The 216,643-nt window shown below is 71.4% G+C and carries 198 protein-coding genes, 4 tRNA genes, 1 pseudogene and 1 riboswitch (1 of these 204 only partly in view); of the genes and pseudogenes, 66 read left to right on the forward strand and 137 right to left on the reverse strand.

Annotated features, from left to right (window positions below; translation table 11 throughout):
- From Q5694_RS11775 to Q5694_RS11795, 5 genes are all read right to left on the reverse strand, one after another.
- Positions 1–527: the start of an aldehyde dehydrogenase family protein gene (locus Q5694_RS11775; RefSeq protein ID WP_333932604.1), read on the reverse strand. The gene continues 994 nt to the left of window position 1, outside the view; 527 of the gene's 1,521 nt are visible here — the first part of the coding sequence; its start codon is at positions 525–527; its stop codon lies beyond the left edge, outside the window.
- 311 nt (positions 528–838) lie between these two features.
- Positions 839–1,828 (reverse strand): malate dehydrogenase, encoded by a 990-nt coding sequence (locus Q5694_RS11780; protein ID WP_333932606.1) that lies wholly within the window; start codon positions 1,826–1,828, stop codon positions 839–841.
- A gap of 338 nt (positions 1,829–2,166) precedes the next feature.
- The gene (locus Q5694_RS11785; RefSeq protein ID WP_333932607.1) at positions 2,167–3,450 is read right to left on the reverse strand and encodes an XRE family transcriptional regulator; all 1,284 of its coding nucleotides are present in this window, start codon (positions 3,448–3,450) and stop codon (positions 2,167–2,169) included.
- A gap of 385 nt (positions 3,451–3,835) precedes the next feature.
- Positions 3,836–4,327, reverse strand: a complete 492-nt coding sequence (locus Q5694_RS11790; protein ID WP_333932608.1) for a DUF3017 domain-containing protein — start codon at positions 4,325–4,327, stop codon at positions 3,836–3,838.
- On the reverse strand, positions 4,317–5,171 hold the full coding sequence (locus Q5694_RS11795) for a bifunctional methylenetetrahydrofolate dehydrogenase/methenyltetrahydrofolate cyclohydrolase (RefSeq protein WP_333932610.1): 855 nt from the start codon (positions 5,169–5,171) through the stop codon (positions 4,317–4,319). Before Q5694_RS11795 ends, Q5694_RS11790 begins: the two co-directional genes overlap by 11 nt.
- A gap of 276 nt (positions 5,172–5,447) precedes the next feature.
- Between Q5694_RS11795 and Q5694_RS11800 the strand changes: the two genes are divergently transcribed.
- Positions 5,448–6,026 carry a hypothetical protein gene (locus Q5694_RS11800; protein ID WP_333932611.1) on the forward strand — a complete coding sequence of 193 codons (579 nt, stop codon included), beginning with the start codon at positions 5,448–5,450 and terminating at the stop codon, positions 6,024–6,026.
- 307 nt (positions 6,027–6,333) lie between these two features.
- Positions 6,334–7,911: a serine/threonine protein kinase gene (locus Q5694_RS11805; RefSeq protein WP_333932612.1), complete on the forward strand. Its 1,578-nt coding sequence runs from the start codon at positions 6,334–6,336 to the stop codon at positions 7,909–7,911.
- Between the two features lie 76 nt (positions 7,912–7,987).
- Here the strand turns inward: Q5694_RS11805 and purH are convergent, their stop codons facing one another.
- Together purH and purN are read right to left on the reverse strand one after the other, a co-directional pair.
- A complete protein-coding gene (gene purH, locus Q5694_RS11810) occupies positions 7,988–9,550 on the reverse strand; it encodes a bifunctional phosphoribosylaminoimidazolecarboxamide formyltransferase/IMP cyclohydrolase (protein ID WP_333932613.1) in 1,563 nt (520 codons plus the stop codon).
- Positions 9,547–10,185 (reverse strand): phosphoribosylglycinamide formyltransferase, encoded by a 639-nt coding sequence (gene purN, locus Q5694_RS11815; protein WP_333932614.1) that lies wholly within the window; start codon positions 10,183–10,185, stop codon positions 9,547–9,549. Before purN ends, purH begins: the two co-directional genes overlap by 4 nt.
- Before the next feature lie 317 nt (positions 10,186–10,502).
- Between purN and Q5694_RS11820 the strand changes: the two genes are divergently transcribed.
- Complete coding sequence (locus tag Q5694_RS11820; protein WP_333932615.1) at positions 10,503–11,288, forward strand: hypothetical protein; 786 nt, start codon at positions 10,503–10,505, stop codon at positions 11,286–11,288.
- Positions 11,289–11,322: 34 nt separating this feature from the next.
- Here the strand turns inward: Q5694_RS11820 and Q5694_RS11825 are convergent, their stop codons facing one another.
- A complete protein-coding gene (locus tag Q5694_RS11825; protein WP_333932616.1) occupies positions 11,323–13,239 on the reverse strand; it encodes a cell division protein PerM in 1,917 nt (638 codons plus the stop codon).
- A gap of 96 nt (positions 13,240–13,335) precedes the next feature.
- On the opposite strand from Q5694_RS11825, the pseudogene Q5694_RS11830 reads away from it, so the two are divergent.
- Positions 13,336–13,534 (forward strand): annotated as a pseudogene (locus tag Q5694_RS11830) (helix-turn-helix domain-containing protein); the annotation flags it as partial.
- 2,362 nt (positions 13,535–15,896) lie between these two features.
- Here the strand turns inward: Q5694_RS11830 and sucD are convergent.
- From sucD to Q5694_RS11865, 6 genes are all read right to left on the reverse strand, one after another.
- Positions 15,897–16,781 carry a succinate--CoA ligase subunit alpha gene (gene sucD / locus Q5694_RS11840; protein ID WP_094054536.1) on the reverse strand — a complete coding sequence of 295 codons (885 nt, stop codon included), beginning with the start codon at positions 16,779–16,781 and terminating at the stop codon, positions 15,897–15,899.
- Between the two features lie 21 nt (positions 16,782–16,802).
- Complete coding sequence (sucC, locus tag Q5694_RS11845) at positions 16,803–17,984, reverse strand: ADP-forming succinate--CoA ligase subunit beta (RefSeq protein ID WP_333932617.1); 1,182 nt, start codon at positions 17,982–17,984, stop codon at positions 16,803–16,805.
- Between the two features lie 603 nt (positions 17,985–18,587).
- Positions 18,588–19,010: a hypothetical protein gene (locus tag Q5694_RS11850; RefSeq protein ID WP_333932619.1), complete on the reverse strand. Its 423-nt coding sequence runs from the start codon at positions 19,008–19,010 to the stop codon at positions 18,588–18,590.
- 340 nt (positions 19,011–19,350) lie between these two features.
- The gene (locus Q5694_RS11855; protein WP_333932620.1) at positions 19,351–20,505 is read right to left on the reverse strand and encodes a VWA domain-containing protein; all 1,155 of its coding nucleotides are present in this window, start codon (positions 20,503–20,505) and stop codon (positions 19,351–19,353) included.
- A 130-nt stretch (positions 20,506–20,635) separates the two neighbouring features.
- On the reverse strand, positions 20,636–23,050 hold the full coding sequence (locus Q5694_RS11860; protein ID WP_333932621.1) for a DUF5682 family protein: 2,415 nt from the start codon (positions 23,048–23,050) through the stop codon (positions 20,636–20,638).
- A 49-nt stretch (positions 23,051–23,099) separates the two neighbouring features.
- The gene (locus tag Q5694_RS11865; protein WP_333932622.1) at positions 23,100–24,230 is read right to left on the reverse strand and encodes an ATP-binding protein; all 1,131 of its coding nucleotides are present in this window, start codon (positions 24,228–24,230) and stop codon (positions 23,100–23,102) included.
- 157 nt (positions 24,231–24,387) lie between these two features.
- Between Q5694_RS11865 and Q5694_RS11870 the strand changes: the two genes are divergently transcribed.
- Both Q5694_RS11870 and Q5694_RS11875 read left to right on the forward strand, forming a co-directional pair.
- Positions 24,388–25,743 carry an SWIM zinc finger family protein gene (locus tag Q5694_RS11870; protein WP_333932623.1) on the forward strand — a complete coding sequence of 452 codons (1,356 nt, stop codon included), beginning with the start codon at positions 24,388–24,390 and terminating at the stop codon, positions 25,741–25,743.
- 100 nt (positions 25,744–25,843) lie between these two features.
- Positions 25,844–27,538 carry a DUF5691 domain-containing protein gene (locus Q5694_RS11875; RefSeq protein WP_333932624.1) on the forward strand — a complete coding sequence of 565 codons (1,695 nt, stop codon included), beginning with the start codon at positions 25,844–25,846 and terminating at the stop codon, positions 27,536–27,538.
- A gap of 281 nt (positions 27,539–27,819) precedes the next feature.
- Here the strand turns inward: Q5694_RS11875 and Q5694_RS11880 are convergent, their stop codons facing one another.
- On the reverse strand, positions 27,820–28,236 hold the full coding sequence (locus Q5694_RS11880; RefSeq protein ID WP_333932625.1) for a cobalamin B12-binding domain-containing protein: 417 nt from the start codon (positions 28,234–28,236) through the stop codon (positions 27,820–27,822).
- Between the two features lie 605 nt (positions 28,237–28,841).
- Between Q5694_RS11880 and Q5694_RS11885 the strand changes: the two genes are divergently transcribed.
- Positions 28,842–29,765, forward strand: a complete 924-nt coding sequence (locus Q5694_RS11885; RefSeq protein ID WP_443040862.1) for an esterase/lipase family protein — start codon at positions 28,842–28,844, stop codon at positions 29,763–29,765.
- A 105-nt stretch (positions 29,766–29,870) separates the two neighbouring features.
- Positions 29,871–31,574, forward strand: coding sequence for a M23 family metallopeptidase (locus Q5694_RS11890; protein WP_443040852.1), 1,704 nt, complete (start codon positions 29,871–29,873; stop codon positions 31,572–31,574).
- 144 nt (positions 31,575–31,718) lie between these two features.
- Here the strand turns inward: Q5694_RS11890 and pcrA are convergent, their stop codons facing one another.
- On the reverse strand, positions 31,719–34,202 hold the full coding sequence (gene pcrA, locus Q5694_RS11895; protein WP_333932627.1) for a DNA helicase PcrA: 2,484 nt from the start codon (positions 34,200–34,202) through the stop codon (positions 31,719–31,721).
- 314 nt (positions 34,203–34,516) lie between these two features.
- Positions 34,517–34,689: riboswitch (cyclic di-AMP (ydaO/yuaA leader) on the forward strand.
- 8 nt (positions 34,690–34,697) lie between these two features.
- On the opposite strand from pcrA, the gene Q5694_RS11900 reads away from it, so the two are divergent.
- Both Q5694_RS11900 and Q5694_RS11905 read left to right on the forward strand, forming a co-directional pair.
- Positions 34,698–35,867 carry a C40 family peptidase gene (locus Q5694_RS11900; protein WP_333932628.1) on the forward strand — a complete coding sequence of 390 codons (1,170 nt, stop codon included), beginning with the start codon at positions 34,698–34,700 and terminating at the stop codon, positions 35,865–35,867.
- A gap of 77 nt (positions 35,868–35,944) precedes the next feature.
- Positions 35,945–36,886 (forward strand): hypothetical protein, encoded by a 942-nt coding sequence (locus Q5694_RS11905; RefSeq protein ID WP_333932629.1) that lies wholly within the window; start codon positions 35,945–35,947, stop codon positions 36,884–36,886.
- Here the strand turns inward: Q5694_RS11905 and Q5694_RS11910 are convergent.
- The gene (locus tag Q5694_RS11910) at positions 36,864–37,217 is read right to left on the reverse strand and encodes a hypothetical protein (RefSeq protein ID WP_333932630.1); all 354 of its coding nucleotides are present in this window, start codon (positions 37,215–37,217) and stop codon (positions 36,864–36,866) included. The two genes, Q5694_RS11905 and Q5694_RS11910, sit on opposite strands and share 23 nt — an antisense overlap.
- Positions 37,218–37,638: 421 nt before the next feature.
- Here Q5694_RS11910 and Q5694_RS11915 point away from each other — a divergent pair, with 421 nt between their 5' ends.
- Positions 37,639–38,697 carry a C40 family peptidase gene (locus tag Q5694_RS11915; RefSeq protein WP_333932631.1) on the forward strand — a complete coding sequence of 353 codons (1,059 nt, stop codon included), beginning with the start codon at positions 37,639–37,641 and terminating at the stop codon, positions 38,695–38,697.
- A gap of 10 nt (positions 38,698–38,707) precedes the next feature.
- On the opposite strand, the gene Q5694_RS11920 is transcribed toward Q5694_RS11915, so the two are convergent.
- Both Q5694_RS11920 and Q5694_RS11925 read right to left on the reverse strand, forming a co-directional pair.
- Positions 38,708–39,442 carry a response regulator transcription factor gene (locus tag Q5694_RS11920; RefSeq protein ID WP_333932632.1) on the reverse strand — a complete coding sequence of 245 codons (735 nt, stop codon included), beginning with the start codon at positions 39,440–39,442 and terminating at the stop codon, positions 38,708–38,710.
- Positions 39,439–40,731, reverse strand: a complete 1,293-nt coding sequence (locus Q5694_RS11925; protein WP_333932633.1) for an ATP-binding protein — start codon at positions 40,729–40,731, stop codon at positions 39,439–39,441. Before Q5694_RS11925 ends, Q5694_RS11920 begins: the two co-directional genes overlap by 4 nt.
- A gap of 174 nt (positions 40,732–40,905) precedes the next feature.
- Here Q5694_RS11925 and Q5694_RS11930 point away from each other — a divergent pair, with 174 nt between their 5' ends.
- Together Q5694_RS11930 and Q5694_RS11935 are read left to right on the forward strand one after the other, a co-directional pair.
- Positions 40,906–42,321 carry a PspC domain-containing protein gene (locus Q5694_RS11930; protein ID WP_333932634.1) on the forward strand — a complete coding sequence of 472 codons (1,416 nt, stop codon included), beginning with the start codon at positions 40,906–40,908 and terminating at the stop codon, positions 42,319–42,321.
- Positions 42,308–42,529 (forward strand): hypothetical protein, encoded by a 222-nt coding sequence (locus Q5694_RS11935; protein WP_333932635.1) that lies wholly within the window; start codon positions 42,308–42,310, stop codon positions 42,527–42,529. The genes Q5694_RS11930 and Q5694_RS11935 overlap by 14 nt, the downstream gene beginning before the upstream one ends.
- A gap of 9 nt (positions 42,530–42,538) precedes the next feature.
- Here the strand turns inward: Q5694_RS11935 and Q5694_RS11940 are convergent, their stop codons facing one another.
- The 3 genes from Q5694_RS11940 to Q5694_RS11950 form a co-directional block, all read right to left on the reverse strand.
- Positions 42,539–43,072: a DoxX family protein gene (locus tag Q5694_RS11940; RefSeq protein ID WP_333932636.1), complete on the reverse strand. Its 534-nt coding sequence runs from the start codon at positions 43,070–43,072 to the stop codon at positions 42,539–42,541.
- A 162-nt stretch (positions 43,073–43,234) separates the two neighbouring features.
- Entirely contained in the window at positions 43,235–44,578 is a 1,344-nt protein-coding gene (locus Q5694_RS11945) for a hypothetical protein (RefSeq protein ID WP_443040853.1), read from the reverse strand.
- Positions 44,579–44,782: 204 nt separating this feature from the next.
- Entirely contained in the window at positions 44,783–45,586 is an 804-nt protein-coding gene (locus Q5694_RS11950) for a class II aldolase/adducin family protein (RefSeq protein ID WP_333932639.1), read from the reverse strand.
- 361 nt (positions 45,587–45,947) lie between these two features.
- Here Q5694_RS11950 and Q5694_RS11955 point away from each other — a divergent pair, with 361 nt between their 5' ends.
- Positions 45,948–46,451 (forward strand): pyridoxamine 5'-phosphate oxidase family protein, encoded by a 504-nt coding sequence (locus Q5694_RS11955; protein ID WP_333932640.1) that lies wholly within the window; start codon positions 45,948–45,950, stop codon positions 46,449–46,451.
- Positions 46,452–46,475: 24 nt separating this feature from the next.
- Here the strand turns inward: Q5694_RS11955 and guaA are convergent, their stop codons facing one another.
- Positions 46,476–48,056: a glutamine-hydrolyzing GMP synthase gene (gene guaA / locus Q5694_RS11960; protein WP_333932641.1), complete on the reverse strand. Its 1,581-nt coding sequence runs from the start codon at positions 48,054–48,056 to the stop codon at positions 46,476–46,478.
- A 343-nt stretch (positions 48,057–48,399) separates the two neighbouring features.
- Here guaA and Q5694_RS11965 point away from each other — a divergent pair, with 343 nt between their 5' ends.
- Positions 48,400–48,681: a chorismate mutase gene (locus Q5694_RS11965; protein WP_333932643.1), complete on the forward strand. Its 282-nt coding sequence runs from the start codon at positions 48,400–48,402 to the stop codon at positions 48,679–48,681.
- An 823-nt stretch (positions 48,682–49,504) separates the two neighbouring features.
- On the forward strand, positions 49,505–50,488 hold the full coding sequence (locus Q5694_RS11970) for an LAETG motif-containing sortase-dependent surface protein (RefSeq protein WP_333932645.1): 984 nt from the start codon (positions 49,505–49,507) through the stop codon (positions 50,486–50,488).
- Between the two features lie 161 nt (positions 50,489–50,649).
- On the opposite strand, the gene Q5694_RS11975 is transcribed toward Q5694_RS11970, so the two are convergent.
- The 8 genes from Q5694_RS11975 to Q5694_RS12010 all read right to left on the reverse strand — a co-directional run bounded on the left by Q5694_RS11975 (position 50,650) and on the right by Q5694_RS12010 (position 66,000).
- Complete coding sequence (locus Q5694_RS11975) at positions 50,650–52,437, reverse strand: GMC family oxidoreductase (protein ID WP_333932646.1); 1,788 nt, start codon at positions 52,435–52,437, stop codon at positions 50,650–50,652.
- A 71-nt stretch (positions 52,438–52,508) separates the two neighbouring features.
- A complete protein-coding gene (locus Q5694_RS11980; RefSeq protein ID WP_333932647.1) occupies positions 52,509–54,146 on the reverse strand; it encodes a succinic semialdehyde dehydrogenase in 1,638 nt (545 codons plus the stop codon).
- 136 nt (positions 54,147–54,282) lie between these two features.
- Positions 54,283–56,211, reverse strand: a complete 1,929-nt coding sequence (locus Q5694_RS11985) for a serine/threonine-protein kinase (RefSeq protein WP_333932648.1) — start codon at positions 56,209–56,211, stop codon at positions 54,283–54,285.
- A gap of 73 nt (positions 56,212–56,284) precedes the next feature.
- The gene (locus tag Q5694_RS11990) at positions 56,285–57,943 is read right to left on the reverse strand and encodes a serine/threonine-protein kinase (RefSeq protein WP_333932649.1); all 1,659 of its coding nucleotides are present in this window, start codon (positions 57,941–57,943) and stop codon (positions 56,285–56,287) included.
- Between the two features lie 128 nt (positions 57,944–58,071).
- A complete protein-coding gene (locus tag Q5694_RS11995; protein WP_333932650.1) occupies positions 58,072–59,247 on the reverse strand; it encodes a serine/threonine-protein kinase in 1,176 nt (391 codons plus the stop codon).
- A gap of 90 nt (positions 59,248–59,337) precedes the next feature.
- On the reverse strand, positions 59,338–61,116 hold the full coding sequence (locus Q5694_RS12000; RefSeq protein WP_333932941.1) for a serine/threonine-protein kinase: 1,779 nt from the start codon (positions 61,114–61,116) through the stop codon (positions 59,338–59,340).
- A gap of 177 nt (positions 61,117–61,293) precedes the next feature.
- Positions 61,294–63,816 (reverse strand): protein kinase, encoded by a 2,523-nt coding sequence (locus Q5694_RS12005; RefSeq protein WP_333932651.1) that lies wholly within the window; start codon positions 63,814–63,816, stop codon positions 61,294–61,296.
- Between the two features lie 153 nt (positions 63,817–63,969).
- Complete coding sequence (locus tag Q5694_RS12010; protein WP_333932652.1) at positions 63,970–66,000, reverse strand: serine/threonine-protein kinase; 2,031 nt, start codon at positions 65,998–66,000, stop codon at positions 63,970–63,972.
- 172 nt (positions 66,001–66,172) lie between these two features.
- Between Q5694_RS12010 and Q5694_RS12015 the strand changes: the two genes are divergently transcribed.
- Positions 66,173–67,267, forward strand: coding sequence for a serine hydrolase domain-containing protein (locus Q5694_RS12015; protein ID WP_333932654.1), 1,095 nt, complete (start codon positions 66,173–66,175; stop codon positions 67,265–67,267).
- 171 nt (positions 67,268–67,438) lie between these two features.
- Here the strand turns inward: Q5694_RS12015 and Q5694_RS12020 are convergent, their stop codons facing one another.
- Positions 67,439–69,145, reverse strand: a complete 1,707-nt coding sequence (locus tag Q5694_RS12020) for a glycerol-3-phosphate dehydrogenase/oxidase (RefSeq protein WP_333932656.1) — start codon at positions 69,143–69,145, stop codon at positions 67,439–67,441.
- Between the two features lie 274 nt (positions 69,146–69,419).
- Between Q5694_RS12020 and Q5694_RS12025 the strand changes: the two genes are divergently transcribed.
- Positions 69,420–70,628, forward strand: a complete 1,209-nt coding sequence (locus Q5694_RS12025) for a nucleotide sugar dehydrogenase (RefSeq protein WP_333932657.1) — start codon at positions 69,420–69,422, stop codon at positions 70,626–70,628.
- Positions 70,629–71,027: 399 nt separating this feature from the next.
- Here the strand turns inward: Q5694_RS12025 and Q5694_RS12030 are convergent, their stop codons facing one another.
- From Q5694_RS12030 to Q5694_RS12045, 4 genes are all read right to left on the reverse strand, one after another.
- The gene (locus Q5694_RS12030) at positions 71,028–72,152 is read right to left on the reverse strand and encodes a GuaB3 family IMP dehydrogenase-related protein (RefSeq protein WP_333932659.1); all 1,125 of its coding nucleotides are present in this window, start codon (positions 72,150–72,152) and stop codon (positions 71,028–71,030) included.
- Positions 72,153–72,259: 107 nt separating this feature from the next.
- The gene (guaB, locus tag Q5694_RS12035; protein WP_333932660.1) at positions 72,260–73,762 is read right to left on the reverse strand and encodes an IMP dehydrogenase; all 1,503 of its coding nucleotides are present in this window, start codon (positions 73,760–73,762) and stop codon (positions 72,260–72,262) included.
- Positions 73,763–73,914: 152 nt separating this feature from the next.
- On the reverse strand, positions 73,915–74,502 hold the full coding sequence (locus Q5694_RS12040) for a sigma-70 family RNA polymerase sigma factor (protein ID WP_333932661.1): 588 nt from the start codon (positions 74,500–74,502) through the stop codon (positions 73,915–73,917).
- Positions 74,503–75,010: 508 nt separating this feature from the next.
- The gene (locus Q5694_RS12045) at positions 75,011–75,622 is read right to left on the reverse strand and encodes a response regulator transcription factor (protein WP_003948568.1); all 612 of its coding nucleotides are present in this window, start codon (positions 75,620–75,622) and stop codon (positions 75,011–75,013) included.
- A 380-nt stretch (positions 75,623–76,002) separates the two neighbouring features.
- Here Q5694_RS12045 and Q5694_RS12050 point away from each other — a divergent pair, with 380 nt between their 5' ends.
- Positions 76,003–76,332 carry a WhiB family transcriptional regulator gene (locus Q5694_RS12050; RefSeq protein ID WP_333932799.1) on the forward strand — a complete coding sequence of 110 codons (330 nt, stop codon included), beginning with the start codon at positions 76,003–76,005 and terminating at the stop codon, positions 76,330–76,332.
- A gap of 113 nt (positions 76,333–76,445) precedes the next feature.
- On the opposite strand, the gene Q5694_RS12055 is transcribed toward Q5694_RS12050, so the two are convergent.
- Positions 76,446–77,342: a LysR family transcriptional regulator gene (locus Q5694_RS12055; RefSeq protein ID WP_333932800.1), complete on the reverse strand. Its 897-nt coding sequence runs from the start codon at positions 77,340–77,342 to the stop codon at positions 76,446–76,448.
- Positions 77,343–77,422: 80 nt separating this feature from the next.
- Here Q5694_RS12055 and Q5694_RS12060 point away from each other — a divergent pair, with 80 nt between their 5' ends.
- From Q5694_RS12060 to Q5694_RS12070, 3 genes are all read left to right on the forward strand, one after another.
- The gene (locus Q5694_RS12060; protein ID WP_333932801.1) at positions 77,423–78,091 is read left to right on the forward strand and encodes an MOSC domain-containing protein; all 669 of its coding nucleotides are present in this window, start codon (positions 77,423–77,425) and stop codon (positions 78,089–78,091) included.
- 94 nt (positions 78,092–78,185) lie between these two features.
- On the forward strand, positions 78,186–78,959 hold the full coding sequence (locus Q5694_RS12065; RefSeq protein ID WP_333932802.1) for an SDR family NAD(P)-dependent oxidoreductase: 774 nt from the start codon (positions 78,186–78,188) through the stop codon (positions 78,957–78,959).
- Positions 78,960–79,093: 134 nt separating this feature from the next.
- Positions 79,094–79,801, forward strand: coding sequence for an ester cyclase (locus Q5694_RS12070; RefSeq protein WP_333932803.1), 708 nt, complete (start codon positions 79,094–79,096; stop codon positions 79,799–79,801).
- Positions 79,802–80,003: 202 nt separating this feature from the next.
- Here the strand turns inward: Q5694_RS12070 and groL are convergent, their stop codons facing one another.
- From groL to Q5694_RS12090, 4 genes are all read right to left on the reverse strand, one after another.
- A complete protein-coding gene (gene groL / locus Q5694_RS12075) occupies positions 80,004–81,629 on the reverse strand; it encodes a chaperonin GroEL (RefSeq protein ID WP_333932804.1) in 1,626 nt (541 codons plus the stop codon).
- Between the two features lie 116 nt (positions 81,630–81,745).
- Positions 81,746–82,054 (reverse strand): co-chaperone GroES, encoded by a 309-nt coding sequence (groES, locus tag Q5694_RS12080; protein ID WP_053135717.1) that lies wholly within the window; start codon positions 82,052–82,054, stop codon positions 81,746–81,748.
- A 169-nt stretch (positions 82,055–82,223) separates the two neighbouring features.
- Positions 82,224–83,024 carry a polysaccharide deacetylase family protein gene (locus tag Q5694_RS12085; RefSeq protein ID WP_333932805.1) on the reverse strand — a complete coding sequence of 267 codons (801 nt, stop codon included), beginning with the start codon at positions 83,022–83,024 and terminating at the stop codon, positions 82,224–82,226.
- On the reverse strand, positions 83,021–83,947 hold the full coding sequence (locus tag Q5694_RS12090; protein WP_333932806.1) for a polysaccharide deacetylase family protein: 927 nt from the start codon (positions 83,945–83,947) through the stop codon (positions 83,021–83,023). Before Q5694_RS12090 ends, Q5694_RS12085 begins: the two co-directional genes overlap by 4 nt.
- A 254-nt stretch (positions 83,948–84,201) precedes the next feature.
- Between Q5694_RS12090 and Q5694_RS12095 the strand changes: the two genes are divergently transcribed.
- Positions 84,202–85,362 (forward strand): THUMP-like domain-containing protein, encoded by a 1,161-nt coding sequence (locus Q5694_RS12095; RefSeq protein WP_443040854.1) that lies wholly within the window; start codon positions 84,202–84,204, stop codon positions 85,360–85,362.
- 3 nt (positions 85,363–85,365) lie between these two features.
- Here Q5694_RS12095 and Q5694_RS12100 read toward each other — a convergent pair whose 3' ends face one another.
- The 4 genes from Q5694_RS12100 to Q5694_RS12115 form a co-directional block, all read right to left on the reverse strand.
- Positions 85,366–86,655, reverse strand: coding sequence for an RNA polymerase sigma factor (locus Q5694_RS12100; protein WP_443040855.1), 1,290 nt, complete (start codon positions 86,653–86,655; stop codon positions 85,366–85,368).
- A gap of 47 nt (positions 86,656–86,702) precedes the next feature.
- Positions 86,703–87,059, reverse strand: a complete 357-nt coding sequence (locus tag Q5694_RS12105; RefSeq protein ID WP_333932808.1) for a YciI family protein — start codon at positions 87,057–87,059, stop codon at positions 86,703–86,705.
- Positions 87,060–87,186: 127 nt separating this feature from the next.
- On the reverse strand, positions 87,187–88,233 hold the full coding sequence (locus tag Q5694_RS12110; RefSeq protein ID WP_333932809.1) for an LCP family protein: 1,047 nt from the start codon (positions 88,231–88,233) through the stop codon (positions 87,187–87,189).
- A 125-nt stretch (positions 88,234–88,358) separates the two neighbouring features.
- On the reverse strand, positions 88,359–89,441 hold the full coding sequence (locus Q5694_RS12115; RefSeq protein ID WP_333932810.1) for a LacI family DNA-binding transcriptional regulator: 1,083 nt from the start codon (positions 89,439–89,441) through the stop codon (positions 88,359–88,361).
- Positions 89,442–89,626: 185 nt separating this feature from the next.
- Here Q5694_RS12115 and Q5694_RS12120 point away from each other — a divergent pair, with 185 nt between their 5' ends.
- Positions 89,627–91,933 carry a glycoside hydrolase family 3 N-terminal domain-containing protein gene (locus Q5694_RS12120; protein WP_333932811.1) on the forward strand — a complete coding sequence of 769 codons (2,307 nt, stop codon included), beginning with the start codon at positions 89,627–89,629 and terminating at the stop codon, positions 91,931–91,933.
- A gap of 28 nt (positions 91,934–91,961) precedes the next feature.
- Here Q5694_RS12120 and Q5694_RS12125 read toward each other — a convergent pair whose 3' ends face one another.
- Genes Q5694_RS12125 through tsaB form a run of 4 tightly spaced genes read right to left on the reverse strand, consistent with a single transcriptional unit; the run spans position 91,962 to position 94,456 of the window.
- Positions 91,962–92,219 carry a hypothetical protein gene (locus Q5694_RS12125; protein ID WP_333932812.1) on the reverse strand — a complete coding sequence of 86 codons (258 nt, stop codon included), beginning with the start codon at positions 92,217–92,219 and terminating at the stop codon, positions 91,962–91,964.
- A complete protein-coding gene (gene tsaD, locus Q5694_RS12130) occupies positions 92,216–93,307 on the reverse strand; it encodes a tRNA (adenosine(37)-N6)-threonylcarbamoyltransferase complex transferase subunit TsaD (protein ID WP_333932813.1) in 1,092 nt (363 codons plus the stop codon). The genes Q5694_RS12125 and tsaD overlap by 4 nt, the downstream gene beginning before the upstream one ends.
- Positions 93,300–93,806: a ribosomal protein S18-alanine N-acetyltransferase gene (gene rimI, locus Q5694_RS12135; RefSeq protein ID WP_443040856.1), complete on the reverse strand. Its 507-nt coding sequence runs from the start codon at positions 93,804–93,806 to the stop codon at positions 93,300–93,302. Before rimI ends, tsaD begins: the two co-directional genes overlap by 8 nt.
- Entirely contained in the window at positions 93,803–94,456 is a 654-nt protein-coding gene (tsaB, locus tag Q5694_RS12140) for a tRNA (adenosine(37)-N6)-threonylcarbamoyltransferase complex dimerization subunit type 1 TsaB (protein WP_333932814.1), read from the reverse strand. The genes rimI and tsaB overlap by 4 nt, the downstream gene beginning before the upstream one ends.
- Before the next feature lie 113 nt (positions 94,457–94,569).
- Between tsaB and Q5694_RS12145 the strand changes: the two genes are divergently transcribed.
- Complete coding sequence (locus Q5694_RS12145; RefSeq protein ID WP_333932815.1) at positions 94,570–95,133, forward strand: hypothetical protein; 564 nt, start codon at positions 94,570–94,572, stop codon at positions 95,131–95,133.
- Between the two features lie 43 nt (positions 95,134–95,176).
- Here the strand turns inward: Q5694_RS12145 and Q5694_RS12150 are convergent, their stop codons facing one another.
- The 5 genes from Q5694_RS12150 to Q5694_RS12170 all read right to left on the reverse strand — a co-directional run bounded on the left by Q5694_RS12150 (position 95,177) and on the right by Q5694_RS12170 (position 100,614).
- Positions 95,177–95,380 carry a hypothetical protein gene (locus Q5694_RS12150; RefSeq protein ID WP_333932816.1) on the reverse strand — a complete coding sequence of 68 codons (204 nt, stop codon included), beginning with the start codon at positions 95,378–95,380 and terminating at the stop codon, positions 95,177–95,179.
- A gap of 167 nt (positions 95,381–95,547) precedes the next feature.
- Positions 95,548–96,066, reverse strand: coding sequence for a tRNA (adenosine(37)-N6)-threonylcarbamoyltransferase complex ATPase subunit type 1 TsaE (tsaE, locus tag Q5694_RS12155; protein ID WP_333932817.1), 519 nt, complete (start codon positions 96,064–96,066; stop codon positions 95,548–95,550).
- The gene (locus Q5694_RS12160; protein WP_333932818.1) at positions 96,035–97,291 is read right to left on the reverse strand and encodes an alpha/beta fold hydrolase; all 1,257 of its coding nucleotides are present in this window, start codon (positions 97,289–97,291) and stop codon (positions 96,035–96,037) included. The genes tsaE and Q5694_RS12160 overlap by 32 nt, the downstream gene beginning before the upstream one ends.
- Positions 97,292–97,447: 156 nt before the next feature.
- On the reverse strand, positions 97,448–98,617 hold the full coding sequence (alr, locus tag Q5694_RS12165) for an alanine racemase (protein WP_333932819.1): 1,170 nt from the start codon (positions 98,615–98,617) through the stop codon (positions 97,448–97,450).
- A gap of 551 nt (positions 98,618–99,168) precedes the next feature.
- A complete protein-coding gene (locus Q5694_RS12170) occupies positions 99,169–100,614 on the reverse strand; it encodes an NAD(P)H-hydrate dehydratase (RefSeq protein WP_333932820.1) in 1,446 nt (481 codons plus the stop codon).
- A gap of 143 nt (positions 100,615–100,757) precedes the next feature.
- Between Q5694_RS12170 and Q5694_RS12175 the strand changes: the two genes are divergently transcribed.
- Positions 100,758–101,030 carry a hypothetical protein gene (locus Q5694_RS12175; RefSeq protein WP_333932821.1) on the forward strand — a complete coding sequence of 91 codons (273 nt, stop codon included), beginning with the start codon at positions 100,758–100,760 and terminating at the stop codon, positions 101,028–101,030.
- A gap of 15 nt (positions 101,031–101,045) precedes the next feature.
- On the opposite strand, the gene Q5694_RS12180 is transcribed toward Q5694_RS12175, so the two are convergent.
- The gene (locus tag Q5694_RS12180) at positions 101,046–101,417 is read right to left on the reverse strand and encodes a holo-ACP synthase (protein WP_333932822.1); all 372 of its coding nucleotides are present in this window, start codon (positions 101,415–101,417) and stop codon (positions 101,046–101,048) included.
- Positions 101,418–101,581: 164 nt separating this feature from the next.
- Positions 101,582–103,429: a glutamine--fructose-6-phosphate transaminase (isomerizing) gene (glmS, locus tag Q5694_RS12185; protein WP_333932823.1), complete on the reverse strand. Its 1,848-nt coding sequence runs from the start codon at positions 103,427–103,429 to the stop codon at positions 101,582–101,584.
- A gap of 522 nt (positions 103,430–103,951) precedes the next feature.
- On the opposite strand from glmS, the gene Q5694_RS12190 reads away from it, so the two are divergent.
- The 4 genes from Q5694_RS12190 to Q5694_RS12205 all read left to right on the forward strand — a co-directional run bounded on the left by Q5694_RS12190 (position 103,952) and on the right by Q5694_RS12205 (position 111,532).
- A complete protein-coding gene (locus Q5694_RS12190) occupies positions 103,952–108,967 on the forward strand; it encodes an RICIN domain-containing protein (RefSeq protein WP_443040857.1) in 5,016 nt (1,671 codons plus the stop codon).
- Between the two features lie 103 nt (positions 108,968–109,070).
- A complete protein-coding gene (locus Q5694_RS12195) occupies positions 109,071–109,409 on the forward strand; it encodes a hypothetical protein (RefSeq protein WP_333932825.1) in 339 nt (112 codons plus the stop codon).
- A 190-nt stretch (positions 109,410–109,599) separates the two neighbouring features.
- The gene (gene coaA, locus Q5694_RS12200) at positions 109,600–110,568 is read left to right on the forward strand and encodes a type I pantothenate kinase (RefSeq protein WP_333932945.1); all 969 of its coding nucleotides are present in this window, start codon (positions 109,600–109,602) and stop codon (positions 110,566–110,568) included.
- Positions 110,569–110,599: 31 nt separating this feature from the next.
- Positions 110,600–111,532, forward strand: coding sequence for a DUF389 domain-containing protein (locus Q5694_RS12205; RefSeq protein WP_333932946.1), 933 nt, complete (start codon positions 110,600–110,602; stop codon positions 111,530–111,532).
- A 115-nt stretch (positions 111,533–111,647) separates the two neighbouring features.
- Here Q5694_RS12205 and glmM read toward each other — a convergent pair whose 3' ends face one another.
- From glmM to rplM, 3 genes are all read right to left on the reverse strand, one after another.
- Positions 111,648–113,006, reverse strand: a complete 1,359-nt coding sequence (gene glmM, locus Q5694_RS12210; RefSeq protein ID WP_333932826.1) for a phosphoglucosamine mutase — start codon at positions 113,004–113,006, stop codon at positions 111,648–111,650.
- Between the two features lie 165 nt (positions 113,007–113,171).
- Complete coding sequence (rpsI, locus tag Q5694_RS12215) at positions 113,172–113,684, reverse strand: 30S ribosomal protein S9 (protein WP_181801315.1); 513 nt, start codon at positions 113,682–113,684, stop codon at positions 113,172–113,174.
- A gap of 42 nt (positions 113,685–113,726) precedes the next feature.
- The gene (gene rplM, locus Q5694_RS12220) at positions 113,727–114,170 is read right to left on the reverse strand and encodes a 50S ribosomal protein L13 (protein ID WP_010036634.1); all 444 of its coding nucleotides are present in this window, start codon (positions 114,168–114,170) and stop codon (positions 113,727–113,729) included.
- A 613-nt stretch (positions 114,171–114,783) separates the two neighbouring features.
- Here rplM and Q5694_RS12225 point away from each other — a divergent pair.
- Positions 114,784–115,653 (forward strand): hypothetical protein, encoded by an 870-nt coding sequence (locus Q5694_RS12225; RefSeq protein ID WP_333932827.1) that lies wholly within the window; start codon positions 114,784–114,786, stop codon positions 115,651–115,653.
- Between the two features lie 7 nt (positions 115,654–115,660).
- On the opposite strand, the gene truA is transcribed toward Q5694_RS12225, so the two are convergent.
- The 33 genes from truA to Q5694_RS12390 all read right to left on the reverse strand — a co-directional run bounded on the left by truA (position 115,661) and on the right by Q5694_RS12390 (position 134,691).
- Positions 115,661–116,515 carry a tRNA pseudouridine(38-40) synthase TruA gene (gene truA / locus Q5694_RS12230; protein WP_333932828.1) on the reverse strand — a complete coding sequence of 285 codons (855 nt, stop codon included), beginning with the start codon at positions 116,513–116,515 and terminating at the stop codon, positions 115,661–115,663.
- Positions 116,516–116,682: 167 nt separating this feature from the next.
- Positions 116,683–117,195, reverse strand: a complete 513-nt coding sequence (gene rplQ / locus Q5694_RS12235) for a 50S ribosomal protein L17 (protein WP_333932829.1) — start codon at positions 117,193–117,195, stop codon at positions 116,683–116,685.
- 192 nt (positions 117,196–117,387) lie between these two features.
- Positions 117,388–118,410, reverse strand: a complete 1,023-nt coding sequence (locus Q5694_RS12240; protein WP_003966937.1) for a DNA-directed RNA polymerase subunit alpha — start codon at positions 118,408–118,410, stop codon at positions 117,388–117,390.
- A 152-nt stretch (positions 118,411–118,562) separates the two neighbouring features.
- A complete protein-coding gene (gene rpsK, locus Q5694_RS12245; RefSeq protein ID WP_003956432.1) occupies positions 118,563–118,967 on the reverse strand; it encodes a 30S ribosomal protein S11 in 405 nt (134 codons plus the stop codon).
- A 64-nt stretch (positions 118,968–119,031) separates the two neighbouring features.
- Positions 119,032–119,412: a 30S ribosomal protein S13 gene (gene rpsM, locus Q5694_RS12250; RefSeq protein ID WP_010036675.1), complete on the reverse strand. Its 381-nt coding sequence runs from the start codon at positions 119,410–119,412 to the stop codon at positions 119,032–119,034.
- A gap of 193 nt (positions 119,413–119,605) precedes the next feature.
- A complete protein-coding gene (rpmJ, locus tag Q5694_RS12255; protein WP_003974245.1) occupies positions 119,606–119,719 on the reverse strand; it encodes a 50S ribosomal protein L36 in 114 nt (37 codons plus the stop codon).
- Between the two features lie 68 nt (positions 119,720–119,787).
- Positions 119,788–120,009 (reverse strand): translation initiation factor IF-1, encoded by a 222-nt coding sequence (gene infA, locus Q5694_RS12260; protein WP_003948620.1) that lies wholly within the window; start codon positions 120,007–120,009, stop codon positions 119,788–119,790.
- A gap of 213 nt (positions 120,010–120,222) precedes the next feature.
- Positions 120,223–121,059 carry a type I methionyl aminopeptidase gene (gene map, locus Q5694_RS12265; protein ID WP_333932830.1) on the reverse strand — a complete coding sequence of 279 codons (837 nt, stop codon included), beginning with the start codon at positions 121,057–121,059 and terminating at the stop codon, positions 120,223–120,225.
- A gap of 131 nt (positions 121,060–121,190) precedes the next feature.
- Positions 121,191–121,853: an adenylate kinase gene (locus Q5694_RS12270; protein WP_333932831.1), complete on the reverse strand. Its 663-nt coding sequence runs from the start codon at positions 121,851–121,853 to the stop codon at positions 121,191–121,193.
- Positions 121,853–123,166 carry a preprotein translocase subunit SecY gene (gene secY, locus Q5694_RS12275; RefSeq protein WP_333932832.1) on the reverse strand — a complete coding sequence of 438 codons (1,314 nt, stop codon included), beginning with the start codon at positions 123,164–123,166 and terminating at the stop codon, positions 121,853–121,855. Before secY ends, Q5694_RS12270 begins: the two co-directional genes overlap by 1 nt.
- Positions 123,167–123,401: 235 nt before the next feature.
- Positions 123,402–123,857 (reverse strand): 50S ribosomal protein L15, encoded by a 456-nt coding sequence (gene rplO, locus Q5694_RS12280; RefSeq protein WP_014674382.1) that lies wholly within the window; start codon positions 123,855–123,857, stop codon positions 123,402–123,404.
- Positions 123,858–123,859: 2 nt separating this feature from the next.
- Complete coding sequence (gene rpmD, locus Q5694_RS12285) at positions 123,860–124,042, reverse strand: 50S ribosomal protein L30 (protein ID WP_003974250.1); 183 nt, start codon at positions 124,040–124,042, stop codon at positions 123,860–123,862.
- A 2-nt stretch (positions 124,043–124,044) separates the two neighbouring features.
- Positions 124,045–124,650 (reverse strand): 30S ribosomal protein S5, encoded by a 606-nt coding sequence (gene rpsE / locus Q5694_RS12290; RefSeq protein ID WP_030860989.1) that lies wholly within the window; start codon positions 124,648–124,650, stop codon positions 124,045–124,047.
- Between the two features lie 43 nt (positions 124,651–124,693).
- Complete coding sequence (rplR, locus tag Q5694_RS12295) at positions 124,694–125,077, reverse strand: 50S ribosomal protein L18 (RefSeq protein WP_010036704.1); 384 nt, start codon at positions 125,075–125,077, stop codon at positions 124,694–124,696.
- Between the two features lie 3 nt (positions 125,078–125,080).
- On the reverse strand, positions 125,081–125,620 hold the full coding sequence (gene rplF / locus Q5694_RS12300; protein WP_333932833.1) for a 50S ribosomal protein L6: 540 nt from the start codon (positions 125,618–125,620) through the stop codon (positions 125,081–125,083).
- A 24-nt stretch (positions 125,621–125,644) separates the two neighbouring features.
- Positions 125,645–126,043: a 30S ribosomal protein S8 gene (gene rpsH / locus Q5694_RS12305; protein ID WP_015658459.1), complete on the reverse strand. Its 399-nt coding sequence runs from the start codon at positions 126,041–126,043 to the stop codon at positions 125,645–125,647.
- Between the two features lie 213 nt (positions 126,044–126,256).
- A complete protein-coding gene (locus Q5694_RS12310; protein WP_003956452.1) occupies positions 126,257–126,442 on the reverse strand; it encodes a type Z 30S ribosomal protein S14 in 186 nt (61 codons plus the stop codon).
- 5 nt (positions 126,443–126,447) lie between these two features.
- Positions 126,448–127,005, reverse strand: coding sequence for a 50S ribosomal protein L5 (rplE, locus tag Q5694_RS12315; protein WP_333932834.1), 558 nt, complete (start codon positions 127,003–127,005; stop codon positions 126,448–126,450).
- A complete protein-coding gene (rplX, locus tag Q5694_RS12320; RefSeq protein ID WP_003992365.1) occupies positions 127,005–127,328 on the reverse strand; it encodes a 50S ribosomal protein L24 in 324 nt (107 codons plus the stop codon). Before rplX ends, rplE begins: the two co-directional genes overlap by 1 nt.
- A 2-nt stretch (positions 127,329–127,330) precedes the next feature.
- Positions 127,331–127,699, reverse strand: a complete 369-nt coding sequence (gene rplN / locus Q5694_RS12325) for a 50S ribosomal protein L14 (protein ID WP_003998823.1) — start codon at positions 127,697–127,699, stop codon at positions 127,331–127,333.
- Between the two features lie 105 nt (positions 127,700–127,804).
- Entirely contained in the window at positions 127,805–128,092 is a 288-nt protein-coding gene (gene rpsQ, locus Q5694_RS12330; RefSeq protein WP_010036717.1) for a 30S ribosomal protein S17, read from the reverse strand.
- Positions 128,089–128,313: a 50S ribosomal protein L29 gene (gene rpmC / locus Q5694_RS12335; protein WP_010036720.1), complete on the reverse strand. Its 225-nt coding sequence runs from the start codon at positions 128,311–128,313 to the stop codon at positions 128,089–128,091. Before rpmC ends, rpsQ begins: the two co-directional genes overlap by 4 nt.
- Complete coding sequence (rplP, locus tag Q5694_RS12340; RefSeq protein ID WP_333932835.1) at positions 128,313–128,732, reverse strand: 50S ribosomal protein L16; 420 nt, start codon at positions 128,730–128,732, stop codon at positions 128,313–128,315. Before rplP ends, rpmC begins: the two co-directional genes overlap by 1 nt.
- A 5-nt stretch (positions 128,733–128,737) precedes the next feature.
- The gene (rpsC, locus tag Q5694_RS12345) at positions 128,738–129,565 is read right to left on the reverse strand and encodes a 30S ribosomal protein S3 (RefSeq protein WP_311680329.1); all 828 of its coding nucleotides are present in this window, start codon (positions 129,563–129,565) and stop codon (positions 128,738–128,740) included.
- Positions 129,565–129,912: a 50S ribosomal protein L22 gene (gene rplV / locus Q5694_RS12350; RefSeq protein ID WP_010036727.1), complete on the reverse strand. Its 348-nt coding sequence runs from the start codon at positions 129,910–129,912 to the stop codon at positions 129,565–129,567. The genes rpsC and rplV overlap by 1 nt, the downstream gene beginning before the upstream one ends.
- A 44-nt stretch (positions 129,913–129,956) precedes the next feature.
- Positions 129,957–130,238 carry a 30S ribosomal protein S19 gene (gene rpsS, locus Q5694_RS12355; protein ID WP_053759516.1) on the reverse strand — a complete coding sequence of 94 codons (282 nt, stop codon included), beginning with the start codon at positions 130,236–130,238 and terminating at the stop codon, positions 129,957–129,959.
- Between the two features lie 12 nt (positions 130,239–130,250).
- Positions 130,251–131,087 carry a 50S ribosomal protein L2 gene (gene rplB, locus Q5694_RS12360; RefSeq protein ID WP_333932836.1) on the reverse strand — a complete coding sequence of 279 codons (837 nt, stop codon included), beginning with the start codon at positions 131,085–131,087 and terminating at the stop codon, positions 130,251–130,253.
- Between the two features lie 38 nt (positions 131,088–131,125).
- Positions 131,126–131,545, reverse strand: coding sequence for a 50S ribosomal protein L23 (gene rplW, locus Q5694_RS12365; protein WP_333932837.1), 420 nt, complete (start codon positions 131,543–131,545; stop codon positions 131,126–131,128).
- Positions 131,545–132,201, reverse strand: coding sequence for a 50S ribosomal protein L4 (gene rplD, locus Q5694_RS12370; protein WP_190195939.1), 657 nt, complete (start codon positions 132,199–132,201; stop codon positions 131,545–131,547). The genes rplW and rplD overlap by 1 nt, the downstream gene beginning before the upstream one ends.
- A gap of 4 nt (positions 132,202–132,205) precedes the next feature.
- Positions 132,206–132,850: a 50S ribosomal protein L3 gene (gene rplC, locus Q5694_RS12375; RefSeq protein ID WP_010036739.1), complete on the reverse strand. Its 645-nt coding sequence runs from the start codon at positions 132,848–132,850 to the stop codon at positions 132,206–132,208.
- A 17-nt stretch (positions 132,851–132,867) separates the two neighbouring features.
- Positions 132,868–133,176 carry a 30S ribosomal protein S10 gene (gene rpsJ / locus Q5694_RS12380; protein ID WP_003948644.1) on the reverse strand — a complete coding sequence of 103 codons (309 nt, stop codon included), beginning with the start codon at positions 133,174–133,176 and terminating at the stop codon, positions 132,868–132,870.
- Between the two features lie 436 nt (positions 133,177–133,612).
- Positions 133,613–133,819, reverse strand: a complete 207-nt coding sequence (locus Q5694_RS12385) for a DUF397 domain-containing protein (RefSeq protein WP_333932838.1) — start codon at positions 133,817–133,819, stop codon at positions 133,613–133,615.
- Positions 133,816–134,691: a helix-turn-helix domain-containing protein gene (locus Q5694_RS12390; protein WP_333932839.1), complete on the reverse strand. Its 876-nt coding sequence runs from the start codon at positions 134,689–134,691 to the stop codon at positions 133,816–133,818. The genes Q5694_RS12385 and Q5694_RS12390 overlap by 4 nt, the downstream gene beginning before the upstream one ends.
- A 153-nt stretch (positions 134,692–134,844) precedes the next feature.
- On the opposite strand from Q5694_RS12390, the gene Q5694_RS12395 reads away from it, so the two are divergent.
- Positions 134,845–135,261 (forward strand): ATP-binding protein, encoded by a 417-nt coding sequence (locus Q5694_RS12395; RefSeq protein ID WP_333932840.1) that lies wholly within the window; start codon positions 134,845–134,847, stop codon positions 135,259–135,261.
- Positions 135,262–135,465: 204 nt separating this feature from the next.
- The gene (locus Q5694_RS12400) at positions 135,466–136,740 is read left to right on the forward strand and encodes a family 16 glycosylhydrolase (protein ID WP_333932841.1); all 1,275 of its coding nucleotides are present in this window, start codon (positions 135,466–135,468) and stop codon (positions 136,738–136,740) included.
- 115 nt (positions 136,741–136,855) lie between these two features.
- Here Q5694_RS12400 and tuf read toward each other — a convergent pair whose 3' ends face one another.
- The 5 genes from tuf to Q5694_RS12425 all read right to left on the reverse strand — a co-directional run bounded on the left by tuf (position 136,856) and on the right by Q5694_RS12425 (position 142,061).
- Complete coding sequence (tuf, locus tag Q5694_RS12405; protein ID WP_333932842.1) at positions 136,856–138,049, reverse strand: elongation factor Tu; 1,194 nt, start codon at positions 138,047–138,049, stop codon at positions 136,856–136,858.
- Between the two features lie 156 nt (positions 138,050–138,205).
- Entirely contained in the window at positions 138,206–140,332 is a 2,127-nt protein-coding gene (gene fusA, locus Q5694_RS12410; protein ID WP_031118794.1) for an elongation factor G, read from the reverse strand.
- 39 nt (positions 140,333–140,371) lie between these two features.
- Entirely contained in the window at positions 140,372–140,842 is a 471-nt protein-coding gene (gene rpsG, locus Q5694_RS12415) for a 30S ribosomal protein S7 (protein ID WP_003998848.1), read from the reverse strand.
- Between the two features lie 2 nt (positions 140,843–140,844).
- Positions 140,845–141,216 carry a 30S ribosomal protein S12 gene (gene rpsL / locus Q5694_RS12420; RefSeq protein WP_003948652.1) on the reverse strand — a complete coding sequence of 124 codons (372 nt, stop codon included), beginning with the start codon at positions 141,214–141,216 and terminating at the stop codon, positions 140,845–140,847.
- A gap of 323 nt (positions 141,217–141,539) precedes the next feature.
- Entirely contained in the window at positions 141,540–142,061 is a 522-nt protein-coding gene (locus Q5694_RS12425; RefSeq protein ID WP_333932843.1) for a DUF1707 and DUF4190 domain-containing protein, read from the reverse strand.
- A gap of 190 nt (positions 142,062–142,251) precedes the next feature.
- On the opposite strand from Q5694_RS12425, the gene Q5694_RS12430 reads away from it, so the two are divergent.
- The 6 genes from Q5694_RS12430 (at position 142,252) to Q5694_RS12455 (ending at position 148,454) form a co-directional block, all read left to right on the forward strand.
- Positions 142,252–142,956 (forward strand): Crp/Fnr family transcriptional regulator, encoded by a 705-nt coding sequence (locus Q5694_RS12430; RefSeq protein ID WP_333932845.1) that lies wholly within the window; start codon positions 142,252–142,254, stop codon positions 142,954–142,956.
- 132 nt (positions 142,957–143,088) lie between these two features.
- Positions 143,089–143,820: a hypothetical protein gene (locus Q5694_RS12435; protein ID WP_333932846.1), complete on the forward strand. Its 732-nt coding sequence runs from the start codon at positions 143,089–143,091 to the stop codon at positions 143,818–143,820.
- A complete protein-coding gene (locus Q5694_RS12440) occupies positions 143,817–145,913 on the forward strand; it encodes a hypothetical protein (RefSeq protein WP_333932847.1) in 2,097 nt (698 codons plus the stop codon). The genes Q5694_RS12435 and Q5694_RS12440 overlap by 4 nt, the downstream gene beginning before the upstream one ends.
- A 21-nt stretch (positions 145,914–145,934) precedes the next feature.
- Positions 145,935–146,915: a hypothetical protein gene (locus Q5694_RS12445; protein WP_333932848.1), complete on the forward strand. Its 981-nt coding sequence runs from the start codon at positions 145,935–145,937 to the stop codon at positions 146,913–146,915.
- On the forward strand, positions 146,912–147,418 hold the full coding sequence (locus Q5694_RS12450) for a Pycsar system effector family protein (RefSeq protein WP_333932849.1): 507 nt from the start codon (positions 146,912–146,914) through the stop codon (positions 147,416–147,418). The genes Q5694_RS12445 and Q5694_RS12450 overlap by 4 nt, the downstream gene beginning before the upstream one ends.
- Before the next feature lie 34 nt (positions 147,419–147,452).
- Positions 147,453–148,454 (forward strand): M48 family metalloprotease, encoded by a 1,002-nt coding sequence (locus Q5694_RS12455; protein WP_443040858.1) that lies wholly within the window; start codon positions 147,453–147,455, stop codon positions 148,452–148,454.
- Positions 148,455–148,510: 56 nt separating this feature from the next.
- Here Q5694_RS12455 and Q5694_RS12460 read toward each other — a convergent pair whose 3' ends face one another.
- The 10 genes from Q5694_RS12460 to Q5694_RS12505 all read right to left on the reverse strand — a co-directional run bounded on the left by Q5694_RS12460 (position 148,511) and on the right by Q5694_RS12505 (position 161,959).
- Complete coding sequence (locus tag Q5694_RS12460) at positions 148,511–152,410, reverse strand: DNA-directed RNA polymerase subunit beta' (RefSeq protein ID WP_094054442.1); 3,900 nt, start codon at positions 152,408–152,410, stop codon at positions 148,511–148,513.
- A gap of 93 nt (positions 152,411–152,503) precedes the next feature.
- Entirely contained in the window at positions 152,504–155,989 is a 3,486-nt protein-coding gene (rpoB, locus tag Q5694_RS12465) for a DNA-directed RNA polymerase subunit beta (RefSeq protein ID WP_311680347.1), read from the reverse strand.
- Positions 155,990–156,563: 574 nt separating this feature from the next.
- The gene (gene rplL, locus Q5694_RS12470) at positions 156,564–156,953 is read right to left on the reverse strand and encodes a 50S ribosomal protein L7/L12 (protein ID WP_333932851.1); all 390 of its coding nucleotides are present in this window, start codon (positions 156,951–156,953) and stop codon (positions 156,564–156,566) included.
- A gap of 114 nt (positions 156,954–157,067) precedes the next feature.
- Entirely contained in the window at positions 157,068–157,598 is a 531-nt protein-coding gene (gene rplJ, locus Q5694_RS12475; protein WP_094054440.1) for a 50S ribosomal protein L10, read from the reverse strand.
- A 575-nt stretch (positions 157,599–158,173) separates the two neighbouring features.
- On the reverse strand, positions 158,174–159,034 hold the full coding sequence (locus tag Q5694_RS12480) for a hypothetical protein (protein WP_333932853.1): 861 nt from the start codon (positions 159,032–159,034) through the stop codon (positions 158,174–158,176).
- A gap of 128 nt (positions 159,035–159,162) precedes the next feature.
- Positions 159,163–159,888 carry a 50S ribosomal protein L1 gene (gene rplA, locus Q5694_RS12485; RefSeq protein WP_234849665.1) on the reverse strand — a complete coding sequence of 242 codons (726 nt, stop codon included), beginning with the start codon at positions 159,886–159,888 and terminating at the stop codon, positions 159,163–159,165.
- An 80-nt stretch (positions 159,889–159,968) separates the two neighbouring features.
- Positions 159,969–160,403: a 50S ribosomal protein L11 gene (gene rplK, locus Q5694_RS12490; RefSeq protein ID WP_093613725.1), complete on the reverse strand. Its 435-nt coding sequence runs from the start codon at positions 160,401–160,403 to the stop codon at positions 159,969–159,971.
- 170 nt (positions 160,404–160,573) lie between these two features.
- Positions 160,574–161,413, reverse strand: a complete 840-nt coding sequence (gene nusG, locus Q5694_RS12495) for a transcription termination/antitermination protein NusG (protein ID WP_333932854.1) — start codon at positions 161,411–161,413, stop codon at positions 160,574–160,576.
- An 80-nt stretch (positions 161,414–161,493) separates the two neighbouring features.
- A complete protein-coding gene (gene secE, locus Q5694_RS12500; RefSeq protein ID WP_094054434.1) occupies positions 161,494–161,778 on the reverse strand; it encodes a preprotein translocase subunit SecE in 285 nt (94 codons plus the stop codon).
- Positions 161,779–161,886: 108 nt separating this feature from the next.
- Positions 161,887–161,959 (reverse strand) — tRNA-Trp (locus tag Q5694_RS12505).
- Positions 161,960–162,264: 305 nt separating this feature from the next.
- On the opposite strand from Q5694_RS12505, the gene Q5694_RS12510 reads away from it, so the two are divergent.
- Both Q5694_RS12510 and Q5694_RS12515 read left to right on the forward strand, forming a co-directional pair.
- Positions 162,265–163,491, forward strand: a complete 1,227-nt coding sequence (locus Q5694_RS12510) for a pyridoxal phosphate-dependent aminotransferase (RefSeq protein ID WP_333932855.1) — start codon at positions 162,265–162,267, stop codon at positions 163,489–163,491.
- A 131-nt stretch (positions 163,492–163,622) separates the two neighbouring features.
- Complete coding sequence (locus Q5694_RS12515; RefSeq protein WP_333932856.1) at positions 163,623–164,654, forward strand: adenosine deaminase; 1,032 nt, start codon at positions 163,623–163,625, stop codon at positions 164,652–164,654.
- Positions 164,655–164,710: 56 nt separating this feature from the next.
- On the opposite strand, the gene Q5694_RS12520 is transcribed toward Q5694_RS12515, so the two are convergent.
- The 9 genes from Q5694_RS12520 to Q5694_RS12560 all read right to left on the reverse strand — a co-directional run bounded on the left by Q5694_RS12520 (position 164,711) and on the right by Q5694_RS12560 (position 169,909).
- Positions 164,711–165,766 carry a UDP-N-acetylmuramate dehydrogenase gene (locus Q5694_RS12520; protein WP_333932857.1) on the reverse strand — a complete coding sequence of 352 codons (1,056 nt, stop codon included), beginning with the start codon at positions 165,764–165,766 and terminating at the stop codon, positions 164,711–164,713.
- 95 nt (positions 165,767–165,861) lie between these two features.
- The gene (locus tag Q5694_RS12525) at positions 165,862–166,242 is read right to left on the reverse strand and encodes a DUF3291 domain-containing protein (RefSeq protein ID WP_333932858.1); all 381 of its coding nucleotides are present in this window, start codon (positions 166,240–166,242) and stop codon (positions 165,862–165,864) included.
- Between the two features lie 31 nt (positions 166,243–166,273).
- Positions 166,274–167,710, reverse strand: coding sequence for a DHA2 family efflux MFS transporter permease subunit (locus Q5694_RS12530; RefSeq protein WP_333932859.1), 1,437 nt, complete (start codon positions 167,708–167,710; stop codon positions 166,274–166,276).
- Between the two features lie 96 nt (positions 167,711–167,806).
- Positions 167,807–168,361, reverse strand: a complete 555-nt coding sequence (locus tag Q5694_RS12535) for a TetR/AcrR family transcriptional regulator (protein WP_333932861.1) — start codon at positions 168,359–168,361, stop codon at positions 167,807–167,809.
- A 112-nt stretch (positions 168,362–168,473) separates the two neighbouring features.
- Entirely contained in the window at positions 168,474–168,902 is a 429-nt protein-coding gene (locus tag Q5694_RS12540; RefSeq protein WP_333932951.1) for a MaoC family dehydratase, read from the reverse strand.
- An 8-nt stretch (positions 168,903–168,910) separates the two neighbouring features.
- A complete protein-coding gene (locus tag Q5694_RS12545) occupies positions 168,911–169,363 on the reverse strand; it encodes a MaoC family dehydratase N-terminal domain-containing protein (RefSeq protein ID WP_333932862.1) in 453 nt (150 codons plus the stop codon).
- A 100-nt stretch (positions 169,364–169,463) separates the two neighbouring features.
- On the reverse strand, positions 169,464–169,628 hold the full coding sequence (gene rpmG, locus Q5694_RS12550) for a 50S ribosomal protein L33 (protein WP_003948671.1): 165 nt from the start codon (positions 169,626–169,628) through the stop codon (positions 169,464–169,466).
- Between the two features lie 89 nt (positions 169,629–169,717).
- Positions 169,718–169,790 (reverse strand) — tRNA-Met (locus Q5694_RS12555).
- Positions 169,791–169,836: 46 nt separating this feature from the next.
- A tRNA-Thr gene (locus tag Q5694_RS12560) sits at positions 169,837–169,909 on the reverse strand.
- A gap of 403 nt (positions 169,910–170,312) precedes the next feature.
- Between Q5694_RS12560 and Q5694_RS12565 the strand changes: the two genes are divergently transcribed.
- Positions 170,313–171,575 carry an amidohydrolase family protein gene (locus Q5694_RS12565; protein WP_333932868.1) on the forward strand — a complete coding sequence of 421 codons (1,263 nt, stop codon included), beginning with the start codon at positions 170,313–170,315 and terminating at the stop codon, positions 171,573–171,575.
- Between the two features lie 115 nt (positions 171,576–171,690).
- Positions 171,691–172,347, forward strand: a complete 657-nt coding sequence (locus tag Q5694_RS12570) for an SDR family oxidoreductase (protein ID WP_333932869.1) — start codon at positions 171,691–171,693, stop codon at positions 172,345–172,347.
- Between the two features lie 297 nt (positions 172,348–172,644).
- On the opposite strand, the gene Q5694_RS12575 is transcribed toward Q5694_RS12570, so the two are convergent.
- On the reverse strand, positions 172,645–172,857 hold the full coding sequence (locus tag Q5694_RS12575) for a hypothetical protein (RefSeq protein ID WP_333932871.1): 213 nt from the start codon (positions 172,855–172,857) through the stop codon (positions 172,645–172,647).
- 501 nt (positions 172,858–173,358) lie between these two features.
- Positions 173,359–173,577: an aromatic-ring hydroxylase C-terminal domain-containing protein gene (locus Q5694_RS12585; RefSeq protein WP_333932873.1), complete on the reverse strand. Its 219-nt coding sequence runs from the start codon at positions 173,575–173,577 to the stop codon at positions 173,359–173,361.
- A 932-nt stretch (positions 173,578–174,509) separates the two neighbouring features.
- Here Q5694_RS12585 and Q5694_RS12590 point away from each other — a divergent pair.
- From Q5694_RS12590 to Q5694_RS12600, 3 genes are all read left to right on the forward strand, one after another.
- Entirely contained in the window at positions 174,510–176,501 is a 1,992-nt protein-coding gene (locus Q5694_RS12590; protein WP_333932874.1) for a hypothetical protein, read from the forward strand.
- A 17-nt stretch (positions 176,502–176,518) separates the two neighbouring features.
- A complete protein-coding gene (locus tag Q5694_RS12595) occupies positions 176,519–176,866 on the forward strand; it encodes a hypothetical protein (protein WP_333932876.1) in 348 nt (115 codons plus the stop codon).
- 394 nt (positions 176,867–177,260) lie between these two features.
- On the forward strand, positions 177,261–178,502 hold the full coding sequence (locus Q5694_RS12600; protein ID WP_333932878.1) for a hypothetical protein: 1,242 nt from the start codon (positions 177,261–177,263) through the stop codon (positions 178,500–178,502).
- A gap of 181 nt (positions 178,503–178,683) precedes the next feature.
- Here the strand turns inward: Q5694_RS12600 and Q5694_RS12605 are convergent, their stop codons facing one another.
- The 3 genes from Q5694_RS12605 to Q5694_RS12615 form a co-directional block, all read right to left on the reverse strand.
- On the reverse strand, positions 178,684–179,751 hold the full coding sequence (locus tag Q5694_RS12605) for a hypothetical protein (protein WP_333932879.1): 1,068 nt from the start codon (positions 179,749–179,751) through the stop codon (positions 178,684–178,686).
- 190 nt (positions 179,752–179,941) lie between these two features.
- Positions 179,942–180,619, reverse strand: a complete 678-nt coding sequence (locus Q5694_RS12610; protein WP_333932880.1) for an AAA family ATPase — start codon at positions 180,617–180,619, stop codon at positions 179,942–179,944.
- Entirely contained in the window at positions 180,616–181,374 is a 759-nt protein-coding gene (locus Q5694_RS12615) for a GntR family transcriptional regulator (RefSeq protein ID WP_333932881.1), read from the reverse strand. The genes Q5694_RS12610 and Q5694_RS12615 overlap by 4 nt, the downstream gene beginning before the upstream one ends.
- Positions 181,375–181,831: 457 nt before the next feature.
- Between Q5694_RS12615 and Q5694_RS12620 the strand changes: the two genes are divergently transcribed.
- The 8 genes from Q5694_RS12620 to Q5694_RS12655 all read left to right on the forward strand — a co-directional run bounded on the left by Q5694_RS12620 (position 181,832) and on the right by Q5694_RS12655 (position 188,027).
- The gene (locus Q5694_RS12620) at positions 181,832–182,089 is read left to right on the forward strand and encodes a DUF6284 family protein (protein ID WP_333932882.1); all 258 of its coding nucleotides are present in this window, start codon (positions 181,832–181,834) and stop codon (positions 182,087–182,089) included.
- On the forward strand, positions 182,086–182,358 hold the full coding sequence (locus Q5694_RS12625) for a hypothetical protein (protein WP_333932883.1): 273 nt from the start codon (positions 182,086–182,088) through the stop codon (positions 182,356–182,358). Before Q5694_RS12620 ends, Q5694_RS12625 begins: the two co-directional genes overlap by 4 nt.
- Positions 182,339–183,934, forward strand: coding sequence for a hypothetical protein (locus Q5694_RS12630; RefSeq protein ID WP_333932884.1), 1,596 nt, complete (start codon positions 182,339–182,341; stop codon positions 183,932–183,934). Before Q5694_RS12625 ends, Q5694_RS12630 begins: the two co-directional genes overlap by 20 nt.
- The gene (locus Q5694_RS12635) at positions 183,931–184,260 is read left to right on the forward strand and encodes a hypothetical protein (protein WP_333932885.1); all 330 of its coding nucleotides are present in this window, start codon (positions 183,931–183,933) and stop codon (positions 184,258–184,260) included. The genes Q5694_RS12630 and Q5694_RS12635 overlap by 4 nt, the downstream gene beginning before the upstream one ends.
- A gap of 44 nt (positions 184,261–184,304) precedes the next feature.
- Entirely contained in the window at positions 184,305–184,805 is a 501-nt protein-coding gene (locus tag Q5694_RS12640; RefSeq protein WP_333932886.1) for a hypothetical protein, read from the forward strand.
- A 16-nt stretch (positions 184,806–184,821) separates the two neighbouring features.
- Positions 184,822–185,382, forward strand: a complete 561-nt coding sequence (gene traA / locus Q5694_RS12645) for a plasmid transfer protein TraA (RefSeq protein ID WP_333932887.1) — start codon at positions 184,822–184,824, stop codon at positions 185,380–185,382.
- A 17-nt stretch (positions 185,383–185,399) separates the two neighbouring features.
- Entirely contained in the window at positions 185,400–187,421 is a 2,022-nt protein-coding gene (traB, locus tag Q5694_RS12650; protein ID WP_333932889.1) for a plasmid transfer protein TraB, read from the forward strand.
- Between the two features lie 156 nt (positions 187,422–187,577).
- Positions 187,578–188,027 (forward strand): hypothetical protein, encoded by a 450-nt coding sequence (locus tag Q5694_RS12655; RefSeq protein WP_333932890.1) that lies wholly within the window; start codon positions 187,578–187,580, stop codon positions 188,025–188,027.
- An 84-nt stretch (positions 188,028–188,111) separates the two neighbouring features.
- On the opposite strand, the gene Q5694_RS12660 is transcribed toward Q5694_RS12655, so the two are convergent.
- Complete coding sequence (locus tag Q5694_RS12660) at positions 188,112–188,708, reverse strand: HNH endonuclease (RefSeq protein ID WP_333932891.1); 597 nt, start codon at positions 188,706–188,708, stop codon at positions 188,112–188,114.
- 37 nt (positions 188,709–188,745) lie between these two features.
- Positions 188,746–189,726 carry an HNH endonuclease gene (locus Q5694_RS12665; protein WP_333932893.1) on the reverse strand — a complete coding sequence of 327 codons (981 nt, stop codon included), beginning with the start codon at positions 189,724–189,726 and terminating at the stop codon, positions 188,746–188,748.
- Between the two features lie 109 nt (positions 189,727–189,835).
- On the opposite strand from Q5694_RS12665, the gene Q5694_RS12670 reads away from it, so the two are divergent.
- From Q5694_RS12670 to Q5694_RS12695, 6 genes are all read left to right on the forward strand, one after another.
- Positions 189,836–190,522, forward strand: coding sequence for an SAM-dependent methyltransferase (locus Q5694_RS12670; protein WP_333932894.1), 687 nt, complete (start codon positions 189,836–189,838; stop codon positions 190,520–190,522).
- Entirely contained in the window at positions 190,519–191,208 is a 690-nt protein-coding gene (locus Q5694_RS12675) for an SAM-dependent methyltransferase (protein ID WP_333932895.1), read from the forward strand. The genes Q5694_RS12670 and Q5694_RS12675 overlap by 4 nt, the downstream gene beginning before the upstream one ends.
- Entirely contained in the window at positions 191,205–192,053 is an 849-nt protein-coding gene (locus tag Q5694_RS12680) for a bifunctional DNA primase/polymerase (RefSeq protein ID WP_333932896.1), read from the forward strand. Before Q5694_RS12675 ends, Q5694_RS12680 begins: the two co-directional genes overlap by 4 nt.
- 2 nt (positions 192,054–192,055) lie before the next feature.
- Positions 192,056–193,534 (forward strand): ATP-binding protein, encoded by a 1,479-nt coding sequence (locus tag Q5694_RS12685; RefSeq protein WP_333932898.1) that lies wholly within the window; start codon positions 192,056–192,058, stop codon positions 193,532–193,534.
- Positions 193,535–193,995: 461 nt separating this feature from the next.
- Positions 193,996–194,184 (forward strand): helix-turn-helix transcriptional regulator, encoded by a 189-nt coding sequence (locus Q5694_RS12690; RefSeq protein WP_333932900.1) that lies wholly within the window; start codon positions 193,996–193,998, stop codon positions 194,182–194,184.
- A 59-nt stretch (positions 194,185–194,243) separates the two neighbouring features.
- Complete coding sequence (locus Q5694_RS12695; protein ID WP_333932901.1) at positions 194,244–195,656, forward strand: tyrosine-type recombinase/integrase; 1,413 nt, start codon at positions 194,244–194,246, stop codon at positions 195,654–195,656.
- 134 nt (positions 195,657–195,790) lie between these two features.
- On the opposite strand, the gene Q5694_RS12700 is transcribed toward Q5694_RS12695, so the two are convergent.
- Positions 195,791–195,872: transfer RNA gene (locus tag Q5694_RS12700), tRNA-Tyr, on the reverse strand.
- Positions 195,873–196,093: 221 nt separating this feature from the next.
- Between Q5694_RS12700 and Q5694_RS12705 the strand changes: the two genes are divergently transcribed.
- Complete coding sequence (locus tag Q5694_RS12705; RefSeq protein WP_333932902.1) at positions 196,094–196,582, forward strand: YajQ family cyclic di-GMP-binding protein; 489 nt, start codon at positions 196,094–196,096, stop codon at positions 196,580–196,582.
- Positions 196,583–196,721: 139 nt separating this feature from the next.
- Here the strand turns inward: Q5694_RS12705 and Q5694_RS12710 are convergent, their stop codons facing one another.
- A complete protein-coding gene (locus Q5694_RS12710; protein ID WP_333932903.1) occupies positions 196,722–196,988 on the reverse strand; it encodes a GlsB/YeaQ/YmgE family stress response membrane protein in 267 nt (88 codons plus the stop codon).
- Positions 196,989–197,181: 193 nt separating this feature from the next.
- Here Q5694_RS12710 and Q5694_RS12715 point away from each other — a divergent pair, with 193 nt between their 5' ends.
- Positions 197,182–198,450: an APC family permease gene (locus tag Q5694_RS12715; RefSeq protein WP_333932905.1), complete on the forward strand. Its 1,269-nt coding sequence runs from the start codon at positions 197,182–197,184 to the stop codon at positions 198,448–198,450.
- A gap of 420 nt (positions 198,451–198,870) precedes the next feature.
- Here Q5694_RS12715 and Q5694_RS12720 read toward each other — a convergent pair whose 3' ends face one another.
- The 12 genes from Q5694_RS12720 to Q5694_RS12775 form a co-directional block, all read right to left on the reverse strand.
- The gene (locus tag Q5694_RS12720) at positions 198,871–199,263 is read right to left on the reverse strand and encodes a YccF domain-containing protein (RefSeq protein WP_333932906.1); all 393 of its coding nucleotides are present in this window, start codon (positions 199,261–199,263) and stop codon (positions 198,871–198,873) included.
- Complete coding sequence (gene htpX, locus Q5694_RS12725; RefSeq protein ID WP_333932907.1) at positions 199,260–200,123, reverse strand: zinc metalloprotease HtpX; 864 nt, start codon at positions 200,121–200,123, stop codon at positions 199,260–199,262. The genes Q5694_RS12720 and htpX overlap by 4 nt, the downstream gene beginning before the upstream one ends.
- Before the next feature lie 249 nt (positions 200,124–200,372).
- Entirely contained in the window at positions 200,373–201,896 is a 1,524-nt protein-coding gene (locus Q5694_RS12730) for an NADH-quinone oxidoreductase subunit N (protein ID WP_333932908.1), read from the reverse strand.
- On the reverse strand, positions 201,893–203,467 hold the full coding sequence (locus tag Q5694_RS12735) for an NADH-quinone oxidoreductase subunit M (protein WP_333932909.1): 1,575 nt from the start codon (positions 203,465–203,467) through the stop codon (positions 201,893–201,895). The genes Q5694_RS12730 and Q5694_RS12735 overlap by 4 nt, the downstream gene beginning before the upstream one ends.
- A gap of 6 nt (positions 203,468–203,473) precedes the next feature.
- On the reverse strand, positions 203,474–205,468 hold the full coding sequence (locus tag Q5694_RS12740) for an NADH-quinone oxidoreductase subunit 5 family protein (protein ID WP_333932910.1): 1,995 nt from the start codon (positions 205,466–205,468) through the stop codon (positions 203,474–203,476).
- Positions 205,465–205,872, reverse strand: a complete 408-nt coding sequence (gene nuoK, locus Q5694_RS12745; protein ID WP_333932911.1) for an NADH-quinone oxidoreductase subunit NuoK — start codon at positions 205,870–205,872, stop codon at positions 205,465–205,467. The genes Q5694_RS12740 and nuoK overlap by 4 nt, the downstream gene beginning before the upstream one ends.
- A complete protein-coding gene (locus tag Q5694_RS12750; RefSeq protein WP_333932952.1) occupies positions 205,872–206,660 on the reverse strand; it encodes an NADH-quinone oxidoreductase subunit J family protein in 789 nt (262 codons plus the stop codon). The genes nuoK and Q5694_RS12750 overlap by 1 nt, the downstream gene beginning before the upstream one ends.
- Positions 206,661–206,686: 26 nt before the next feature.
- Complete coding sequence (locus Q5694_RS12755) at positions 206,687–207,379, reverse strand: NuoI/complex I 23 kDa subunit family protein (RefSeq protein WP_333932912.1); 693 nt, start codon at positions 207,377–207,379, stop codon at positions 206,687–206,689.
- Between the two features lie 2 nt (positions 207,380–207,381).
- Positions 207,382–208,350 carry a complex I subunit 1/NuoH family protein gene (locus Q5694_RS12760; protein WP_333932914.1) on the reverse strand — a complete coding sequence of 323 codons (969 nt, stop codon included), beginning with the start codon at positions 208,348–208,350 and terminating at the stop codon, positions 207,382–207,384.
- Positions 208,347–209,861, reverse strand: coding sequence for an NADH-quinone oxidoreductase subunit C (locus tag Q5694_RS12765; protein ID WP_333932915.1), 1,515 nt, complete (start codon positions 209,859–209,861; stop codon positions 208,347–208,349). The genes Q5694_RS12760 and Q5694_RS12765 overlap by 4 nt, the downstream gene beginning before the upstream one ends.
- Positions 209,858–210,643 (reverse strand): NADH-quinone oxidoreductase subunit B, encoded by a 786-nt coding sequence (locus Q5694_RS12770; RefSeq protein ID WP_333932916.1) that lies wholly within the window; start codon positions 210,641–210,643, stop codon positions 209,858–209,860. Before Q5694_RS12770 ends, Q5694_RS12765 begins: the two co-directional genes overlap by 4 nt.
- Entirely contained in the window at positions 210,634–211,041 is a 408-nt protein-coding gene (locus Q5694_RS12775; RefSeq protein WP_010041427.1) for an NADH-quinone oxidoreductase subunit A, read from the reverse strand. The genes Q5694_RS12770 and Q5694_RS12775 overlap by 10 nt, the downstream gene beginning before the upstream one ends.
- 253 nt (positions 211,042–211,294) lie before the next feature.
- On the opposite strand from Q5694_RS12775, the gene Q5694_RS12780 reads away from it, so the two are divergent.
- From Q5694_RS12780 to Q5694_RS12795, 4 genes are all read left to right on the forward strand, one after another.
- Complete coding sequence (locus Q5694_RS12780) at positions 211,295–212,521, forward strand: sensor histidine kinase (protein ID WP_333932917.1); 1,227 nt, start codon at positions 211,295–211,297, stop codon at positions 212,519–212,521.
- A gap of 284 nt (positions 212,522–212,805) precedes the next feature.
- Entirely contained in the window at positions 212,806–214,167 is a 1,362-nt protein-coding gene (locus tag Q5694_RS12785) for a sensor histidine kinase (RefSeq protein ID WP_333932918.1), read from the forward strand.
- 372 nt (positions 214,168–214,539) lie between these two features.
- On the forward strand, positions 214,540–215,211 hold the full coding sequence (locus Q5694_RS12790) for a response regulator transcription factor (RefSeq protein WP_333932920.1): 672 nt from the start codon (positions 214,540–214,542) through the stop codon (positions 215,209–215,211).
- A 215-nt stretch (positions 215,212–215,426) separates the two neighbouring features.
- Positions 215,427–216,643, forward strand: a 1,217-nt coding sequence (locus Q5694_RS12795) for a 2-oxoacid:acceptor oxidoreductase family protein (RefSeq protein WP_333932921.1), incomplete at its 3' end; no start/stop codon positions are given.

A 216,643-nucleotide genomic window follows, 5' to 3' on the forward strand; every position in this document is an offset into this window, starting at 1 on the left:
GCGGCGAGCGCGGGGGCGATCTTCCAGCTGGCCTGCAGCAGCGGGTAGTTCCAGGGCGTGATCATCGCGCAGACGCCGACCGGCTCGTGGACGACGACGCTGTGGACGTCCGGCGAGCCGGCGTCTACGACCCGGCCCGGGGACTCACCCGCCACCAGGTCGGCGAAGTACCGGAAGGCGTCGGCGACGCAGTCGATGTCGACGCGTCCCTCCTCGACGGTCTTGCCCGCGTCCTGCGCCTCCAGCCGTCCGAGCTTCTCGCGGTCCCGCACGAGGAGGTCGGCGACGCGGCGCAGCAGCGCGGCGCGCTCGGAGACGGGGGTGCGCGGCCACTCGCCCTCGTCGAACGCCCGCCGCGCCGCGGCGACGGCCAGGTCGGTGTCCTTCTCGTCCCCCTCCGCGACCAGGGCGAAGGGCACGGCGTCCGCGGGGTCGATGATCTCGCGCGTGGCTCCGGAGAGGGCCGCTCGCCACTCTCCTCCCGCATGGATGGTTTCGCGCGCCTGAAGTCCGGTACTTTCCGCCATGATCGCTCTTCGCCTTCCGTTCCTGATCAGCGCCCCTGCGTCACCTGCGTGCCACTGAGGGACCGGGTTCGCCTGCCCGACTCCCCCGATTGCATGCGCCCGCGTGACCGAAAGTGCGCTGTGTCACGGGAGATGCGGACAAACACGGACAGAACGCCCAACGTCCGGCGGGTTTCCGGATGTTCGCGCCCTGCGCCGCTCGCCCTTCCGGACGTCCGGGAAGGGGCGCGGGAAACGTGCAGGCCCCGCACCGGGAGAACCGGTGCGGGGCCTGCGCGCGGAAGCGTACGGCTCCGGGCGGGAGCCGGGGGTCAGATGAGACCGAGACCGCGGACCGCCTCGCGCTCCTCCTCGAGCTCCTTGACGGAGGCGTCGATGCGGGCGCGCGAGAACTCGTTGATGTCCAGACCCTGGACGATCTCGTACTTGCCGTCCTTGCAGGTGACGGGGAAGGAGGAGATCAGGCCCTCCGGGACGCCGTAGGAGCCGTCCGACGGGATGCCCATGGAGACCCAGTCGCCCTCCGCGGTGCCGTTGACCCACGAGTGGACGTGGTCGACGGCGGCGTTGGCGGCGGAGGCGGCCGAGGAGGCGCCGCGGGCCTCGATGATGGCGGCACCGCGCTTGGCGACGGTCGGGATGAAGTCCTCGGCCAGCCACTTCTCGTCGTTGACGACCTCGGCGGCGTTCTTGCCGGCGACCGTGGCGTGGAAGATGTCCGGGTACTGCGTGGCGGAGTGGTTGCCCCAGATCGTCAGCTTCCTGATCTCGGAGACCGGGGTGCCCGTCTTCTTCGACAGCTGCGTCAGGGCGCGGTTGTGGTCCAGGCGGGTCATGGCCGTGAACCGCTCGGCCGGGACGTCCGGCGCGGCGGCCTGGGCGATGAGGGCGTTGGTGTTGGCCGGGTTGCCGACCACGAGGACCTTGATGTCGTCCGCGGCGTGGGCGTTGATGGCCTGACCCTGCGGCTTGAAGATGCCGCCGTTGGCCTCCAGCAGGTCACCGCGCTCCATGCCCTTGGTCCGGGGGCGGGCGCCGACGAGCAGACCGACGTTGGCGCCGTCGAAGGCGACGTTCGGGTCGTCGGTGATCTCGATGCCCTGCAGGAGCGGGAACGCGCAGTCGTCCAGCTCCATGGCCGTGCCCTCGGCCGCCTTCAGCGCCGGCGTGATCTCGAGGAGGCGCAGCTTCACCGGCACGTCCGCGCCGAGCAGCTGACCGGAGGCGATGCGGAAGAGCAGGGCGTAACCGATCTGGCCGGCCGCGCCGGTGACGGTGACGTTCACGGGAGTGCGGGTCATGGCGTTCTCCGTATGACAGCTGGCGGTAGGGGCGGGGTCCCTGCCCCGGACATGTGATCGATCTCTTGGCGTCAAGAGATCGACCAGCGGTCAGGCTATCGCGCATCCGGGATCCCGGACCGCCGGGTCGGTGTGGCCCGGCCCACAACCCCTCCCCCGGCCCGCACGGGAAGCGGCCGCCCGTCCGGGAGAGAGGGACGAGGGCGGCCGCCGGAGGGGGGTACCGGCCGTGCCGGAATCCCGTGGGGGTACGGTCCGCCTGCCCGGTTCCGCCCGGACCATGCCTCCCGAGGGGGCGTTTCCGGTCACATCCCCGGCCGGCTCGGAGGCTCGTGCGCCTACTTCGTGCAGCCCTGGCCGCCCGCCGCCAGGGTCGTGCACGCCTTGGCCTCGGCGGCGCTCTTCACGGGCACCATCGGGGTGTAGGCGACGGTGTCGCCGGTCTCGGTGATGCTGCCTGACTGCTTCGCCCCGCCCGCGCTGATCCGCACCTCGTCGCCCTGTGCGGCTCCCGTGATCCGGCCCCAGGCCGCCTTGCAGGTCTCGCTGTAGCGGACTTCCACGACGGTCGTGCCGACGGTCGCGGTGGTGGCCGTGGTGACCAGGTCGCCGCTGCAGCCCATGTTCTCGGCGTCCTTGCCGGCGCAGCCGTCGCCGCTGCACTTCACGCCGGGCGGCAGCTCGGTCCGGCCCGTGACGGTGGGGGACGGCGACGCGCCGCCCTTCTTCGCCTCGTCGTCGCCTCCGCCCCCGGTGAGGGAGAAGGCGCCGGCGATCACCACGAGCACACCGACGGCGGCCGCGACGAAGGTCGCGGTCCGGCGCTTGGCGGCGGCCGGGGCGGTCCCGCCGGCGGCCGGGCGGGCCCCGGCGGGCACGGCGTCCCGCGGAGGCTCGCCGTACGCGCCGGCGCCGGAGGGACGGGAGCGGTCACCGGACGGCCCGGCAGGGCCGGAACGGTCACCGGACGGCCCGGAGGGACGTGCGGAGCCCGGGCCCGGCCGGCTGCCGGCGCCGGAGCCCGGCGGGCGGCCCGTCGGCGACGGCCCCTTGTACCCGGCCAGCCCCCACGAGTTGACGTCGCCCGTCCCGCTGCGGGCGCCGCCCTCGCGCAGACCGCTGCCGGTGGAGTCCTGGACCTCGGGCGCGGTGGGCTGCACCGGCACGCTCGGCGCGACCCCGGCGGGACCGGCGATGCCCGGCGTGACCGTGGTGCTGCCGCCGCGGGCGGGCCGGCTGCCCGGGGAGGCCGTCCGGCCGCCGCCGGACGCGCGCGCGGCGTCGCCGAAGTCCTGTCCGCCGAACTCCCCGAGCGCGGCGCGCGCCTGGGAGATCCGTATGGCCTCCATGGTCATGTCGTGCCGCATCTCCGAGCGGCTCCAGGCGCGCTCGGCCAGCTCCCACATGGTGGTCAGGTGCAGCGGATTGGTTCCGGTGACCTCGGCCAGCGCCACGATCGCGCCCTTCGGCGCGAGCAGCCGGCCGTTCAGGTAACGATCCCAGGACGTCTTGCTGTAACCCGTGCGGTCCGCCACCGACGCGATGCTCAGACCGCTGCGGTCCACGAGCCTGCGCAGCTGGCTGGTGAACTCCCTGATCTGCGGATCGAGCTCATCGGGCAAGGCCTTCCAACGAGGCATTGCGTCCCCCTCTTCCCCCCGGTCGTGCTGATGTTTCCCGCGCTCCGCGCCCCCGCGCGCGGCGGCCCTGGCCGAGTCCCGGTGTGGCTACCCACTGGGATGCGCCCCCGCAGGATCTCAGTTCCCGGGCCGAGGGCGCACAGAAGCACGGAGACCGCGTGCGGAAACACGCCGAGCCGTCCTGATTGTCCACGCCGGAGCCGGTGTCGCACCACTTCGTGCGGTATCGGAAGCCGGACGTACCGGAACCGTCACTTCCGTGCCACAGCGCTCTGACAGCCGTTGAACAGGCCGTTCGCCGTGCAGGAGATTGTTCGTGACGGCGGCCCGTCCTTCCTCGGGGGAGAGGACGGGCCGCCGCTCGGCGTCACTCGCTGGTGACGGTGAAGTGCAGGGTGTCCTTCAGGAACGGGATCTGCAGCAGCGGTTCGGGCTGGGCCATCAGCGCCAGCAGGACGATCACCACGCCCAGCACGCCGTAGGTGGCGATGTCCGTGAAGCGGGAGCGGACCGCGAGCATGCCGACGTCGGGCAGCAGCCAGCGCAGCACCCCGCCGCCCAGCAGCGCGACACCGATCAGCAGGGTCCCGATCCGGAACTGGTCGAACGCGGTCACGAGCAGTCCGGCCCCGGCCAGGCACAGGACGGCCAGCAGCGGCCACTGCCGGGCCGGCGCGGGCGCGTCCCCGGACGCCGCACGGCCACCGCCCTCCGGCCGCGCGGTGTCCTTGGTGAACAGCGGGAACCGCCGGGTGACCCGTCGCGGCCGGCCCTCGGCGTCGGGCGCGCTGACGGGGTCGCGGACGGTGATCTCCTCCGCCGCGTCCGGCTCGCCGGCGGCCCGGGGCTCAGCCGACACCGCGCTCCGCCGCCTCGACCACGTTGACGAGCAGCTGGGCGCGGGTCATCGGGCCGACCCCGCCGGGGTTCGGGGAGATGAAGCCGGCGACCTCGGCCACGTCGGGGTGGACGTCGCCCACGATCTTGCCCTCGGCGCTGCGCGAGACGCCGACGTCGAGGACGGCCGCGCCCGGCTTGACGTCCTCGGCGCGGATCAGGTGGGCGGAACCGGCGGCGGCGACGATGATGTCCGCGCGCCGGAGGTGGGCCGACAGGTCGCGCGTGCCGGTGTGGCACTGGGTCACGGTGGCGTTCTCGCTGCGGCGGGTCAGCAGCAGCGGCATCGGGCGGCCGATGGTGACGCCGCGTCCGACGACCACGACCTCGGCGCCCTTGATCTCCACCCCGTACCGGCGCAGCAGGGTCAGCACGCCGTTCGGCGTGCAGGGCAGCGGCGCCGGCTCGTTGAGGACCAGACGCCCGAGGTTCATCGGGTGCAGCCCGTCCGCGTCCTTGTCCGGGTCCATGAGTTCGAGGATGCGGTTCTCGTCGATGCCCCGGGGCAGCGGCAGTTGCACGATGTACCCGGTGCAGGCCGGGTCCTCGTTCAGCTCGCGCACGACCGCCTCGATCTCCTCCTGCGTGGCGGTGGCGGGCAGCTCGCGCTGGATGGAGGCGATGCCGACCTGCGCGCAGTCGCGGTGCTTGCCGGCGACGTACTTCTGGCTGCCGGGGTCGTCCCCGACCAGGATCGTGCCGAGGCCGGGCGTGACGCCCTTCTCCTTCAGCGCCGCCACGCGGGCGGTCAGGTCGGACTTGATCGCGGCTGCGGTGGCCTTGCCATCGAGAATCTGGGCGGTCATGCCCCCATCCTCGCGGATGACCCGCCCGCGGTTCCAATCCGCCCGCGATCCGGGCACCGGGGGGCCCGTCCCGCCGTATCCGCCCATGATCGGTGATGTTGCACTTGCACAACACATCGGGAACGCGGCTGGACAAGCCCGTGCGCGGTGCAGAACGATGAGCCGACAAGTGCTGCGGGCAGCTCAACGGGGGGACGGTCGCATCTGCAGAACTTTCCTCCGTGCGGGATGTCGCGCGCCAGCCCGCACTCGAAGACCAACGGAGGAAAGTCCGCCATGAGCTACGGCGACCCGAACAACCCCTACGGCGCTCCCCAGGGGCAGCAGCCGCAGCAGCCCGGTTACGGCTACCCGCAGCAGCAGGGACAGGCCCCCGGCTACGGCTACCCGCAGGCCCCTCCGGTTTCCCCCTACGGCGGCCCGGCCGCCCCCACCACGATGCCGGGTTCGGTCGGCGCGGCCCGCGTGATGCTGTGGGTCATCGTCGGCCTGCAGGTCGTCGGTGTGGCCCTCTTCGCCTTCTCCGCCGTCGCGCTCAACGCCGCGAAGAACGACGAGTCCCTGAAGGACAACACCGCCTTCCAGGACCTGGTCGGCGACTCGACCGGCCTCATCTGGGGCTACGTGGTCTTCGGTCTGGCCTGGCTGGTGTTCGCGGCCGTACTGGCCACGAAGTTCAAGAACGGCGGCAACGGCGTCCGCGTCACCATCCTGGTCTTCGCCATCATCACGGCGGTCCTGGGCATCTACCCGTTCGTCGTCGTCGGCCTGGTGCACACCATCCTGGCCGTCCTCATCGCGGTGTTCGTCGGCAACGCGGCGGGCAAGGCCTGGTTCAACCGCCCCCGTTACTGAGCGGACCCGGCCGGCCGGACCACTTCACGCCAATCACACCCAAGGGCCGTGTCTCACCCGTACGAGGGGGGCACGGCCCTGGCGCGTCGCCCTAGTCTGACGGTGTAGCCGTTCAGGCACGGGGAGACACCTTGTTCAGCATCGTCGTGGTACCTCCGCCGACCACGGAGGACGAGCGAAACCGCACCCGTACCGCCCGCGCGCCCCGCACGGGAACCTCCTCCCGCCGCCGCGCGCCCGACCACGTCGCCCGCTCCTTCCGTCCGGCCCTCCGGCACCGTCGGACCCGCCCGGTCCGGGTGACCCGGTGACCGAGCCCTACGCCGTGCCCGTCCCGCGGGGGTACCGGGTCGGCGTCTGGGAGGTGCGCGAGCCGCTGGCGACCGGCGCCTTCGGCAGCGTCTACGCCGCCCGCCGCGTCGGCGGCGGCGGTGAACTGCCGTCCACGGCCGCCCTGAAGTTCCTGCCCACCGGGACGGCCACGCCCCGCCGGCTGTCGCACCTGCGGGAGCTGGCCGAGCGGGAGGTCGCCCTGTACCGGCGGCTGAGACGGCCGCGTCTGGTGCGGATGTACCAGACGCTGACCGTCGACGACCCGGACCGCCCGCACCTGGACGGCGCCACCGTCCTCGTCCTGGAGCGGGCCGAGGGGTCCCTGTCCGCCCTGCTCGCCGCCGCACCGCGGCCCGCCGCCGGGCCCGTCCTGCTCGCGCAGATCTGCGAGGGCCTGGTCCAGCTGCATGCCGCGGGGTGGGTGCACGGCGACCTGAAACCGGCCAACGTGCTGCTGATGGCGGACGGTTCGGTCCGGCTGGCCGACTTCAACATGGCCGCCGAACTGGAGGGCACGCACGCCTACACGCCCGCCTTCTCCACCCCCGACTACACCCCGCCGGAACTGCTGTGGACGGAGATCGGCGAACGCGGCCGCCGCATCCGCCCCTCGGCCGACGTGTGGGCCTTCGGCGTCCTGGCGCACCTGGTGCTCACCGGCTCCTTTCCGCTGCCCGGTGCCACCCCGGCCACCCGCCGCGACGCCGCGGCCGCCTACGCCCGCGGCACCGAGGCACTGCGCCTGTCGCCGGAACTGCCCGAGGCCTGGCGGCGGATCATCACCGCCTGCCTGACCCGCACCCACCGCGACCGCCTCGACGCCCCGGCGCTGCTGCGGTCGGTCCGCGCGGCCTGCGGCACCCCGTACCGCCCGCCGCACCCGTTCCGCCCGGTCCGCCCGCTCCTGCCGCGCCCGGTCCGGCGCGCCACGCGCGCGTGGGTCACGGCGGCCGCGGCCGCCGCCGTGTGCGCCCTCGCGGCCCTGGCCTACGGCATCGGCGTCTGGGCGGACGGCGCGCCGGGCGGCACCAGCGGTCCCAGCGCGGGCGCCAACGTGGCCGCCGCCACGTACGGGGCCTCGGAACTGCGCACCGACCGGGGCATCCCGCCCGCCTACCGGCTGCTGATCGTGGAGACGGCACACGACTGCGACCAGGAGGAGGTCAGCCCGGTCCTGCTCGCCGCCATGCTGAAGGTGGAGAGCGACTTCGACCCGGACCTCGCCGACCCGGCCAACGACGAGTACGGCATCGCCCGCTGGACCCCGCGCGTGCTGCGCTGGTGGATGAACGAGGACGGCACCCCCAACGAGACCGTGCCCCGGCCGCCGTTCCCGCCGGCCGAGTCCATCCCGGCGATGGGCCGCTACCTGTGCTGGATCGCCCCGCGCCTGCACGACGACCTGCCCGGCGACCGCCGGGTGCTGATCGCCGCGGCCTACCGGACGTCGTACGGCACGCTGAACAAGGCGGGCGGCGTCCCCCCGGACCAGCGCGCGTACGCGGCACGCGTGGCCCGTTACCTGCAGGAGTACGCGCCCCGGGGCCGGTAGCGGGTGCCGGCCGGTCCCGGCGGGCCGTACGGGACGGCGCCGGGCGTCGTCGCCCGGCGCCACCCCCTCACCGGTCTCAGTGGAAGAAGTGCCGGGTCCCGGTGAAGTACATCGTCACGCCCGCCTTCTGCGCGGCCTCGACGACCAGTTCGTCGCGGACCGAACCGCCGGGCTGCACCACGGCCTTCACGCCGGCCCCGGTGAGGATCTCCAGACCGTCCGGGAAGGGGAAGAAGGCGTCGGAGGCGGCGTAGGCACCCGCCACGCGCTCGGCGCCCGCCCGCTCGACGGCCAGCTTCGCGGAGTCGACGCGGTTGACCTGCCCCATGCCGACGCCGACCGAGGCGCCGTCCTTGGCGAGCAGGATCGCGTTGGACTTCACCGCGCGGCAGGCCCTCCAGGCGAAGGCCAGCTCGGCCAGCTCGGCCTCGCCCAGCGCCTCGCCGGTCGCCAGCGTCCAGTGGGCCGGGTCGTCGCCCTCGGCCTGGAGCCGGTCGGTGACCTGGAGCAGCGCGCCACCGTCGATGGGCTTGACCTCGACCGGGGCGGCCGGGCCCTCGGGGCAGCGCAGCACGCGGATGTTCTTCTTCTTGGTGAGGGCCTCCAGGGCGCCGTCCTCGTAGTCCGGCGCGACGATGACCTCGGTGAAGATCTCCGCGACCTGCTCGGCCATCTCCCTGCTGACCGGGCGGTTGACCGCGATCACGCCGCCGAACGCCGACAGCGGGTCGCAGGCGTGGGCCTTGCGGTGCGCCTCGGCGACGTCCGCGCCGATCGCGATGCCGCAGGGATTGGCGTGCTTGATGATCGCCACGCACGGCTCGGCGTGGTCGTACGCGGCACGGCGGGCGGCGTCCGTGTCCGTGTAGTTGTTGTACGACATCTCCTTGCCGTGCAGCTGCTCGGCCTGGGCGAGACCGCCGGTGCCGGAGACGTACAGCGCGGCCGGCTGGTGCGGGTTCTCGCCGTAGCGCAGGGTGTGCTCGCGCTCCCAGGTGGCGCCGAGGAAGTCGGGGAACCGCGACTCGTCGACCGGCGCGTAGGAGGAGGCGAACCAGGAGGCGACGGCCACGTCGTAGGCGGCCGTGTGCTGGAAGGCCTCGGCGGCGAGCCGCTTGCGCGTGGCGAGGTCGAAGCCGCCGTTCTGCACGGCGGACAGGACGTCGGCGTAGCGGGCCGGGCTGGTGACCACCGCGACCGAGGGGTGGTTCTTGGCGGCGGCGCGGACCATCGAGGGGCCGCCGATGTCGATCTGCTCGACGCACTCGTCGGGGGAGGCGCCGGAGGCGACCGTCTCGCGGAACGGGTAGAGGTTGACCACGACGAGGTCGAACGGCTCGACGCCCAGCTCGGCGAGCTGCTCGCGGTGGCTGTCCAGGCGCAGGTCGGCGAGGATGCCGGCGTGCACGCGCGGGTGCAGCGTCTTCACGCGGCCGTCCAGGCACTCGGGGAAGCCGGTCAGTTCCTCGACCTTGGTGACGGGGACGCCGGCAGCGGCGATCTTCGCGGCGGTGGAGCCCGTGGAGACCAGCTCGACCCCGGCCTCGTGGAGCCCGCGCGCGAGGTCCTCAAGACCGGTCTTGTCGTAGACGCTGACGAGCGCCCGGCGAAGGGGCCGCTTGTTGCTCTCGGCGGTCACTGGATAACTACCTTTCGTCCCTCAATGCGATAGCCGTTGCGGGCGAGCCGCCCCACGACCTCGACGAGCAGCCTTCGCTCGACTTCCTTGATGCGCTCGTGCAGAGCGCTCTCGTCGTCCTCGTCCCGGACCTCGACCACGCCCTGGGCGATGATCGGGCCGGTGTCGACGCCGTCGTCGACGAAGTGGACGGTGCAGCCGGTGACCTTCGCGCCGTACGCGAGCGCGTCCCGTACGCCGTGGGCCCCGGGGAAACTGGGCAGCAGGGCGGGATGGGTGTTGACGAACCGCCCGCCGAACCGGGCGAGGAACTCCTTGCCGACGATCTTCATGAACCCGGCGGAGACGACGAGGTCGGGCTCGAAGGCGGCGACGGCCTCGGCGAGCGCGGCGTCCCACTCCTTACGGCTGCCGTGGTCCGTCACCCGGCACACGAAGGTCGGCAGCCCGGCGCGCTCGGCGCGGGCCAGTCCCTCGATGCCCGTGCGGTCGGCGCCGACGGCGACGATCTCGGCCCCGTACTCCTGCGCGCCGGTGGCGGTGATCTCGTCGAGCAGCGCCTGGAGGTTGGTGCCTGATCCGGAGACCAGCACGACGAGGCGCTTGGCGCGCGGGGCCACGGGCTTGGCGGCCACGGTGGTGGGCCTTTCTCGGGGGAGCGTCTGTCCGGGCGGCCGTTCCGGCGTCCGTGCGCTGCGTTTGTGCATTCCTACGAATGCATCGCACCCCCGGATACGGGGAAGCCTACGAACCGGTCGGCCGTCAGCAACGATACCGGCACTCCGGACGGCCCCCACGGGACGGGGGCCCGGCCGGGAGGTAGCGTCTGGGCGGAACCGGTCCGGGAACGCCTTTCGGACGCGGTGCGTTCGGGAGGTGACGGGCCCGGTTCCGTCACCACCCCAGTTCTGTCCACCGATGCCCCCTCACCAACGGGAAGACGCTCACCTTGATGCCGGACCGCAGCCTGCGACTCCCCACGTTCCCCCAGCTGTCACCACAGGGAGGGGAGCGCGGCGCCGTGCTGCTGCGGGAGCGCCCCGGCTCACCGCCCGACGCCCCCTCCGGCGGCGGCTCCCGGGACGACCGGGGCCGCGGCAAGGAGGAGGACAACCCCTTCGCCCCACCGCCCGAGGGCACCCCGGACCGCCCCTGGCAACCCCGGCACCCGTCCGGGGACGACTCCCGGGACGGCGGGGAGCGGGACCGTTCGCCGTGGGGCAGCCGGTGGAGCGACCGCCAGCCCGGCCGCTCCCCCGACGGATTCGGCGAGCGCCCGCGCGGCCCCGAGGGCCAGGGCGGCGGTCCCCAGAGCGGCGGCCCGGCCATGCGCTGGGACCCGACGGACCCCGCCCAGCGCCGGGCCCGGTACTCCCTGCTGTCGGGCATGTGGGCCTTCTTCTTCGCGCTGTTCAGCTGGCAGTACGTGGCGCTGCTGCTGGGCGCGCTCGCCCTGTACTGGGCCATCAGCTCGCTGCGCGCCAAGCCCCGCCCGGCCGACCCGGACGCCCCTGCGGTCCCGGAGAAGCAGCAGAGCCGTCCGCAGACGACGGCGGCGGTGAGCGGCCTGGTCACGGCGTCCCTGGCGATCGCCCTGGTCGCCGCGTCGTTCGCCGCCCAGCTGGTCTACCGCGACTACTACACGTGCACGAACGACGCCCTGACCAACGAGGCGAAGCAGTCCTGCTCGCAGCTCCTGCCGGAGGAGTTGCGGGGCCTGTTCGGCACCGACGGCTGACGCCCCGGCCGCCGCCACCCCTCCGGCCGCCGCGTCAGCCGTGGTCCGGCCAGGAGGCGCGGCTTGGTGGGGGTGCCGCCGCCTCGGCGGCCTCCGCTGCATCCATGGCGTCCATGGCGCCTGTGGCGTCCGTATGAGGGGCACCGGCGGTGCCAGGGGCCCTTGTGATGCCACCGCCGGCCTGGCCGAAGGACCCGGGTGCCCGGTCGGCCGGCAGGGGGCCGAAGCCGAAGTCCGGGTCCCGCGGGAGGAAGTCGTACGGTTCGTACTCCGGGTCGTCGTCGTCCCGGTCGGCGAGGCCGTACAGGGCGTCGTGGCCGAAGGAGGCGCGGGTCGCGCCGGCCGCGGAGTCCGCCGACCGTGACGGCGACGCCGGGGCGGTCCCCGCTTCCGCCGGGTCGGCACCCGCGGCGACACCGGCCGGACCCGCGACACCGGTGCGCGTGAAGCGGCGGCCGAGCCGCGACTTCTTCGCCGGGCGTTCCGACCCGGCCTCCTCCCGCTGTCTGCCGATGCCCGGCTGCACCGCCGAGGGCGTCCGGCTCCGCCAGGAGCGCAGCACCATCGCCGTCAGCACGGCAGGCAGCACCAGCCACGCCAGGGCCGCCGCGCCCACCTGCCACCAGACCGGCCCGAACCGCGCCAGGACGGCCGCGCCGAGCGGCCCGCCCGCCAGCGCGGCCAGCCCGGCCAGCAGCGCCGCGCAGAGCATCGCTCCCAGGGCGGCGGCACGGACGGTACGCCCGGCGGGCCGGACACCGGCGGCGCCCTCACCGACCGGTCGCCCGCCGCCCCGTTCGGGAACGGTCGCGCCCTTCTCGCTCTGCGGCTGCGAGGAGGTCGCGCCCCCGGCGGCCGTCCGGCCGATCATCACACCGGCGACGGCCGGCACCGCCCCGGCCGCCCAGTGCAGCAGCGTGCCCTGCCCCGTGTCCGGTACCGCGGCCAGCAGCGGGAAGGGGGGCAGGAGCGGAGCCGGCGCGGAGACGAGAGGGCTGACGGCGTGCCCTGCGCCGAGTGCGAAGCCGGGGCCGAGCGCGTAGGCCGCCGCCCACACCGCCGCGTTGGGCAGCAGGGCCACGCACAGCAGCAGCACCGCGAACCGGCCCGACCAGCCCTCGGTCAGCCGGAGCAGCGATCCGTGCGCGCTCGCCCCGTGCCAGGCCAGTGACGCCAGCAGCAGCAGGGCGCCGCCGCCGAGCAGGACCACCAGGCCGGCGCCCGCGGCCCGCGCGGCGACGCCCGGGCGGCCGTCCGGGCCGAACAGCAGCGGCCGTACGGCCCCCGGCAGCACGCTCAGCAGCCGCCGCAGCGGCCCGCCGGGACGGCCGTACGCCGACCAGACGCCCGCTCCGGACCCGGCGACGGCGACCAGCGGGACGCAGACCGCGGCCCACGCCCAGGACGGACGCAGGGAACCCCCGGCGGCGTAGAGGGCGGCGGGTGCGGCGACCGCGAGGTAGCCGAGGACGGCACCCGTCCACGCCGTGCGGGCGGGCACCAGTGGCGGTCCCTCGTCCTCGTCCTCGTCGGCGTACGGGGCGTGAGCGGTGCGGCCGGCGCTGCCGTCGTTCCCGTCGCCCGCTCCGCCGAACGCGGCGTCCCGTCCCGCGCGGTGCAGCAGCCACAGCGGCAGCGCGAGCAGCAGCAGCGGGGTGACGCCCATGGGGACGGCGATGCCGGAGAGGGTGTCCGTGCGGACCAGCTCGGCGCCGTGGGCCAGCAGCCACAGGGCCGCCGCGACGTGCAGCGCCCCGCCCGGGCCGCTGTCGGGGTACGGCGAGGTGATCCACAGCAGCGTCACCAGTACGGCGAAGGACGCCAGGCCCAGCCCCGCCGCGACGGCACCGTCGACGATGCCGCCGCCCAGTCCGGGTGAGCGGTCCCGGAGCCGGGTGAGCAGGGGCGACGGGGGACGTCGGCGGGTGGTCATCTCGATCACGACGGCCATGCTCCCAACGACACGCGCTTTCCCGTCGTAACAGGCGAACCACCGCTGTGTCGCTCAATATACGGTTATGTACTTTTCCGGCCGGAGGGGCGCCCTGTGACCCAGAGCCCTGACATCCCGCTTCCACCGCCCAAGGAGCGTCGACGCCTGCGGGAGAGCGCCTCGCTGACGCGCGCTCAGCTGGCCTCGCGGGTGGGCGTCACCAGCGACACGGTGCGCGGATGGGAGACCGGCCGCTCCACGCCGCGCGGCCGCAAGGGGCAGAAGTACGCGAGGCTGCTGAACGCCCTGGGCGGGGAACCGCCGGTGACGCTTGCTCAGGACGACGCCGGTGTGCGGGCAGGCGCGGCGCCCGGTACGCCGTCCGAAGCGGCGGGCGGCGGCGGGACGGGCGGTGAGACGCCCGGCGGCGCGAGGGACGAAGGAGAAGGTGAAGCGACCGACACCGGGAGCGGCGAAGCCGCCGAGGCGGTGAACGCGGAAGCGGTGAACGCGGAAGCGGCCGGCACGGTGAACGCAGAGGCCGCCGACGCGGTGAACTCGGAAGCGGCCGACGCCGTGAACGCGGAAGCCACCAACACGGTGAACGCAGAAGCGGCCGAGGCGGTGAACGCGGAAGTCGCCAGCACGGTGAACGGTGAGGCCGCCGACGCGGTGAACTCGGAAGCGGCCGACGCCGTGAACGCGGAAGCCGCCAGCACGGTGAACGCAGAAGCGGCCGAGGCGGTGAACGCAGAAGCGGCCAATACCGGGAGCGGTGAAGCCGCCGACGCCGTAAACGCGGAAGCCGCCGGCACGGTGGACGGAGAAGCGGCCGAGGCGGTGAACGCGGAAGCCGCCAGCACGGTGAACGGTGAGCCCGCCGACGCGGTGAACGCGGAAGCGGCCGGGGCCGTGACGCCGGAAGCGGCCGACGCGGCGAGCGGTGAGGTGGCCGAGGCGGCGAGCGGTGAAGGGGCCGACGCGGCGAGCGGTGAGGTGGCCGACGCGGCGAGCGGTGAGGTGGCCGAGGCGGCGAGCGGTGAAGGGGCCGGACGGGTGAAGGCTCGGTCGCGGCGCGCACGGCGCAGGGCCGCCGCGCTGGCCGAACGGAGCCGGGCCTCCACGCGGGCCGAACGCGGTCGGGCCTCCACGGCCGAGGCGTCGGGCGTGGCCACGGTCGACGCGCCGCCAGGCGCGGCCACCCCTGACGCCCCGGCTACGAGTGCGGCTACCCGCTCCGGCACGCCCGGCGCGTCCGCTGCGAGTACGACGACGTCCGATTCGTCCCGTACGGCCACCGCGGAGCGGAAGCGGGCCGCCTCGGGCGATCGGGGCCGGCTCCCCTTCACGCGACGGCGACGGGGCTCGGCCGCCCCCGACAGGTCCCGCGGCCCGGTCCCCGAAGACCTGCACACATCCGACGCGGATCACGACCACGACCACGCCCCCGCCCACGACCACGGGCACGTCCATGCGCCCACCCGCGACCACGCGCCCGCGCGTGACCGTGAACGCCGCCCGGGTCGGGACGGTGAACACTCTGTCGTCCGGGGCCGTGGACACGGGCCGGGTCAGCACCGGCGGCACGCTCCCGTCACCGACCCGGACCGGCCCGCGGCTCCGGACGTTCACCCGTCCACGGTTCCCGACCGGGACCGGCCGCCCCTGCTCGAACGGGGGCCCGCCCACGCCCGTACCGCCGGGCCCGGCCGGCCGGACGGCGCGGCCGGCGCGCTGACCCCGGCCGAGTCCTTCGACGCGTTGTACGCCTTCTGCGCACCCGCGCTCGTCCGGCAGACGTACCTGCTGACCGGCCGCCGGGACCTCGCCCGCGAGTCGGTCGAGCGGGCCTTCCAACTGGCCTGGCAACGCTGGCCCGAGGTGGCCCGGGACCCCGCCCCGGCGGGCTGGGTGCGCGCGGCGGCGTACGAGTGGGCGCTCTCCCCCTGGCACCGGCTGCGGCCCCGCCACCGTCACCCCGAGCCGCCGCCCTCCGACTCCCTCGACCGGGCACTGATGCACACCCTGCTGCAACTGCCGCCGCCCTACCGCCGCGCCCTGGTGCTGTACGACGGGGTCGGCCTGGGTCTGCCCGAGACGGCGGCGGAGACGGAGGCGAGCACCCGCGCGACGGTGAACCGGCTGGCGCACGCGCGCGAGGCGGTCGCGGAGCGGCTGCCGGAGCTGGCGGACCCGGAGGTGCTGCACTGGCGGCTGGTCGAGCTGGCTTCCGCCGAACGACTGCGGGCCGCCAATCCGCCCGTCGTCCGGCGCGGCGGAGAACGCCGGGCCCGTTTCTGGACCCGGGCCGCCATCGCGTTCACGGTCGCCCTCGTCGGCACCACGGCCCTGACCCTCCACACCGCCCCGACGCGGTACGAGCCGCCCGTGCCGCCCGGGGAGACGGTTCAGGGCGTGCCGCCCCCGGTCGCGCCCGGGCCGCTGTCGGAGTCGGAGCGTGAGCTGCGCGCCAAGCTGCGCGAGGAACAGCAGAAGGGCCCGGAACGGCTGCTGCCGCAACCACGGTGACGCGTCGCGCGCCTCCGCGAACGACGGTGGGCCCGCCCCTGTGAGGGGGCGGGCCCACCGTCGGCTGCGAGGGACGGGACGGCCTTCGGCCGGTCGTCACGACCCGGCCCGGCCGTCCGCGCTCACGCGGACGCCGTGCGCTTCGTTCAGCCGGCGAGGATCTCGCGCGCCAGCTTGGCCGTCTCGGTCGGCGTCTTGCCGACCTTGACGCCGGCGGCCTCGAGGGCCTCCTTCTTCGCGGCGGCCGTGCCGGAGGAACCGGAGACGATGGCGCCGGCGTGGCCCATGGTCTTGCCCTCGGGCGCGGTGAAGCCCGCGACGTAGCCGACGACCGGCTTCTTCACGTTCTCCTTGATGAAGGCCGCGGCCCGCTCCTCGGCGTCGCCGCCGATCTCACCGATCATGACGATCAGGTCGGTGTCGGGGTCGGCCTCGAACGCGGCCAGGGCGTCGATGTGCGTGGTGCCGATGACCGGGTCGCCACCGATGCCGACGGCGGAGGAGAAGCCGATGTCCCGCAGCTCGTACATCATCTGGTACGTCAGCGTGCCGGACTTCGAGACCAGGCCGATGCGGCCCGGCTTGGTGATGTCGCCCGGGATGATGCCGGCGTTGGACTGGCCCGGGGTGATGAGACCGGGGCAGTTCGGGCCGATGATCCGGGTCTTGTTGCCCTTGGACACGGCGTAGGCGTAGAACGCGGCCGAGTCGTGGACGGCGATGCCCTCGGTGATGACGACCGCGAGCGGGATCTCGGCGTCGATGGCCTCGACGACGGCCGCCTTGGCGAAGGCCGGCGGGACGAAGAGGACGGACACGTTCGCGCCCGTCTTCTCGATCGCCTCGGCGACGGTGCCGAAGACCGGGATCTCGGTGCCGTCGACGTCGACGGTCGTGCCGGCCTTGCGCGGGTTCACGCCACCGACGATGTTCGTGCCGTCGGCCAGCATGAGCTTGGTGTGCTTCATGCCCGTGGCACCGGTCATGCCCTGGACGATGACCTTGCTGTCCTTGTTGAGGAAGATAGCCATGGCTGTGTAGTCCCTCGTCCCTTACTTCGCAGCAGCCGCGAGCTCGGCGGCCTTGTCGGCCGCGCCGTCCATGGTGTCCACGCGCTGGACCAGCGGGTGGTTGGCGTCGGAGAGGATCTTGCGACCCAGCTCGGCGTTGTTGCCGTCCAGACGGACGACGAGCGGCTTGGTGACGTCCTCGCCCTTGTCCTTGAGCAGCTGCAGCGCCTGGACGATGCCGTTGGCGACCTCGTCGCAGGCGGTGATGCCGCCGAAGACGTTGACGAAGACGGACTTGACGTCCGGGTCGCCGAGGATGATCTCCAGGCCGTTGGCCATGACGGCGGCGGAGGCGCCACCACCGATGTCGAGGAAGTTGGCGGGCTTGACGCCACCGTGCTTCTCACCGGCGTACGCGACGACGTCCAGGGTGCTCATGACGAGACCCGCGCCGTTGCCGATGATGCCGACCTCGCCGTCGAGCTTGACGTAGTTGAGGTTCTTGGCCTTGGCGGCGGCCTCGAGCGGGTTGGCCGCGTCCTTGTCCTGGAGGGCCTCGTGCTCCGGCTGGCGGAACTCGGCGTTCTCGTCCAGGGAGACCTTGCCGTCCAGGGCGATGACGTCACCGGAGGCGACCTTGGCCAGCGGGTTGACCTCGACCAGGAGGGCGTCCTCCTTGATGAAGGTGTCCCACAGCTTGACCAGGACGTTGACGACCTTGTCGGCGACCTCGGCCGGGAACTTGGCGGCCGCGACGATCTCGCGGGCCTTCTCCTCGGTCACGCCCTCGTTGGCGTCGATCGGCGTCTTGGCGACGGCCTCGGGGCGGGTGGCCGCCACCTCCTCGATCTCCATGCCGCCCTCGACGGACGCGATGGAGAGGAAGGTGCGGTTGGCACGGTCCAGGAGGAAGGAGACGTAGTACTCCTCGACGATCTCCGGAGCCGTCTCGGCGATCATCACCTTGTGGACCGTGTGGCCCTTGATGTCCATGCCGAGGATGTTGGTCGCGTGCTCGACCGCCTCGTCGGGGGTGGCGGCGAGCTTGACGCCGCCGGCCTTGCCACGGCCGCCGACCTTCACCTGGGCCTTGACGACGGACTTGCCACCGAGGCGCTCGGTGGCTGCGCGGGCCGCCTCAGGCGTGTCGATGACTTCACCGGCCAGCACCGGTACATCGTGCTTGGCGAAGAGGTCCCTCGCCTGGTACTCGAACAGGTCCACGCGCTTCCGTCCCTATCAGTGATCTCGCGGTTCGTTGTCTGCGTGGGCGTGCCGCGAGGGCAACGTGACGTCCGCCGTCTGTCACAAGGGAGGCGCACACGGTGTCCGAGCGCGCGGCATGTCCGTCTCGCAGGTTATCGCTGCTTCCGGGGGGCCTCTAAATCGAGGGTCACACCTGAGCGGTGATACCTGTCACATGATGCCGCCCTCTCTGGCACGGCGTGCCGGGGGTGAGGGGCCTCACCGGGCTGGGGCCGGCCCGGTGAGGCCCACGGAACGCTCCTGCCGCCTCTTTCGGCGGCAGTGCGCCGGGGGGCCGTTCCCCACCCCGATGGGGACGACCACCCCGCCCGCGAGGGTCCGGCCACCGACCGGCCGACGGATTTCGGCAGTGGCGGGCGTAAGCCACGCGGGAGTACGGGCGAGTACGGGGTGAGCTGCGCTCGCTGTGTGCGGCGCTGTGCGCTGTGCGCTGTGCGCTGTGCGCTGTGCGCTGTGCGGCTGTGGGCTCGGGCGCGGCGGTCGGACGGTTCGCGTCCCCGCGGCTCAGCCGTCACGGGCGTCGCGCCTGCCGGTGAGCCCGGTCAGCCCGGAGGCCGGGGACTAGCCGGGGAAGAGGGGGACGTCCCGCTGGGCGTCCCGGACACCGGCCGCGTCGGTACGGCGGGCCTGGGAGCCGGGCACGCCCCGCAGCGGGACGTGAAGGCCCGGGGCGAGGGCGTGCGGGGCGCCGTGCCGCGCTGTGCCCTGGTCGGCGGTGGACCGGTTGCCGAGCACACCGTCGGAACGCCCACCCGGAGCCCGGTCGGCCTGGACCGGCCCGAAGCGCGTGCCGGATGCAGCGCCGTCGTCCTCGGAGACGGCGTGTTCCACTCGTCCGGGTCGGTGCGCGGGGGCCGCGACCGTGCAGGCGACGAGGTGGCGGTCGATGCCGTGGGGAGCGTTGTCCGCCTCACTCTTTCGCTGACGGCGGTCGGGTACGCCGACGGAGGACGGCTGCGTCGGGCCCGGGTCGGGGTCGATCACCGCCGGGCGTACCGGGACCGCCGGGAGCGGTCCGGGGGGCGTCTGCGCGCTCGTGAACGCCGGTGCGCTCGGGAACGCCGGCAGTGCGGGAATGCCGGGGAGCGGCACGACGGTGCCGTCGGAAGAGGGCGGGGCCGGGAGGGGCGGCAGACCGGGGCCACCGGGCTGGGTGGGCAGCGGAAGGTCAGGAGCCGATGGCAGACCGGGAAGCGACGGCAGGCCCGCGCTGTCCGGCAGGGCGGGCGGCGGGAGGTCCGGCGCGGCTGCGGGGCCGGGAGGCCGGACGGCCCGCTCTGGCCGGACGGCATCCCTCGACGGGGCACCGTCCGGCCCGCTCACCTCACGCCGTGTCGGGTATCGGCAGCGGCCGCTTCTCGAGCGCCGCCGCCATGACCTCCGGGAACAGGTCCGGCGTACAGGCGAACGCCGGTGCCCCCAGGGCCGCGAGGGCCGCCGCGTGCTCCCGGTCGTAGGCAGGGGCTCCCTCGTCCGACAGCGCCAGCAGTGTCACGAACTGCACCCCCGACGCCTTCATCGCCGCGACCCGCTTGAGCATCTCGTTGCGGATACCGCCCTCGTACAGGTCACTGATCAGCACGACCACCGTCTCCGCGGGCCGGGTGATCTGCGACTGGCAGTAGGCGAGCGCCCGGTTGATGTCCGTGCCGCCGCCCAGCTGCGTGCCGAACAGAACATCCACCGGGTCGTCGAGCTGGTCGGTCAGGTCGACGACCGCCGTGTCGAAGACGACGAGTCGCGTGGAGATCGTCCGCATCGAGGCGAGCACCGCCCCGAACACCGATGCGTACACGACCGATGCCGCCATGGATCCCGACTGGTCGATACAGAGGATGACCTCCTTCTTGGTGGACCGGGTCGCCCGCCCGTAGCCGATGAGCCGGTCCGGCACGATCGTCCGGTGCTCGGGCAGGTAGTGCTTGAGGTTGGCCGCGATGGTGCGGCTCCAGTCGATGTCGTGGTGGCGGGGCCGGCTGACGCGGGCGCTGCGGTCGAGTGCACCCGTGAGGGTGGCCCGGGTGCGGGTGGCCAGGCGCTTCTCCAGGTCCTCGACGACCTTGCGCACGACGGCCCGAGCCGTCTCCTTCGTCGTCTCCGGCATGGCCTTGTTGAGCGACAGCAGCGTGCCGACCAGGTGTACGTCGGCCTCGACCGCCTCCAGCATCTCCGGCTCCAGCAGCAGGGTCGCGAGGCCGAGCCGGTCGATGGCGTCGCGCTGCATCACCTGCACGACGGAGGACGGGAAGTAGGTGCGGATGTCGCCGAGCCAGCGGGCCACCGAGGGTGCCGACGCACCGAGCCCCGCGGAACGGTCCCGGCCGGCCTGCTTCCCGCCGTCCTTCTTGCCGTAGAGCGCGGTGAGCGCGCCGTCCATCGCCGCGTCCTGCCCGGACAGCACGCACCCCGTGCCGTCGGCGGCCTCGCCCCCGAGCACCAGCCGCCACCGCCGCAGCCGCTCCTGTGCGGCGTCCGTCATCCCGGCCGTCACCGTCGGCCTCCCGGCCGAGGCCGTTCCCACAGCGGCATCACCGGCACGGTCGTCCGCGGCCGGCCGTCCGGCCCCTGTGTGCCGCCGGCCGTCCCGGACGCGTCCGTCGCGTCGGTCGTCATCCCGTCACCCCCGTCAGTTCGTCGGTCGGCTCGTTCGTCGCTTCGTCGTCCGCGTGCGTGTCGTCGAGTCCGAGCAGCAGCCGTACGACCGGCAGCACGGCGTCCGCACGCGCCGGGTCGAGTTCGGCCGCGAAGCCCGGCGGGCCGGAACCCGCGGCGGTCGCACCGCCCGTGGCTCCCGGGCCGCGCCGGACCAGTTCGCCCAGGGTGCGGCGCACCCCGGGCTCGTACGCCGAGAAGGTGCGCCGCAGCAGGGGCAGCACGTCCGTGAACGCCTCGGCCGGCACGCCGGTCAGCCAGGCGTCGACCAGCCCGAGCAGCCGTTCGTCGTGCACCAGGAGCATCCCGCCCCCGGAACCCCCTCCGACGAAGCCCTCGATCCAGGCCGCCGCGTCCGCGGGCGGTGTGCCCGGTGACAGGACGAGCCCCATGAGACGCGCCGCCTCCTCCTGTTGAAGCTCCCCGTCGTCGAGCAGCAGCCGCACGGCCCGGCCCCGGATCACCCCGGGCACGGTGTCCCGTACGGACAGCACCCGAAGGACCGACTGCCAGCGGTCCCGCAGGCGGCCGTGTCCCGCCGCGGGCGTGTCCCCGAGGAGGCCCACGGCCGAGTGCACCGCGTCCACGTGGGACCGCATCTCCTCGGCCGCGTCCGCGTCGAGGGCGGCACAGGCCGGGGGCAGGCCGACGAAGACCCGCTCGGCCAGACCGGCGGCGACCTCACCCAGGGCGCCGGTGTCCGTGCCGCGGACGTCTCCGTAGCGCAGCGAGCGGACCAGGGCCGGCAGTGCCTGGGCGAGATGGCCGACGTCCGCGTCGAGGGCGGCGCGGTCGGCCAGGATCCGCATCACCGTGGGCAGGGCGTCGGGGAGTTCGGCCAGCAGGCAGCGCTCGGCGAGCGCCGTGACGTCGGCGAGCCCCTGGGCGGCGACGGCGTCGGCCTCGGCCTTCGCGGTCGCGGCGGACAGGACGGTCGTGCCCCACACGCCGGCCTCGGCGATCCGCACCGACAGCTCGGGCTCCCAGCGCAGCCGCCACGTCTCCCGGAAGGTGCCCGTGCTGCTCCGGGAGGCGGCCGGCTCGCCCCAGGCGATGCCGAGCAGCCGCAGCCGGTGCAGGAGTCTGCTGCGGGCGGCGTCGGTGTCCTTGCGCAGGTCGAGCTCCAGCTCGCGTCCCAGCGCCTCCGGCTTCAGCCGCAGCCGGCGCTGGAGCCGGTCCAGATCCCGCTGGAGCGGCACGGCCGGTGCCGTCTGCGGGACCTCCCCCAGCACGTCCCCCACGACCAGCCGGTCCCGCACCAGCGCCAGCGGCACGTCCGAGCCCTCGCACATGACCGCCCGCACGGCGTCGGTCGTCTCGCTCAGGCCGGGCAGCGGACGGCCGCGCATCACGGCGAGCGTCTCCGCCAGCCGCACCGCCTCGATGACGTGGGCGGAGGAGACGATGCGGTCCTCCTCGCGCAGCAGCCCGGCCACCTTGGTCATCCACCGCTCCACCGGCCGGTCCGGGGCGCCGAACAGGTGCCCGTACCAACCCGGCGAGTCGATGCCCGCGCCGTACCCGCTGAACCGGGACAGTCTGCGGTGGGTCCACGGCACCCACGTCATGTCCGTCCTGACCTTGGGCAGGCCCTTCAGCAGTGCCCGGTCGGCGGTGACGGTGGTCCTTCGCCGCAGCGCGGGCACGTGCCAGGCCCCGCAGACGACGGCCACGCCGTCCTCGAACTCCTTCCGGGCCGCCCGCACCTGGAGGCGCATGTACGCCTCGCGCACCAGGTCCCGGTCGTGTCCTCCGCTGCCGTACGTCTCCCGCAGGGCCGTCATGGCCTCCTCGAGCACGGTGAACGGTGCGAGCGCGTCGCCCTCCCCCGCGCCCCGGTGCTCGACGACGTCCTCCCACCAGCGTTCCGGGTCGTCGTAGCCGGCGGTCTCGGCGAGTACGCCGAGCGGGTCGATCCGCACCTCGGCGGGGCCCGGGGCGGACCGCTCCTCGTCACCGCCGACGGTGGGTTCGGCGTGCGCCGGCCGTTCCCCTCCGGCGTCCTCCCGCCTGTCCCACGCCAGCGTGTGTGCGGCCGGCAGGTCGATGAAGCGGGCCGGGACGCCGTGCTCCAGCGCCCAGCGCAGGGCGACCCACTCGGGGGAGAACTCGGCCAGCGGCCAGAACGCCGAGCGGCCGGGCTCGTCCACCGCGTGGGCGAGCAGCGCGACGGGCGGCCGCATCTCCTCGTCGGCGGCGAGCGGGATCAGCGCGTCGGCCTCGGGCGGTCCCTCGACCAGCACGGCACCCGGCCGGGCCTCGTCCAGCGCGGCCCGCACCGCCCGCGCCGATCCCGGGCCGTGGTGGCGCACACCCAGCAGCAGCGGCTGCGCCCCGGGCCGCCGGACCGCGGCCCCTTCCACACCGGTCACCTTCTCCCCTCCCGTCCCTTGTCCGAAGCCGGCCCCCGCCCCCGGTGGTTCACACGCTCACCTCGCGGCAGGCCCGGTAGAAGTCCTTCCAGCCGTCGCGCTCGCGCACGACCGTCTCCAGGTACTCCTGCCAGATGACGCGGTCCGCCGCCGGGTCGCGGACCACCGCGCCGAGGATGCCCGCGGCGACGTCCCCCGGCCGCAGCACTCCGTCGCCGAAGTGGGCCGCCAGCGCGAGGCCGTTGGTGACGACGGAGATCGCCTCGGCCGTGGACAGGGTGCCGCTGGGCGACTTGAGCTTCGTCCGGCCGTCGGTCGTGACGCCGTCGCGCAGCTCGCGGAAGACGGTGACGACCCGGCGGATCTCGTCGAGGCCGTCGGGCGCGGCCGGCAGGTCCAGCGAGCGGCCGATCTGGTCGACACGGCGCGAGACGATGTCGACCTCGGCCTCGGGACTCTCCGGCAGGGGCAGCACCACCGTGTTGAACCGGCGGCGCAGGGCGCTGGACAGGTCGTTGACCCCGCGGTCGCGGTCGTTGGCCGTGGCGATCAGGTTGAAACCGCGGACGGCCTGCACCTCCTGGCCCAGCTCCGGTATGGGCAGGGTCTTCTCGGACAGGATCGTGATGAGCGAGTCCTGCACGTCCGCCGGGATACGGGTCAGCTCCTCGACCCGGGCCGTCATGCCCTCCGCCATCGCCCGCATGACGGGGCTCGGCACGAGGGCGTCGCGGCTCGGTCCGCGGGCGAGCAGCTGCGCGTAGTTCCACCCGTAGCGGATGGCCTCCTCCGGGGTGCCCGCGGTGCCCTGGACCAGCAGGGTGGAGTCGCCGCTGACGGCCGCGGCCAGGTGCTCGGACACCCAGGTCTTCGCCGTGCCCGGCACACCGAGCAGGAGCAGGGCGCGGTCGGTGGCGAGCGTGGTGACGGCGACCTCGACGATGCGGCGCGGCCCCACGTACTTCGGCGTGATCACCGTGCCGTCGGGCAGGGTGCCGCCGAGCAGATACGTGGCCACGGCCCACGGCGACAGCTTCCAGCGGGCCGGACGCGGACGGTCGTCCTGAGCGGCCAGCGCGGCCAGTTCGTGCGCGAAGGCGTCCTCGGCATGCGGTCGCAACGCCTCGGCCGGGCGCGTCCCGTCCGCTTCGACGGACGTCGGCTCCACGGACACGGTCATGGCAAAGTCCCCCTCCAGCTCGGCCGGTTCGGATCTGGGGTCCACGTAACACCACGCCACTGACAATGCACTCTGACCTGCGCGAACGCAGGTGCGGACGCCCGGCCGCCCCCGCTCGCCGAGCCGATTGTCAGTGGCGGGATCTACCTTCGGTCCCATGACTCAGCAGGGGGTGCGCTGGACCGCGGACCAGGTGCTGGCACTTGCGCCTGACGCGGCATCACGCAAAGCGGGAAGCAAACTGGGCACGGCGGGGCCGTGGTCGGAGGCGGGGAGTACCGACGAGGGGACGGTGTGGGGGCTGTGCAAGGGCAGTGGGAGCAGGCCCTATCAGACGGTCGTCGACCTCGCGGACGCCTCCGGGCCCGCGTACAAGTGCAGTTGCCCGAGCCGCAAGTTCCCGTGCAAGCACGCGCTGGGACTGCTGCTGCTCTGGGCGGGCGGGGACGGAGCCGTGCCGAGCGGGCAGCCGCCGGAGTGGGCCGGGCAGTGGACGGCCGGCCGGCGCCGTCGCGCCGATGCGAGGAAGGACGGGGAGGGCGCCGGTGCACCGTCCGCTTCGGCCGACCCCGAGGCCGCCCGCCGCCGGGCCGAGCGCCGTGCCGAGCGGGTCACGGCCGGCGCGACCGAGCTGGAGCAGCGCCTGACGGATCTGCTCCGCGGGGGCCTGGCCTCGGCGGAGCAGGCGGGTTACGGGCTGTGGGAAGAGACGGCGGCCCGCATGGTCGACGCCCAGGCCCAGGGCCTCGCCGCACGGGTCCGGGAGCTGGGCGCCGTCCCGTCGACCGGCCCGGGCTGGCCGGTGCGGCTGCTGGAGGAGTGTGCGCTGCTGCACCTTCTCTGCCAGGGCTGGCTGCGCCGTGAGCGCCTCCCGGACGGGCTCGCGGCCACGGTCCGCTCCCGCATCGGCCTGCCGGCCTCCGCCGACGGCCCGCCGCAGAAGGACAGCTGGCTGGTCCTGGCCCGGTACGACACGACGGACCCGCGCCTGACGACGCGCCGGACGTGGCTGCACGGCGCGGAGACGCAGCGCACGGTTCTGCTCCTGTCCTACGGCGCCGCGGGCCGGGCCCCGGAGCTGTCCCTGCCGGTGGGCCTGGCGCTGGAGGCCGAGGTGTCGGCGTATCCCGGTGCCGGGCAGCTGCGGGTCGCCCTGGGCGAGCAGTTCGCCCCGCCCGCGCCCACGGTGATGCGCCCCCCGGGCCTGACGACGACCCTCGCGGCCGCCCGTTACGGCGACGCCCTGCGCGAGGACCCGTGGCTGGAGTCCGTTCCCGTGACGCTGGACCGGGTCGTTCCCGTCCCCGACGGCGACTCCTGGCAGTTGGCGGACGCCGACGAGGACGCCGCCCTGCCGCTCACCCCCGCCGCGCGGTCCCGTCCGGGCCTGTGGCGGCTCGTCGCCCTGTCGGGCGGCGCACCGGTCAAGGTCTTCGGCGAGTGCGGCCACCAGGGCTTCACCCCGCTGACGGCCTGGCCCGAGGGCGCGGGGGACCCGGTCAGCCTGTGCTGACCACCGGGGTCGCGCATGCTCACGCATCTTTCAGGCATCACCGGACCACCGGTAAGGGCGACCCTTCGACCGCCCCCGGTGTCCCGCAGAAGGGAAGTTGATGACCAGGACCTCCACACCCGTGGACGCGACCGCCGAGGGCGGCTGGGAAGGGCTCGTCACGACCGCCCTGCTCGGCACCGACCGGCGCACCCCGCCGGGCACCGCGCCGGGGCGGGACGCCCCGGTGGCGCTGCTGGACGCGGCGGCCGTGGAGACCGTGCGCCGCAGGGCCGGTCTGCGTCCGGCCCGGGCGGCGGAGCGCCCGAAGCCGGCCCCGCAGGACCCGCGTCCGCCCCTGCCCGCGGCGGCCGCCCGCAGGCTCGCCCTGCTGCTGGCGGACCGCCCGGGTCCGTCCGGCGGTGGTCGTCGCGGCGCGGCCCCCGATCTGACGGAGCTGCTGCCGCAGTGGCTCGCGACGGCCAACGCCCGCGGCTTCGCGCCGCCTCCACACGCCCTGCCGGCTTTGCTGGACGCGGCCCGGGGCCGTACGGATCTGCGCCCGGCGGCACTGGAGTTCGCCGGGCCGCGGGCCCTGTGGCTGGCGCGGCTGAACCCGGACTGGCGGTTCGCCCTCAGGTCGACGCCGGGCGGCGGAGCGTCCCTGCCGCACCTCGACGACAGCGAGGGGATCGAGCGGCTGTGGCAGGAGGGCCTGTTCGCCGAACGGGTCGCGCTGCTGTCCGCGCTGCGCTCCCGCGACCCCGCCGCCGCCCGCGATCTGCTCGCCACGACCTGGACGACCGAACGGGCCGAGGACCGGCTGATGTTCCTCGACTCCCTGCGCGCGGGCCTGGGCCCGGACGACGAGCCCTTCCTGGAGCAGGCCCTGGCCGACCGCAGCCGCAACGTCCGGGCGACCGCGGCGGAACTGCTGTCGTCACTGCCCGGTTCGGCGCTGGCCGCGCGGATGGCGGTCCGGGCGGGGGCGTGCGTGGCCATCGACCACGCGCAGACGGCGGGGGCCGCGCAGGACCCCGGCAGCCCTCGACCTCCGGCCGGTGGTCAGGCTCACCAAGGGCGGGTGACGGGGCCGTCGATCGTCGTCGAAGCGCCGCACGAGTGCGACTCCGGTATGGAGCGAGACGGTGTGGTGGCCAAGGCACCCTCAGGCCGGGGTGAACGGTCGTGGTGGTTCGGCCAGTTGGTGGAGGCGGCGCCACTGGGGATCTGGTCGGGGAGGCTCGGCGGCCGGACACCCGCGGAGATCGTGGCGCTGCCCGTGGCGGACGGCTGGCAGGGCGAACTGCACGCGGCGTGGTGCCGTGCCGCGGTACGTCAGGCGGACGCCGCGTGGTCACGGGCGCTGCTCGGGGAGCCCACGGCTCCGGAGGCCGGCGGCCCCGGTGCGGTGTCGCTGGCCGAGCGCGCCAAGCTGCTCGGCACGCTGGGCGCCGCCGAACGGGCCGAGTGGGTGGCCGGCTTCATCGCCACGCACGGCTTGTCCGAGGCGTTCCAGCTGCTCGGCGTGTGCGCGGTGCCGTGGGCTCCTCCGCTCGGCCGGGCGGTGGTGGACGCGCTCAACATCGCTCGGGACGCGGGGAGTTATCCATGGAGTTTCAGTGGAGTGATGGGGCTGGCCGAGCGCTGCCTGGACCCGTCCGAGGCGGTCCGCCTCGACGCCCTGCTGGCGGTGCCGGACGAAGCGGAGAACGCCTCGCCGGGAGCCGGCGGCTACTGGGCGGAGGCCTTCCAGCGCCTGGTCACGACCCTGCGCCTGCGCGCGGCCATGACGGAGGAACTGCTGGCGCCGTAACACCCGGGATTCCGGCCGCGAGCACCACGGCCGACCTGGGCCGCGGCCTCGGCCGCCTGACCACGTGCTTCGACACAGGCACAGGCACAGGCACAGGTACAGGCACAGGCACAGGTACAGGCACAGCCACAGGTACAGGCACAGCCACAGGTACAGGCACAGGCACAGACGTCCACACCGGCACCGTCACCCGCACCGGCGCACGCCGGACCGGTCCACGGCGGACCGGTCCACGCCCGACCGGCGCTCGCCGCATGAGCCGCGCCCGAACCGCCGAAGGCCTACGCCCCGGCCGGCTGGCGGACGTTCGTGCGGACCCAGTCGACGATCGACTGCGTGGTCGCGCCGGGCGTGAAGATCTCCGCGACGCCCTTCTCCTTCAACGGGGCAATGTCCGCCTCAGGGATGATCCCGCCGCCGAAGACCAGGATGTCCTCGGCGTCCCGCTCCTTGAGCAGGTCGATCACCGCCGCGAAGAGCGTGTTGTGCGCGCCGGAGAGGATGGAGAGCCCGATCGCGTCGGCGTCCTCCTGGATCGCCGTGTCGACGATCTGCTCGGGGGTCTGGTGGAGGCCCGTGTAGATGACCTCCATACCGGCGTCGCGCAGGGCACGCGCGATCACCTTGGCCCCGCGATCGTGGCCGTCGAGCCCCGGCTTGGCCACCACCACGCGGATCGGACCGGCTGCCACACCCATCACTGCCTCCATGAAGCGACTACATCCATCCGTACCGACAAGTACCGCACAGATCCCCCGTGCAGTACACGCCGAACACACCGCTCGGGCCGCCCACCGCACCTGCTGCGGCGCCACGGCACGGACGCCCCGCCCCGAACCGTCCGGGCAAGTGAACGAACGTTATCCCCAGGATCCCGCAACCGGCAGTTTCGCGGTGCGGACCGAGGGGGAAATCACATGGTGGGACAAGCGCAAGGGGAGCCGCCAGGAGGTCGCCCGATCGCCGCGCCACCCACCACACCCGGCGGCGGTACGGCACTTCGGCGAAGGCACGCAGGGCCGGCACGACACGCAGGGCACGCACGGCGTATCAGCGAGAAACCTCGTCACCCCACCGATCGGGGACCTCGTCGCACCTCCGGCGTCACAGGCGCCACACGCCGCGCACCGTTCCCGCAGCCCACTGAGCACACACCGCTCGGGCGGTCGTCGCCGGCCGTCTTCACGGCTGCTTCCCATGAGGGCACACGGGGGGCGGAGCCGTCTCCGGGCGTGCCGACAGGAGGTCGGCCGTGAAGGTCACCGGCATCACCGGAATCCCCGGAGTCAGCGCGATCAGTGGAATCACAGCCGTCACCCGGATCGGCCGGATCACCCTGCCGCTCGTTCCGGCCCGCCTACGCCTGCTGCCGAGTGAGCCGTCTCGACTGCCGGGGGTGCCGGGAGTGCCAAGGCTCCCGGCCCTGTCCGCGGCACTGCTGAAGGCGACCGCCCTGGAGCTGGCGATCCTGGCCGGACACCTCCTCCTGTACCCCTCCGGCGTCACGCAGGAACGGCGTCCCCAGGTTTCGGCGCAGGCCGCCGACGGGGCCGCCCGGCTCCCCGCGGAGGCCAAGCCGCCCGTGGTCCTGCTGCACGGATTCGTCGACAACCGCTCGGTCTTCGTCCTGCTGCGCCGCAGCCTCGCCCGGCATGGCAGACAGCGGATCGAGTCCCTCAACTACTCGCCGCTGACGAGCGACGTGCGGCTCGCGGCGGAGCGGCTCGGCCGGCACGTCGAGGAGGTCTGCGAGCGGACCGGGGCCGAGCGGGTCGACGTCGTCGGGCACAGCCTCGGAGGTCTGATCGCGCGGTACTACGTGCAGCGGCTCGGCGGCGACACGCGGGTGCGGACGCTCGTCACGCTCGGCACGCCGCATGCGGGCACCCGTGCGGCGCGCTGGGCCGACGCGCACCCCATCGTGCGCCAGATGCGCCCCGGCTCACCGGTGCTCGAGGAGCTCACCCGGCCCGCCCCCGACTGCGGTACGCACTTCGTCGGCTTCTGGAGCGACCTCGATCATGTGATGGTCCCGCCGGAGACGGCCCGCATCGACCACCCCGACCTGTCGGTGCGCAACGTGCGGGTCACCGGCATCGGCCATCTCGCCCTGCCCGTGCACCCCGCAGTCGCCGACGCGATTCGGGAGGTTCTCGACACGGCGCTCCCGGGTGAACCGTCGGCGGACGGGACCGAAGGCCGGGCCGGCGGTCTGACGGTGGCCTGAAACTCGTCATACAGCCGCCACGGGTTCGCCCAACCCCGATCAGCTTCGAACAAACATCGAACACAAGGCCAAAGCCGCGTCCGCAGTCCGCCAAAACACGGCCGAATGCCCGTTTCCTGCGCGCGTGAAACCTGCCGAAGATTGTCGTGCCCGCGTACCGCCGGGTACAGTCGCCGCACTGCTCTGGCAGCCCCTGTTGTCGAGGCGAAAGAGAAGTTGGTGAACGACCGTCACCCGTCGGGGACCATGGCCCCGGCTCCGGCTTCCGACGCCGCCTCGGCGCACTACGCGTCGTACGGCACCCAGGAAGCCCCGTACGGCGACTTCACCACGTACGGCGACCACGACGCCACCGGTTTTCACCCCGGCGCCGGCGGAGGGCCCGACGCCTCGGGTCACGCCACTTCGAGCTTCGCCACGGACCCCCTCTTCGGCGACATGCCGGGCAACGGCCACGACACGGGTGCGTACGACTCCGGCCAGTGGTCCACGGGTACCCCCGAGCACGCGAACAATGACGCCTACGCGGCCCAGCACCACGCCGCCTACGACACCGGCGTCTACGACACGACCTCCTGGACGACCGGGCAGCAGCCGATGTCGGCCATCCCGTCGCCGACCCCGGCCCCGGACGCCACCGGCCAGTGGGACAGCGGCGCCTGGCTCCAGCCGGACCAGTCGGGCGAGGCGGCCGACCACACCCAGCAGTGGGCCTGGGGCACGCAAGCCTTCGACACCGGCGCCTACGACGCCACGCAGTGGAACTCCGACGGCTCCGCGGCACCGTCCGGCGAGGGCTACGAGCAGCCTGCCGAAACCTTCGAGCAGCACGAGCCGGCGCAGTTCGACGCGCACCAGCCGGCGCAGTTCGACCAGTCCGAGCCGGTGCCCTTCGACCAGCTCGAGACCGCGACGTTCGAGCACGTCGGCTATGACGAGCCCGTCGGCCACGGTTCCGCCGCCGACGGCGACGAGACGGCCTCGACCGGTGAACTGCCCGCCGTCCGCCTCCTGGACGGTCAGGAGGAGGTCGTGCCCACCGGTTCCCGGGCTGCCTCGCGGGCCGGGTCCCGCTCCCGTCGCCGTACGCCGCCGAAGCGTTCGGCGCTGCTGACCGTCGCGGTGCCCTCGGCGTGCGTGATGGGTGTCGCGGGGATCGCGGCCGCGTCGGTGGGCACCTTCACCGAGGACAGCGCGGCCGAGGCGCACACCACGGCCGCGGACGTGCAGCCGGTGAAGCCGGCCGCTGCCAACAACAAGCTCGACACGCAGCTGCAGAGCCTCGCCGCGGGCGCCGACGACTTCGCCGACCGGGCCAGCCGTACGCAGGAGCGCATCGACCTCAAGGCCCAGCAGGCCGCCGAGAAGAGGCGGGCGGCGGAGGAGGCGGCCCGCAAGGAGCGGCTGCGCCCCAAGTTCGCCCTGCCGGTCTCGCAGCACGGACTGAGCGCGTACTACGGCCAGTCGGGCATCAACTGGATGTCCCTGCACACCGGCATCGACTTCCCCGTCGCGTACGGCACGACCGTGATGGCCGCCACCGACGGCACCGTGCGCACGCAGTGGAACAGCGCCTACGGCAACATGATGATCGTGACCGCGAAGGACGGCACGGAGACGTGGTACTGCCACCTCTCCACCTACACCGTCCCCTCGGGTACGACCGTGAAGGCCGGCGACCCCATCGCGCGCTCGGGCAACTCGGGCAACTCCACCGGTCCGCACCTGCACTTCGAGGTGCGCCCGGGCGGCGGCTCGGCGATCGACCCCCTGCCGTGGCTGCGCAGCCACGGCGTCAACCCGGCCTGATCGCCCAACAGTTACCGACACTCCTGAGGCGGTGCACCGACTCCGCCCGGTTTCCGCCCCCCTGGTGCGCGCGAACGGGGAGCCTCCACTCGCTGGAGCCTCCCCTCGGGGAAGCCCTCAGCCCTCGGGGAAGCCCTCAGCGGGTCAGAGCTTCTCCACCGGCGCGTAGCGCAGCAGCAGCCGCTTGGGCTTGGTGTCGCCGAAGTCGATCGTCGCCTCGGCGTTCGCCCCCGTGCCCTTGACCGCGACGACCGTGCCGAGCCCGAACTGGTCGTGGGTGACGCGGTCCCCCACGGCCAGCGCGACCACCGGCTTCTCGGCGGTGCGGCGCGTGGCGAAGCCGGAGGCGCCGGAGGCCGAGGAGCGTGAGCGGGACGAGGACAGGGAGGCCGCGACCGCGGAGACCGGCCCGGAGGACGCGGGCGCGGTCGCACCCGTGCGCTTCCACTCCACGTGGGCCGGCGGGATCTCCTCGAGGAACCGGGAGGGCGGGTTGTACGACGGCTGGCCCCAGGCGCTGCGCAGCGTGGACCGCGTCAGGTACAGCCGCTCCCGGGCGCGCGTGATGCCGACGTAGGCCAGGCGGCGCTCCTCCTCCAGCTCCTTGGTCTCCCCCAGGGCACGCATGTGCGGGAAGACGCCGTCCTCCATGCCGGTGAGGAAGACGACCGGGAACTCCAGGCCCTTGGCGGTGTGCAGGGTCATCAGCGTGATGACCCCGTCGCCGTCCTCCTCGTCGGGGATCTGGTCGGAGTCGGCGACCAGCGCGACCTGTTCGAGGAAGTCGGACAGCGTGCCGCCGGTCTCCGCGTCCTCGCCGCGCTCCTGCTCGAACTCCATGGCGACGGCGGCCAGTTCCTGGAGGTTCTCGATCCGGGTCTCGTCCTGCGGGTCGGTGGAGGCCTGCAGTTCGGCGAGGTACCCGGTGCGCTCCAGCACGGCCTCCAGGACGGTGGCCGGCCCGGCGCCGGACTCGACGATCGTGCGCAGGTCCTCCATCAGCGTGTTGAACCGCTTGACGGCGTTGGTGGAGCGCGCGGCCATGCCGTACGCCTCGTCGACGCGCTTGAGCGCCTGCGGGAAGCTGATCTTCTCGCGCTGGGCGAGGGCGTCGATCATCGCCTCGGCGCGGTCGCCGATGCCCCGCTTGGGGACGTTGAGGATCCGGCGCAGCGGCACCGAGTCCTCGGGGTTGGACAGCACGCGCAGGTAGGCCAGGACGTCCCGGACCTCCTTGCGCTCGTAGAAGCGGACGCCGCCGACGACCTTGTAGGGCAGGCCGACGCGGATGAAGACCTCTTCGAAGACACGGGACTGGGCGTTGGTGCGGTAGAACACCGCGACGTCGCCCGCCTTGGCCTCGCCGGCGTCGGTGAGGCGGTCTATCTCGTCGGCGACGAACTGGGCCTCGTCGTGCTCGGTGTCGGCGACGTAGCCGGTGATGCGCGCGCCGGTGCCCGCGTTGGTCCACAGGTTCTTGGGACGGCGGGACTCGTTGCGCTCGATGACGGCGTTGGCCGCCGACAGGATCGTCTGCGTGGAGCGGTAGTTCTGCTCGAGCAGGATCGTCGTGGCGTCCGGGTAGTCCTCCTCGAACTGGAGGATGTTGCGGATGGTCGCGCCGCGGAAGGCGTAGATCGACTGGTCGGCGTCGCCCACCACGCACAGCTCGGCCGGCGGGACCTCGGCCTCGGGCGGTACGTCGACGGGGTGCTCGGAGGTGCCCACCAGCTCGCGGACCAGGGCGTACTGCGCGTGGTTGGTGTCCTGGTACTCGTCGACCAGGACGTGCCGGAAGCGGCGTCGGTAGTGCTCGGCGACGTCCGGGAAGGCGCGCAGCAGGTTGACCGTCGTCATGATCAGGTCGTCGAAGTCCAGGGCGTTCGCCTCGCGCAGCCGCGACTGGTACAGGGCGTAGGCCTGGGCGAGGGTCTTCTCGAAGCCGTCGGTGGCCTGGGCGGCGAAGTCCTCCTCGTCGATCAGCTCGTTCTTCAGGTTGCTGATCTTGGCGCTGAAGGACTTCGGCGGGAAGCGCTTGGGGTCGAGGTCGAGGTCGCGGCAGACCAGGGCCATCAGGCGCTTGGAGTCGGCGGCGTCGTAGATCGAGAAGGAGGAGGTGAAGCCGAGCTTCTTGCTCTCGCGCCGGAGGATGCGCACGCACGCGCTGTGGAAGGTCATGACCCACATGGCGTTGGCGCGCGGGCCGACGAGCTGCTCGACGCGCTCCTTCATCTCGCCCGCGGCCTTGTTGGTGAACGTGATCGCGAGGATCTGGCCCGGGTGCACGTTCCGCTCGGCGAGCAGGTGGGCGATGCGGTGGGTGAGCACGCGGGTCTTGCCGGATCCGGCACCGGCGACGATGAGCAGCGGGGAGCCGGAGTGGACGACGGCGGCGCGCTGGTTGTCGTTGAGCCCTTCCAGCAGCGCGGCGGAGTCGATCACCGGGCGGGGGGCGCCGTCCCGGTAGTGGGTGTCCCGGTCCGGCGGCACGTCGAACTTCCCGCCGAACAGATCGTCCGGAAGCGGCTCCGGAGCGTGGTCGTCCTCGGGCGGCGGCGGGGGCTCGTCCGCGGGGCCCCGCTGGGCCTGGAGGTCCGCCAGGAAGCTGTCGTCAAAGAGGCTGCTCATCGCTCTCCGAGTCTAGGGCGCCCCACTGACAGCCCGCCGCCACCACCGGGAACATCACACCGGGCACCGGCAGGAGGGCCGGGCGGCTGGCGCATTGTCACCGTGGAGCACGACATGATCACGGTCCGCTATGTCCGCAACAATCCAGGACAACTCACGACCAAACCGCCGTGATCGTTCACGCAGGGCAACGCTTCCCGGAAAGGTCACGAAAATGTATCGGGCATATCACCCATCAACCTTCACAGGGACCACACGAGTTGGCTACCGTGCGATCAGGCCGCACGACCCTCACCGGCGAACGACGCCGGGCCGCGCGGCCTCCGCCGAGTCCGGTGTGCCGCAGCGGCGGCCGGAGCCGGGGACCCAACCGAGAACCCCGGGGTGAATCGGCCCGCCTCCGCATCCGGAGAGGCCGTAGGGCAACCCTTCCGAACCACCCGCCCGAACCCGACAGCTAACCCGGTAGGCGGACGATGGAAGGAGTCGCCTCCCTTGGCGTCGCACCGCAAGTCGCGTCCTACGGGTTCGCGCGTGGCAGGCATACGGACCCCCGCCCTGGCAACGGCGGCCCTCACCTCCGTGGCCCTGCTGTCCCAGTCGGCCGAAGCCGCCCCCGAGGCCGACGACAGGCCCAGCCTCGAAGAAGTCGAGAAGAAGGTCGACGACCTGTACCGCCAGGCCGAGTCGGCGACCGACAAGTACAACGCGGCCAAGGAAAGGACCGCGAAGCAGCGCAAGCGCGTCGACACCCTCCTCGACGACGCCGCGCAGCGCGCCCAGAAGCTCAACGAGGCGCGCGACAAGCTCGGTTCCTACGCCTCCGCGCAGTACCGCACGGGGGCCGCCGCCCCGGAGACGGCGACGTTCCTGCTCGCGGACACCCCGCAGGACTACTTCGACCAGACCCAGCTGATGGACCGGATGACCGGCCGCCAGAAGGAAGCGGTCGACGACTTCGTCACGCGGCAGTCCGAGACGGTGACGAAGCGCCGGGAGGCGACCGAGAGCCTCGAGAGGCTCACCGACGCCCAGGGCGACCTGAAGGCGGCCAAGGCGACCGTCCAGCGCAAGCTGGCCGACGCCCGCGCGCTGATGTCGAGGCTGACCGCCGAGGAGAAGGCGCGGCTCGCGGCGATCGAGAAGGAGAAGCGGGAGGAGGCCGCCCGCCGCGCCGCCGAGCTGGCCCGGCAGCAGGCCGCGCAGCAGCAGGCACCGCGCGAGGAGGCCCCGCGGCAGGAGAGCGGCTCGCCGGCGGCGGGTTCCGGCTCGTCCTCCTCGACGCCCTCCGCGGACTCCTCGTACGCCACCAAGGGGGACAAGGCCCTGGCTTTCGCGCGCGCCCAGGTCGGCAAGCCGTACGTCTGGGGCGCCGTCGGCCCCGGCTCCTACGACTGCTCCGGCCTCACCCAGGCCGCCTGGAAGGCCGCCGGCGTCACCCTGCCGCGCACCACCTACGACCAGGTCGGCGCCGGCACCACCGTCCCGGTGTCGCAGGCGCAGCCGGGCGATCTTGTCTTCTTCTACGACGACGTCACGCACGTCGGGCTGTACGTCGGCAACGGCATGATGATCCACGCGCCGAAGCCGGGCGCGTACGTGCGCGAGGAGTCGGTCTACTACGACGGCGAGTCGGCCGTCCACAGCGTGGTGCGGCCCGCCTGAGCGGACGGGGGGGCGTTTTCGGGGGCACGCGCGCGTGCCCCTCACCGCCCGCGCGCGCCGCTCTCTAGCATCGGCGTATGTCCGGTCCCTCCCCGTTTGCCACCTGGTGGGCGACGTACGCGCTGGCGACCGGCACCGTGTCGGTCGGTCTCGACTCCGCGGGTCACGCGGTCCTCTCCCGTGCCGTCCTCGCCCTGGCCTGCGGAGCCTGGCTGCTGTCGGTGGTGAGCCTGCTGCAGCGGGCGCGCGGCGCCTGGCGGGCGGAGGTGCCCGCCGTGTTCACCACCGCGGCGGCGGCCGCCGTCCTCGGCACCGGCTTCTCGGCCGCGGGCCTGCACCCCGTGGCCTGGGCGCTGCTGGCTCTGTCCGCGCTGCTCTGGGCGGTGCTGCTGGCCGTGGAGGTCGGGGGGCGGCGCGGGACGGTGTTCCTGCGGTGTGTGGCCACCCAGTGCCTCGCCGTGCTGGCCGCCGCCCTGGCCGCGGCCGAGTCGCTGGCCTGGCCGGCCCACGCGGCCCTGGTGCTGCTGTGGCTGGGGCTCGCGCTGTACGGCTTCGCCCTGTTCCGCTTCCAGCCCCGGCAGGTGGAGGAGGGGCGCGGGGACCACTGGTTCGCCGAGGGCGCGCTCGCGGTCTCGGCGCTGGCCGGGGCGCAGCTGCTGTCCGCCGACAGCTCCCGCCTCTATCTGTGGAACGAGGACGACGGCGACGCCCTGCGCAACACCGCCGTCACCCTGCTCGTGCTGGCCGCCGTCTGCTGTGTCGCGCTGCTGGTCGCCGAGCTGTTCTGGCCGCGGCACCACTACGACGCGCGGCGCTGGGCCACCGTGTTCTGCGGGGCCGTGACGGCGGCGGCCACGCTGGAGGTCGCCGCGGCGCTCGACGTGGACTGGCTGGCCGGTGCGGGTCGGGCGCTGCTGTGGGCGGCGGTGGCCGCCTGGCTCGCCTGCACCGCCTGGGCCGCCGCCGCGGCCCGGGCCTCGGCCCGGTCCTCCCGGGTCAGGTCCAGAGCACGGCGATGAAGACGTTGGCCGTGGTGAGCAGTCCGACCAGGCCGAACAGGCCCTTGTCCACCCTGTCCTCGTCGCGCTTGACGTAGACCAGGCCGAGGATCACGATCAGCAGCGCCAGCTTCACGCCGATCTTGACGTTGTTCACGGACTGGTCGTCGGCCTGGTTGAGGCCGACCAGGACGATGCCGGTGACCAGCATGGTCAGGGCGCCGTGCAGCATCGCGGGCGTGAAGCGGGCCGTACCCTCGCCCATCGCCTTCATCTGGGTGAGGAAGCCGCCCAGGAGCGAGGCGATGCCGACGATGTGCAGGCCGACGAAGAGGTGGATGAGTACGTCCATGAGGCCGGAGCCTAACCAGGCCCCCGACGGCCGTCCGACACCGGCCCGGTGATGCATATATGCGCCCCATAGCACTCGATCACCGCCGTCGGCCCGTGATCCGGCCCTTCGGTCATCACGCTGAGTGAAGCGAAGGGTGCCGAGGCGGGATCCTGGTCGCATACGGTCACCACCGGTCCTCCGGGGACAGTTCCGCACACCCGCCACGGGGGCCGCACGCGCACCTCTACCGTCCTTCAGCAGGTGACCGGCTCCCCACCGCCGCCCGGGCCAGGGGCGGCAGTCGGACACCACCGCCGAGAAAGTCCCGCGGCGGCCCGTCTCCCCTGTGCGGGCCGCCGCGGGACGCGTAGGCCGCCCGTCCGCTCCCCCCGGCGGCCGCAGACCCCGCCGGCGGTCGAGGAAAGGACGTGGCCCCCAGGTGGCAGCGCACCGCAAGCCCCGACAACGCCCCATGGCCGGCGGCACGGCCCGCACGGCCGCCACGATCGCCCTCGCCTCCGCGGCGACGGCGACGGGCCTCGACGGGACCGGGCACGCCGAACCGCAGCTCACCCCCGGCCAGGTCCGGGCCGAAGTGGCCGAGCTCTACCGGCAGGCGGAGGCCGCCACCGAGAAGTACAACGGCGCCAAGGAGGAGGCCGACGAGGCGCGGCAGCGGCTGAAGGGCCTGCAGGACCGGGCGGCACGTTCGCAGGGACGGCTCGACGAGGCCCGGCAGGCGCTCGGTTCGGCCGCCGCCGCGCAGTACCGCTCCGGCGGCCTTGACCCGGCGATGCAGCTCGCCCTGTCCGACGACCCCGACCGCTACCTGCAGAACGCCGAGTTCGTCGAGCGGGCCGGCGACCGGCAGGGCGCCGCCGTCCGGCGGGTGCGCAGCCGGCTGCGCGAGATCGAGCAGCTTCGCGGGGCCGCGCGCGTCGAGCTGAACTCCCTCAGGACACGGCAGGCGGAGCTGCAGCGGCACAAGAGGACCGTCACCGGCAAGCTGGGCTCCGCCCGGCGGCTGCTGTCCCGGCTGACGCCGCAGGAACGTTCCCGAGTGGGCGGATCATCCGACCGCGCCACCCGCTCGGCCGGCGCCCGCGACACCCTTGCGGCTCCCGCCCCGGCGACGGCCCAGGCGCCCGGCCCCCGCGCGGCCGCAGCCGTCTCCTACGCCTACCGCAAGCTCGGCAGCCCCTACGTCTGGGGCGCGACCGGCCCGAACGCCTTCGACTGCTCCGGCCTCGTCCAGGCCGCCTACCGCTCGGCGGGCGTCTCCCTGCCGCGCACCACGTACTCCCAGATCGCCGCCGGTCGCCGGGTCTCCCGCTCCGAGCTCCTCCCCGGCGACCTGGTGTTCTTCTACGCCGGGATCAGCCACGTCGGCATCTACGTCGGCAACGGGCGGATGATCCACGCCCCGAACCCGTCCGCCCCGGTCCGCGTCGCCCCGCTCGACGAGATGCCCTTCGCGGGGGCGACACGGGTGGTCTGAGCGGGAGCACTCACACCAGCCGCCGGGCCGTCGCCCAGCGGGTCAGCTCGTGCCGGTTGGACAGCTGGAGCTTGCGCAGCACCGCCGAGACGTGGGACTCGACCGTCTTCACCGAGATGTACAGCTGCTTGGCGATCTCCTTGTACGCGTATCCCCGGGCGATGAGCCGCAGCACCTCGCGCTCGCGCTGGGTGAGGCGGTCCAGGTCCTCGTCCACGGGCGGCGCGTCGGTGGAGGCGAAGGCGTCCAGGACGAACCCGGCCAGCCGAGGGGAGAAGACCGCGTCGCCCTCCTGGACGCGGAAGATCGAGTCCACCAGGTCCGTGCCGGTGATGGTCTTGGTGACGTATCCCCGGGCGCCGCCGCGGATCACGCCGATCACGTCCTCCGCCGCGTCCGACACGGACAGCGCCAGGAAACGCACGGGCTGCTCGGTGGCCGCCATCAACGGGGCGCAGCGGCGCAGCACTTCCACCCCGCCGCCGCCCGGGAGGTGCACGTCCAGGAGCACGACCTCGGGCCGGGTGGCGGTGATGACCGTGACCGCCTGGTCGACGTCCGCGGCCTCGCCGACGACCTCGACACCGGTGAGCGCGGTCTGCCCGATCTCCGCCTGGACTCCGGTGCGGAACATGCGGTGGTCGTCGACGAGGACCACGCGCACGTGACGCCCCGGGCCACCGCCCGGCTCCGCGGCCGCCTGGTCCGGTCGCGCAGTGCCGTTCGCCTCGGTCGGGTCGCTCATGACGTCTTCTCCGCCCTCTCCATCTCCAGCTCGACCTCCGTGCCGCCGTCCGGCACCGCGCGCAGCCGCGCCGTCCCGCCGTTGCGCTCCATGCGGCCGATGATCGATTCTCTGACACCCATCCGGTCGGCGGGTATCGAGTCGAGGTCGAAGCCCGGACCGCGGTCCCGGACGGACACGAAGACCGTCTTCCCCTCGACCTCGGCGTAGACCTGGACGGCCCCGCCGTCGCCACCGTACTTGGCGGCGTTCACCATCGCTTCGCGCGCGGCCTGCATCTGTGCGGCGATCCTCTCGTCGAGCGGGCAGTCGCCGACCACCACGACCTCCAGGGGCACGCCGTGCTTGTCCTCCACCTCGGCCGCGTTGCGCCGCACGGCGTCCGCCAGGGTGGTGGGCTCGTCGGCCTCGTCCTTGCCGGTGCCCTCGGGTTTGTACAGCCAGGTCCGCAGGTCCCGCTCCTGGGCCCGGGCGAGGCGCCGCACCTCGCCCGGGTTCTCGGCGTTGCGCTGGATCAGGGTGAGGGTGTGCAGCACCGAGTCGTGCACATGGGCGGCGACCTCCGCGCGCTCCTGGGCGCGGATGCGCATCAGCCGCTCCTCGGACAGGTCCTGCGTCATCCGCACCAGGTAGGGCCCGGCCAGCAACGTGATCCCGACCAGGACGGCGAGGGCGGCCTGCAGGACGGAGCCGAGGTGGGCGGCGGAGCCCTGCAGCACGACGATGCCGGAGACACCGGCCGTCACCAGCAGCACGCCGCCCACCGAGCGCAGCAGCGCGACGGTGCGCCTGCGGCGGCCGACCTCCGCCCAGCGGGCCCGGCGCGCGTTGTCCGCCTGCCGCCACACCAGGGCGACACCGGCGCCGACGAGCACCGTCGGCCACAGGTAGACCCGGGCGCCGCCGCCGAGGTTCACGTTGCCCACGAAGACCAGGGCCACGACGACCATGAGCAGCAGCGCCACGATCTGGCCCTTGTCGGGCCGGCGGGCGACGAGTCTGCGCCGGCCGTCGGGCGAGGTCTCCGCGGCGACGAACGACGGCGGTCTCTGCGCCTCGACGCCGCCGACGCCGAGCGGGACGAAGAACCAGAACGCGGCGTACAGCAGCGCGCCGAGGCCGTCGGCCATGAACAGCCCGACGAAGACGAGCCGGACCCAGACCACGGGCAGCCCGAGGTGCCCGGCGAGCCCCCGCGCGACACCACCGAGCCAGCGTCCGTCGCTGCTGCGGTAGAGCTTGCGCGGCGGCCGCGGTTCGGCGAGAGGGGCTGCTGCGGCTTCCGACATGCCACCGATGGTCACACGCGCGGGTGACCGGAGCATCAGGGTCGGCCCCGGAGACTCCCCTGATCTCAGCGGCGTCCGCCTCGCACACCTCCCGCCCGTCTCAGGGCCGATATCAGGGTCGGACCAGGGTCGATCCGGCTGCCGCCGCGGCGCCGCGCCCGTCACCATGGACCCATGACCGATCACGAGCACGCCGCGACGGGTCCGGGACCCGGCCCCGGCCCGCGCCCCGCCCCGGGCGACGGGCCGCGGGGTGCCGCGCCCGCCGCGGACTCCGGTCCGCCCGGTCCCGCCGGGCAGGCGGCGCCGGGCGGACCGGCCGACCGGTTCCGGCGCGACCGCCGGCACAAGACCCTGGCCGGTGTCTGCGCCGGGCTCGGACGGCACTACGACATGGACCCGGTGATCTTCCGCATCACCCTCGCGGTGCTCTCGGCCACCGGCGGCCTCGGCCTGATCTTCTACGGCTTCGCGTGGCTCTTCGTCGCCTACGACGACGAGGACGAGAACGAGGTGCGCAAGCTGCTCACCGGCCGGGTCGACGGACAGGCCCTGGCGGCGGTGCTGTTCGCCCTGGTCGGCTGCGGGGTGTTCCTGACCATGCTGAAGAACGGCGGGGTGCTCACCTTCGCCGTCGTCCTCGCGCTGCTGCTGGCGGGCGCCGGCTACTGGTCGCGCCAGCGCGGTGCGCCCGACCCCGACCCGCTGGCCGCGCAGGCCGTCGCGGACGCCCCTCCGGAGCCCCAGGCACCGCCGGTGTTCGCCTCCTCGCCCTCGTGGTGGCGCGACCCGATCGTCAAGGACGGCACCCACATCGGTGGCACGGGCTACCTGTGGGGCCCGCGCGACACCCGTGACCTGGACATCGCGGCCGCCGTGAACATCGGTACGGGCGCCCCCGGGGCCGGGGCGGGACAGGACGCCCCCGCCCCGCTCCCCCGGCAGCCCCTGCCCCGCGGCCCGCGCTCGATCGGCGGCTGGGTGTTCCTGCTGGCCCTGCTCGCCGGCTCCCTGGGCACGAGCCTGACGTGGGACGGGCACCCGCTCGGCACCAGCCTGCAGACGGGCCTGTCGTGCGCGCTGGCGGTGCTGGGCCTGGGCATCGCCGTCAGCGCCTTCCTCGGCCGGACCGGGGCGGGCTCGATCCTGCTGGCGGTCGTCACGGCCGGCCTGCTCGCCGCGTCGGCGGCCCTGCCGAAGGACATCGGCACGCACTGGTCGCGCACCACCTGGCAGCCCGCCACGGCGGCGGACGTGCGGCCGTCCTACGAACTGGGCACGGGGGTCGGCACCCTGGACCTGACGCGGCTGGACCTGACCGGGAAGCAGACCGTGACCGTGCGGGCGGAGGTCGGGGTGGGCCGGGTGAAGGTGATCGTGCCGCGGGACGTGACCGTGCGGCTGAACGCGGAGGTGGGGGTCGGGGACCTGCAACTGCCCGGCGACGACCCGAAGGACGTGGACGTCCAGCCGGGGCGGCACCAGGAGACCACCCTCTCCCCCGCCGCGGGAGTGAGGCGGTCCGGCACCGTCGACCTGGACCTCCAGGTCGGCATGGGACAGGCGGAGGTGGCCCGTGCTGCGGCATGAGATCAGGCCGGGCAGGTTGTGTGCGGGCATCGTCCTCACGGTGACGGGCGTGCTGTACGCCGGTGACGCGGGCGGCGCGTGGGAGATCCCCTGGTTCGTCGCCCTGCCCCTCGTCACGGGCGGGCTGTTCCTCGCGGGCGCGGTGGCGTTCGTGGCGGGCCGGGCGCGGCGGCGCCGGCAGGCGGGCGGTGCGGGCGTGGAGGCCTGACCGGCCGGGCTACCGGTACCCTCCGCCGCGCTGCCGGCGCCTCGCCCGCAGGGCGGCGTCCACGGACAGCAGGGGTGCGCCCGCCAGCACCAGGGGGATCCAGGCCATGAGGTAGACCAGGTCGTTGCCGTAGTAGTACGGGTCGGAGGCCCAGCTGACGGTGAGCCACAGGCTGAGGGAGATCAGCGCGCCGCCGAGCGCGGCCACGCGGGCGAGCAGGCCCAGCAGGGTGCCGATGCCGACGGCCAGCTCACCGAGGGCGACGGCGTAGCCGAAGCCGACCGGGCTCTTGAGGGAGAGGTCGACCAGGGCGGGGATGGCGGAGGAGTCGCGGACGGCGCGCATCATGTCGCCGATCGACCCGGCGCCGGAGTCCCGCATGAAGGCGTTGTCGGTGAGTTTGTCCAGGCCGGCGTAGATGAAGGTGACGCCGAGGAAGAGGCGCAGCGGCAGCAGGGCGTAGCGGGCGGCCGTGTCCCGCCGGCCGCCTCCGTCGCCGAAGTGCGGGCCGTGGTGGGTGTCCGTTCGCATACCGTGCGTCATCGCTGCTGGCCGCCTCTCGCCCGCCGGTGCCGAACCCCCTCGACAGACCATACGTACGACGATCGCTCCGCGCTCAACCCCGGGTGACCGACTTTTTTCCGCGGCGAGGGAGCGGCGGGGCCGGAACACCACCGCCCCGCGGCCCCGCGCCCCGCCGCCCCGTCAGTCCGTCACGTCGATGGCGTACCGGTTCGTCTCCACGCCCGCCGCCGTGACGACCTGCACCTCCACCCGGCCCGGTTCGACGTCCGCCGGTACCGGCACGGTCAGGAGCGTGTCGGTCGGATTGCGGAAACCGCCGGGCACCGGCACCAGGGGGACGTGGACGTGCACGGAGCCCACCCGTACCACCATCCGCGCCAGCCGGTCGGCGCCCTGCGCCCCGGGCGGCACGAATCCGGCGCCCCGGATCTCGATGTCGTCCCCCGTGCGGATCGGGCCGTCCAGGTCGCCCGCCTCCCGGGCCCGGACGACGGAGAGGACGACCGGCCTGCCGCCCTCCGCGTACTTCCCGGCCAGGTACGTCGCCGCCGACACCAGGACCAGCACCGCCAGGCCCCACGGCAGGTCGGGCAGCTGGTCGGGCCGCCGGGCCAGCCGTACCGCCGCGAAGACCAGGGCGACCGCGCTGATCACCACGTACTGCAGGTCGGTGAAGGCACCCCGGCCCGCGTCGTCGGTCAGCAGGTCGGCGGCGCGCGGCCGGTCGGCCGGAACCTTCTGCAGCCGCTGCCCCAGCACCCGCAGTCCGACCACGCGCCGCACGAGCACGGCGACGCCGCAGACCACGGCGAGGACGGTCACGACCCCGGCGCCCCGGGCCAGGTCCAGCCCCGCGATCAGCGCGTCCCGCTCCGCGTGCCGGGAGGCCGCGGCGAGCCGCCCGGCGAGCACGAGGACCGCGTAGGCCGTGAGGAGCACCCACGCGGCGGCGACGGTGCGGGACGTGGAGAGCCGGTTGTCCTCGCCGATGACGGGGGCGAGGACACCGCCCCTGGCGCGGTGGAACCAGGACGCAGCCGTCAGCGCCGCGGCCACCACCAGCGCGGCGGCGAGCCCGGCCGTGCGGGCCGGCGTCCAGCCCGTGCCGACCGCGGTGAGGGCCTGCGCGAGCAGCAGCGCCACGACGGCCGCCCCGACCACGGCGGTCGTGCGGCGCCACAGCCCCGCCAGCCACGCCTGTCCCTCGGCCCGTCCGCGCTCGGCCACCAGCTCAGCGGACTGGGCGAGTTCCTCGGACACCCATTGCCGTGAGGCCGACGCCGAGTGGGCGACCGCGGCCGGCAGCCCGCGCCCGGCGGCGAACTCGTCCCGCGTGGCCAGGAACGCGGCGACGGCCCGCCGGTGCCCCTCGCGCGCCCCGTGCGGGCAGTCCCCGCAGGCGCACCCGCCTCCGTGCACGGTCCCGGTCCCGCCGCCCGGGCCGCCGGCCCCGTGAGTACCGAGGTACGCGCCCGCGTACCCGCCCGTGTCCGGGCCACCCTGCCTCGCCCCTTGCACCGCCACGCCCGACGCCCGCCTTCCCGCGATCCCGCCACCGCCGGCCTTCCGGACCCCGGAAACACCGCTGTGCAACTCCCCTGCGACGAGAGCGAATTGTGCCCTACACCACCCGGTCCGCGCCGGTTCCGTCCGGTCGCACGGGTGAAGTTCGGCGTGCGGTGTTGACTTCGGCGCGAAACGGCCCGTGCGCGACTGTCACGCGGCGCCTCAGTCCAGCAGGTCCGGTTCGCTGCGGCTGATCTCGCGCCACATCGGCTGGTAGCTGATCCACGCCACCAGGTCCCCGCCGAGCTGTTCGCGGGTGGCCACCGCCATCCGGTGGTCGATGCGCACCGGGCGCCCGGCCGCCCGCGCGGTCAGCTGCACCTGGCAGGAGCGCTCCATCGACACGAACCACCAGGCCGCGGCGTCCACCGAGTCGCCGACGGTCAGCAGCCCGTGGTTGCGCAGCACCAGCGCCTTGCGCGAGCCGAGCGCGGCCGCGATCCGGCGCCCCTCCTCGGCGTCGACGGCGACACCCGTGTAGGAGTCGTACAGGGTGTGGTCCTCGTAGAACGCGCAGCTCTCCTGCGTGATGGGCTCCAGGAGTTCGCCCAGGGCCGCGAGCGCGCGGCCGTGCACCGAGTGGCAGTGGGCGACGGCGACCACGTCGGGGCGGGCCGCGTGCACCTGGGCGTGCACGGTGAACGCCGCCTGGTTGACGTGGTACCGGCCCTCGACGACCTGGCCGTCCTCGTTGGCCAGCACGAGGTCGCCCACGGTGACGTGCCGGAAGGGCAGGCCGAACGGGTTGACCCAGAAGCAGTCGCTGTACTCCGGGTCGCGTGCGGTGATGTGGCCGGAGACACCGTCCTCGAAGCCCAGCCGCCCGAACAGCCGCAGGGCGCCCGCGAGCCGTTCCTTGCGGTGCCGGCGTTCGTCCTCGACCGATTCGTGCATCGGCGGCATCGAGAACTGGAGCCGGCCCGTGGGCACCGGCCGGGGCGGGGTGGACCCGGGTGTCCCGTGCATGTGTCCTCCAGCACTGCGTTGGTTCACGGGGCGCGAAGTTACCGTCGGCCGGTCCGGGGCGACAGCTCGGTTCCGTAAAGACCCGGAGGGCCGCCCTCGTGGCGCCCGACGGCGCCCGGTGCGCGGAATCAGCGGGGCAGCGGTGCAGCGGTGCATCCGTGCGGCGAGTGGCGGACGTCCGGCGCGCTCACGCCCACCTCGGAGCACCACGGCTTCCGGTACGCCGCGCGGCCGAGGAGCTGGTGGCCGGCGGATGCGCGCCCGTACGGGACGAGGCGGGGCGGGAGTGGTTCGTGCGGCCGGTGCACCACGCGGCGCAACCGGACAGAAGATGTCGGGTTTCGGCGGCACACTCGGGTCCATGAGCCGTACCGAACAGCCGATCCGCACCCAGGGAACGAACTGGGCCGCTTTCGCCGCCGCCGAGCCCGGCCTCGCCCGCACGGTCGAGGAACGCTTCGCCGCCCACACCCACCACGTCCTGGCCACTTTGCGCAAGGACGGCTCGCCGCGCACCAGCGGCCTGGAGGTCCGCTTCCTGCGCGGTGAGCTGTGGCTGGGGATGATGGCCGGCTCGCTGAAGGCCCTCGACCTGCGCCGCGACCCGCGCTTCGCGCTCCAGGCCAACCCCGGCGAGGGCACGGGCATGGGCGGCGGCGACGTGCGGATCAGCGGGCGCGCGGTCGAGGTCGGCGACGGGGAGACGAAGGCCGGATACGTCGAAGAGGTGGAACCGCCGGAGCCGTTCCACCTCTTCCGCACCGAGCTGACGGAGGTCGTGCGCACCTCCGTCGAGGACGACACCTACCTGGTCGTCCAGACCTGGAAGCCCGGCGAGCCCCTGCGTCTGATCAAGCGCACCTAGGCGCGGTCGGACGCTCCTGGGGGCCTACTCCCACTCGATGGTGCCCGGCGGCTTCGACGTGACGTCGAGCACGACGCGGTTGACGTCCCTGACCTCGTTGGTGATCCGCGTGGAGATCCGGGCGAGGACCTCGTACGGCAGGCGGGACCAGTCGGCCGTCATGGCGTCCTCGGAGGAGACGGGGCGCAGCACGATCGGGTGACCGTAGGTGCGGCCGTCGCCCTGGACGCCGACGCTGCGGACGTCCGCGAGCAGGACCACCGGGCACTGCCAGATGTCCCGGTCGAGGCCGGCCGCCGTCAGCTCCTCGCGGGCGATGGCGTCGGCCTCGCGCAGCAGGTCCAGGCGCTCCTTGGTGACCTCGCCGACGATGCGGATGCCGAGGCCGGGGCCGGGGAAGGGCTGGCGCTGGACGATCTCCTCCGGCAGGCCGAGCTCCTGGCCGACCATGCGGACCTCGTCCTTGAACAGCTTGCGCAGCGGCTCGATCAGCCGGAACTCGAGGTCCTCGGGCAGGCCGCCCACGTTGTGGTGGGACTTGATGTTCGCGGTGCCCGTGCCGCCGCCGGACTCGACGACGTCCGGGTACAGGGTGCCCTGGACCAGGAACTCCACGGCCGGGCCCTCGTCGGCGATGATCTCGGCCTGGGCCTGCTCGAAGACCCGGATGAACTCGCGGCCGATGATCTTCCGCTTCTCCTCGGGGTCGGACACCCCGGCGAGCGCCTTGAGGAACCGCTCCTCGGCGTCGACGACCTTCAGCTGCACGCCGGTCGCGGCGACGAAGTCCTTCTCGACCTGCTCGGTCTCGCCCTTGCGCATCAGACCGTGGTCGACGTACACGCAGGTCAGCTGGGAGCCGATGGCCTTCTGCACGAGGGCCGCGGCGACCGCGGAGTCCACGCCGCCGGACAGGCCGCAGATGGCGCGCTTGTCGCCGACCTGCTCGCGGATCGCGGCGACCTGCTCCTCGATCACGTTGCCCGTGGTCCAGGACGGGCGCAGGCCCGCGCCCCGGTAGAGGAAGTGCTCCAGCACCTGCTGCCCGTGCGTGGAGTGCATCACCTCGGGGTGGTACTGGACGCCGTAGAGCTTCTTCTCGTCGTTCTCGAAGGCGGCGACCGGGACGACGTCCGTGGAGGCCGTGACGGAGAAGCCCTCGGGGGCGGCGGAGCATGCGTCGCCGTGGGACATCCACACCGCCTGCTCGGCGGGGGTGCCCTCGAAGAGGGTGGAGGACGCCTTGGCCACGTGCAGGTCGGTGCGGCCGTACTCGCGGGCGCCGGTGTTGTCGACGGTGCCGCCGAGGGTCTGTGCCATCAGCTGGAAGCCGTAGCACATGCCGAAGACGGGGACGCCGGCCTCGAAGAGCGCGCCGTCGAGTTGCGGGGCGCCCTCCTCGTAGACCGACGAGGGGCCGCCGGAGAGGATGATCGCCGCGGGGTTCTTGGCGAGGATCTCCTCGACCGGCATGGTGCTCGGCACGATCTCGCTGTAGACCCGCGCCTCGCGGACGCGACGGGCGATGAGCTGGGCGTACTGCGCGCCGAAGTCGACGACCAGAACGGTGTCGGCGGCGCTGGCAGCGGGGGACGCTGATGACACGAGGTGCCTTCCGGCGGTGGGGCGGGGGTCTTGTGCCACCCGATTCTACCGAGGTGCTCGCGGGCGGTGTCGCGCCCGCGTGCCGTGCCGGGCCCCGGCCCGGCATCTCACCATGCGAACCCGTTTGGCCACGGCCGGGTCCGCGGGCATACTGGCGGCATGCTCACGCACCCGACCTTCCGCTTTACCTATGGCATCCGGCCCGCCGGCTGCCATGGTCGTGCTGCTTGAGCAACTGACAAGCGACTTCCCAGGCGCCCCGGGCCGACAAGGCCCGGGGCGTCTGTCGTTCGTCCGGGCCCTGTCGCCCCGGGGCGGCCCTTCGACGACGAGGAGCCCTTCCATGACCGCCACCGACGTGACCGGCGCCCGCACCCCCGAGGCCGCCGACGTGATCACCGGCGCCCGTGAGCGCATCGACGCGCTCGACGACCGGATCATCGGCCTGATCCAGGAACGGGTGGCCGTCTCCGCGGTGATCCAGGAGGCCCGGATCTCCTCCGGCGGCCGGCGGGTGAACCTCTCCCGCGAGATGGAGATCCTCGGCCACTACCGGCAGGCGCTGGGCAGGCCGGGCACGGCCCTGGCGATGACGCTGCTGGAGCTGTGCCGCGGCAAGATCTGAATCGGCGTTCTGCGGACAGACGTACGCATCGCTCTCACCCGTCCGGCGCGTGACCGGGTTCCGCCCGGCGTCGTTGGTCCCGGTGTCCGCGCCAGCCAGCCGCGGGCCCGAAAGAACCACGCGTGGCTCACTGGGGCGATGAGACGCACGGATCGTGCCGTGCGTCGTGGGACCTCGCTCCAGGGAAGTGACCGGACGGCAGGGGACAGCAGCCCGGTCACCCAAGAGAACGGCCGGCTCCGGGGACGCCCGGGGCCGGCCGACGGACCTTGCACAAGTGCACAAGCCTGGGCCGAACCGTTGCGGGCGCCGCGTTCCTCCAGCACGATGCGCACACCGTCCACGTCCCGGCGCGGACACCCGCGTTGCCCCGCTGCCACAGGCCGAGACCAGCGGCGCTGTCCCCCGGCGCCGCTTCCGGGCACCGGCGCTGCCCTGACGTCGGTGCTGACGAGAGGAAGGGCCCCGCGGCTCCACCCCGCGGGGCCCTTCGGCCTGTCCGGCATTCGCCGCGTCCGGCATTCGCCCTCCCCGCCATTCGCCGCGTCCGGCATACGCCCTGCCGGGGTCGAGAGGCCGGCTCCGGTCGCCGGACGGCTTCTCGGACACGAGCCCGAGATCTCATCGCGTGGTGAGCGGCGCCACCGGACGACCCGGCCTGTGACACAGCCCACATAAGAATTCCGTGAGTGCCCGCACAACCATTCACAGGTTCCACGGATCAAACCTGGCGAACCAAGGGCCACTCCCGCGCCCCACACGCGGAGGCCTCCCCCAACGTTCGTACCGCAGCCCGCGGTACGCCGGACTCTCCGAGGTCTTCATGAAGCTTCGCCGCGCCATGGCAGCAGCGGCCGCAACCGCGGTCATAGCCCCGGTGGCACTGCTCGCGGCACCGGCCGCGTACGCGTCCGACGAAACGACGCCCACGCCGAGCGCGTCGGTGAGCGAGTCCGCTCCCGAGACGTCCGCCTCGCCGTCGGCCAGCGAGTCCGAGCCCGCCGCGACGACCCCGGCTCCGAGCACGTCCACGAGCGCCTCCGCTCCGCAGACGTCCAGCTCGCCGAGCGCGTCCGCGAGCGCTTCCTCCCCGGCGCCGAGCACCTCCGAGCCGGAGGAGTCGGAGTCCCCCGACCCCGAGCCCTCCGTGTGCGAGGACACCAAGGTCGACGTCGGCATCTCCGGCCTGCCCGGCAAGATCTCCGCGGGCAGCGGCTGGCACAAGTTCTCGCTGAACGTGCTGAACAACTCCGACTCCACGCTGAACGACCTCGACTTCTTCGCCGGGGCCTCCCCCGACAAGAACGGCGAGGAGCTGTTCACCAGCAAGCAGGTCCGGCTCCAGGCCTGGGACCCGGACAGCAAGGTCTGGACCGACCTCAACGAAGGCGGCTTCGCGGTCGGCTACGTCGGCTACACCGACGAGCTGAAGCCCGACTACGAGGTGGACATCCCGCTGCGCCTCAACGTCAGCAAGTCCGCCCCGGTCGGCGCCGGCTTCTCGCTCGGCGCGACGATCTACGGTGACGACGACGCCGAGTGCACCGGCTTCGGCGACGTGTCCTACAGGTTCCAGATCGTCTCCGCCGGTACGGACACCGACGGCACCAAGCCGCAGGAAGGCGGCAAGGCGCCCGTCACCGACGAGAAGCCGAGCGGCACCACGCCGGAGGTCACCGGCAGCCTCGCGGAGACCGGCTCCAGCTCCGCCCTGCCGATGATCAGCCTCGTCGGCGGTGCCGCGGTCGTCGCCGGTGCCGGTGCGATCTTCGTGGTCCGTCGCCGCAAGGCCGGCGCGGAGGCGTAAAGCCACAGCGGCCGCCTGGCCGCGGCGAACAGAAGAGGGACCTGCGCTCGGAGGGGGGTGCAGGTCCCTCTTCCGTTGCCGTCGCCCCGCCCGGGCGGCCGGCCGGGGCTGCTTCCCGGCGCCCGGCTGTCACCCGGCCGCGGTTGCTTCCCGGCTCCCCGCTACTTCTCGGGCGGCACCGCCGGCATCCCCAGGAACGGCAGCCGCAGCGCGCCGAACGCCTCCGCCGGGACCGCCGGGGACTTGGGCTCGACCGGTTGCAGCCGCGTGTACGCCGTGCCCTGCTCGGGGCGCGGGTCGGGCTCGCCCTTGTTGGGCCAGAACGACATCGCCCGTTCCGCCTGCGCGGTGATGGTCAGGGACGGGTTGACGCCCAGGTTGGCGGAGACCGCGGCGCCGTCGACGACGGAGATGCCGGGGTGCCCGTACAGGCGGTGGTAGGGGTCGATCACGCCGGTCTCGCGCGAGTCGCCGATGGGGCAGCCGCCCAGGAAGTGGGCGGTGAGCGGGGTGCCCATCAGTTCGCCGACGTTGGAGCCGGCGAAACCGTTGATCTCGGCGGCCAGGGCCGAGGCGCCCTCGGTGGCGGCCGCGATCTGCTTGGGGTTGGGAGATCCGTGACCCTGGCGGGCGGTGAGCAGCCCGCGTCCGACGCCCGACGGCTTCAGGTACGTCGTCAGGGAGTTGTCCAGCGACTGCATCACCAGGCCGATGATGGTCCGCTCCGACCAGCGGCGGTTGGACAGCGAACGCAGGGTCAGCAGCGGGTGCCGGGCCGCGTGGGCGACGAAGCCGAGCACCCGTGAGGTGCCCGAGTTCCGCCCGGCGTAGGGCACTTGGAGGATGGACAGGCTGCCCATCGAGTTGGAGCCCCTGCCGTAACGGACCGGCTCGATGTGGGTGTTGGCGTCCGGGTGGATCGAGGACGTGATGGCGACCCCGCGGGTGAAGTCGACCCGGGGCGCGCCGTGGGCCTTGCGGTAGCGCCGGTCGTCGGTCTGGGCGCCGACCAGGGCCTCGGAGTTGGTGCGGGTGAGTTCGCCCAGCCGGGCCGACAGGCGGGGCAGCTGACCACCGGCCTTCATGCGGTGCAGCAGGGTCTGGGTGCCGTAGGTGCCGGCGGCGAGGACGACCTTGCGGGCCGTGTAGGTGCGGCCCTTCGCCTTGCGGCCGCCGTCGGTGGGCAGGGTGGCGACGGCGTAGCCGCCCCGCGAGTCGTCGGTGAGGGACACGACCGTCGTCAGGGGGTGGACGACCGCGCCGGCCTTCTCGGCGAGGTGCAGGTAGTTCTCGTTGAGGGTGTTCTTCGCGCCGTGCCGGCAACCGGTCATGCACTCGCCGCACTCCGCGCACGCCCTGCGGGCCGGGCCCGCCCCGCCGAAGTACGGGTCGGGCACCTCCTCGCCCGGCTTCGCCTTCACCGTGCCGTCGGCGTCCTCGCCGTCGCCGAAGAAGACGCCGACCGGGGCGAGGTGGAAGGTGTCGCCGCAGCCCATCTTCTCGGCCGCCGCCTTCAGGTGGACGTCGGACGGGGTCATGGTCGGGTTGAGGCGGACGCCCAGCATGCGGCGGGCCTGGTCGTAGTAGGGCGCGAGTTCGTCCTGCCAGTCGGTGATGTCACGCCACTGGGGGTCCTCGAAGAACGGCGCCGGCGGGACGTAGAGCGTGTTGGCGTAGTTGAGGGAGCCGCCGCCGACGCCCGCTCCCGCCAGGACCATGACGTTGCCCAGCAGGTGGATGCGCTGGATGCCGTACATGCCGAGTCTGGGGGCCCAGAGGTAGTTCTTCAGGTCCCAGGAGTTCCTGGGCAGGGTCTCGCGGGTGAAGCGGCGGCCTGCCTCCAGGACGCCCACGCGGTAGCCCTTCTCGGTGAGGCGCAGGGCGGTCACGGAACCGCCGAAGCCGGAACCGACCACGATGACGTCGTAGTCGTATGCGTCCTGAGGCACGTGTTCTCCTCGTCGAGTGTCGCGTGCGGGCCGTCGGTGTCGGGGCGCGCGGCTGTCCGCGCGTGGGGGCGTCAGCGGAAGCGCAGCGCCTTCATCAGGCGCAGGCTCCGGCTCATGAACCGGGCGTACGCCTCGTCGTCCATGCCCAGCGAGGGGGCCATGGGCAGCACCCGCTGGTGGGCGACCGTCTGGGCCTCGGTGTACTTGAGGATGCCCTCGGAGCCGTGGCGGCGGCCGAGTCCGGAGTCCTTCATGCCGCCCATGGGCGACTGGACGCTGCCGTAGGCGGGCGCGTACCCCTCGTTGATGTTGACCGTGCCGGTGCGCAGACGGGCGGCGACCTCCCGGCCGCGGCGCGCGTTCCTCGTCCAGACCGAGGAGTTCAGCCCGTACGCCGTGGCGTTGGCCCGCTCGATCGCCTCGGTCTCGTCCGTGAAGCGGTAGACCGAGACGACCGGCCCGAAGGTCTCCTCGGCGCAGACGGACATGTCGGTGGCGACGCCGTCGAGGATCGTGGGCTCGAAGAAGTAGGGGCCGATGTCCGGGCGCGCCACGCCGCCCGCGAGGACCTCGGCGCCCTTGGCGACGGCCTCCTCGACGTGCCGGGTGACGGTCTGGAGCTGGCGTTCGCCGACCAGGGAGCCCATGTCGGCCCCGTACGCCAGCGACGTGCCCAGGCGCATGGCCCTGGTGCGGGCGGCGAACCGCTCCAGGAAGGCGTCGGCGATCGACTCGTGCACGTAGAGGCGCTCGATGGAGATGCAGAGCTGGCCGGCCGAGGAGAAGCAGGCGCGCACGGCTCCGGCCGCGGCCTTCTCGATGTCGGCGTCCTCCAGGACCAGCATGGCGTTCTTGCCGCCGAGTTCGAGGGAGACGCCGACCAGCCGGGCAGCGGCGCCCCGGGCGACCTCGCGGCCGGTACGGGTGGAGCCCGTGAAGGAGACGTAGTCGGCGTGGCGGACGACCTCGGGGCCGACGACCGGGCCGTCGCCGAGGACGACCTGGAAGACGTCGGCGGGCAGTCCTGCCTCGATCAGCAGGTCACGGGCCCACAGGGCGGTCAGGCAGGTCTCGGTGTCCGGCTTCATGACCACCGCGTTGCCCGCGGCGAACGCCGGGAGCGCGTCACCGACCGACAGTTCCAGCGGGTAGTTCCAGGGGGCGATCTGGCCGACGACCCCGCGCGGGTGGCGCAGTTCGGTGACCTTGGTCAGGGCCGGCACGGCACCGGCGTGCCGCTTGGGCCCGAGGTAGGCGGGGGCCTTGCGGCCGTAGTGCCGGGCGGCGACCGCGACGGCCTGGACCTCCTCGTGCGCGTGCAGCCGGGCCTTGCCCGTCTCCAGCTGGATCAGGTCGAGCACCTCGGCCTGACGCTCCAGCACCAGGTCGTGGAAGCGGAGCAGGACGGCGGCGCGCTGCCGTACCGGGACCCGCGCCCACACGGCCTGGGCGGTGCGGGCCGCCGCGAAGGCCTGCGCCACGTCCTCCGGCGTGGACTCGGGCAGGTCGGCCAGCTTCTCGCCGGTGAAGGGCGTGTGGTTGGCCGTCCGGCCCGAGCCGGCCACGCCCTTGGTGAGCTGGGCGACCAGCTCGGGGGTGACCACGTCGGCGGCGGTGCGGGCGCCCTCCGGAGCGGGGGCGAGGGGGTTCGTACCGGCCTGAGCCGTGCCGGTCTCTGCCGTCTTCTCTGCGGCCTGCGCGTCCGTCATGAGGCGCAGGGTATGCCGCGGCGGGACCTTTGGGTACCCGTCGGTAATACGGCTTCACCGACTGCACACACGATGCCAGTGACCGCTGGCAACAAACGCCCTGATCAGGGCGTCGGCGACGACCGGCGGCGATCTCTCAGTCTTTTGCGAACCCGAGACGGTCCCGGACCCCCTCGAACAGGTCGGTGCCCTCCGGCTCCTGCGGTGTGCCCCGGGCCATGTCGACGCGCAGCTCGTACAGGCGGTCGCCGCCGGTGCGCAGCAGGAGCCGCAGGACGCGCCGGGGCGTTCCGTCCCTGGTGGTGTAGGCGGTGTCGGCGAGCACGGCGTCGTGGCCCCGGACGCGGGTCGGGGTGTACTCGGTGTGCGCCTGCTCGCCTCTGGCGGCCTCGCCCTTGCGGGCCTCCTCCAGCGGGGAGCCGGGTGCCCGGTCCCAGCGCAGGAGGCGGATCTGGACACCGCCGCCGCGCTCGTCGCCGTAGAGGACCGTGCGGGGCTGGTCGGTGGCGCTGCCGGTGCGGGCCAGTGCGCGGTAGTGGCCGGGGAGGTGGAGTTCCGCCGCGAGGTCCGGTTCGCGGTGCGGTGTCCAGTCGGCGGCGGGAGCGGTGCGGGCGACCCGTCCGGCGGCCTGGGCACTGCTCGCGCCGGCGTCGGCGCTCGCACTGCCGGCGCCCGCACTGCCGGTGCCGGTGAGTTGCGTGGCCGTTCCGACACCGCCGGCGAGCAGGGCGCCGAGGAGGGCGAGGGGGGCGGGGCGGAGCAGGCCGGACCGCTTCGGCGACTCGGGCGGGTGCGTCGTCCCGACAGCAGCGGGTGCTTCGGCGGTCGCGGCGTCCGCGGGTGTTCCCGCCGGTGTCGCGGCCGCCGGTGTGGCGACCACCGGTGTCGCGGCCGCCGGTCTGGCTGTCGTCGGTGTGGCGGTCGTCGGTGTGGCGGTCGTCGGTGTTCCTGCCGGTGTGGGGCCCGTCGGCGCCTGAGCCGCTGCTGCGCCCACCGGCGCTCGGGTCGCTGCGGGGACCGTCGGCGCTTCCGTCACCGCGGCGCCCGGCGGCGGCTCTGTGACCGCGACGTCCGTCGGCGCTTCGGCCGCGGCGGCGCCCGCCGTCTCCCGTGCGCGCTCGGTGGACCTGCCGTTCGCGGGTGCCGGCTGCGCGGTGGTCACCGGCCCGGCGAGGACGGCCAGTTCCTTCGCGGTCTCTTCCGCGTCCGGTCGCTCCCCGGGCTCCGCACGCAGCAGCCGGGACACGAGCGGTCCGAGCGGCCCGGCCCGCTCGGGTGCGGGCGGCCGGGATTCCAGGACCGCGGCGCGGGTCGCCTCGGCCGTGCCGCGGCGGAACGGGGAGGAGCCCTCGACGGCGGTGTAGAGCAGAGCGCCCAGGGACCACAGGTCGGAGGCGGGTCCGGCGCCGCGTCCGGACATCCGCTCCGGGGCGACGAACTCCGGCGGGGCGCCGGATTCCCCGCCCCCGGCGGTGCGCTCCCCGGCGTGCGGATGGGCGATGCCGAAGTCGGTGAGGACGACCCGGTCGTCGGGGCCGAGCAGGACGTTGGCCGGTTTCACGTCCCGGTGCACGATGCCGACGGAGTGCGCGGCGTGCAGCGCGCCGAGGACGGCGAGGCCGACCCGGGCCGCCTCCCCCGGCTCGAGCGGGCCGCGGCGCAGTCGCTCGTGCAGGGACTCGCCCCGCACCGACTCCATGACGATCCAGGGCAGCCCGTCGAGCATCTCGGTGGCGTCGAGCTCGTCGGGGCCCCTGGGGCCCGGGGGTTGGTCGCGCTGCTCGGGTTCGACGACGACCTCGTGGATGGTGACGGCGGCGGGGTGGTCCACCCGGGCGGCGGCCCGGGCCTCGCGGTGGAGCCGGTGGGCGGCACGCCGGTGGTGCTCGTCCTCGGGGCCCCCGGGCAACCGCGGCTGCCGCACGGCGACTTCACGCCCAGCCAGCTCGTCGTGGGCCCGCCAGACGGTGCCGGTCGCGCCGGAGCCGATGCGCTCGATCAGCCGGTACCTGCCGCCGACGAGTCGGCCCCGGGCGTCGTCCGTACCGCCCCCGTCGTTGCTCATGCCCCATCAGTACCGTGCGGGCCCTCGCCTTGTCGACGCGGGGTGGTCGGTAACAGGGCCAACGGGCCCCGGATCACGTCCCGTTGATGTCGAGGTTCTCGATCGCCTCGCCCGCCACCTCTCTGCCGCGGTCGGTGAAGTCGCCCTTGCCGGGGTAGCCGACGGTGAGCTTGTACATGTCGCCGCCGGTGGTGCGGTAGTAGAAGATCCGCAGCTCACGGGGGCGGGGGTCCTGGGTGTCGTCGGTGACGTAGACGACGGTGTTCTCGGCCGCCTTCCTGCCCCGGTAGGTGGTGGTGACCGGGTTCGTCCGCTCGGGGCTCTCCGGCATGTCCAGCTCGTAGCTGCCGCTCTTCTTGAACCTGCTGTCGTCGTCGTACATCTCGGCGGCCGCGGAACCCGCGATGGTGCCGCCGGTGTCCTCCGCCTTCCTGTCGAGGCTGAGGCCGATCCAGATGCTGCCGCTCCAGTCGGTGTACGTGACCCAGTGCTTCTCGTCGGACTCCCGGTCGGGCACGGTCCGCTGGTAGTCCTGCGGGACCGCCATCACCACACCGAGGGCCTTCTCCCGGCGGAGCTCCCAGCCGTCGGGCAGGGGCCCGGCGAACGGGTCGGCGATCAGCAGGTACGCCGTGACCGCGGCCGCGACGACCACCGCACCGAGGCCGGTCCAGCCCTTGCGGCCGATGCGCACGCCCCGGCGTGCGCCGGCCGGGACGGTGGCCTGGAGGTCCCGGGTGGGCTGCGGGGCGGGCGGCTCGGCGGCTGCCTCCAGCAGGGTCCGCACCCGTGCCGCGTCCGGGCGGCGGGCCGGGTCCTTCTGCAGCAGGCCGCCGATGGCCTCGGCGAGCGGGCCGGTGGCCGAGGCGGGCGGCGCGGGCGTGGCGTGGAGGACGGACTGGAGGGTGGCGGGGGTGTTGCTGCGGCGGAACGGCGAGACGCCCTCGGTGGCCGCGTAGAGCACCACGCCGAGCGACCACAGGTCGCTGGCCGGTCCCGGGCGCTGGCCGAGCACCCGCTCCGGGGCGATGTACTCGGGCGAGCCCACGAAGCCGCCGGTGTCGGTCAGGTTGGTCTCGCCCTCGATCTGGGCGATGCCGAAATCGGTGAGCACGACCCGGTCGTGACGGCCGAGCAGGACGTTGTCCGGCTTCACGTCACGGTGCAGGATGCCCGCGGCGTGCGCGGCCTCCAGCGCGCCGAGCACCTCCAGGCCGATCCGGGCGGCATCGCGCGCGGACAGGGTGCCCTCCTGCAGCGCGTCGCCCAGCGAGCGGCCCCGCACCAGCTCCATGACGATCCAGGGCCGGCCGTCCACCACCGCCACGTCGTGCACGTCGACGACGGCCGGGTGATCGAGCCGGGCCGCGGCGCGGGCCTCACGGCGCATCCGCTCGAAGGCGTTGGCGCGTTCACGCTCGGGAAGGTGCTCCGGGACCCGCGGTTCCTTGACGGCGACCTCCCGCTCCACCGTCTCGTCCCGGGCCCGCCACACCGTGCCCATGCCGCCGTGCCCCAGCTTTCCGAGCAGCCGGTAACGCCCGGCGACGAGCCGTCCCGTGCCGGGTTCCTCCGCCGGGTCGCCGGGCTGCCGCGGCGGTCCGGGCCGGGCGGGCGGAGCGGCCGGCGCCGCGTACGGATTGCCCGGTACCGGCGCCTGCGGGTTCGGCGGTTGCAGAACGAAACTCGTCGGCTCGTCGGCCCCGGAGCGGGCTCCCCCGTCGTTGCTCATGCGTCCATCCATATCGCGCCGGGCACTTCCGTATCCACCATGGGCGGCAGCCGGTCACAGACCCGTGACGTCGGGGCGCCGCTCACGATGCGCGTCCCGGGGAGGCGCGGAACCCGGCAGACGGACCCTCAGGGGGTGGCGGTGGGCACGTGGCTGCTCGGGGAGGCGGTTCCGGTCGCGGGCGTGCGCGGCGCCGAACTCGTCGGCACGGGGCTGCCGTCCCCGTCGTTGTCGCTGCGCAGCAGGGCCGCGGCCGAGACCCCGGCGCCGGCCATCGCGGCGACCAGCACCGCGGCGACCAGCACCCGCCTGGCGGGCCGCCGCAGGAACGGCTCCCCGCCCGGCTCGGCCCCCGGCTCCCCCGCCGCTCCCACCGCGAGCGGGGACGGCGGTGCGGCCGCGTCCGGCGGCCGGCCGCCGGGGACGACCCGCAGCACCGGCGCGTACCCGGGCGGGGGTGCGGGCGGCGTGCGTCCCGTCGTCAGGAAGGCACGCAGCATCCGCTCCGCCCGGTCCGCGTCCAGCCGCCGGTCCGGATCGCGTTCCAGCAGGCCGTGCACGACGGGCAGCAGCGGTCCGGCCTCGGCCGGCGGGCGGATGTCACCGACGACCACGGCGTGCAGGACGCCTCCCAGCGAGTCCCGGTGGAACGGCGACTCCCCGCTCAGCGCCGCGCACAGCAGCGCGCCAAGCGACCACAGGTCCGACTCCGGCCCGGTCCTGACGCCCGACATCCGCTCGGGCGCGGTGTACTCGGGCGAGCCGACGAAGGAGCCGTTCTCGGTGAGCGTCGGGGCTCCCTGGACCTGCGCGATGCCGAAGTCGGTGAGGACCACCCGGTCGGTACCGGCCTCCAGCAGTACGTTGTCCGGTTTGAGATCCCGGTGCAGCACTCCCGAGGCGTGCGCCGCGCGCAGTGCGCCGAGCAGGTCGACGCCGATGCGCGCGGCCTCGGCGGCGGCCACCGGGCCCTCGCCGGCGAGCCGGTCGGCCAGCGTGCCGCCCTCGACCAACTCCATCACGATGTAGAGCCGTTCGTCGTCCTCGACGACATCGTGGACGACGATGATGTGCGGGTGGCTCAACTGGGCGACGGCCCGGGCCTCGCGCAGCGTGCGGTCCCGCTGGCGGCGGGCCTCCGCCGCGGACAGGGTGTCGTCGTAGGGGAGTTCCTTGACGGCCACGCTCCGGCCGAGCAACCGGTCGGTCGCCCGCCAGACCACGCCCATGCCCCCACGCCCGAGCTTCTCCTCGAGCCGGTAACGGCCCGCGATGACACGCCTGTTGTGCCCCTCGGTCCCCATACGGCCATCATGCCCCAACGGACGGGACCGCTCCGGGGCGCTGCGACGGGGGTGGCCGAAACCGGCGGCCCCGGCCGGGGCCGCCGGCCGTCAGCCGGTCTTCTCCTGCCAGCCCTGCAGGATCGAGGTGAACTGCTTGCGCGCGGTGGCCCAGTCCGCCGCGGGCGCCGACATGTAGAGGGCGTACTCCGTGCCGTCCCGGGCCACGTACGTCTCCTCGACGGCACGGCGGGGGCCGGGGAACTTGATGTCCTTGGCCAGCGCGGTCCAGGTGTACTCCCAGAGGGCGCCTTCCCGGTCACGGTAGACGTTGCGCTCCAGCCGGACCCGCTTGTAGTCGACCAGCCGCTGCAACTGCTGCTCCAAATCGAGCTGGTGGGCGTAGGGATCGGCGAAGTCCGGGGACGGGTCGACGGCGATCCTGACGAAGTGCCGTCCGTCGTCGGGCGTGTAGTCGATCTGCTTGATCTCGCCCTGCGGCCCGAACGGCCTGCGCTCCCAGCCCTCGGGCAGGTACAGGCTGAAACCGGCGGGGTCGTCACGCCGGGTCCAGCCCTCCGGGACCGATCCCCCGGGCTTCGGCGTGCCGCCGGTGTCCGGCGAGCCGGAGGCGCCGGTCGTCCCGCGGCCCTGGTCCCACTGCCGGAGCACGACGGCGGTGCCACCGCCGATGATGGCCGCGAGCGCGACGACCAGGGCGAGCGTGCGCAGCCGGCGCCGTCGCCCGCCGCCGGGCCCCGGCCGGTCGGATGCCTGGGTTCCGGACGGCTGCGGGCCCGTCGCGGCCGCCCCCGTCGTGGTGGGTCCCGTCGCGGCCGGGCCCATCGCGGTCGGTCCGACGGCCGTCGGACCGGTGCCGGAAACGGCCGTGGTGCGGCCACCCGCCGTGTGCCCACCGGCCGTGTGCCCGCCCCCCATGTGCCCACCGGCCGTGTGCCCACCCGCCATGTGCCCGCCCACCATGTACGCACCGGCCGTCGGCGCTCCCCCGGTGGCGGTGCGGGCCTGCGGTGGCAGCGGTGCCCGGGGGTGCGGGAACGGCGCCCCGCTCGGCCGGCGCCCCTCCGCCGCCTCGGCGAGCTTCCGTTCGGCCTCGGGCAGGCCTGGCCGGGCGGCCGGGTCCTTGCGCAGCAGGGCGGTGATGACAGGCGCGAGCGCGCCGGCGTGGCGGAGTTCGGCGGCCTCCTCCTCGACCACGGCCTGCATCGTCGTCAGCGGCGTGGTCCGGCGGAACGGCGAGCGGCCCTCGACCGCCGTGTAGAGCGTCGCACCGAGTCCCCACAGGTCCGATGCGGGCCCCGGGTCCTGCCCGCGCACGCGCTCCGGTGCCAGGTAGTCGACGGAGCCGACGACCTCGCCGGTGCGGGTGATCGTCGTGTCGCCCTCGATCTGGGCGATGCCGAAGTCGGTGAGCAGGACCCGTCCGTCGCGGCCGAGGAGGACGTTGCCCGGCTTGACGTCGCGGTGCAGGACGCCGGCGGTGTGCGCGGCACGCAGGGCCCGCAGCACCCACAGGCCGATGCGTGCCGCCTCGCGCGGTTCGACGCGGCCGTCCTCCTTGACGGCGTCGGCCAGCGAGCGGCCCTCGACCAGTTCCATCACGATCCAGGGGCGTCCGTCGTGCTCCAGGACGTCGTGCACGGTGACGACCGCGGTGTGGCTGATCCGGGCCGCGGCCCTGGCCTCGGCACGGGTGCGCGCCAGCAGGATCGCCTGCTCGCTCTCGGAGACGTAGAGGGCGGCCGTCAGCTCCTTGATGGCGACCGACCGGTGCAGCACCTCGTCGTGCGCCCGCCACACCCGGCCCATGCCGCCACTGCCGATGGAGTCGGCCAGCCGGTAACGGCCCGCGACGAGCCGGCCCTGCATCTGATTCACGTTGCCCCGCAATGGTCTTGACAGGGTCAGCGTAAGGACCGCCCCATCCCCGGGGAACAAGCGGGGTACCACGGTGACCGCACTGTGACGGTTGCCGACCGGTGTGGCGGAAGTGGCCGGAGTAACCGTGACATGAGCTGCCGCCCGGGCGGGCGGCCGGTCAGCGGGTCACTTCGTCACCCGGTACGTCGCCGCCGCCTGCTCGTACAGCCGGGTCACCTCGTCCCGCTCCGACTCGGGCCCGCGCACCTGGACCACGTGGTACCGCCCGTCGACCAGCATCGCGAGGTTGCGCACGTACAGCTCCTCACCGCCGGTGCCGGTCCAGGTGAACTGCCCCTCGGCCATGGTCCGTCCGCCCACGTCGATCCGCTTCAGCCCGGTGGAGGTGGCCCAGCTGGAGTCTCGGTAGGGCTGCAACTCGCGCTCGTGCTCCCGCTGGTAGGCCATCGGGTCGCTGCCGTACTCCGAGGCGCCGTCCCGGCCCGGCACGACGAGCAGCCGGAAGTCGCCCTCGGCGTAGACGACCTGGCCGTCGCCGTTGCGCGGAGTACGGTTCCAGCCCTCGGCGACGGCGACCTGGAAACCGGCCGGGTCCTTGCGCAGGGTGAAGCCGTCGGCCGCGCCGGGGCCGGTGGTCTGGGTCTCGCTGGAGCCGGTCGACGTCGACGGGCTCTCCCCCGCCCCGGGCGCGGTCCGGTCGGGCCGCGGTTCACCGCTCGCGTCCGGCTCCGGCGCTCGGCCCGCCTCACCGGCGGCGCCGGTACGGTCCGTCCCCCGCCCCTGGTCGGTGTCCGACTCGGGCATGAAGAGCATGGCGTAGGCGATCGCCGCGGCCATCGCGAGCAGCACCAGCAGGAGCAGGGTGCGGCCGAGGCGGTGCGGCGAGCGGTTCTGCGTCCGGGCCCGCTTGTGCCGCCCGTGGTGCGCGGGCAGTCCGGCCCGGCGCCTGCGCACCAACTCGCCCCGGCGGCGCACGACGGGCAGCCGGCCGGCGTCGACGGGCGGCGCCGGGACGACGTGCACACCGGCCTCCGGCTCGGGCGCCGAACGCACCAGGGAGCGCAGCCAGCCGCGCAGTTCCTCGAAGGCCAGCCGCTCGGTGGGGTCCTGACGCAGCAGTGACTCCACCACCGGCCGCAGCGGCCCGCACTCCTCGGCGTACGCGGGCGGTTCCGCGCACACCATCTGCACCAGCTCGGCCGTCGACTCCTCCGGGTAGGGCGCATGGCCCTGCACGGCCCGGAACAGCAGCGCGCCGAGCGCCCACAGGTCGGTCGCCGGCCCGATCGGCGGTGCGAGCTGCCAGTTCTCGTGCACGGGCCCGGCCTGCTCCGGTGCCCAGCGCTCCGTCACCGGCCCGACCACGGCCATCCGGGCCTGCCGCGCCCGTTCGGCGGCCAGTGCCGTGGCGGGTCCGCGCCGGGGGGCCGGGGTGTCGGCCACGAGGTCGTCCCAGCGGGTGGATCCGCTCCGGGCGTCGGCGCCGGGCGCAGAGGACAGCGTGGCCTGGTCCCGTCCGCGGGGGGCGGCCGTGCCGCGGGGCGTCGCGCCGTGCCAGGCGGTACCGGCGCGGGGGCTGCCGCCCACGCCGTAGGGGTCCGCGATCCGCCCGGGCGGTGACGCCCCGGGGGCGGTGCCCTGCCCGGGGACGTACGCCGGCTCGCCGCCGTACGGCGACTGCGCCGGCCCGGCGCTGTAGGGCGCCGTCTCGGCCCCCGGTGCCGGCCGGGCTCCGGGGAGGGCCGCGCGCTCGCCCTGCTGGGCCTCCTGCACACGTGCCGCGGCCCGGGCGCCGGCCCGGTAGGCCGCGATCGCCCCGGCGCGGGCCGCCCTCGGGTCCGCGCTGTCCTGTTCCGCCCTGCGCGCGGGCACGGCCGGCCCACCGCCCGGCCCGTCACCCCCGGCCGGGGGCAGGCCCCGGGACTCGCGGGCCTCTATGGCCGCCCTTCGCGCGGCCTCGGGGTCACCGGGGTCGCCGGGTCCGGCCGGACCGGAACCGCCCTGTCCCAGGACGTCGGCCGCTTCCGCGCCGCCGCTGCGCTGGCCGGGCTCCCCGAGGGCCGCTTCCGGCACCGGGTCGTAGCCGCACAGCGCCTCCTCCGCCGCGCCCACGGCCAGCCCGGTCAGCATGACCCGGCCGTCGTCGCAGACCAGGACGGTACGCGCGGTGATGTTCCGGTGCACCCAGCCGTGCGCGTGCAGCACCCGCAGCGCCATGAGGACGTCGGAGGCCACCTCGGCCGCCCGGTACGGCGTCAGCGGCTTCTCGGCGAGCAGCGCGGCCAGCGGACGCGCCTCCACCAGCTCGCTGACGACCCAGAGCGAACCGCCCTCGGCGAACACGTCGAAGACCTGGTCGAGCCGGGGATGGTCGGGGATGGCCGCCGCCGCCTGGGCCGCCTCGACCGCGCGCCGCACCACCGGGTCCGCCGGCCGCCGGGTACCGCGGCTGCCCGCCCGCGTCCCGGACCGCCGGGCCCCGCCCTCACGCGCGGTGAAACCGTCGGGCAGTCCCTCCGCGTCGAGGACCTCCGCCTCGACGACCTCCGGCAACGGCACCTGCCGCACCAGGACTTCCTGTCCACTGTAGGTGTCGAAGGCCCGGGTCTCGGTGAGTTCGTACTCGTCGGAGGGCGGCAGCGGCAGGCGGTAGCGGTCGGCGAGCACCCGGCCCGCGTAGTCGTCCACGTTGCCTCCCCCGGCAGCCCGGTCGGTCACATCCGTTCGCCCCACGGTCCGTTCCGGCTGCGCACGGTCCGCAAACATTCACGATACGTGCCACAGGCAACCCGCAGCGTGGGGATGCCAGATCTGCCTCCCCAAACCCGGGGCGGCCCATGCTCAGGACTTGGGTTCGAAGCTCGTGGTCAGCGTCCGCCAGGTGTCCTTGCGCAGTTTGCCGTCCCAGTCGGCCGCCTTCGCCGTGTACATCAGCGCGTACCCCTGCCGGTCGCTGACGACGAAACCGCGGTCGATCGTCCGGTACTTCGTACCGCCCTCGGAGTAGGTGAACTCCCAGTCGGCCGCCTTCCAGCCGCGGTAGTCCACCTTCTCTATGCGGATCCGGTCGTACTGGGCGCGCTGCATGTAGCGCTCCTGGTTGCGCCAGTCCGTCACCGGGTCGCCCTTGGGCGTGGACGTCCAGGCGATGAGCAGCTTCTGGCCCTCGGGTCCGGCGAACCGGTCCCCGGCGGCACCCGTCGTGGTGTACTTCCAGCCCTTGGGCAGGCCGATGGAGTAGCCCTGGTTGCCCTGGTGCTTGGAGACCGCCGTGGTGCCCTTGTCGCCGGAGCCGCCCGAGCCGGAGCCGCTGCCGGACGAGTCGCCCGTCGAGTCACCGGCCGTGTCCTCGGAGGCGGGCTCCGAGGAGGCGGGCCGGGTCTGCTCGCCGTCCGTGCCGGTGCCGCCCTTGTCGTCCTCCTTGGTGCCGGCACTGCCCGGCGCGCTGGCGGCGGGCTTGCCCCCGCGGTCGCCGGAAGCCCCGTCGGCGCCCTTGTCGTCGCCGCTGAGGGCGATGGCGACCACGGCCGCGACCACCGCCAGCGCCACGACCACGGCGATGATCACCAGGTTGCGCCGCGGCACCACGTCGGTGAGCGGCGCCCGGGGCGCGGGCCGCGCCGGCAGGTCCGGCGGCGCCATCACGGGCCAGCCGGAACTCCGGCCCCCGGAGGACGACTTCGTGCCCTGCTCATCTGTTCCCGCGTCGGCCCCCGCGCCGGACTTCTGCAGGGACGCGCCGGAACCCGCGCCCCCGGCCCGGACCGGGTCGGTACCGCTGTCCGACGCCGAGGAGGCGGCTGCCTCCCCGGACTTGGCGGTGACGGCGGCGGCCGATCCCGCCGCGGCCTTGCGGACGGAACGCAGCGCCCCGCGCAGCCGCTCCCCGGCCTCCTCGCCCCGCTTGGCGCCCGCTCCGGCCGCACCGCCCTTGCGCGAGGAGCGGTCGGGCTGCGGGGGCAGCGGAACGACCTTCGTCGCGTCCACCGCCTCGGGCTCGGCCTTGTCGGGCGCGCGCAGCACCGAGTTGAGCATCGCCCGTGCGCCCGCGTCGTCGAGCCGCTGCGCCGGGTCCTTGGTGAGCAGCCCGTGGATGACGTCCTTCAACGGGCCGGCGTTCTTGGGCTCTTCCAGCGGCTCGGTCATCACGGCCGTGAGGGTCGCTATGGCCGACCCCTTGTCGTACGGCGGGGAGCCCTCGACCGCCGCGTACAGCAGTCCGCCGAGCGACCACAGGTCGGCCGCCGGGCCGGGCTTGTGCCCGCGGGCCCGCTCCGGGGAGATGTAGGAGGGCGCGCCGACGAGCATGCCGGTGGAGGTGATGGACGGGTCGCCCTCGACCTGCGCGATGCCGAAGTCGGTGAGCACGACCCGGCCGTCCTCGGAGATCAGCACGTTCGACGGCTTCACGTCGCGGTGCAGGATGCCCTCGCGGTGCGCCGAGCGCAGCACGTCGAGGACCGCGAGCCCGACCTCGGCGGCCCGCTTCGGCTCCAGCAGGCCGTCCTCCCGGATGACCTCGGCGAGCGACTTGCCCTCGACCAGCTCCATCACGATCCAGGGCCGGTCGTCCTCCTGGACCACGTCGTAGACCGTCACGGCGCTGTTGTTGCGGATGCGCGCGATCGCCTTGGCCTCGCGCAGCGTCCGGGTGATGAGCCGCCGCTTCTCCTCCTCGTCGATGCTCGACGGGAAGCGCAGCTCCTTGACGGCGACCGTCCGGCCGAGGGTTTCGTCCTCGGCCCGCCACACGGTGCCCATGCCGCCGCGGCCGAGCACCTTGCCCAGCCGGTAGCGCCCCGCGAGGAGACGCTCCCTGTTGTCCTGACGAGTGTCCTGACGAGATGTGCCCGCCCGCTCCGCCTCCGACATGCGTCCCCTCATACAACCCGCCCTGACAGAGCCTCCATTGTCCCTCACCCGACAAGTGCCCCGTCCCCAGGGGCCCAGTGCTCCGTACTCGGATGCCCGCCCGGCGTGAACCCGGGTGCGGCACCTCTCGCGCCACCTTGCATCATGGGCCCCCGAACAGTGAGGAGCCCGCATGCCGCCGATCCGGACCTGGCCCGTCCTGCCGGTGGCCGCCGCCCTCCTCGCACTGCTCCCGGCCGACTCCTCCGCCCTTCCGGCCCCGCCCACGGACTCGGTGCTGCCCCTGCTGGTGACCCGGGGCGGAGCACCGGCCGCCGCCCTGCTCGCCCGGGAGGGCGATGCCACCCGTTACGCCCGGGCCGGGATCGGAATCTCCCGCTCCGACCACTTCCGCGCCGGGAGCGTCACCAAGACCTTCGTCGCCACGGTCGTCCTGCAACTGGCCGCCGAGCACCGGCTGTCGCTGTCCGACACGGTGGAACGGCACCTGCCCGGACTGGTGCGGGGTGAGGGCAACGACGGCCGCGCGCTGACCCTGCGCTCCCTGCTCACCCACACCAGCGGCCTGTACGACTTCACCGCGGACACCGGCGGGACGGCCCCCGTCACGCCCCGTCAGGCCGTACGCATCGCCCTCACCCACCCTCCGGCCGAACGCGGCCGCTTCTCCTACTCGAACACCAACTACGTCCTGCTCGGCCTGGTCGTCGAGCAGGTCACCGGCCGCTCCTACGCCGCCGAGACCGAGCGCCGCATCCTCAGCCCGCTGCGCCTGACGGGCACCTCCTTCCCCGGATCCCGCTCCTCCCTGCCCGCCCCGCACGGCCGGGCCTACGCGGCCGACGGAACCGACGTCACCGCACTCGACCCGCGGGCGGCCGGAGCCGCGGGTGAGATCGTGACCACGCTCACCGACCTGAACCGCTTCTACGCGGCCCTGCTGGGCGGCCGGCTGCTGCCCCCACGCCTGCTGCGCGAGATGCTCGACACCGGTGCCGCGCATGGCGCGTACGGCATGGGCCTGCTTCCCGAGAGACTCCCCTGCGGCCTCACGGTGTGGGGACACAACGGGCATATATCCGGCAGCTACGTGCGCACCGCGGCCACCGCCGACGGCCGGCATGTCCTCACCTTCCGCGTGAACACGGACGCGTTGACCGACCCCGGCCTCGAACCCGCGATGCTCGCGGCCGAGTTCTGCCCCCGCACCTCGTGGAACGACCGGGTCCCGAACGGAGATCCCGGCTCCCGACACTCGTTCGGGTGATGCGAGGCGGACCAGGGCCGGGAAGGACGACCGGCAGGCCGGCGCTCCTGCCCGCCGACCGGCCCAGGTGCCCCTGCACGCACCGGCACGACGTCCGGTGCTGTCACGGCAGCGCGCTGCCACACCGGCACGACGTCCGGTGCCGTCCCGGTGGCACGATGTCCGGCGTTCCTACAGCGGCACGATGTCCGGCGCCCCGAGCCGGGCCGCGTCCGCCGTGAGGTCGTCGGGCTGGCGCTGCGACTCCCGCTCGGCCTCCACCCGCTTCTCGTAGTGCTGCACTTCGCGCTCGATCTGGTCCTTGTCCCAGCCGAGGACGGGCGCCATGAGTCCGGCGGCCTCGCGGGCGCTGCGCGTCCCCCGGTCGAAGGTCTCGATCGAGATCCGCGTCCGCCGCGTCAGCACGTCGTCCAGGTGCCGCGCGCCTTCGTGGGAGGCCGCGTAGACGATCTCGGCGCGCAGGTAGTCGTCCGCCGCCGGCAGCGGTTCGCCCAGGGACGGATCCTCGGCGATGAGGTCGAGGAGCTCCTCGGCCAGCGCCCCGTACCGGTTCAGCAGGTGCTCCACGCGCACCACGTGCAGACCGGTGCGGGCCGCGATCCTCGCCCGCGCGTTCCACAGCGCCCGGTAGCCCTCCGCGCCCAGCAGCGGCACCTCCTCGGTGACGCACTCGGCGACGCGCATGTCGAGCCCGTGCACCGCCGCGTCCACCGCGTCCTTGGCCATGACCCGGTAGGTGGTGTACTTGCCGCCCGCCACGACGACCAGCCCCGGCACCGGATGCGCCACGGTGTGCTCGCGCGACAGCTTGCTCGTGGCGTCCGACTCGCCCGCGAGCAGCGGCCGCAGCCCCGCGTACACGCCCTGGACGTCGTCCCGGGTGAGCGGAACCGCGAGCACCGAGTTCACGTGCTCCAGCAGGTAGTCGATGTCCGCGCTGGAGGCGGCCGGGTGGGCCTTGTCGAGGTCCCAGTCGGTGTCCGTGGTGCCGACGATCCAGTGCCGGCCCCAGGGGATGACGAACAGCACCGACTTCTCCGTGCGCAGGATCAGCCCGGTCGTGGAGTGGATGCGGTCGCGCGGCACGACGAGGTGGATGCCCTTGGAGGCGCGGACGTGGAACTGTCCACGTTCGCCGACCATGGCCTGGGTGTCGTCCGTCCACACACCGGTCGCGTTGACGACCTGCTTGGCGCGGATCTCGTACTCGCCGCCCCCTTCGACGTCCTGCACCCTGGCCCCGACGACCCGCTCCCCCTCGCGCAGGAAGCCCGTCACCCGGGCGCGGTTGGCCGCCTTGGCGCCGTACGCCACCGCCGTGCGCACCAGGGTCGCCACGTAACGGGCGTCGTCCATCTGGGCGTCGTAGTACTGCAGCGCCCCGACCAGGGCGTCCTTCTTCAGGCAGGGTGCCACGCGCAGGGCGTGAGAGCGCGTCAGGTGACGGTGCATCGGCAGACCGCGCCCGTGTCCGCGGGCCATCGACATGGCGTCGTACATCGCGACGCCCGAGCCGGCGTAGAGCCGCTCCCAGCCCTTGTGCTGCAGCGGGTACAGGAACGGCACGGGCTTCACCAGGTGCGGGGCGAGCCGCTCCAGCAGCAGGCCGCGTTCCTTCAACGCCTCCCTGACCAACGCGAAGTCCAGCATCTCCAGGTAACGCAGGCCGCCGTGGATCAGCTTGCTGGACCGGCTGGAGGTGCCCGACGCCCAGTCCCGGGCCTCGACCAGGCCGGTGGACAGACCTCTGGTGACGGCGTCGAGGGCGGTGCCGGCACCGACCACGCCTGCGCCCACGACCAGCACGTCCAGCTCACGCTCGGCCATAGATGCGAGGGACTCGGCGCGCTGCGCCGGTCCGAGTGTCGCTGTCCTCACCGCTGCCTCCCGCGTTCATCGGTCGCGCCGGCCGCACCCGTCGGGCACAGCCCCGTCCGTACCCCCATGCCCAAATTCTGACCGGGTTGCCCGACTTCAGCCACCACGGATCCTCAGCCTGTGGACAACATCCGCGGAAGACTCACCGAAACTCGGCCGGGCAATCCCACATAACGGTCATATTTACTCCTAGTCTGACATTGCGCTCGCCCGTCCTGTCCACAGGGCTTGCGCACCTGTCCCAGTTCGGCTATCGGGAAGGACGGCCACCGCCATGCCCGCAGATCTCGCCGTGATCGGACCCGGCCCGTACGGCCTGCCCCTGGCTCAGGCCGCCGTCGCCGCCGGCATCCCCACCATCGGTTACCGGACGGGCCCCGACGCCGGCTCGCTCAGCCCCGCGGAACTGCGCCGGCTGCTCTCGGGGGGCTTCCGGCCCATCACCGACCCCGCCGAGCTCGGCCGGGTGCGCACCGCGGTCCTGTGCGTGCCGACGCCGCCCGGGGCGGACGGCGGGTTCGACCTCGGCCGGCTGGAGGCGGCCGCCCGCACACTGGCCGCGCACCTGCGCCCGCACACCACGGTGATCCTGGAGTCCCCCGTGCACCCCGGCACGACGGAGGACTTCCTGCGCCCGCTGCTCGAAGAGGGATCCGGACTGCGCGCGGGACGGGACTTCCACCTGGCCTACTCCCCCAGCCGGGTCGACCCGGGCAACCGGGACGCCACCCCCGCCACCACTCCCCGGGTCATCGGCGGCCTCACCCCGGCCTGTACGGAATCGGCCGCCGCCTTCTACGGACGCCTGACCGACAAGGTGGTACGCGCGCGTGGCACCCGCGAGGCGGAGACCGTGCACCTGCTGGAGTCCAACTACCGGCACGTGAACATCGCCCTCGTCAACGAGATGGCCGTCCTGTGCCACGACCTGGGCGTCGATCTGTGGGACGTGGTCCGCTGCGCGGAGACCAAGCCGTTCGGCTTCCAGGCCTTCCGCCCGGGCCCCGGCGTCGGCGGCCACTCCGTGCCGCAGGACCTGACCGCCCTCGGCGGGCGCGGACTGCGCATGGTGGAACTGGCCCGGCAGGTCAACGACCGCATGCCCGGCTACGTCGTCCAGCGCGCCGCCGCGCTCCTCAACGAGCACGGCAAGTCGGCCCGGGGCGCCCGCGTGCTCCTCCTCGGCGTCACCTACAAGCCCGACCTCGCCGACCTCCAGGGCACCCCGGCCCGGGAGATCGCCCAGCGCCTGCGTGAACTGGGCGCGGCGGTCAGCTACCACGACCCCTACGTGCCCGCCTGGAGCGTCCAGGACCACCCGGTGCCGCGGGTGGACTCCCTCTACGAGGCGGCAGCGGACGCGGACCTGACCATCCTGCTCCAGCAGCACCGCACCTACGACCTCCAGGGCCTGTCGGTCAAGGCCCAGCTCCTGCTGGACACGCGGGGGGCTGCCCCCACGGGGGCGGCGCACCGGTTGTGAGGGGGGCGCGCGGGGTGCGGCAGCCGGGGGACTGCCGGCATACGGCACCCGGCCCGGGTCCCTTGCGAAAACAGACGGAGCCCACCGCAGAGGCCACTGCGTCAGGCTCCTGGATGGATCACTTGATCACGGAGTGTCCGCCCCTGGACTTCGTGGGGGCGGCCGCTCACCATCCGAAGATCCGCGAGATCCACCTCCTCCGGCACGGCACCGTCCGGAGACGGACCGGGGCGCCGATCACGGACCCCAGCGGCTCACCACCGCCCCTCACCGACCCGAACGGCCCGACGGCGACCGTGCGCCCCCTCGCGGCAACAAGCGCCCCGGCCGGGCCACTTGGGCATGCGAAAGGCCCGGCCACTCCCCTGAGCGGCCGGGCCCCCTCGCGTGCGGAGCGGGTTACCGCCGGTGCTGCGAGTCCGCCACCGTCACCTCGACGCGCTGGAACTCCTTCAGCTCGCTGTAGCCGGTCGTGGCCATCGCGCGGCGCAGGGCGCCGAAGAGGTTCATCGAACCGTCGGGCGTGTGGGACGGACCCGTGAGGATCTCCTCCAGGGTGCCGACCGTGCCGAGGGCGACCTTCTTGCCGCGCGGCAGCTCCTCGTTCACGGCCTCCATGCCCCAGTGGTGGCCCTTGCCCGGGCCGTCCGTCGCACGGGCCAGCGGGGAGCCCATCATGACCGAGTCCGCGCCGCAGGCGATCGCCTTGGGCAGGTCCCCGGACCAGCCGACACCGCCGTCGGCGATCACGTGCACGTACCGGCCGCCCGACTCGTCCATGTAGTCGCGGCGGGCCGCGGCCACGTCGGCGACCGCCGTCGCCATGGGGACCTGGATGCCGAGCACGTTGCGCGTGGTGTGCGCGGCGCCGCCGCCGAATCCGACCAGCACACCGGCCGCGCCGGTGCGCATCAGGTGCAGGGCCGCCGTGTACGTGGCGCAGCCGCCGACGATCACCGGCACGTCCAGCTCGTAGATGAACTGCTTCAGGTTCAGCGGCTCGTGCGCGCCGGAGACGTGCTCGGCGGAGACCGTCGTACCGCGGATGACGAAGATGTCCACGCCCGCGTCCACGACCGCCTTGGAGAACTGGGCGGTGCGCTGCGGGGAGAGCGCGGCGGCGGTGACGACGCCGGAGTCGCGCACCTCCTTGATGCGCTGCCCGATCAGCTCCTCCTTGATGGGAGCCGCGTAGATCTCCTGCAGGCGCCGCGTCGCGGTGTCCGCGTCGAGACCGGTGATCTCGTCGAGCAGCGGCTGCGGGTCCTCGTAGCGCGTCCACAGGCCCTCGAGGTTCAGCACGCCGAGGCCGCCCAGCTCGCCGATGCGGATGGCGGTGGCCGGGGAGACGACCGAGTCCATGGGGGCGGCCAGGAAGGGCAGCTCGAAGCGGTAGGCGTCGATCTGCCAGGCGATCGAGACCTCCTTCGGGTCCCGCGTACGGCGGCTGGGGACGACGGCGATGTCGTCGAAGGCGTACGCCCGGCGGCCGCGCTTGCCGCGCCCGATCTCGATCTCAGTCACGTCTGTGGCCTTTCCCTGATGCGTTGCAGCGTCTTCCAGTATCGCCGACCGGCACGACGAGGGCGGCCCCGGATGCTTCCGGGGCCGCCCTCGAGGACGTCTGCCGCCTACTTGCGGCTGTAGTTCGGCGCCTCGACCGTCATCTGGATGTCGTGCGGGTGGCTCTCCTTGAGACCCGCCGACGTGATGCGGACGAAGCGGCCCTTGGACTCCATCTCCTCGATGGTGGCGGCGCCCACGTAGCCCATGGTCTGGCGCAGACCGCCGACGAGCTGGTGCAGCACGTTGGCCAGGGGGCCGCGGTAGGGCACCTGGCCCTCGATGCCCTCGGGCACGAGCTTGTCGTCGGAGGCGACCTCGGCCTGGAAGTAGCGGTCCTTGGAGTACGACCTGCCCTGGCCGCGGGACTGCATCGCCCCGAGCGAGCCCATGCCCCGGTAGGACTTGAACTGCTTGCCGTTGATGAACTGCAGCTCGCCCGGCGACTCCTCGCAGCCGGCGAGGAGGCTGCCCAGCATGACCGTGTCGGCACCGGCGGCGAGCGCCTTGCCGATGTCGCCCGAGTACTGCAGGCCGCCGTCGCCGATCAGCGGCACACCGGCCGGGCGCGCGGCGAGGGACGCCTCGTAGATGGCGGTGACCTGCGGGACGCCGATGCCGGCGACCACACGGGTGGTGCAGATGGAGCCGGGGCCGACGCCGACCTTGATGCCGTCGACACCGGCGTCGATCAGGGCCTGGGCGCCGTCGCGCGTGGCGACGTTGCCGCCGATCACGTCGACGTCGACGCTCGACTTGATCTTCGACATCCAGCTCAGGGCGTTGCTGTTGTGGCCGTGCGAGGTGTCGACGACCAGGAAGTCCACACCGGCCGCGGCGAGCGCCTGGGCCCGCTCCAGGGCCTCGGGGCTGGCGCCCACGGCGGCGCCGACGATCAGCCGGCCCTCGGCGTCCTTGGCCGCGTTCGGGTACTGCTCGGCCTTGACGAAGTCCTTGACGGTGATGAGGCCCTTGAGGACACCGGCGTCGTCGACCAGCGGCAGCTTCTCGATCTTGTGGCGGCGCAGCAGCTCCATGGCGTCGGGTCCGGAGATGCCGACCTTGCCGGTCACCAGGGGCATCGGCGTCATGACCTCGCGCACCTGGCGGGAGCGGTCGGACTCGAAGGCCATGTCGCGGTTGGTGACGATGCCGAGGAGCTTGCCGTTGCCGTCGGTGACGGGGACGCCGCTGATGCGGAACTTGGCACACAGGGCGTCGGCCTCGCCGAGCGTGGCGTCCGGGTGCACCGTGATCGGGTCGGTGACCATGCCCGACTCGGACCGCTTCACCAGGTCGACCTGGTTGACCTGGTCCTCGATGGACAGGTTGCGGTGCAGGACGCCGACGCCGCCCTGGCGGGCCATCGCGATCGCCATGCGCGACTCGGTGACCTTGTCCATGGCGGCGGACAGCAGCGGGATGTTGACCCGGACGTTGCGGGAGATGCGGGACGAGGTGTCGACCGCGTTGGGGAGCACTTCCGATGCACCCGGCAGCAGCAGCACGTCGTCGTAGGTCAGCCCGAGTGTCGCGAATTTACCGGGCACTCCGTCGACGTTGGCAGTCATGACACCTTCCCCAAATGGCCTTGATCGGTGCGGATGTCCATGCTAACGGGCAGCGGCGCTGTCTCATTCCACGGTTCCGCCCTGCTCCGGGCTTCGTATGTTCGTACGGAAGCAATGCGCCGCCGGTTCAACCCGGCGGCAGTTCGGCGGGACTACTGCTCGGCGAGCGCGCGCAGCCGGCTCAGCGCCCGGTGCTGCGCCACCCGCACGGCGCCGGGTGACATTCCCAACATCTGGCCGGTCTCCTCGGCCGTGAGGCCCACCGCGATGCGCAGCAGCAGCAGCTCGCGCTGGTTCTCGGGGAGGTTGGCCAGCAGCTTCTTGGCCCATTCCGCGTCGCTGCTGAGCAGGGCGCGCTCCTCCGGCCCCAGCGAGTCGTCCGGGCGCTCGGGCATCTCGTCGGAGGGGACGGCCGTCGAACCGGGGTGGCGCATCGCGGCGCGCTGCAGGTCGGCGACCTTGTGGGCGGCGATGGCGAAGACGAAGGCCTCGAAGGGCCGCCCGGTGTCCCGGTAGCGGGGCAGGGCGAGGAGCACCGCCACGCAGACCTCCTGGGCGAGGTCCTCCACGAAGTGCCGTGCGTCCCCCGGCAGGCGCGAGAGCCGGGTGCGGCAGTAGCGCAGGGCCAGCGGGTGGACATGGGCGAGCAGGTCGTGCGTGGCCTGCTGGTCACCGTCGACGGCGCGGTGGACGAGCGCACCGATCGCCCCTTGGGCATGGGCCGCCTCGTCGTCACGCATCGGTCCATGGTGCCCTGCGGCGGCCGGGTCCGCGGCACCGCGCCCGTTGTTGTGCACCGAAGCGTTATGAGCAGGTGCGCCGGAACTCATCCCCTGCGCCCTCCCCTTCCGCTCGACCGACTCGTCCCCGAGGAACTCCACACCCTCAAGGATGCGGCATCCGCGGCGAAACAAGCAGCGGGCTCCCGGCCGGCGCCCGGTGCACCCCTGCCGACCTGGTGTTCCCTGTCCGCAGCGCGACCGCGGCGACCGGTGCGGACACCGGTGGGGCCTGCCGTTCGGATCGTCCGGGGGACGTGGGTCGCGGGCTGTCGGCTGCCGGGCCCGCGGCCCGGGTCGGACCGGGCGATCGAGCCCCGTCCGGCACCGGCGGCCGGCTCCCGCCTGCGCGGGTGCGGCCCGCGCGGGGGCATCCGGGTGCCCCCGCTCGCCGGCCGGCGCCGGGAACCCGTCACCGGCACCGACGCGATGCCGTCGGCTCTTCGCGGCTTGACCCGAACGACAGGCCCTAGCGCACCAGACCCCACCGGAAGCCGAGCGCCACGGCGTGGGCCCGGTCCGAGGCGCCGAGCTTCTTGAACAGGCGCCGGGCGTGGGTCTTGACGGTGTCCTCGGAGAGGAACAGCTCGCGCCCGATCTCCGCGTTGGAGCGGCCGTGGCTCATGCCCTCGAGCACCTGGATCTCGCGGGCCGTGAGCGTGGGCGCGGCGCCCATCTCGGCCGAGCGCAGCCGGCGCGGGGCCAGCCGCCAGGTCGGGTCGGCCAGGGCCTGCGTCACCGTCGCGCGCAGCTCGGCGCGGGAGGCGTCCTTGTGCAGATAGCCGCGGGCCCCGGCGGCGACCGCGAGGGCCACACCGTCCAGGTCCTCGGCGACGGTGAGCATGATGATCCGCGCACCGGGGTCGGCGGACAGCAGCCGCCGCACCGTCTCGACGCCGCCCAGTCCGGGCATGCGTACGTCCATCAGAATCAGGTCCGAGCGGTCGGCGCCCCAGCGGCGGAGGACTTCCTCGCCGTTGGCCGCCGTCGTCACGCGCTCTACGCCGGGCACGGTCGCGACCGCACGGCGGAGCGCCTCTCGGGCAAGCGGGGAGTCGTCGCAGACGAGAACGGAAGTCATGGCCGCCCTCCGCAGCTGATGCGCGTCACCTTGAGCCTCCAGGCTGGTACGAAATCGTCACCTGTGCGGTCGACCGTCTCGGACACCCGCCCGAGCCCTTGTTCCTTCAACCGCCTCGCACTCTCAACGACGGTCACTCGAAAGAGTTACGGGGGCGGTCGCCATCTTCGGCACTCTACGTGAGGGGGCGGACACGGTGCAGACATGCGCAGCGGACCCGCGAACTTTCATCACGACCTATGCCCCATTCAGACCCATTTCTTCCGCTTTGCCGGTGTCTGAAGCTAGATTCGCAATGAGTCATATTTTCATCTCCTTAGATCGTAGTTGTACGGTCGTAGACACCGGATCCGCCCAGAACGGCTACAAGGGGTCACGCAATGGCAGATTTCTCCCGCCTTCCCGGACCGAACGCGGACCTGTGGGACTGGCAGCTGCTGGCTGCTTGTCGGGGGGTGGACAGCTCGCTCTTCTTCCATCCGGAGGGCGAACGCGGTGCGGCTCGGAGTGCTCGCGAGAACTCGGCCAAAGAGGTCTGCATGAGGTGCCCGGTACGCGCGGAGTGCGCCGCTCACGCCCTGGCGGTCCGTGAGCCGTACGGCGTGTGGGGCGGGCTGACCGAGGACGAACGCGAAGAACTCATGGGGCGGGCGCGCAACCGGCTGGTGTCGGCGTCGGCATCGGGCGGGCACACCGCCTCGCACGACTGAAGGAACGTTTCTGCTAACCGGCACGCGCACGCGTGCCGTTGGTTTCTGACGCGCGCGGGCTCCGACGCGCGTAGGTGCTGACTCGTCCTGATCCCTCGCGCGCGGGGAGGGCGTCAGCGGCGGGCGGCCCGGGCCAGCTGGTCGAGGGTCGCCGCCACCGCCGGGACCTGGGCGAGATCGGGCAGGGTCAGCGCGACGATCTCCCGCCGCACCGCAGGCTCCAGCCGCACGGTCCGCACCCCCCGGGGGCGTACCGATTCGACGGCCAGCTGGGGCAGGACGGCCACGCCGAGCCCGGCGCCGACGAGGCCGACCACCGCCGGGTAGTCGTCGGTGGCGAAGTCGATGCGCGGGGTGAAGCCGGCCGCCGCGCACACCTGGGTCAACTGGCCGCGGCAGCGCGGGCACCCGGCGATCCAGGGCTCCTCGGCGAGTTCGCCGATGGCGACGGACTGCGCCTGCGCGAGCCGGTGCCGTTCCGGCACGAGGGCGACGAGCCGGTCCGACAGCAGGGGCCGTACGACGAGGTCGTCCCATTCCTCGGCGTCCGCGGCGCCCTCGTAGCGGAAGGCGAGGGCCACGTCGCAGTCGCCCTCGCGCAGCAGGCCGACGGACGCCGGGGGTTCGGCCTCCTCCAGGGAGACGCGGGTACCGGGGTGCGCCGCGCGCAGGGCCGCGAGGGCCGTGGGGACGAGCGTGGAGCTGCCGCTGGGGAAGGAGACGAGCCGGACCCGGCCCGCGCGCAGCCCCGCGATGGCGGCGACCTCCTCCTCCGCGGCCGTCAGCCCGGCGAGGATGCCGGCCGCGTGCCGCACCAGGGCCTCGCCCGCCTGGGTCAGGCGCATCTCCCGGCCGGTGCGGATCAGCAGCGGGGTGCCCACGGAGGTCTCCAGGGCCTTCATCTGCTGGCTGACGGCGGGCTGGGTGCAGCCCAGCTCGCGGCCGGCGGCGGAGAAGGAGCCGGTGGCGGCGACGGCGCGCAGGACGCGGAGGTGGCGAGCTTCGATCACCCTTCGAGGATAAGGGACCCTTTGACCGTGGCGCGAATAATGCGTCGACGCTTTGGGGTGCGGTCGCCTAGCGTGCGGGCATGGAGCTTCTGTCTGTGAACCTGGGGCGCGCCGAGGCAGTGACGTACACCGACAACCCCGAAGGGGTGACCGGGATCGACAAGCGCCCGGTGGACGGGCCGGTGCGGGTGTCCGCGCCCGGGCCGAAGGGGGTCGGCGGGAGCGGGCTGGCCGGGGACGCGGTGTGCAAGCTGCAGCACCACGGCGGCGACGACCAGGCCGTGTACGCGATGGCCCGCGAGGACTTGGACGAGTGGGAGCGCGAGCTGGGCCGGACGCTGGCGGACGGCGCGTTCGGCGAGAACCTCACCACCCGGGGCCTGGACGTCTCCGGCGCGCTGATCGGGGAGCGCTGGCGGATCGGGCCCGAGGTGGTGCTGGAGATCACCTCCGGGCGGATCCCGTGCCGGACGTTCCAGGGCCACATGGACGAGAAGGGCTGGGTGAAGCGGTTCACGCGGCGCGGTGCGCCCGGGGCGTACCTGCGGGTGATCGAGCCCGGGGAGATCCGCGCGGGCGACGCCGTCGAGGTCGTGCACCGGCCCGGTCACGACGTCACCGTGGCGCTGGCGTTCCGGGCGGTGACCACCGAGCGGACGCTGCTGCCCCGGCTGCTCGCGGCGGGCGAGGCGCTGCACCCCGAACTGCTGGCGGCGGCCCGCGAGTACCGGGACCGGTACGGGTCCTGACCACGGCTCACCACGCCGGTGCGCACCGGTCCTTGGCCACGGACGGCCCGGCGGGCAAGCGGACGCACGAGGTCCGGGTCACTACGCTTGCGCCATGACAACGGCTCTGATTACGGGATCGACGGCAGGCATCGGGGCCGCGTTCGCGCGGCGACTCGCGGCCGACGGGCACAACCTGGTGCTGGTGGCCCGGGACACCAAGCGGCTGCGGGAGCAGGCGACCGAGCTGCACGACCGGCACGGCATCGAGGCCGAGGTGCTGACGGCCGACCTGGCGGAGGACAAGGGCATCGAAGCGGTCGCCGACCGCCTCCGCGACCGCAAGAGCCCCGTCGACCTGCTGGTCAACAACGCCGGCTTCGCCAACAAGGGCCGCTTCCTGGACGTGTCCATGGCCGACGAGCTGCGGATGCTGAAGGTGCACTGCGAGGCGGTGCTGCGGCTGACCGCGGCGGCGACGGAGGCCATGCGGGAGCGGGGCCGCGGCGGTGTCGTCAACGTCGCCTCGGTCGCGGCCTTCGTCCCGCGCGGGACGTACGGCGCCTCCAAGGCCTGGGTCGTGCAGTTCACGCAGGGCGCGGCGCGGGACCTGGCCGGCAGCGGGGTGCGGCTGATGGCGCTGTGCCCCGGGTTCGTCCGCACCGAGTTCCACCAGCGGGCGGGCATCGGCACGGACAACATCCCCGGCTGGATGTGGCTCGACGCGGACAAGCTGGTCGCGACGGCCCTCGCCGACCTGTCCCGCGGCAAGACCCTGTCCATCCCCGACCCGCGCTACAAGGCGCTGATGGGCGCGGCGAAGCTGGTGCCGCGGGGGATGCTGGGCGGCATCACGTCCCGGACGGGCCGGAAGTACGGACCGCAGTGACGTACGGGCCGCAGTGACGTAGGGGCGGCGGTGACGTAGGGGCGGCGGGGCCGTCCGGCCGGGAGGCAGCCGGGCGGTCCGCGGAGGGAGAATGGGGCTGTACAGCCGGACCCCGGGGGGCCGGAGGCGAGGTCATGACCTTCGTACAGCTCATCGAATGCAGGACCAGCCGGCTCGACGAGATGAACCGGCTGATGGACAGGTGGGTCGAGCAGACCCGGGGCAAGCGGACGGCGACGCACAGCGTGGTGGCGAAGGACCGGTCCGACGCCTCGCACATCGTCGAGATCGTGGAGTTCCCCTCGTACGAGGACGCGATGCGCAACTCCGGGCTTCCGGAGACCGACCGGATCTTCCAGGACATGGTGGCGCTGTGCGAGGAGGCGCCGACGTTCACGGACCTCGACGTCGTGCGGGACGAGCAGCTGAACGCGGGTACCGCGCGGCGGTTCTTCGAGCTCGCGCCCGGGGAGGGCGACGCGCCGCCGCTGAACGACGTGTTCGCCGAGGACTACCACAACCACGACCCGGCCGACGTGCAGGACGTCATCGGGCTCGACGCGGTACGGCGCGAGGTGGAGGTGTGGCGGGGCGGGTTCGCCTTCTCGTTCACGATCGAGGACCAGATGGCCCAGGGCGACCGGGTGTGCACCCGGTGGACCTTCCACGGCCGCCAGACGGGCGAGTTCCTCGGCATCCCGCCGACCGGCAGGGACGTCACCATGACCGGGACGACGATCCACCGCTGCACACCGGACGGGAAACTGGCCGAGGGCTGGTGGCAGTACGACCGGCTGGGACTGATGCGGCAGCTCGGGGTCCTGGACCCGCTGGAGCTGTGAGCCGCTTCGCGCAGGCGGCAGGCCCCGAAGCTGAGAAGCGCGGACGCGCAGGGCGGAAGCCGGGCTGCGCGGACGCGGAGCGGGGGAAGCAGAAACTCCCGTTTCCGCGGTCACGCATCTCCGGAATTTGCGGCGGTCGTGGATGCGGGAAGCCCCCGCCCCGCGCGTGGCGGGACGGGGGCTTCCGGCGGAGGTCGGTGCCTCAGTGGGCGTGGCCGTGGCCGTGGCCCGCGGCGGCCGGCTCCTCCTCTTCCTTCTTCTCGACGACCAGGGTCTCGGTCGTGAGGAGCAGGGAGGCGATGGAGGCGGCGTTCTCCAGGGCGGAGCGGGTGACCTTGACCGGGTCGATGACGCCGGCCTTGATCAGGTCGCCGTACTCGCCGGTGGCGGCGTTGTAGCCGCTGCCCTTGTCGAGCTCCGCGACCTTGGAGACGATGACGTAGCCCTCGAGGCCGGCGTTCTCGGCGATCCAGCGCAGCGGCTCGACGGCGGCCTTGCGGACGACGGAGACACCGGTGGCCTCGTCGCCGGTCTTGTCGAGGTTGCCCTCGAGGACCTTGACGGCGTGGACCAGGGCGGAGCCACCACCGGAGACGATGCCCTCCTCGACCGCGGCGCGGGTCGCGGAGATGGCGTCCTCCAGACGGTGCTTGCGCTCCTTGAGCTCGACCTCGGTGGCGGCACCCACGCGGATCACGCACACGCCGCCGGCCAGCTTCGCGAGGCGCTCCTGGAGCTTCTCGCGGTCCCAGTCGGAGTCCGTGGTCTCGATCTCGGCCTTGATCTGGGCGACGCGGCCCTGCACGTCTTCCTTGTTGCCGGCGCCGTCGACGACCGTGGTGTCGTCCTTGGTGACGGTGACGCGGCGGGCGGAGCCGAGGACGTCCAGACCGACCTGGTCGAGCTTGAGGCCGACCTCCTCGGAGACGACCGTGGCGCCGGTGAGGACGGCCATGTCCTGCAGCATCGCCTTGCGGCGGTCGCCGAAGCCGGGGGCCTTCACGGCGACGGCGTTGAACGTGCCGCGGATCTTGTTCACGACCAGGGTCGACAGGGCCTCGCCCTCGACGTCCTCGGCGATGATCAGCAGCGGCTTGGAGGCGTTGGCCTGGATGACCTTCTCCAGCAGCGGCAGCAGGTCCGCGATGGCGGAGATCTTGCCCTGCGTGATGAGGATGTACGGGTCGTCCAGAACGGCTTCCATGCGCTCCTGGTCCGTCACGAAGTACGGCGACAGGTAGCCCTTGTCGAAGGCCATGCCCTCGGTGAAGTCCAGCTCCAGACCGAAGGTGTTGGACTCCTCGACGGTGATGACACCGTCCTTGCCGACCTTGTCCATCGCCTCGGCGATGAGCTCGCCGACCTGCTGGTCCTGGGCGGACAGCGCGGCGACGGCGGCGATGTCGGACTTCTCGTCGATCGGGCGGGCCGAGGCGAGCAGGTCGTCGGAGACGGCCTTGACCGCGGCGTCGATGCCCTTCTTCAGGGCGGCCGGGGAGGCACCGGCGGCGACGTTCTTCAGGCCCTCGCGCACGAGCGCCTGGGCGAGCACGGTCGCGGTGGTCGTACCGTCACCCGCGATGTCGTTGGTCTTGGTCGCCACCTCCTTGACCAGCTGGGCGCCGAGGTTCTCGTACGGGTCCTCGATCTCGACCTCGCGGGCGATCGTGACACCGTCGTTGGTGATGGTGGGGGCGCCGAACTTCTTGTCGATGACGACGTTGCGGCCCTTGGGGCCGATCGTCACCTTGACCGTGTCGGCAAGCTTGTTGACGCCGCGCTCGAGGGCGCGACGGGCGTCCTCGTCGAACTTCAGGATCTTCGCCATGGGAGCGTGAGCCCTCTTCCGGAATCTGGGGTAACGGCAACTGCGCCCCGGGCGCCCGGCTTCTTAGCGATCGCGGGGGCCAGGGGCGCAGTTCAAAGCAAGGTGCTTGGGGTGAACTACTTCTCGATGATCGCGAGCACGTCGCGGGCCGAGAGGACGAGGTACTCCTCGCCGTTGTACTTCACCTCGGTGCCGCCGTACTTGCTGTAGAGCACGACGTCGCCGACGGAGACGTCGAGCGGAAGACGGTTGCCGTCCTCGAAGCGGCCCGGGCCCACGGCCAGGACGACGCCCTCCTGGGGCTTCTCCTTGGCGGTGTCCGGGATGACCAGGCCAGAGGCGGTGGTCTGCTCGGCGTCGAGCGGCTGGACCACGATGCGGTCCTCGAGCGGCTTGATGGCAACCTTGGAGCTGGTGGTCGTCACGATCCGACCTCCCCCTTCGGAGATCTCACGGGGTTAACTGTCTGAGGTGGCGACCAGGTGGATCCGTCGTCGCGGGTGCCGGACCTGCCCGTCGCTGTGTTGGCACTCTCCAGGGGGGAGTGCCAGACCTGAGACTATGACTGCGATTAGCACTCGGTCAAGCGGACTGCTAATTACCCGGGGCGCGTCGGCCGGGCGTCCTCTCCGGGTGGTCCCCCGAGTGGTCTCCCAGGTGGTTGTCCAGGTAGTCCTCCAGCCGCCCCACCCGCAGTCCCCCGCGGTCGATCTCGCGCAGCAGGCGCCGCGTCCGCTCGGCGAGCGTCAGGGAGTCGGTGTCGCCGGACGGGACCGAGACGATGTCACCCGGCCGCAGACCCGGCCCGCCCCGGCGGCGGTTCAGCTCCCCGTCGCCGTCCAGGGACGCGCGCCACAGGACGACCGCCCGGATGCCGCAGTCGGCGGCGGCACGCAGGGTCGTCGTGTCGAAGGTGCCGTAGGGCGGCCGGAAGAGGTGGGGGCGGACACCGAAGCGGGAGTGCAGCTTGTGCTGCTGGCCGCAGATCTCCGCGCGCTGGCCGGCGTAGGGCAGTCCGCGCAGGGCGGGGTGGTCCAGGGTGTGGTTCTGCAGGGAGGCACCGACCGAGCGCAGCCGGGCGAAGTGGGCGTAGCCGGGGCCCACGACGCTGTCGGTGAGGAAAAGGCTGACGGGGAGCCGCCGTTCGCGGACCAGGGCGACGAAGCGGGGGTCGCGTTCGGCGCCGTCGTCGTAGGTGAGGAAGACGACCGGGTCCCGGGTGGGGACGTGGTCGACGACGGGCGGCAGGTCCGGTCCCCGGTGGCCGCGGACGGGGGCGGAGGTCGCCGCCGGGGCGCGGCCGTCGGCGTCGCCCGGGCGTTCCTGCGACGGCGCGGCGCAACCGGCCAGCAGGGCCAGGCCCGCGCACAGCGTGACGACGGCCCGCCGCCTCACAGGTAGTCCTCCAGCCGCCCCACGGCGTACCCCTCGGCCGTGACCTTGTTCAGGAAGCGGCGGATCATGTCGGGCATCGTGCCCTTCCACTCGTCGCGGCCCCGGAAGTGGGTGAGCACGATGTCGCCCGGGCGCAGGTCGCGGTCCGCCTCGCGGTACTCCCAGTGGTCGGCGAAGACCTCCTCGTTCCACAGGGGGGCGTACTCGATGCCGCAGACCTTGGCGGCGCGCAGGGTCGCCCGGTCGTAGCTGCCGAAGGGCGGGCGGAAGAGGGTGGGACGCTTGCCGAAGCGCTGCTCGATGTAGCGCTGCATGCCGCAGATCTCGCGCTTCTGCGCGCGGTAGGACATGCCGCGCAGGTTGGGGTGGTGGAGGGTGTGGTTGTTCAGGACCACGCCCCCGGCCTGCATTCTGCGGAAGTACCGGGGGTCGTCCTCGACCAGGTAGCCGCTGAGGAACGCGGTGTAGGGGACGCCCAGCTCGCGCGTCATCCGCAGGAACGAGGGGTCCTTCTCGGCGCCGTCGTCGATGGTGAGGAAGACGACCTTGTCCCGGGTGGGGACCCGGGTGAAGACGGGCGGCAGGTCCAGTTCCCGGTGGCCGTCCACCTCGAAGCCCTCGCGGGTCTTGATCCTGGGCTTGCGCTCGGGGGCCGGCGGGGCGGACAGCGGGACGGCGCGCAGCCCCCAGCGGCGGGCGGCGGCGACCCGGGCGGTGTGGGCGGTGCGCAGCTTGGAGGCGTAGGAGTCCAGGGCGCGCGCCGGGGGCGCCTCCAGGGGCTGCTGACCGCCGGCCGGGACGACCCGGGCGCTGTCGCCGCTCTGCGCGCAGCCCGAGGCGATGGCGGCCAGGGCGAGCCCGGCGAGGCCGATCCGCACCCCGCCGAATGCCCGGCTTTTGTCATTTTGTACGACTGCTCGCATGGTGTCGGATCCTCGCAGCCCGCCCGTGCGAACCGGCCCCGACACCGCGACCGCTCCCCCATGGTCCACCGACTGGCCCACAAGGGAAGCGATGGCGGGCCCCGGTCCGGCTCCTGGCCCCGGCCGGGAGCCGGACCGGGGCGGGTCCGGGCGGCCGGGCGGCTCCGGCGGCCCGGCGTGGGCCTTCCTCGGCCCACGGCCGGCCGACCACGGCCGCTGCCCCACCGGGCCCGGGCGTGGTCGACAATGATCCGGTGAACGACCTCGCCCCCCTCCTCACCCCCGAAGGCCGCGCCCTCCTCGACGAGGTGCGCGACACCGACCCGGCGCAGGAGCTGGCGGTGGCGACCCGGCTGCGTCGCGACCACCCGGCCGCACTGGTGTCGGCGGCGCTCGGGCAGGCGCGGCTGCGGCAGCGGGCGGCGGTGAAGTTCGGCGCGGAGGACGCCCGGCGGATGTTCTTCACGCCCAACGGGGTGGAGCAGTCGACCCGGGCGAGCGTGGCCGCCTACCGGGCCGGGCGGATGGCCGCCCTGGGCGTGACCTCGGTCGCCGACCTGTGCTGCGGCATCGGCGGCGACGCGATCGCCCTGGCCCGGGCCGGGATCCGGGTCCTGGCCGTGGACCGGGACCCGCTCACGGCCGCGGCGGCCCGGGCCAACGCCGAGGCACTGGACCTGGCCCACCTGATCGAGGTGCGCGAGGCGGACGTCACGGACGTGGACACCGCCGGGTACGACGCCGTCTTCGCCGACCCGGCCCGGCGCGGCGGCCGGGGCCGGATCTTCGACCCCGAGGCCTACTCGCCGCCCCTGTCCTGGGCGGTGGCCGCCGCACGCCGGGCGCCGCACGCCGCGCTGAAGGTCGCCCCGGGCATCCCGCACGAGGCGGTCCCGCAGGACGCCGAGGCCGAGTGGATCTCGGACGGCGGTGACGTGAAGGAGGCGGTGCTGTGGTTCGGCACCGGCCCGGGCACCGTGCGCGCCACCCTGCTGCCGGGCCCGCGCAGCCTGCTCTCGCGCGGCCTGCCCGACCCGGAGGTCCGCCCGCCCGGCCGCTACCTCTACGAGCCCGACGGCGCGGTCGTCCGCGCCCACCTGGTCGCCGAGGTGGCCGAGCAGGTCGGCGGCGGACTGCTCGACGCGACCATCGCCTACGTCACGGCCGACGCCCTGCACCCGACCGGGTACGCGACCGCCTACGAGATCACCGACCACCTGCCCTTCAACGTCAAGAAGCTCAAGGCCCTGCTGCGGGAGCGGCGGGTGGGCACGCTGACGGTGAAGAAGCGGGGCTCGGCGGTCGAGCCGGAGGAGCTGCGCCGCAAGGTCAAGCCGCAGGGCCCGCACGCGGCGACGGTGTTCCTCACCCGGGTCGCCGGGGCCCCGGCCATGCTCGTGGGGCACCCGGCCTGACGGTCACGTCTGCTCGGCGGCCCGGCGCAGCAGCAGGTCCCGCTCCCGTTCGTTGCGCGTGAGGGAGGCCGCGCGCTCGAACTCGGTGCGGGCTTCGGCCCGGCGGCCGAGACGGCTCAGGAGGTCACCGCGGACGCTGGGCAGCAGGTGGTACTCGCGCAGGGCCGCATCGGCGGCCAGGGCGTCGACCAGCGGCAGGGCGGCGCCGGGCCCCTCGGCCATCGAGACGGCCACCGCCCGGTTCAGCTCCACGACCGGCGACGGGGACCGGGCGGCCAGCAGGCCGTAGAGGGTGGCGATGCGCGTCCAGTCGGTCTCCTCGTAGGTGTGGGCGTGTGCGTGGCAGGCGGCGATGGCGGCCTGGAGGGTGTACGGGCCCGGGGCGCCGGACGCGGTGGCCTCCGCCCGGCCCAGTGCGGCGACGCCGCGGGCGATCAGCATGCGGTTCCAGCGGGAGCGGTTCTGGTCCTTGAGCAGGATTGGTTCGCCGGAGGGACCCGTGCGGGCCGCCGTACGGGACGCCTGGAACTCCAGGAGCGCGGCCAGCCCGTGCACCTCGCTCTCCTTCGGCATGAGCCCGGCGAGCACCCGGGCCAGCCGCAGGGCGTCCTCGCACAGGGACGGGCGCAGCCAGTCGTCGCCGGCCGTGGCGGCGTACCCCTCGTTGAAGATCAGGTAGATGACGTCCAGGACCGAGCCGACGCGCGCCTCGCGGTCGGGTCCTCGGGGCACCTCGAAGGCGACGTTCTTCGTGGCCAGGGTGCGTTTGGCGCGGACGATCCGCTGCGCGACGGTCGGCTCGGGGACCAGGAAGGCCCGGGCGATCTCCGCCGTGGTCAGTCCGCCGAGCAGGCGCAGGGTGAGGGCCGTGCGGGCCTCGGTGGACAGGACCGGGTGGCAGGCGGTGAAGACCAGCCGGAGCAGGTCGTCGTCGATGTCGTCCGGGTCGGCGGGCTCCTCGGGCGGGGTCGCGTCGGGCAGGGCCCGGCCGATCTCGGCCAGCTTGCGGGCGTAGTTCTCCCGGCGGCGGACCAGGTCGACGGCGCGGTTGCGGGCGGCGGTCATGAGCCAGGCGCCCGGGTTGGCCGGGACGCCGTCGCGCGGCCACTGCTCCAGCGCGGCGACCAGGGCGTCCTGTGCGAGTTCCTCGGCGATGCCGACGTCCCGGACGATGCGGGTGACGCCGGCGATGATCCGGGGCGACTCCATCCGGAAGACGGTCTCGACGGTCTCGCCGGTCTCGGCGGCGGGCCCGGGGCGGGGCGCCGGGGAGGGGGTGGGTTGCACGGTCACGACCCACCATCAGACACCCCCGGCGCCGCCCGGCCAAGCGGGGAGGGTCAGCCCTCGGCGATCTGCCGGACCTCCGCCGTGATGGTCCAGTGCTCCTCGTGGGTGGCCAGGAACCGCTTGGTCCATTCGACGGCCTCGGCCTTGTCCTTGCACTGGGTGATCGAGTAGCCGCCGATGACCTCCTTGGTCTCGGTGAACGGCCCGTCGGTGACGGACATCCGCCCGCCCTCCCAGGTCACGCGGGTGCCGTCGGAGGTCGGGGTGAGCCCGGCCGTGTCCAGCATGACGCCGGCCTTGGTGATCTCCTCCAGCAGCTTGCCCATGCGCTCCTGCAGTTCGGGGCTCGGGCCCTCGGCGGGGGCGTTCTTCTCGTCGATGCGGATCAGGGTGAGAAAGCGCGGCACGGTGACTCCTCGGTTCGTGCGGAGCGGGTCCCGTGCCCGCTCTCACCCCTGCGTCGAACGGCGGACGCGTGGATCGACACCCGGGCGAGAATTCCCCGAGATTTTTAGATGGCCGCGTTCGCGCAGGTCAACGCAGTGACTCCCACAGTCTTCCGGCCTCCGGCTCGTCCGGGACGACCCGGTTGGGGTCCGAGGGCGCCGGCACCACGGGCATCGTGACCGTGCGGACCGCGCCCGCCGACAGGCCCTGCAGGCTCCGGCCCAGCCGGGTCAGCTCGGCCAGGGAGTCCAGAGCGGTGTCCGTGGTCAGGCCCGCGGTCGCCGCCTCGGCGACCCGGTAGAGCCTCGCCGGGTCGGTGAGCAGGTCCTGGGCGGTGATCTGCTCCAGCAGGGCCTTCACCAGCTTCTGCTGCAGGCCTATGCGGCCCAGGTCGCTGCCGTCGCCTATGCCGTGCCGGGTGCGGGCCAGGGCCAGGGCCCGGTCGCCGTCGAGGTGGTGGGTGCCGGCCTTCAGGTGCAGACGGCTGTCGTCGTCGGAGATGTCCTCCTCGGTGGTGACGGTGACACCGCCGAGCGCGTCGACCAGCCGGGCGAACCCGGAGAAGTCGATCTCCAGGTAGTGGTCCATCCGCACGTTCGTCATCGCCTCGACGGTCTTCACCGCGCACACCGGCCCGCCCACCTCGTAGGCGCTGTTGAACATCGAGCCGTACGCCACCGCCGTCGACCCGCCGGACGGAGCCGGGCAGGAGGGGCGGGTGACCAGGGTGTCGCGCGGGATGCTCACCACCGTCGCGCCGGTCCGCCCCGCGTCGAGGTGGACGACCATCGCCGTGTCGGAGCGCGCACCGGTGCTGTCACCGCCCCCGAGCCGCCGGTTCTCCTCGCCGCTGCGGGAGTCCGAGCCCAGCACGAGGATGTTGAGCGCCTCGCCGGGCGGCACGGAATCCGACGGTGCGGGCGCGCGCAGCGGTCTCGGCGGGCGGTCGTCGCCGAGTGCGTGGTCGATGTCGACGCCGGTGATGTTGCTGTCGAGGTGCCAGTAGGCCCAGCCCGCCGCCGCGGCGCCCAGCACCAGCGCTCCCGCCAGGACCAGGGCCGCGGTCCTGGGCAGGTTGGGACGCCGGCGCGCCGCTTCGCCCTCCCCGTCGCGTTCCGTCACGCCCAGGAACATAAGTCCGAATAATGTCGGCCAGGGAGTCCGGGGCGCGCTTTCTTGGGAAATTCTCAGATTCGAGGCTCCGCCGAAAGTTTCGACCGAGTTATCGACTCGCTTCGAAGACCCCGTCGGCCGCTATGTCACCCTCCGGCGCCGGGCACCGCCGCGGTACTGCTGCGCACCACCAGGCTCGTCGCCAGCTCGACCCGGGTGGCCGCGCCGGCCTCCTCGTCGCGCCCGAGGTCGAGGACCAGCCGGGCCGCGGCCTCGGCCATCTCCGTCAGCGGCTGCCGCACGGTCGTCAGCGGCGGCCCCACCCAGCGCGCCACCGGCAGGTCGTCGAACCCGACCACGCTCAGGTCCTCCGGGATCCGCAGGCCCAGCTCGCGGGCGGCCTCGTAGAGCCCGAGCGCCTGCAGGTCGTTCCCGGCGAAGACGGCGGTGGGCCGGTCCGGGCGGCGCAGCAGCTCCAGGCCCCTGCGGTAACCGGTCTCGTGGTGGAAGTCCCCCGCCACGATCAGGGACGGGTCCACCGGCAGCCCGGCCGTCTCCAGCGCGGCCCGGTAACCGTCGACCCGGGCGCGGCTGCACATCATCTGCGACGGACCGCTGATCGCCCCGATCCTGCGGTGCCCGAGGTCGACCAGGTGCCGGGTGGCCGCGAGGCCGCCCTGCCAGTTGGTCGCGCCGATCGACGGCACGTCGGCGCCGGGGTCGCCGGCCGGGTCCATCACGACGAACGGGATGGACCGGCTGGTCAGCAGGGCCCGCTGCGACGCGTCGAGCCCGGACAGCACCAGCACCACGCCGTGCGGCCGGCGGGCCGCGACCTGGTCGGCCCAGCTCCGCCCGGGGGTGAGCCGGCCGGCGCTCTCCGAGAGCACGACACTGAGCCCGGCGTCCCGGGCCACGTTCTCCACGCCCCGGATGACCTCCATCGCCCAGGCGCTCTCCAGCTCGTGGAAGACCAGGTCGAGCAGCGGGGACCGGGTCGCCTCGGCCCGCCGGCGCCGGTAGCCGTGCGCACGCAGCAGTTCCTCGACCCGGGACCGGGTCGCCGCGGCGACGTCGGTGCGGCCGTTCAGCACCTTCGAAACAGTCGGCGCCGAGACGCCCGCCTCGCGGGCGATCTCGGCGAGCGTCGCGGTCTGCGCGGTGCGCCCCCGCGTCCGGGTCTGCGTCCGGGTTTGCGTCCGGCTTTCAACCGGCTCCGGGGAAGTCATGGCGGCGATCGTATCCCTGCGGAACCCCTTGACGAAGCCCTCGGAGCGCCATAGGTTCCCGGAACATTCGATGTACAGCTCGAAACATTCGCAATAGCGGGTGCGGGAGAGGTCGGCACAGCACCGTTCACGCGCTCGTGAGCACCGTTCGTGAGAGGGCCGTCCGTCCACCCGACAGGAGCTTCATGACCACCGCGCCCTGGCGTGACCCCGCCCTGCCCGCCGCCACCCGCGTCGACGACCTGCTCTCCCGGATGACCCTTCAGGAGAAGACCGCCCAGCTGTACGGCGTCTGGGTGGGCGCCGAGACGGACGGCGAGGGGGTCGCACCGCACCAGCACGACATGACCGTCGAGTACGACTGGGACGAGCTGATCACGCACGGCCTCGGCCAGCTCACGCGCCCCTTCGGCACCGCCCCCGTGGACCCGGTGCTCGGCGCGCGGGCGCTGGCCCGTGCCCAGCGGCGGATCGCCGCGGCCGGGCGCTTCGGCATCCCGGCGATCGCGCACGAGGAGTGCCTGGCCGGCTTCACCGCCTGGCAGGCCACGGCCTACCCGGTCCCGCTGGCGTGGGGCGCCACCTGGGATCCGCCGCTGGTCGAGGAGATGGCCCGCCGCGTCGGCGAGGACCTGCGCTCGGTCGGCGTCCACCAGGGCCTCGCACCCGTGCTGGACGTCGTCCGCGATCCGCGCTGGGGCCGGGTGGAGGAGACCATCGGCGAGGACCCGTACCTGGTGGGCACGGTCGGCGCGGCCTACGTGCGAGGGCTGGAGTCGGCCGGGGTCGTCGCCACGCTCAAGCACTTCGCCGGGTACGCCTCCTCGGCCGGCGCCCGCAACCTCGCCCCCGTGCGGGCCGGTCTGCGCGAGTTCGCGGACGTCACGCTGCCGCCGTTCGAGATGGCCCTGCGCGAGGGCGGGGCCCGCTCGGTGATGGCCGCCTACACGGAGACCGACGGCCTCCCGGCCTCCGCGGACCCCGGGCTGCTCACCCGGCTGCTGCGCGAGGAGTGGGGCTTCACCGGCACGGTCGTCGCCGACTACTTCGGCATCGGCTTCCTGCAGACCCTGCACCGGGTCGCCGGCACCCCGGCCGAGGCGGCCCACGCGGCCCTGGCGGCCGGCATCGACGTCGAACTCCCCACGCTGAAGTGCTACGGCCCGCCCCTGCTGGACGCCGTCCGCTCCGGCCGGGTCCCCGAGGAGCTGGTGGACCGCGCGGCCCGCCGCGTCCTGCTGCAGAAGTGCGAGCTGGGCCTGCTGGACGCGGACTGGGCCCCCGAGCCGGACGGCCCGGTCACCCTGGATCCGCCGGGCAACCGGGCCCTGGCCCGCCGGCTGGCCGAGGAGTCCGTCGTCCTGCTCGACAACCCGGGCGGGCTGCTCCCGCTGGCCTCCGGCACCCGGATCGCGGTCGTCGGCCCCCGGGCGGACGACGCCCTGGCCATGCTGGGCTGCTACTCCTTCCCCTCCCATGTCCTCACCCACCACCCGGGCGTGCCGACGGGCATCGAGATCCCGACCGTCCTGGAGGCGCTGCGCGGCGAACTGCCGGACGCCAAGGTGACGTTCGCGCAGGGCTGCGACGTGACCGGCCCGGACCGGTCGGGCTTCGAGGAGGCCGTCGCCCGCACCGCCGAGGCCGACGTGTGCGTGGCGGTGCTCGGCGACCGGGCGGGCCTGTTCGGCCGCGGCACCTCCGGCGAGGGCTGCGACGCCACGGACCTGGCCCTGCCGGGCGCCCAGGGCGACCTGCTGGACGCACTGCTCGCCACCGGCGTCCCGGTGGTGCTGGTCCTGCTGACCGGCCGCCCCTACGCGCTGGGCCGCTGGCACGGCCGGCTGGGCGCCGTCGTCCAGGCCTTCTTCCCCGGTGAGGAGGGCGGCCCGGCCGTCGCGGGCGTCCTGTCGGGCCGCGTGAACCCCTCGGGCCGGCTGCCCGTCAGCGTGCCCAGGGTGCCCGGTGGCCAGCCCTGGACCTATCTCCAGCCGCCCCTCGGTCTCGCGGGAGAGGTCAGCAACCTGGACCCCACCCCGCTGTACGCCTTCGGCCACGGCCGCTCGTACACGGCGTTCACCTGGGAGGACGTGGCGGGCGGCGAGGTGGAGATCGGCACGGACGGCGCCTGCGACCTGTCCGTGACGGTCCGCAACACCGGCGAGCGGGAGGGGGCGGAGGTCGTGCAGCTGTACCTGCACGATCCGGTGGCCTCGGTGACCCGGCCCGACGTCCGGCTGGTCGGCTACCGGCGCGTGGCGCTGGCGGCGGGTGAGGCGGCCCGGGTGACGTTCCGCTTCCACACGGACCTCTCGGCGTTCACCGACCGCTCGGGCCGCAGGGTGGTCGAGCCGGGCGCCCTGGAACTGCGGCTGGCCGCCTCCAGCACGGACGTACGCCACACGGCGCACCTCACGCTCACCGGCCCGGTCCGGGTCACGGGGGCGGACCGCCGGCTGCGCTGCGAGACGGAGGTGTCGCCCGTCCGGTGAGCCCCGCGGGCGGGCCCGGTACTCCGCGTCAGCCGGCGTCGACCGACTCGAACCGCCACCGGTGCACGGCCCGTGTGACCAGCTCCCGGTCCGGCTCCGGCAGTTCGGGCAGGTCGGCGTCGTACGGGGCGTCCCACCAGGTGATGACCAGGACCCGGTCCTGGGGGGCGCGCAGGGTCTCGCGGCGCAGCGGCTCGCGGGACAGGTCCTGGGCGCGGGCCCAGCCCAGCAGGTCCTCGCCCCGCCCGGGCACGGCCCGCGCCTCCCACATCAGGGCGACCGTCACGAGTAGAGGTTCTCCTTGCTGACCTCGTGCACGTGGTCGTGGTCGTGGCCCGGGACGTGCGGTTCCGTCACCGGCAGTGAGGAGTCGGCGGACAGGTCCCAGCTCGACGCGGCACGGCCCCGGGCGACCATCTCGGCACCCAGGGCGGCGACCATCGCGCCGTTGTCCGTGCACAGCTTGGGCCGGGGCACCCGCAGCCGGATCCCGGCCGCCTCGCAGCGCTCCTGGGCGAGCGCGCGCAGCCGGGAGTTGGCGGCCACGCCGCCGCCGATCATCAGGTGGTCGACGCCCTCGTCCTTGCAGGCGCGCACGGCCTTGCGGGTCAGCACGTCCACGACCGCCTCCTGGAAGGAGGCCGACACGTCACGCACCGGCACCTCCTCGCCCGCCGCCCGCCGGGCCTCGATCCAGCGGGCCACGGCCGTCTTCAGCCCGGAGAAGGAGAAGTCGTAGGCCGGGTCGCGGGGGCCGGTCAGGCCGCGCGGGAAGGCGATCGCCTCCGGGTCGCCCTCCTTGGCGTAGCGGTCGATGACCGGGCCGCCCGGGAAGCCCAGGTTCAGCACCCGGGCGATCTTGTCGAAGGCCTCGCCGGCGGCGTCGTCGATGGTGGCGCCCATGGGGCGGACGTCGGAGGTGATGTCGGAGGACAGCAGCAGCGAGGAGTGCCCGCCGGAGACCAGCAGCGCCATGGTCGGCTCGGGCAGCGGGCCGTGCTCCAGCTGGTCCACGCAGATGTGCGAGGCGAGGTGGTTCACGCCGTACAGGGGCTTGCCGAGGGCGTACGCGTACGCCTTCGCCGCCGAGACGCCGACCAGCAGGGCGCCGGCCAGGCCGGGACCGGCGGTGACGGCGATGCCGTCGAGGTCGCGGGCGCCGACGCCCGCCTCCTTCAGCGCGCGGTCGATGGTGGGGACCATCGCCTCCAGGTGGGCGCGGCTCGCCACCTCGGGGACGACGCCGCCGAAGCGGGCGTGCTCGTCGACGCTGGAGGCGACCGCGTCGGCCAGCAGGGTGGTGCCGCGCACGATGCCGACGCCGGTCTCGTCGCAGGAGGTCTCGATTCCCAGTACGAGGGGTTCGTCAGCCATTGATCTCGGTTCCTTGTGCGGAGTTCTCGGGGGTGGTCAGGCGCATCACCAGGGCGTCCACGTTCCCCGGCTGGTAGTAGCCGCGCCGGACGCCGATGGGTTCGAAGCCGAAGCGCTCGTAGAGCTTCTGCGCGCGGACGTTGTCCACGCGGCACTCCAGCATGATCTCGGCGCACTCGAAGGCGGTGGCCGCGCGCAGCAGTTCGGCGAGCAGCCGGCCGCCGAGCCCGGTGCCCCACAGCTCGCGGGCGACCGCGATGGTCTGCACGTCGGCCTGGTCACCGGTGGCGACGATCCCGGCGTACCCGACGATCCGGGAGCCGCTCTCGGCGACGACGTAGCGGCGGTTGGCCTCCGGCCCGCGGGCGTGGGCCAGTTCCGACCAGAACATGCCCCGGGACCACGCGTCCTCGGGGAACAGGTCCCGTTCCAGCTCCAGCACGGGGTCGATGTCCCACCAGCGCATCTCGCGCAGCGCGCACGTCTCGGCTCCGGTCACTTGGGGGTGACCACCTTGTAGTTCTTGGGGACCTGGGCGTCGGGGCGGCGCAGGTACAGCGGCCGCGGCGCGGGCAGTTCCTCGCCCGCGGCGAGTCGCTCGGCGGCCAGCCGGGCCAGGGCGGCGGCGGACACGTGCTCGGGCTCGTGCGCCCGCGGGAAGGTGTCCGGGTAGAGCAGCGCGCCGGCGCCCACCGCGGGCAGGCCCTCGACCTGCGCGGCGATGTCGGCGGGCCGGTCGACCGCCGGGTCGGTGAGGCGGGTGCGCGAGTCGGCGTAGCGCGCCCAGTACACCTCCTTGCGGCGGGCGTCGGTCGCGACGACGAAGGGACCCTGCAGGTCGGCGGCGTAGGCGAGGCCGTCCAGCGTGCACACGCCGTGGACGGGGACGCCGAGCGCGAGCCCGAAGGTGTCCGCGGTCATCAGACCGACCCGGAGCCCGGTGTAGGGGCCGGGGCCGATCCCGGCGACGATCCCGGTGACCGCGTCGAGCGTCAGCCCGGCCTCGGTGAGCACGCGGTCGATCGCCGGCAGCAGCAGTTCCCCGTGCCGCCGGGCGTCGACCTGACTGGACGAGGCGATGACGTCCTCGCCGTCGTGCAGCGCGACGGTGACAGCGGGTGTGGCGGTATCCAGAGCGAGCAAGAGCACGCAAACAGCCTACGGCTCCCCGGGCCCCGTGTCGGACGTACCTGCCGGGCCGTCACCTGCTGCTACCGTCACCTACCGTCACGACAGCGACGTACGACGTGAGGTGGGCGCCGGTGGCAGCCAGCAGCTCGGGAATCGTGGCCGCGCTCACCGCCGCGGCGCTCGCCACGGTCGGTTACCTCGCCCACCAGGCGGCCGAGGCCCTCCCGGCCGGTGCGGCCCGGGCCGCGGTGACGGGAGCGGCACCGGCCGCCGGTACGTCGAAGGCGCCGCGGGCCGAGCAGGACCCCACCGCCCTGCCGCCGGATTCCGGCCAGGGAGCACGGGTCGTGTACTCGCTGCGCCGCGACCGGGTGTGGCTGGTCGGCGCGAACGGCAAGGTGGCGCGCACCTTCGAGGTCGACCCGAGCGCGGTCGACCCGCCCCCGGGCCGCTACGCGGTGACGTCCCGCTCGGGCGCGGTCACCGGCTCGGACGGCATCCCGGTGGAGCACGTCGTGCGCTTCACCAGCGTGGACGGCGTGGTCGTCGGCTTCAGCGCGGCGGTGGACGAGGCGAGGGCCGCGGCGGCGCCCCCCGCGAAGGTGCGCACGGGCGGCATCCGCGAGTCGCGTGCGGACGGTTCGGCGATGTGGACCTTCGCGACGATCGGCCGCAAGGTCGTGGTCGTCCGCTAGCCGGACCAGGGCGCACAGGCGGACCAGGCGGACGAGAGACGGATCAGGCGGCCTTCCGGGCGGCCGCCCGCCGCCGGGGCTGGGCGGCTTCCCGGCGGCCCTCCGCGGGCTCGGAGAACCCCGGTTCGGGGGCGCGCGGCGGTGTGGAGATCAGCGCCGCCGCCTCGCCGGCCGCCAGCAGGTCGCGCATGGACATCCCGGCGACCGCGAACGGCAGCGGCCGCCCCTTGCTCTCTGTAGCCGACATGGACGCCTCCTGAAGCGCCGGGGGCGGAAGTTAGGCACACCTAACTACGAGCTGGGTACCATGTGACCACGCACAAGACGCCGAGCGCAACATCATGCCGACGTCTTGTCGGAACGTTCACAGGACCGCGCCCGACCGCCGGACGGCGTCACGGGCTGTGTCCATGTCTAGGCGGCGAGGACGCTCAGATCGGCCGAGGCCCAGCGTTCCCCCACGCCGGTGACGGTCAGGTGCCGGACCTCGTCGGTCGTGTCGCCGACCGCGCGGTGGATGACGACCTGCAGGCGGTCCTCGGTCAGCTCCTCGACCTTGCCCTCGCCCCACTCGACGACGACCACGGACTCGGGCAGCGACACGTCCAGGTCCAGGTCCTCCATCTCGTCCAGCCCGCCGGAGAGCCGGTAGGCGTCGACGTGGACGAGAGGCGGGCCGTCGACCAGCGAGGGGTGCACGCGGGCGATGACGAAGGTCGGCGAGGTGACGGCCCCGCGCACGCCGAGCCCCTCGCCCAGCCCGCGGGTCAGCGTCGTCTTGCCCGCTCCGAGCTCCCCGCTCAGCATCACCAGGTCGCCCGCGCGCAGCAGTTTCGCGAGCCGGCGGCCCAGCTCCCGCATCTGCTCGGGGGACGTGACGACGGTCTGGACGGATCCGGGCTCAGCCGGGCTGTGCGGTGCTGGTGCTTCCATAGCCCTTCACGGTAGCCCCTGCGGGCACGGCACCCGTGCGGGTGAGCAGGTCGGCGAGGCGGTCGGTGACCACTTCCGGGTGTTCCAGCATGACCAGGTGCCCGGCGTCCGGCACCAGCACCAGTTCCGCGTCCGGGAGCAGGTCGGCGATGGCCTCGCTGTGCTCACTGGGCGTGACCAGGTCCTGCACGCCGGCCAGCACGAGCACCGGCAGGTCGGCGAAGTGGGCCAGCGCCTCGGTCTTGTCGTGGTCGTTGAAGGCCGGGTAGTACTCGGCGACCACGTCGATCGGGGTGCTCTCGATCATCCGCTCGGCGAACCGGGCGACGGCCGGGTCGACGTCCCGGGAGGCGAACGAGTACCGCTTGATGACCCCCGCGAACAGGTCCGCGGTGGCCCGGCGCCCCTTCTCCACCAGCTCCGCCCGCTGTCCCAGCGCCTTCAGCACCCCGGGCAGCACCCGCCGCACCACGTTGACGCCGGCCACCGGCAGCCCGTAGTTGACCTCTCCGAGCCGGCCCGACGACGTCCCCACGAAGGCGACCCCGACGACCCGCTCGCGGATCAGCTCCGGGTACTGGTCGGCCAGCGCCATCACCGTCATCCCGCCCATGGAGTGCCCGACCAGCACGATGGGCCCCTCGGGCACGGCCGCGTCGATCACGGCCTTCAGGTCGCGGCCGAGCTGTTCGATGGTGACCGGTTCGCCGTCCCGGTTCTGGGCGACGCCGCGCCCGGACCGGCCGTGGCTGCGCTGGTCCCAGTGCACGGTCCGCACGACGCCGCGCAGGGCGGCCCGCTGGAAGTGCCAGGAATCCTGGCTCAGGCAGTAGCCGTGGCTGAAGACGACGGTGACGGGGGCGGGGACCTTGCGGCCGAAGAGCCTGCGGCGGCGCGGGCCCGCGGCCGGTGCGGCGTCCGGGTCGACGTCGTCGACCTCGTAGTACAGCTCCGTGCCGTCGTCGGCGGACGCCTTGCCGGGCATCCCGCGCAGCGCGCCGTACGGCCCGGCCGAGTCCAGTGCGAGGCGGGCCTTCTGCCGTATGCCGCGGCCGACCGTCATCCGCTCCAGGGCGACACCGGCGGCCGCGCCCGTGGCCACCACGCCTATCGCGACGCCGGCGAGACCGGTCGCCCGGCGCCAGCCTCCCGCCGCCCCCGCGGCGGAGGCCGCGACGGCCGCGGAGGCGACGTCGACGACGACCTCCGCACTGCTCTCGCTCACGTACCGCTCCTCTTCGCCGGGCCGCTTCGGGTGGCTCGCGTTGTCGGGTGGCTCGCCGAGCCGGTGGTGCCTTGGTTGACCTGGGGTCCTGTGCCTTCTGGTGCCGGTGGTGCTTCGGTGACTGCCGTTCTCCGGGTGACGGACTCCCTGTGCGAGTTACCCGTCCTGTTCCTCATTCACATAGACGCGAGGAACACGCGTTCCGATCCGGGTCACGATCTCGTAGGCGATGGTTCCGGCCGCCTGGGCCCAGTCCTCGGCGGTGGGCTCCCCGCGGTCCCCGGGGCCGAAGAGGATCGCCTCGGCGCCCGGTGCGGGCTCGTCGCCGCCCAGGTCGACGACGAACTGGTCCATCGCGACCCGCCCGGCGACCGTACGCCACTTGCCCTCGACCAGTACCGGGCCGGCCGAGGAGGCGTGCCGCGGGACGCCGTCCGCGTACCCGAGCGGAACGAGCCCGAGGGTGGTCTCGCCGGGCGTCACGTAGTGGTGGCCGTAGCTGACGCCGTGCCCGCCCGGGACGCGCTTGACCAGGGCCAACGAGGCGGACAGCGTCATCACCGGCCGCAGCCCGAAGTCGGCCGGGACGCCCAGTTCGGGGCTGGGCGAGATGCCGTAGGTGGCGATTCCGGTGCGCACCAGGTCGAAGTGGCTGCCGGGGACGGTGAGCGTGGCCGGCGAGTTGGCGATGTGCCGCACCTCGGGGCGCACGCCCTGCGCCTCGGCGTAGGCGACCATCTCGCGGAACAGGCCGAGCTGGGCGGCGATGGAGGGGTGGCCGGGCTCGTCGGCGCAGGCGAAGTGGGACCACAGTCCGGTGACGTGCAGCAGCCCCTCGGCCTCGGCCCGCAGCGCCTCGCGCACGAGGGCCGCCCAGTCGTCCCCGGGCTGGCAGCCGTTGCGGCCGAGCCCGGTGTCGGCCTTGAGCTGTACGCGGGCGGGCCGGTCCGCGTGCCGGGCGGCCTCGGTGACCTCCCGCAGGGCCCACATGCCGCTGACGGACACGTCGAGGTCGGCCTCGACGGCCTCGCGCCAGGGCCCGCCGGGCGTCCACAGCCAGCACATGATCCGGCCCGGCAGCCCGGCGGCGCGCAGGGCGAGGGCCTCCTCGGGGGTGGCGGTGCCCAGCCAGGTCGCCCCGGCGGCCAGGGCGGCACGGGCGCACGGCACAGCCCCGTGGCCGTACGCCTCGGACTTCACCACGGTCATCACGGCCGCACCGGGCGCGTGGGCGCGCAGGGCGCGCACGTTGGCTCGCAGGGCGGCCAGATCGATCTCGGCACGGGCCCGCAGGGGCGCGGTCCGGGGGGCTGTTCTCTCGCTCATCGCGCCCAGTGTCTCAGAGCCCCCCACACCCCCGACGGCAGCGGCCCGCCCGCGGAACCAAGATCAACGAAGCCGGGGGCCGGGGTGCCGGCCCCATGCTCCGGGCCGGAGCGGGGGGCTCGGGCTCCTCCCGAAGCCCGGGTCGGAGCGACACCGTCCCGGCCGGACGACGGAGGAGGCGTGCCGGGCGCAGGCGTGCCGACTCGACACCGAGCGGGCTGCCGGTCGCCGTCACGCCGGGGTGCGGTGGTGGTCCCACCGCCGGCGACCCCGGGCGCCGGCCGGCCCGGGTCACCGCCGGCGGCCACCCCCCGGCCGGCGGCGACGCGCCGCTCTCGACCGGCAACCCGGGCCTCGCCCCGGCCGAGGGCGTCGGCTGGACGAGGATGTCGAACGGACAAGGACGTCGGCTGGGCAAGGGCCTCGCCCGGCCGAGAACACCGACTGAACCAAGCCCTCACCCGGCCCAGAACACCGACTGAACCAAGCCCTCACCCGGCCCAGAACACCGACCGGGCGAAGACCTCGTCAGGCGGAGGACCGCGTTCCGGTCAGCCTCGGCCCCTCACGTTGCGCCAGGCCGCCGGGAGCGTGTCGGCCACGTCGTGCGCTCCCACCGGTGCCCCGTCCGCCGCCAGCCGTCCGGCCAGGCCGTGCAGGTACGCCCCGGCACTTCCCGCATCCAGCGCCGTCAGGCCCGCCGCCAGCAGCGAGCCGGCCAGGCCGGACAGCACGTCCCCGCTCCCGGCCGTGGCCAGCCAGCCCGTGCCGGTCGCGTTCACCCGTACCGCCCCGCCCCCGGAGTCGGCCACCAGCGTGGTGGAGCCCTTGAGCAGCACGGTCGCCCCGTACCGCCGGGCCAGCTCCCGCACCGCGCCCAGCCGCCCTTCCTCGACCTCCCGGCGCTCCACGCCGAGCAGGGCCGCCGCCTCCCCGGCGTGCGGCGTCATCAGGGTCGGCGCCCGGCGCTCCCGCACCGCTCCGGCGTCCGCGAGCCGCAGTCCGTCCGCGTCGATCAGCACGGGGACGTCCGCCGCCAGCACCTCCGCCACCGTCGCCGCGTCGTCCCCGGCCCCGGGCCCGACCACCCAGGCCTGCACCCGCCCCGCGTGCTTCGGCCCCCGGTCCGACACGAGCGTCTCGGGGAACCGTGCGAGGACCGCGTCCCCGGCCGGCCCGACGTACCGCACCGCCCCGGCCCCGCCGCGCAGCGCCCCGGAGACGGCCAGGACGGCGGCCCCCGGGTAGCGCGCCGAGCCGGCGGCGATCCCGACGACACCCCGGCGGTACTTGTCGCTCCCGGCCCCCGGCACCGGCAGCAGCCGCGCCACGTCCGCGTGCTGCAACGCCTCCAGCTCCGGCTCGGCCGGCAGCTCCAGCCCGATGTCGACCAGCCGCACCGAACCCGCGTACTCGCGCGCCGGGTCGACCAGCAGCCCGGGCTTGTGCGTCCCGAACGTCACCGTCAGGTCGGCCCGGACCGCCACGCCCCGCACCTCACCCGTGGCGACGTCCACGCCGCTCGGCAGGTCGACGGCGACGACGGCACCGCTCGACCGCTCCGCGGCGGCCGCCAGCGGCACCGCCTCCGGCCGCAGCCCGCCCTTGCCGCCGATCCCCACGATGCCGTCGACGACGAGGTCGGCCCGCTCCACCAGTTCCTCCACCCGGGCGGAACCGCCGCCCGCCACCGTCCGGCCCCCGGCGCGCCGCAGGGCCGCGAGCCCCGCCGGGTGCGCCCGGCCGGGCGCGAGCAGCACCGCCGTGACGCCGGCTCCGCGCCGGGCCAGCCGGGCCCCGGCGAACAGCGCGTCACCCCCGTTGTCCCCACTGCCGACCAGCAGCACGACCCTGCTCCCGTACACCCGGCCCAGCAGGTCGGCGCAGGCCGCGGCGAGCCCGGCGGCGGCGCGTTGCATCAGCGCCCCCTCCGGCAGCCGCGCCATGAGCCGCCGTTCGGCGTTCCTGACCGTCTCCACGCTGTACGCAGTACGCATGCGGTCGAGTTTCCCGCACACCCCCGCGGCCACTCCCCACCGCCCCGCGCACGCGTCCGTGTCGGACCGATCGACGCTCCGCCGTCCTCCGGGCGTATGCTCGCCCCAAGTTTTGAACTCGTTCAAAAGTGGGATGGCGAGACATGACCAGCTCGACGGCGCCCGGCGACAGCGACAGCCCCGCCACCGCACTGGGGCCCACGGCCCTGGTCCTCGGTGTCCTCTCGGCCGTGGGGACGTGGTTCTTCCTGATCCCCTGGACCGTCCTGGCCGGAGCGCTCGCGGTCACGTTCGGACTGACGGGCCTGCACCACGCCCGCGCGGGCACGGGCCGGCTGTGGCCCGCGGCGGCCGGTACGGCACTGGGGGCGGCGGGCGTCCTCGGTACGGCCGTACTGCTCTGGGCGATGTCGTAGCAGGAGGAGGGCGGCTCACCCCTCGGCGATCACCACGGCCGAGGCGACGCCCGCGTCGTGACTGAGCGACACGTGCCAGGAGCGCACGCCCAGTTCGGCGGCGCGGGCGGCGACCGTCCCGCTCACCCGCAGCCGGGGCCGGCCGCTGTCCTCGACGTACACCTCGGCGTCGGTCCACAGCAGTCCGGCCGGCGCGCCGAGCGCCTTGGCGAGGGCCTCCTTGGCGGCGAAGCGCGCGGCCAGGGAGGCCACGCCCCTACGCTCCCCGCTGGGCAGCAGCAACTCCCGCTCGACGAACAGCCGCCGGGCCAGCGCGGGCGTGCGGTCCAGGGACGCCGCGAACCGGTCGATCTCGGCAACGTCGATGCCGACCCCGATGATGCTCATGCGCAGCACCCTACGGCCCGCCCGGCCACCGTCGCCCCGGGAGACCGTCGACGTCGGCTCCGCACCGAGGAAATCGGCCCCGTCGACTGGTGGTCACCGGCCGCGGAAGGGCGGGGCGGGGCGAACAGCGGAGCCGTCCCGCCCCTCCCTCCCTCGCTCGCTCGCTACTCCACCGTCACGGACTTCGCCAGGTTGCGCGGCTGGTCCACCTCGTTGCCCCGGGCCGTCGCCAGCTCGCAGGCGAACACCTGCAGCGGGACCGTCGTCACGAGCGGCTGCAGCAGGGTCGGCGTGACCGGTACGCGGATGAGGTGGTCCGCGTACGGCACGACCGCCTCGTCCCCCTCCTCGGCGATCACGATGGTCCGCGCGCCCCGGGCCCGGATCTCCTGGATGTTGGACACGATCTTGTCGTGCAGCACCGACCGCCCGCGCGGCGACGGCACGACCACGACGACCGGCAGGTCCTCCTCGATCAGCGCGATCGGCCCGTGCTTCAGCTCGCCGGCCGCGAAGCCCTCGGCGTGCATGTACGCCAGCTCCTTCAGCTTCAGCGCGCCCTCCAGGGCCACCGGGTAGCCCACGTGGCGTCCGAGGAACAGCACCGTGTTCTTCGAGGCCAGGGTGCGCGCCAGCTCCCGCACCGGCTCCATGGTCCCCAGCACCTGCTCCACCGCCCCGGAGATGGAGGACAGGTCGCGGATCACCGCCCGGATCTCGTCGCCCCACTTGGTGCCCCGCACCTGGCCCAGGTACAGCGCGACCAGGTAGCAGGCGACGAGCTGGGTCAGGAACGCCTTGGTCGAGGCGACGGCGACCTCGGGACCGGCGTGCGTGTAGAGCACCGCGTCGGACTCGCGCGGGATCGTCGAGCCGTTGGTGTTGCAGATCGCCAGCACCTTGGAGCCCTGCTCCCGGGCGTGCCGCAGCGCCATGAGGGTGTCCATGGTCTCGCCGGACTGGGAGATGGCCACGACCAGGGTCTGGGCGTCCAGGATCGGGTCGCGGTAGCGGAACTCGCTGGCCAGCTCCACCTCGCACGGGATCCGGGTCCAGTGCTCGATGGCGTACTTGGCGATCATCCCGGCGTGGAAGGCCGTACCGCACGCCACGATGACGACCTTGTCGATCTCGCGCAGCACGCGCGGCGGGATCCGCACCTCGTCCAGGGTCAGCGAACCCGAGCCGTCGATCCGGCCGAGCAGCGTGTCGGCGACCGCCTTGGGCTGCTCGGCGATCTCCTTGAGCATGAAGTAGTCGTAGCCGCCCTTCTCGGCGGCCGAGGCGTCCCAGTCGACGTGGTACGAGCGCACCTCGGCGGGGCGGCCGTCGAAGCCCGTCACCACCACGCCGTCCCGGCGCAGCTCCACGACCTGGTCCTGGCCCAGCTCGATCGCGGACCGGGTGTGCTCGATGAACGCGGCGACGTCCGAGGCGAGGAACGCCTCGCCCTCGCCGACGCCGACCACCAGGGGCGAGTTGCGCCGCGCCCCCACCACCACGCCGGGCTCGTCGGCGTGCACGGCGACCAGCGTGAACGCCCCTTCCAGCCGACGGCACACCAGCCGCATCGCCTCGGCGAGGTCCGCGCAGGAGGAGAACTCCTCGGCGAGCAGGTGCGCCACGACCTCGGTGTCGGTCTCGGAGGACAACGCGTGTCCGCGCTCCTGCAGTTCGGCCCGCAGCGCGGCGAAGTTCTCGATGATGCCGTTGTGCACGACCGCGACGCGTCCCGCGTTGTCGATGTGCGGATGGGCGTTGTCGTCGGTCGGACCGCCGTGGGTGGCCCACCGGGTGTGGCCGATGCCCGTCGGCCCCGTCGGCAGCGGCCTGCCGTCCAGCTCCTTCTCCAGGTTCAGCAGCTTCCCGGCCTTCTTGGCCGTCGCCAGCCCGCCGTCGGCCAGCACGGCGACACCGGCGGAGTCGTAACCCCGGTACTCCAGCCGCCTGAGCCCGGCCATCACGACCTCGAGCGCGGACTGCGGCCCCACGTATCCCACGATTCCACACATGGGCGGCAGCTTAGGGTCGACCCCCGGGCCGAACAGGGCTTTCCGTGCCCGATTTCGGAAATTCCACCGGGCTAAGCGGGGGCCACCCGCTCACACGCCACACCCAGGAGCCACCGGACACACACGGGCCGTCCGTAGGGGCATGGACGGGTTCTGGACGATTTCCGCCCCGTGCACCTCGGATCCGACGCCATGTTCACGAAACGAACACGTCAACCACACGCGACCTGACGACACTTGCACCGGTCACGCCGGTGCGCGTCCGGAGACGCTTTTGCGCCACACCTCGCCGGACCCAGAAAACCATGCTGGTCGATTCGAACTGCCGTACATAGGATGATCGTCGCGCTCGGCGGAGCTGACCACTCGGCCGCACAGCGCTTCACCAGGCGACCGGGGGGACATCGTCGCCACAGGCGGAGAGACGTACCGGCAGGCCTGATGCCGACGGTTCGCCAGGCGATTCTCCTCGGCTGCTCCGACGGCCCCCGTGCGCCTTCCGTTGCGACGAGGGGACGTTTCGTGCGCCCGAGACCAGGGCCTTTCCTGCCCATATCCCGATTCCTGCCCAGATCCGGCCGACCACGGCTGCTGACGGCCGTCGCCACATCCGCCGCGGTCGCGGCCGTACTGGCCGGCGTGGCCGTGCAGCCCGGAGTGCCGGACCGACGCACCGGCACGGAGGCGGCCTCCCCGGCGGGCGGCTCCTCCGACTGGTCGGACGACACGGCGGCCGAACAACTGCGGCAGGACCAGTGCCTGATGGCGGAGGTCCTGCGCCTGGGCGGGCCGACCATGGCCACCGTCGCGCAGGACGGGCTCAACCAGCCGCCGGACAAGCTGCACACGCTGGCCAACCGGGCGCACTGGAAAGACACCCCACTGGCCGTGGCGTACGAGCGGGACAAGGACGTGGCTTGGAGGGAACTCGAAGTCGTCAACGGCCTTCGGGACGAGTGGTCGAAGCCTCTTCACGGCCTGGAGACTCCGGGCGGGTTCACGGTCGCGGCGTTCCACTCGCCTCCCGGAGGCCCGGGCGATGAAGAGAAGGACTTCCACAGCCAGACGGGCCTGACCGAGTGGATCGCTGACAGGTTCTGGAAGACCGAGTCCGACTTCTACGAGGACCCCACACCCAGGGCCGACGAGAAGACCCTGAAGGCTGTCACCGACCTGGGGACTCCGCTCTACGGAGAAGAGACCCACGACCCGGACCTGCCCTCGGATGAGTGGCAGCGGCAGTACCGGGAGGGGCGGGCGTTCGAAGGGCTGCTCGACACCTTCGGCGGCAAGGGCGCCGATGACGCCCGGCTCTTTCTTGCCTCCGGTGGCTTTCCGCGCACCGCTCCCGAGCCCGGTACGGCCGAGTACCGGATCGCGGTCGAGGACCTGAAGAGCCGGTACGCGTCATGTGCCTGGCGGGATCCGATCGACCCGAACAAGGCTCTGGGCGGCATCACCGAGACCGCCACGTCGGAGTGGCAGCAGGAGATCGCCTCACAGGCGGTCCAGCGCAACCAGATCCTGAAGTCCGGCAAGGAGGCCACCAGCGCTCTCGCCGGCGGTGCGAAGGCGCTGGGGAACCTGCTGGGGCACTCGTGGGTCGCCGACCATCTGGTCCGTTGGCAGGACTACTGGGCTCCCGGCGGTGCGGGCTGGATCGGTGACTCCCCTGCCGTCATCCAGGTGGAGGCGGCCAAGGGCAAGTGCCTGGACGCGGAAGGCGGAAAGACCGCCTCCGGCACCCCGGTGCAGATCTACACCTGCAACAACTCCTCCGGGCAGCAGTGGCAGCTGGGCACTGCTTCCCCTGACACCTACTCCCTCGTCAACTACAAGTCCGGCAAGTGCCTGGACGTCGAGAACAGCAACCCCGCCAACGGCACGAAGATCCAGATCTGGACGTGCAACGACAGCAAGGCGCAGGAGTGGGCACTCGACGTCCGCGCCGCCGGTGAGCTGCGCAACGTCGCCACGGACAAGTGCCTGGACCTGAACAAGTTCGAGAACAGCCACAACGCCTGGCTGTGGGGGTGCAACGGCACCAACCCGCAGAAGTTCCGGGTCGTACCCAAGGGCCATGCCGGCGCGGACACCCAGTTCTACCCGGACAAGGCGCAGTTCGACCAGGCCAAGAAGGGCGTCACGGCGGCGCAGACGCAGGCGAAGAAGCAGCTGGAGGTTCTCAAGGCCCAGTTGGCCGCGGCGAAGAAGGCGGCCGCCGCGACCGACGTCGCGCAGAAGGCCGCGTACGGCGTCGCCGACGAGGCGGGCGCACCGCGGGGACGTGGGCTGCTGGTGGGTCAGCAGAAGGCGCAGGTCACCAAGGGCGCGACAGCGGCCCTGGAAGCGCTGGTGAAGGCCGGCGAAACCGCCGAGGCGGCCACCCGCGCCTCCGCCGGCGACAGCGCGACCATCGCGCAGCGCGCGCTGGCGCAGGCGGCGCAGTCGAAGGCCGAGTTCCGCAAGGCCGCCGCAGCGATGGCCGAGTCCCAGGCGAAGGCCGCAGCGGACGCGGCGAAGGTGCACCGCGACAACGCCAAGAAGGACAAGGAGACCGCGGAGGCCAAGCTCGCCGACGCGGTGAAGGCCGAGGGACAGGCCAAGGCGGCCGCCGCCGAGGCCCACGCCAAGCGCCTGGCCGCCGAGGCCGAGGAGAAGACGGCCGAGGCGGAGAAGAAGACGGCCGCCGCCAAACAGGCCGAGGCCGCCCAGCACAAGAAGAACGCCGAATCCGAAGCCACCAAGGCCAAGGACGCCAAGGACAAGGCAGAGGCGGCCGAGGGCACGGCGGTCGAGAAGAAGAACGCGGCGGTCAAGGCCCGCGACAAGGCCCGCGACCTGCGCGACGACGCGTGGGACGCCGAGCAGAAGGCCGACGCGGCCCGCGCCAAGGCCGACGCGAAGGAGGCGTACGCCCAGGCGCACGAGTCCGACAGCAACGCCCAGGAGGCCCGGGCGGCGGCCGACGCGGCCGACAAGCACGCCACGGATGCCGAGACGGCTGCCGGCAAGGCCCGCTCCGAAGCCGATGCCGCGACCAAGTCGGCGGCGGACGCCGATGCGGCGGCCACCCGGGCGGAGGCGGCGGCCAAACGCTCCCGCGCCCACGCCGATGCCGCGCAGGCCGCCAAGCTGAAGTCCGACGCCGCGGTGAAGACCGCGACGAGCGCCGCCGCCGACGCCATCAAGGCCTCGCAGCACGCCTCCGCCGAGGCCAAGACGGCCGTGGAGATGGCCGACGAGGCGGAGAAGCAGGCCAAGACGGCCAAGTCCCAGGCGGACCAGGCGAACAAGGAAGCCGGCAAGGCCCTGGCCGCCTCGGCGAAGGCCGCGGGCTTCGCGCACGTCACCGCCCAGGCCGCCGTCGACGCCGGAAAGGCCGCCGCGCAGGTCGCCAAGCCGGCCAACGACGCGATCCAGCTCGGCTCCCCCTACGTCGACAAGGACTCGGCCGCCGGCCTGGTGGTCCTCACTGGCCAGGCGTCGAAGTCGATCGCCGAACGCCAGCAGGCCGTCGCCGACGCCCACGCCAAGAACGCGGCGGCGGAGGCATCGGCGGCCAAGAACCTCGCCGACCAGGCACAGGGCGACGCGAAGGCCGCCTACCAGCACGCGGCCAACGCGGCCGGGCACGCAGCCACCGCGCGCACCTACGCCAAGGAGGCCCTCGGCTACGCCGCGGAGGCCGCCAAGGCCGCATCCAAGGCAGCCGCGTCCCTGGCCCGCACCGTCGAGTACAACCGCAAGGCCACCGAGGACGCCGAAGCCGCCGACAAGGCAGCCGGCCGCGCCGAGAACCACGCCAAGGAAGCCCGCGACTCGGCGGACCAGGCGGCCCTCGACGCCGAAGCCGCCCGCACGGCCGCCTCGGAGGCCGAACAGGCCGCCAAGGACGCCCGAGCAGCAGCCGACCGCGCCGACACGGCAGCCACCGAAGCCGAAGAAGCCGCCAAGGACGCGGAGCAGTACGCCAAGGAGGCTCAGGAGGCGGCTCGGCGAGCCGAGACCAAGAACCGCAATGACGAGATCCAGACCGGGGCCGGTGGCATCGATGGTGTCTTCTTCAAGACACGGGTCGAACCCGTCGGTGATCCGGACATCCTGAACAAGGAAAACTGCAATGTCATCGTCCACGTCGGTGACTGCGTCATCACCGCCAACATCACCGCCAAGACGATCGTCGATGTCTACCTGTGCACGGCGACGAATATCCCGGACGTACAGTCCGGATGCCCTGCTTCCGAAACCCTGTTCCTAGACACCGTCGAGCTGAAGCCTCAGCCCAAAAAGGTCACCTACACGATCTCGCAGGAAGAGTTCAACGACGCTGTCGCAAAGGGATTCGTCAAGGCCCTCACCGAGAACTTCACCGGTTGCTGGGACAGGATCACCACAGGCAGCGGCGGCACACTGGGCAACTGCGGGTGGGCACTTTTCGACATCGGCACCATCGTCTTGGGCAGCTACGCCATCAAGGCCATCAAGGATGGTGTGACTGCTCTCGATGCCGCCTTGAGAACCGGCATCGCCATCGAGGATGCCTGGAAGGCTCTGCGCACCGCCGGCCTTACCCAAGCCGCCATCGAGGGGGTGACGTCGAAGCTCCTGCTGACCAGGTGCTTCCCCGCCGGCACGAAGGTGGCGACGGAACACGGTCCCAAGGCCATCGAGGACATCGAGGTCGGTGACCGGGTCTGGTCGCAGGACCAGGTCACGGGCAAGAAGTCCCTGCGGCCGGTGCTCAACCTCTTCCGCCACACCGTCGACTCGCTGGTCCGGATCGAAACGGCCGACGGCCAGGTCGAAGCAACCGAATCGCACCGCTTCTGGGTGAAGGAACGCGGCTGGGTCGAGGCTGGCGAGCTGCGCGCCGGAGACTCCCTGGAGGCGCGGGACGGCGGCGTCACGCGCGTCCTTGGCACCACGGCGGTCAGGGGGCCCGTCGAGGTCTTCAACTTCGAGGTCTCGCAAAGCCACACGTACTACGTGTACACGGGCTCGACGCCTGTCCTGGTACACAACGAGTGCCTTGAGGGGATCGTCAAGGAACTCGTCAAGGACGGCGACCACATCGTTCTGGGGATCAATCCGTACTCCGATACGCTGGCCAGAGGCACCCTGGGGGGTACCGGCGGCCTGAGCGGCGCGGCGGCACGGACGTTCAACCACAGGCTGCTCGGCCGGTCGGCTCCGAACAGCGACGGTCGGCCCATCTGGATGGTCGGAGTGGAGAAGGCGCTGGACAATCCGTCGGTGAAGCTGAGCGTTTCACTGGACGGCGTCCCGGACGCGAAGACCGCGGCGGAAGCCCTGAGCAAGCTTGTCGAACGCGGGAAGCCCTTGGTGGGCGGCGACTGGCAGACGGTGGCCAAGGTCGGGAGCAACAACGGCACAGCATGGGAAGTGGCGACGCTGCGTCTCAAAGTGATACTCGGCCGCCGAGACTTCGACGCCATCGACTGGTACTTCACCAAGCCCGGTGACAAGGCGCCGAGCCTCGTCAAGGACATGCCGAAACCGGACTGGGCCCAGTGACCTGAAGACCCCGAGAACAGGAAGAACAGAGAGAATGCCGGATTTCGTACGTGAGGGGCGCCTGTTCCGAGTGGTCAGTTTCGCGGCGTCGCACAGGCAGCTGTTGCTGCGTAGCGACGCCACCGCCGTCGACGGAACGGACACCCGGGTCGAGGTCTACTTCGGCCATGTGGACCTCATGCTCCTCAAGCCCATCTACCCCAAGGGGATCCATGTCCGGCCGGCGTCGGAGGCGGAGTTCGCGGTGCTGAAGGAGCGGCATGACCTCCAAGCGGGGGATGCGGGCTTCACCTGGATGATCGAGCCGGACGGAGACAGCTTCGTCCTATCGGCCAACCCCTCGTGGCGCGAGGCGGCCCTCGCGTTCGAGGACCCGTCTCTGTTCGACTTCGGCCAGCCCTGGCCTCCGGACTTCCCCGTGGAGTACGGCAGCGTCGGCTGACACGAGTGAAGTGCTGAGGGCGCCCCCTGCACAGGGGGCGCCCTCACTGCCGTGTACGCACCTGGAGCCCCCGACAGCGCCGACCCGGTCGCGTGCACCGTCGCGTGAACCCGTGCCCGGGTGACGCACCCCACCCCCCACCCCGTTCAAACAGCGTTAACAATGGACTGTGATCTCTCCGGTCTCCCCGATGCCCCGGAGCGCCCACCGGCCCCGTCCGGAGGCGACTCCCTACGTCGATCTCACCCGAGCCGAGTGGAGCGCGCTGCGTGACAAGACGCCGCTGCCGCTCACGGCCGAGGAGGTCGAGAAGCTGCGCGGTCTCGGCGATGTCATCGACCTCGACGAGGTCCGGGACATCTACCTGCCGCTGTCCCGGCTCCTCAACCTGTACGTCGGCGCCACGGACGGCCTGAGGGGGGCGCTGAACACGTTCCTCGGCGAGAAGGGCTCCCAGGCGGGCACCCCGTTCGTCATAGGAGTCGCCGGATCGGTCGCCGTCGGCAAGTCCACCGTCGCCCGCCTGCTCCAGGCCCTGCTCTCCCGCTGGCCCGAGCACCCGCGCGTCGAGCTGGTCACCACCGACGGCTTCCTGCTCCCCACCGCGGAGCTCCAGGCCCGCGGCCTGATGTCCCGCAAGGGCTTCCCCGAGTCCTACGACCGCCGCGCCCTGACCCGGTTCGTCGCCGACATCAAGGCCGGCAAGGACGAGGTCACCGCCCCCGTCTACTCCCACCTGATCTACGACATCGTCCCCGACGAGCGCCTCACCGTGCGCCGCCCGGACATCCTGATCGTCGAGGGCCTGAACGTCCTCCAGCCCGCCCTGCCCGGCAAGGACGGCCGCACCCGGGTCGGCCTCGCCGACTACTTCGACTTCAGTGTGTACGTCGACGCCCGCGTCGAGGACATCGAGCACTGGTACCTCGACCGCTTCCGCAAGCTGCGCGCGACGGCGTTCCAGAACCCGTCCTCCTACTTCCGCAAGTACACGCAGGTCTCGGAGGAGGAGGCCCTCGACTACGCCCGGACCATGTGGCACACGATCAACCGGCCCAACCTGGTGGAGAACATCGCCCCCACCCGCGGCCGTGCCACTCTCGTCCTGCGCAAGGGCCCGGACCACAAGGTGCAGCGGCTCAGTCTGCGCAAGCTGTGATCCTCCGGGGAAGGTGGGTTCCATGGGAGCCATGCTTCATCTGCGCCTGATCGCGCCGTCCGACCGGACCGACGAGGTACTGCGACTGGTCGAGGGGACGGTCGGCACCGCCCACCTCGTCGTCCTGCCCGGCGCCGCCCGCGACCCCGCCGGAGACGTCGTGATGTGCGACGTCGCGCGGGAGGCGGGCGACGAGCTGCTCGCCGCGCTGCGGGAGCTGGACATCGACAGCAGCGGTTCGATCGCCGTCGAGTCGATCGACCTGTCGCTGTCCGAGCGCGCCGACCGGGCGGAGGCCGACGCGCCCGGCGAGGGCGCGGACGCCGTGCTGTGGGAGCAGCTGACGGAGGCCACCCACGAGGAGTCGACGCTCTCCGCCACCTACCTGGCCTTCATCACGCTCGCCACGATGATCGCGGCCTGCGGTGTGGTCCTGGACAACGCGATCCTGATCGTCGGCGCGATGGCGGTCGGCCCGGAGTTCGGGCCCCTCGCCGGCATCAGCACGGCGATCGTCCGCCGCCGGCCGCGCCTCGCCCTGCGCTCACTGATCGCGCTGCTGGTCGGTTTCGTGGTGGCGATGGCCGTGACGGTCGGCTTCAGCCTGTTCATGGACGCCGTGGGCCTGTTCACCGAGGCCCGGCTGGATGCGGAACGCCCCAACACCGGCTTCATCTACGCCCCCGACTGGTTCTCCTTCGTCGTGGCGGTCCTGGCCGGGATCGCCGGCACGCTGTCGCTGACCTCGGCGAAGTCGGGCGCCCTGGTGGGTGTGGCCATCTCGGTGACCACGATCCCGGCGGCGGCGAACGCGGCGGTGGCCCTGAGCTACGGCGACACGACCCAGACCCGGGGCTCCTCGGAGCAGCTCCTGCTGAACCTGCTGGGCATCATCGTCGCCGGCACGCTCACCCTTCTGATCCAGAAGGGCCTGTGGTCCAAGCAGAAGAAGACCACGCCCTGAGCGGCGACGCCCTTCCAGGGGCGCGGGGAACTGCGCGACGAGCCACGACGAACCGCGAGCCCGCCGCCGACGACAACCCCCACCCCGAACCCGCTCGCAAAAACGGGGGCGGCGACTACCCCAGCGCCGACTTCACGGCATCGGCCAGCCGCCCCGCCACGGACCGGGCCTGCTCGATGTCGGCGGCCTCGACCATCACCCGCACCAGGGGCTCCGTCCCCGACGGACGCAGCAGCACCCGCCCGGTCGACCCCAGCTCCCGCTCCGCGTCCGAGACGGCGGCCGACAGCTCCGCGGAGCTCTTCACCCGGGACCTGTCCACGTCCGGCACGTTGATCAGCACCTGCGGCAGCCGCTCCATGACGGAGGCCAGCTCCCGCAGCGGGCGCCCGCTGCCGGCGACCCGGGCCGCCAGCAGCAGCCCGGTCAGCGTGCCGTCACCGGTCGTCGCGTGGTCGAGGACGATCACGTGCCCGGACTGCTCACCGCCGAGGGCGAACCCGTGCTCCTTCATCTCCTCCAGCACGTACCGGTCGCCGACGGCCGTCTGCACCAGCCGGATGCCCTCGCGCTCCATGGCCAGCTTGAAGCCCAGGTTGGACATGACCGTCGCCACGACGGTCTCGGAGCGCAGCGCGGACCGCTCCCGCATCGCCAGCGCGAGCACGGCGAGGATCTGGTCCCCGTCCACCTCCTCGCCGGTGTGGTCCACGGCGAGGCACCGGTCGGCGTCGCCGTCGTGCGCGATGCCCAGGTCCGCCCCGTGCTTGACGACGGCGGCCTTGAGCTTGTCGAGGTGCGTCGAGCCGCATCCGTCGTTGATGTTGAGGCCGTCCGGCTCGGCCCCGATGGTGACGACCTCGGCGCCGGCCCGCTGGAACGCCTCCGGCGAGACCCGGGCGGCGGCGCCGTGCGCCTCGTCCAGGACGACCTTCAGCCCGTCGAGACGGTTCGGCAGGACACCCAGGAGGTGCTCGACGTAACGGTCGAAGCCCTCGTCGTAGTCGCGCACCCGGCCCACGCCGGCGCCGGTCGGCCGGTCCCAGGGCGCGCCGGTGCGGTGCTCCTCGTAGACGGACTCGATCCGGTCCTCCAGCTCGTCGGCGAGCTTGTGCCCGCCACGGGCGAAGAACTTGATGCCGTTGTCGGGCATGGCGTTGTGGCTCGCGGAGAGCATCACCCCGAGGTCGGCGCCGAGCTCCCCGGTCAGGAACGCCACGGCGGGCGTCGGCAGCACACCGACGCGCAGGACGTCCAGACCGGCGCTGGCGAGACCCGCGACCACGGCGGCCTCCAGGAACTCCCCGGACGCGCGCGGGTCACGCCCGACGACAGCGGTGGGCCGGTGCCCCTCGAACGTGCCCGCCTCGGCCAGTACGTGCGCCGCGGCCACGGACAGGCCCAGGGCCATCTCCGCCGTCAGATCCGCGTTGGCGACACCGCGCACGCCGTCCGTGCCGAAGAGTCGTCCCACAGTGGTGTCCTCCGTATTGCTGAAGAGAATGCGGCTCACATTCCCGCGTACCTTCCCTGAGACTGTCCGGGACCGGTAGGGGTTGTGTAAACGAACCGCCCCGGCAGCACAACCGTGCCGCCGGGGCGATCGAGGCGAAGCCAGTCGCGAGGACGGGCGTCGCGTTTAGCGCTTGCTGTACTGCGGAGCCTTGCGGGCCTTCTTCAGACCGGCCTTCTTGCGCTCGACCGCACGGTCGTCGCGGCGGAGGAAGCCGGCCTTCTTCAGCGGGCCGCGGTTGTTGTCGACGTCGGCCTCGTTCAGCGCGCGGGCGACACCGAGACGGAGGGCACCGGCCTGGCCGGAGACACCGCCACCGGCGATGCGGGCGACGACGTCGTAGCGGCCCTCGAGCTCGAGGACCTTGAACGGCTCGTTGACTTCCTGCTGGTGCACCTTGTTCGGGAAGTAGTCCTCGAGGGTGCGACCGTTGATCTTCCACTTGCCGGTGCCCGGGACGATCCGGACGCGGGCGATGGCGTTCTTGCGGCGGCCCAGACCGGCGGCCGGCTGGGGCTCACCGAAACGGGACGCGAGGGACTCGGAGGTGTACTCGCCCTCGACGGGGACGTCCGACTCCGTGGTGTAGCTGTCGATGTCAAGCTCTTCGAGCGGCTGCTCGGCAGTGGTCTCGGCCACGATTCTCCTCAGATTCTCTTCAGTCTTAGGGGGTGGCCGGACTTACTGCGCGACCTGGGTGATCTCGTACGGCTGCGGCTGCTGCGCGCCGTGCGGGTGCTGGTCACCCTTGTAGACCTTCAGCTTCGAGAGCATCTGACGGCCCAGAGTGTTCTTGGGGAGCATGCCCTTGACGGCCTTCTCGATGGCCTTCTCGGGGTTCTTGTCGAGCAGCTCGTCGTAACGGACCGAGCGCAGACCGCCCGGGTAGCCGGAGTGGCGGTACGCCATCTTCTGGGTCCGCTTGTTGCCGGACAGGTGCACCTTGTCGGCGTTGATGATGATGACGAAGTCACCAGCGTCGACGTGCGGCGCGTAGATCGGCTTGTGCTTGCCGCGGAGGAGCGTCGCGGCAGTGGTGGCGAGACGGCCCAGGACAACGTCCTGAGCGTCGATGACGTGCCACTGGCGCGTCACATCGCCGGGCTTGGGGCTGTACGTACGCACGGTTCGTAGCCTTCGCTTCGAGTGAATGGTCCATAACTGGTCACCGAAACGATCACGACAGCCTGGACCGCACTGCGGCGACGCATACCGCGTACGTGGGGTCGCTGGTCATCGGCCCGGTGGACCGGTGTAAGGGCCCGTCCCGTGAGAATGAGCAAGCCAATACACAACGAACAAGCAGAATACCGGTGCACTCCACAAGGGTCAAAACGCGGTCCTCGCCGCGCCTGTGCACCACTCCAGGCGCTCCTCGGAGTGCACACCGCGGCACGGACGGTAACCACCCGTCTCACGCTCCGGCGGCGCACCGGCCGTGCGGACGGGAACACCGGCGGAAGCGGCCGACCGGTTCCCGCGGCGAGACCCCGCCCCGCCGGGGAGCCTCCCCGCGCGGCCGCCGCAGGACTCGCACCGCCCCCACCACCACCGATGTCCGCACCCCCGCGCTGGGCGACGGCCACGCCACCGGGCAGACGGCAGCAGCACGGCCGGCAGCAGCCGCCCCAACCACCCGCAGATGTCGTCTTTGCCCGCGCACACGGCCCAACGCCGGGCGCTACGGGGCCGATCCGGGCGGGCCGGCGCACCCCGTCTCCCGTCTAAGATGCGGCCCATGAGCATTGGGCAGGGGGGACCTCAGTCCCAGTGGGACCCTTGGAAACCGCAGTCGCAGCAGCCCTGGAACAGCGGGGCCGGCCACTCCCCCGACTGGGCGGCGCTCGCCGAGGCCTCCGAGGCCCGCAACAAACGACGCCGCCTGCTGCTGATCGGCGGCGGCGCGCTCGCCACCGTCGCGATCGGCACGGCCGTCGCGGTGGCCGTGGTCTCGGCCAACGGTGACGACCGGGGGAACAACCCGGCCTCCCTGCCCTCGGCGGACATCCCGAGCGGCACGTCCTCGGCGCCGTCGTTCGCCCCGACCAGCGCCCCGCCCCCGCTGGACCCCAAGGACTTCGTCGCCAGCGCCCAGAAGGACAAGGCCCCGCTCAGCCCGGAGACCCTCTTCCCCGGCACCCAGCTGACGATGGGCGACACCGTCTACAAGAAGGGGCCCACCGCCGACACGAGGAACTGCGCCTCGGCCGCGGGCGGCACCCTCCCCAAGGCCCTCACCGCCAACGACTGCACGCGCCTGATACGCGTGACCTACGTCAAGGACGGCATCGCCGTCACGATGGGCGTGGCGGTCTTCGACACCGAGGCGCAGGCGCTCAGGGCCAAGGACCAGGCCGACAAGAAGAGCTTCGTCAAGTCGCTGTCGGGCGGCGGCGTGAAGCGCTTCTGCGAGTCCGCCATCTGCAACACGACGACCAACTCCTACGGCCGCTACGCCTACTTCGCCAACTCGGGCTTCACCAGCGGCAAGGACGTCACCACCAAGGACACCGCGGTCTTCCGCACCAGCGACGACCTGCAGCAGTTCACGTTCAACCAGATCCGCCGCCGCGGCGAGGCCCAGGCCTCGGCCGCGGCGAACGAGTAACGAGGGCTCAGCAGCACCCGGCCGACGGCAACGACCGTCTGCTGCGCGCCTCCTTGCTGCGCGCGGCGAGCAACTCGTCGGCCGGGTAGCCGACTTCCTCCAGCGTCAGGCCGTGCGGCCGGACCACGTGCACGGCCGAGTCGCGCACGCCGGCCGCCAGCACCTTGCCCGGCCAGTCGGCCGGCCGGTGCCCGTCCCCCACGAACAGCAGCGCCCCGATGAGCGAGCGCACCATGTTGTGGCAGAACGCGTCGGCCCGCACGGTCGCGGTGATGATCCCGTCCTCCCCGCGCACCAGGCTCAGTTCCTGGAGGGTGCGGATGGTGGTGGCGCCCTCCCGCTTCTTGCAGTACGCGGCGAAGTCGTGCTCGCCGAGCAGCCCGCGGGCGGCCTCGTTCATGGCGTCCACGTCCAACGGCCAGTCGTGCCACAGCACATGGTTGCGCAGCAGCGGGTCGACGCCACCGGGATTGTCGGTGACCCGGTAGGCGTAGCGCCGCCAGATCGCCGAGAAACGGGCGTCGAACCCGCTGGGCGCCTCCCTGAGGGCCCATACCCGGACGTCCCGGGGCAGCCGCCCGGCGAGCCGCTTGAGCAGCTTCTGGTGGTGCTCGGCCCACACCTCACGCGGCAGATCGACGTGGGCGACCTGCCCGCGCGCGTGCACCCCGGCGTCGGTGCGTCCGGCGACGGTCAGTTCGTAGGTCTCCCGCGACCGCGTCACGGTCCGCAGGGCGTCCTCGATCTCGCCCTGCACGGTCCGCCGCCCCCCGGCCTGCTTGGCCCAACCGGAGAACTCGCTCCCGTCGTACGACAGATCGAGCCGCACCCGGACCCGACCGGCCTCTACTTCGTCACTCACCTATGGATCCTCTCACCGACACGAAGGCGGGCCCGCCCCCTGCAACAGGGAACGGACCCGCCAACCACGCCTCAGGGGCGCGGGACTGCATCGATGTGCGGCTTCGCCGCGTGGGCGCGGCGAGCCACCGCGACCCGCTGCCGCACGCGCACAGCCCCGGCGGACGCTTACGCGTCCTTCGACTCCTCGGCGGCCTCGTCGGCCTTCGCCTCGGTGCTCTCGTCGGACGTGGCCTCGGCGGCCTCGTCCTTCTTGAGCGCGTCTTCCTTGACCGCGCGCTTGGTCGCGGCCTCGGCCTCGCCGGTCGCCTCCTGCGCCACCGTCAGACCCTCGACCAGCTCGATGACGGCCATGGGCGCGTTGTCGCCACGGCGGTTACCGATCTTGGTGATGCGGGTGTAGCCACCCGGACGGTTCTCGTAGCGCGGGCCGATCTCGGTGAAGAGCGTGTGGACGACGCTCTTGTCCGTGATGACCTGGAGCACCTGACGGCGGTTGTGAAGGTCGCCCTTCTTCGCCTTGGTGACCAGACGCTCGGCGTACGGCCGCAGACGGCGGGCCTTCGCCTCGGTGGTGGTGATACGACCGTGCTCGAACAGCGACTTCGCGAGGTTCGCGAGCATCAGCTTCTCGTGCGCGGCGCTGCCGCCCAGACGGGCACCCTTGGTGGGCTTCGGCATGGTGTTTCTCCTAGGTGTCTGCCCCGGCCGTATCAGGTACCGGGGTCAGTATCCGAGCAGGCGGTCGCCTGTCGGAGATCCGGGGCGCCCTTTCAAGCGCCCCGGAGGATCCGCGCCCCGAAGGGGCGCGGGGAACTGCGCGACCAGCCACAGCCGGCCGGCAGCCGAGAACGAACCGTCGAACCCGAGCTCTTAGTACTGCTCGGTCTCGACGAAGCCCGCGTCCGCATCGTCATCGGCGCCGAACGCGTCCGCGGCGGCGGTCGGGTCAAATCCGGGCGGGCTGTCCTTGAGGGCCAGGCCCATGCCGGCCAGCTTGGCCTTGACCTCGTCGATCGACTTCGCACCGAAGTTGCGGATGTCGAGCAGGTCCGCCTCGGACCGCGCCACGAGCTCACCCACGGAGTGGATGCCCTCGCGCTTGAGGCAGTTGTACGACCGAACGGTGAGCTCCAGCTCCTCGATCGGCAGCGCCAGGTCGGCGGCCAGGGCGGCGTCCGTGGGGGACGGGCCCATGTCGATTCCCTCGGCGTCGATGTTCAGCTCGCGGGCGAGGCCGAACAGCTCGACCAGGGTCTTTCCGGCCGACGCCATGGCGTCACGCGGGCGCATGGCCTGCTTGGTCTCGACGTCGACGATCAGCTTGTCGAAGTCGGTCCGCTGCTCGACACGCGTGGCCTCGACCTTGTACGTGACCTTGAGCACCGGCGAGTAGATCGAGTCGACCGGGATGCGGCCGATCTCCTGGCCGACCTGCTTGTTCTGCACGGCGGAGACGTAACCGCGGCCGCGCTCGACCGTCAGCTCCATCTCCAGCTTGCCCTTGCCGTTGAGCGTGGCGAGGACCAGGTCGGGGTTGTGCACCTCGACACCGGCCGGGGGCGCGATGTCGGCGGCGGTGACCAGACCCGGACCCTGCTTGCGCAGGTACATCACGACCGGCTCGTCGTGCTCCGAGGAGACGACCAGCTGCTTGATGTTGAGGATCAGGTCGGTGACGTCCTCCTTGACGCCCGGCACGGTGGTGAACTCGTGCAGCACGCCGTCGATGCGGATGGACGTGACCGCCGCACCCGGGATCGAGGACAGGAGGGTCCGGCGCAGGGAGTTGCCGAGGGTGTAACCGAAGCCCGGCTCCAGCGGCTCGATCACGAACCGGGAGCGGAACTCGTCGACGACCTCTTCGGTCAACGAGGGACGCTGAGCGATCAGCATGTGTGGATCAGATCCTTCTTTCGTGGACGCCCGCTATATGACGTCCGACGGAGACCGCACCGGGAAAAAGCGCGGGTACTGCAAGGGTACGGGCGATACGGCCCTTTTACGGAGCCGTACCGCCCGGAAACCGTGAGCCCGAAGGCGTCGCGTCAGACGCGGCGGCGCTTCGGCGGACGGCAGCCGTTGTGCGGGGTCGGGGTGACGTCCTGGATGGAGCCGACCTCGAGGCCCGTGGCCTGCAGGGAGCGGATCGCGGTCTCACGACCGGAACCCGGGCCCTTCACGAACACGTCGACCTTGCGCATGCCGTGCTCCTGGGCGCGGCGGGCGGCCGACTCGGCGGCCATCTGCGCGGCGAACGGCGTGGACTTCCGGGAGCCCTTGAAGCCGACGTGGCCGGCGGAGGCCCAGGAGATCACGTTGCCGGACGGGTCCGTGATCGAGACGATCGTGTTGTTGAACGTGCTCTTGATGTGCGCGTGGCCGTGAGCGACGTTCTTCTTTTCCTTGCGGCGCACCTTCTTGGCAGCGCCCTGACGACCCTTGGGGGGCATCTATTACTCCTACGGGAGGTGGTCGGTCCTACAGCGAAGACCGTGGACAGGCGTCCGCTGTGGACTACTTCTTGCCCGGCTTCTTCTTGCCGGCGATGGCGCGACGCGGGCCCTTGCGGGTACGCGCGTTGGTGCTGGTGCGCTGACCGCGGACGGGCAGACCACGACGGTGACGCAGACCCTGGTAGGTGCCGATCTCGACCTTGCGGCGGATGTCGGCCTGGATCTCGCGACGGAGGTCACCCTCGGTCTTGATGTTGTTGTCGACGTACTCGCGGATCGCGACGAGCTGCTCCTCGGAGAGGTCGCGAACGCGGGTGTTCGGGTCGACGCCGGTGGCGGCCAGCGTCTGCTGCGAGAGGGTCCGGCCGATGCCGAACACGTAGGTGAGGGCGATCTCCACGCGCTTGTCGCGCGGGATGTCAACACCGGAAACGCGTGCCATTCAATGGCTCCAGTTACTTGTCGGAGGTCTTCCGCAGAACCGACTCCCAGCCGCCGTACCAGGTACGAACTGGGTCCCCGGCCTCCGAACCGGGGGTGTCAGACGGCACTGGTCCGCCTGGGCCCTGCGTATGAACATATTCAGCTTGCGTCGCGCGAATCCCTGCGAGGAATGCAGAGGGATCGGTCGTGCGTCAGCCCTGGCGCTGCTTGTGGCGCGGGTTGTCGCAGATGACCATGACCCGGCCGTGACGGCGGATCACCCTGCACTTGTCGCAGATCTTCTTGACGCTCGGCTTGACCTTCATGGGTGTGAGGTTCTCCGGGTCAGTGCCGGCAGACCCGTCGCCCGGGGGCGGCGGGACACAGGCAAGATCTACTTGTAGCGGTAGACGATCCGGCCACGCGTGAGGTCGTACGGAGACAGCTCCACCACGACCCGGTCGTCAGGGAGGATGCGGATGTAGTGCATGCGCATCTTGCCGCTGATGTGTGCCAGGACCTGGTGGCCGTTCTGGAGCTCGACCTTGAACATGGCGTTCGGAAGAGACTCGACGACAGTGCCCTCGATCTCGATGGCACCTTGCTTCTTGGCCACGCTTCGCCCTTCGAATCGACTACCTTGATCGACTCCGTGCGGAACGCATGAGGACATGCGGGTACACAAGAGCCGACGAGTCAGTCTACGTCAGGCCCCTCGGAAACACGAATCGGGGAAGTCTGCCCGTACCGCAAGAGCTTTAAGCGCGCCCTGAAGGGGCGCGGGGAACTGCGCGAACGATCCCCACCGGCGCGCGGTCGCGGACGGCCCTCAGCCCAGCGGATCCGGCGCGGCCTGGATCCCCATCTCCGCGAGCTTGGCCTTGCCCCCGTCGGGAGCCGTCAGCACGAGCGGCCCCTCCTCCGTCAGCGCGACCGAGTGCTCCCAGTGGGAGGACCACGTACCGTCCGTGGTGACGACCGTCCAGTCGTCCTCCAGGACCTCCGTGCGCGGCGTCCCCAGCGACACCATCGGCTCGATCGCGAGGCAGAAGCCGGGTACCAGCTTCGGGCCCTTGCCGCGCCGCCGGTCGACGTAGTTCAGCAGGTGCGGGTCCATGTGCATCTCGGTGCCGATGCCGTGGCCGCCGTAGTCCTCGATGATCCCGTACTTGCCGCCGCCCGGCTTGGGCTGGCGGCGGATGTAGGTCTCGATGGCGCGGGAGATGTCGACCAGCCGGTTGCCCTGCTTCATGGCCGCGATGCCGGCCCACATCGACTCCTCCGTCACCCGGGAGAGCTCGACCAGCTCCGGGGAGTGGCCGGAGCCGACGAAGGCCGTGAAGGCGGCGTCGCCGTGCCAGCCGTCGATGATCGCGCCGCAGTCGATGGAGATGACGTCCCCGTCCTTGAGCACCACGTCGTCGGACGGGATGCCGTGGACGACGACCTCGTTCACCGAGGTGCAGATGGTCGCGGGGAAGCCGCCGTAACCGAGGAAGTTCGGCTTGGCGTTGTGCTCGGCGAGCACCTTGCGGGCGACCTGGTCCAGATCCCTCGTCGTGGCCCCCGGGACGGCGGCCTCGCGGGTCGCCGCGTGGATGGCGGCGACGACCAGCCCCGCCTCACGCATCTTGGCGATCTGCTCGGGGCTCTTGATCTGCACCATGGGGGCTGGGCCTTTCTGGACCTACGGCGGTTGTCGGACGCCTTCAACGATACGGGGCCGCGCGACCGGCCCGCCCACACAGCGGCCGCGGCTCCCCCGGGGGAACCGCGGCCGTGGCTGCGCAGTGACGACTACTTGTCGCCCTCGCCACGCTTGAGCGCCTCCATGGCGCGCGTCGTGACGTCTTCCACCTTGCCGAGCGCGGAGATCGTGACCACCAGGCCCTGGGCCTTGTAGTAGTCGATGATCGGCTCCGTCTGGGTGTGGTAGACCTCCAGCCGCGTGCGCACCGTCTCCTCGGAGTCGTCGTCGCGCTGGTACAGCTCGCCGCCGCAGACGTCGCAGACGCCGTCCGCGGCCGGCTGCTTGTACGTCACGTGGAAGACGTGCGAGGAGTCGTTGCGGCAGATGCGCCGGCCGGCGATCCGCTTGACCACCTCGTCCTCGGGGACCTCGAGGTCGAGCACCGCGTCGAGCTGCATGCTCTCGCGCTCGAGCAGCTCGTCGAGCGCCTCGGCCTGCGAGACGTTGCGGGGGAAGCCGTCCAGCAGGAAGCCGTTCCCGGCGTCCGGCTGCTCCATGCGGTCCTTCGCCATCGCGATGGTGACCTCGTCGGGGACGAGATTGCCCGCGTCCATGTAGGACTTCGCCAGCTTGCCGAGCTCCGTCTGCCGGCTGATGTTGGCGCGGAACAGGTCGCCCGTGGAGATGTGCGGGATCGACAGGTTCTTGGCCAGGAACGCGGCCTGCGTTCCCTTACCGGCACCCGGCGGCCCGACGAGGACGATTCGCATCAGCGGAGGAACCCTTCGTAATTGCGCTGCTGGAGCTGGCTCTCGATTTGCTTCACCGTCTCGAGTCCGACACCCACGATGATCAGGATGCTGGTCCCGCCGAAGGGGAAGTTCTGGTTTGCCCCGAAACCAACCAACGCCATCGTCGGTACGAGAGCGATCAGACCCAGATACAGCGAACCCGGCCAGGTGATCCGGTTGAGTACGTAGCTCAGGTACTCAGCGGTCGGTCGGCCAGCCCGGATGCCCGGGATGAAGCCACCATACTTCTTCATGTTGTCGGCGACTTCCTCGGGGTTGAAGGAGATCGCGACGTAGAAGAAGGCGAAGAAGACGATCAGCAGGAAGTACGTGGCGATGTAGTACGGGTGGTCGCCCTTGACGAAGTGTTGCTCGATCCAGGTCTTCCAGCCCGAGGTGCCTCCGGCGAACTGAGCGATCAGCGCCGGGATGTAGAGCAGCGACGAGGCGAAGATGACGGGGATCACGCCCGCCTGGTTCACCTTCAGCGGGATGTACGTGGACGTGCCGCCGTAGGAGCGGCGGCCGATCATGCGCTTGGCGTACTGCACCGGGATGCGGCGCTGGGCCTGCTCGACGAAGACGACCAGGCCGACCATGACCAGGCCGACGAGGATGACGGTGCCGAACTCGATCCAGCCGTCGGCCAGCGAGCCCTGCTCCTTGATGGCCCACAGGGCGGACGGGAAGGTGGCGGCGATCGAGATGAACATCAGGATCGACATGCCGTTGCCGATGCCGCGGTCGGTGATGAGCTCACCGAGCCACATCACGGCCGCCGTGCCGGCGGTCATCGTGATGACCATGGTGATGGTGACGAAGATCGACTGGTCCGGGACGATCTGACTGGCCACCGGGCAGCCCGAGAACAGCGCACCGCTGCGGGCGGTGGCGACGAGGCCGGTGCCCTGCAGGATCGCGAGGGCGATCGTCAGATAACGGGTGTACTGCGTGATCTTCGCCGTACCGGCCTGGCCCTCCTTCTTCAGGGCTTCCAGACGCGGGATCACCACGGTCAGCAGCTGCAGGATGATGCTCGCCGTGATGTACGGCATGATGCCCAGGGCGAAGATCGTGATCTGCAGCAGCGCACCGCCGCTGAACATGTTGACCAGACCGAACAAGCCCTGGTTGGCCTGGGCGTTGTCGATACAGGTCTGGACGTTCCGGTAGTCGACGCCTGGGATCGGGACGTGCGTACCGACCCGGTAGACCACGATGATGCCGAGCGTGAAGAGCAGCTTCTTGCGCAGGTCGGGCGTCTTGAACGCCCGGGCGAACGCGGTGAGCACGGTGCCTCCTGCGACCCCCGCGCAACTGCGTCAAGGGTGACGGTCTTGAGGTTCGACGAATAGGTAACGGTCAACTGCCGCTCAGAGTGCCGGAAGTGCAGCACCCTGTGTGAAGAGGGCAGTGCAGGCCACCTTACCGGCGGGACTGCCGCCCTAGGAACGACCAACCGGGGATACCCCATTTGTGGGGTATCCCCGGTCGGGATCGTTCAGGTCATCGAGACGCCTGTGGAGTTCAGACGAGCTCGGTGACGGTACCGCCGGCGGCGGTGATCTTCTCCTTGGCGGAGCCGGAGACGGCGTCGACCGTCACCTGCAGCGCCACGGAGATCTCGCCCTGGCCGAGCACCTTGACGAGGCTGTTCTTGCGAACGGCACCCTTGGCGACCAGACCCTCGACGGTGACCTCGCCACCCTCGGGGTACAGGGCGGCCAGCTTGTCGAGGTTCACGACCTGGTACTCGGTCTTGAACGGGTTCTTGAAGCCCTTCAGCTTCGGGAGGCGCATGTGGAGGGGCATCTGGCCACCCTCGAAGCGCTCCGGAACCTGGTAGCGGGCCTTGGTGCCCTTGGTACCACGACCGGCCGTCTTACCCTTCGACGCCTCACCACGACCCACACGGGTCTTGGCGGTCTTGGCGCCCGGGGCGGGACGGAGGTTGTGGATCTTGAGCGGGTTCTGCTCCGCCATGATCAGTCGACCTCCTCGACCGTCACGAGGTGGCGGACGGTGTGCACCATGCCGCGGAACTCGGGGCGGTCCTCCTTGACGACCTGCGTGTTGATGCCCTTGAGACCAAGGGAGCGCAGGGTGTCACGGTGGTTCTGCTTGCTGCCGATGTAGGACTTGACCTGCGTGATCTTGAGCTGCGCCATGATCACACACCCGCCCCGGCACGCGCACGCAGCAGAGCCGCGGGGGCGACGTCCTCGAGCGGCAGACCGCGGCGGGCCGCGATCTCCTCGGGACGCTGCAGGCCCTTCAGGGCCGCCACGGTCGCGTGCACGATGTTGATGGCGTTGTCGGAGCCGAGCGACTTCGACAGCACGTCGTGGATACCGGCGCACTCGAGCACGGCGCGCACCGGACCACCGGCGATCACACCGGTACCGGGCGACGCGGGCTTGAGCAGCACGACGCCGGCAGCCTTCTCACCCTGGATGGGGTGCGGGATGGTGCCCTGGATGCGGGGGACCTTGAAGAAGTGCTTCTTGGCCTCCTCAACGCCCTTGGCGATGGCGGCCGGCACCTCCTTGGCCTTGCCGTATCCGACACCCACGGTGCCGTCACCGTCGCCCACCACGACCAGCGCGGTGAAGCTGAAGCGACGACCACCCTTCACAACCTTGGCGACGCGGTTGATCGCGACGACGCGCTCAACGTACGCGGTCTTCTCGGCGGCAGCTGCGCCGCCGTCACGGCCCTTCCGGTCCCGCCGCTCGCCGCCACCGGCACCGCCACCGCGGCGCTGGGGTCCAGCCATTGGAATTACCTCTCTCTGTCTCCGCTAGCTACGGAACCAGGACTCAGAACTTGAGTCCGGCCTCGCGGGCGGCGTCCGCCAGGGCGGCGATGCGCCCCGCGTACTGGTTACCACCACGGTCGAACACGACGGCCTCGACACCGGCGGCCTTGGCACGCTCGGCGACCAGGGCGCCGACCTGCTTGGCCTGCGCGGACTTGTCGCCCTCGCCACCGCGGATCGAGCTGTCCAGGGTGGACGCCGATGCCAGGGTGTGGCCCTTCAGGTCGTCGATCACCTGCGCCACGATGTGGCGGTTGGAGCGGGTCACGACCAGACGGGGACGCTCCGCCGTACCGTTGATCCGCTTGCGGATCCGGATGTGACGGCGCTTGATCGCGGCGCGCTTGTAGGCGTCGCCCTTCAGGATCTTCTGCCCGTATGCCATGGCTTACTTACCCGCCTTTCCGACCTTGCGGCGGATGACTTCGCCCTCGTACTTGACGCCCTTGGCCTTGTACGGGTCGGGCTTGCGCAGCTTGCGGATGTTGGCCGCAACCTCGCCGACCTTCTGCTTGTCGATGCCCTCGACCGAGAAACGGGTCGGGGTCTCCACCTTGAAGGTGATGCCCTCGGGCGCCTCGACGGTGATCGGGTGGCTGTAGCCGAGCGCGAACTCGAGGTTCGAACCCTTGGCCGTCACGCGGTAACCGACACCGCTGATCTCGAGCTTCTTCACGTAACCCTGGGTCACGCCGGTGATCATGTTCGCCACCAGCGTGCGGGACAGGCCGTGGAGGGCCTTGCTCTGACGCTCGTCGTTGGGGCGGGTGACGTTGAGAACGCCGTCCTCACCCTTGGCGATGTCGATCGGCGCGACAACGGTGTGGGTCAGCGTGCCCTTGGGGCCCTTGACCGAGACCGTACGGCCGTCGATGGTGACGTCCACGCCGGCGGGAACCGTGATGGGGAGCTTGCCAATGCGCGACATAGCTGTTTCCTCCGTTCCCTTCCGCTACCAGACGTAGGCGAGGACTTCCCCACCCACGCCCTTCTTGCCGGCCTGCTTGTCGGTGAGGAGCCCGTGCGACGTGGAGATGATGGCCACGCCGAGGCCGCCCAGCACCTTGGGCAGGTTGGTGGACTTCGCGTACACCCGGAGACCGGGCTTGGAGATCCGCTTGATGCCCGCGATGGAGCGCTCACGGTTGGGGCCGAACTTCAGCTCCAGGACGAGGTTCTTGCCGACCTCGGCGTCCTCGACCTTCCAGCCCGTGATGAAGCCCTCCTGCTGGAGGATCTCCGCGATGTGCGACTTGATCTTCGAGTGCGGCATCGCCACGGTGTCGTGGTATGCCGAGTTCGCGTTCCGCAGACGCGTAAGCATGTCTGCGATCGGATCAGTCATGGTCATGAATTGGCCTTCGGCCTCTCTCGCCGGGGTTTCCTGGTGCGCCATCCCTCTCCCCGATCCGAGACGGGACGGGTGCGGCGCGGTGGACCTACGGCGTAGTAAGTCGTAAGGGCGGCGGCAGACGCCCAACCCCACAAGCCTAAGGCATGCGGGATGGGCGTCCTGCCGCCCCGGTTGCTTACCGAGAGTCCTGCTAATCCCTGATTGAGGGGATTACCAGGAGCTCTTGGTCACGCCCGGCAGCTCGCCACGGTGAGCCATCTCACGGAGGCACACGCGGCACAGGCCGAACTTGCGGTACACGGAGTGCGGACGACCGCAGCGCTGGCAGCGGGTGTACGCACGCACGCCGAACTTGGGCTTGCGGGCAGCCTTCGCGATCAGAGCCTTCTTCGCCATCTCGCTCACGCCTCCTTGAAGGGGAAGCCGAGGTGACGAAGGAGCGCGCGGCCCTCAGCGTCGTTGGTCGCCGTGGTCACCACGGTGATGTCCATACCCCGGGTGCGGTCGATCTTGTCCTGGTCGATCTCGTGGAACATGACCTGCTCCGTGAGACCGAAGGTGTAGTTGCCACGGCCGTCGAACTGCTTGGGGGACAGGCCGCGGAAGTCGCGGATGCGCGGCAGCGCGAGCGACAGGGTGCGGTCCAGGAACTCCCACATGCGGTCGCCACGAAGCGTGACGTGGGCACCGATCGGCTGGCCCTCACGCAGCTTGAACTGCGCGATGGACTTGCGGGCCTTGGTGACGGCCGGCTTCTGACCGGTGATCGTGGTGAGGTCCTTGATGGCACCCTCGATCAGCTTGGAGTCGCGGGCGGCGTCGCCCACACCCATGTTGACCACGATCTTGACGAGACCGGGGATCTGCATGACGTTCTCGTACTTGAACTCGTCACGCAGCTTGCCCGTGATCTCCTCACGGTACTTCTGCTTCAGACGCGGAGTGGTGGTGGTAGCCATCAGATGTCCTCACCCGTCCGCTTGGCAACGCGGATCTTGTTGCCCTCGTCGTCGAAGCGGTAACCGACGCGGGTCACGACCTTGTTGCCGTCCTTCTCCACGACCAGCTGGACGTTGGAGACGTGGATCGGCGCCTCGGTGGTGACGATGCCGCCGGCCTGCGAACCGCGAGCCGTCGGACCGGCCTTGGTGTGCTTCTTGACCCGGTTGACACCCTCGACCAGGACGCGGTCCTCGCGCGGGAAGGCCGCGATGACCTTGCCCTGCTTGCCCTTGTCCTTACCGGTGATGACCTGGACCAGGTCGCCCTTCTTGATCTTCATGCTCACAGCACCTCCGGCGCGAGGGAGATGATCTTCATGAACTTCTTCTCGCGCAGCTCACGGCCGACCGGGCCGAAGATACGGGTGCCACGAGGGTCGCCGTCGTTCTTCAGAATGACGGCGGCGTTCTCGTCGAAGCGGATGTACGAGCCGTCCGGACGGCGGCGCTCCTTGACGGTGCGAACGATGACCGCCTTGACGACGTCACCCTTCTTCACGTTGCCACCGGGGATCGCGTCCTTGACGGTGGCGACGATGACGTCACCGATACCCGCGTAGCGGCGACCGGAGCCACCGAGCACACGGATGCAAAGGATCTCCTTCGCACCAGTGTTGTCGGCGACACGCAGTCGCGACTCCTGCTGGATCACGTCTATCTCCTGATTGTCTGCCGGTTCCCGGCGCGGGGTCACACGTGAATGCGACCCCGCACCGAGCCTGGCGGAACGATGCCTAGGGGGTCCCCCTAGGAGGGATTACTTGGCCTTCTCGAGGATCTCGACGACGCGCCAGCGCTTGGTCGCGGACAGCGGCCGGGTCTCCATGAGGAGGACGCGGTCGCCGACACCCGCGGCGTTCTGCTCGTCGTGGGCCTTGAGCTTGTTCGTACGACGGATGACCTTGCCGTACAGCGCGTGCTTGACGCGGTCCTCGACGGCGACGACGACGGTCTTGTCCATCTTGTCGCTGACGACCAGGCCCTCACGGGTCTTGCGGAAACCGCGGTCCGTCTTGGTCTCTTCAGTCACGTTGCTCTCGCTCATGCGCTCTCCACCGTCTCGATGCCCAGCTCGCGCTCACGCATCAGGGTGTAGATCCGCGCGATGTCCTTGCGGACGGCCTTGAGCCGACCGTGGTTCTCGAGCTGACCCGTCGCCGCCTGGAAGCGGAGGTTGAACAGCTCTTCCTTGGCCTCGCGGAGCTTGTTCAGAAGCTCCTCGTTGCCCAGCTCGCGCAGCTCCGACGCCTTGGTACCGGCCGACATCACGCTTCACCTGCCTCGCGCTTGACGATCTTGCACTTCATCGGCAGCTTGTGAGCCGCACGGGTCAGGGCCTCGCGCGCGATCTTCTCGTTGGGGTACGACAGCTCGAACATCACGCGTCCGGGCTTGACGTTGGCCACCCACCACTCCGGGGAACCCTTACCGGAACCCATGCGGGTCTCGGCCGGCTTCTTGGTGAGGGGGCGGTCCGGGTAGATGTTGATCCAGACCTTGCCGCCACGCTTGATGTGACGCGTCATGGCGATACGAGCGGCCTCGATCTGACGGTTCGTCACGTACGCCGGGGTCACCGCCTGGATGCCGTACTCGCCGAACGCAACCTGCGTGCCACCCTTGGACATGCCGTTGCGCTTGGGGTGGTGCTGCTTGCGGTGCTTGACCCTACGGGGGATCAGCATGACGGTCAGGCCTCCGTTCCGGTGCTCTCAGCCGGAGCGGCGGCGGGAGCCTCGGCCTTGGGGGCCTCGGCGCCGGCAGCCTGCTGCGGCTTGCGACCGCGCCCGCCACGCTCGCCACCGCGGCCACCACGGGCCGGGCGGTCGTTGCCGCCTCGGGCCGGGCGGTTGCCGGCGCGGGCAGCGGCGTTCTCGGCGCGGACCTCGGCGATGTTCTTGACGTCGCCCTTGTAGATCCAGACCTTCACGCCGATGCGGCCGAAGGTCGTCTTGGCCTCGAAGAAGCCGTAGTCCACGTTCGCGCGGAGCGTGTGCAGGGGCACGCGGCCCTCGCGGTAGAACTCCGAGCGGGACATCTCGGCGCCACCGAGGCGGCCACCGCACTGGATCTTGATGCCCTTGGCGCCGGCCTTCATCGCCGACTGCATGCTCTTGCGCATGGCACGGCGGAAGGAGACGCGGGAGGAGAGCTGCTCGGCGACGGCCTGGGCCACGAGCTGAGCGTCCGTCTCGGGGTTCTTGACCTCGAGGATGTTCAGCTGGACCTGCTTGCCGGTGAGCTTCTCGAGGTCACCGCGGATGCGGTCGGCCTCGGCGCCGCGGCGGCCGATGACGATGCCCGGACGAGCGGTGTGGATGTCCACACGCACGCGGTCACGGGTGCGCTCGATCTCGACCTTGGAGATGCCGGCGCGCTCCATGCCGGACGTCATCATCCGACGGATGGCGACGTCTTCCTTGACGTAGTCCTTGTACAGCTTGTCGGCGTACCAACGCGACTTGAAGTCGGTCGTGACACCGAGCCGGAACCCGTGCGGGTTTACCTTCTGGCCCATTACCGGGTTCCTTCCTTGCTGCTGACGACCACGGTGATGTGGCTGGTCCGCTTGCGGATCCGGTAGGCACGGCCCTGGGCACGCGGCCGGAACCGCTTCAGGGTCGGGCCCTCGTCGACGTAGGCCTCGGAGATGTAGAGGCTGTCGACATCGGTGTGGTCGTAGTTGTGCGCGGCGTTGGCGATGGCGCTGTCCAGCACCTTGCCGACCGGCACGCTCGCGGCCTGCGGGGCGAAACGCAGGACCGCCTGAGCCTCCGTGGCGTTCAGGCCACGGATGAGGTCCACCACGCGGCGGGCCTTCATGGGCGTGACGCGGATGTACCGCGCCTGGGCCCTGGCTTCCATGGTTGTCCCTTCAGTGTCTGTCATGGTCGATTGCACCCCGCCGACTAGCGGCGCTTCGACTTCCGGTCGTCCTTGACGTGGCCCCGGAAGGTGCGGGTCGGCGAGAACTCGCCGAGCTTGTGGCCGACCATCGACTCGGTGACAAACACCGGGATGTGGGTCTTGCCGTTGTGCACCGCGAGCGTGTGGCCGAGCATGGCCGGCACGATCATCGAGCGACGGGACCAGGTCTTGATGACGTTCTTGGTGCCCGCTTCGTTCTGGGCGTCCACCTTCTTCATCAGGTGGTCGTCGACGAAGGGCCCCTTCTTCAAGCTACGAGGCATCTCAACCCGTCCTTAGCGCTTCTTGTTCGTCTTGCGGCGGCGGACGATGTACTTGTTCGACGCCTTCTTGGGCGAACGAGTACGGCCTTCCTTCTTGCCCCACGGGGACACGGGGTGGCGACCACCGGAGGTCCGGCCCTCACCACCACCGTGCGGGTGGTCAACCGGGTTCATGACCACACCACGGACGGTCGGGCGAACGCCCAGCCACCGCTTACGGCCCGCCTTGCCCCAGTTGATGTTGCTCTGCTCGGCGTTGCCGACCTCACCGATGGTGGCGCGGCAGCGGACGTCCACCAGGCGGATCTCACCGGACGGCATGCGCAGGTGGGCCATCTGGCCCTCCTTCGCGAGCAGCTGCACGGAGGCACCGGCGGAGCGGGCGAACTTCGCGCCGCCGCCCGGCCGCAGCTCGATGGCGTGCAGCGTGGTACCGACCGGGATGTTGCGCAGGGCCAGGTTGTTGCCCGGCTTGATGTCGGCCCCGGGACCGTTCTCTACGCGGTCGCCCTGCTGCAGGTTGCGCGGGGCGAGGATGTAGCGCTTCTCGCCGTCGGCGTAGTGCAGCAGCGCGATGCGCGCGGTGCGGTTGGGGTCGTACTCGATGTGCGCGACCTTCGCCGGCACGCCGTCCTTGTCGTGACGACGGAAGTCGATCACGCGGTAGGCGCGCTTGTGGCCACCACCCTGGTGGCGGACGGTCACACGACCGGAGTTGTTACGGCCACCCTTGCTGTGCAGGGGGCGGACCAACGACTTCTCCGGCGTGGACCGCGTGACCTCGACGAAGTCGGCGACGCTGGAGCCGCGACGGCCCGGCGTAGTCGGCTTGTACTTGCGGATTCCCATTTCTCAGTCCTCGTCCGATATCGGACGATCCGACCCGCTTACGCGGTCGGACCGCCGAAGATGTCGATACGGTCGCCCTCGGCGAGGGTCACGATCGCGCGCTTGGTGGACGCACGCTGGCCGAAGCCGGTGCGGGTCCGCTTGCGCTTGCCCTGGCGGTTGATCGTGTTGACCCCGGTGACCTTGACCGAGAAGACCGCCTGGACGGCCTGCTTGATCTGGGTCTTGTTGGCGCTCGGGTCGACGATGAACGTGTACTTGCCCTCGTCGAGAAGCGCGTAGCTCTTCTCGGAGACGACCGGCTTGAGCAGCACGTCACGGGGGTCCGTGAAGGACTTGCTCAGCGGGGTCTCGACGGTGTTCTTGCCCTCGGTCGCGTGGCGACGCGCCTTGGCGACGCGAGCGGCCTTGGCCTTCTTCGCGGCCTTGGAGGCGATTGCGGGGTGACGGATGGCCATCAGACCTCGCTCCCTTCGGTGTCATTGGCCTTCGGGCCGGACACGAAGGACTCGAAGGCGGCCTTGGTGAAGACCACGTCGTCCGAGACGAGAACGTCGTACGTGTTCAGCTGGCCCGGCTCCAGGATGTGGACCTGGGGCAGGTTGCGGGCGGACAGCCACGCGGCCTCGTCGGCGCGGTCGACGACCAGGAGCAGGTTCTTGCGCTCCGAGATCTTGCCGAACAGCGTCCGGGCGGCCTTCGTCGACGGGTTCTCACCCTCGACGACGCCGGAGACGACGTGGATGCGGTTGTGGCGGGCCCGGTCGGTGAGGGCGTGACGCAGGGCGGCAGCCTTCATCTTCTTCGGGGTCCGCTGCGAGTAGTCACGCGGCACGGGACCGTGCACGACGCCACCACCGGCGAACTGCGGCGCGCGGGTCGAACCCTGACGGGCGCGACCGGTGCCCTTCTGGCGGTACGGCTTCTTGCCACCGCCGCGGACCTCGCCACGGGTCTTGGTCTTGTGCGTGCCCTGACGGGCAGCGGCCAGCTGTGCGACGACGACCTGGTGGATCAGCGGGATGCTGACCTTCTCAACGCCGAAGATCTCCGCGGGGAGCTCGACGGAACCGGCCTTGTCGCCCGCCGGCGAAAGGATGTCAACAGTGCTCATTACCTCAGGCCCCCTTGGCCGCGGTGCGGACCAGGACGAGGCCGCCGTTCGGACCGGGAACCGCGCCCTTGATGAGCAGCAGACCCTTCTCCGCGTCAACGGCGTGGACGGTCAGGTTCTGGGTGGTGACCCGCTCGTTGCCCATGCGACCCGCCATGCGGAGGCCCTTGAACACACGGCCCGGGGTGGCGCAGCCACCGATGGAACCGGGAGAGCGGTGCTTGCGCTGGGTGCCGTGTCCGGCGCCGAGGCCACGGAAGTTGTGGCGCTTCATGACACCGGCGAAGCCCTTGCCCTTGCTCTTGCCGGTCACGTCGACCTTCACGCCGGCCTCGAACACCTCAGCGGTGATCTCCTGGCCCAGCGTGTACTCGGAGGCGTCCGCGGTGCGGATCTCGACGAGGTGGCGACGGGGGGTGACGTCGGCCTTGGCGAAGTGGCCCTTGAGGGGCTTGTTCACCTTGCGCGGGTCGATCTCGCCGAAAGCGATCTGGACGGACTCGTAGCCGTCGACATCGTTCGTACGGACCTGGGTGACGACGTTGGGGCCGGCCTTGACGACGGTGACCGGGACGACGCGGTTGTTCGCGTCCCACACCTGCGTCATGCCGAGCTTCTCGCCCAGGATGCCCTTGATCTGCTTAGCCATCTCTCAGATCACCGGCCTCAGAGCTTGATCTCGATGTCGACACCGGCCGGGAGGTCGAGTCGCATCAGAGAGTCAACGGTCTTGGGGGTGGGGTCGAGGATGTCGATCAGGCGCTTGTGCGTGCGCATCTCGAAGTGCTCGCGCGAGTCCTTGTACTTGTGCGGCGACTTGATGACGCAGTACACGTTCTTCTCAGTGGGCAGCGGCACCGGGCCCGCGACCGACGCACCAGTGCGGGTCACCGTCTCGACGATCTTCTTCGCCGAGGAGTCGATGACCTCGTGGTCGTAGGCCTTGAGCCGGATGCGGATCTTCTGTCCCGCCATGGCTACTCAGTAGTCCTGTCTCTTCTCACGCTCTGGAACCCGGCGGATTCCTTCTGCTGCCTTCGTTCCTCCGACCCACGCGGTCGGGCGTGTCGCACTGCCGCTGACACAGATGCCCCTTGTTCGAACATCCCTGCTGGGAATGCACACGGCCCTTCCGGAACCGCAGACCGGGGGCGAAGGCCCACCGGGTGCCTGGCCGGTGCCGCGCATACACTTCCCGGAAGATTCCCGTACGTCCGCCCCAGCGCTGCCGTGAGGCAGTTAGGGCGACGAGTACTGTGGGACTCGCTTCCGGTCCCCCCGGCGGGAGGCGCGCAGCATCAACACTCGACCGAGCAACTCGGACAGTCTGCCATATGGGGCAGGCCCGACGCTAATCGAGCCGGAGAGAGTACCCCGGGAGTGACGTATCTCAAACCGGCGGGCCGGCACGTCAGCGGCCGCGGCGCTCCAGGTGCGGGACCCCGGCCAGGAATCCGGCCCAGGCAGCGGCGGAGAGGCCCAGCCGATCGCCCTGCGCGTGCTTGGAGTCCCGGACCTGGACGGTACCGGGGGCTATCGCGATCTCGACGCAGGAGTTGCCGTCCGTGCCACTGCTGTAGCTGCTCTTGAACCAGGTCAGTTCAGCGTTGCGGATCATGTTTCTCCCAGCACATGCTCGATGAAGGCCAGCGACTCCCGCGGCGGGAGAGCCTGCGCCCGGATGGTGCCATATCGCAGCTCGAGGATCCGGAGTTGCTTCGGATCAGTCGTCGGCCGTCCATTGAACGCGCCGTCGGAACGACCCACTGCCGAACCGTCCGGGAACTTCAGCAACTCGATCTTCCCGTCCACGCCCGGGTGCGCATCGGTCTCCGTCGGCATGATCTGGAGGGTGACGTTGCGGAAGCGCCCCACCTCCAGAAGCCGTTCGAGCTGCGCCCGGCACACCATTCTGCCCCCGACCCGCCGGCGCACCACCGCCTCCTCCAGGACGTAGTGCAGGGACGGGGCCGGATCCCGTTCGAAGACCGTCTGCCGAGCCATACGGGCCGCCACCATTCGTTCCACATCCTCCGGCGAGTACGGCGGCTGCGCTGCTTCGAACAGGGCCCGGGCGTGCTCAGGCGTTTGCAACAGCCCGTGAACGCTGGTGCACTCGTACACCCCGATCTCCACCGCCTGCTCCTCCAGCTTGGCCAGTTCCCGCACCCTCTTGGGGTAGCGGACCCGCTTCACGTCCTCCCAGGTCGCCGCGATGAGCCCACCGGCCCCCAGCACCTCGTCCGCCCTGGCCAGATAGTCCTGGCGGGGAATCCGCTTGCCGCCCTCGATCTTGTAGACCATGTCCTCGCCGTACCCGACCGCCGTCCCGAACTCGGCGGCCCGCATCCCCACCCCCTCGCGCCGCAGCTTCAGCTGCCGTCCCACCGTGGCGATGACCGCGACACCCCACTCGTCGTCGGGGTCGACCTCCCACCCGGGCCCGTCCGCCTCGCTCCTGAGCCGCCCCGCCTCCGCCTCGGCCGTCATCCCGCACCCTTCCGTCGTACGTCCCTGCCTCAGCGCCCTACCCGTGGGCCCGGTGCCGACAGCCCGGACACCGCCGGACAAGCTCCGGACAGTCACCGTACGCACCCGCTGAGTCACTGTTCACGGTAGGCGGGGACGGCCACGCTGAGGGCCGTGAAGCACAACTCCACCGAAGCCGAACCCGGCACGCCCGTACGCCACTTCGCCCTCCGGCTCTCCCCCACCCCGCGCGGCGCGCGCCTCGCCCGTCTCCTGGCGACGGAACGGCTGCGGTCCTGGGGACTGCCGTCGGAGCGGGCGGCGCACGTCGTCGCCGAGCTGGCGGCCAACGCGGCGACGCACGGCCGTGTCCGGGGGCGCGACTTCGGTCTGCTGCTCTACGTCGTCGCCGGAACCCTCCGCATCGAGGTGACGGACACGCGCGACGACCGGCTGCCGCAGGCCCGTCCCGCCGACGGCGAGGCCGAGTCGGGCCGCGGTCTGCTCCTGGTCGACGCGCTGGCCGACCGCTGGGGCGTCACGCGCGGGCTTCCGCCCCGGAAGACGGTCTGGGCCGAACTCGACCTCTGACCGGCCCCCGCACCCTTAACGCCGCCTTAAGCAGGCCTCAAGCAAAGCGGAGGGTGGCCGACCGGCGCCAACTCGTCGCAGTTCACGCGCTGTTGACGGACCAAACGGGCAGTTGGTTGTGCGGTGAACCGTTCGTAGCATCCCTGCACGGCCGCCAGCGTCGGCCCACTCCCCCCATCCCCCACAGACAAGGTGTGTTCAGCCATGGCTGCTCATCGCGCACGCCGTTGGACGCTCGGCGGGCTCGTCCCGCTGGTCTGCGCCTCCGTCGCCGCCGCCTTCACCCTGACCACGGTCGGCCCGTCCGCCGGCGAGGCCGATGCCGCGACCGCCGCGGTCACGTGGTCGGACGAGTTCGACGGCGCCGCCGGGAGCGCGCCGGACCCGGCCAAGTGGACCGTGGAGACCGGTGGCTCGGGCAACGGCAACAACGAGCTGCAGTACTACACGAACAGTCGCGACAACGTTGCCCTCGACGGCAACGGCAACCTCGTCATCACGGCTCGCAAGAACACCGACCCCGGGCTCCAGTGCTGGTACGGCAGCTGTCAGTACACGTCCGCCCGCCTCAACACCTCCCGGACCTTCACGCAGGCGTACGGCCACTTCGAGGCCCGGATCAAGGTGCCCCGCGGCCAGGGCATGTGGCCCGCGTTCTGGATGCTCGGCAACGACCTGGGCAGCGTCGGCTGGCCCGACAGCGGCGAGATCGACATCATGGAGAACGTCGGCTACGAGCCCGGCTCCGTCCACGGCACCCTGCACGGCCCCGGCTACTCCGGCAGCGGCGGCATCGGCGCGGCGTACACCCTCCCGGGCGGCCGGGCCTTCGCCGACGACTTCCACGTCTTCGCCGTCGACTGGACCCCGGGGAAGATCACGTGGTCCGTCGACGGACAGACGTACCAGACGCGGACGCCGGCCGACCTGGGCGGCAAGAGGTGGGTCTACGACCACCCGTTCTTCCTGATCCTCAACCTCGCCGTCGGCGGCAACTGGCCCGGCAGCCCGGACGCGAACACGCAGTTCCCGCAGACGATGACCGTGGACTACGTCCGCGTCTCCACCTCGGACGGGTCGGGCGGCGGCACCGGCGGCACCACCGGTGCCGTCAAGGGCATCGGCGGCATGTGCGCCGACGTCGCCGGCGCCTCCCCGGCCGACGGGACGCCCATCCAGCTCCACGACTGCACCGGCGTCGACGCCCAGAAATGGACCCTCGGCGGCGACGGCACCGTACGCGCCCTCGGCAAGTGCCTCGACGTGCGCGGCGGTTCCACCGCCGACGGGGCCGCGGTCCAGCTCTACACCTGCAACGGCACCAAGGCCCAGCAGTGGGTGCACACCCCGGCACGCGACCTGGTCAACGTCGGCGCGGACAAGTGCCTGGACGCCAAGGGCAACTCCGCGGCCGACGGCACGCCGCTGCAGATCTGGACGTGCACCGGCGCGGCCAACCAGAAGTGGACGGTCGGCTGACCTCCTGACCCGCGCACCGACACCGCCGGACACGGCAAAGGGGCCCGTACGACCGAAGTCGTACGGGCCCCTTCGAGCCACTCAGGTCAGTGGACCCTCAAGTCAGTCCGGGGACTTACTTGGTGATCTTGGTGACCTGGCCGGCGCCCACGGTCCGGCCACCCTCACGGATGGCGAACTTCAGGCCCTCCTCCATGGCGACGGGCTGGATGAGCTCCACCTTCATCTCGGTGTTGTCACCCGGCATGACCATCTCGGTGCCCTCGGGGAGGGTCACCACGCCGGTCACGTCCGTCGTACGGAAGTAGAACTGCGGGCGGTAGTTGTTGAAGAACGGCGTGTGGCGGCCACCCTCGTCCTTGGACAGGATGTAGGCCTGCGCCTCGAACTCGGTGTGCGGGGTGACCGAGCCCGGCTTGATGATGACCTGGCCGCGCTCGACGTCCTCGCGCTTGATGCCACGGAGGAGCAGACCGACGTTCTCACCGGCCTGGCCCTCGTCGAGCAGCTTGCGGAACATCTCGATGCCGGTGACCGTAGTGGTGGTCTTCTCCGGCTTGATGCCCACGATGTCGACGGTCTCGTTGACCTTGAGGACACCGCGCTCGATACGACCGGTGACGACGGTGCCACGACCGGTGATCGTGAAGACGTCCTCGATCGGCATCAGGAACGGCTTGTCGACGTCACGCTCGGGCTGCGGGATGTTCTCGTCCACGGCCTTCATGAGCTCGAGGACGGAGTTGCCCCACTCCTTGTCGCCCTCGAGGGCCTTGAGCGCCGAGACCTTGACGACCGGCAGGTCGTCGCCCGGGAACTCGTACTCGGAGAGGAGCTCGCGGACCTCGAGCTCGACGAGCTCCAGGATCTCCTCGTCGTCCACCATGTCGGCCTTGTTCAGGGCGACGACGATGTACGGGACGCCGACCTGGCGGGCCAGGAGCACGTGCTCCTTGGTCTGCGGCATCGGGCCGTCGGTGGCGGCGACCACGAGGATGGCGCCGTCCATCTGCGCCGCACCCGTGATCATGTTCTTGATGTAGTCCGCGTGACCGGGGCAGTCGACGTGGGCGTAGTGACGCGTCTCGGTCTGGTACTCGACGTGCGCGATGGAGATGGTGATACCGCGCTGGCGCTCCTCAGGAGCCTTGTCGATCTGGTCGAAGGCCGAGGCCTCGTTCAGGTCCGGGTACGCGTCGTGCAGCACCTTGGTAATGGCGGCCGTGAGGGTCGTCTTACCGTGGTCGATGTGACCGATGGTGCCGATGTTGACGTGCGGCTTAGTCCGCTCGAACTTCGCCTTCGCCACTGGGGTCCTCCTGGGAGTGGTTCTGGTACGCCTTACTTCATCGGCGCCAGGTGATCTTTGCTGGAAAGCCCGGGCCTCGGGGCATTCTCACCACGATTGCGGCGGAATGCCCCTCAAGGCTCCGGAGTCAAGCCTACGGCGTGTAGACGCGGTGCGTTACTCGCCCTTGGCCTTCGCGATGATCTCCTCGGCGACGTTCCGCGGAACCTCGGCGTAGGAGTCGAACTGCATGGAGTAGCTCGCACGGCCGGACGTCTTGCTGCGCAGGTCGCCGACGTAGCCGAACATCTCCGAGAGGGGCACGAGGCCCTTCACGACGCGGGCACCGGCCCGCTCCTCCATGGCCTGAATCTGACCACGGCGGGAGTTGATGTCGCCGATGACCTCACCCATGTAGTCCTCGGGCGTGGTGACCTCGACGGCCATCATCGGCTCGAGCAGTACGGGGCTGGCCTTGCGCGCGGCCTCCTTGAAGGCCTGCGAACCGGCGATCTTGAACGCGAGCTCGGAGGAGTCCACCTCGTGGTAGGCGCCGTCGAGCAGCGTCACGCGGACGCCGGTCATCTCGTAGCCCGCGAGGATGCCGAACTGCATGGCCTCCTGCGCACCGGCGTCCACCGAAGGGATGTACTCCTTCGGCACACGGCCACCGGTCACCTTGTTGATGAACTCGTACGAGGCGTCGCCGCCCTCGATCGGCTCGATCGCGATGATGACGCGAGCGAACTGGCCGGTACCACCCGTCTGCTTCTTGTGGGTGAACTCGACCTTCTCGACGGCCTTGCGGATCGTCTCGCGGTAGGCGACCTGCGGCTTGCCGACGTTGGCCTCGACCTTGAACTCACGGCGCATGCGGTCGACCAGCACCTCGAGGTGCAGCTCGCCCATACCGCCGATGATGGTCTGGCCGGTCTCCTCGTCCGAGTGGACCTGGAAGGACGGGTCCTCCTCGGCCAGCCGCTGGATCGCGACGCCGAGCTTCTCCTGGTCGCCCTTCGACTTGGGCTCGATGGCGACCTGGATGACCGGCGCCGGGAAGTCCATGGACTCCAGGATCACCGGGTTCTTGTCGTCGGACAGCGTCTCACCGGTGGTGGTCTGCTTCAGGCCCATGACGGCGACGATGTCGCCGGCGCCCACCGACTCGATCTCCTCACGCTTGTTGGCGTGCATGCGGTAGATCTTGCCGATGCGCTCCTTCTTGCCCTTCACGGAGTTCAGCACCTGGGTGCCGGACTCCAGACGGCCGGAGTACACGCGGACGAAGGTGAGCTTGCCGAGGTGCGGGTCGCTCATGATCTTGAACGCGAGCGCGGCGAGGGGCTCCTCGTCCGACGGCTTGCGCGCGATGACCTGCTCCGGGTCCTTGACGTCGTGGCCCTCGATGGCCTCGACGTCGAGCGGGGTGGGCAGGTAGCGCACGACCGCGTCGAGCAGGGGCTGGACGCCCTTGTTCTTGAAGGCGGTGCCGCAGAACACGGGGGTGACGGTGGTGCCGCCGCCCTTGCCGGACGCGATGGTGATGCGACGGATCGCGGCGTAGAGCTGCTCCACGGTGGGCTCGGTGCCCTCCAGGTACAGCTCCATCAGCTCTTCGTCGTTCTCGGCGACGGCCTCGAGCAGCTTGCCGCGGTACTCCTCGGCAGCCTCGGCGTGGGTGTCCGGGATGTCGACGGTGTCGTACATCTCGCCCTTGGTCGCCTCGGCCGACCAGACCAGGGCCTTCATCGTCACGAGGTCGATGACGCCCTTGAAGTCCGCCTCCGCACCGATCGGCAGCTGCATGACCAGCGGCTGCGCGCCCAGGCGGTCCGAGATCATGTCCACGCAGCGGTGGAACTCGGCGCCGGTACGGTCCAGCTTGTTGACGAAGCAGATGCGCGGCACGCCGTAACGGTCGGCCTGGCGCCACACCGTCTCGGACTGCGGCTCGACACCGGCGACGCCGTCGAACACCGTCACGGCACCGTCGAGCACGCGCAGGGAGCGCTCCACCTCGACGGTGAAGTCGACGTGACCCGGGGTGTCGATGATGTTGATGGTGTAGTCGTCGCCCTCGAGCGGCCAGTGACAGGTGGTGGCAGCAGAGGTGATCGTGATGCCACGCTCCTGCTCCTGCTCCATCCAGTCCATGGTGGCAGCGCCGTCGTGGACCTCACCGATCTTGTACGAAACGCCGGTGTAGAACAGGATCCGCTCGGTGGTGGTCGTCTTGCCCGCGTCGATGTGGGCCATGATCCCGATGTTGCGGACCCTGGCCAGGTCAAGCGAAGTGGTAGCCATAAGGCTTCAGTCTTCTCTCGGTCTCGATGGGGTCTGCGACTACCAGCGGTAGTGCGCGAAGGCCTTGTTGGACTCGGCCATCTTGTGCGTGTCCTCGCGCTTCTTCACAGCGGCGCCGAGGCCGTTGCTGGCGTCGAGGAGCTCGTTGAGCAGACGCTCGGTCATGGTCTTCTCGCGACGGGCGCGGGAGTAACCGACCAGCCAGCGCAGCGCCAGGGTGTTGGCACGGCCGGGCTTGACCTCGACCGGGACCTGGTAGGTGGCGCCACCGACGCGGCGGGACTTGACCTCGAGGGTCGGCTTGATGTTCTCGAGAGCGCGCTTGAGGGTGATGACCGGGTCGTTGCCGGTCTTCTCGCGCAGACCCTCCATGGCACCGTAGACGATGCGCTCGGCGGTGGAGCGCTTGCCGTTCAGCAGCACCTTGTTGATCAGGGAGGTCACCAGAGGAGAGCCGTAGACCGGGTCGATGATGACCGGACGCTTCGGGGCGGGGCCCTTACGAGGCATTCTTACTTCTCCTTCTTGGCGCCGTAGCGGCTGCGGGCCTGCTTGCGGTTCTTGACACCCTGGGTGTCGAGCGAACCACGGATGATCTTGTAGCGAACACCCGGCAGGTCCTTCACACGGCCGCCGCGCACGAGCACGATGGAGTGCTCCTGCAGGTTGTGTCCCTCACCCGGAATGTAAGCGGTGACCTCGATCCCGCTGGTCAGACGCACACGCGCGACCTTACGCAGGGCCGAGTTCGGCTTCTTCGGGGTGGTCGTGAACACACGCGTGCAGACGCCGCGGCGCTGAGGAGAACCCTCGAGTGCGGGCGTCTTGTTCTTCTCGACCTTGTCCTGCCGGCCCTTGCGGACCAGCTGCTGGATCGTAGGCACTACTTCTCCGGTTTCTGTGTGCCGATTGGTGAAGCTAACCTGGGACATCTCCGACCCACGCGGTCGGGTGTGTCGAATCCCGCGGACTCCCGCCGCCAGGCAGAATTAAGCGCAGATTGCGGTGGCCGGTGTCAGCTCGCTGTGCGGTTGATGGCACGCACGAGAGCCAGGGCACACCCCAGGCACAAGGTCTGAGCGTACCTATCGCATTCGCTGCGGTCAAAACAAATGGGCACCGCCCGCATCACCACGCGGAGCATGTCAAGACCCTCGGCCGTTGTGGATCTTCGTTTCGACGGCGTACGCCCGCTCCACGGCCCCGCTCACGACGCCAGGACGGACGCCACCGTCAGCAACACCAGGACGAGTGCCCAGCCGGCGGTGGACAACCACCCCAGCACGATCCCGGTCAGCGCCAGCCCGTCCCCCAGCTCCCCGCGGGTGCGGATCTCGGCCCGCGCCACGTGCCCCAGCACGACGGCCGGGATGCCGGTCAGCCCCATGGTGGGCACGCACAGCAGCCCGCACACACCGGCCGCGACCGCCTTCCCGTTCGTCTGCGGCCGCGGCACGGACCCGAACGTGCGCGGCACCGGCAGGACGCCCGCCGGCTGCGCCAGCGGCCCCTGCGGCAGATCGGCGACGAGCAGCGCCAGCTCCCCCACCGTGCGCGCCGCGTACGCCCGCGCGACCCGCTTGTCGAACTCCTCGCGGTCCATGCGCCCCTCGCCGTACCCGGCTCTGAGCACGTCCACGGCCCGCTCCCGGTCGGCGTGCGAGGCGAGCATGGACGGCCCGCCGGCGCCCTGCCAGGGCTGCCAGGCCGGATAGTGCGACTGCGACACGGAGCACCTCCCCGGAGGCCCAAGTGCTTCCATGATGCGCCCAACACCCGGTTCCCGGCACCGGTGCGTCCCCACCGACCACGGCGTGTCGGCCGGACGGCCGGTTGTGGCCGTTGCCTCCATGGTCATCTCGAGTACGTTGACGCGAGTACGGGCAGGCATCAGCACAGGTGACGCGGGGGTCAAGCGGATGACCGGGGGGCAGGCGCGACCGTGGGACGAGGACAGTGTCCCCTTCCTGGCCCGGTTGGAGAGGCAGGATCGGGCGGCGCTGCTCGCCATCGGGCGCCCTCTTACGTACCCGGCACGAGGCGTCATCCTCCACCAGGACGAGCCTTCGGCCCATGTCCTGCTGTTGCTACGCGGCTGGACCAAGGTCACGGCCATCGCCGCCAACGGTTATGAGGCTTTGCTCGCCCTGCGCGGTCCCGGCGACATCATTGGGGAAGGCGCCGCGCTCAGCGGACGGGGTCGTTCGGCGACGGTGACGGCTCTGGAGCCGGTGGAGGCGGTCGTGATCGACCAGAGTCGGTTCACCGTCTTCGTCTCGGCCAATCCCCGGGTGGCGTTGCACCTGCTGAGTCTGTCCACGGATCGGCAGCGATCGACCGACCGGCGTCGACTGGAATGGGCGGCCCTCACCGTGCGGGAGCGGTTGGCCACTCTCCTGCTCGAACTGGTTCGCAGCCACGGCAGCCGGACGGAGGAAGGCATCGAACTGACCATCGGGCTCAGCCAGCATGAGTTCGCCGGTTCGGTCGGCTCCTCGCGCGAGGCGGTAGCCCGGCTCCTCAAAGAGCTGCGTGACCGGCAGGTCGTCGCCACCCGTCGGCGCCGGATCGTCGTCCTGCGGCCCGACGTGCTGCGTCGCATCGTCGGTGAGGGCTCGGCCTGAGTCGGCCCAAGGCACGGCCAGACGCTCCCGTCTGTGCACACGGTCACAGTTCGTCCGTGCCATCGGCGCTCTGTCACTGGTTCGTGGGCCGTCATCGTGCTGTCCGACGAACCCGACGTGCGAGAGGCAGCCATGACCGACCCCGTGTACCGCACGATCCTCCTCTTCGACATCGAGCAGTACGGCTCACGCGACAACGTGGAACAGGCATTCCTGCGCCGGGTCCTCTACGACGTCGTCGACACGACGCTGCTGACCGCCGCGGTCGATGAGACAGCCCGGCTGCGCGCCGACCGCGGCGACTCCGTGATGGAGCTCATCGACACTGCGACGCCGGTACCGGTTCTGGTGAAAACCCTGCTGACCGAGACGCCCGCCCTCCTCCACAGCAAGAACCGCCTCCTCGCCACCAGCGCCCGCATGCGTCTGCGCATCGTCCTGTCCTCCGGCTACGTCGCCGTAGACGAACTCGACGGCTGGGTCGGCTCGGACCTCAACCATGCGGTCCGCCTCCTGAACTCCGACGCTCTGCGCGATGCGCTGAAACAGCGTGATGCCGACTGCATCCTGTGCGTATCGGAGGACGTCTACAGGGGCGTGGTACGGCACGGCCCGCTGGGAGTGCGGCCCGAGGAGTTCCACCGCGTGACGGTGGAGACGAAGGAAGGGCCCACGGTGGCGTGGGTGCACGGGAAGCCAGGAACGCTGGGCTCGCCCGAGCCCTCGCCCCCGGGCACGGACGCGACCGCTCCTCTGCCGGGCTCGGTGCACATCCAGGGCGATCAGTACGGTCAGACGGGCGGCACACTGCACGGCGGCCAGTACTTCGACTTCACCGGCCGTGCGCGGGACGAGCGCCGATGAGCCCGGACGCCGGCGCGCCGAAAGCGTCCGAGGAACAGGTGCAGGACGGCGAGAAGAAGCAGGAGGAGACTGGCGAGGAACAGCCGAGGCAGGAGGCGTGGGCCGCTCGCCGGGACCTGATCGCGCACGGCCCGGACTTCGTTTCCACCCTCGTCGCCCGTGACCAGTTCGGCCAGACGGGCGGCTACCACTACGGAGACCAGCACTTTCACCTGGGCGCCAGGGCGGAGCCACCGCCCACTCTGTCCGGACCGGTCCCGCAGGCGGAGATCGACGAACTTGAGCGCGTCTTTCAGAGCTGCGTCAGCTTCGACCAGGCCCTAGACCGGCTGAAGGACGAACGGTTGGTCATCCTGTGCGGCGGACGTGAGACTGGCCGCCGTTCCGCCGCCCTGATGTTGCTGCGCCGACTTGGATGCGGCAGCGTGCGCTCCCTGATTCCCCCCGCGTCGTTCCCGGCTTTGTCCGACCAGGTGGACACCCCTGCGGGATACGTACTGTGCGATCTGGTCGTCAGCCGGAACCGCCCACTGGTCGAGGCCGAGGTTCTGGCTCTGCGCGAGCAACTGCAACGCAGCCGGGCGCATCTGGTGATCACCGTCGAGCCCTCGGCGTCACTCGGTGGCATCGCGTCCGTACGGTGGGAGCCGCCGTCTGCCGAGGACGTGCTGCATGCCCACGTCACACCTGCCACCGGTGAAGCCGTCTGGCCCGGCCTGCTGGCTCTGACGGCGGTGGAGGAGTTCCTCACCCGTCACCACCGGCCACAGGAAATCAAGCAGTTCGCGCTGCAGCTGATCGCACATCATCGCGGCGACATCGACGAGGCCGAACTCGCAGCCTGGGGTGAGACGGCGGTGCGGACCCAGGTGTCCCGCTGGCTCACCGACGCGAAACCTGAGCTTCACGACAAGGCGTTCCTCATTTCGCTCGCGGTGTTCGATAAGGCGCCGTACGCAGTGACCGCCGAACTGTCCGACAGCCTCTTCGTGCGCCTGCACACCCTGCAGGAACCGAATGTCCCGCCCCGAATCCCCGTCTTCGGCAGCTCCCAGGAGGACCGGCTTCGGCTCGCGCACGCCGACGGATACGTAACCACTGAGGTCACCGAGTGGGGTCCCCTGAAGGACAGATTCTGTGCCCGCTTCCGGGACGAGCGGACAGCTCTGCTGCTGCTGGAGGAGGTGTGGAACCTCCACCCGTCAGCCCGTCCGGCCCTCGGGGAATGGATCCGCAAGCTGGCCGACGACCGTCGCCCGCTGGTGCGGACCCGGGCGGCGTCGGCTGCCGCGCTGCTCGCCAGAGCCGACCTGTCATCCACCATGGCCCATCTCATCGAGCCCTGGGCGGACGGTCGTCAGCCGCACACCTGGCTGACCGCGGCCAACGCCCTCACTATGACCGAGCTCCTGGACGTGCCGGCCATCTCCCGAATCCTGCACGACTGGTGCACCGGCGAGGTTGAGAGCCGCCGCTGGACGGCCATCCGCGCCTATGGCCTCCTGGGTCCGGTGCACCACGAGAAGACCTTGGCGGCCCTGGTGGACGCCATGCACCGGCCGCCACCCGCTGGCGAGAACGAGTTAAGCGCCGAAGACGATGAGGTCCCAGAGGAGGCCCGGCAACTCGCCGACGCTGTCGAACTTCTGCTCCTCGCCGTGCGGGAACCCGTGCTGACGGCACTGTCCGAGCTGCTCACCACGGACCGCTTGGTCCGCCCCCACGCTTTGCTGGCTTTCCTCCAGGCGTGCAGGCAGACGAACGGCGACGACAGCGACCGCCCACCCGTCCTCGACTGGTATGCCCGGGCCGCGGCAGGCGAGGACCTGGCAACCGCCCGGCACCTGGTCGCGTTCTGGGACGCACTGCTGACCGACCGCACGCACAATCGGACGGCCCTCGGCGTGCTGCGCAGCTGGGTGCGCGGAGCCGACAACGACCCCGAAACAGAGTCGGCCCTCGCCTCACTGCTCGGCGCCCTCATCACCACACCCACCAACCGCCGGCGCGTCAGCCACCTGCTCGACACCGAGTCCAGGAGGTCTCATTCGCCGGCCGCCGTACGGCTGAGCAAACACCTCTCCCTCGACTGACCCGCTTCCGGAGGCCGAACCATGGAACACACGGAACACGAGCAACGGGAGGAATTGGACTGGTTCCAGCAGCAGCCACTCCATCCCACCGCCCCGCACACCGACTCCGACCCGGTCCGCACGGTCTGGCAGCTGCCACGCTTCCACATCGGTGGGCGGCGGTTCACAGGGCGCATCGACCACGCCCTCGTCTGCGTGACGCGGAGGGGTGCGTACGAGACCTTCCTGCCGCCCGACCGTCCCACGTCCGTGCGGCGCTTCGTCGCGGTGTACGAGGTGAGCACCGACCCGCATGCCTTCCAGCTGAACGTGCCGTTGCCCAGCCAGGTTGACAGCTTCGAGTTCGAGGTCACGGCCGACGTCGGCTGGCGAGTGGCGCATCCGGCGGTGTTCGTCCGCAGTCAGGAGCGTGACGTGCCCGGCCTGCTCACGCGCGAACTCCTGCCCGTAATGCGAGAGGCCGGCCGTATTCACCCCATCGACGCGAGCGCCGAAGCGGAGCGGGCCGTGCAGCGAGCCGTGCAAGAGTCAACGTGGCTCGGACGGACCCAGGGCCTGCGCGTCACCTGCTCGGTACGATTGCGCCGGGACGCCACCGAGCGCTCCCATCAGGCCCGCCTGCGTACTGCCCGACACGAGGCGGAGGCCGCGAAACCGGAGCACACGGCGGCTCTTCTCCGGGAGAGGTTCGAGGCCGAGCGCACGGCCGAATGCATCAGCTTCTACGAACGCACCCTGGCCAGGGGCGGCACCGCAGCCCTCGCCCTGCACTTGGCGGCACACCCGGACGAGACCCAGCTCGTCCTGGAGCACCTCCAATCGGGTCAGAACCGGCTGCTGGACACCCAGGTGAGCCTGATCAACCAGGCCTTGGAGAGCAAGGGCTTGGAGGACTACCACCTCGCAAAGCCCCATGAACTCATCGCCGAGCGGATGAAGACCATTCTGCGGACCACGGACCCGTCCGCCCCGCCCGGGGGCGACCCCGAGCCTGGCTCATGACCGCGTCTGAGGACCCCGAGATGCGGGCGGGCAGCCAGTTGCTGGCAGACCTTCGCAGCGAGATAGCCCGCGCCGACGCCAAGGCGACCGTTCTGGTGGGCGCGCTCGGCATCTCGGGGGGCATGCTGGCAGCGCTGCTCACCAACCGCGGCTGGAGTCCCGTCCGCCTCCCCATGGTCGCCGCCCTGCTGTGGTGGGCCGGGGCAACATCCCTGATCGTCGCCCTGTTCGCGCTCCTGCTGGCCGTGCTGCCCCGGTACGGGACGAGCAGTTGGGCGCCTGGCCGTCCGCTCACCTACTTCGGCGACGTACACCAGGCCGCGCGGAGAGGCTTGCTCCCCGCAGCCCTTGCGGACACCGGCTGCCAGCCACTTCGCGGCCTCCTCCTCGCCCTCGCCGAGACCAGCGGAATCGCCGCCCGCAAGCACTTCTGGATCCGGACCGGACTGATTTCGTTCGGCTTTGCGGCGGCCCTGCTGCCCGGATCGATGCTCTTCACCTGACCTCACCGCCCCGTACTGCACGGGAAGGACCCTCATGCCCATGCCGTATGAGTCCGGGACACCGCGGCCGGACTCTTCCTCGCCGGACCCAGACACCGCCCTGCCCCGCCGCACCGGCCGTGTCCACATCGCCGCCCACTCGCGCGGCGCGGACATCACCACTATCGGCTCACTGGCTCTTCATCTTCCGCATGGGGCCGCCAGTCTCGCCGTGATATTCGTCGTGTCGTACACCTTCGACCGGCTCACCGGGCTGCCGTGGTGGATTCTCCTCGGCAGCTGGGTCGTCAGCGGCGCCCTGTTCTTCCAGCGACCGTGCGAGCGACTCCTGGCCCTGTGGCTGTTCGGACTGCGCTACCCCACGCCTGAGGAGCATGAGCGGCTGCGGCCGGTCTGGCGCGAGGTCACCGCCCGAGCAGGAGTGGATGCGAACAGCTACCAGCTGTGGATAGAGGAGAGCGACGAGATCAACGCCATGGCAGCGGCCGGTCATATCGTCGGCGTGACCAGCCACTCGCTGCGAACGCTGACGCCGGCACAGCTGGGCGGCGTCCTCGCCCACGAACTGGGGCACCACACGCGCGGGCACGCATGGGCCACCCTGCTGTCCCTTTGGTACGCGCTGCCGGCCCGGCTCGCCTTGCGCGCGCTGCTCCGGCTGATCGCTCTGCTGAGCCGGCTCCCGGCCGGTGCCGCGGCCGTGGTGATCGGTGTGTGCGGCGCAGCCCTGGTTGCTCTGGCGACCGCTACCTACGGCATGATTCTCCTGCCCCTGGCCACGCCGTACCTGATGGCAGCGATCTCCCGACGGTCCGAGCTCCGGGCCGACGAGCACGCAGCGGGCCTCGGTTTCGCGTTCCAGCTGATGACGGTGCTCCGTCAGGAGTGCGACCGGGAGGAGTCCCGGCGGGTGACGGTCACAGTGCTCGGCGCCGCTTCCCCGGATGAAGGGCTGGTCACCCGCCTGCTCGACTCCCACCCCGATGTTCACACCCGCCTCCATCACTTGCAGGCCCACGTGGAGAACCGGCGCTGACACGCCGAAGGGCGGCCACCCCGAAGGATGGCCGCCCTCCCGCTCAAGCGGCTCGCTTACTGGTTGTACGGACCGTAGTCGTAGTCCTCCAGCGGAACGGCCTGGCCGGAGCCCGTGCCGAACGGCGAGTAGTCGATGTCGTCGTAGCCGACGGCCGAGTACATCGCGGCCTTGGCCTCCTCGGTCGGCTCCACCCGGATGTTGCGGTAGCGGGACAGACCCGTACCGGCCGGGATGAGCTTACCGATGATGACGTTCTCCTTGAGGCCGATGAGGCTGTCGGACTTGGCGTTGATCGCCGCGTCCGTCAGGACTCGGGTCGTCTCCTGGAAGGAGGCGGCCGACAGCCAGGATTCCGTCGCCAGCGAGGCCTTGGTGATACCCATCAGCTGCGGACGACCGGAGGCCGGGTGACCGCCCTCCTGGACCACACGACGGTTCTCGTGCTCGAACTTCGAGCGCTCGACCAGCTCGCCGGGCAGCAGCTCGGCGTCGCCGGACTCGATGATCGTCACGCGGCGGAGCATCTGCCGGATGATGATCTCGATGTGCTTGTCGTGGATCGACACACCCTGCGAGTTGTAGACCTTCTGGACCTCGCCGACCAGGTGGACCTGGACGGCACGCTGGCCCAGGATGCGCAGCACGTCGTGCGGGTTGGTGGCACCCACGGTGAGCTTCTGGCCCACCTCGACGTGCTCGCCCTCGCTGACCAGGAGTCGGGCGCGCTTCGAGATCGGGTAGGCCGTCTCGTCGCTGCCGTCGTCCGGCGTGATGACGATCTTCTTGGTCTTCTCGGTCTCCTCGATCCGCACGCGGCCGGAGGCCTCGGAGATCGGGGCGACACCCTTCGGGGTACGGGCCTCGAAGAGCTCGACGACACGCGGCAGACCCTGGGTGATGTCGTCACCGGCCACACCACCGGTGTGGAAGGTACGCATCGTCAGCTGGGTGCCGGGCTCACCGATGGACTGGGCGGCGATGATGCCGACCGCCTCACCGATGTCGACCAGCTTGCCGGTGGCCAGCGAACGGCCGTAGCACATCGCGCAGGTGCCGACGGCGGACTCGCAGGTCAGGACCGAGCGGGTCTTGACCTCCTCGACGCCGCGGGAGACGAGCTCCTCGATGAGGACGTCGCCCAGGTCGGTGCCGGCCGGGGCCAGGACCTGACCGTCGACCACGATGTCCTCGGCGAGGCAGCGCGCGTACACGGACGTCTCGACGTCCTCCGCCTTGAGCAGGGTGCCCTCGGCGTTCCGGTCGGCGATCTTCAGACGCAGACCGCGCTCGGTGCCGCAGTCCTCCTCGCGGATGATGACGTCCTGGGAGACGTCGACCAGACGACGCGTGAGGTAACCCGAGTCGGCGGTACGCAGAGCGGTGTCCGCCAGACCCTTACGGGCACCGTGCGTGGAGATGAAGTACTCCAGCACGGACAGGCCCTCACGGAACGACGCCTTGATCGGACGCGGGATCGTCTCGTTCTTCGCGTTCGACACCAGACCACGCATACCGGCGATCTGACGCATCTGCATCATGTTGCCTCGTGCACCCGAGTTCACCATCATGAAGATCGGGTTGGTCTTCGGGAAGTTGTCGTTCATCGCCTCGGCGACCTCGTTGGTCGCCTTGGTCCAGATCGCGATGAGCTCCTGCGTGCGCTCGTCCTTGGTGATCAGACCGCGCTCGTACTGCTTCTGGACCTTCTCGTCCTGCGCCTCGTAGCCGCGGACGATCTCCTTCTTCGCCTCGGGGACGACGACGTCGGAGATCGCGACGGTGACGCCGGAGCGGGTGGCCCAGTAGAAGCCGGCCGCCTTCAGGTTGTCGAGCGTCGCCGCCACGATGACCTTCGGGTAGCGCTCGGCGAGGTCGTTGACGATCTCGGAGAGCTGCTTCTTGCCGACCTCGTAGTCGACGAACGGGTAGTCCTCGGGCAGCAGCTCGTTGAAGAGCGCGCGGCCCAGCGTGGTGTTCAGCCGGAAGCTGTCACCCTGCTGCCACTCGGGCTCACCCTCCTCGCGCGCCGGCGGGGTCCAGCCGCGCGGCGGGATGGTGCCGACCGGGAAGCGGACGTCGATCCTCGACTGGAGCGACAGCTCGCCCGCGTCGAAGGCCATGATCGCCTCCGCGACCGAGGCGAAGGAACGGCCCTCGCCCTTGAGGTCGCGCATCTCGCCGTCGGTGGTGAGGAAGAACAGACCGAGGACCATGTCCTGGGTCGGCATCGTCACCGGGCGGCCGTCGGCCGGCTTGAGGATGTTGTTCGAGGACAGCATCAGGATGCGGGCCTCGGCCTGCGCCTCCGCGGACAGCGGCAGGTGCACGGCCATCTGGTCACCGTCGAAGTCCGCGTTGAACGCGGTGCAGACGAGCGGGTGGATCTGGATGGCCTTGCCCTCGACCAGCTGCGGCTCGAAGGCCTGGATGCCGAGGCGGTGCAGCGTGGGCGCACGGTTCAGCAGAACCGGGTGCTCCGCGATGACCTCTTCCAGCACGTCGTACACGACCGTGCGGCCGCGCTCGACCATGCGCTTGGCGCTCTTGATGTTCTGCGCGTGGTTCAGGTCGACCAGGCGCTTCATCACGAACGGCTTGAAGAGCTCCAGCGCCATCGCCTTCGGCAGACCGCACTGGTGCAGCTTCAGCTGCGGACCGACGACGATCACGGAACGCGCGGAGTAGTCCACACGCTTGCCGAGCAGGTTCTGACGGAAGCGGCCCTGCTTGCCCTTCAGCATGTCGCTGAGGGACTTCAGCGGACGGTTGCCGGGGCCCGTGACCGGGCGGCCGCGACGGCCGTTGTCGAACAGCGCGTCCACGGCCTCCTGGAGCATGCGCTTCTCGTTGTTCACGATGATCTCGGGCGCGCCGAGGTCGAGAAGCCGCTTCAGGCGGTTGTTGCGGTTGATCACACGGCGGTACAGGTCGTTCAGGTCGGAGGTCGCGAAGCGGCCACCGTCCAGCTGCACCATCGGACGCAGGTCCGGCGGGATGACCGGCACGCAGTCCAGCACCATGCCCTTGGGGCTGTTGCTGGTCTGCAGGAACGCGGAGACGACCTTCAGGCGCTTGAGCGCACGGGTCTTCTTCTGGCCCTTGCCGGTACGGATGATCTCGCGGAGCTTCTCGGCCTCCTCGTCGAGGTCGAAGGACTCCAGGCGCTTCTGCAGCGCCGCGGCACCCATCGAGCCGTCGAAGTACGTGCCGAAGCGGTCACGCAGCTCGCGGTAGAGCAGCTCGTCGCCCTCCAGGTCCTGGACCTTGAGGTTCTTGAACCGGTTCCACACCTCGTCGAGGCGGTCGATCTCGCGCTGCGCGCGGTCGCGCAGCTGCTTCATCTCGCGCTCGGCACCCTCGCGCACCTTGCGGCGCACGTCGGCCTTGGCGCCCTCGGCCTCCAGCTCGGCCAGGTCGGTCTCGAGCTTCTTGGCGCGGGCCTCCAGGTCGGCGTCGCGGCGCTGCTCGATCTGCTGGCGCTCGACGGAGACGTGGGCCTCCAGCGAGGGCAGGTCGCGCGTGCGGCGCTCCTCGTCGACGTACGTGATCATGTACGCCGCGAAGTAGATGACCTTCTCCAGGTCCTTCGGGGCGAGGTCGAGCAGGTAGCCCAGCCGCGACGGAACGCCCTTGAAGTACCAGATGTGCGTGACGGGGGCGGCGAGCTCGATGTGGCCCATCCGCTCACGGCGCACCTTGGCGCGGGTCACCTCGACACCGCACCGCTCACAGATGATGCCCTTGAAGCGGACGCGCTTGTACTTGCCGCAGTAGCACTCCCAGTCCCGGGTCGGACCGAAGATCTTCTCGCAGAAGAGTCCGTCCTTCTCGGGCTTGAGGGTGCGGTAGTTGATGGTCTCGGGCTTCTTGACCTCGCCGTGGCTCCACTGACGGATGTCGTCAGCGGTGGCCAGACCGATCCGGAGCTCGTCGAAGAAGTTGACGTCGAGCACTATGCGTCAATCCCTCTCAGGGTTGTAAGTCTTTGGTCTGATACGGGGGTCCTGGGGCCGGACGGGCTCACGCGGAGCCCGTCCGGACTCCCGTCAGACCTCTTCGACGCTGCTCGGCTCGCGCCGGGACAGGTCGATGCCGAGCTCCTCCGCAGCGCGGAAGACGTCCTCGTCGGTGTCGCGCATCTCGATGGACATGCCGTCCGAGGACAGCACCTCCACGTTGAGGCACAGGGACTGCATCTCCTTGATGAGCACCTTGAAGGACTCGGGGATGCCGGGCTCGGGGATGTTCTCGCCCTTGACGATGGCCTCGTAGACCTTCACGCGGCCGGTGACGTCGTCGGACTTGATGGTCAGCAGCTCCTGGAGGGCGTACGCGGCGCCGTAGGCCTCGAGGGCCCACACCTCCATCTCGCCGAACCGCTGGCCACCGAACTGGGCCTTACCACCCAGCGGCTGCTGGGTGATCATCGAGTACGGACCGGTCGAGCGGGCGTGCAGCTTGTCGTCGACCAGGTGGTGCAGCTTGAGGATGTACATGTACCCGACCGAGATCGGGTCCGGGAACGGCTCGCCGGAGCGGCCGTCGAACAGGCGCGCCTTGCCGGTCGGGAGCACCATGCGCTCGCCGTCCCGGTTCGGGATGGTGTGGTTCAGCAGGCCGGCCAGCTCGTCCTCACGGGCGCCGTCGAAGACCGGGGTCGCGACGTTGGTGCCGGGCTCGACCTTGTCGGCGCCGATCGCCTGGAGGCGCTGGGCCCACTCCTCCGCGAGGCCGGAGACGTCCCAGCCGCGGCTGGCGAGCCAGCCGAGGTGGATCTCCAGGACCTGTCCCGGGTTCATTCGGGACGGCACACCCAGCGGGTTGAGGATGATGTCGACCGGGGTGCCGTCCTCCAGGAACGGCATGTCCTCGATCGGCAGGATCTTCGAGATGACGCCCTTGTTGCCGTGGCGGCCGGCGAGCTTGTCACCGTCGGTGATCTTGCGCTTCTGCGCGACGTAGACGCGCACCAGCTGGTTCACACCGGGGGGAAGCTCGTCGCCCTCCTCGCGGTCGAAGACGCGGACGCCGATGACCTTGCCGGTCTCGCCGTGCGGCACCTTCAGCGAGGTGTCACGGACCTCACGGGCCTTCTCACCGAAGATCGCGCGCAGCAGGCGCTCCTCGGGGGTCAGCTCGGTCTCGCCCTTCGGGGTCACCTTGCCGACGAGGATGTCGCCGGCGATGACCTCGGCACCGATGCGGATGATGCCGCGCTCGTCGAGGTCGGCGAGGACCTCCTCGGAGACGTTCGGGATGTCCCGGGTGATCTCCTCGGGGCCGAGCTTGGTGTCACGGGCGTCGACCTCGTGCTCCTCGATGTGGATCGAGGACAGGACGTCGTCCTGCACGAGGCGCTGCGACAGGATGATCGCGTCCTCGTAGTTGTGACCCTCCCACGGCATGAACGCCACGAGCAGGTTCTTGCCCAGCGCCATCTCGCCGTTCTGGGTGGCCGGACCGTCGGCCAGGACCTGGCCCTCGATGATCCGGTCGCCCTCGTTGACGATGACCTTCTGGTTGACCGAGGTGCCCTGGTTGGAGCGGGCGAACTTGGCCAGGCGGTACGTGATGTACGTGCCGTCGTCGTTGGCCGTGGTGATGTAGTCCGCGGAGACCTCCTGGACCACACCGGGCTTCTCGGCCTTGACCACGTCGCCGGCGTCGACCGCGGAGCGGTACTCCATGCCGGTGCCGACGAGCGGGGACTCGGACTTAATCAGCGGCACGGCCTGACGCATCATGTTCGCGCCCATGAGGGCACGGTTGGCGTCGTCGTGCTCGAGGAAGGGGATCATGGCGGTCGCGACCGACACCATCTGGCGCGGCGAGACGTCCATGTAGTCCACGTCCTCGGGGCCGACGTAGTCGACCTCGCCGCCCTTGCGGCGGACCAGCACGCGGGCCTCGGCGAACCGCATGTCGTCGCCGAGCGTGGCGTTGGCCTGCGCGATGACGAAGCGGTCCTCCTCGTCGGCGGTCAGGTAGTCGACCTCGTCGGTGACCTGGCCGTCGATGACCTTGCGGTACGGGGTCTCGACGAAACCGAACGCGTTGACCCGGCCGTAGGAGGCGAGCGAGCCGATCAGACCGATGTTCGGGCCTTCGGGCGTCTCGATCGGGCACATGCGGCCGTAGTGCGAGGGGTGCACGTCACGGACCTCGAAGCCGGCCCGCTCACGGGACAGACCACCCGGGCCGAGCGCGGAAAGACGCCGCTTGTGCGTCAGACCCGACAGCGGGTTGTTCTGGTCCATGAACTGCGACAGCTGGCTGGTGCCGAAGAACTCCTTGATGGAGGCGACGACCGGCCGGATGTTGATCAGAGTCTGCGGCGTGATCGCCTCGACGTCCTGGGTCGTCATCCGCTCGCGGACGACACGCTCCATACGCGCCAGACCCGTGCGGACCTGGTTCTGGATGAGCTCGCCGACGCTGCGCAGGCGGCGGTTGCCGAAGTGGTCGATGTCGTCGGTCTCGACGACGATCGAGGTGCCACTGTCGCCGACCGTCTCGGTCTCGCCCGCGTGCAGCTTCACCAGGTACTTGATCGTCGAGATGATGTCCTCGACGGTCAGGATGCCCGCGTCCAGCGGAGCGTCCGCACCCAGCTTCTTGTTGACCTTGTAGCGGCCGACCTTGGCCAGGTCGTAGCGCTTGGGGTTGAAGTAGAGGTTCTCCAGCAGCGTCTGCGCGGCCTCACGCGTGGGGGGCTCGCCCGGACGCAGCTTGCGGTAGATGTCGAGCAGCGCGTCGTCCTGGCCCTGGGTGTGGTCCTTCTCCAGGGTGGCGCGCATGGACTCGTACTCGCCGAACTCCTCGAGGATCTGCTCGGTGGTCCAGCCGAGCGCCTTGAGCAGGACGGTGACGGACTGCTTGCGCTTGCGGTCGATGCGCACACCGACCATGTCGCGCTTGTCGATCTCCATCTCCAGCCAGGCACCCCGGGACGGGATGATCTTGGCGGAGAAGATGTCCTTGTCGGACGTCTTGTCGATGGAGGAGTCGAAGTAGACACCGGGCGAACGGACGAGCTGCGACACCACGACACGCTCGGTGCCGTTGATGACGAAGGTGCCCTTGTTCGTCATGAGCGGGAAGTCGCCCATGAAGACCGTCTGGGACTTGATCTCGCCGGTCTCGTTGTTGGTGAACTCAGCGGTGACGAAGAGCGGGGCCGCGTACGTGAAGTCGCGCTCCTTGCACTCGTCGATGGAGTTCTTCGGCGGCTCGAAGCGGTGGTCGCGGAAGGTCAGCGACATCGACCCGCTGAAGTCCTCGATCGGGGAGATCTCCTCGAAGATCTCCTCGAGCCCGGACTTGGTGGGGACGTCCTGACCGTTCTCGAGAGCCTCCTCGACCCGACTCTGCCAGGCGGTGTTGCCGAGCAGCCAGTCGAAGCTCTCGGTCTGCAGCGCGAGCAGGTTCGGAACCTCGAGAGGCTCCTTGATCTTTGCAAAAGAGATGCGCAGCGGGGCAGTGCTGGCGGCGTTGTTCGTATTCGCGGTCGAGGCGTTGCGCGAGGCGGCCAAGAGGGGGTCCTTCCGAGGGCTCGGACTCACTACGCGCGTACCGGCCCCTCTCCCGTACACGGAGACAAGCTGTGCCCACAGGGCCGAAAGGCCAGGTCAGGCATGTCTTGTCATCGATGCTCGGGCGAGGGCAGACCCCTGGTGACGGGCAGGGGACAGCTAACAGGCAGCGCAAAGGGTCAGTGTAGCCACTTGGCACACTGATGTCCAGTCCGGGTTGTCAGACCCGTGTTCACCCTCGTTGTTCCACTCCTGCGACAAGGCGCTGCCCTCAACGCACGTTGATACTGCCCTCTTCGTCGTCGATCCATGCCTCGGATTGGATCCTTGTGACGACGCGTCCTGAGAATTGCGCGCTGCGTGCCGTTCGTCAAGGCCCCCCTGCCCCCCAACCGGGGCCGCCCGGAGACACGACGAAGATCACCTTACCCCCCGCCACAGAGGCTGCAAGGCAACCGTCGCCGCACCCCTGGAACGCGGAAGAGCGACCACCCGGATGGATGATCGCTCTTCCGCGCTCACGCGTTACACGCCCAGCGGGACGTGTAGGGGATCCTGACGGATCCGGAAGGTCTTACTTGACCTCGACGGAGGCGCCGGCGCCCTTGAGGGACTCGGCGGCCTTCTCGGCGGCGTCCTTGGCGACCTTCTCGAGGACGGGCTTCGGGGCGCCGTCCACGAGGTCCTTGGCCTCCTTCAGACCCAGGGAGGTCAGCTCACGCACGACCTTGATGACCTGGATCTTCTTGTCGCCGGCACCGGTGAGGATGACGTCGAACTCGTCCTTCTCCTCGACGGCCTCGGCGGCGGCGCCACCAGCGGCACCGCCGGCCATGACGACCGGGGCGGCCGCAGCGGCGGTGACGTCGAACTTCTCCTCGAACGCCTTCACGAACTCGGAGAGCTCGATGAGGGTCATCTCCTCGAACTGCGCGAGCAGGTCTTCCTGAGACAGCTTCGCCATGATGGCGGTCCTTCCACTAATTCGGCTGGTGCCGGATGTACATGTGAGGCGGGCGTACTACTGGCCCGCGACGGCCTCCGCGTTCAGGCAGCGGGGGCCGGGATGCGAGCCGAGTTACTCGGCACCGCCCTGCTCGTCCTGCTTGGCACGGAGCGCGTCCACGGTGCGGACGAGCTTCGACGGCAGCGCCTGGAAGACAGAGGCAGCCTGCGACTGCTTGCCCTTCATGGCACCGGCCAGCTTGGAGAGCAGAACCTCGCGGGACTCGAGGTCCGCAAGCTTCTTGATCTCATCGGCGGACAGCGCCTTGCCGTCAAGGACACCGCCCTTGATGATGAGATTCGGGTTGTCCTTGGCGAAGTCACGAAGACCCTTCGCCGACTCCACCGGGTCACCGGTGACGAAGGCGACGGCCGTCGGACCAGCGAAGAGCTGGTCCTCGAGCGTGATCCCGGCCTCGTTGGCCGCAATCTTGGTCAGCGTGTTCTTCACCACGGCGTACTGGGCGTTCTCACCGAGCGAACGACGCAGCGTCTTGAGCTGCGCCACGGTGAGACCGCGGTACTCGGTCAGCACGGCGGCGTTGGAGCTGCGGAACTTGTCCGTCAGCTCGGCAACCGCGGCAGCCTTGTCGGGCCTCGCCATAGAGCCTCGGCCTCCTTCCGGGTGATTCGGACCGCGCGGACCCGAAGGAGGACTGGGGAAAACGAAACGCCCCGGCGCAAGCGCACGGGGCGTAGCTCGACCGGACGGCCACACGCACGGGGCGATGGACTCCGGGAGCTTCTCCTGTGTCACCTGCGCGGGTCGTCCGCCGTTCAGCGGATCCTTCGGCCACCGCGCCCTCATGCGAGCGCGCGGTAACGACCAGCGGTCTTTGGCTTCTGTAGGAGCGTACGGGAACGGGTCGCTGTCAAGCAAATCGCCCGTTCGACGGATCAGCTCTCGTCGAGTTCCCTGAACATCTCGGAGAGGTCGGCGACCTCCGCGGCGGGCGGGACCTGCACGTCCACCGGCTTGTCGCAGTCGAGGAACGTGCATGCTCTCCTCCCGCTGCTCGCGCGGCGCCGGCGAGGAAGGTGGACTCGGCGGCCGGGTCCCGCTCGGCCTGCGGCGCCGAGCCGAGCCGGTCCCGCTCCTTGCCGGTGTCCGACCCGGAGATGTCGAACCTCATCCGCCGATCCCGGGGGGACACGGGCTCCATCGGATCGGGACGGGGCTCAGGGGGCCGAGGGAGGGGGCTCGCGCAGCAGGTCCTCGAAGTCCCCGGTCTCGGACAGCGGGGGCCGTTGGGCCCGGACCGGCACGCCGTAGTCGGCGTAGTGCGCGGTCTGGGTCATCACGCCCGTGGCCGTCCGTGCCTTCTCCACCTTCTTGACCAGCAGGTTCCGCTCGTCGACCCAGACGTCCAGGGTCTCGCTGGTGACGCCGGCCTCGGTGAGCTGCCGGCGCAGGCCGGCGTCGGTCACGGCGGCGGCGGTCACGGTGCCCGACCAGTGGGTGGCCGCCCGGCCGCGGACGGTCTCCCGGCCCACCTTCCTGACGTCCCCGGAGGACAGCAGGAGCTTCACCGACTGGTTGGGGGTCGTGCCGCGCATCTGGTCGCCGACGTGGGCGCCGGAGCCGCCGGTGAGGGCTTCGAGGTCCTCGTAGGCGTAGCGGATCCAGCGTTTGCCGCCGGTCTTCTCGGCGAACTTCTCGCTCATGCGCGCGTAGTAGGCGTCGGGCAGGTAGCGGGCCTGGATGGAGGCGCTGCCCAGCCGGCGCATGGTGTCGGCCACGGTGCCGCCCGTGTAGGTGATGGTGAGGGTGCCGGTCATGCCGCCGTCCCAGCCCAGGGCCCCGTCGGCCCGCATGGACATCAGCGAGCCCATGGTCGTGGTGGACTCGACCCGGGCCGACCCGGCCCGCTCGGTGGCGCGTTCGGCCGCGCGCAGGGCCGTCAGGGACCCGCCCCGGGCGGCGGGCCCGTCCTCGCCGGGGCCGTCGGAAGGTGCCGGCGAGGTGCACGCGACCAGCCCCGTCAGCGCGGTCGCAGCCGCGAGCCCCAGTCCCGTACGGCGTCCGGTCGTGCCCTGCATACGTTCCCCCGTTCGCATCCGGTTCCCGCACGTTAACCCAGGCCACCGGCGTACGTACCGGAAAAGGGAACGGGCCCCGCACCTGTAAGAGGTGCGGGGCCCGTGACCGGTTGGGTGAGCCTGAGGGCTCAGACCGCCGCCGGGTCCTCCTCGACGAGGAGGTTGCGGGTGCGGTTGGAGTCGACCGGAATGCCGGGGCCCATCGTGGTGCTGATGGCGGCCTTCTTGATGTAGCGGCCCTTGGCGGCGGACGGCTTCAGACGGAGGATCTCCTCCAGCGCCGCGCCGTAGTTCTCCACCAGCTTGGTGTCGTCGAACGACGTCTTGCCGATGATGAAGTGCAGGTTCGCGTGCTTGTCGACGCGGAACTCGATCTTGCCGCCCTTGATCTCGGTGACGGCCTTGGCGACGTCGGGGGTGACGGTGCCGGTCTTCGGGTTCGGCATCAGACCACGCGGACCGAGCACGCGGCCGAGGCGGCCGACCTTGCCCATGAGGTCCGGGGTGGCGACGACGGCGTCGAAGTCCAGACGGCCCTTCGACACCTCGTCGATCAGCTCGTCGGCGCCGACGATGTCGGCGCCCGCGGCACGCGCGGCCTCGGCACGGTCACCGGTCGCGAAGACCAGGACCCGGGCGGTCTTGCCGGTGCCGTGCGGGAGGTTCACGGTGCCACGGACCATCTGGTCGGCCTTGCGCGGGTCGACGCCCAGACGGAAGGCGACCTCGACGGTGCCGTCGAACTTGGTCGTGGAGGTCTCCTTGGCGAGACGGACGGCCTCGAGCGGGGCGTAGAGCTTCTCCCGGTCGACCTTGGCGTCCGCAGCGCGAAGGGACTTGCTGCGCTTGCTCACTACTGCTCCTGTGGGTTCTTAGGAGTCGTGGTCCGGGCCGAGCAGGCCCTGCCACTACTGCTTGTCTACGAGGTGGGTTCTCAGCCCTCGACCGTGATGCCCATGGAACGGGCGGTGCCGGCGATGATCTTCGACGCGGCGTCCAGGTCGTTGGCGTTGAGGTCGGGCATCTTGGTCTCGGCGATCTCGCGGACCTGCGCCTGGGTGATCTTGGCGACCTTGGTCTTGTGCGGCTCGCCGGAGCCCTTCTCCACACCCGCGGCCTTGAGGATCATCTTCGCGGCCGGCGGGGTCTTGGTGATGAAGGTGAAGGAGCGGTCCTCGTAGACCGTGATCTCCACCGGGATGACCCAGCCACGCTGCGACTCGGTCGCGGCGTTGTAGGCCTTGCAGAACTCCATGATGTTGACGCCGTGCTGACCCAGCGCGGGGCCGACCGGCGGAGCCGGGTTGGCGGCACCGGCCTGGATCTGGAGCTTGATGAGCCCCGTGACCTTCTTCTTCTTGGGAGGCATAGCTCTCCGGGTCCTTTCGATTCGGGTCCTGCCCGCCCCCGGGGACCACCCGGATGCAGGCATACCGCACAACGATAACGGGTATAGATGCGCGGCCAAAAACCGCGCAGGTCAGGCAAGCGCCGGAGCGTTCGCCTGACCTGCGCGGAAGCGGTGGTGTCCGGAAGAAACTAGTTCTTCTGGATCTGGTCGAAGGAGAGCTCGACCGGCGTCTCGCGGCCGAAGATCTCCACGAGGCCCTTGACCTTCTTCGAGTCGGGGTTGATCTCGTTGATGGTCGCCTGCAACGTGGCGAACGGGCCGTCGGTGACGGTGACCGAGTCGCCGACCTCGAAGTCCAGCACCTGGACCTCGACCTTGCGCTGCGGAGCCGGCTTGCCCTCGGCCTCGGCGGCCTCGCGGGCGGCCTTCTCCTCGGCCTCGGGGGCGAGCATCTTGACGATCTCGTCCAGGGTCAGCGGGTACGGGTCGTAGGCGTTGCCCACGAAGCCGGTGACGCCGGGGGTGTTGCGGACGACGCCCCAGGACTCGTTCGTCAGGTCCATGCGGACCAGGACGTAGCCCGGGAGCTTGTTCTGCTTGATCGTCTTGCGGTCGCCGTTCTTGATCTGGACGACCTCTTCCTGCGGCACCTCGGCCTGGAAGATGTAGTCCTCGACGTTCAGCGAGACGGCGCGCTGCTCGAGGTTGGTCTTCACGCGGTTCTCGTAGCCGGCGTAGGTGTGGATGACGTACCACTCGCCGGGCAGGACGCGCAGTTCCTCGCGGAGCTTCTCGATCGGGTCGCGGTCGTCCTCGGGCTCTTCCTCGGCCTCGGGCTCTTCCTCGGCCGCGGCCTCTTCGCCGGCCTCGGTCTCGGCCTCGGCGGCGTCCTCGTCCGCGACGGCGTCGGCAGCCTCGACCTCGGCGGAGGCCTCGGTGTCCTCGCTGTCCGCGCCCTCGACGGTGTCGAGCTCGTCCTCGACGGACTCGACAGGCTCGATGGCGTCGTTCACGTTCGGGTCAGACACGGTGGCTGCTTCTTCCTGGATACATAGGGGTGGAACATGCGAAAGGAGCGCCGGGTACCTCGGCGCTCTTCGCTGGCTGCTCAGCCGAACACGTACTTGGCTGCGTGGCTGAGTCCGTAGTCGATCACGGTGACCAGACCGATCATGATGACGACGAAGATGATGACCACGGTCGTGTACGTCGTCAGTTGGTTGCGCGACGGCCAGACGACCTTGCGCAGCTCGGCGACGATCTGGCGGTAGAAGAGGGCCAGGCGCTTCAGCGGGCCCTTCTTGCCGCGCTTACCGCCCTTGCGGGTCTTCTTGGACTCCGGCGCCTCGTCCTGGGCATCAGGCATGTCGATGGAGCCCACGGCGTCCGTCACTCGTCCTCACCTGATTCCGGGTCGTGGCCGTGCCGCGCCCGGTCTGAGCCGCACGGCGGTGCATTGCTGTACGTACATGCGCACACATCCTGGCGAAGGTGTGTGTAGCAGGGCCGGAGGGACTTGAACCCCCAACCGCTGGTTTTGGAGACCAGTGCTCTACCAATTGAGCTACGACCCTTTGTGTGTCCCCCAACGTACCGCATCCGCCCGGATGCCTGGTGTGCACCGGACGAGCACGGCCTGCGGGAGGCCAACGAGGTGAGAGTGTACGTGGTCCGCGGCCGGGCGTCGAACAGAAAGGACGCGCAGCCGGGGTCGTTGGCGGAAGATCGCCCGGGGAGCGGGCCCGGCGACCGGGGGCAGCGGCCGAAGATCCCCCTGGCGGCGTGGCCGATCCGGACTGGTGTTCAGGCGTTTCCCCGGGTTGTTCAGTCTGTGAAACCCCCGTGCCGCGCGCGTTTCCTGTCTGAAACGATGGGGCGCATGAGCGCTGCAACCCCTCCCACCGAGCGCCGGGTCTCCGCCCGAGTCGGCGCGATCTCCGAGTCCGCCACCCTCGCCGTGGACGCCAAGGCCAAGGCCCTCAAGGCCGCCGGGCGTCCGGTGATCGGCTTCGGCGCCGGTGAGCCCGACTTCCCGACCCCGGACTACATCGTCGAGGCCGCGATCGAGGCCTGCAGGAACCCGAAGTTCCACCGCTACACGCCGGCCGGTGGTCTGCCCGAGCTGAAGGCCGCGATCGCCGCGAAGACGCTGCGCGACTCGGGCTACGAGGTCGACGCCTCGCAGATCCTCGTCACCAACGGTGGCAAGCAGGCCATCTACGAGGCCTTCGCCGCGATCCTCGACCCGGGCGACGAGGTCATCGTGCCCGCGCCGTACTGGACGACCTACCCGGAGTCGATCCGGCTGGCCGGCGGTGTCCCGGTGGAGGTGGTCGCCGACGAGACGACCGGCTACCGGGTGACCGTCGAGCAGCTGGAGGCGGCCCGTACGGAGAAGACGAAGGTCGTGCTCTTCGTCTCGCCGTCGAACCCGACCGGAGCGGTCTACAGCGAGCACGAGACCGAGGCCATCGGCCGCTGGGCCGTGGAGCACGGCCTGTGGGTGCTGACCGACGAGATCTACGAGCACCTCGTCTACGGCGACGCCTCGGCCGTGTCGCTGCCGGCGGTCCTGCCCGAGCTGCGCGACAAGTGCATCGTGGTCAACGGCGTCGCCAAGACGTACGCGATGACCGGCTGGCGCGTGGGGTGGATCATCGGTCCGAAGGACGTCGTCAAGGCCGCCACCAACCTGCAGTCGCACGCCACGTCGAACGTGTCCAACGTCGCCCAGGCCGCCGCGCTGGCCGCCGTCTCCGGCGACCTGGTGGCCGTGGCGAAGATGCGGGAGGCGTTCGACCGCCGCCGCAAGACCATCGTGCGGATGCTGAACGAGATCGACGGCGTGCTGTGCCCCGAGCCGGAGGGCGCGTTCTACGCCTACCCCTCGGTGAAGGCCCTGGTGGGCAAGGAGATCCGCGGCAAGCGCCCCAAGGACACGGTCGAGCTGGCCGCGCTGATCCTGGAGGAGGCGGAGGTCGCCGTCGTACCGGGTGAGGCGTTCGGCACACCGGGGTACCTGCGGCTGTCGTACGCGCTGGGTGACGAGGATCTCGTCGAGGGCGTCAGCCGCATCCAGAAGCTGCTCGCGGAGGCGCGGGACTGACGTCCTGCCCGCCGCTCCCGGCTCGCGGGGCACCCACCGGTTCCGGTGGGTGCCCCGTTCGTCTGTGCGGGCAAGAGCACGAAAGGGGAAACGGCTACCGGGACGACCGAGGTGTACGGCAGGATCCTTGGATGGAGCGTGTACGTGATGTCTCTGAGCTGCCGAAAGCCCACCTGCACCTGCACTTCACCGGGTCCATGCGTCCCTCGACCGTGCTGGAGCTGGCCGACAAGTACGGGGTGCGGCTGCCCGACGCGCTGAGTGAGGCGCTGACCAGCGGGGAACCGCCGAGCCTGCGGGCGACGGACGAGCGGGGCTGGTTCCGCTTCCAGCGGCTGTACGACGCGGCGCGCTCGTGCCTGCGGGAGCCGGAGGACATCCAGCGGCTGGTGCGCGAGGCCGCGGAGGAGGACCTGCGGGACGGGTCGGGGTGGCTGGAGATCCAGGTCGACCCGACGTCCTACGCGCCGCGGCTGGGCGGGCTGATCCCGGCGCTGGAGGTCATCCTGGACGCGGTGGAGACGACCTCGCGGGAGACCGGGCTGGGGATGCGGGTGCTGGTCGCCGCGAACCGGATGAAGCACCCGCTGGACGCGCGCACGCTGGCCCGGCTGGCGGTGCGGTACGCCGACCACGGCGTCGTCGGGTTCGGGCTCTCCAACGACGAGCGGCGGGGCATGGCGCGGGACTTCGACCGCGCGTTCTCGATCGCGCGGGAGGCCGGGCTGCTGTCCGCCCCGCACGGCGGCGAGCTGGCCGGCCCGTCGTCGGTACGGGACTGTCTGGACGACCTGGGAGCGAACCGGGTCGGGCACGGGGTGCGGGCCGCCGAGGACCCCCGGCTGCTGAAGCGGCTGGCCGACCGGCAGGTGACGTGCGAGGTGTGCCCGGCGTCGAACGTGGCGCTGGGGGTGTACGAGAAGCCGGAGGACGTGCCGCTGCGGACGCTGTTCGAGGCGGGCGTGCCGTTGGCGCTGGGCGCCGACGACCCGCTGCTGTTCGGCTCGCGCCTGGCGGCGCAGTACGAGATCGCGCGGCAGCATCACGGGTTCACGGACGCGGAGCTGGCGGAGGTGGCCCGGCAGTCGGTACGGGGGTCGGCGGCGCCGGAGGACGTGAAGGCGAAGCTGCTGTCGGGCGTGGACGACTGGCTGGCGTCGTAGGGCGGCGGCTCGCGCTGCCCGGCGCGTGTGCGTCGGGGCCGGGCCGCGCTGCGCGCCTAGAGGCTGACCCCGACCGTCACCGGCTCGTTGACCAGCGTGATGCCGAAGGCTTCCCGGACGCCGGCCACGACCTCGCGGGCCAGGGCGAGGAGGTCCTCCGTCGTTGCGCTGCCGCGGTTCGTCAGGGCCAGCGTGTGCTTGGTGGAGATCCGGGCCGGGCCGGCGCCGTAGCCCTTCGTGAAGCCGGCCCTGTCGATGAGCCAGGCCGCCGAGGTCTTGGTGCGGCCCTCGCCGGCCGGGTAGGCGGGCGGCTCCACCCCGTCGCCGAGCCGGTCGCGCACCCGGGCGCGGAACGCCTCGAAGTCGGCGTCCGTGAGGATCGGGTTGGTGAAGAAGGAGCCGGCCGACCAGGTGTCGTGGTCCTCCGGGTCGAGGACCATGCCCTTGCCGGCGCGCAGCTTGAGCACCGTCTCGCGGGCCGAGGCCAGAGGCACGCGGTCGCCGGGCTCCACACCGAGGGCCCGGGCGGTCTCGGCGTACCTCAGCGGGGCGGACAGGCCGCCGGCGTCCTCCAGGGCGAAGCGGACGCGCAGGACGACGTAACGCTCGGGGTCGGACTTGAAGCGGCTGTGGCGGTAGGAGAAGGCGCACTCCTCGTTGGAGAGAGTCACCGTCTCGCCCGTGCGGCGGTCGTAGGCGACGACCTCCGTGATCGTGGCGGAGACCTCCTGCCCGTACGCCCCGACGTTCTGGATGGGTGTCGCGCCGGCCGAGCCGGGGATGCCGGCCAGGCACTCGAGGCCGGCCAGGCCCGCCTCGACCGTGCGGGCGACGGCGTCGGTCCACACCTCTCCGGCCGCCAGTTCGAGCCGGGTGCCGTCGAGGGAGAAGCCCTCGGTGGCGACGACGAGGGCCGTGCCGTCGAAGCCCTTGTCGCCGATGACCAGGTTCGATCCGCCGCCGACGAGCAGCAGCGGGGTGCCCGTCCCGTCGGCTTCGCGGACGGCGGCGATCACTTCGTCGTCCGTCGTGGCGGTGACCAGCCGGGTCGCGGGACCGCCCAGCCGGAAGGTGGTCAGGGGGGCGAGGGGGGCGTCGTGGAGTTCCTGCACGGGCCCAAGACTACGAGACGGCACCCACGGCGCCGGCACGCGTGCGTGCGGCCCCGTTCCCGGCGGAACGGGGCCGCACGCACGCGTGGTGGTCGTCAGGGCAGCCGGCGCAGCGCCTCGGACCAGGACAGGGGGAGGTCGTCGCTGCTCGCCTGCCAGGCGGTGAAGGCCGAGTCCTTCATCTGCGGGGCCAGGCCCCTGGCGGCCGGGCCGTGCGTGCCCGCGCGGGCGAAGGCGTGCAGGGCGTCCTCGGACTCCCAGGCCGACAGGGTCCAGAAGGTCCGCTTCAGGGGCTTCGCCCGCAGGGCCGCCCCGTAGGCACCGGGGCTGCGGCGGACCTGCCGCCAGACACCTGGCGTACCGGCGAGGAACCTGAGCGCTCCCCACAGGGTGCGGGTCTCGAAGCGGGAGGCGAAGACGTGCACCACGGCGCCCGCGGGCGGGGTGTTCGGGACGGTCCAGGGAAGGGTCGGCACGGCTGCTTCTCCTTGTCGGGTCCTGAGAGGGTCAGTGCGAGGCCGTCTCCAGCACCGGTGCCTGTTCGGTCGGTGCGGTCTGGCGCCCGGTGCGGCGCCGGGTGGGGATGAGCAGGGCCGCGACACCGGCCACGGCGACCACCGCGGAGCCGGTGACCAGGGCGGGGCGCAGGCCGTCGACGAAGGTCTGGCCGGTCTCGTAGCCGCCCTGGGCGGCGAAGATCGAGGCCATGACGGCCACGCCGAGCGCTCCTCCCACCTCGCGCAGGGCGTTGTTGGCGCCGGAGGCGATGCCCTGCTCCTGGGGCAGGACGCTGGACATCACCAGGTGCGAGGCGGGGGCGAAGAAGAGGGCCATGCCGATGCCGCTGATGATCAGGGCGGGAAGCTGGGCGGTGTAGGAGGCGTCCGCGGTGGCCACGACCGACATGTAGCCCAGGCCCAGGGCCTGCAGGAACAGGCCGGTGGCGACGACCGGGCGGCCGCCGATGCGGTCGGCCAGGATGCCGGCGACCGGGGCGACCAGCATCGGCATGCCGGTCCACGGCAGCATCCTCAGGCCGGCCTCGGTGGGCGAGTAGCCGAGGACGCCCTGCATGTACTGGCTGAGCAGGAAGATCGAGCCGAACATGCCGAGGAACATCAGCAGGCTCGCCGCGTTGATGCCGGAGAACGCCCGGGAGCGGAACAGCCGCATCGGCAGCATGGGATTCTCGGCCCGCGTGCTGTAGAGGACGAAGGTGACGAGCAGCGCACCGCCCGCGACCAGGCCGGTCAGGACCAGGGACGAGGTCCAGCCGTCGGCGGGACCGCGCACCAGGCCGTAGACGATGCCGAACAGGCCGCCGCTGGCGAGCAGGGTGCCGGCGATGTCGAGCGGGGCGCCGGTGCCGCGGGACTCGGCGAGGCGGAGACGGGCCAGGGGCAGCAGGGCGAGGCCGAGCGGGACGTTCAGCCAGAAGATCCACTGCCAGGAGATGTGTTCGGTGAGGCTGCCGCCGACCAGCGGACCGGAGGCGACGGCCAGCCCGTTGACGGCGCCCCATATGCCGTACGCCATGCCGCGCTTGGCGGCCGGCACGGCCGCCGTCAGCAGGGTGAGCGTCAGCGGCATCATCACCGCGGCGCCGGCGCCCTGGACCGCGCGGGCGGCGATGAGGGAGTCGATGCCCGGTGCCGTCGCGGCGGCGGCGGAGGCGCCGGTGAAGACGGTGAGCCCGGCCATGAAGAGCCGCCGGCGGCCGAAGCGGTCGCCGAGGGCCGCGCCGAACATCAGCAGGACGGCGAAGGTGAGCGTGTAGGCGCTCACGGTCCATTCCAGGTCGTGCAGTCCCCCGCCGAGGTCCTCGCGGATGGAGGGCAGGGCGGTGGTGACGACGAGGTTGTCGAGGGCCGCCATGAATCCGGCGACGCTGGTGATGACGAGGGCCCAGCCGGCTCCCCCGCGGCGTGCGGTCTGTTGTGACATCGCTCCCCCAAGAACGGGTTACACCTTGATCGATTAGTTATTGATTACTAACTTTTGCGGTCAATCAGAAGGGCCCACCTTCCGGACTCCGCCGCGTCAGCCGTCGGAGTCCGGTGCGCCCAGCCCCGCCCAGACCCGATGATCGGCCGGGAAACCCATGGCCACCAGGCAGTTGATGAGCATGCCCTGGGCGATGAAGGCCGTCGTCTCGTGGGCGTCGGCGCCCAGCGGCAGGTGGATGGTGTCCCACAGCCGCATCCAGCCCGCGCGTACGGCTTCGCCGAACTCGCGGTCGCCCTCCTCCTCGGCGGACGCGACGGCGAGGTACATCTGCATCTGCATCATCAGCCGCTCGGGCTGCTCGGAGATGGTCTCGACGTACGCGGCACCCATGGCGCGGCGGGCCTCTTCACCTTCCAGCCCGTCGGCTGCCTCCGCGAACATCCGGATGGTGTCCTCGACGCACCGCTCCGCAGCCGCGAGGAAGATGGCCTTCTTGCCGGGGAACAGCCGGAAGAGATAGGGCTGCGAGACGCCGACCCGCCGGGCGATCGCCTCGGTCGAGGTGCCGTGGTAGCCACCCCGGGCGAACTCGGTCGTCGCCGCCCGGATGACGCTCTCGCGCCGCTCTTCCGCACTCATCCTGGCCATGAAAACGAAGTTAGTACTCAATCACTAACCACGTCAAGGGGTCGGTGGCCCGGGAGACGGCCGAGGGGCGCCCCCACTCCGGGAAGCGCCCCTCACCTGCACTCTTCTCGGCTCAGGCCAGCCGTACGACCGCCCGGGACATGCCCAGGACCTTCTGCCCGGCACTGGTGGCCGTCAGGTCGACGCGGACCGTGTTGTCGTCGAGCTTGGCGGCGACCTTGCCGCTGACCTCGATCTCGGCGCCGCGATCGTCGTTCGGCACCACGACCGGCTTGGTGAAGCGCACGCCGTACTCGACGACCGCGCCCGGGTCGCCGGTCCAGTCGGTGACCACGCGGATCGCCTCGGCCATGGTGAACATGCCGTGCGCGATGACGTCCGGCAGGCCGACCTCCTTGGCGAACTTCTCGTTCCAGTGGATCGGGTTGAAGTCGCCGGAGGCCCCCGCGTACTGCACGAGCGTGGCGCGGGTCACGGGGAAGGTCTGCGCGGGCAGTTCCGTGCCGACCTCGACGTCGGAGTAGGAGATCTTCGCCGTCATGGGATCGCTCACGCCTCCTCGGCCGCACGGGCCACGAGCTTGGTCCAGGCGGTCACGACGTGCTCGCCGGCCTCGTCGTGGACCTCGCCGCGGATGTCCAGGATGTCGTTGCCCGCGAGGGACTTGATCGCCTCGATGGTCGAGGTGACCGTCAGCCGGTCCCCGGCACGGACCGGGCGGCGGTAGGCGAACTTCTGGTCGCCGTGCACCACGCGGCCGTAGTCCAGGCCGAGCTGCGGGTCCTGCACGACCTCCCCCGCGGCCTTGAAGGTGATCGCGAAGACGAACGTCGGCGGGGCGATCACGTCCGGGTGGCCGAGCGCCTTGGCGGCCTCCGCGTCCGTGTACGCCGGGTTGGCGTCCCCGACCGCCTCGGCGAACTCACGGATCTTCTCGCGGCCCACCTCGTAGGGCGCGGTGGGCGGGTACGTCCGCCCCACGAAGGACTGGTCGAGCGCCATGGCCCGGTACCTCCTGGTTGCTCTACTGACCGGTACGGGTCGTCCAACGACACGAGGCCGCCCCCGATCACTCGGGAACGGCCTCGTGTACGAGCCTGATTTATCGCGTTTCGCGGTGCGCGGTGTGCGCATTGCAACGCGGGCAGTGCTTCTTCATCTCAAGACGGTCCGGGTTGTTACGCCGGTTCTTCTTGGTGATGTAGTTCCGCTCCTTGCACTCCACGCAGGCCAGCGTGATCTTCGGGCGGACGTCGGTGGCAGCCACGTGAGTGCTCCTTGACGAACGGATTGATGGTATTAACGCAGGAAAGAGTAGCCGATTGAAGGACCGACCCCGCAATCGGCTACTGTCAGTAGCGGTGACCGGACTTGAACCGGTGACACAGCGATTATGAGCCGCTTGCTCTACCGACTGAGCTACACCGCTGTGATGCGATCGGACCCCGCCTTGCGGCGGGAACCTCTCACACCAGAGCCCCAAAACGGAATCGAACCGTTGACCTTCTCCTTACCATGGAGACGCTCTGCCGACTGAGCTATTGGGGCGAGCGATGAAGACATTACACGGTCGCCCGCCGTTCGCCCAAATCCGTTTCGAGGCTTCCGCCCGCTGCGCTCCGACCGCCCGCCCGGCCGGCCCGTACCCGCCCCGGCCCGAGGTGGGCGACCGCGCCGGGAGCCCTGCGCGCACCCCGCGTCCGAGGCGTCGGACCGGGATCGGGAGCACCCCGGTTCGAGACGGTGGACCGCACGGGGAGCCCCAGGTGTGACCGGCTGAAGGCGGCGGAACGCACCGGCGGGTCCGGGCCACGGACCGGCGGAGGCCCGGCGGACCACACCGGTACGACTATTGCGCTCCTCCCCGACACGGGTGGGAGGCCGCCCTAGGCTCGTCTCACTCTGCGTGATCACGCGTCCTCCCGCGCGCAGCCCGAGCCCCTGGAGTGCGATGCCCGACAGCCGGCCGCAGCCGCCCCCTCCCCCGTCCTCCTCGCCCGGTCCGGCCGGGTCCCCGTCGCTGCTGCTGTGCGGGGCGCGGCTCACCGACGGCCGGACCGTGGACGTGCGGCTGGTCGGCGGCCGCATCGAGGCGGTCGGCACGGCGGGCAGCCTGCGGACGGGCGGTGGCACGCGCGCGTGCGGGGCGCGGGTGGACCTCAGCGGCTATCTGCTCCTGCCGGCCCCGGCCGAACCGCACGCCCACGCCGACACGGCCCTGTCGGCCGACAGCGAGGGCCCGGTCTCGTACGAACCCGAGGACGTCCAGCGCCGGGCCACCGAGGCCGCGCTGCTCCAGCTCGGGCACGGGGCGACGGCCGTACGGGCGCACGTGCGCGTGGGGGACGTCCAGGGGCTGGGCTCGCTGGCGGCCGTGCTCCGGGCCCGCCGGGCGCTGCGGGGACTCTCGGAGCTGACGACCGTGGCCGTGCCCCGGGTACTGACCGGCGTGGCCGGGGCGGACGGGCTCGCGGTGCTGCGGGACGCGATGAAGATGGGTGCCTCCGTGGTGGGCGGCCGGCCGGACCTCGACCCCGATCCGACGGGGTACGTGGAGGCGGTCCTGGAGGTCGCCTCCGAACACGGCTGCCCGGTCGACCTGCACACGGACGCCGGTGACCCGGCCCGGCTGGCCCGGCTCGCCGCGATGGCGGGCGGACTGCGTCCCGGCGTGACGCTCAGCCCGTGCGGGGACCTGGGACGGCTGCCGTCCGAGGTGGCCTCGCGGACCGCCGACCAGCTGGCGGCGGCCGGCGTGAGCGTGGTGTGCCTGCCGCAGGGCGGCTGCGGCGGTGTGGACTGCCGGGGCGCGGCCCCGGTGCGGCTGCTGCGTGCGGCCGGAGTGCGGGTGGCCGCGGGGAGCGGTGCCCTGCGGGACGTCTCGAACCCCGTGGGCCGGGGCGACCCGTTGGAGGCGGCCTACCTGCTGGCCTCGCGCGGCGGCCTGTCCCCCGAGGAGGCCTACGAGGCCGTGAGTTCCTCGGCGCGGGCGGTGCTCGGGCTTCCCGAGGTGCGGGTGGAGGCCGGTTTCCCGGCCGAGTTGCTGGCGGTGCGCGGGGACCGGCTGGCCGGGGTGCTCTCGCTCGCGTACAGCCGTGTGGTCGTGCACCGGGGGCGCGTGGTGGCACGCACCAGTGCGGTGCGGGAGTACTGCAGTTCGACGGGTTCGGTGGAACTGGGTCTGCCCCGTCAGGGGCGGGGGGACGTGCCGTAGACGTGCCGTGAGGGCGGAACCGCAGGCAGGAAGGTGGGCGGGACGGTGGGCGGGACGGTGGGGGTGCGGTCAAGTCGTGCGGCGGACGGAGCTGTCCGGGCGTACGGTCGAAGGCATGCGCATTGTCATCGCTGGTGGTCATGGTCAGATCGCGTTGCGGCTGGAGCGGTTGCTCGCCGCGCGCGGGGACGAGGTGGCGGGCATCATCCGCAAGGCCGAGCAGGCCGACGATCTGCGGCAGGCGGGTGCCGAACCGGTCGTGCTCGACCTGGAGTCGGCGTCCGTGGACGAGGTCGCCGAGCGGCTGCGGGGCGCCGACGCCGCGGTCTTCGCGGCCGGCGCGGGGCCCGGGAGCGGCGCGAACCGCAAGGACACGGTCGACAAGGGCGCGGCGGTCCTCTTCGCGGACGCCGCGGTGAAGGCGGGCGTCCGCCGGTTCGTCGTCGTGTCGTCGATGGGCGCCGACCCGGACCACGGGGGCGACGGGATCTTCGACGTCTACCTGCGCGCCAAGGGCGAGGCGGACGCGTACGTGCGCGGCCTGGACGCTCTGGACTGGACGATCCTGCGTCCCGGCCAGCTCACGGACGACGCCGGCACGGGACTGGTGCGCCTGGAGGCCCACACGGGGCGGGGGCCCGTCCCGCGCGACGACGTGGCCGCGGTGCTCGCGGAGCTGGTCGACACCCCGGCGACCGCCGGGCTGACACTGGAACTGATCAGCGGGTCGGCGCCGGTGTCGGTCGCGGTCAAGTCGGTCGCGGGCAACTGACGGCTCGGGCGGCTCGGGCGGCTCAAGCGGTTCGGTGGCTCAAGCGGCTCGGCGGCTCAAGCGGTTCGGTGGCTCAGGCGGCTCGGTGGCTCAAGCGGCTCGGCGGCTCAAGCGGCTCGGCGGCTCAAGCGGCTCGGTGGCTCAGGCGGCTCGGTGGCTCGGGCGGCTGAGCAGGGGGCAGTTGAGGCGGTCGGGGCTGTTTCGGTAGGCCCGCCGCCCCGGCTGTCACCGGCTCGGGCGGACGCGTACACGGCGGGGCCGCCCGCTGGACAAGGCGAGGCCGCCCGAGCCGGGCCTTCAGAACAGGGGGAGCTGGCCTGGGAAGTCCGGTACCACGTAGCCGTCGAGGGACGGTTGCTCCGGGCCGGGCAGGGCCGGGCGGCGGGAGCCGGGGCACGAGGTGAGTTCGCCGTGCTCGCGCGCTCCGGGCGGGTCGTGGCGCGCGTACCGCCCGGCGACGACGGCGATCTCGCGGCGGCATTCGGGGCAGATCCTGCGGCGGGAGGACATGGGGCCAGTCTGCCGCGTGGCGGGGATGGTCGAGCGGAGCGCTCTGGCGCGGAGGTGCGCGTCCGCGGCTGGTTCGACCCTCCTGCCCTGTGCCTCCGTCGGGGCTGTGGGTTGCTCGGCCGAGTCTGCGGGTTGATTCGCCGGGGCAGTGCGTCGCTTCGCCGAGGTAGTGCGGTCCATCGGCACGTCGACGGCGAGCGCCGTGGCCGGGGTGATCCTCGCGCAGCTCACGCCCCCTCTGCGGGCCGACCAACCTGTCGTCCCAGAACGGCTTCGAGGTCGTCCGCGCCGTAGGAGCCGGGGCCGCGCTGCTGGCGTTCGCGTTGGCCTCGTTCATTCCGCGCCAGCCGGTGGGGAGTTCGGGGCCGGTCGCTGAGGATACGGCGGGTGAGACGTGGGCGGTCCCGGAGGGGATCGCCCAGGGAAGGGGGCGGGGCCGGTGGGTGGACGGGGCCAGTAGGTGCGGGAGGTCGGCGGGTGAGCGAGGTCGGTCTGGGCGTCTCAGAGGTGTGCCGGACCCAACCACCGTCGAAACCGTGCGCGTAGGCCGAGTTGTTCCTCGCCGACCCAGGCCACGTGGCCGTCCGGTCGCAACAGCACGGCCGGGACGTCGAAGTCGTACACGCGAACCCCCACTTTGGGCAGCAGCAGAGATCCTCGCCTTTCCTGCCTCCCCGCGTTCGCGGGTTCGCCGTCGCCGGTGACCGGGGTCCGGGCCACTCGCTCTCACGGACGCCGGCCACGGAGACGGTGGGGGTTCCCGTGCAGCCCTAGACCAGCGACTCGATCGAGGGCCGGACGAGGCGGCCTGGCGGATCGGGCCTGGGGCGGGTGATGCAGGCCACAGGGGGTGGGGAGGCCCCGAAGCAGAGCAAGAAAGAAGCCCCTCTGGACTGGGTCCAGAGGGGCTACCTCACATGTGGCGGCGCCAGGATTCGAACCTGGGAAGGCGAAGCCGGCAGATTTACAGCGGGCCGCGCCCACGGCCATTGACCTGCGGTTTCCACGTCCGTCCCGCCACCGGGGGACACCTGGGGGAACTCACCCTCAGCGGCTCCGGTCTGCGCCACACACCATTCTTGGGAGGAAGCCCTGTGCGCCGCTGCCATTCCCGAGATCGCCACCGAACCCCACAACAACGTTCGCTGCGGAGCGCGCTTCCTTGCTCGCGCATCATCCGCCACCCTCACAGGCGCCCCAGCCTGCCCGCCACCTCGCACCACGCTAGGGCTGATCTGCAACTTCACTGCATGCAGGCCCCCGCGCAGAAGGTTCCGTTCCCAGTTCGTGCTGATCACGCAGCCATTCGGCGCCAAACTGCCTCGCAATGATCATTTTGCGCTTTTAATGATTATTCGCTTGCCTGCTCGGCCCCGACCGACGGAGACTGGTCTGAGTTGTAGGACACGCGTGCTTGCGTCCCTTCCCAGAAGCGCCGACTTCACGGGAGGGAGAGCGAGGCCCGTACAGCGCCAGCACCGACTGAGCGCCGAGGCCGGACTACGCAGGCTGGATGTGCTCCTGCCGCTCCCTGTGATGCGGGCCAGGATCCGCAGAGCGTGGGTGCGAGGGCTGGATCGGCGACTCCGGCTCCCGCGTGTATGCCTCCGCGGGAGTGGTTCCCGTGGAGGGGACCACGAGGAGGGCCTCAGATGCCTCTCAGCCCCAATTCAGGTGCGACGATCCGCGGTGAGAAGACCGAGCTTCCCAAGCCCATCCGGCGAGTGCCTGACATCCCGGACTCGGTCTTGCACAAGAATCTGCGCGCCGCGCTGAAGAAGCACGGCATGAGCGACCAGGCCGCGGGAGCGATCTCGACGATCTGGACCAATCCCGCCGCTGTTCTGCCGCAGGTCGAAAACCCCCAGCGCCGCCGCATCCCCGGTGCGGATCTACTGGTCGTCTCGGGACAGGTGTACACCGCCCGCCTCGCGCCGGACCCGCTGAACCCCCGCAACGCCGACCAGATCAACTTCCCTCTCGCCGGAAGCGCGGGAGCGCCCCCGGCCACCCTCACGCCGGCGGCCGAGGCAGGCGTAGGCGAGATGTCCGTACGCGTGGCGAGCCGCGCGGCGCTCGTGGCCCAGCTCACGTGGGCCATGGAGACGACGCGCAACCAGAATCTCCCGAATCCGAGCATTGCCGACCAGGGCATCATGGACCCACCGATCGGCGTCGCCACCACTGTGTCGTACGACGCAGAGGGCGAAAACCCGACTGCTCACATCTTCGTCCGCGAGGGATCGACGCGTACGAGCCACGGTCTCTACTGGCTGGGCGTCAATGCCGACGAGGTTCTGTTCCAGCTGCCTCGAGGCGCGGCTGCGATGCAGACCCACATCGATAAGATCAACAGTTACGCGGACAAGCCGAAGAACAAGATCGATGAGACGGAGAAGTCAGCGGTGCGGTGTGCCGTCACCGACTTCGAGCTCATCATCGGCGTGGTGCCGGACACCCCCGGCACGGTGGACCTCGCGCAGGCAATCAAGGCTCGCGTCGCCCAGGACCACCTCAATCCGAAGACGCCCTGGAGCGACCCTGCGAAGTACACCACGCTCGCAGAGGAGTGCCTCCTCGCGGCACGTGCGGCAGCCGTTGTCCCGAGCGACGTCGAAGCCGACTGGCTGGCCGGCCGGCTGACCCAGGAGGAGGCCGAGCAGAACAAGATCCCGGCCTTCCTGGACGACCGAGCGGCGCGCATCGTGCACCTCTTCACCACGCGCGAGCCCAAGATCCATGACGCGGTGCGCAAGCCCATCGCCCTGGTTCTCGCCGAGGGTGAGCTGCTGAACGGGCGGCGCCGGAAGAACGTGACGCTGAGGACCAAGCTTCCGCTCGGGGTCGAGATGATCGCCCGGGAGCAGCGGGGCAAGGCTTCGGAGCCGGACCTTGCGGCCTTCCGCAAGACGCTGGAGAGCGCCCTTCCACCGCACCTGAGCCAGGCCAACGCGTGGAAGCCGACGCGACGCACGCCGGAAGCCCTGTTCGAGGCTGCGCTCAAGGAGCTGGAGAACGGCGAGGCCGGCGGACCTGCGGGAACCGAGTTGTGGGTCCGTGCGGCGTACGTCCTCGTCAAGCACAAGGCAATCAGCGGCCCGAGGCACGACATCGGAGCAGGCAGCGACCGTCGCCCTCCGGCGGACATCATGCAGGAGCTGCTCGAGACCAAGCGCGGCCTGCACCATTTGCGGCAGGCGGTCGAGGATGACCGTGCCGGTCTCCGGCCGCGTCAGGTGGATCCTCAGGGGCATCCCGAAGCGAGCGCTGCGGGTGCGGACATCTACGTCAACAACAAGTTCCTCCGCGAGGATTTGGCCCCGAAGGATAAGGAGGAGCAGGAGCCTCTGGATGAGGAGGCGGCCCTCGAAGCGAAGTACCAGCGCTGGCTCAAGGACACGCAGGGTGCCCTCAGGCTTCTGGCGGACGCAATGCGGAACCTCGGAGGGGTTAAGGACGAGAACGGCGTGGCGCTGATCGAACAGCGCGGCCGCGCTCAGGCCCGTCTGCTCAGGGACCAGCTCAAGAACATGCTGGGAACCGCTGAGGACTGGTGGGAGGCGGCCGTCGACGCCGGCCCCTCGGCTGCTGATGACGGGACGAACGAGGACGACGGCACCGAGGACGAGAGCGAGACGGCCTGATGAAGAAGGGCACTTACATGGCGCTCGCCGATCTCTGCGGGACAAGCCTGCTCAAGGTGTTGCCTGAAAGGCAGCCTGTCGCCCCGGACTTTCTGCCCGAGGTGTCCTGCGCGGTCTACGTCGCCGAGGACCCCAGCGGGACGGTCTGCTACATCGGCTCTGTCTGCCGTCCGCACGATGATGACGGTCTTGCCAGCCACATTAGGGAGTACCTCCACGACCTCCCCAAGGCCTGGAAGTGGGACTGCCTCTACGTGCTGCCGCTGAGCTCCACGACACCGGAACTGCAGGTGCGGCGTATCGCCGGCGATGTCACCGCCTGGATGCTGCCGTACGACCGGGAACGCTGGCCGACAGCAAGCTGACACACCTGTGCCAGTCGGGGTGGGGTCGTCCGCGGACTGATGGGACGGCCCCACCCGCGAAGCCGCCTGATGGCGGAACTCCGCAATTAGGACAAAGAACGCGGGACGGACTGCGTCCCGCAGTTACCGGCGGGTGTCGGGCCTGATCGATCCGGGGACAACCTACTGAGCTGGGCGATAACCGTGCAGCTTGGATTCGAGGGGGAAAATGCGGGTTACCGAATACTTCAACGTCGGCCGTTCGCAGCGCGAAGTCGATTTCGTTGATGTTGACGTCGACAGTGACACACTTGCTTTCATCGATCCTCGCGCGCTCTCCGCACTGCCAACGCCATGGGCCCATAATTGCGTTTCGCGGATCCAGGGATACTTTCAGGTAATCCTGGATGCCCTGATGAACGGTGACACTTCCAGGGCTAAGTACCTGCTATCCACGCTGCGGGAACCCAACGAAACGCATCTCGGCTACTCGAAAGGCAGGCCGAGAGGCAGCGGGGTAGGCGAGAAAATCGCCGAGGAAATCTATGAAGCCCTATCGGCGAGTTCCGCCGTCAGAACGGGGATGCTGCAAGACCTGGAGGAAGCGGCGCTCTTCGTGCCGGGCATCGGACCGGACCGGGTCTCGGACCTCGCCGTGAACATCATCCGCGGCCAGCTGATTGATTTCACCCACGAGGCCTGCGAGTACTATGAGATCCCGATGGTGGACAGCGTACCTTCAGGGCCGGTGTGGGATTCCAGGAGGAAGCGGTGGGAGAGCTACTACACCCGGCTCCCCCTCGTGAACGACACCCCGCTTATCCTGGTCCCTAAGTCCATCGTTCGGCGAAAACTGCAGTTCGACCCCCAGGATTACTACACCCACCACATTCTGCCCTTCCTCGAACAGGAGGAACTTGCCGTCGGCGGCAGTTTGGTCCACCTCCTCAAGAGCGGACCCAGGGTGTACAGGAGGGATCTGAAACAGAAGTACGGAGTCGGCAAAGAAACGAACACCCGTATCACCGTACAAAACCCAGAGATTCTTGAGAACTACAGGCGCCAGAAGGACCAGAATCCGCAGCCAGCCATGGATCACGACTGGCTTCCGGGCACCGAGGCCGAGGAAGAGTTCGACTGGGACGCACTGCTGGACAAGGTTCTGAACACACCCGTTGGTAAAGCGCACGCGGACACCTATCACCGGAACGTCGAAGCGCTCCTGTCAGCGCTGTTCTATCCTCACCTCACCTCACCCCGGCGAGAGTTCAAGATTCACGGCGGCATGAAGAGGATTGACATCGCTTACGTCAACGAATCCCGCCATGGATTCTTCTACTGGCTTTCACAGCACTACCCCGCGCCGTTCGTGTTTGTCGAGTGCAAGAACTACGGGAAGGAACTGAAAAACCCGGAGTTCGACCAGCTCGTGGGCAGATTTTCACCCTCTCGCGGAAAGTTCGGCATCATCACGCACCGAGGGTTTGGAGATAAAGACAAAGTGCTCCGGTCATGCCGGAATTCTGCCAACGATGACCATGGGTGGATGGTCGTACTCGACGACAATGACTTGCGGGCCTTGGTCGAGGAGCGCATCGAGCTAGGAGCGTCCGAGTTCTCGCTTATCCGAGAACAATTCGAAGCGCTCGTCAACTAAGGTAGGCATCAGTCACTGGCACCCCGCACAGGGGTTCCAGACTTCTGCGGACGGCGGCGGATGCCTCCTGGACAATGGCAGCTGAGACCGGTTGCTTCCTGCAATATCCGGTCAGCGAACAGTCCGCTCGCGTCCCTGCCCGGCCGCCCTGGTCCTCGCCCAGGGCGGCCGCGCTATACGGCTATTTCTCTACCTGGTCAGGAGTCAGGGCCCCAGTCTGGAAGCTGTGTGAGCGATGCCAGGCGTAGTACTTGTCGCGTTCCGGCGACCACCAATCCACAGACCGGTCCACCAGGTGCTCTGCGACGTACTTGGCTACCGCTGGCGCACCTTCTATAGCAGGGCTGACCTTGATAGATCCGCCCTCCTCGACTGTGACGAACCCGTGCTCGAAGAGGCTGTCACAGCCCAGGAGGCACGCCAGCATAGCGACGTTATGAATGTCCCAGCGCTCTTCCTCAGAGCAAGCCGCCCGCTTCTTGATGTGTGCGGCTACGAGGAAGGCGCGGGGGAGCGTGCGCCCGCACAAAGCGCAGTCCCCCTCGGCGCCGGGGAGGAGAGCCTTCTTTATGCGCCCCTGCTCGGCTCGCCGCTGGACCTCAGCTACCGCATCCGTGGGCCCTAGAGGCGGTCCTGCAGGCTGCTCCTCATCCGGGTCAGCCTGGGGTGCAGCTGTCGCGCTGGGCTCGAAACCCACGAGATCGGTCAGGACAGCGCCGTCGTCTTCGCGGAGGGCGACGAACCCCTGGATGTTGCGGTTTGCCTTCCAGCCCAGCAGTGAGCGGATCTCGGCCATCGGGAAGGCGATGCCGCGGACTCCGCTCAAGGCATACATGTGCTCCCAGGTCTGCTCGGTGCGCTCATCCACTCCCCACAACCGATGCGCCAGAGCTGGGTTGTGCCACGTCAGAGCTACGGTACCGACGAGGTAGAGCCTCTTGTTACCGGCGAAGAAGACAGTATCCCCTGGCTGCATCTTGCGGATCTGAGGCACGTTAGCGTTGTTCAGACCAGGCGTGACGCCCCAGAACTGCGCGCGCCCAGACGGGAACTGAGCCTTCAGCGCCTGCAGCACCTGAGGCTCGAGCACATCTCCGTGGTCCTGGAAGACCACTGGCCGCAGGATCGTGTCCTCGTAGTGCTTGCGTACGGCCGCGCGTTTGAGGCTGGCCGGCTGAGCGAAGACCGTCATGACGCTCCCCCTGGACGAACCGAGTGTCGCCAGCGACTCGTGGACGACACGGATCATCAGGTGTATCACCAGGCACTGACAACCCATCAGGCGGGTTCAGCGGCGCAGAAACGCTTCGTATCGGTCGTGCGCCAGATCGCTGAGAGTTCGTCGTCGGGTGCCAGTGTCGGCCCGCCAGGGGCAAGCACTCCCCGGAAGCGCACTGAACGGCCGGGGCAGCTGACCTGTGCGTCTGACCCCTTCAGCGTCAGGGACCAGAGGCTTCCAGCGCTGCGATCACGGCCGCCGGATCACCGTCGTACAACAGGTGCGGTTCATCGGCCTGCGGGGGGACGAACCGCGTGCGGTACCGCTGTAGGTCGCTCTCGGAGAAGTAGATCGAGTTGGGATCGTTGGTGTAGAACTCGTTGCGCTTGCTGATCCTCGCCCATAGCTCGTCGTGGCTAGCTTCGAGGTAGACGAGTACAGGGATCGCGCCGACCTCGGTAGCGAGAGCCTGCCATCTGGCCCGGTCTTCCGGGGTCCAAAAGCCGTGGTCAACGACAACATCGTGCCCCACTTTGAGCTGCTCCCGGAGGTCGGCCGCCACGTCTTCGAGGACGGGCCGCTCCAGGGTAGGGAAGACGCCTCGAGGGAAGTCGACGCCGTAGACGCCGTGCCGGCGGAACATCTCTTCGTCCGGGCACAGCCGTATGAACCCCCGAGCGGTGAGGGCGCGGGAGAGAGTCGTCTTGCCGGAGCCGGGGAGTCCGGCCATGAGGACACAGAACGGTGGGCGTGGGGGCATCGGTCTCGACATGGTTCGGGAGATGGCTGCCATCTCCGCTTCAGCTTCGGGCGTGATTGTGCCAGCCCTACGGGCCGCAAGCAGGGCATCTAGTCGATCTTCAAGCACGCTCACGAGCGTGTCGTCCACGACCGTCACGGGGACACCTCCGATTCTGTGCGCCACGTCCGGCCCGGACCGCCGAGGTCCACGCCGTACTCCACGATGTTGCCCTCGCTGTCCACGAACTTGGCTGTCATCACGACCACCGGGTCCGTCGGCGGGTTGTCAGGGTCCAGCTCCAAAAGGCGCGCGTACTCCGGCGTCAGCAGACGGGCTGAGGCGGTGTCGACACGGTGACTGATCGGGCGGCCGGTCGCCTTGGCGATGAGCTGAAGCGACGTTCCCCCCGTCAGCCGCTCGCTCGCGGCAAGCTGAGGGATCAGTTTCGCGTACTGAGCGGGAATCCATGAAGTGCTGTGAGCGACGATGCCGTGCCGGTCCCTGTACACGCGGCTACGACGGACCACGTCGGAGCCTGGCTGAATGTCCAGCGCCTGCGCCACTTCTTCGGGCGCGGGCACCACGGCCGCCTGATGTGAGTCGGACCGTTCGCCTGCCCCCCAGCTAGAGCCGGTACGGCGTCCTCGGTCCTGCCGCTGGGATCCCGACGACATGGGAGCCGGCCGGTCCAGCACTTCGGTCCCGATGCCGTGGATGCCGCGGACAAGCCCATCGTTGCGCAGCTTGCGCAGGGCTTTCTCCGCTGTCGCCGTGCTCACCTTCCACTCTTCCGACAGGTTCTTGATGCTCGGCAAGAGGGTTCCCGGCTGTAGCTGACCAGAGGTGATCAGCTCTGTGTAGTGGGCGGCAATCTTCGCGTACGGCGCCCGATTGTCGGCCTGGCCTGCCATGTTGTCCGCTCCTTGTCGCGAGTTCCCTGAGGTTCCCTAGCCTACCGCTTGACACCCCAGGGAACCCTAGGGAACCCTAGGGATGTGCCCGCCGACCGGTTCGCCCGGTCGGGGGGTGCCGGACCTCAACGCGCGCTGATTCAGAGCCCGTTCGAGGTCAAGGGGCCTGGGACAGAGCAGGCCGAGGGCGCACCCGACCCTGGTCATTCGGGAGGGCTTAGACCGAAAGGTCACGTCTCCATATGCCTGTAACGGGAGCCCGTGTTCCCGAAGGAGACACCTGCACGACCAGACCACCGCAGCGGTTCTGAGCTGCGGCCGGTTGCCTCCGCTGCTCGTCTCGTACGAGCAGCGCTGAGGGGAGCCGGATGTTCCGACTTCAACGGCAAGCGCCCCCGGTGCGGGAACACCGGGGGCGCGGTTCGGGCCGTTCACCTGTGAGAGGACACACGACCCAATGAGCCACATCGTTACTGTTCAGGACGCTGTTACCGCGTTCGCCGACTGGCTGGAGCCGACGGATGCGGAGCTGGACGCGATCGAGGCGGAGATGCCCGCGATCCTCGCGGACGTCGAGGCGCTCGACGTCCGCATCGCGCTGCTGGACCGGGCGCCGACGGACCTGGAGTCGCGCCGTGCGCGTCGCGACAGCAAGCGGGCGCTGGCGCAGCGGGCGGCGCTGGCCAACCGCATCGGAGCGGGGGAGGCGGCGTGATCCGCATCGTTATCGTCGGCCGTCTGCGCCGGCTGCTGGCGGAACTGAAGGCCGCGCGGCAGGGGGGCCGGTCGCTGGTGGTGCTGCTGCACTACGGCGAGCCGTACAACATCCACCGTGGCCGTGAGGCCGCTGTGGACTACGCGGCCGCGCTCGGAGCCGACCGCGACGGCTGGGAGCCGATGACGGACCGGCCGGCGCGTGAGGTGGCCTGGCGGATGCTCGACTTCACAGCGAAGGAGGGCAGCGATGACTACCTGGCTGCCTGACCCGCCCACCGGCCCGTGGGCGTGGCTGCTGCCGCTGCTCGGGACGGCGCTCGCACTCGCCCTGGCTGTGTGGGTTGTGGGCCGGTTGCGGAAGTCGGCGTGGCTGTCCGGGATCGGCCCGCAGGCCGTCGTCGCTCTCGGAGGCGTGGCGGTCAGCGTGCACGGCCTGTGGGGCTTCGCCACCGACACGTGCAACCTGCCGATACCGCTGGCGGTGGCGTTCATCGCGGTATTCGACGCCGCGGAGATGACGCTGCTGGTGATGATGTACCGCGCCGCCGAACCCGAGGCCGGCTGGACGCGGGAGCTGCGGCTGATGCACCGCACCGCCTGGCTGCTGGTGTCGTTCTCCGCAGCCATGAACGCGGTGCACGCCCCGAACTGGTGGGCCCGCCCCGTGCTCGCGGCCGTACCGGCCCTCGCGGCGTGGCTGATCGAACTCCAGCTCCGCAGCAAGCTGCACCACATCCGCCCCGACCGTGACGACGACAGTGCGCGTCCGGGCCCGGCCCGGCTGGTGGCGCTGCTGTGGCAGCACGCCTGGGCTGAGCTGTTCGCCCTGCTCGGCCTGGACGCCCGCACCTCATCGTCCGCCATTGCGCGGGCGGCGCTGGTGCAGCGGGCCGCGCTGCGCGTCTACCGGCTGCGCCTGGCGCTGGAGGCCGGCAAGGCCCGAAAGGTGCGCCGCTGGCGCCGCAAGGCTCAAAAGGCGCTGGACCGGGCGGACATCGCGACCGACCGGGAGCAGGCGCTGGCGCTGGTGCGGCGGCTGGCCGCGCTGACGCGCGCGGATGAGGTCGCCGGCCTGGACTACCGCGAGCCTACGGCCGTCCTTGCGCTGATCGAGGATCTCGCCGTGACTCCGGCCGTTCAGCGGCTGGAAGCCTCCGCGCTCGCCCAGGAGGCGGAGGACGCGCGGCGGCGCGCGGAAGCCGCGCGGGATGAGGCCGAGGCCGCGCGGCAGCGCGCGGCAGACGACCTGGCCGCCGCCCGACGGGAGCTGGAAGACGTCCGCCGGGAGCATGCCGCGCTGCTGGAGCAGGGCGAGGATGCGACCGGGCGCGCGGAGGCTGCGCGGCAGCGCGCGGAAGCCGCGCGGCAAGACGAGCAGACCGCGCGGCAGCGCGCGCAAGCCCTCATCCATGAGGCCGAGCAGCAGGTCGAGCAGCGGCGCCAGCAGCTCGACACGCTCACCGCCAAGGCGCAGGAAGCCGATGCCGCCTACCACGCCCGTCAGGGTGCGTTGCAGCAGCTCAACAGCCGGATCAGTGAGGCGCGGCTGCTGTATGAGCGGCTGTGCGGTGACCTGGCGGGCCTGCGTCCGCAGGCCCCCGACGGGGTCGTGGACGGGGGCGAGATGCTGTGGAAGTCCGCAGCCAAGCAGGAGGGCTGGGCGTACTACCTCACCACGCTGAGCGGCCCGCAGGCCGAAGAGCCCACGGCCGCGGAGCTGGCGGAGCGGTTCGGCGTGGATCCCGGAAACGCACGCAACTGGCTGCGGGACTTCCGTGCCGCGCGCGCCGCGCAGGTTGCCGCGCAGCCGCGCGCCCGGGAGCTGAACGGGGCGGCGGTATGAGCGAGCCGATGACCGGCGCGCGGATGTGGCGGCCGGTGATGCGCGCGGCTGGCTATCGCTGCCAGTGCACCGGCCAGTGCGGCAACGCCCACAAGAACGGCAAGGGGCGCTGCCCGCGCGAGCACGATCACGCCGCGAGCAAACACCGCGGCCCCATCCACCTCATCGCCGCCCCCGCCGACCTGCTCACCCCGGTGGTGCAGGCCTGCCGACTGCCGGCGGAGCAGCTCATGGCGTGGTGCCCGGACTGCCACACCGCGGCTCGTCGCCGGGCCGCCGCTGCAGCCCGTATGGCGCCCCAGCCCGACCAGATCGGGCTGTTCTGACCCGCACAGCACCCCATCCGCCTCTCCGACAAGGAGTCTCTGCTGTGTCCAGCCGTACCCGTACCCGCCCCGTGAAGACAGCCGCGGGTGTCCACACCGTCCGTATCCCCCGCCAGCGCGGACGCCGGGGAGCGCAGCCGTTCCTGGTCGTCGTGCCCGAACACCCCTCCCTGACCCGCGAGGCCCTCGGCTTCGTGGGGCGGGGACTGTGGAGTGTCCGTCACGCCCTGGCCCCGACCGGCATCGCCGTCCTGGCCCTGGCCGTGACCGCCCTGTTGCACGTCATCGCCTGGTGGTCCGGCCTGCTGCTCGCGCCCCTGGCCGCCGCTCCGGCGGTGTGGCTGTGGATCGTCCAGCGCCGCCGCCCCGCCCGCAGTTCCACGCTCGTGTGGCGCATCGCCCTGACCGTGCTCGCCACGTTCGCGTCCGCGTGGGCCGCGCTGGCCGCCGGGTTCGGCCCGCTGGCCGGGCCGCTGGCACTGCTCTGGCTCCTGACGCTGATCGCGGCGCAGACCGCGTGGCTCATCGTCCGCCGCACCCACTGACCTGGGGAGAAACCTGATGGCAGCCTCAACACGCAACACTCAGGGCGGGCGTAACCGTGCCCGCACGAACAGCGGCGACAAGGGCAACAAGTTCGCCAGCGCGGGCGCTGCCGCCGGCGGGTTCGTCGGCGCGCTGGGCGGCTCGTTCGTCCCGCCGATCAACGTCACCGTGAACAACACCAAGGCAGCCGTGGCCCCCGCCCACGGGGGGCGCCCGCACGCCGAAGCCCTGCTGCCCTCCCCGGAGTTCACCTCCCCGGCACAGGTCCGCAACTACTGCAACACCCTGCGCGCGGCCGGGGTGACGCTCTCCATCGAGGTGGCGATGGCCGCCGAGATCCTCAAGGGCGTTCTCGCGGCGGTGCCGGACCCGGAGGGACGGCCGTTCGGCTCCCGGTTCCGCGCCCAGAAGGTGGCCCGCAAGATGCAGCGCGCCGCTGACGATCTGCGCGACGCGGCGAAGAACGCCGCCGCCTGCTACTCGACCTTCCAGCAGGAGTTCGAGGAAGAGATCAACCGTGTCCGTCACCGTGCCCGCAGGCCGCAGCAGCCGGTCATGAACTGGGCTCAGCAGTGACTAAGGAGGCGTGAGCTATGGCTGAGCGCAACACTGACGAGCTGCACGAGGTGCAGCTCCAGGGCGGCTCGGATGCCGCCGGGGTCGGCAAGTACCTGCTGCACCGGGCCAAGCCGCACCTGCCCCCGTGGCTCGGGGTCGCCAGCACCGGCCTGGCCGGTGTCCTCGGGCACTGGCGCTGGGGCGAGAGCGCGGCGGCCGGCGTCGGCCTGACCCTCGCCTCGGTCGGCCTGACCGGGGCTACCTGGCTGATGGGCAAGTCGACCAGCCAGCAGCGCCGCCTGCACTCCGCCATCACCGTGGCCGCAGGCTCCGCCTGGGTGACGGCCGCGTGCCTGGCCGGGCCGACCGCAGGCCCGGTCGACGACCTGTATCTGATCGGCGGGCCCGTGGTGGCGCTGTCGTGGAACGTGCGCATGGTCATGCGCCGCAACGTGGAGCCGACCGGCGAGAACTCCGACAAGGGCCTGCTGGCCAAGGTCGGCCTCGCCCGGGCGCAGATCGGCACGGCGAAGGTGGAGCCGAACCGGGTCACCGCGCCGCTCGCCCTGGAACCCGGGGAGCAGACCAACGACGACGTGACCAAGAGCCTGGCCCGGCTCGCGTCCGCCCTCGACCTGCCCCGCAACGCGGTGCGCTACCAGCCCGACCCGAGCTCCGAGCGGCGCGGGGAACTGGTCATCGTCCCAGAAGACATGCTGGCGGAAGTCGTCGAGTGGGACGGCCCGTCCAACCTGGGCGGTTCGATCGCCGACCCGCTGGTCATCGGCCGCTACGACGACGGCGCCCCGCTCCTGCTGTGGCTGCCCGGCGACCCCGAGGCCAAGCGGAACTCCACCCACGTCCTGATCGCGGGCGGGACCGGATCGGGCAAGGGCGACACCGCCCTCAACCTGCAAACGGAGATCCTCTCCCGCCGGGACGTGATCCTGTGGCTGTCCGACCCGAAGTCCTTCCAGGACTTCCGGCCCCTGCTGCCCGGCATCGACTGGGCCGTCGAGGGCGGGTCCGACACCGAGGTGATGGTGGAGGCCCTCAAGGCCGCTATCCCCGCCCGGACGCGCTGGCTGGGCGCCCACCGCTACCGGCAGTGGGTGCCGGAGTGCGCCGAGGTGCAGGACAGCACCGAGCACACCTGCCGCCCGGACGGCACCACGTGCGGCTGTGAGGGCATGCCGTTCCTGGTGGCGTGGATGGAAGAGGCCGCCAACACCCTGCGCGCGCTGGGCGACGACGCGTTCACCGGCATCGCCCAAGAGGCCCGCTCCGCCGGCATCTCCCTGGTGGTCTCGCTCCAGCGGCCCTCCTACGACCAGATGTCCACCAGCACCCGCGCATCCCTCCCGTCCGTGATCGCGCTCGGCTGCGACCCCCGCGACGAAGGGTTCAGCCTCCCCGAGGCGGTCATCGACGCCGGCGCCCACCCGGGCGCGTGGGGCAACCGCAGGCCCGGCTACTGCTACATCGTCTCCCCCGGCATCGACGAAGCGCGCTATCCCTCCCCGGGCCGCACCCGGGCCTTCACGGTCCGCTCCGTGTCGCTCATGGAGGTGCTCGCCTCCTGGGTACAGCGCAACGGCGCCGCCCCGGACCCCATCACCGACCAGGCCGCCGCCAGTGTCGCAGGGCGGCTCTACACCCGTCGCAGCGCGGGCGACGACGACACGGCTCCGTCCCTCGGGGAGGACGACGACATGGACCACGGGCAGTTCGTCGACCCGGAGGACGCGCACATCGACCCCGAGGTCGAACTCCCCGACGCCGAAGAGGGCGACGACACCCCGCTGTTCGGGCAGGACACCGGCCGCAAGCCCAAGCCGGAGGAGGCCCGGCGGCTGTTCGCCCAGGCGCTGGAGGAGTTCGAGCGGGCCGGGCAGATGGTCGTCGGCCCGAAGGACTTCATGGACTGGTGCGACCGCAACAACCTCTCCCGCCCGTGGGTCTCCGCGCGGCTCAAGGAGGCCGCCCTGGAAGGCCGCCTGGAGCCGACGAACACCACCGGTCGGTGGCGGATCGTCCCCGCCCTGACGGCCGCCTGACGCCTGACACCGTCACGGCCGCCTGACACCCAAACCCCTAGGCAGGCGCAGTGTCACGCGCTCCTGACACCGCCCGCTGACACCCTCTGACACCCACCCGCGCGGGCCCGCGCCACCTCCCGGCGCGGGCCCGCCGTCTCCCCGAAGGGAGCACCCGTGACCTACCCCGAACGGCCCGCACCGGTCGAACTCCACCACCCCACACCCATCACCCCCGCCGCCCTGACACCGGCGCCGCTCGCCCCCGTCCAGCCCGGCCACGTCCCGACCGTGGCGAGCATCGTGCTTCCGGACGGACGGGTCGTCACCGGCTACGCACTCGAACCCGCCAAGCCTGAACCCGTCGCCACCAAGCCGCCCGTCTCCCGCGCGGCCGTCAACGTCGCCCTCGGCGGCGTGGGATTCCTCGCCGTCTGCGGCGGCCTGCTGCTGCTCACGTCGTTCATTGCCGCCCTGACCGCGCTGGTCGCGCAGCTCATCATCCTTGCCGCCGTGATCTTCGGTGGCTGGATCGCCGTGCAGGTCTTCAGCGCCAGCGGCCACAGCGGCGGGACCACGGTCAACATCCGCAAGGCCGTCATCAAGCGGAACCACTTCCACGGCTAGCTGGGCCAAGGGCGGCACCCAACCTCACGCTATTGAAACCGGGGCCGCCCTTCGGTCTTCTGGTCTCCTGCGGACCGTGGAGTTCTACAGACTGCGCCAGTCGCTCGGGTGATCGGAAGGGGCATGCCACTGGCGCGGTTGAATGATCCGGAATGGGGGCCACGAGTCCGTAGGCCATTCCGCCGCTTCAGCCGCCGCGATGCGATGGGTGTAGAAGGCGCGGCAGATGGCGGCCTTCACCCTGATCGTCGGTGTCGTGGGGGCGTTGAAGTGGGTGCTGCGGAAGTCGTGCTTGAACCATGCCCTTCGGCGTGGGTTGAGCAGCTCGATGTGCGTGAACTCGATGCGGTCTACCCACACCATGTAGGTGTGCCGCATGCGGTCGAACTCGTCCCTGAGTTGCCCGTTTCCGGGGTGCCCTCGTGGGCCCCAATGGCCTGGGCTGAGGCGGAGGGCGGCGAACTCCATGGGCGTGCGGTTCCCTTTGGATTCGTTGCAGGGCTCGCAGGCGGGGGCGAGGTTGTGCAGGTCGTCGTCGCCGCCCCGGGCGTATGGGATGACGTGGTCTTTGACCTCCGAGGGGGCCAGGCAGTACACGCACCGGCCACCGTGCGCGGTGAGGACGGCTAACTCCTCCCACAGCGGGAAGTAGCGGCGTCTGGGCCGCCGCTGCTGGCCCACGCGTCGCTCATTGGCTTGGCTTCGCACGGTCGTTCTCCTAGGCGGTGGCTGTCTCAGCGTGGCTGGCCTGCTGGGGGATGCCGTTGGTCGTGACGTTCGTGCGGTGCATGTCCCAGTGGGCCTGGAGCCAGGTCCGCTGCCGGTTGCTTACCGGGACCGTCAGCGGCGCTCTGTGCAGGTCCGCGTAGGCGGGGAAGGTCCTGGCCTGTTCGGTCACGTCAGCGGTCAGCCGGTCGGGATGGACGGCGATGATGCCGAGGTCGAAGAGGCGGTGGATGTCGCGCCGCAGCAGCAGGCCGCCGTCGCTGTGGTGCTCTCCGCTGGCCGCGTAGCTGTACAGATGGGCGGCCTCCAGCGCGGCGGCGGGCGCCGGTCCCGTCAGCGCGCACGCGGCTCCGTAGGTCTCCAGGAGCTGGCGCCGGAAGGCGGCCTGTCCCACCCGGGCCCGCACGATGACCCGGCGGTGGCCGCCCGCGATCACCCGGTGTGCCTCGTCGGCGATGTCGATGCTCGTGTTCCCGCCCGCTGCGGCGATGGCCGCCCGCAGCCTGTCCCAGCGCATGGAGCGCAGGCTGTGCTGGGTGCGGGGCTTGTCGCACAGGGCCCGCAGTTCGGCGCCGCTCAGCAGGCCGGGCATGTCGACCCAGGCCACGGCGTGGTTGGAGCGGTAGGTCGTCACCGGCTTCGTGCCGGGCACCGGCACGTCGAACGCCGCCTGGCACTTCAGGCACACGTACTTCGGCCGCAACGTCTTGCGCGGCTGGAAGTCGGACTTGTCGCAGGACGGGCAGCGGTAGATGTCCTTCACGCCGTCCCCGGTCTCGATCGCCTCGATCACCGAGATCCCCAGCAGGGACACCTTGTCCCAGACCGCGATCACGTCGCCAACGGCTAATTCGGCGTGGTGGGGCACCGAGCTGTCCCAGCTGTAGTGCTCCGACGGCACGTCGTCGTAGCCGTCGTTCCCGCCGTGCTTGCGGTTGTCCCCGGCGGCCAGCACCAGCCAAGCGGTCGTCACACGCTCCCCCTCATTCACTTCTTCCCAAACCCCGGGGCGGTCGCCGTCTCGCCAAAGCCGCGACCGCCCCGGATCCCCTCGCACACACATGAGCAAGGAGGCATCCAGGATGAACCACCCCACTGACATCCGGCGAGCCCGCGCCTTACGGCCGCGCCTGCTGGACACCTTCTGCTGCCAGGGTGGCGCCGGCATGGGCTACCACCTGGCCGGCTTCGACGTCACCGGCGTCGACAGCAGCCCGCAGCCCCGCTACCCCTTCACCTTCATTCAGGCCGAAGCGGTGGCGTTCATCCGCGAGTACGGCGCGGAGTTCGACTTCATCCACGCCTCCCCGCCCTGCCAGCACGACAGCAAATGCCAGCGCATCCGGAAGAACGACCACCCCGACCTGATCGCCCCCACCCGCGCCGCCCTGGAGGTCACCGGCCGCCCGTGGGTGATCGAGAACGTCGGCGACGCGGTGCCGAAGCTGCGCGACCCGGTGATGCTGTGCGGCACCATGTTCCGGCTGGAGACATACCGGCACCGGTTCTTCGAGACCGGCGGCTGGAGCCTCCCGCGGCCCGCCCACCCCGCCCACCTGGTGCCGCAGGCCAAGATGGGCCGCCCCATCCCGCCCGGCCACTACGGGCAGTTCATCGGCAACTTCTCCGGCGTCGACCACGCCCGGAAGGTGATGGGCGTGCCGTGGATGAACCGCGACGGCATCCGCGAATGCGTACCCCCCGCCTACACCCAGTGGCTCGGCACCCACGCCCTCGCCAGCCTGCGCCCCGAGGCGGTGGCGGCATGAGCGCACACGCGATGCCACTGCGGCGGCCCAACGGACTGCGGGTCCTGGACGCCTTCTGCTGCTCCGGCGGCATGGCCATGGGCTTCTACCTGGCCGGGTTCGACGTGGTCGGCGTCGACATCGAGCCCCAGCCGGACTACCCGTTCACCTTCCACCAGGGCGACGCGATCGAGTTCATCTACCGCCACGGAGCCGACTTCGAACTCATCCACGGCTCCCCGCCCTGCCAGGCCTGGACCCCGCTGAACGCCTACAACCACAAGACCTATCCCGAGCTGATCGCCCCCACCCGCCAGGCCATGCAAGCCGCCGGACGGCCCTACGTGATCGAGAACGTGGAGGCCGCGCACTCCGAGCTGCGCGACCCCATCCGCCTGTGCGGGCCCACCTTCGGCCTGCCGATGTACCGCCACCGGCTGTTCGAGACCTCGTTCCCGCTCGACGAGCCCGTCCACCCCGCGCACACGGCGCTCTGTACCCGCAACGGCTACCTGCCCACCCCCGAACGACCGTTCATGACCATCACCGGCGGCCGCCACTCCAAGGCCTGGCAGCGCGCCGCCGCCAAGGCCATGGGAACACCGTGGATCACCACCATCCGCGGCGTCTGCGAGGCCATCCCGCCCGCCTACGCCCGATGGATCGCCACCCAGTTCCTCGCCCTGGAAGGGAGGGCCGCCGCATGACCACGACCACGTACCCCTTGCACACCGCACTGAGCCTCGCGACGTCCGGCGTGCCGGTGCTGCCCCTGCGGCGGGGCAAGGTGCCGTTCGGCAACTGCCCGTCGTGCGCGGACAACGCGTGCGGCGGCCGGCCGAACATGAAGACCGCCGGTCCGTGCCGGTGCCCTGGTGTCTGCCACGCGTGGGCCGCCGCCACCACCGAGACGGCCGTCATCGTCTCGCCCCCGTGGCTGGCGGCCTGGCGGCAGGCGGTGTGCGTCGGCTACCACCCCGGCGGCGCCGGGCTGACCGTCGTGGACCTGGACGACGCGGCCGCCGTCGCATGGGCCCGTACCGCCCTGCCCGCCACCCGGACGGTGCCGACGACGCGCGGCGAGCACTGGATCTACCGGGGCGCCATGACCTCCCGCAACGCGGTCCGGCCCGGCGTGGACATCAAGTCGACCATGGCCTACGCCCGCTACCTCGGTCCCGGCACCGGCGCCATGGCCAACCTGCCGGACGCCGTGCGAATCCTGGCCGTGAAGAGGCCGTCCACGCTCCGGTCGGCGCCGCCTGCCGTCACCGTGCCCGCAGGGTCCGGGGGCGGAGAGTGCCGGCACCGTACGCCCGCCTACCTGGACCGTGGCATCGCCATGGCCGAGGAGCGCATAACCGAGGCCCGCAGTGCGGTCCACACGACCGTCTATCGGACGTTCCTTGCCGTGCTGTCCGTCCATGGACGGTGCGGCTGCCTCACCGACGCCCACGTCGCGCGGCTGTTCACCGCCGCGCAGGCCAAGGGCGAGTCGCCCCGGCACTGCACGGATGCCTGGGCCAACGCCCGCACCCGGTTGGGACTGTGACCATGTCCGACGACGACAAGACCCCGGCCCGCGAGGTCATCGCCGACTACGCCCAAGCCCACTTCCGCTACTTCCGCACCGCCGACGGGACCGTGTACGCGCAGAAGAACGGCCACCCCGTGGCCCGCCCGATCCGCTCCCAGGGCACCGCGGGCAGCCACCGCCAGGAACTCATGGTCGGCCTCTTCCGCGACGGCCTGGGCGTGTTCAACGGCACCGCGCTGAAGGAGGCGCTCGACTTGATCGAAGCACTCGCACTGAGCCAGCCCGTGCAGCCCGTCCACATCCGCGTCGCCCCCGGGTTCGACGGCGCGACCTGGCTCGACCTGGGCCGCAACGACGGACAGTCCGTCCATATCCACCCCACCGGCTGGGACATCCGCACCCCCGACCCGGCCGAGGTGTGCTGGCGACGCACCCAGCTCACCGGCGAGCTCCCCATGCCGGTCAAGGACACCGACGGCAAGGGCATCGACCTGCTGCTCAGGCTGTGCAACTTCGCAGGCGCCGAGACCGAATGCCTGGCCATTGCCTGGCTCATCGGCTGCCTGGAACCGTCCGTGCCCGTCCCCGCCCCGTTCCTCACCGGCCCCCAAGGAGCGGGCAAGTCCACCGGTGGACGGATGCTCGTGCGGGTCATCGAGGGCATGAGCGGTGACCTGCGCCGGGCCCCGAAGGATGAGGAGAACCTGATTGCGGCCGTGGCCGCCGGATGGGTCACCGCCCTGGACAACCTCTCCCACCTCGCCCCGGACCTGTCCGACCTGATGTGCTGCATCGTCACCGGCGCCGAAACCATCAAACGCGCCCTGTACACCGACGGCGACGTGGTCCGCGCCCGCTACCGCCGCCCCCTGCTCCTGACCGGCATCGACGTCGGCGTCATCCGCCCCGACCTCGCCGAACGCCTCCTGCCGCTGCGCCTGGAACGCCCCCGCGTCCGGCGTACCGAGGCCGAACTGTGGGGGGAGTTCGAAGAAGTCCTGCCCGTCGTCCTCGGATCCCTCCTTGATCTCACCGTCAAGGTCCGCGCAGCCGAGACCGATATTCCCACCGACCTGCGCATGGCCGATTTCGCCCACCTGTGCGCGCAGCTCGACGCGGCGACCGGCCTCGGAGCGCTGGGCGCCTACCGGGCCAGCCTGGACGACCTCAACGACGACGTGATCGAAGGGGACCTCCTGGCGCAGACCGTACTGAAGTACGCCGCCAGCCTCGATGCGGGGGCGGAGGTGCGGATGACTTCTGCCGAATGGCTGCGCTGCCTCACGGGCCTGTACATCGGCGAGGACTTCCGTCCCCTGCCAAAAGGCTGGCCGACCACCGGCAAGGTGCTCTCAGACCGCCTCAAGCGCCTTCAGCCCACCCTCGCAGCCCGGGGCGTCCTCATCGAGTGGGGACGCACCAAGACAGCCCGGTACATCGAAATGGCCCGGCCCCCGGCCCCGCCCCCCTCGCACGAGCAGGAACCGGCGTTCTGACCTGCGGTCGACGCCGGGCACCAGCAAGAAGAGCACCCCCGGCCAGGCGTGCTCTTCTTGCTGTTCGGCGGCGGAGCCGCCCTGCGATGACGCGCCGGAGCGGCTCCTTCTCCACACGCTGCGCCACAGAGCACCACAACAGACACCCCCTCACTTGTCCGAAAGAAAGGGACGCTGCGTCACCTGTGTCATCCAAGGACCGCAAATACTCCGTGACCTGCGACGACAGCGGTGACGCAGGAAAACGACGGGTGCGTCACTCCGCGTCACCTGCGTCACCTGCGTCACCCGATGACGCAGACCACCCGCGCCGGTGACACACCCCCAAATCCCTACGTCACCTGAAACCGCTGGTCACGGGTGCGAATGACGCAGATGACGCGGTGACGCAGAAATCCGCACCTCGGACAGACGCGGTCCCGAGAAGACCAACACGACCTCGACCGTTGAGGAGCCATCGAATGGCCAGCACCAAGATGCTCAAGCTCCCCGAAGTCCTTGAAGAGATCGGCATGAGCCGCGCCGCCTTCTACCGTATGCGCGCTCGCGGCCAAGCTCCCAAGCTCCGCAAGCTCCCCAACGGCCAGGTCCGTATAAGTCGCGCCGACCTGGACGCGTGGTGGGAGAGCTGCACCGAGCACGCCGCCTGATCCGCACCGCCCATCGGGCCCGCCCTTCGAGGGCGGGCCCTTCCGCTGCCTGGAGAGCAATGCCCTTCACGTACGACGTTCGCGTCTACAGCATCGAAACTCGCCGCGACCGCCCGAAGCCCTATCGCGTCCGCTGGCTTGTCGGCCCCCAGAAGCACTCCAAGAGCTATACCGTCAAAGCGCAGGCGGACGGCCGCCGGTCGGAGCTGATGACCGCTCTCCGCAAGGGCGAGCAGTTCGACGTGGAGACGGGACTGCCCGCCTCCGAACTCCGCGCCCTGCACGGCTCCGTGACCTGGTACGAGCACACCCGGGCGTACGTCGATAGCAGGTGGGACCGCCTCCCTGCAAAGTCCCGCCGTAACGACGCCGACGCCCTCGCCACCATCACACCCGCACTAGTGAAGACCACAGCTGGTCGGCCGGCGCCCCGAGTCCTGCGTAGGGCGCTGTACAGCTGGGCATACAACAAGATCCGTTGGGGCCAAGAGCCTCCCGCCGAAGTGGCCGACGCTCTTCGCTGGGTGGAAAAGAACTCCGTGGCCATCTCAGCGCTCGAAGACCCTGCGACGCTCCGCACGGCGCTGGACGCCCTGTCAACGCTACTCGACGGCTCCCCCGCCGCGGGACGTACTGCCCGCCGTAAGCGAGCTTGCCTGAGCGACGTTCTCGGGCTCGCGGTCGAACGACGGTACTTCACGGTCCCCGTGAATCCCCTGACCACGGTCAAGTGGACGGCCCCGAAGTCCACCGAGGAAGTTGACCCGGCGAGCGTCGCCAACCCACGCCAAGTGCGGCAACTGCTCGAAGCGGTACGCGCTCAGGGCGAGCGCGGCGCGCACCTCGAAGCCTTCTTCGGGTGCCTCTACTACGCAGCCACGCGTCCCGCCGAAGCCGTGGGTCTGAAGGCGTCGCAGTGCCACTTGCCCAAGCGCGGGTGGGGCCACCTCACACTTCGCGGCGGCATCGTCCATGCCGGCCACGACTGGACGGACGACGACCGGGCCCACCAAGAGCGCCACCTCAAGGCCCGAGCGATCCGGGACTCACGGGTGGTGCCGATCCCGCCGAACTTCGTCGCGATGCTTCGGTGGCACATCGAGCGATACGGCGCAGCCCCGGATGGCCGTCTGTTCCGCACCAGCCGCGGCGGTGTGATTCAGGACACGGGATATGGCGAGGTTTGGGCCGAAGCCCGGAGCGCCGCCCTCTCCCCCTCCGAGGTGGCGTCGCCGCTCGCCCGCCGACCATACGACCTGCGGTGCGCCGGGGTCTCCTTCTGGCTCTTCTCCGGTGTCGACCCCATGGAGGTGGCGCGCAGGGCCGGGCACTCGGTGGCCGTGCTCCTGCGGGTCTACGCGAAGGTTCTGGCGCAGGCCCAGGACCGAGCGAACCGCCAGATTGAGGCTGGCCTGCGGGAATGGCACGGAGATGGCGCCTCCCCCGGGGGACGCCTGGGGGACACACGCTGATCAGGGCCGGGCCGCACCTGAGACCAGGTGAGACAAGCCTCGCTTTTCGACCATCGTTCGAATCAACGTGTTCGAATACGAAGAGACCCCCTCCGATCTGCGTTTCTGCAGTTCAGAGGGGGTATCCTCAAGTGTGGCGGCGCCAGGATTCGAACCTGGGAAGGCTGAGCCGGCAGATTTACAGTCTGCTCCCTTTGGCCGCTCGGGCACACCGCCGGGGTTCGCTGCCCTTCGAGCCGCTTTCCGCGGCGCTCCGTGGCAACGACGTAAACAATACCCGATGCGGAGGGGTGCTTCGCCACCCGATTGATCTGCGCTCGGAGCGCGGGGGGTGGCTAGGCTTGTCCGGATGCGGCCCCGGACCCGGACGGGTCCTGCCGCTCCCCCCACACACGCCGTACGCACGACACGCACCCCGATACAAGGAGCCACAGGACATGGCCGACTCCAGTTTCGACATCGTCTCGAAGGTCGAGCGGCAGGAGGTCGACAACGCACTCAACCAGGCCGCCAAGGAGATCTCGCAGCGCTACGACTTCAAGGGCGTGGGTGCCTCGATCTCGTGGTCCGGCGAGAAGATCCTCATGGAGGCGAACTCCGAGGACCGGGTGAAGGCCATCCTCGACGTCTTCCAGTCCAAGCTGATCAAGCGGGGCATCTCGCTGAAGGCCCTGGACGCGGGCGAGCCCCAGCTCTCCGGTAAGGAGTACAAGATCTTCGCGTCGATCAAGGAGGGCATCTCCCAGGAGAACGCGAAGAAGGTCGCGAAGACGATCCGTGACGAAGGCCCCAAGGGCGTGAAGGCGCAGGTGCAGGGCGAGGAGCTGCGGGTCAGCTCCAAGAGCCGTGACGACCTGCAGGCCGTCATCAGCCTGCTGAAGGGCAAGGACTTCGACTTCGCGATGCAGTTCGTGAACTACCGGTAGGTCTTCCGCTTTCCGGCTCGCCCGTCGTCCGTCCGGCCGGGTGGACATGAGCAAGGGTGGGCGCCTGTCGGGCGCCCACCCTTCTTGTCGTGCTCGACCGGGATCATCCCGCCGGTCCGGCTCGGTGGTCGCGCGCCGGTCAGTCCCGTGAGTGGCCGAACAGAGGACGGTAGGCGATGAGCAGTACCAGCGATCCGCCGATCGCCGCGGCCCAGGTCGCGCCGTCGTAGAAGTCCTTGGTGATCGGGTGGTCCATCCAGCGGGCCGATATCCAGCCACCGGTGAACGCGCCCGCTATGCCGATCAGGGTGGTGCCGATGAGACCGCCGGGGTCGCGGCCCGGCAGCAGGAACTTCGCGATGGCTCCGGCCAACAGCCCCAGGATGATCCAGCTGATGATGGTCATGCCGTGAACCTGCCCTTTCACGCTGTGCCCCTGCCGCCCCGGACCTGCGCTTCCGCTGCGGGCGGGCCGAGGTCGCGGGTGGTACCGGGGGCTTCCTGCGTGCGTCGTCCTCGGCGCGCGCGTTCATGCCGTCTTGGTGGGGAGGACGCCGGTGGGACATCCACCGGTTGCGTCGATCAGTAGGGTGCGACGCGTGACAGCCTCCGGTTCAGAACTGCGCCGCACCCTCGGTGTGGGCGACGCCGTGGTGGTCGGACTCGGTTCGATGGTCGGTGCGGGGATCTTCGCCGCCCTCGCGCCGGCGGCCCATGCGGCCGGATCGGGGCTGCTCCTCGGGCTCGCCGTGGCCGCGGTCGTCGCCTACTGCAACGCCATGTCGTCGGCTCGCCTCGCCGCCCTGTACCCGGCCTCCGGTGGCACGTACGTGTACGGACGCGAGCGGCTCGGGGACTTCTGGGGATACCTCGCGGGCTGGTCCTTCGTGGTCGGGAAGACGGCCTCCTGTGCGGCCATGGCGCTCACCGTGGGTGCGTACGTCTGGCCGGGGCAGGCGCACGCGGTGGCCGTGGCCGCCGTGGTGGCGCTGACCGCGGTGAACTACGGCGGTGTGCAGAAGTCCGCGTGGCTCACGCGGGTGATCGTGGCGGTGGTCCTGGCTGTCCTCGCCTTCGTGGTGGTCGTGTGTCTGGCGTCGGGTGAGTCCCATGCCGGGCGGCTGGACATCGGGGCGTCGGGCGGGGCTGACGGCGTGCTGCAGGCGGCCGGACTGCTGTTCTTCGCGTTCGCGGGGTACGCCCGGATCGCGACCCTGGGTGAGGAGGTCCGCGACCCGGCACGGACCATCCCACGGGCGATTCCGCTGGCCTTGGGGATCGCGCTGGTCGTGTACGTCTGTGTGGCGGTGGCCGTCCTTTCGGTGCTGGGGTCCGGTGGGCTGGGGAGCGCGACGGCGCCGCTGGCGGACGCGGTGCGGGCCGCCGGGGTGCCCGGGCTCGCGCCCGCGGTGCGGGCCGGGGCCGCCGTGGCCGCGCTGGGTTCGCTGCTCGCACTGATCCTGGGGGTGTCCAGGACGACGCTGGCGATGGCCAGGGACCGGCATCTGCCGGGTGGGCTGGCCGCGGTGCATCCTCGATTCCGGGTGCCGCACCGGGCGGAGTTGGCGGTGGGCACGGTGGTCGCCGTCCTGGCCGCCACGGTGGACGTCCGGGGAGCGATCGGGTTCTCCTCCTTCGGTGTGCTGGCGTACTACGCCGTGGCCAACGCGTCGGCGTGGACGCTCGATTCGTCGCCGGTGGCGCGGCTGGTGCCGGTGGTCGGGCTGGTCGGGTGCGTGGTGCTGGCGTTCGCGCTGCCGGGGGTTTCCGTGGCCGTGGGCGCCGGGGTGCTGGCGGTGGGGGCCGTCGCGTACGGGGCACGTCGGCGATGGGGCAGCGGCTCCGCGACCGGGGCCGGGGACGCGTGAGGCGGCAACGGGCTCGGCGCCGACGGGCCGGGGTGCTTCGCGGGCGGTGGCGTCGACGGTGGCGCGTCGGCGGGTGAGCGGGGCCGGGCGGCTATATGAGGCGTGAGTCCGCCAGTTGGGCGGGCGGCTGTGCGCCGGCCCGTACTGGTCCCGGCTCGGATGCAGGTGATCCTGCTGGTCCCGGCTCGGGTGCAGGCGGTCTTGCGGGGATCGGCTCGGGTGCAGGTGGCCTGGTGCGTCTTCCGTCGATGGGGGGACGTGAAGTCGTGTCTCGCAGGCGCATGTCGGGGATCGTTGTGGTCACTCGGCTCGGCAACTGCTCGATCGCGGTCATGGGTTCATCATGCAGACCGGTGACGACGGGCGTGTGAGCCTGTGGACAACCCTCCGCCTGTGGAAAAGCAGGCCGTCGCTCGGGCGTCAGCGCACCGCGAACGGCTCGTGTGTCCGCACGATGTCGCGGCCCAGCGGCAGCAGCGAGACCGGGATGAGCTTGAAGTTGGCGACGCCGAGCGGGATGCCGATGATCGTGACGCACAGCGCGATGCCGGTGACGATGTGGCCCAGGGCGAGCCACCAGCCCGCGAGCACGAGCCACAGGACGTTGCCCACGCAGGAGGGTGCGCCCGCGTCATGGCGCTCGACGGTCGTGTACCCGAAGGGCCACAGGGCGTAGACGCCGATGCGGAACGCCGCCACGCCGAACGGGATGCCGATGATGGTGATGCACAGGAGCAGGCCCGCCGCCATGTAGGCGAGGAACAGCCAGAAGCCGCTCAGGACGAGCCATATGACGTTGAGTACGGTCCTCACTGGTTCCCACCTGCCATCTTTTCGAGCCGGGCGATGCGATCCGCCATCGGCGGGTGTGTGGAGAACATCTTGGAAAGGCCCTGGCCGGGGCGGAACGGGTTCGCGATCATCATGTGACTGGCGGTCTCGATGCGGGGCTCGGGCGGCAGCGGGAGCTGCTTGGTGCCCACTTCGAGTTTGCGCAGGGCGCTGGCCAGGGCGAGCGGGTCGCCGGTGAGCTGGGCGCCCGAGGCGTCCGCCTGGTACTCCCGGGAGCGGCTGATGGCCAGTTGGATGACGGAGGCGGCGAGCGGGCCCAGCAGCATGATCAGCAGCATGCCGAGCAGGCCCGGGCCGTCGTCGTCGTCGGAGCGTCCGACGGGGATGAGCCAGGCGAAGTTGACCAGGAACATGATGACGGAGGCGAGGGCGCCGGCGACCGACGAGATGAGGATGTCGCGGTTGTAGACGTGGCTCAGCTCGTGGCCGATGACGCCGCGCAGCTCCCGCTCGTCCAGCAGGCGCAGGATGCCGTCGGTGCAGCACACGGCGGCGTTGCGCGGGTTGCGGCCCGTGGCGAAGGCGTTGGGCGCCTCCGTCGGGGAGATGTACAGGCGCGGCATGGGCTGGCGGGCCTGGGTGGACAGCTCCCGGACCATGCGGTAGAGCTGCGGCGCCTCGAACTCGCTCACCGGGCGGGCACGCATCGCGCGCAGGGCCAGCTTGTCGCTGTTCCAGAACGCGTACGCGTTGGTGGCCAGCGCTACCAGGACGGCGATGACGAGCCCCATGCGGCCGAAGAAGCTGCCGATGACGATGATGAGTGCGGACAGTCCCCCCAGGAGGACTGCTGTCCTGAGCCCGTTGTGCCGGCGGTGCACGGTACGCCCTCCAAGTCGTGCGGCAGGGGAACCCTTGCTTGCGTCTTCGCGGTGCCACCGGTGCCGTGGTGTCACGTCCAGTGGACCCTCCCGTACTGGTCAACGCCAGGCGGGAGGCACTAGTTCCCTTGTGCGCGCGGGGCCGGCCGTGAGCCGTACGGGTGACGTTCGCGAATCCCGCCACGCACGCGTGCGGGGCCGGGTTCCCGCACGCGCGTGGTGAAGGCGTGATCCGGGCGACGGCCCGGCTCAGAAGAGGCCGGTGTCGGTGAAGCGCAGGACCAGCTGCGGGGCGCCGGACAGGACGATGCCGAGTACTCCGGTGACGGCGATCGCGGCGGTGAGCGGGGCGGGCACGCGCTGCTTCTCGGGCTCGCCCTCGGGGGCGCGGAACAACAGGGCCGTCCACTGCAGGTAGTAGAACAGCGCGATGACGACGTTGACGGCCATGACCACGGCCAGCCAGCCGAGGCCGGCGTCGACGGCCGCGGAGAAGACGGTGACCTTGGCGAAGAGGCCGATGATGCCCGGGGGAAGTCCCGCCAGACAGAGCAGGAAGAACGCCAGGAGCAGCGCGGACAGCGGGCTGGTCGCGTACAGGCCGCGGTAGTCGGCGACCCGGTTGAGCGGCTCGGTACGGCCGACGAGTGCGGCGACGGCGAAGGCGCCCAGGTTCACGGCGCCGTACATCAGCGCGTAGGCGACGGTGGAGCCGATCGACTTCTCGGCGTCCCCGGAGTACGCGGCGGCCGCGATCGGCACCAGGAGGTAGCCGGCCTGGCCCACGGAGGACCAGGCGAGCAGGCGTACCGCGCTGTACGCGCGCGTGGTCTGCTGGCGCAGCGCCCCGACGTTGCCCGCGGTCATGGTGAGCGCTGCCAGGACGGCCAGGGCGGGGCCCCAGACGTCGGCGTACGACGGGAGGGCGACGACCGTGACCAGGATCAGGCCGGTGAAGCCGACCGCCTTGCCGATGACGGACAGGTAGGCGGCGATGGGCAGGGGCGCGCCGACGTAGGTGTCGGGGACCCAGAAGTGGAAGGGGACGGCGGCCGTCTTGAAGGCGAAACCGATCAGGGTGAGGACGACACCGGTCTGGGCGAGCGTGTCGAGCCGGCCGTCGACGTCCTGGATGCGCTCGGCGATCCGGGTGAGGTGGAGGGTGCCCGTCGAGGCGTACAGGAAGCTGACGCCCATGAGGCTGACCGCGGTGGCGGTCACCGAGGACAGGAAGAACTTCAGGGCCGCTTCGGAGGACCTGCGGTTGCCGTACTTGAGGCCGACCAGGGCGAAGGCGGGCAGGGAGGCGACCTCCAGCGCGACGATGAGGGTCGCGAGGTCGCGGGAGGCGGGCAGGAGCGCGGCACCGGCCGCGGAGGACAGCAGCAGGAACCAGTACTCCCCCTCGGGCAGGTCCTTGCGGGCGTCCTTCAGCGCGGTGACCGACAGCAGGGCGGCGAGGAGGGCGCCGCCGAGGACGAGCAACTGGATGACGAGGGTGAAGCGGTCGGCCGTGTAGCTGCAGACGGTGGCGTCGCCGTTCAGGCAGAACGTGCTGCGGTCGCCGTCCAGGAGGGGCAGCAGCAACGCCGTGGCGGCGGCGAGCCCCCCGACCGACGTCCAGCCGAGGATCGCCTTGCGGTGCTGGGGGACGAACAGGTCGGCGACCAGCACGACGAGTCCGACGACCGCCGCGAGGGTGGGCGGTGCGACGGCGAGCCAGTCGACGGACTGGACCAGCGAGGCTGCCAGGGACTGGGCCGGGGAGCTCATCGGGTGCCTCCTGCGAGGAGCTGCTGGACGGCCGGGTCGCTCAGGCCGAGCAGGGCCTTGGGCCACAGGCCCGCGACGACGGTGAGGACGACGAGCGGGGTCCAGGCCGCGAACTCGTACGAGCGGACGTCGGTGAGGCGGGGTGCGTCCTGGGACGGGGCGCCCATGCAGACGCGCCGGACCACGGTCAGCAGGTACGCGGCCGTCAGCAGCGTGCCGAACGCGCCGATCGCCATGAAGGTGAGGAAGGCGGGGCGGCTGAGGCCCTCGGCGGGCTGGAACGCGCCGAACAGGGCCAGCATCTCGCCCCAGAAGCCGGCCAGGCCCGGCAGGCCGAGGGAGGCGACCGCCGCGAAGGCGAGCAGGCCGCCGAGGCGCGGGGCCTTGCCGTAGAGGGCGGCGCCGGTCTCCTCGGCGAGCGTGTCGAGGTCGGTGGTGCCGGTGCGGTCCTTCAGGGCGCCGACCAGGAAGAAGAGCAGGCCGGTGATCAGGCCGTGGGCGATGTTGGCGAAGAGGGCGCCGTTCACACCGGTCGGGGTCATGGTGGCGATGCCGAGCAGGACGAATCCCATGTGGCCGACGGAGGAGTAGGCGATGAGGCGTTTCAGGTCGCCCTTCGCGCCCCGCTTGGCGAGGGCCAGGCAGGCCAGGGAGCCGTAGATGATGCCGACGACGGCCAGGGCGGCGAGGTACGGCGCGAAGGTGCGGAAACCGTCGGGGGCGATGGGAAGCAGGATTCGGACGAATCCGTACGTACCCATCTTCAGCAGGACACCGGCCAGCAGGACCGAGCCGACGGTCGGGGCGGCGGTGTGGGCGTCCGGCAGCCAGCTGTGCAGGGGCCACATCGGCGTCTTCACCGCGAGCCCGATCCCGATCGCCAGAACGGCGATGACCTGCACGGATGCGGTCAGCGACCGGCCGTTGTCAGTGGCGAGTGCCACCATGTCGAACGTGCCCGCCTTGATTCCGATCAGGAGCAGGCCGAGCAGCATGACCACGGAACCGAGCAGCGTGTAGAGGATGAACCGCCACGCGGCCTGGCTCCGGCCCTCTCCGCCCCAGCGGGCGATGAGGAAGTACATCGGGATGAGCACCATCTCGAAGGCGAGGAAGAACAGCAGCAGGTCGAGGACGGCGAAGGTCGCCAGCGTGCCGGACTCGAGGACGAGCAGCAGGGCGACGAAGGCCTTCGGGGCCGGACCCGCCGGCATCTTGAAGTACGAGTAGAGCGCGCAGAGGAAGGTCAGCAGCGCGGTCAGGACCAGGAGGGGGAGGGAGATGCCGTCGACGCCGAGGTGGATGCGCACGTCGAGCGCGGGGATCCAGCTGATGTCGGTGCTGGCCTGCATCTTCGAGGGCTGGTCGTGGTCGAAGCCGAGCGCGAGGACGATCACCGCGAGGAGGACGGCACCGGTGACGGTCATCCCGTGCCGGAGCACCGCCTGCTCGGGTGACTTCCCCTTCAGTCCGGGCGGGGCGGGCAGGAGAGCCGCGACGGCGCCGAGGAGCGGGCCGACGACGACGAACGCCAGAAGGAACTGCATCACGGACTCGCTGATATCGATCACGCCTGCTCACGCTCCCGTGGCGACGAGGACGGCGGCGACCGCGAGGACGACGGTGCCGGCGAGCAGCGCGCTCACATAGGTCTGGATGTTGCCGGTCTGGGCGCGCCGCACGGCGGCGCCCAGCCAGCGGGGCAGCGCACCCGCACCGCGCACGTAGGTCTCGACGACCTCCCGGTCGAGGAACCGGACGAGGCTCGCTCCGGCCCGGACCGGGCGGACGAAGAGGGCCGCGTACACGGTGTCCAGGTGGAAGCCGGCGGCCGCGTGCCGGTGCAGGGGGCCGAGCAGGAGCCGCCCCGGGTCGGCGGGGTCGGGTGCCTGGGCGATGTCGCCGTAGGCCGGCTCGTGGCTGGCGATGGCCTCGGCCTCGACCCGGGCGGCGTCGCCCTCGGGGTGGGCCGCGACGGCGCCCAGCGGGACGCGGGCCGCGCGTGCGGTGGTGTGGCGCCAGGCGGCGTAGGTGACGATGCCGCCGGCCAGGGCGACGCCCGTGCCGAGCACGGAGGTGGTCAGGGTCGGGCCCAGGTCGCGGCCGTCGAACCAGTCGGGCAGCAGGCGGAACGCGAAGCCGCCGAGGGCCAGGGACGGCACGGCCAGCACCCACAGCACGACGGTCATCGTCAGCGGCTGCCTGCCGTGGTCGGGGGCCTCCTCGCCCCGGCCCCGGAAGGCCAGCAGCCACAGGCGGGTGGCGTAGGCGGCGGTGAGCACGGCCGTGAGCAGACCGGCGACGAGGACGATCCAGCCGGCCGCGGCGGGGGCGTGCTCGGTGTGCCCGGTGACGACGTGCTCGGCGACGCCTAGGACGGCCTCCTTGGAGAAGAAGCCGCTGAACGGCGGGATCGCGGCGAGCGCGAGCAGCGCCACGGTCATCGTCCAGTAGGCGTCGGGGACGCGGTCGCGCAGGTTGCCCATGCGGGACATGGTGGCCAGCGAGTTGGTGCCGGCGGCATGGATGATCACGCCGGCCGCGAGGAACAGCAGCGCCTTGAAGGCACCGTGGGACAGGAGGTGGAAGACGGCGGCACCGCGGTCGCCGACGGCGAGGGCGCCGGTCATGTAGCCGAGCTGCCCGATCGTCGAGTAGGCGAGGACGCGCTTGATGTCGTCCTGGGCGAGCGCGGCGAGCGCCGAGCCGGCCATCGTGACGGCGGCCATGACGGCCATGACGACCATCGCGGCCTGCGAGGCCTCGAAGACCGGGAGGAGACGGGCGACGAAGTAGACACCGGCGGCGACCATCGTCGCGGCGTGGATCAGCGCGGAGACGGGAGTCGGGCCCGCCATCGCGTCGGGGAGCCAGGTGTGCAGCGGGAACTGCGCCGACTTGCCCGCCACGCCCGCCAGGAGCAGCAGGGCGATCACCGTCGGGTGGTCCAGTCCGCCGCTCGCGACGGTGGCGAGGATCCGGGTGGTGCGCAAGGACCCAGCGTCGGTGGCCAGGGCGAACAGGCCGATCAGGAAGGGGACGTCGCCGAGCTTGGTGACCAGGAAGGCCTTGAGGGAGGCGGCGCGGGCTTCCGGGGTCTCCCAGTAGTGGCCCACCAGGAAGTAGGAGCAGATGCCCATGACCTCCCAGCCGACCAGCAGCACCATCAGATCGCCGGAGTAGACGACCAGCAGCATCGCGGAGGTGAACAGGGAGACGAGGCCGGCGTAGGAGGGGTAGCGCGGGTCGTCGCGCAGGTAGCCCGTCGAGTAGATCTGCACGCAGGAGGCGACCAGGCCGACCAGGACGGCGACGAGGGCGGCGAAGCCGTCGATGTGCAGGGCCAGCTCGATCGGCACGGAGCCGGTCGGGGTCAGCTCGGTGGCCGAGTCGACGGCGGCGCCACCGCCCTGGCGCCCGGCGACCAGCGCGGCGAGCACCAGGGAGGCGAGGGTCGGCAGGACGGCGAGCGGGCGGGCGAAGCCGGGGGCCGTGCGGCCCAGGAGCAGGCCGGCGACGGCTCCGAGGAACGGCAGGAGGGGGACGAGGACGGCGAGGGTGGTCGTGGTCACGCGGTGGCCTCAGCCTTCTGGGCCTCGTCGGTCGGGCCGGAGGTGTGAGTGTCGTCGCCGGGTCCGTCCGGACCGTCGGTGCCGTGCCGTTCGGCGGTGTCGCGGAGCTTGTCGATGTCCGCGGTGCCGCGGTTGCGGTGGACGGCGAGGACGATCGCCAGTCCGATGCCGATCTCGGCGGCGGCGATGGCGATGGTGAACAGGGTCAGGGCCTGGCCGGAGTGCAGGGTCTCCTCGGCGGTCCTGCTGAGCCAGACGTCGAAGGCGACCAGGTTCAGGTTGACGGCGTTGAGCATCAGCTCGACCGACATCAGGACCAGGATCGCGTTGCGGCGGGCGAGGACGCCGTACAGGCCCGTGCAGAAGAGGAGGGCGGAGAGCACGGCGGGATAGGCGAGGTGCATCAGCGGGTCCCTTCCGTGCCGCGCCGGGGGGAGCGCCCGGTGTCCGACGAGGGTGGGTCGGCTTCGGTCGCTGCCTCGGCCCGGGTCGCCTTGCCGGCTTCGGTCGCTGCCTCGGCCCGGGTCGCCTTGCCGGCTTCGGTCGCTGCCTCGGCCGGTGTGGCGGCTCCGGTCCGGGTGACGGCTCCGGCCGTGGTGGTCGCTCCGGCCGTGGTGGTCGCTCCGGCCTTGGTGGCCGCGTCGGCCTTGGACTTGCGGGAGAGGACGATCGCCCCGACCAGGGCCGCGAGGAGGAGGACGGAGAGGGCCTCGAAGGGGAGGACCCAGTGCTGGAAGAGGACGGCGCCGGTGACCTCGGTGGAGCCGGCGGCGGGGCCGTCCAGGTCGATCCAGGTCGTGCGGAAGGCGTCGACGACGACCCAGACCAGGGCGGCGGCCGCGGCGACGGCGACGGCGAGGGCGGCCCAGCGGTTGCCGGAGTCGGCGTCCGGTGAGCGGCCGATGGGTGCCCTGGTGAGCATCAGGCCGAACAGGAGGAGGACGACGACGGAACCGACGTAGATGAGGACCTGCACCCAGGCGATGAACTCGGCGGTGAGCAGGAGGTACTCGACGGCCAGGCCGCCGAGGGCGACCACGAGCCACAGGGCGGCGTGCACGAGTTGCCGGGTGGTGACGGTGACGAGGGCGGCGCCGAAGGTGACGAGACCGACCAGGAGGAAGGCGATCTCGACCCCGGTCGGCGACAGGAAACCGCGGGTGTCGGCGGCGGCGGTCGCGGAGTGCGCCAGGAGCTGGGCGGCGTGCGCGGAGACGGTCACGCGGTGCCCCCCTGCCCCGGACCGGGCCGGTCGGAGTCCGGCCCATGCTGGTCGGAGTCCGGCCCGGGCTGGTCCACCTGCTGCTTGGACTCGCCGTGGGCGCGGGTGGGCTGCTCGGCGGCGCGGGCCTGCTCGTCGGCGTGCGGTTCGGTGACGGGCGGGGTCTGTTGGGCGGCGAGCTTGTCGGCGGCCTTGCGGGCGGCGGCGAGTTCCTTGGGCTCCTCGGCGCCGGGGTCGAGGGCGGGCGGGGCCGGCACGGTCCACATCCACTCGCGGAGCTTGTCGCGCTCGTGGGTGAGATCACGGATGTCGGTCTCGGCGTACTCGAACTCCGGAGACCAGAACAGGGCGTCGAACGGACACACCTCGATGCAGATACCGCAGTACATGCACAGGGCGAAGTCGATGGCGAAGCGGTCGAGGACGTTGCGGCTGCGTTCGCGGCCCCCGGGGGCCGCGGGCGGGATCGTCTCCTTGTGGGAGTCGATGTAGATGCACCAGTCGGGGCACTCGCGGGCGCAGAGCATGCAGACCGTGCAGTTCTCCTCGAACAGGCCGATCACACCGCGGGAGCGGGGCGGGAGCTCGGGCTGGACGTCCGGGTACTGCGCGGTGACGGACTTCTTCGTCATCGTGCGGAGGGTGACGGCCAGGCCCTTGGCCAGGCCACTTCCTGGGATGGGGGCCATGGTTACTGGATCACCACCTTGACGATGCCGGTGAGGGCGATCTGGGCGAGGGCGAGGGGGACGAGCAGGGTCCAGGAGAGCTTCTGGAGCTGGTCCTCGCGCAGGCGCGGGTAGGTGACCCGCAGCCAGATGACGAGGAAGGCGAGGACGGCCGTCTTCAGCAGGGTCCAGACCCAGCCGAGGCCGTCGGCGCCCCAGGGGCCGTGCCAGCCGCCCAGGAACAGCACGGTGGTCAGACCGCACAGGACGACGATTCCGGCGTACTCGGCGAGGAGGAAGAGGGCGAAACGGAGGCCGGTGTACTCGGTGTACGCACCGAAGATGATCTCCGAGTCGGCGACGGGCATGTCGAAGGGCGGGCGCTGGAGTTCGGCGAGCCCGGCCACGAAGAAGACGATCGCGCCGACGATCTGCCAGGGCAGCCACCACCACTCGAAGGCGTCGAGGATGCCGGGGAGGGAGACGGTGCCGGCCGCCATCGCCACCGACGCGGCGGTCAGCAGCATGGGCAGTTCGTAGGCGAGGAGCTGGGCGGCGGTGCGCAGGCCGCCGAGGAGGGAGAACTTGTTCGCGGACGCCCAGCCGGCCATGAGCGAACCGAGGACGCCCACGCCCATGACGGCCAGGACGAAGAAGACACCCGCGTCGACGACCTGGCCGACGGCTCCCTCGTCCGGGCCGACGGGGATGGCGAGCAGGACGAGGAGGTAGGGCAGGAGGGCGACGGCGGGGGCCAGTTGGAAGATGCGGCGGTCGGCGCCCGCGGGGACGACGTCCTCCTTCTGCGCGAACTTCACGCCGTCGGCGATCAGCTGGGCCCAGCCGTGGAAGCCGCCGGCGTACATGGGGCCGACGCGGCCCTGCATGTGGGCCATCACCTTGTGTTCGGTCTGGCCGATGATCAGGGGGAAGGTGAGGAAGACGACGAAGACGATCAGGAGTCGCAGGATGACGTCCAGCACGTCGTTCACCGCGGGCCTCCTGCGGAATCGGGGGAATCGGGGGAATCGGGGCGGCGCTCGGGGGCGGGGTCGGATCCGGAGCCGACGTCGGACTCAGGCTCGCGGGCGCTGGGGGTGCCGTGGGCGGCGGGCGGATCTGCGGGCTGCTCACCCTCGCGCGAGTTCGCCTCGTCGGCACCGTCCGCGTCGTCACGTGGCTCGCTGGTCTCCGCCGCGTCCGTCGACGGCTGTGCGGTAGCCCCTGAGGGGTCCGCCGGCCCGGGTTCCGGTTCGTCGAAGGCCGGGCGGGCGTGGTGCCAGGGGGCGTCCGCGCTGCGAGGGGTGCGGGTGGGGCCGGCGGCCGGGGTGACGGTGGTGTTGTCGGCCCCGGACGCGGTCGGCTCGGTGGAGCGCTGGCCGGCGCTGCCCTCCGACGCGCTGCGCGAACGGCGGGGTCCGGCGGAGGAGCCCGGCCGGGTGCGCTGCGACGCCGAGCCTTCGCTCGCGCTGCGGGCCCGGCGGGGGCCCGTCGACGCGGCGGGGTTTCCGGCTGCGGCCGCACCGGAGGGGCCCTCGCCCGCGGAGGTGGCCGGCTCGGCAGCACCATGACCGGCGCCGGCGGCACCAGAGCCGGCAGCGGCATCGGTGGCATCGGCATCAGCGGCACCAGCCCCGCCGAGAGCACCGCCTGCGCCCGCAGCACCGCCTGCGCCGGCAGCCCGGGCAGTGGCCTCCGTCGCAGCGCTGGAATCGGTCGCCTCGGCGGTGTCGTCGGCGCCCGTGACTTCCGGCCCGGCGGCAGCCGGGTCGGCCGCAGCCGCAGGGTTCCCCGTTGCCGTCGCCTGGCTCGCCGAGCCCTCCGATGCCGACCGGGTGCGCCGGACCGGGCGTTCGCCGGCGGCGCGGGGTGTGCGGGCAGGGCGTTCGCCCGCGGCACGGGCGCCCCGGGCCGGGCGGGCCGGGGCCGGGGGGAGCTGGCCCTTGAGGGGACCCCATTCGTTCGGGTCGGGCACGCCGGGCGGGAGCATCTGACGGCGCTTGGGGCCACCGTGCTCGGACTCGCCGGGTTCCTTCGCGCCGGGCCAGGCCTTGGCGACGCGGGCGGCCAGGACGAAGTCCTTGCGCAGGGGGTGGCCCTCGAAGTTCTCGGGCAGCAGGAGGTGGTCGAGCGCCGGGTGGCCCTCGAAGGTGACGCCGAACATCTCGTGCGTCTCGCGCTCGTGCCAGGCGGCGCCGGCGTAGACACCGATCGCCGAGGGCAGGGTGGGCGCCTCGTGCGGGACCGTCGTACGCAGCAGGAGCCGGCGGACGGGGGACAGCGCGGCGACGTGGGCCGCGACGCGGAAGCCGGCGCCCGGCTCGTCGACGGCGCTCAGCCAGTCGAAGTAGGTGCAGCCCAGCCGGTCGCGGGCGGTCTCCAGGGCGGAGATCCAGGCGGCCGGGGGCACGTCGACCGTGAGGACCTCGTAGGACTCCTCGGCCGTGGCGTCCGGGCCGAAGAGTTCGCCGGTGTCGGCGGGCAGCCAACCGACCGCGGTCATCGGCCCTCCCCGGACGTCGCGTCACCCTCGGCACCCCGGGCGGCGGACGGATCGGCGGCCGGGGCCGGGCCACCACCCGGCGCCGACCCGCCGCCCGAAGACGATCCGGCGCCCGAAGACGATCCGGCCTCCGAAGCCGGCCCGGTCCCCGCGGCCGCACCGGGATCCGCGGACGCACCGGGATCCGCAGGCGCACCGGCATCCGCATCCGGCGGCCGGATCAAGCCGCTCTGGAGGGACGCTGCCGAGGGACGGGGCGGGGTGTCGCCGTACCGGTCCCCCAGCGACTCCCGGGCGATCTTCTCCTGGAGCTTGAGGATGCCCTGGAGGAGCGCCTCGGGCCGGGGCGGGCAGCCGGGGACGTAGACGTCGACGGGGATGATCTGGTCGACGCCCTTGGTGACGGCGTACGAATCCCAGTACGGGCCGCCGCAGTTGCTGCACGCGCCGAAGGAGATGACGTACTTGGGCTCGGGCATCTGCTCGTAGAGGCGCTTCACGGCCGGGGCCATCTTGTCCGTGACCGTGCCGGAGACGACCATCAGGTCCGCCTGGCGAGGGCCCGGCGCGAAGGGGATGACGCCGAGGCGGATGAAGTCGTGGCGGGCCATCGACGCGGCGATGAACTCGATCGCGCAGCAGGCGAGTCCGAAGTTGAACACCCAGAGCGAGTAGCGGCGGCCCCAGTTGAGGATCACCTTCATCGGCTCGGGCGCGAGACGCGCGAGGGTGCCGAGCCGCCGGGGCTCGGGCAGCAGTACGGGCTCGGGGGTCACGTCCATGCCAGGACGCCCTTCTTGTATGCGTAGAGCAGGCCCACGGCCAGGAAGCCGAGGAAGATGAACATCTCCACCAGGGTCGTCGCGCCGTAACCGGGGGCGGCGAAGACGGTCGCCCAGGGGAACAGGAAGATCGAGTCGACGGCGAAGATGACGTAGAGGAACGCGTAGACGTAGTAGCGGACCTGGGTGTGGGCCCAGCCCTCGCCGACGGGGTCGACGCCGCACTCGTACGTCAGGAGTTTCTCGGGGGTCGGGACCACGGGCCGCAGCAGGCGGCCGGCCCCGAAGGCGACGGCGACGAACAGCACGCCCACCACGGCGAGCAGTCCCACGACCGAGTAGGACTGGAAGTAGTCCGCCGCGACGACGGTCGTGGTGACGACGGTCGGTTCCGGCACGTCCGTCCCTCGCTCCCTGAAGCTCGCACTGGTTCCTGTGACGATCCCGCGGTACCCCGGCGGGGGCCGGAAACACGGACGCCGTCGTTCGGCGATCTGTACGCACGGGAGTCTAGGCCCTGATAAGGGCAGGGTAAGCAGCCCGTCACCGCCGGGAACACGGGGGTGGGGTTTCGGGGGTGGGGTTTTCCTCAGGGGAACCTGGCGGCGCACCTCATGGCGCGGCCGTCCGCCGCCGGGCACGCTTACGCACATGACCGAACGCTTCCCGTCCCCCGGCGCGAAGGCGGCCGCGGGGGCAGCCGGGCAGGAGGGCCACCCGCCGCCGCCCCGCTTCGCCTACGACCGGCACACCTGGAAGGAGATCGCGCATCTCCTGGCGAACCTCCCGGTGTCGCTGCTCGGTTTCACCTACGTCGTGACGGTGCTGTTCACGGGATTCGGACTGACCGCCACGGTGGTCGGGTTCCCGCTGCTGGCGGCCGGGTTGATCGGGGCGCGGCAACTGGGCCGGCTGGAGCGGGCGAGGGCCAGGGCGCTGCTCGGGGTGCGGGTGGAGGAGCCGAGTCGGCTGCGGTTGCGCGGCGGGGGCGGTTTCTTCCAGCGGCTGTGGATGCAGCTGAAGGACCCGGTGGGCTGGCGGACGGTGCTCTACGAGTTCATCCGGTTGCCGTGGGGGGTGCTCACCTTCGCCGTGACGACGGCCTCGCTGTTCGTGCTGTGGCCGGTGCTGCCGTTCATCGCGCGCGGGCTGGCCAACGCCGACCGGGCGATGGTGCGGGCGCTGCTGTCTCCCTCCGACGAACTGGAGCGGCGCATCGCCGAACTGGAGTCGGACCGGGGGGTCGTGGTGGACACGGCGGCGGCCGACCTGCGGCGCATCGAGCGGGACCTGCACGACGGGGCGCAGGCCCGGCTGGTCAACCTGGCCATGGGGCTGGGCCTGGCCAAGGAGAAGGTGCTGGAGGACCCCGACGCGGCGGCGGCGATGGTCGAGGAGGCGCACGGCGAGGTGAAGCTGGCGCTGCAGGAACTGCGGGACCTGGCCCGGGGCATCCACCCGGCGGTCCTCACCGACCGCGGCCTGGACGCGGCCCTGTCGTCGGTCGCGTCCCGCTGCACGGTCCCCGTGAAGGTCACGGTCGACCTGCCCGCGCGTCCGGCCGCGGCCATCGAGGGCATCGCCTACTTCACCGTCTCGGAGCTGCTGCAGAACGTCAGCAAGCACAGCCGGGCGAGGTCGGCCTCGGTCGACGTGTGGCGGACGGACGACCGGCTGCTGATCCAGGTGTGGGACGACGGCCGCGGCGGCGCGAGCGTCGACGGCGGTACGGGGATGAAGGGTCTGGCGGACCGGCTGAACGCGGTCGACGGACTGTTCGTCCTGGAGTCGCCCGAGGGCGGTCCCACGACGGTCACGGCGGAGCTGCCCTGGCGGGAGCGGGACACCGCAGCGGCCGGAACGGCCCCCTCCGGCTAGGTGTATCGGTCGTCCCCGCCAGGCCCCCGCCAGGCCCCCGCCGGCTCCTGACCGGCGGGGGCCTCGCGCATGCCGCGCCCTTCGCTCGAAGCCCCTCGGGGCCGCGGCCCGGGCGGACTCGCGTGTGCCACGCGCCGGCCCGGCCCGGCCCCGCCTCGTCCCGCCCCGAGGTGGGGAAAACCCCCCGTCCAAGACGCCGACGGCCTTCATGGTCCGCGGGGGCGGGGAGGAGGAGGGTGGAGGTACGAGGGAACAGCCGCAGGACGAGGAGAAGGACGGCGCCGATGGCCACGGGATACGGACAGGGGTACGGGCTCGACGGTGAGCCCGGGTTCCGCGGGAGCACCGAGCGGCGGCACCGGCTGCCGGCGGTACTGCGGGCGCCGGTCGAGGGCCGCACCTGGCGCGAGCTGGGCTACGTGCTGCTGAGCCTGCCGATCAGCGTGCTGCTGTTCACCTACGCGGTCACGATGGTCTCGCTGGGCGCGGGCCTGCTGGTGACGTTCCTCGGCATCCCGGTGCTGGCGGCGGCGCTCGCCGGCTGCCGGGGCATCGGCACGGTGGAACGGGCCCGGGCGCGGGCGCTGCTGGGCCTGGACGTGGCCGAGCCGGAGCCGCTGCGGGTGCGCAAGCACGGCGCCATGGCCTGGATGGGGGCCGTCCTGAAGAGCGGCACCTCCTGGCGGGCCCTGCTGTACTCGGTGCTCCAGCTGCCCTGGGCGATCTTCTCCTTCGTCGTCGCCGTGAACGTGTGGGTGCTGGGCTGGGGGCTGCTGACGTACCCGCTGTGGTTCTGGGTGTTCCCCATGTACGCCGACCAGGACGGGATCCAGCTGTACGGCGACGAGACGCACCGGGTGTACCTCGACAACCCGTTCGAGATCACGGTGACCGCGCTGGTGGGGCTGCTGTTCACGATCGCCACGCCCTGGATCGTGCGGGCGCTGACGATGGTGGACCGGCTGATGGTGCACGGGCTGCTCGGGCCGTCGCGACTGGTCTCGCGGGTGGTGGAACTGGAGTCGGACCGCGGGGTCGTGGTCGACACGGCGGCGGCCGACCTGCGGCGCATCGAGCGGGACCTGCACGACGGGGCGCAGGCCCGGCTGGTGGCGCTGGCGATGGACCTGGGGCTGGCGAAGGAGAAGCTCCAGGAGGATCCGGAGGCGGCCGCGCAGATGGTGGACGAGGCGCACGGCGAGGTGAAGACCGCGCTGCAGGAGCTGCGGGACCTGGCCCGGGGCATCCACCCGGCGGTGCTGACCGACCGCGGCCTGGACGCGGCGCTGTCGGCGGTGGCGTCGCGCTGCACGGTGCCGGTGCAGGTCGAGGTGGACCTGGCGGAGCGGCCGGCGCCGGCGATCGAGGGCATCGCGTACTTCACGGTGTCGGAGCTGCTGCAGAACGTCAGCAAACACGCGCGGGCGACCTGGGCGGGCGTGGAGGTCTGGCGCACGGAGAACCGGCTGATGCTGCAGGTCGTGGACAACGGCGTGGGCGGGGTGGACGTGTCCGCCGGGTCGGGTCTTGCGGGCCTGGCCGAACGGCTGGACGCCGTCGACGGCATCCTGGTCGTGGACTCCCCGGCGGGTGGCCCGACCCGGGTGACGGCGGAACTGCCGTGGCGGGGCGCGCGGATCCGGTGACACTCCGGATGCGTGCCGGTGGAACGCGGAGCACCCGCCCCCGTCCACTGACGAGCGGAGCACGCGCCCCCGCCCACTGACGAGCGGAGCACGCGGCCCCGTCGCCGACCAGCAGGATCCGGCAGCGCCTGTCGCTCTCCAGCACAGTGAGCGGCAGGCGCCCCGGCGTCCGGCCGGCGGACATCCCGCGCAGGATCTCCCTCCCCCCGGTCCGGCGAGAAGTCGGCCCTCCGCGGCAATCCGCCGGGCGAGATGCACGTCCCGTGTCCCATCCGGGCGCCGGTCCTGAAATGCTGGACCTGTCGCACGGGTGGGCGCGGGGCCGTCGGGGTCCGCGGACGGGCGGCGTCGGGCCATGGGGGGCCGAACATCGTGGAGGACAGGGTGCGGGTGGTCATCGCCGAGGATTCAGTGCTGCTCAGGGAGGGCCTGACCCGGTTGCTGACCGACCGCGGGCACGAGGTCGTCGCGGGCGTCGGGGACGGTGACGCGCTGGTCAAGACGATCACCGAGCTGGACGCCCAGGGCGAGCTGCCGGACGTGGTCGTGGCCGACGTGCGGATGCCGCCGACGCACACCGACGAGGGAGTGCGGGCGGCGGTGCAGCTGCGCAAGGCCCATCCTGGCCTGGGCGTGCTCGTGCTGTCGCAGTACGTGGAGGAGCGGTACGCCACGGAGCTGCTCGCGGGCTCCAGCCGGGGCGTCGGCTACCTGCTGAAGGACCGGGTGGCCGAGGTACGGGAGTTCGTCGACGCCGTGGTGCGGGTGGCCGGGGGCGGTACGGCGCTGGACCCGGAGGTGGTCGCCCAGCTGCTGGGCCGCAGCCGCAAGCAGGACGTGCTGGCGGGGCTGACCCCGCGGGAGCGCGAGGTGCTGGGGCTGATGGCCGAGGGGCGCACGAACTCGGCGATCGCCCGGCAGCTCGTGGTCAGCGACGGGGCCGTGGAGAAGCACGTCAGCAACATCTTCCTGAAGCTGGGCCTGTCGCCGAGCGAGGGGGACCACCGCCGGGTGCTGGCCGTGCTGACGTACCTCAACTCCTGACCGACCGGCGGACCGAACCGGAGACCGCGGGCGGGCGTCTCCAGCAGTGGCACCACCTGCGGAAACCGGGACGAGCCGGGACGCAAGATCGTCTCAAAGTCGTGTCCAACATGCGAATGACCCGAAGAACGCGACCCGCGCGGTCGTAGGGTTGATCCGGGGAGGCCTGCGGGAAGGCCTGTCCGGGACAGCCGCCTCGAGGGAGGTCCAGTTCAGTGACCAGCCAGGTCAGTAGCCCAGCGGAGCAGGCCGACGAAGCAGTCGCGGAAGAGCAGCGCAGAGCGGTCGGGGCGAAGGACGTCCGTCGTCTCGACCGGGTGATCATCAGGTTCGCGGGTGACTCGGGTGACGGTATGCAGCTCACCGGTGACCGTTTCACCTCGGAGACGGCGTCGTTCGGCAACGACCTGTCGACGCTGCCGAACTTCCCGGCCGAGATCCGGGCGCCCGCCGGGACCCTGCCGGGTGTGTCGTCGTTCCAGCTGCACTTCGCCGACCACGACATCCTGACCCCGGGTGATGCGCCGAACGTGCTGGTGGCGATGAACCCGGCCGCGTTGAGGGCGAACATCGGCGACCTGCCGCGCGGTGCGGAAGTGATCGTCAACACCGACGAGTTCACCCGGCGGGCGATGCAGAAGGTGGGCTATGCGACGTCGCCGCTGGAGGACGGCTCGCTGGACGGCTACAGCGTGCACCCGGTGCCGCTGACGACGCTGACGGTCCAGGCGCTGAAGGACTTCGACCTGAGCCGCAAGGAGGCCGAGCGCAGCAAGAACATGTTCGCGCTGGGGCTGCTGAGCTGGATGTATCACCGGCCCACCGAGGGCACGGAGAGGTTCCTGCGCACGAAGTTCGCCAGGAAGCCGGACATCGCGGCGGCGAACATCGCGGCCTTCCGGGCGGGCTGGAACTTCGGTGAGACGACGGAGGACTTCGCGGTCTCCTACGAGGTGGCTCCGGCGGCGGCGGCGTTCCCGCCGGGGGTGTACCGCAACATCTCCGGCAATCTGGCGTTGTCCTACGGGCTGATCGCGGCGTCGCGGCAGGCGGATCTGCCGCTGTATCTGGGTTCGTACCCGATCACCCCGGCCTCGGACATCCTGCACGAGCTGAGCCGGCACAAGAACTTCGGGGTGCGTACCTTCCAGGCGGAGGACGAGATCGCGGGGATCGGTGCGGCGCTGGGTGCGGCGTTCGGTGGTTCGCTGGCGGTGACGACCACCTCCGGCCCGGGGGTGGCGCTGAAGTCGGAGACGATCGGGCTGGCGGTCTCCTTGGAGCTGCCGTTGCTGATCGTGGACATCCAGCGTGGTGGTCCCTCCACGGGTCTGCCGACCAAGACGGAGCAGGCGGATCTGCTGCAGGCGATGTTCGGGCGCAACGGTGAGGCGCCGGTGCCGGTCCTGGCGCCGTGTACGCCGGCGGACTG

Source organism: Streptomyces sp. AHA2, from assembly GCF_036857595.1.
Taxonomy (GTDB): Bacteria; Actinomycetota; Actinomycetes; order Streptomycetales; family Streptomycetaceae; genus Streptomyces.

Excerpts from the sequence above, each read along its gene's own strand:
- Q5694_RS11780 (WP_333932606.1), bottom strand. The coding sequence starts at position 1,828 with ATGACCCGCACTCCCGTGAACGTCACCGTCACCGGCGCGGCCGGCCAG.
- Q5694_RS11795 (WP_333932610.1), bottom strand. The coding sequence starts at position 5,171 with ATGACCGCCCAGATTCTCGATGGCAAGGCCACCGCAGCCGCGATCAAG.
- Q5694_RS11800 (WP_333932611.1), top strand. The coding sequence starts at position 5,448 with ATGAGCTACGGCGACCCGAACAACCCCTACGGCGCTCCCCAGGGGCAG.
- Q5694_RS11820 (WP_333932615.1), top strand. The coding sequence starts at position 10,503 with ATGCCGGACCGCAGCCTGCGACTCCCCACGTTCCCCCAGCTGTCACCA.
- Q5694_RS11825 (WP_333932616.1), bottom strand. The coding sequence starts at position 13,239 with ATGGCCGTCGTGATCGAGATGACCACCCGCCGACGTCCCCCGTCGCCC.
- sucD (WP_094054536.1), bottom strand. The coding sequence starts at position 16,781 with ATGGCTATCTTCCTCAACAAGGACAGCAAGGTCATCGTCCAGGGCATG.
- Q5694_RS11855 (WP_333932620.1), bottom strand. The coding sequence starts at position 20,505 with ATGACGGACGCCGCACAGGAGCGGCTGCGGCGGTGGCGGCTGGTGCTC.
- Q5694_RS11865 (WP_333932622.1), bottom strand. The coding sequence starts at position 24,230 with ATGACCGTGTCCGTGGAGCCGACGTCCGTCGAAGCGGACGGGACGCGC.
- Q5694_RS11870 (WP_333932623.1), top strand. The coding sequence starts at position 24,388 with ATGACTCAGCAGGGGGTGCGCTGGACCGCGGACCAGGTGCTGGCACTT.
- Q5694_RS11875 (WP_333932624.1), top strand. The coding sequence starts at position 25,844 with ATGACCAGGACCTCCACACCCGTGGACGCGACCGCCGAGGGCGGCTGG.
- Q5694_RS11880 (WP_333932625.1), bottom strand. The coding sequence starts at position 28,236 with ATGGGTGTGGCAGCCGGTCCGATCCGCGTGGTGGTGGCCAAGCCGGGG.
- Q5694_RS11890 (WP_443040852.1), top strand. The coding sequence starts at position 29,871 with ATGCCCGTTTCCTGCGCGCGTGAAACCTGCCGAAGATTGTCGTGCCCG.
- pcrA (WP_333932627.1), bottom strand. The coding sequence starts at position 34,202 with ATGAGCAGCCTCTTTGACGACAGCTTCCTGGCGGACCTCCAGGCCCAG.
- Q5694_RS11905 (WP_333932629.1), top strand. The coding sequence starts at position 35,945 with ATGTCCGGTCCCTCCCCGTTTGCCACCTGGTGGGCGACGTACGCGCTG.
- Q5694_RS11910 (WP_333932630.1), bottom strand. The coding sequence starts at position 37,217 with ATGGACGTACTCATCCACCTCTTCGTCGGCCTGCACATCGTCGGCATC.
- Q5694_RS11920 (WP_333932632.1), bottom strand. The coding sequence starts at position 39,442 with ATGAGCGACCCGACCGAGGCGAACGGCACTGCGCGACCGGACCAGGCG.
- Q5694_RS11925 (WP_333932633.1), bottom strand. The coding sequence starts at position 40,731 with ATGTCGGAAGCCGCAGCAGCCCCTCTCGCCGAACCGCGGCCGCCGCGC.
- Q5694_RS11930 (WP_333932634.1), top strand. The coding sequence starts at position 40,906 with ATGACCGATCACGAGCACGCCGCGACGGGTCCGGGACCCGGCCCCGGC.
- Q5694_RS11940 (WP_333932636.1), bottom strand. The coding sequence starts at position 43,072 with ATGACGCACGGTATGCGAACGGACACCCACCACGGCCCGCACTTCGGC.
- Q5694_RS11950 (WP_333932639.1), bottom strand. The coding sequence starts at position 45,586 with ATGCACGGGACACCCGGGTCCACCCCGCCCCGGCCGGTGCCCACGGGC.
- Q5694_RS11955 (WP_333932640.1), top strand. The coding sequence starts at position 45,948 with ATGAGCCGTACCGAACAGCCGATCCGCACCCAGGGAACGAACTGGGCC.
- Q5694_RS11965 (WP_333932643.1), top strand. The coding sequence starts at position 48,400 with ATGACCGCCACCGACGTGACCGGCGCCCGCACCCCCGAGGCCGCCGAC.
- Q5694_RS11970 (WP_333932645.1), top strand. The coding sequence starts at position 49,505 with ATGAAGCTTCGCCGCGCCATGGCAGCAGCGGCCGCAACCGCGGTCATA.
- Q5694_RS11980 (WP_333932647.1), bottom strand. The coding sequence starts at position 54,146 with ATGACGGACGCGCAGGCCGCAGAGAAGACGGCAGAGACCGGCACGGCT.
- Q5694_RS11985 (WP_333932648.1), bottom strand. The coding sequence starts at position 56,211 with ATGAGCAACGACGGGGGCGGTACGGACGACGCCCGGGGCCGACTCGTC.
- Q5694_RS11990 (WP_333932649.1), bottom strand. The coding sequence starts at position 57,943 with ATGAGCAACGACGGGGGAGCCCGCTCCGGGGCCGACGAGCCGACGAGT.
- Q5694_RS11995 (WP_333932650.1), bottom strand. The coding sequence starts at position 59,247 with ATGGGGACCGAGGGGCACAACAGGCGTGTCATCGCGGGCCGTTACCGG.
- Q5694_RS12000 (WP_333932941.1), bottom strand. The coding sequence starts at position 61,116 with ATGCAGGGCCGGCTCGTCGCGGGCCGTTACCGGCTGGCCGACTCCATC.
- Q5694_RS12010 (WP_333932652.1), bottom strand. The coding sequence starts at position 66,000 with ATGTCGGAGGCGGAGCGGGCGGGCACATCTCGTCAGGACACTCGTCAG.
- Q5694_RS12015 (WP_333932654.1), top strand. The coding sequence starts at position 66,173 with ATGCCGCCGATCCGGACCTGGCCCGTCCTGCCGGTGGCCGCCGCCCTC.
- Q5694_RS12025 (WP_333932657.1), top strand. The coding sequence starts at position 69,420 with ATGCCCGCAGATCTCGCCGTGATCGGACCCGGCCCGTACGGCCTGCCC.
- guaB (WP_333932660.1), bottom strand. The coding sequence starts at position 73,762 with ATGACTGCCAACGTCGACGGAGTGCCCGGTAAATTCGCGACACTCGGG.
- Q5694_RS12040 (WP_333932661.1), bottom strand. The coding sequence starts at position 74,502 with ATGCGTGACGACGAGGCGGCCCATGCCCAAGGGGCGATCGGTGCGCTC.
- Q5694_RS12045 (WP_003948568.1), bottom strand. The coding sequence starts at position 75,622 with ATGACTTCCGTTCTCGTCTGCGACGACTCCCCGCTTGCCCGAGAGGCG.
- Q5694_RS12050 (WP_333932799.1), top strand. The coding sequence starts at position 76,003 with ATGGCAGATTTCTCCCGCCTTCCCGGACCGAACGCGGACCTGTGGGAC.
- Q5694_RS12060 (WP_333932801.1), top strand. The coding sequence starts at position 77,423 with ATGGAGCTTCTGTCTGTGAACCTGGGGCGCGCCGAGGCAGTGACGTAC.
- Q5694_RS12065 (WP_333932802.1), top strand. The coding sequence starts at position 78,186 with ATGACAACGGCTCTGATTACGGGATCGACGGCAGGCATCGGGGCCGCG.
- Q5694_RS12070 (WP_333932803.1), top strand. The coding sequence starts at position 79,094 with ATGACCTTCGTACAGCTCATCGAATGCAGGACCAGCCGGCTCGACGAG.
- groL (WP_333932804.1), bottom strand. The coding sequence starts at position 81,629 with ATGGCGAAGATCCTGAAGTTCGACGAGGACGCCCGTCGCGCCCTCGAG.
- Q5694_RS12090 (WP_333932806.1), bottom strand. The coding sequence starts at position 83,947 with ATGCGAGCAGTCGTACAAAATGACAAAAGCCGGGCATTCGGCGGGGTG.
- Q5694_RS12110 (WP_333932809.1), bottom strand. The coding sequence starts at position 88,233 with ATGTTCCTGGGCGTGACGGAACGCGACGGGGAGGGCGAAGCGGCGCGC.
- Q5694_RS12115 (WP_333932810.1), bottom strand. The coding sequence starts at position 89,441 with ATGACTTCCCCGGAGCCGGTTGAAAGCCGGACGCAAACCCGGACGCAG.
- Q5694_RS12120 (WP_333932811.1), top strand. The coding sequence starts at position 89,627 with ATGACCACCGCGCCCTGGCGTGACCCCGCCCTGCCCGCCGCCACCCGC.
- tsaD (WP_333932813.1), bottom strand. The coding sequence starts at position 93,307 with ATGGCTGACGAACCCCTCGTACTGGGAATCGAGACCTCCTGCGACGAG.
- Q5694_RS12150 (WP_333932816.1), bottom strand. The coding sequence starts at position 95,380 with ATGTCGGCTACAGAGAGCAAGGGGCGGCCGCTGCCGTTCGCGGTCGCC.
- tsaE (WP_333932817.1), bottom strand. The coding sequence starts at position 96,066 with ATGGAAGCACCAGCACCGCACAGCCCGGCTGAGCCCGGATCCGTCCAG.
- alr (WP_333932819.1), bottom strand. The coding sequence starts at position 98,617 with ATGAGCGAGAGAACAGCCCCCCGGACCGCGCCCCTGCGGGCCCGTGCC.
- Q5694_RS12170 (WP_333932820.1), bottom strand. The coding sequence starts at position 100,614 with ATGCGTACTGCGTACAGCGTGGAGACGGTCAGGAACGCCGAACGGCGG.
- Q5694_RS12175 (WP_333932821.1), top strand. The coding sequence starts at position 100,758 with ATGACCAGCTCGACGGCGCCCGGCGACAGCGACAGCCCCGCCACCGCA.
- Q5694_RS12180 (WP_333932822.1), bottom strand. The coding sequence starts at position 101,417 with ATGAGCATCATCGGGGTCGGCATCGACGTTGCCGAGATCGACCGGTTC.
- glmS (WP_333932823.1), bottom strand. The coding sequence starts at position 103,429 with ATGTGTGGAATCGTGGGATACGTGGGGCCGCAGTCCGCGCTCGAGGTC.
- coaA (WP_333932945.1), top strand. The coding sequence starts at position 109,600 with ATGCCCCGGAGCGCCCACCGGCCCCGTCCGGAGGCGACTCCCTACGTC.
- Q5694_RS12205 (WP_333932946.1), top strand. The coding sequence starts at position 110,600 with ATGCTTCATCTGCGCCTGATCGCGCCGTCCGACCGGACCGACGAGGTA.
- Q5694_RS12225 (WP_333932827.1), top strand. The coding sequence starts at position 114,784 with ATGAGCATTGGGCAGGGGGGACCTCAGTCCCAGTGGGACCCTTGGAAA.
- rplQ (WP_333932829.1), bottom strand. The coding sequence starts at position 117,195 with ATGCCGAAGCCCACCAAGGGTGCCCGTCTGGGCGGCAGCGCCGCGCAC.
- Q5694_RS12240 (WP_003966937.1), bottom strand. The coding sequence starts at position 118,410 with ATGCTGATCGCTCAGCGTCCCTCGTTGACCGAAGAGGTCGTCGACGAG.
- rpsK (WP_003956432.1), bottom strand. The coding sequence starts at position 118,967 with ATGCCCCCCAAGGGTCGTCAGGGCGCTGCCAAGAAGGTGCGCCGCAAG.
- rpsM (WP_010036675.1), bottom strand. The coding sequence starts at position 119,412 with ATGGCACGCGTTTCCGGTGTTGACATCCCGCGCGACAAGCGCGTGGAG.
- rpmJ (WP_003974245.1), bottom strand. The coding sequence starts at position 119,719 with ATGAAGGTCAAGCCGAGCGTCAAGAAGATCTGCGACAAGTGCAGGGTG.
- map (WP_333932830.1), bottom strand. The coding sequence starts at position 121,059 with ATGGTGCAGATCAAGAGCCCCGAGCAGATCGCCAAGATGCGTGAGGCG.
- Q5694_RS12270 (WP_333932831.1), bottom strand. The coding sequence starts at position 121,853 with ATGCGAATCGTCCTCGTCGGGCCGCCGGGTGCCGGTAAGGGAACGCAG.
- rplO (WP_014674382.1), bottom strand. The coding sequence starts at position 123,857 with ATGGCGGAGCAGAACCCGCTCAAGATCCACAACCTCCGTCCCGCCCCG.
- rpmD (WP_003974250.1), bottom strand. The coding sequence starts at position 124,042 with ATGGCGCAGCTCAAGATCACGCAGGTCAAGTCCTACATCGGCAGCAAG.
- rpsE (WP_030860989.1), bottom strand. The coding sequence starts at position 124,650 with ATGGCTGGACCCCAGCGCCGCGGTGGCGGTGCCGGTGGCGGCGAGCGG.
- rplR (WP_010036704.1), bottom strand. The coding sequence starts at position 125,077 with ATGGCATACGGGCAGAAGATCCTGAAGGGCGACGCCTACAAGCGCGCC.
- rplF (WP_333932833.1), bottom strand. The coding sequence starts at position 125,620 with ATGTCGCGCATTGGCAAGCTCCCCATCACGGTTCCCGCCGGCGTGGAC.
- rpsH (WP_015658459.1), bottom strand. The coding sequence starts at position 126,043 with ATGACCATGACTGATCCGATCGCAGACATGCTTACGCGTCTGCGGAAC.
- Q5694_RS12310 (WP_003956452.1), bottom strand. The coding sequence starts at position 126,442 with ATGGCGAAGAAGGCTCTGATCGCGAAGGCTGCCCGCAAGCCCAAGTTC.
- rplE (WP_333932834.1), bottom strand. The coding sequence starts at position 127,005 with ATGGCTACCACCACCACTCCGCGTCTGAAGCAGAAGTACCGTGAGGAG.
- rplX (WP_003992365.1), bottom strand. The coding sequence starts at position 127,328 with ATGAAGATCAAGAAGGGCGACCTGGTCCAGGTCATCACCGGTAAGGAC.
- rpsQ (WP_010036717.1), bottom strand. The coding sequence starts at position 128,092 with ATGAGCGAGAGCAACGTGACTGAAGAGACCAAGACGGACCGCGGTTTC.
- rpmC (WP_010036720.1), bottom strand. The coding sequence starts at position 128,313 with ATGTCGGCCGGTACCAAGGCGTCGGAGCTGCGCGAGCTGGGCAACGAG.
- rplP (WP_333932835.1), bottom strand. The coding sequence starts at position 128,732 with ATGCTGATCCCCCGTAGGGTCAAGCACCGCAAGCAGCACCACCCCAAG.
- rpsC (WP_311680329.1), bottom strand. The coding sequence starts at position 129,565 with ATGGGCCAGAAGGTAAACCCGCACGGGTTCCGGCTCGGTGTCACGACC.
- rplV (WP_010036727.1), bottom strand. The coding sequence starts at position 129,912 with ATGGAAGCCAGGGCCCAGGCGCGGTACATCCGCGTCACGCCCATGAAG.
- rpsS (WP_053759516.1), bottom strand. The coding sequence starts at position 130,238 with ATGCCTCGTAGCTTGAAGAAGGGGCCCTTCGTCGACGACCACCTGATG.
- rplB (WP_333932836.1), bottom strand. The coding sequence starts at position 131,087 with ATGGGAATCCGCAAGTACAAGCCGACTACGCCGGGCCGTCGCGGCTCC.
- rplW (WP_333932837.1), bottom strand. The coding sequence starts at position 131,545 with ATGGCCATCCGTCACCCCGCAATCGCCTCCAAGGCCGCGAAGAAGGCC.
- rplD (WP_190195939.1), bottom strand. The coding sequence starts at position 132,201 with ATGAGCACTGTTGACATCCTTTCGCCGGCGGGCGACAAGGCCGGTTCC.
- rplC (WP_010036739.1), bottom strand. The coding sequence starts at position 132,850 with ATGGCTAAGCAGATCAAGGGCATCCTGGGCGAGAAGCTCGGCATGACG.
- rpsJ (WP_003948644.1), bottom strand. The coding sequence starts at position 133,176 with ATGGCGGGACAGAAGATCCGCATCCGGCTCAAGGCCTACGACCACGAG.
- Q5694_RS12385 (WP_333932838.1), bottom strand. The coding sequence starts at position 133,819 with ATGATCCGCAACGCTGAACTGACCTGGTTCAAGAGCAGCTACAGCAGT.
- Q5694_RS12390 (WP_333932839.1), bottom strand. The coding sequence starts at position 134,691 with ATGACGGCCGAGGCGGAGGCGGGGCGGCTCAGGAGCGAGGCGGACGGG.
- Q5694_RS12400 (WP_333932841.1), top strand. The coding sequence starts at position 135,466 with ATGGCTGCTCATCGCGCACGCCGTTGGACGCTCGGCGGGCTCGTCCCG.
- fusA (WP_031118794.1), bottom strand. The coding sequence starts at position 140,332 with ATGGCTACCACTTCGCTTGACCTGGCCAGGGTCCGCAACATCGGGATC.
- rpsG (WP_003998848.1), bottom strand. The coding sequence starts at position 140,842 with ATGCCTCGTAAGGGCCCCGCCCCGAAGCGTCCGGTCATCATCGACCCG.
- Q5694_RS12430 (WP_333932845.1), top strand. The coding sequence starts at position 142,252 with ATGACCGGGGGGCAGGCGCGACCGTGGGACGAGGACAGTGTCCCCTTC.
- Q5694_RS12435 (WP_333932846.1), top strand. The coding sequence starts at position 143,089 with ATGACCGACCCCGTGTACCGCACGATCCTCCTCTTCGACATCGAGCAG.
- Q5694_RS12440 (WP_333932847.1), top strand. The coding sequence starts at position 143,817 with ATGAGCCCGGACGCCGGCGCGCCGAAAGCGTCCGAGGAACAGGTGCAG.
- Q5694_RS12445 (WP_333932848.1), top strand. The coding sequence starts at position 145,935 with ATGGAACACACGGAACACGAGCAACGGGAGGAATTGGACTGGTTCCAG.
- Q5694_RS12450 (WP_333932849.1), top strand. The coding sequence starts at position 146,912 with ATGACCGCGTCTGAGGACCCCGAGATGCGGGCGGGCAGCCAGTTGCTG.
- Q5694_RS12455 (WP_443040858.1), top strand. The coding sequence starts at position 147,453 with ATGCCCATGCCGTATGAGTCCGGGACACCGCGGCCGGACTCTTCCTCG.
- rplL (WP_333932851.1), bottom strand. The coding sequence starts at position 156,953 with ATGGCGAAGCTGTCTCAGGAAGACCTGCTCGCGCAGTTCGAGGAGATG.
- rplJ (WP_094054440.1), bottom strand. The coding sequence starts at position 157,598 with ATGGCGAGGCCCGACAAGGCTGCCGCGGTTGCCGAGCTGACGGACAAG.
- Q5694_RS12480 (WP_333932853.1), bottom strand. The coding sequence starts at position 159,034 with ATGCAGGGCACGACCGGACGCCGTACGGGACTGGGGCTCGCGGCTGCG.
- rplK (WP_093613725.1), bottom strand. The coding sequence starts at position 160,403 with ATGCCTCCCAAGAAGAAGAAGGTCACGGGGCTCATCAAGCTCCAGATC.
- Q5694_RS12510 (WP_333932855.1), top strand. The coding sequence starts at position 162,265 with ATGAGCGCTGCAACCCCTCCCACCGAGCGCCGGGTCTCCGCCCGAGTC.
- Q5694_RS12515 (WP_333932856.1), top strand. The coding sequence starts at position 163,623 with ATGGAGCGTGTACGTGATGTCTCTGAGCTGCCGAAAGCCCACCTGCAC.
- Q5694_RS12530 (WP_333932859.1), bottom strand. The coding sequence starts at position 167,710 with ATGTCACAACAGACCGCACGCCGCGGGGGAGCCGGCTGGGCCCTCGTC.
- Q5694_RS12535 (WP_333932861.1), bottom strand. The coding sequence starts at position 168,361 with ATGGCCAGGATGAGTGCGGAAGAGCGGCGCGAGAGCGTCATCCGGGCG.
- Q5694_RS12540 (WP_333932951.1), bottom strand. The coding sequence starts at position 168,902 with ATGACGGCGAAGATCTCCTACTCCGACGTCGAGGTCGGCACGGAACTG.
- Q5694_RS12545 (WP_333932862.1), bottom strand. The coding sequence starts at position 169,363 with ATGGCGCTCGACCAGTCCTTCGTGGGGCGGACGTACCCGCCCACCGCG.
- Q5694_RS12565 (WP_333932868.1), top strand. The coding sequence starts at position 170,313 with ATGCCCGACAGCCGGCCGCAGCCGCCCCCTCCCCCGTCCTCCTCGCCC.
- Q5694_RS12570 (WP_333932869.1), top strand. The coding sequence starts at position 171,691 with ATGCGCATTGTCATCGCTGGTGGTCATGGTCAGATCGCGTTGCGGCTG.
- Q5694_RS12575 (WP_333932871.1), bottom strand. The coding sequence starts at position 172,857 with ATGTCCTCCCGCCGCAGGATCTGCCCCGAATGCCGCCGCGAGATCGCC.
- Q5694_RS12590 (WP_333932874.1), top strand. The coding sequence starts at position 174,510 with ATGCCTCTCAGCCCCAATTCAGGTGCGACGATCCGCGGTGAGAAGACC.
- Q5694_RS12595 (WP_333932876.1), top strand. The coding sequence starts at position 176,519 with ATGGCGCTCGCCGATCTCTGCGGGACAAGCCTGCTCAAGGTGTTGCCT.
- Q5694_RS12600 (WP_333932878.1), top strand. The coding sequence starts at position 177,261 with ATGAACGGTGACACTTCCAGGGCTAAGTACCTGCTATCCACGCTGCGG.
- Q5694_RS12605 (WP_333932879.1), bottom strand. The coding sequence starts at position 179,751 with ATGATCCGTGTCGTCCACGAGTCGCTGGCGACACTCGGTTCGTCCAGG.
- Q5694_RS12615 (WP_333932881.1), bottom strand. The coding sequence starts at position 181,374 with ATGGCAGGCCAGGCCGACAATCGGGCGCCGTACGCGAAGATTGCCGCC.
- Q5694_RS12620 (WP_333932882.1), top strand. The coding sequence starts at position 181,832 with ATGAGCCACATCGTTACTGTTCAGGACGCTGTTACCGCGTTCGCCGAC.
- Q5694_RS12630 (WP_333932884.1), top strand. The coding sequence starts at position 182,339 with ATGACTACCTGGCTGCCTGACCCGCCCACCGGCCCGTGGGCGTGGCTG.
- Q5694_RS12635 (WP_333932885.1), top strand. The coding sequence starts at position 183,931 with ATGAGCGAGCCGATGACCGGCGCGCGGATGTGGCGGCCGGTGATGCGC.
- traA (WP_333932887.1), top strand. The coding sequence starts at position 184,822 with ATGGCAGCCTCAACACGCAACACTCAGGGCGGGCGTAACCGTGCCCGC.
- traB (WP_333932889.1), top strand. The coding sequence starts at position 185,400 with ATGGCTGAGCGCAACACTGACGAGCTGCACGAGGTGCAGCTCCAGGGC.
- Q5694_RS12670 (WP_333932894.1), top strand. The coding sequence starts at position 189,836 with ATGAACCACCCCACTGACATCCGGCGAGCCCGCGCCTTACGGCCGCGC.
- Q5694_RS12675 (WP_333932895.1), top strand. The coding sequence starts at position 190,519 with ATGAGCGCACACGCGATGCCACTGCGGCGGCCCAACGGACTGCGGGTC.
- Q5694_RS12680 (WP_333932896.1), top strand. The coding sequence starts at position 191,205 with ATGACCACGACCACGTACCCCTTGCACACCGCACTGAGCCTCGCGACG.
- Q5694_RS12685 (WP_333932898.1), top strand. The coding sequence starts at position 192,056 with ATGTCCGACGACGACAAGACCCCGGCCCGCGAGGTCATCGCCGACTAC.
- Q5694_RS12690 (WP_333932900.1), top strand. The coding sequence starts at position 193,996 with ATGGCCAGCACCAAGATGCTCAAGCTCCCCGAAGTCCTTGAAGAGATC.
- Q5694_RS12695 (WP_333932901.1), top strand. The coding sequence starts at position 194,244 with ATGCCCTTCACGTACGACGTTCGCGTCTACAGCATCGAAACTCGCCGC.
- Q5694_RS12705 (WP_333932902.1), top strand. The coding sequence starts at position 196,094 with ATGGCCGACTCCAGTTTCGACATCGTCTCGAAGGTCGAGCGGCAGGAG.
- Q5694_RS12710 (WP_333932903.1), bottom strand. The coding sequence starts at position 196,988 with ATGACCATCATCAGCTGGATCATCCTGGGGCTGTTGGCCGGAGCCATC.
- Q5694_RS12730 (WP_333932908.1), bottom strand. The coding sequence starts at position 201,896 with ATGAGCTCCCCGGCCCAGTCCCTGGCAGCCTCGCTGGTCCAGTCCGTC.
- nuoK (WP_333932911.1), bottom strand. The coding sequence starts at position 205,872 with ATGCACCTCGCCTATCCCGCCGTGCTCTCCGCCCTCCTCTTCTGCACG.
- Q5694_RS12755 (WP_333932912.1), bottom strand. The coding sequence starts at position 207,379 with ATGGCCCCCATCCCAGGAAGTGGCCTGGCCAAGGGCCTGGCCGTCACC.
- Q5694_RS12765 (WP_333932915.1), bottom strand. The coding sequence starts at position 209,861 with ATGACCGCGGTCGGTTGGCTGCCCGCCGACACCGGCGAACTCTTCGGC.
- Q5694_RS12770 (WP_333932916.1), bottom strand. The coding sequence starts at position 210,643 with ATGGACGTGACCCCCGAGCCCGTACTGCTGCCCGAGCCCCGGCGGCTC.
- Q5694_RS12780 (WP_333932917.1), top strand. The coding sequence starts at position 211,295 with ATGACCGAACGCTTCCCGTCCCCCGGCGCGAAGGCGGCCGCGGGGGCA.
- Q5694_RS12785 (WP_333932918.1), top strand. The coding sequence starts at position 212,806 with ATGGCCACGGGATACGGACAGGGGTACGGGCTCGACGGTGAGCCCGGG.